Consider the following 209450-nt stretch of genomic DNA (forward strand, 5'->3'; position numbering starts at 1 on the left):
ATTAGCCACCTTGATCAAATCGAAGCCGAACTTGATGTGCTCGAGGACCGCGTCCAGGAACAAGCGCGTGTGTTCAATGTGTTATTTGATCGCCACATACCGGCCCCTCTTGACCCTGCGGACAGCTATACGGCCCGCGAGCGATTCAATGCCATAGAGAAACGGTTGGCGGTGGTGAACGCGGCGCTACGGAAGATGAAGGCGCAGCGCGACACGGCTGCCTGAGTGGCGGGGCCTGGCGCGTAGCCACGTAAGCTACCGCAGGCCTGAGAAATACACGGCTAAGCGAAGCACACACACTTGAATCGCTCAGCCGCCCAGCCGCATAAAAGGTGCGATTTCCCCCTCCCTGCGCTAACCTGCCCCGATGTTCAAGAGGTCAACCATGCACATTCATATTCTCGGTATTTGCGGCACCTTCATGGGCTCGATGGCGGTTCTGGCCAAAGAGCTGGGCCATCATGTCACCGGCTCCGACGCTAACGTTTACCCGCCCATGAGCACGCAATTACAAGCCCAGGGTATCGAGTTGACCCAGGGCTACGACCCGTCGCAATTCGACCCTGTCCCGGATCTGGTGGTGATTGGCAATGCCATGGTGCGTGGCAACCCGGCGGTTGAATACGTGCTCAATAAGGGGTTGCCGTATGTTTCTGGCCCACAGTGGCTGGCAGACCATGTGCTGCAGGGCCGTTGGGTATTAGCCGTCGCCGGCACCCACGGCAAGACCACCACCAGCAGCATGCTGGCCTGGGTGTTGGAACATGCGGGCATGAGCCCCGGCTTTTTGATCGGCGGTGTACCGCAAAACTTCTCGGTGTCGGCGCGCCTGGGCGAAACGCCGTTCTTCGTGATCGAAGCGGATGAATACGACAGTGCGTTCTTCGACAAGCGCTCCAAGTTCGTCCACTACCGTCCGCGTACGGCAATCCTGAACAACCTCGAATTCGATCACGCCGACATCTTCCCCGATCTGCCGGCCATCGAGCGCCAGTTCCACCATCTGGTGCGCACTATCCCCAGTGAAGGCCTGGTCATCCATCCGACCACCGAGCCCGCTTTGCAGCGCGTGATCGACATGGGCTGCTGGACCCCGGTGCAAACCACCGGCGCAGGCGGGCAGTGGCAGGTCAGGTTGCTCAGTGAAGACGGCTCAAAATTTGAAGTGCTGTTCGAAGGTGAAGCCCAAGGCATCGTTGAGTGGGACATGACCGGCCAGCACAACGTCGCCAACGCGCTGGTGACGCTGGCGGCTGCGCGGCATGTGGGCGTGGTGCCGTCCATGGGCATCGCCGCATTGAGTGCGTTCAAAAGCGTGAAGCGCCGCATGGAAAAAGTCGCCGACGTGAATGGGATTACCATCTACGACGACTTCGCCCACCACCCGACCGCCATCGCGACCACGCTGGACGGCCTGCGCAAGCGTGTCGGTGACGCCAACATCATTGCGATAGTCGAGCCGCGCTCCAACTCCATGAAGCTCGGCGCACACCGCGACGGTTTGCCGGAAAGCGTCAACGACGCCGATCAAGTGGTCTGGTACGCGCCGGCCAACCTCGGCTGGGACCTGCCGGCCATTGCCGCGCTGTGTACCGTCCCTTCCATCGTCTGCGATTCCATCGAGGGCATCATTGAGCACGTCAAGCATCAGGCCAAGCCCGGCACCCATGTGGTGGTGATGAGCAACGGCGGCTTTGGCGGCCTGCATGGCAAGCTGGCCGAGGCGTTGAAATGAGTGGGCCGGAACGCGTCACCCTGGCGATGACCGGCGCTTCCGGCGCGCCGTATGGCCTGCGCTTGCTCGATTGCCTGGTGCGTGAAGACCGTGAGGTGCACTTTTTGATCTCCAAGGCCGCGCAACTGGTGCTGGCCACCGAGACCGATGTGGCGTTGCCGCCCAAAGTGCAGATGATGCAGGCCTTCCTCACCGAATACACGGGGGCGGCGGCGGGGCAGATCAAGGTTTACGGCAAAGAGGACTGGATGTCGCCCGTGGCTTCCGGCTCCGGCGCGCCGGCGGCGATGGTGGTGGTGCCGTGTTCCACCGGCACCTTGTCGGCGATTGCGACAGGCGCGTGCAACAACCTGATCGAACGCGCGGCGGACGTGACCTTGAAGGAGCGGCGCCAGTTGATTCTGGTGCCACGCGAAGCGCCGTATTCGAGTATTCACCTGGAGCACATGCTCAAGTTGTCGAACATGGGCGTGACCATCTTGCCGGCGTCACCCGGTTTTTATCACCAGCCGCAGACCATCGATGACCTGGTGGATTTTGTGGTGGCGCGGATTCTCAACCTGCTGAGCATTCCTCAGGACATGCTGCCGCGTTGGGGCGAGCACCATTTGAGCAGCGATGAATAAGGCCTTGCTGGTGCTGTTGGCGCTGCAACTGACCGGCTGCGCCACCGCGCGCACCCTGGATGCCGCGCAACCTGGCGCGCCGGTGGTGTATGCCGGCACGCGCCTGGATTTGTATGCGATTAACGGCGGCTGTTGCGCCAGGGATCGGTTTGGCGCTGAGGCGCCGAGTTATCCGCATGTCGACCTGCCGGCCAGTGCGTTGCTCGACACGCTGCTGTTGCCGTTGTCGGTGTTGACGGTGTTGGGGGTGGGGTTTAACGCAACAGGCGGGCTTTAACCCCAGATCACTCCCACGCTCTGCGTGGGAGTGAATCCTGTGACGCTCTGCGTCACGACCTTCAAGAGCGGACGCGGAGCGTCCCAGGCGGCATTACCACGCAGAGCGTGGGAACGATCATTTGCCGAGCTTACGCAACTCATCCGACTCCACCACCCGCACCCCATCCTGCTCTTCCAGCGCCAGACGCCACATGGCGCGGGCCAGCTCGCATACTTCAATGCCGCGGTACTTGCCCGGAATCAACCGCGACAACGGCCCGGCCAACTGCTCGGCCAGGCGTGGCTCCAAGCGTTCCCCCAGCAGCAGCGAAGGCCGCACGATGGTCAGTTGCGGCCAGTCCTGGGCTTTGAGCGCCAGTTCCATTTCGCCTTTGACCCGGTTGTAGAAGATCGAGGATTTGGGGTCGGCGCCAATCGCACTGATCACGATCAGGTGCCGCGCGCCCATTTCCCGTGCACGCTTGGCGAAGGCCACGACCATGTCCAGGTCGACCGCGCGGAAGGCCGCTTCGGAGCCGGCCTGCTTGATGGTGGTGCCCAGGCAGCAGAAGGCGATATCGACCTGGCCGCTCAAGTGCGGCAACAGCGCCGGCGGGTCGCCCACCGGGTTTTCCAGGTGCGGGTGTTCGGCCAGCGGCTTGCGGCTCGGCGCCAGTACGCGGGTCACGGTGGGTTCGTTGAGCAGGCGGTCGAGCAGGTGTTCGCCGGTCAGGCCCGAGGCGCCGGCGAGCAGGATATGTTGAGGTGTCAGGTACATGGTGTTTCCCCCTTGTTACACGTTACAGCTTAGTTGCCTTTGGCTTCCTTGCTATTCATTGAGACGCTTTCGAGCGCCTTTCGTGCCTGCTGCTTGCGTAATAATTGCCAATGGGCGATCACACCTTTGGGGGCCCAGATCTGCGGTTCGGAGGCCTCGAAATTGTCCGCCTGTTCGCGCTCGGCCACATGGAGTTGTGCCAGTTTGAAGGCCTGCAGTAAATCGTCGGTCTGGTTGAAGGCCTGTGCGAAAAGCGCATCGCCGAAGTAGGTGAAGTCCGCTTCCTCGGAACAGCCGAAAGACACGCGATCAGCGCGCGAGGCGGTCATGATCAGGGTGCGCTCATCTTTCAGCGCCGGGATAAACCCGCCGGAATAACAGGCGGAAATCACGATGATCTTGTCGCGGTTTTTCAGCGGCGCGAGCACGGCGGCCAGTTCGTCGGCGGGCAGGTCGGCCAGCTCCATGCGCGGTTGGTCGAGCACCAGTTCATGTTCGTGGGTGCCATGGCTGGTCATGTAGATAAACACCAGATCTTCCGGGCCGGTGCGCTCAGCCAGGGTTTGCACCGCGCGGCGCAGGCTTTCACGGGTGGCCAGCGGGCGGTCGGCGATATGGTCGCGGTGGTTGACCAGGCGGATCTGCCCGCGCGCGCCGAAACGGGTGGCAAGCATGTTGCTCACATAATCGGCTTCGCGCAGGAACACGCTTTGCTTGCCATCACCCGCCACGGCCAGGCTGTACAGCTCCACGGCGGGCGTCGAGGGTGGCACGGCGGCGAGCGCGGCATCGAGCAAGCGGCCCTGGGCCAGTACGCCGATTTCCAATGGGTCGGGCAACAACTTGCCGTCGGCATCGCGCACGCGCATACCGTTGACCCAGGTGCCGGCCTGTACTGTGCCGTCGGTGAGCACCAGCGTGCCTTTGCCTTGGTAGCTGTCGCTGTCGAAACCGCCGATATAGAAGCTGCCATCGGTGAGGTTCAGGCGGCCCTCGCCGGTAAAGCGCCAATCGCTGAAGTAGCCGACATAGTGGCTGCCATCGACGCCGATCAGCTCGCCCTTGCCGCTGAGCGCGCCTTCCTTGAACTGGCCGATCCACACGTCGCCGTCGGCGTTTTCATAGCGGCCCTTGCCGTTGAGCTGGTTCTGTTTGAACTGGCCGACATAGATGTCGCCGTCGGCGCTGTTGAACGTGCCATTACCTTCGAGCTGGCCATCGACAAAGTGGCCGCTGAACTGGTTGCCACTGTCGTCATTGCGTTGGCCTTCGCCATTCGGCTTGCCGTGGGCAAACTGGCCCTGGTACTGGCTGCCGTCGGCCAGCTCCAGGCGGCCGAGGCCGGAATACTGGTCGTCCTTGAATTCGCCGCGATAGGTCATCTGCCCCTCTTTGAGGGTGCCTTCGCCATTGCGTCGACCGTTCTTGAAACCGCCGACGTAGCTGCTGCCCGCCGTGGTCAGGCTGCCCTGGCCGTCGAACAGGCCTTGCTTGAACTGGCCTTTATAGACCTCGCCGTTGCTGCCATGCCATTCGCCCTGGCCGTGCCACTGGCCTTTGTCGAACTGGCCGGCGTACCAACTGCCGTTGGGGTAGTCCACCCGGCCCTGGCCTTGCAGCAAGCCATTGACCACATCACCCCGGTAGCGGCCGCCGTCGGGCAGGCGCGCATCGGGCGGCAACAGCGATTCGCCGTCTCCGCAAGCGGTGAGCAACAGGGCAAGGGCAAGGGGAGCGAGTGGGCGCATAGCGGGATCCGGATAATTGAGCGCCGAGTATGCCGCAGCCGCAGGATTCATACATAAATTTACATACACTGTGGCAAGGTTTATCACCTCACCACAGGTGAGCGCTTACACGAAGCAGAGTGACAACGACTCGGCGATGTAAGCGGGTTTTTCCTGGCCTTCGATTTCCAGGGTGGCGGTGGCCTTAAATAGCCATTGGCCAGGTTTTTTCTCGGTGACGTCGGTCAGCGTCACGTTCAGGCGTACCTTGGAGTCGACCTTCACCGGCTGGATAAAACGCACGCTGTCCAGGCCGTAGTTGACGGCCATCTTCAGCCCCTCGGGCATGATCAGGATGTCTTCCATCAGCTTGGGCATCAGCGACAGCGACAGGAAACCGTGGGCGATGGTGCTGCCGAACGGCGTCTGGGCGGCCTTGACCGGGTCGACGTGGATGAACTGATGATCGCCAGTGGCTTCTGCGAACAGGTTGATACGCGCCTGGTCGATGGTGAGCCATTCGGAACGTCCCAGTTCCTTGCCGACATAATCTTTGAGCTGCGCTACAGGTACATAGGGCATTACGACTCTCCTTGGTTCATCGGTTTTTATAGGTATGCGAAATCCATGTTAGATCATCATGGGTAACCCGGTCGGTCAACCCACCATGCTTTTGGCGAATGCCGGAGCATAGAGCCGGCGTGCTTATAATGCGGGCGAGTCTTTTAGGGGGGAGAACGGATGCTGTTACGTGGCCTGACATGGCTGGTGCTGTTTCAGTTGATCGGCACCGCGATCAACCATTTGCTGTTGCCGGTGCTGCCGGGGCCGATCATTGGCTTGCTGCTGATGCTCGGCTTTCTGATCTGGCGTGGCGAAGTCGGCGAACCCCTGAGCCTGGCCGCCAGCAGCCTGTTGTGCTATTTGCCGCTGCTGCTGGTGCCGCCCGCCGTCGGCGTGATGGTGTACGCCAAGGACATCGCCGCTGACTTCTGGGCCATTGTCGGCGCGCTGGTGTTGTCGCTGGTGATTGCCATGGGCTTTGTCGGCGTGCTGATGCAGCAGATGGTCAAGCGCAAGGAGAAGGATCAATGATCTTCGACTGGCAGGGCGCCTGGACGGCTGTCATTCATCATCCACTGTTTGGTATCGGTATCACCCTGGGTGCTTATCAACTGGTGCTGGCGGCGTTCGAGAAAACCCGCTGGATCTTCCTGCAGCCGGTGCTGGTGTCCATGCTGCTGGTGATCGGTGTGTTGCTCAGTTGCGGCCTGACCTACGTCGAGTACCGCAAGAGCACCGAGATCATGAGTATTCTGCTCGGCCCAGCGACCGTGGCGCTGGCGGTGCCGCTGTTCTTGAACTTGCGGCGGATTCGCCAATTGTTCTGGCCGATTTTTACTACGCTGGTGATAGGCGGCGTGCTCGCCACCGGCCTGTGCGTGCTGTTGGGCTGGTGGTTCGGCGCCGAACACATGATGCTGATGACCATGGCGCCCAAGTCGGTAACCTCGCCGATTGCGATGCTGGTGGCCGAGCAGATCGGCGGCGTGGCCGCATTGGCGGCGGTGTTTGTGCTGATCACCGGGGTAATCGGCGCGATGATCGGCCCGGCGTACCTGTCGCGCCTGGGTGTGCACAGCCCCGAGGCGCGCGGCATGGCCTTGGGCATGACCGCCCACGCCGTCGGCACCTCGGTGGCCCTGCAGGAAAGCGAAGAGTGCGGCGCCTTTGCGGCGCTAGCCATGAGTCTGATGGGCGTGGCCACGGCGGTGTTTCTGCCGCTGGCCGTGTCGGTGATTGTTTAAATCGGGTTTAAGGAAACCTTTATGAGTCTGGCGCTGTTCCCGCTCAATACCGTGTTGTTCCCGGGCTGCACCCTCGATTTGCAACTGTTCGAGGCGCGCTACCTGGACATGATCAGCCGCTGCATGAAAAAGGGCGAAAGCTTCGGTGTGGTGTGCACCCTCGGCGGCAGGGAAGTGGGCATGGCCACGCAAGGCTATGCGCTGATCGGCTGCGAAGCGCTGATTCGCGACTTCAAGCAGCAGGACAACGGCCTGCTGGGGATTCGTGTCGAGGGCGGGCGCCGCTTCCGTGTGCTTGATGCTGGCGTGCAGAAGGACCAGTTGCTGGTCGCCGAGGTGCAGTGGCTTGAAGAACTGCCGGACCAACCGCTGGAAGAAGAGGACGCCGACCTGCTGGCGTTGCTTCAGGCCCTGGCCGAACACCCGATGGTCGCCTCGCTCGACATGGGCACCCACGCCGATGGCCAGCAAGCCCTGGGCAATCAGCTGGCGTATCTGTTGCCGTTCACCGAGGCCGACAAGATCGACCTGCTGCAACTCGACGACCCGCAGCAACGACTGGATGCGATCCAGATGTTGCTCGACGAATTGCAGGGCGAACTCTTCACTCAATAGGCGTAGCGCAGCATCGCGTGGGAAGTGCCGGTGAGCGCGATGAAACCGAGCACGGCGAGCACGATCGGCAGCATCCACCACCAGATTTTTTGTGGCAGCGGCGGCAGCGGGCTGCGGTACTGACTGACGGCCAGGCTGAACGCGCACATCGTCATTGCCAGCAGCGTGCCGGCCAGAATGTCCGTCGGCCAATGCGCGCCGAGGTAAACCCGCGACAGCGCGATAAACGCGGCAGGAATGCAGCCCAGCAGCATCCAGGTCAGGCGCAGCCGCGTGGGTTGCCCACGACCGGCCAGCACCGCCAGTGCCAGGAAAAACGCAAAGGCGCCGGAGGCGTGACCGCTGGGCATGCTGAAACTGGTCAGTGGATCGGTCAGGATTTCTGGCCGGCCACGGGCGAAAAACAGCTTGGTGGCGGTGTTGATCACCGCCGAACCGGCCAAGGTGGCGCCGACAAACACCGCGTGGCGCCATTGCCGCGCCACTAACAGCAAGCCGGTGAAAATCGCGCTGGCGATAAACATCTTCCTGAACTCACCCAGCTGGGTAATCCGCACCATCACCTCGTCCAGCCATGGGCTGCGGTGTTCCTGCACCAGTGCGCTCAAGCCCTGATCGAACTCGTTGAGATGGGGGTAGCCGATAAACAGGGCGATCAACAGCGTCAGGCTGGCGCAACCGACCCACAACGTGGCGCGACGATGGCCACGCAGGCTGCTGTTCAAGCTCAGCCCCAGCAGTACGGCGATACATCCGGCGACAATCCCGGCCTCCAGCCAGAAACCTTCCGGCAACGGCAGGCGGAACGCGGCGCCGGTCGCCCAGCCCGGCAACAGATACGCGACCGACCAACCGGCGGCGGCCACGATGCTGACGGCGGCAAAGCGTGGGAACGGCATGTCGCACATGCCGGCTACCATCGGCAGCATCGGGCGCAGTGGGCCGATGAAACGTCCTACCAGCAGGCTGGCGATGCCGTATTTATGGAAGTAGGTTTCAGCGCCGTTCATCCATTCAGGGTGGTGACGCAAGCCGGGCAGGCGCCGGATGTTCTGGTGGAAATGTCGGCCCAGATAGTAGGAAACCCCGTCGCCGAGCAAGCCGCCGAGGAAGCCCAGCAGCAGGGTTTCGCTCAACGACAGCGCGCCGCTGCCGGCCAGTGCGGCAATCGCAAACAGCAACACCGTGCCCGGCACGATCAGCCCGGCGATGGCCAGGCATTCCACGCACGCGACGATAAACACCGCCACGGCCAGCCATTCTGGGTTGAGGGTCAGCCAGCCGGTAATGCTATCGAGCCATTGGCCCATACAATCAACTCCATATTTGTAATGCGAAACCTGAGACAGTGAAGATCAATTGTGGGAGCTGGCTTGCCTGCGATGGCGGCCTCAAGGCGAACATCGAGTCGCCTGGCCCACCGCTGTCGCAGGCAAGCCAGCTCCCACATTGGAATTGCTGTGCTGCGGGTTTCAACGTTCAATCAATTCAAATCAACAAATAATCGCGCTCTTCGACCTGGCCCCGGCGCAGCGGGTTCCTGGTGCAATACGGTGCATAGCCCGCATCCACAAAGCGGTACATCAAATGTTCATCGCGCCCGCTGGGGATGCCCAGGCGGGTGGTCTGGATAATCTGCGTCGGCACTTGGCCCACGTCCTCTACGTAGAGCTGCTCCTGATCAAAACGCTTGGCATCCCACATCGGCACTTTCAGTCCCAGGGCTTTGCACAGCAGGGTTTGACCGGCGCAGAGCTTCTGCGAGGGGCGAGGGTGGCCGTTGGCGTCCGGGTTGTTCAGCAGCATCTGCGCCAGGCTCGCCGGGCCGGACATGCCGTCTACCCAGGGATAGCCCGATTTGATCAGCACGGCATTGCCCGGGCCGTGGGCGCTGAAGTTCAGCGAATCACCGCCACGGGCGTAGTACATGTAGATGTGCCCGCCATCCAGAAACAAAGCCTTACGTTTTTCTGTGTAGCCGAGTGAGGCGTGGCTGCCTTTTTCGGCCACGTAATAGGCTTCGGTTTCAATAATTCGTGCTGAAAGCCAGATATCGCCGACGCGATGGCGTATGACTTTGCCGAGTAATTCGCGCGCGAGCACTTGCGCGTCACGGTCGAAGAAGCTGTCGGGCAGGGCGCTGGCGGGGCGTTGCGGGGCAAAACTGGACATGGCGGCAAGGTTAATACGGCTAAATGTGACCGAATAATAACAACTCCCACCTTAATTACCGCTGAACCCCAAGTTTTTACAGTTCATTTCGACCATCCGCCCCTCACCGCTGTCAGTCGGGCGGCGTCGCAGCTATAATCTGCCGCTTTCCTCTTTGCCAAGACTCCCTGACCATGACTGAGTCCGTTCTTGACTACATGACCCGCCTGGGTCGCGCTGCCCGTCAGGCCTCGCGGTTGATCGCCCGTGCGAGCACTGCGCAGAAGAACCGTGCCCTGCTGGCCGCCGCCGATGCTCTGGATGCTGCGCGCTCCGAGCTGGCTGCCGCCAACGAACTGGACCTGGCCAGCGGCCGCGCCAATGGCCTGGAGCCGGCACTGCTGGACCGCCTGGCGCTGACCCCGGCACGTATCGACGACATGATCGAAGGCCTGCGTCAGGTGGCCAAGCTGCCTGACCCCATCGGTGAAATCCGCGATATGCGCTACCTGCCGTCCGGCATCCAGGTCGGCAAGATGCGCGTGCCCCTGGGCGTGATCGGCATCATTTATGAGTCGCGCCCCAACGTAACCATCGACGCCGCGAGCCTGTGCCTCAAGTCGGGTAACGCCACCATCCTGCGTGGCGGTTCCGAGGCGATCAATTCCAACCGCGCCATCGCCGCCTGCATTCAGCAAGGCCTGGCCGTGGCCGAGTTGCCGGCCGAAGTGGTGCAAGTGGTGGAAACCACCGACCGCGCCGCCGTTGGCGCGCTGATCACCATGCCGGAGTTCGTCGACGTGATCGTGCCGCGCGGTGGCAAGAGCCTGATCGAGCGCGTCAGCCGCGATGCCAAGGTGCCGGTGATCAAGCACCTGGATGGCGTGTGCCACGTGTTCATCGACGTCGCCGCCGACATCGACAAGGCGATCCGCATCGCCGACAACGCCAAGACCCACCGCTACGCCCCGTGCAACACCATGGAAACCCTGTTGGTGCACGCCGGCATTGCCGATCGCGTGCTGCCGCCGCTGGCTGCCATTTACCGTGACAAGGGTGTGGAATTGCGCGGTTGTGAGCGCACCCGTGCGCTGCTGGGCGCGGACGTGATCGAAGCCACCGAACAAGACTGGTACACCGAGTACACGGCGCCGATCCTGTCGATCCGCATCGTCGACGACCTGGACCAGGCCATCGAACACATCAACAAATACGGCTCCAAGCACACCGACGCCATTGTTTCCGAGCATTTCAGCGATGCCCGGCGTTTCCTCAACGAAGTGGATTCCGCCTCGGTGATGGTCAACGCCTCGACGCGCTTTGCCGACGGCTTCGAGTATGGCCTGGGGGCGGAAATCGGTATTTCCACCGACAAGCTCCACGCACGCGGCCCGGTTGGCCTGGAAGGCCTGACCAGCGAGAAGTACGTGGTGTTCGGCGACGGTCATGTGCGCACTTGATGGCTAAACGCATCGGGCTGCTCGGCGGCACCTTCGACCCCGTGCACATCGGCCATTTGCGCAGTGCCCTGGAAGTCGCGGATGCCCTCGCGCTGGATGAGCTGCGGGTGATGCCCAACGCGCGGCCGCCGCATCGCGATACGCCGCAGGTGTCAGCGCAGCAACGCCTGGAAATGGTGCGTCTGGCGGTGGAGGGCATAGCGCCGCTGGTGGTCGACGACCACGAGCTCAAGCGCGATAAACCGTCCTACACTGTCGATACCCTGGAAGTGATGCGCGCCGAAATGGCCGCGGATGACCAGTTGTTTCTGCTTTTGGGCTGGGACGCATTTTGCGGCCTGCCCTCTTGGCATCGCTGGGAGGAACTCCTCCAGCATTGCCACATCCTGGTTTTGCAACGCCCGGATGCCGACAGCGAACCGCCGGATGCCTTGCGCAACCTGCTGGCCGCGCGGTCGGTAAGTGACCCCTTGGCCCTGACCGGGCCGAACGGGAATATTGCATTCGTCTGGCAGACCCCGCTTGCGGTGTCCGCCACCCAGATCCGTCAACTGCTGGCCAGCGGGAAGTCGGTACGTTTCCTGGTGCCTGACGCGGTCCTGGCCTACATCGATGCGCACGGGCTTTACCGTGCGTCGAACTGAAAAGGCGCGCTTGTCGCTACGCACAGTCGTGCAGCGAGCGCCCGAACATATGAGCAAAACGAGTTTTATATGACCAACAAAGACGTAAGCAAAGTTAAGCGCAAAGGCACGTTCAAAAGCGCCCCGCTGCCAGTTGAAGCGCACACCGGCCCTGAGCTGGCTGGCGAAGAGCTGGTAAAAGTGGCCGTTGCCGCTCTGGAAGACGTGAAGGCACAGGACATCCAGGTTCTGGACGTGCGCGACAAGCAGAGCATCACCGATTTCATGATCATCGCCACCGGTACTTCCAACCGTCAGATCGGCGCGATGCTCGACAAGGTTCGCGAAGCCGTCAAAGCCCAAGGCGTCAAGCCGCTGGGTGAAGAAGGCAAGGGCGACAGCGACTGGGTGCTGCTGGACATGGACGACGTGATCGTTCACATGATGACCTCCAATGCCCGTCAGTTCTACGACCTGGAGCGTCTGTGGAAAGGCGCCGAGCAGAGCCGTGCCGCTGATGGCAAGCACCACAGCCCGGAAGTGGGCCACGCGCACTTCGACAAGCTCAACAAAGACCAGGAATAAGGAACGGCTGTGCGCCTGCGTCTGATCGCTGTCGGTTCACGCATGCCCAAGTGGGTGGAAGAAGGCTGGCACGAGTATGCCAAGCGTCTGCCCGCTGAGCTGTCGCTGGAACTGGTGGAAATACCGCTCAACACCCGGGGCAAGAATGCCGACGTGGCGCGCTTTATCCGTCAGGAAGGCGAAGCCATGCTGGCCAAGGTCGGCCCCAACGAGCGCATCGTCACCCTTGAGGTGCACGGCAAACCCTGGAGCACCGAGCAGTTGGCGGTGGAACTGGATCGCTGGCGCCTGGATTCGCGTACGGTCAACTTCATGGTCGGTGGCCCCGAAGGGCTGGCGCCGGAAGTCTGTGCGCGGGCGGACCAGCGCTGGTCGTTGTCGGCGTTGACGCTGCCGCACCCGTTGGTAAGGATTCTGATCGGTGAACAGCTGTATCGCGCCTGGACAGTTCTGTCCGGGCACCCTTACCACAAATAATCTGCGCCCCTGCCGATGACCCAGCCGATCCGCATCAAGGACCACGAGAAAGACGCACGTCTGGTGCGCTCGCGGGTCGTGTTCGGCGCTTTTTTGGTGGTGGGCTTGATCGCGGTGCTGATTGCTCGCCTGTATTTCCTGCAGGTGATCCAGTACGACTATCACTCCACGCTGTCGGAAAACAACCGGGTGCATGTGCAGCCGATTCCGCCGACCCGTGGGCTGATTTTCGACCGTAATGGCGTGGTGGTCGCGGATAACCGGCCCAGCTTCAGCCTGAGCATGACCCGCGAGCGTTCCGGCGACTGGCAGCAGATCCTCGATGTGATTGTCGAGGTGCTGCAGCTGACACCGGAAGATCGGGTGATCTTCGAGAAACGCATGAAGCAGGGGCGCCGGCCATTCGAGCCGGTGCCGATTCTGTTTGAGCTGACCGAAGAGCAGATCGCCCGCATTGCGGTGAACCAGTTCCGTCTGCCCGGTGTGGAAGTGGTGGCGCAGTTGGTGCGGCATTACCCGCAAGGGCCGCACTTTGCCCACTCCGTCGGCTACATGGGGCGTATCAACGAGAAAGAGCTGAAAAGCCTTGATCCGGTGAATTACAGCGGCACCCACCACATTGGCAAAACCGGCATCGAGCGCTTCTACGAGCCCGAGCTGCACGGCCAGGTGGGTTACGAAGAAGTCGAGACCAACGCCCGCGGCCGCGTGCTGCGGGTGCTCAAGCGCACCGACCCGGTGCCGGGCAAGGACATCGTGCTGAGCCTGGACATCAAGCTGCAGGAAGCGGCCGAGATGGCGCTGGGCGGTCGGCGTGGCGCCGTGGTGGCACTGGACCCGAAGACCGGCGAAGTGTTGGCGATGGTTAGCCAGCCGAGTTTCGACCCCAACCTGTTCGTGACCGGGATCAGCTTCAAGGCCTACGCCGAGCTGCGTGATTCCATCGACCGGCCGCTGTTCAACCGCGTATTGCGCGGCTTGTACCCGCCGGGCTCGACCATCAAGCCGGCGGTGGCGATTGCCGGCCTGGATTCGGGCGTGGTCACCGCGTCGAGCCGTGTGTTCGACCCCGGCTACTACATGCTGCCCAACTACGATCACAAATACCGTAACTGGAACCGCACCGGTGACGGCTATGTCGACCTGGACACCGCGATCATGCGCTCCAACGACACCTATTTTTATGACCTGGCCCACAAGCTCGGGATCGACCGGCTGTCTGCCTACATGGGCAAGTTCGGCCTCGGTCAGAAAGTCTCCCTGGACATGTTCGAAGAATCCCCGGGCCTGATGCCTTCGCGGGAGTGGAAACGCGCGACCCGTCGCCAGGCGTGGTTCCCGGGCGAAACCCTGATTCTCGGCATCGGCCAGGGCTATATGCAGGCAACGCCCTTGCAACTGGCCCAGGCCACGGCGCTGGTGGCCAACAAAGGCATCTGGAACCGTCCGCACCTGGCCAAGACGGTTGAAGGCGAACGGCCTGTGGATGAAAACCCGATTGCCGACATTGTGCTGCGCGACCCGTCCGACTGGACCAAGGTTAACCACGGCATGCAGCAAGTGATGCACGGCGCCCGCGGCACCGCGCGCAAGGCGGCGGTCGGCGCGCAATATCGCATTGCTGGCAAGAGCGGTACGGCGCAGGTGGTCGCGATCAAGCAGGGCGAGAAATATGACCGCTCCAAGGTTCAAGAACGCCACCGTGACCACGCCTTGTTTGTTGGCTTTGCCCCGGCGGACGACCCGAAAATCGTGGTGGCGGTGATGGTTGAAAACGGTGAGTCCGGCTCCGGCGTCGCAGCGCCCGTGGTGCGCCAAGTGATGGACGCCTGGCTGTTGGCCGACGACGGCAGGCTCAAGCCCGAATATGGCGGCCCCCCTTCAAGCACCGAGGTTACGGCCCGTGAAGAGTAATTTTGACCGCATCCTCTCCAGTGAGGATGTGATGCGTCGCCGTGCGACGTTGCTGCAACGTATGCACATTGATGGCCCGTTGCTGATCCTGTTGCTGACTTTGGCAGCCGGCAGTCTGTTCGTACTGTATTCGGCCAGCGGCAAGAACTGGGACCTGCTGATCAAGCAGGCCTCGTCGTTCGGCCTGGGCCTGTTGTCGATGGTGGTGATCGCCCAACTCGAGCCGCGCTTCATGGCGCGCTGGGTACCGTTGGGCTATGTCGCCGGCGTCTTGCTGCTGGTGGTGGTGGACGTCATGGGCCACAACGCCATGGGCGCGACGCGCTGGATCAACATTCCGGGGGTGATTCGCTTCCAGCCGTCGGAATTCATGAAGATCCTGATGCCGGCGACCATCGCCTGGTACCTGTCCAAACGCACCTTGCCGCCGCAGCTCAAGCACGTGGGCATCAGCCTGATCTTGATTGGCGTGCCGTTTATCCTGATTGTGCGCCAGCCCGACCTCGGCACCTCGCTGCTGATCCTTGCAGGCGGTGCGTTCGTGCTGTTTATGGGCGGCCTGCGCTGGCGCTGGATCCTCAGCGTGCTGGCCGCTGCGATACCCGTGGCCGTGGCCATGTGGTTCTTCTTTATGCACGACTACCAGAAGCAGCGGATTCTTACGTTCCTCGACCCGGAAAGTGACCCGTTGGGCACCGGCTGGAACATCATCCAGTCCAAGGCGGCCATCGGTTCCGGCGGCGTATTTGGTAAAGGCTGGTTACTCGGCACCCAGTCGCACCTGGACTTTTTGCCCGAAAGTCACACCGACTTCATTATTGCGGTGTTGGGCGAAGAGTTCGGCCTGGTGGGCATTTGCGCGCTGTTGCTGATTTATTTGCTGTTGATTGGTCGCGGGCTGGTGATTACCGCGCAGGCACAGACCCTGTTCGGCAAATTGCTCGCCGGCAGCCTGACCATGACTTTTTTTGTTTACGTTTTCGTCAACATCGGTATGGTCAGTGGCCTGTTGCCGGTGGTTGGGGTGCCGTTGCCGTTCATTAGCTACGGCGGAACTTCGCTGGTGACATTGCTGTCAGCGTTTGGGGTTTTGATGTCGATTCATACGCATCGCAAATGGATCGCGCAGGTTTGAATAAGGTGAAGATGTCAATGCAAGTAATGCGCGGCTGGGCGACTCGGCATGCGTCCTGGATGAGCCTGATTGGGCTGCTGGGCGCGACGCAAGAGGCGCAGGCCGGTGACTACGATGGCTCACCCCAGGTTGCCGAGTTTGTCGGTGAAATGACCCGCGACTACGGTTTCGCCGGTGAACAGCTGATGGGCGTGTTCCGTGAAGCCCAGCGCAAGCAGGCGATCCTCGACGCGATCTCGCGTCCCGCCGAGCGCGTTAAACAGTGGAAAGAATACCGCCCGATGTTCCTCACCGACGCCCGCGTGGCGCGGGGCGTGGACTTCTGGCGCCAGCACGAAGCCGTGCTGGCCCGCGCCGAGCAGGAATACGGCGTGCCGGCCCAGGTCATTGTCGCGATCATTGGCATTGAAACCTTCTACGGGCGCAACACCGGCAATTACCGGGTGATCGACGCCTTGTCGACCCTGGGCTTCGATTACCCGCCGCGCGCCGAGTTCTTCCGCAAGGAGCTGCGCGAATTCCTGCTGCTGGCCCGCGAAGAACAGGTCGACCCGCTGACCCTCAAGGGCTCATACGCCGGTGCGATGGGCTTGCCGCAGTTCATGCCGAGCAGCTTCCGTGCTTACGCGGTGGATTTCGACGGCGACGGCCACATCAATATCTGGAGCAACCCGGACGACGCCATTGGCAGTGTGGCCAGCTACTTCAAGCGCCACGGCTGGGTGTATGGCGAGCCGGTGGTGATTCGTGCCGAGGTGACTGGGGAGCGAGCCGACGAAGGCCTGACCCAGGGAATCGAGCCGGTCAAGACCGTTGGGGAGTTGCGAGCGCTGGGCTGGTCGAGTCAGAATGCGCCACGCGATGATATGCCGGTGACGGCGTTCCGCCTGGAAGGCGAAAACGGCCCGGAATACTGGATGGGCCTGAAGAATTTTTACGCAATCACGCGTTATAACCGCAGTGTGATGTACGCCATGGCCGTGCATCAGCTGTCAGACATGCTGGTCCAAGCACGGGGCAACAAGTAATGCGGGCATCGCCGTTCAATAAACCGCTCAAGCTGGTGGCGTTTGCCGCGTTGTCCTTGCTGGTTGTCAGTTGCTCCTCCACCACCAGTCGCGCCCCGGCGCAGAAGGGCGGTGGCGGTATCGTCCGCGCCCAGCCGGGCCTGGACATCAACCGCGCGCACAAAGACGGCGCGCCGTGGTGGGATGTCGACGTGTCGAAAATCCCGGATGCCACGCCGACCCTGCACACCGGTCCCTACAAGGCCAACCCGTATACCGTGCTGGGCAAGAATTACTTCCCGCTGCAGGATTCCAAGACCTACTCGCAAACGGGCACGGCGTCCTGGTACGGCACCAAATTCCATGGCCAGAACACCGCCAACGGCGAAGTGTATGACCTGTACGGCATGAGCGCGGCGCACAAGACCTTGCCGCTGCCCAGCTACGTGCGTGTAACCAACCTGGACAACAATCGCAGCGTGATCCTGCGGGTCAATGACCGTGGGCCGTTCTATTCGGACCGCATCATCGACTTGTCCTACGCCGCCGCGAAGAAACTCGGTTATGCCGAAATCGGCACCGCGCGCGTCAAGGTGGAAGGTATCGACCCGGCGCAGTACTGGGCCCAGCGCGGTAAACCGGCGCCGTTGATGCTCAACGAGCCGCAAACCCCGCAACCGCAAGTGACCGCATCAGCCGGCAAGATCGAACAGTGGACACCACCACCGGCGCAGCACGCGCCGGACACGGTGGTGGTGCCTCACGCAGCACCGGGCGCCTCGACAGTGGGTGGCCAGTACCTGCAAGTGGGCGCTTTCGCCAACCCGGATGCGGCAGAACTGTTAAGGTCCAAGCTCAGCAGCATGGTCAATGCGCCGGTTTTCATCAGCTCCATCGTGCGTAACCAGCAGACCCTGCACCGTGTGCGCATGGGGCCGATCGGTTCGCCGAGCGAGGTAGCGCAAGTGCAGAACAGTGTGCGCCTGGCCAACCTGGGGCAACCCAGCGTGGTCACCGCCGAATAACAAAGATGGATGGCTCAGGTTCGTACGCGGCCCTGAGCCCTGGTTGTTGGCTCGTTGAAGAATAAAAACCCAGGGGCAAGGGGTGAGCGGGCAACCGAACACGTGACAGTCTGGCAGCGGGCTGTCTGAATAGTTTTGCCCGCGAGGGCAAGTTTCCATAAGCAATTTCGAGAGACGGATGAACATCACCACCTTAGCCAAACGCACGTGCCTGCTTCTTTCGCTGATCATCACCCCGGCCGCCTGGGCGGTTGAAATGGTGCCGGCTTCCCCGCAACTGGCCGCCAAGGCCTGGGTCCTCATGGATGCCGCCAGCGGCAACGTGCTGGTCGAGAACAACGGTGACCAGCGCCTGCCCCCAGCCAGCTTGACCAAGCTGATGACGGCCTACATCGCGACCCTGGAAATCCGTCGCGGCCAGATCGGCGAAAACGACCCGGTCACCGTCAGCGAAAACGCCTGGCGCACCGGCGGTTCGCGGATGTTCATCAAGGTGGGCTCGCAGGTCACCGTGAGCGACCTGCTGCACGGCATCATCATCCAGTCCGGTAACGACGCCAGCGTGGCCCTGTCCGAGCACATCGCCGGCAGTGAAGACGCCTTCGCCGACTTGATGAACAAGACCGCCGGCGACCTGGGCATGACCAACAGCCACTTCATGAACCCGACCGGCCTGCCGAACCCGGAGCACTACTCGTCGGCTCACGACATGGCCGTGCTGGCTCGCGCGATCATTCGCGTCGACCCGGTGCACTACGCGATCTACTCCCAGAAAGAATTCTTCTGGAACAACATCAAGCAGCCTAACCGCAACCTGCTGCTGTGGCGCGACAAGACCGTTGATGGCCTGAAAACCGGCCACACCGACGAAGCCGGCTACTGCATGGTGTCGTCCGCTGTACGTGACGGCCAGCGTTTGATTGCGGTGGTCTTCGGTACTAACAGCGAGCAGGCCCGTGCGGCCGAGACGCAAAAACTGCTGACCTACGGTTTCCGTTTCTTCGAAACCCAGACCTTCTACCAGAAGGGTGCCGAGCTGGCTCAAGCCCCGGTATGGAAAGGCGCTACTCACCAAGTCAAAGCTGGCCTGGCTGACGACCTGACCCTGACCATGCCTAAAGGCCAGCTGAAAAAGCTCGCGGCCAGCATGACCATGAACCCGCAATTGGTTGCGCCAATCGCCAAGGGTGACGTGATCGGTAAGGTCGAAGTGAAGCTGGACGACAAGGTGGTGCACAGCGCCGACCTGATCGCGCTGGACGCCGTCGACGAAGGTGGTATCTTCCGCCGCGTGTGGGATAGCATCCGTCTATTCTTCTACAGCTTGTTCAACTGATAAGTGTGCACCTGCAAAGCCCCGCGTCGACCTGACGCGGGGCTTTGCCCGTCGCCACGGCTTACGCTTACGAGGCCGTTACGCCATGACCGATAAAGAAGTAGAAGTAAAGGCGCCAAAGATCGAATTCCCCAACGTGGACTATCCCGTCAAGGTGATCAGCGATACCGGTGTGGGCAACAAAGACAAGATTCTCGAAATCGTGCGTAAGCACGCGACGATCAACGACAACCGTGTGGACGAGCGTTTGAGCTCCAACGGTAAATACACCACGATCCAGTTGCACATCGTTGCGACCGGTCAAGACCAGCTCTACGACATCAACAGCGAACTGCGGGCCACCGGCTTCGTGCACATGGTGCTGTGATGTCTCAGGTCCTGGGCTTTCGCGAGCTCGGCCAGATGGCCTACGAGCCGGTCTGGCACGCCATGCAGCGGTTCACCAATGAACGCGGCAGCTCGGCCCCGGATGAAATCTGGCTGGTGGAACACCCGCCGGTATTCACCCAGGGCCAGGCCGGCAAGGCCGAGCATCTGCTGCTGCCGGGTGATATTCCGGTGGTGCAGGTCGACCGAGGGGGTCAAGTGACTTACCATGGGCCGGGTCAGCTGGTGGCGTATCTGCTGCTGGACGTGCGCAAACTCGGGTTTGGCGTACGTGACCTGGTGAGCCGCATGGAGGCTTGCCTGATCGAGCTGTTGGCCAGTTACGGCGTGAGCGCCGCGGCCAAGCCCGATGCACCCGGTGTGTACGTGGACGGCGCGAAAATCGCCTCCCTCGGCTTGCGGATCCGCCACGGTTGTTCCTTTCATGGCCTGGCCCTGAACGTGGACATGGACCTGGCGCCTTTCGGGCGGATCAACCCGTGCGGGTACGCAGGGTTGGCGATGACCCAGCTGAGCGACCACGCCACACCGATTAAATTTGCCGAGGTAAGTGCCCGGCTGCGTGCGCAGCTCGTCAAACACCTCGACTATGCTGAGCAGACGACCCTTACGGGCGGAATCGACTGATTATGACTACTGATGCAGTGCAAACCATGATCCCGACGCTGGACATCACCGAGCGTCCGGCCCCGGCCCCGCGTGCCAAGGTGGAAGCCGGCGTCAAGCTGCGCGGCGCCGAGAAGGTTGCACGCATCCCGGTCAAGATCATCCCGACCACCGAACTGCCGAAAAAACCTGACTGGATCCGCGTGCGTATCCCGGTTTCGCCGGAAGTCGACCGTATCAAGGCCCTGCTGCGCAAACACAAGTTGCACAGCGTGTGCGAAGAAGCGTCCTGCCCGAACCTGGGCGAGTGCTTCTCCGGCGGCACCGCCACCTTCATGATCATGGGTGACATCTGCACCCGTCGTTGCCCGTTCTGCGACGTTGGCCACGGCCGACCGAAGCCATTGGACGTCAACGAGCCGGAAAGCCTGGCCATCGCCATCGCCGACCTGAAACTCAAATACGTTGTGATCACCTCGGTAGACCGCGACGACCTGCGTGACGGCGGCGCCCAGCACTTTGCCGATTGCATCCGTGAAATCCGCAAGCTGTCGCCGAACGTGATGCTCGAGACCCTGGTTCCGGACTACCGTGGCCGCATGGACGTCGCGCTGGAAATCACCGCGGCCGAGCCACCGGATGTGTTCAACCACAACCTGGAAACCGTACCGCGCCTGTACAAGGCTGCGCGTCCGGGTTCGGACTACCAGTGGTCGCTGACCCTGCTGCAGAAATTCAAGCAGATGATGCCGCACATTCCGACCAAATCCGGCCTGATGCTGGGCCTGGGCGAAACCGACGAAGAAGTCATCGAAGTCATGAAGCGCATGCGCGAACACGACATCGACATGCTGACCCTGGGCCAGTACCTGCAGCCATCGCGCAGCCACTTGCCGGTACAGCGTTTCGTACACCCGGACACCTTCGCCTGGTTCGCCGAGGAAGGCTACAAGATGGGCTTCAAGAACGTGGCGTCCGGCCCGCTGGTACGTTCCTCGTACCACGCCGACGAGCAGGCCAAGCTGGTCAAGGCCAGCCTGGTTTCGTAAGCCGTTACGCCGCTCTACTGTGGGAGCTGGTAAGCCAGCTCCTACAGAATTCCCCTCTCTTTCTCTCTTCTGTTTGCAACCATCACTGGCTAGAGTACCTGGGTAATCCAACCACGGAGAACCATGGATGATGACTCAACTCGCGGTCGCTGTTCCTGCCTTGCGCCCTGAAGGCGTGATCGGCCTGATAGCCCCCGCCGGCCCTGCCACATTCGACGTTGAAAAAGCCGGCCAATGGATGCGTGCCCGTGGCCATGAGCTGCGGATCTTTCCAGGTGTATACGAACGCGATGGCTATCTCGCAGGCAGCGATGCCGTGCGCCTTCGCGACCTGCACGCCGCCTTCGCCGACCCCGAGATCGATGCCATCTTCTGCCTGCGCGGCGGCTACGGCACACCCCGCCTGCTCGATAGCCTGGACTTCAACTTGCTGCGAGCCAACCCCAAGCCGTTCGTGGGTTACAGCGATATCACCGCGTTGCACCTGGCGATTACCCGTCACGCAGGCTTCGTGACCTTTCACGGGCCGATGCTCAATGCCGATTTGCTTGGCGATAAGCAACAGCCTACGGAGTCGTCGTTATTCAGCATGCTGCGCGGTCAACTGAGCGCTGGCAGCGTGCTGGCGCACCCGGTCGCCTACCCGCTGACGACGATTGAACCTGGCATCGCCTGCGGGCCCTTGCTCGGTGGCAACTTGTCGATGATTGCGGCAGTGATGGGCACCGACTATGAAATCGATGCAGACGGCATCATTTTGTTTATCGAGGATGTCAACGAGCCGCTCTATCGCATAGACCGTTTGCTGACGCACCTGCGTCTGGCGGGCAAGCTCGCGCACATTGCCGGTGTGCTGGTGGGGGATATGGCGGGTGTGGATAACGCAGCGCTGGAGCGGCTGCTCAAGCAGACGTTCGAGCCGTTGTGCATTCCGGTGCTGTCCGGCTGGCGCACCGGGCATTGTGACCCGAACCTGACCCTGCCGATGGGCGCCAGGGTGCGGTTGGATGCGGGGGAGCAGCGGGTGGTGTTGGAACAGGATGTCGTCTTGCGCTGATCGGCTGATCGGCTGATCGTTCCCACGCTCCGCGTGGGAATGCATCCAGTGACGCTCTGCGTCACGCCTTCAAGAGCGGACGCAGAGCGTCCAGGGCGGCGTTCCCACGCGGAGCGTGGGAACGATCTGTCGATCTAACCGCAGGCTATTGGCCCTGCAACGACTCCAGCAGTTTCACCGTCGGGTACCCATCCGCCGGCCACCCCAGCGACTGCTGCGCCGCTCGAATCGCTTTGCGCGTATTGGCGCCGATAATCCCGTCTGCGTTGCCCGCGTCATACCCCTTGGCGCTGAGCACGGTCTGCAAATCAATGCGCTGAGAGCGACTCAGTGGCAGCTCATCTTTCGGCCAATCACCACGAATCACCCCACCGCCAGCAAACCGTTCCGACAGCAGGCCAACCGCCAGTGCGTAGGACGATGAGTTGTTGTACTTGAGAATCGCGCGGAAATTGTCCAGTACCAGGAACGCCGGGCCACGGTAGCCGGCCGGCAGCAGCAGGGCGGCGGACAGTTGGTCGACATTGGCCGGCATGCTCGCGCCGGGCGGCAGTTGGATACCGAGTTTCAACCAGTCGGCAACGGTCTTGCGCACGCCGCCGTCTGCCAGAGCGTAATCGAAGTTTGCCGGTAGCCGGTTTACCTCAAAGCCCCACGGCTGGCCTTTCTGCCAGCCGGAGCTTTGCAGGTAGTGCGCCGTGGAGGCGAGGGCGTCGGCCGGGCTGTTCCAGATGTCGCGGCGGCCGTCACCGTCGAAGTCGACGGCGTGTGTGTTGTAGGTCGTCGGGATGAATTGGGTCTGGCCCATCGCGCCGGCCCACGAACCTTTCATCTGGTCGGCCTGGATATCGCCATGCTGGATGATCTGCAACGCCGCCAGCAGTTGCGCCTGGGCAAATGCCGGGCGGCGGCCCTCGTAAGCCAGGGTCGCCAGGGAACGGATCACCGAGTTATTGCCCTGGAACTGGCCGAAGTTACTCTCCATGCCCCAGACCGACACCAGCGCCTGGCGGTCGACGCCATAGCGTTGCTCGATGCTTTGCAGGATATCGGCGTACTTGATCAGCAGCGCCTGGCCATTGCGCACGCGCAGCGGTGACAGGGCACCGTCGAGGTATTCCCAAACAGGGCGGGAAAATTCCGGTTGGCTGCGGTCGGCGCGAATCACGGCCATATCGGGGGTCACGCCAGCAAAAGCGTTATCGAACACGGCGGGTGTAATCCCGGCCTTCAGCGCGTCCACGCGAAAGCCCGCCTGCCATTCGGCAAAGGTCTGGGTCGGTTGGATATCGAGATTGTCCACTGCCAGTGGGGCGACGACGGCAGGCGCTACGGCCGGTACGGTCTGCAGCTTTGGCAGGGGTTGCGCGTCCGCGGCGGTGGGTTTTTCCGCGCAGGCGACAAGCAGAATGAGGCTGGAGGCAGCGATCAATTGGCGAAGGTGCCAACGACGGGAAAGACTAGAGGGCATGCACAGGTCCAGGGATTACAAATCAGGTGCAGACCTTATCATGCCAGAGGGGCGCTTGCCTTCAGGCAGCCAGAAAGTAAGAAGCCTCCCAGCTATTAGACTGGAAGGCTTCGCGGCGGTAGCTGCCTTTGCCCTTGCCGGCGCGTTCCTGACGGCTGCGGAACAGTGGCTGGGCGATGATGGATTTGGCCTTGTTGGGGCCATGCTTGGATGGCTTTTTGCTCATGTCGGTACTCTCTAGAGGTGGGATAAAGCGGTGCAAATCATCTGCCGAAGTGGCGCTGCTGTAAAGCCCGGCGCGGTGTAGGCGGTTTCACTCTATCAAGTGGGCAGGATTAATGTGGGAGCTGGGGTGTTGGGAGGGACGCTATTCAGCCGGCAATGACAGGCGCTGCCCAGACATCAAAAGTGACAAACGACTCAGGCTCATCCACGGCGAGCCCGCCGCCTGGCCTTTGATTTGCGCATCGATGCGCTGCGCTTCAAGCAGAAGCTGCGCCCAGCGTTGCGCCGAGTGCCGTTGCAGGGCTTTGCTCATCAGCGGTTTGCGCTTGTCCCAGACCGGTGGCCGGGCCTGGCTGAAGCACTTGTCCAGCGGTGTGCCCTGGCTGTACTGCAGAGAAATATTGGCCAATACCCGCAACTCCCGGGCCAGGGCCCAAAGAATCACCGGCGGTTCCACGCCTTCGCCGCGCAGCCCTTCGAGCATACGCAAGGCGTGGGCGGGTTCGCCGTTAAGAATCGCATCCACCAGCCCGAACACGTCAAAGCGAGCACTGTCGGCCACCGCACCTTGTACAGTCTCGACGGTGATTTGCCCGTCTTCGGCCATCAGCTTGAGCTTTTCGATCTCCTGGGCGGCGGCAAGCAGGTTGCCTTCGACCCGGGCAGCGATCAGCTCCACAGCGTCTTGCGTCGCCGACAGACCGGATTGGGACAGGCGCTGACGAATCCATTGCGGCAGCTGGTTGCTGTCCACTGGCCAGATCTGGATGAACTGGGTCTGTGGGCCTTCCACCAGCGCCTTGCCCCATTTGGTTTTCTGCGCGCTGCCGTCGAGCTTGGGCAAGCTGATCAGCAATACCGTGTCTTCGGCAGGCCGCGAGCAGTATTCCATTAAGGCTGCCGCGCCCTTGTCCCCGGGCTTACCCGAAGGCAGGCGCAGTTCCAGCAGGCGTTTTTCGGCGAACAGCGACATGCTCGCGCCGGCTTGCAGCAGCGTGCCCCAGTCGAAACTGGCGTCGGCGCTGAACACCTGGCGTTCATCGAAGCCTTGCTGGCGCGCGGCGCTGCGGATAGCGTCTGCGGCTTCCTGGCACAGCAACGGGTCATCACCGCTGACGATATAGACAGGCGCAAGGCCACCTTGCAGGTGTTTGGCGAGTTGGGCGGGGGCGAGTTTCATAGGCGGGTCGAACGGGGCGCCAGGGGCGCCCCGTTTGGCTTACTCAGCAGGAACTTCAACAGGCGATTGTTTCGGCGTGTTGTCTTCGTACTCTTGCGCAGCTTTCAGGGCGTCGGCGTCAGCCTTGGCCTTGTTGTCGGCAGTTTGCTGCAGGGCTTGCAGCTTTTCCGGGGTCAGCTGTTGCAGGCGAACCATCAAGCGCTGGATCACTTCGCGGCGCATTTCTTTGCGAACCTGGATGATTTCCGAGTCCGAGCCCACCAGGTTGTTACCGTCGTGGCTCACGACTTTCTGTACCTGCACCTTGTCACCCATCAATGTCAGGTGTTCGCGGCCTTGTACTTCGAAGAAAACCTCGGTGCTCAGTTCGATGTCCGACGCACGGCCGGCGCTTGCGTAGCTGAGGTTACGCTGGGTTTCTTTTTCGTCGACCAGGTTCAGCTTGTAGGTCGCGCCGTTATAGACATGCACGCCGCTGCTTTCCAGGGTCTGGCGCAGTTGAGTCACAGTGTCGCCGTAGGCGTTGCGGGCGCTGAGGTCCAATTCCTTGAGCGACAGTTCATTGGTGCCGGTGCCGCGCAGCTGGAAGCCGCAAGCGCTCAGCAGCACAGCAAGGCCCATCACCAGCAAATTGCGTTTGATCATTTTGTTGCTCCCCTTGAAACCATGTGGGCCTTATCGAGGCCTTAAAGGTTTAGTTCGGCGCAGGGCTCAAGCCCTGCGCCCGATCCGATTAGCTAGCGACGATATTGACCAGTTTGCCGGGCACCACGATCACTTTGCGGATCGTCAGGCCTTCGGTAAAGCGCAGCACGTTCTCGTTGACGCGGGCAGCCGCCTCGACGTCTTCGCGGCTGGCGCTGGCTGGCATATCAATCTGGCCACGCAGTTTACCGTTGACCTGAATCACCAGTTGCAACGTGTCCTGTACCAGGGCGCTGTCATCCTGTACCGGCCAGCCGGCGTCGATTACCGCGCCGCTGTGGCCCAAGCGGTTCCACAGGTCGTGGCTGATGTGCGGCGTGATTGGCGCCAGCAGCAGAACGACCGTTTCCAGGCCTTCCTGTACCAGTGCGCGGTCTTGTTCGGTGGCTTGCGGTGCTTTTTCCAGCACGTTCATCAGCGTCATCACCTGGGCGATGGCGGTGTTGAACTTGTGGTTCTGGCCCACGTCCTGGCTGGCCTGGCGGATGGCCAGGTGGGTGCTGCGGCGAATGGCTTTCTGCTCGTCGTTCAAGCCGGCCACGTCCAGTTTGCCCGGCAGACCCTGGCTGATATGGGCGTGCGCCAGGCGCCAGACGCGCTTGAGGAAACGGTGCGAACCTTCGACGCCAGAGTCGGACCATTCGGCGCTCATGTCAGGCGGCGAGGCGAACATCATGAACAGGCGGCAGGTGTCGGCGCCGAACTGGTCGATCATCGACTGCGGGTCGACGCCATTGTTCTTCGACTTGGCCATCTTCTCGGTGCCGCCGATTTCCACCGGCAGGCCGTCGGATTTCAACGTGGCGCTGATCACTTTGGCTTTGCTGTCACGCTCAAGCTCGACGTCCGCCGGGTTGAACCAGGTGTAGGCGCCATTGGCTTCGCGACGGTAGTAAGTCTCGGCGATCACCATGCCCTGGGTCAGCAGGTTCTTGAACGGCTCATCCGAGCTCACCAGGCCTTCGTCACGCATCAACTTGTGGAAGAAGCGCGCGTACAGCAGGTGAAGAATGGCGTGTTCGATGCCGCCGATGTACTGATCCACCGGCAACCAGTGGTCAGCGGCGGATTTTTCTACCAGGCCGCCTTCATAGTGTGGCGAGGCGTAGCGGGCGTAATACCACGAGGACTCGACGAAGGTGTCCATGGTGTCGGTTTCACGCTTGGCAGGCTGGCCGCATTTCGGGCAACTGCACTCGTAGAACTCGGGCATGCGCGCCAGTGGCGAACCGGCGCCGTCCGGCACCACGTCTTCCGGCAGTACCACTGGCAGTTGGTCTTCCGGCACCGGCACGTCACCGCAGCTTTCGCAGTGGATGATCGGGATCGGGCAGCCCCAGTAGCGCTGGCGGCTGATGCCCCAGTCGCGCAGGCGGAACTGGGTACGCGAGGCACCGAGGTTTTTCTTGATCAGCGCCACTTCGATGGCGTCGAAAGCGCCCTGGAAATCCAGGCCGTCGAACTCGCCGGAATTGATCAGCTCACCGTGCTCGCCGTAGGCGTCTTGCCACGGGGCCGGGTTGGTGTCGCCGGAGCTGGTGCGCACCACGGATTTGATCGGCAAGTTGTACTTGGTGGCGAATTCGAAATCGCGCTCGTCGTGGGCCGGCACAGCCATTACTGCGCCATCGCCGTAGTGCATCAGCACGTAGTTGGCGACCCACACCGGCAATTTCTCGCCCGTCAGTGGGTGCTCGACGAACAGGCCGGTTGGCAGGCCTTTTTTCTCCTGGGTGGCGACGTCGGCTTCGGCCACGCTGCCGCCTTTGCATTCGGCGATGAACGCCTGCAGCTCCGGGTTGTTCTGTGCGGCCTGGGTGGCCAGCGGGTGTTCGGCGGCCACAGCGACGTAGGTCGCGCCCATCAAGGTGTCCGGGCGGGTGGTGAAGACTTTCAGTGCGCCGGCAGCGCCGATGGAATCGACGTTGTAAGGGAACTGCACTTCCATGCCCTTGGACTTGCCGATCCAGTTGCGCTGCATGGTCTTGACCTGCTCAGGCCAGCCCGGCAGGTTGTCGAGGCTCGACAAGAGTTCATCCGCATAGGCGGTGATCTTGAAGTAGTACATCGGGATTTCGCGCTTTTCGATCAGCGCGCCGGAACGCCAGCCGCGACCGTCGATAACCTGCTCGTTGGCCAGTACGGTCTGGTCGATCGGGTCCCAGTTCACGGTGCCGCTTTTCTTGTAGATCACACCTTTTTCGAACAGGCGAGTGAACAGCCATTGTTCCCAGCGGTAGTAATCCGGCTTGCAGGTAGTCACTTCGCGCGACCAGTCCACCGCCAGGCCCAGGCTGCGCAGCTGGGTCTTCATGTAGGCGATGTTTTCGTAGGTCCACTTGGCGGGCGCCACGTTGTTTTTCATCGCGGCGTTTTCCGCCGGCATGCCGAAGGCGTCCCAGCCCATAGGCTGCAGGACGTTCTTGCCGAGCATGCGCTGGTAGCGCGAAATCACGTCACCGATAGTGTAGTTGCGCACATGCCCCATGTGTAGCTTGCCGCTGGGGTAAGGGAACATCGATAGGCAGTAGTAAGTCTCCTTGCCTGGCTGTTCACTGACTTCAAAGGACTTTTGCTCGTCCCAGAAGGTTTGGGCGGCATTTTCTATTTCACGGGGCTGATAGTGTTCGTGCATGGCTACTTTTGAACTGAATAGGGGTGGCCTAATCCTCTTCGGTGCAACGTTCAGGTTGATCGACACCAAGAAGCGGCGCGTCCGTGCCCAAACCCTGCGGGAAGTGGAGTTACAGGAAGCGCCGTAGCATACATGACCCCACTCTATCGAGGGAAACCCTGATTGCGCAGGCAGGGCCGTCTGTCGCGGCGCCAGGCAGGCGCAGCCACGGGGACTACGCTGTTTATTGGGGAGTGAGTCTTATCTTCAATGAGGTGAGGGGATGGTTGAATCGCAGCGAACTTTAACGAAACCGCAGTTGTACGAAGGACTGATCGACCGTTTGGGTCGAGCATTGGATGCCGCAAGAACTGCAGGCCGATTGTGTGATGAGCGGCCTCTGGAGCTGGAGTTGCGAGGCTTGAGCCAGGCAGAACTTGAACTGATCAAGTGCTACCTGGAATTGAATCACCACCGCGCCTCTCAGGGGCAGGCTTCCCCGCCTGCTCAGGAGCCCTCGCGTTCGGCCAAGGTGATCTGGCTGAAGGATGTGGCCGCCGGACGCGGTCCCGAAAAACACCGGGCCGTGCGGTACAAGTGAAACACGCGTTATTCGGTAGCCTTCTCTGAACAGGCTGGTAAAGATTGTCGCTAAACCCCGTTGCATTTAGGCTTCGGGCATCTTTGGAGATGCCCGATGCCTTTTCGTTATTTCATTAAACAATTGTTGTTGCCGCCCGGCATTTTTTTGCTGTTGATCGCGGTTGCCTGGTGGTTTCGCAAGAGTCGCCCGCGCCTGGCCGGGCTGTGTTTTGCCTTGGGGTTGGGCGGGATGTGGCTGATCAGCCTGCCGGTGATGGTGCAATGGGGCGCGCATGCCCTGGAAACCGAGCCGCCGCTGGCGCGTGAAGAGTGGGCAACATTGGCCCAGCGCGCCGATGCGATTGTGGTGCTGGGTTCCGGGCGTGAACGCGGTGACCCGGCGTGGGGCACTGATCAGCCCACCGGCATTGGCCTGGAGCGTCAGCGTTATGCCGCGCGATTGGCCAAGGCGTCCGGGTTGCCGGTGTTGACCAGTGGTGGGTTGCACTATGGCACGCCGCCCAGTGAGGCTGAGTTGATGGCCGTGTCGATGCTCGATGACTTTGGCGTCAGCGTGCGCTGGAAGGAAGAACGCAGCCGCACCACCTGGGAAAATGCGCAGATGAGTGCCGAGATTCTGCTGCCGCAAGGCATCAAGCGCGTGGTGGTGGTGACCCAGGCCTGGCACATGCCGCGCGCAGTCTGGAGCTTTGAAAAGGCGGGGTTCACCGTGGTGCCGGCGCCGGTCGGCTTTTTGGGCGTGGACAATGCCCGGCCGCTGGGTGGCTGGATGCCGGAGGTCAAGTCGGTGTGGCAGAGCGGGCAGTTGATCAACGAGGCGGCGGGGCAGGTGGGGTATCGGGTGTTTTACCGATAAGTACAAGCACCGCAGATTAACTGTGGGAGCTGGCTTGCCTGCGATGGCGTCGTGTCAGTTGGCCAGTTTCTAGCTGGCCCACCGCTATCGCAGGCAAGCCAGCTCCCACATTGGTTTATGGTGTTCGTTAGACCGTCTTGGACATCCGGCCCGCCAGCAACGCCCAGCCAAACAAGCCCAGGCACACGATGATCAACGGCCACGAGCGCCATTGCAGGTAGGGCGTGAGGTTGTGCATCGGCACCACTTCGCCGTAGAGAATCCCGCGTTCGAATTGCGGGATCTGCGCGGTGATCTGCCCGAACGGGTTGATCAGGCCGGTAACGCCGTTGTTGGTGGCGCGGATCATCCAGCGGCCAGCCTCCAGCGCACGCATCTGTGCCATTTGCAGGTGCTGCAGCGGGCCGATGGAGCGGCCGAACCAGGTGTCATTGCTGATGGTCAGCAGCAAGTCGCTCTGGGCCGAAAGGCCAGCAGCGAATTCCGGGTACACCACTTCATAACAAATGAATGGCGCAATCTGATAGCCCTTGGCCTGCAGCATCGCCTGATCGGCAGGGCCACGGGCGAAGTCCGACATCGGCAAGTCGAAGAAGGCAATCAGCCCGCGCAGCATGTCTTGCAGCGGCACGTATTCGCCAAAGGGCACCAGCTTCTGCTTCAGGTAAGTGCCTTCGCCTTCGCCGACCACCGTGATGCCATTGAAGTAGCGCTTCTGGTGGTGCACTTCCTGGCGAATCGGCACGCCGGTGATCAGCGCCGTGTGCCGGTCGGCAGCAAATTTGCCCATCATGCCCAAGTAGCCCTCGACGGATTCCTTGAGCACCGGCACGGCCGTTTCCGGCCACACCAGCAAGTCGACAGGCTTGGAGCTGAAGCTCATGTCGCGGTACAGCGCCAGCTGCGCATTGAGCTGTTCGGGGTCCCACTTCATGCTTTGTTCGACGTTGCCCTGGATCGCCGCCACCGTCAGTGGGGCGCCCGAGGGCGAGGTCCAGGCGTGATGCTTGAGTGCCAGGCCGATGGCCCACGGCGCAACCAGCAGCACCAGCCCTGCGCCGATAAAGCCGTTGCGCTTGCTCGCCAACAGGCGCGGCAAGTTGCACAGCACTGCCGCGGTCAGCGCCAGGGCGAAGGAGATCAACCACATCCCGCCCAGCGGCGCGAGGCCGGTGAGTGGGCCGTCCAGTTGGCTGTAGCCGGAATAGAGCCACGGAAAACCGGTCAGGAACCAGCCGCGAAAGGCCTCTTGGCCGACCCATAGCGCAGCAAACGTCAGCGCGTCAGCCAACGGCGCTTCATTGCGGCGCAGCCAGCGCGCCCACAGCCACGCGGGCAGGGCGAAGAACCAGGCAATGGCGGCGGTAAACAGCAGCATCAGGAAGCCAGCCAGCAGCACCGAAGCGCCGCCGAAATGGTGGATGCTGTAGTAGATCCAGCTGGTGCCGGCGCCAAACAGGCCAAACCCGAAACACCAGCCACGGCCCAGGGCCTGGCGTGGCGTCAGCTCGCGCAGGCCGATATAGAACAATCCGACCGCCACCAGTGCAAATGGCCACAGATCGAACGGCGCCAGCGCCAGGGTGGTGATGGCGCCGGCCACCACGGCCAGCAAGTTACCGGGCCAGCCGGGGCGGGTCAGACGGCGCATATCAATCCTTAGCGGGCAATAGGTGTCAGGCGAATCAAATGGATACGGCGGCTGTCGGCATTCAGGATGCGGAAGCGATACGCGCCGATTTCGGTGGTCTCGTTACGCTTGGGCAGGTGCCCGAACGCGCTCATCACCAGGCCACCGACGGTATCGAACTCATCGTCGGAGAATTCGCTGTCGAAGAACTCGTTGAAGTTCTCGATCGGCGTCAGTGCCTTGACCAGAAAATCACCGCTGGGCAGCGGCTTGATGTAGCTGTCTTCTTCGACGTCGTGCTCGTCTTCGATGTCGCCGACGATCTGTTCCAGCACGTCTTCGATGGTCACAAGACCGGCCACGCCGCCGTATTCGTCGATCACAATAGCCATGTGATTGTGGTTGGCGCGAAATTCGCGCAGCAGCACATTCAGGCGCTTGGATTCAGGCACGAAAGTGGCCGGGCGCAGCAGGTCCTTGATGTTGAAGTTGTCGCCGTTCTCCTTGAGGATCAACGGCAGCAGGTCCTTGGCCAGCAGGACACCCATGACGTCGTCATGGCTTTCACCGATCACCGGGTAGCGCGAGTGCGCCGAGTCGATCACGGCCGGGAGGAACTCCCGTGGCGTCTGGGTCGCCTTGATGCTGATCATCTGCGAACGCGGGACCATGATGTCCCGAACTTGCAGGTCAGCCACCTGGATGGCGCCTTCGACGATGGCCAGCGCTTCGCTGTCCAGCAACTTGTTTTGATGGGCCTCGCGCAGCAGCTCAAGCAGCTCCTGGCGGTTTTTCGGCTCGTGGGCAAAAGCCTGGGTCAGTTTACCCAGCCATGACTTCTGCCCGTTGCTCGATCGGTCTTCGCTCATAGCGATTACTCTAAATCCTTTGTTGTGTCAGTAAGGTGTAGTTTCAGTTTTCGTCGTCTGCATACGGGTCGCGGTGACCCAATTCAGCAAGCAACGTTTGTTCCAGTGTTTCCATTTCCAAGGCTTCGTCATCGTCTATATGGTCGTAACCCAAGAGATGCAAGCAGCCGTGGATGACTAGATGGGCCCAATGCGCCTCAAGTTCCTTGCCTTGTTCCCTGGCTTCGCGTTCCACCACTTCGACACAGATGACCAGATCGCCCAGCAACGGGATATCCAGTAACTCATCCGGTACGTCGGCGGGGAAGGACAGCACGTTGGTCGCGTAATCCTTTTGGCGCCAGGTGTGATTCAGTTCACGGCCTTCGGGCTCGTCCACCAGACGGATGGTCAGCTCCGAGTCAGCGGTGCGCTGGCGCAGGGCCAGGGCGCACCATTGACGGAACTGTGCTTCGCTGGGGGCGGGCGCTTCGGTGGCCAGTTGCAGGTCAAGCTCAAGCATCGCGGCGAACGTCCTTGGCGGGTGCGTCGTCTTTGTGGTCGAAACGCTCGTAGGCTTCGACGATGCGCTGCACCAGCGGGTGGCGCACCACGTCCTTGGGCATGAAGTGCGTAAAGCTGATGCCCGGCACGTCCTTGAGCACTTCAATCACCTGCGCCAGACCCGATTTAGTGCCCTTGGGCAGGTCGACCTGGGTGACGTCGCCAGTGATCACGGCGGTTGAGCCGAACCCGATACGGGTCAGGAACATCTTCATCTGCTCGACGGTGGTGTTCTGGCTTTCGTCGAGGATGATGAAGCTGTTGTTCAGCGTACGGCCACGCATGTAGGCCAGCGGGGCGATCTCGATCACCTGGCGCTCGATCAATTTGGCCACGTATTCAAAGCCGAGCATCTCGTACAGCGCGTCGTAGAGCGGGCGCAGGTACGGGTCGATCTTCTGGGCCAGGTCGCCGGGCAGGAAGCCGAGCTTCTCACCGGCCTCGACCGCCGGGCGCACCAGCAGGATGCGGCGTACTTGCTCGCGCTCCAGGGCGTCCACCGCACAGGCCACGGCCAGGTAGGTCTTGCCGGTGCCGGCAGGGCCGATACCGAAGTTGATGTCGTTACCAAGGATTTCCTTGACGTACTTCTGCTGATTCAAGCCGCGTGGGCGAATCATGCCTTTTTTGGTACGCAGGGCCACGCTGGCTTCAGCCACCGGGTTGTTGGCCAAATCTTCCACCGCCGATTCCTGCAGGTACAGGTGTACGGTCTCCGGCGACAGCTCACTACCCTTGGTTTCGCGGTAGAGGCGGCGGAGCAGGTTTTCTGCAGACGTGGTGTGTTGGGGTTCACCAATAAGCTCGAACTGATTGCCGCGGTTGCGGATCTCGATGCTCAGGCGTTGTTCGATCAGGCGCAGGTGCTCGTCGAACTGTCCGCACAGGTTGGCGAAACGGCGAGCCTCAAACGGCTCGAGGAGAAAACGATGGGGTTCTATGGGTGCGTTCAAGGTCGCTTTTAGCCGCCCTTTGGCTGTTGAGGTGAAAGAGAGGATAACGCCAGCCGTCGACGTGCGAAAGCACTTAAATGGGCTGGTTTCGATCTCAAGAACCCTGAAGATCCACTGTGGGAGCTGGCTTGCCTGCGATAGCGGTATATCAGTGCCAGTTGTATTGGCTGACTCACCGTCATCGCAGGCAAGCCAGCTCCCACATTTTGATCTTTATCAGGTCAGAGCGATCAGTTGACCAACGACCCGCGCAACGAGTGCGGTTGCGCCGCATCAATGTGCACATCGGCGAACTGGCCGATCAGGGTGGGCGTGTCGCAGCGGAAGTTGACGATCCGGTTGTTCTCGGTACGGCCTTGCAGCTCGCCCGGGTCTTTTTTCGAATAGTCGGTGACCAGGATGCGCTGGATCGAACCGACCATTTGTCGGCTGATCTCGAAGCCTTGTTGGTTCAGACGATGCTGAAGCGCATTCAGGCGCTCTTTTTTCAGCGCTTCGGGCGTGTCATCCGCCAGGTCGGCTGCCGGCGTGCCTGGGCGTTGGCTGTAGACAAACGAGTAGGAGAAGTCGAAACCGACGTCCTCGATCAGCTTCATGGTCTGTTCGAAATCTTTCTCGGTCTCCCCAGGGAAGCCGACGATAAAGTCCGAGCTGATGCAGATACCCGGCACCGCCGCGCGCAATTTGCGCAGTTTGGATTTGTATTCCAGGGCCGTGTGGTTGCGCTTCATCGCCGACAGAATGCGGTCCGAACCCGATTGCACCGGCAAATGCAGGTGTTTGACCAGCTCCGGCACCTCGGCGTGGGCCTGGATCAGGCTGTCGGAGAACTCCAGCGGGTGCGAGGTGGTGTAGCGAATGCGCTCGATGCCATCAACGGCGGCCACCACGCGAATCAACTCCGCCAGGTCAGCCAGGCGACCGTCGTGGGTCTGCCCGCGATAGCCGTTGACGTTCTGGCCCAGCAGCGTCACTTCGCGCACACCGTTTTCGGCCAGGTGGATGATTTCCGACAGCACGTCGTCAAATGGCCGGCTGACTTCTTCACCACGGGTGTAGGGCACCACGCAGAACGTGCAGTACTTGCTGCAACCTTCCATCACCGACACATAAGCGCTTGGGCCATCGATGCGCGGCTCGGGCAAATGGTCGAATTTTTCGATTTCCGGGAACGACACGTCCACCTGCGGCAGCTTGGTGATGCGCGCGGCGTCGATCATTTCCGGCAGGCGGTGCAGGGTTTGCGGGCCGAAGACCACGTCGACATAGGGCGCGCGGTCGCGGATCGCGGCGCCTTCCTGGCTGGCCACACAACCGCCGACGGCGATCACCATGTCCGGGTTGGCCAGTTTCAATTCACGCCAGCGGCCCAGCTGCGAGTAGACACGGTCCTGGGCCCGCTCACGGATCGAGCAGGTATTGAGCAGGATTACGTCGGCATCTTCGGCGCGGGCGGTGACTTCCAGGGCCTGGTGTTCGCCCAGCAGATCGACCATGCGCGAGCTGTCGTACTCGTTCATTTGGCAACCGTGGGTTTCGATGTAAAGCTTCTTGGCCATGGGAATCGTCAACTGGTGGTAAAGAACCGCGCATTATAGGGGGCATGTCCATTGGTTCCTAGCGTTGTGCATCGGGTGCCATGCTATAGTTCGCGCCCTCTTTTATATCCCCGATGTGTTATCCGCCCACCATGACCAAACGTGAAGCTCCAATCTATAAGGTGATTTTCCTTAACCAGGGCCAGGTGTTCGAAATGTACGCCAAGCAGATCTATCAAAGTGATCTGTGGGGTTTCCTGGAAGTGGAAGAGTTCGTCTTTGGCGAGCGCACCCAGTTGGTCGTCGATCCGGGCGAAGAAAAGCTCAAGGCGCAGTTTGAAGGCGTAGTGCGCAGCTTTGTGCCGATGCATTCGATTGTGCGCATCGATGAAGTCGAGCGCCTGGGCACGCCGAAGATCAGTGAAGCGCGTGGCACCAGCAATGTGATGCCGTTTCCGATGCCGATGCCTGAGAAGTAGGGCGTTAGACCGAGGTGTGCCCATCGCAGGCAAGCCAGCTCCCACATTCGACTGCATTCCAATCTTGGTGTGGGAGCTGGCTTGCCTGCGATGGCGGTAGAAGGGTTTAGCTGAAATCAGGGCAGGGGCGAGAACGGCGAGCGCCCATCGGCACTCTGCAATTCCTGCAGGTAATTGCGGAAGATCTGGCCCAGCACCTGGGTCGCCACTTCCAATTCATCGCGCTGCATGTGTTCGGCGACTTCGTCGGCGGTGTCCAGCGCGTCTTCGGCGCCGTTGACCGCAGCCATTTTCAGCACGATGTAGGCCTGGACGTTATTGGCTGGCACGCCTTCGCCTTTGAAGAACATGTTGCCCAGTTCGAATTGCGCCTGGGCGTGGCCCTGCAACGAGGCTTTCTCGAAGTAGCTCAAGGCTTTGTTGAGGTCACGGGCGGGGTTTTTGTCGTCGTGGTAGTACTCGCCCAACTCGTATTGCGCCTGCGCATCCCCGCCATCGGCCTGTTTCTGGCACGCGCTCAGGGCTTCGGCCTGGCTGTCTGGCTGGGTATTGAGGGTGCAACGACCCATCGCTGGGATTAACAACGAGTTGCCGCCTGCTTGTGCATGTGCCAGCAGCGGCTGAAGGAGCAACAGGCAGCCCAGAACCAGGGTGCGGCCGGTGCGTTTCATGGGAATCGACTTACCTCTGACGGGGCGCGCGGACCCTCGGGGGTCCAATAAGCGCGCATTATGAAATAAGCAGGCCTCTGCTTACAAAGTCTTTACTCGTTTTTCTGCTGCGTGGGCAAGTTATCTGCCCAATTACAGGTAATTTCTCGTAAAACTTAGGAAGTCTCTGTAAGCAAAGTAGCAAATCTGACGCCACCAAGGGCAACGTCAGACGGATTGGCCGTTTATTTCAGGGCCGCGAAGGCGCGCTCGGCAGCATCCAGGGTCAGTTTCAGCTCTGCGTCGCCATGGGCGATCGAGGTAAAACCGGCTTCGAAAGCGCTCGGTGCCAGGTAAACACCGCCTTCCAGCATCAGGTGGAAGAAGCGCTTGAACAGGTCGGCATCGCTGCCCATTACGTCATCGAAGGTGACGATGTCGTCGGCGCCGCTGAAGTACAGGCCAAACATACCGCCCGCCTGGGTCGTCACGAACGGGATGCCGGCCGCATCGGCACGCTGTTGCAGGCCATCCAGCAGGCGAGTGGTGTAGTCGGTCAGCTCGGCGTGGAAGCCCGGGCGGCTGATCAGGCGCAGCGTGGTCAAACCGGCAGCCATGGCCAGCGGGTTGCCCGACAAGGTGCCCGCCTGGTAGACCGGGCCCAGTGGCGCGATGTGTTGCATGATTTCGCGCTTGCCGCCGAAGCAGCCCACCGGCATGCCGCCACCGATGATCTTGCCGAAGGTGCTCAGGTCCGGTGTAACGCCGTAGTGAGCCTGGGCGCCGCCGAGGGCGACACGGAAACCGGTCATTACTTCATCAAAAATCAACACCACGCCGTGCTTGTCGCACTGCTCGCGCAGGCCTTCGAGGAAGCCCGGCGCCGGTGGTACGCAGTTCATGTTGCCGGCGACCGGCTCGACGATGATGCACGCGACTTCCTGGCCCACTTCGCTGAGCATCTGCTCGACGGCGGCGATGTCGTTGAACGGCAGGGTCAGGGTGTGCTTGGCGAAGGCCGCCGGTACACCGGCCGAGCTTGGTACGCCTTGGGTCAGTGCGCCGGAACCGGCTTTCACCAGCAGGCTGTCGGAGTGGCCGTGGTAGCAGCCTTCGAACTTGATGATGCTGTCGCGGCCGGTGAAACCACGGGCCAGGCGAATCGCGCTCATGGTGGCTTCGGTGCCGGAGCTGACCATGCGCACCATTTCCATCGACGGCACGATCGAGCACACCAGGTCCGCCATCTCGGTTTCCATGGCGGTCGGGGCGCCGTAGGACAAGCCGTGCTGCAGCTGCTGGCGCACCGCGTCGAGCACGTCCGGGTGGCTATGGCCGAGGATCATCGGGCCCCACGAACCGACGTAATCGACGTAGCGCTTGTCATCTTCGTCGGTGACGTAGGCGCCTTCGGCATGCTTGAAGAACAACGGTGTGCCGCCCACGCTCTTGAACGCACGCACGGGGGAGTTCACACCGCCGGGAATGTGTTTCTGGGCATTGGCAAACAGGGTTTCGGAACGGGACATGGTCGGGCTCTCTAAACTGAAATTTTAAGAAGATCGTTGAAGGCGCGGGCGCGGCGCGTGACTTCCTGGGTGCTGTCGGCACCAAACAGGCCGTGCACCACGGCGAGCAGGTCGGCACCGTGGGCCACCAGGGGTTCGGCGTTCTCCAGGGTGACGCCGCCGATCACGCAGATCGGCAGCTGCAAACGCGCGCGGGCCTGGGCCAGCATTTCAACGGTGGCGGCGGGTGCGCCGGGCTTGGTGTTGGAATTGAAGAAGCGCCCGAAGGCGACGTAGCTGGCGCCCTCTTTGGCGGCCTGTTCGGCCAGTTCGATCTGGCTATGGCAGGTGGCGCCGATGATCGCTTTGGAACCGAGCAACGCACGGGCTGGGGTCAGCGGGCCGTCAGTTTGCCCCAGGTGCACGCCGACGCCCAGGCGCGCGGCCAGTTCGGCGTCGTCATTGATAATCAGCTGGGTCTTGTAGCGCGAGCACAGCTCTCGCAGCTTCTCGGCTTCACGCAGGCGGCGGGCTTCGTCGCTGCTTTTGTCGCGGTACTGCAGCAGGGTCACGCCGCCGTCCAACGCCGCTTCGACGTAAGCGAGGAATTTGCCGGCCAACAGTTGGCTGTCGGTAATGGCATACAGGCCACGTAGTTTCATCGGGCAGGCCTCTTTTGCTTTAAGAGCAGAAATCCAGCGGCAAACGGCGCGGCACGAACTGGCCCTGGCCGAGTTGTTCGGCGTCACGCAACGTGCGCCAAGTGTAGTTGAGCGCCGATTGCACAGCGCTGACCAGGCCTTCGCCCTGGGCGATACGACCGGCCAGTGCGCTCGCCAGCGTGCAGCCGGAGCCGTGATAGCTGCCGGGCAGGCGCTGGCAGGTAAAGGTCTGGCGCGTGCCGTCGCGGCTGTACAGGCGATTGTGCACTTGGTGCTCGTCGCCATGGCCGCCGGTGATCAGCAGGTGCTTGATAAACGGCAGCAGCTTCTCGGCGCATTCGTCCGCCGTGCCTTCAGGCAACTCGGCGAGGATGCGCGCTTCAGGCAGGTTGGGCGTGGCGATCAGCGACAACGGCAACAGCCGCTCGCGCATCGCGTAGCCGACCTCGTCCTTGCCCAGGCTGCCGCCGCCACCGGCGCGCAGCACCGGATCGCAGACCACCGGCAGGTGCGGGTGCGCCTGCAGCAGCTCGACCACGGTGTCGACCATCGCGGTGGAGCCGAGCATGCCGAGCTTGACCGCCGCCACTTCGGAATCGCTGAGCACGGCATTGGCCTGAGCCATTACCCACTCGCGGTCGAGCACGCGGAAATCGCTGACATTGACGGTGTTCTGCACGGTCAGGGCGGTAACGGCCGGCGCCGCATGACAACCTTGGGCGAGCAGGGCTTCGATATCTGCCTGCAAGCCGGCGCCACCACTGGGATCATGGCCGGAGAGACAGAGAACAACAGGGCGAGAGCTGTAGATATTCATGGTGCGCGAGCTTACCACCAAACGCTTTTTGCGTGGCCGTCTGGCGCAGGTTCAATTGCGTCAATGTCTACGTGGGATTGTGGCGGTTTGCTAGCATCGAGCGGTGTTGGAAAATTCGCTGAAAGCCTTGACCTAGAGCCTTTCAAAAAATTTTATCAATGGTGTCTAATGGCCTGTAGCGGCTATGCTAGAGTGGATCCAAACAACTTACGATATCGCCGGTTTACGTCTACTCAAAAGGAATGGGGGGCTTTTGACCTAACCGGACAGGCCACGCTGGGGCTCTATGCGCTATTTGCTGATTTTATTTTTGTGCGGGCTGCCGATGCTCGCCGGCGCCGTCGAGTTCAATCAGAGCACTCGAAGCCTGCCGCTGGGTCGCGTCATGCAAGTGCTCGAAGACCCTACCGACGCCCTCACCATCGCCCAAGTCAGTTCTCCCGCCTACGCCGCCCAGTTCAAGACCCATGACCAAGCCACCCTCAATGCTGGCTATTCGCGCTCGGTGTTCTGGCTCAAGGTCGACCTGCATTACACCGCCACGGACCCTCGCGCCCCGCGCACCTGGTTCCTGGAGTTGGCTTACCCGCCGCTGAACCGCCTCGACCTGTACCAGAACGACGGCACCGGCAGTTATCGGCTGACCACGCGCACCGGCAGCGCACTGCCTTTTGCCAGCCGCGAAGTGCGCCAGAGCAACTACCTGTTCAAGCTCAACTTTGTGCCCGACCAGCAACAAACGGTGTACCTGCGCCTGCAAAGCGAAGGCTCGATCCAGGCGCCGCTGACGCTCTGGGCCGGCACTGCCTATCTGGAAGAACAACCGCTGCGCCTGTATGTGTTGGGTGCCATCTATGGCGTGCTGCTGGGGATGCTGGTCTACAACCTGTTCATCTACCTGAGCGTGCGCGACACCAGTTACCTCTATTACATCCTCTATATCGCCTCGTTCGGCCTTTATCAGCTCTCGGTCAATGGCGTGGCCGTGGAGTACTTCTGGCCCAACAACCCGTGGTGGGCGAATGCGGCGGTGCCGTTCCTGATCGGGTCGGCGGCGCTGTTCGGCAGCCTGTTTGCGCGCAGCTTCCTGCACACGGCGCAACACAGCCGTTGGCTCGACCGCCTATTGCTTGCGCTGGCGGCCTGCGGCGCGGTGGTGATGGTGCTGGCGCTGCTGACCAGCTATGCCGTAGCCCTGCGCCTGGCCACCGGCTTGGCGCTGGTGTTCACCGTGACCATCTTTATTGCCGCGATCAAGGCCTGGTATTGCGGCCAGCGCATGGCGCGCTATTTCATCATTGCCTGGTCGGCTTTCCTGTTGGGCGGGGTGGTCAACACGATGATGGTGCTGGGCTACCTGCCGAATATGTTCCTTACCATGTACGCCAGCCAGCTCGGCTCGGCCATCGAAGTGGCGCTGCTGTCCCTGGCCCTGGCAGACCGTATCAATGGTATGCGCGAGCAGCAGGCGCAGATCCTGTTCGACGCCAGCCAGAAACTCGAAGTGCTCAACCAGCAGCTCGCGCGCAGTAACCGCCTCAAGGACGAATTCCTCGCCACCCTGACCCACGAATTGCGCACGCCGATGAACGGCGTCATCGGCTCACTGGAGTTGATGCAAACCGTGCCGCTGGACGACGACCTCGCGCAGTACCAGCAAACCGCCGCCGGCTCGGCGCGGGACATGATGCGCATGGTCAACGGCATTCTCACCCTGACCGAATTGCAAGCCGGGCGCCTGACAGCCCAGCCGCAGGTGTTCAGCTTGCGCGGCGCCCTCGACACCTTGCGCCAGCAGTTCAGCGCCAGCGCGCAGAGCAAAGGGTTGGAATTTTCCATCGACGTCGCGGATGAGCTGCCGGACCGCGTGATCGGCGACGACGGCAAACTGATCCAGTGCCTCGACTGCCTGCTCGACAACGCCTTCAAGTTCACCCATGACGGGTCCGTACGCGTGCGTGTGGTGGGTGTTCCACACAGCGACGGCAGCCTGCGCCTGAGCTTTATCGTGACCGACAGCGGTATCGGTTTCGCTTTCCTCGACGAGGCCACGCTGTACCAGCGCTTCTTCCAGGTGGACGGCTCGATGACCCGCGAATACGGCGGCCTGGGCATCGGCCTGGCGATTTGCCGACAACTGATCGAGCTGTTGGGTGGGCGCCTGACTCATCATTCCGAGCCACGCAAGGGCAGCCGTTTTCAGCTGGATGTGAGCGTGAATCCGCTGCCGCCCGAGCTAAAAGCGCAGCCCCATGAACCCCTCACGCAACGTGCGCCCCATGAATGCACGGTGCTGCTGGTAGACGACAACAGCGTGGGCCAACTGGCGGTGCGCGGCATGCTGCTCAAGTTGGGCTACCGGGTGAAAACGGTGGACAACGGCCCCTCCGCGTTGGCGCTCTTGCAGAATGAAACCTTCGACGCGGTACTGCTGGATGTGCCTGAAGGCGGTTTCTCGTTGTGTTGTCAGATTCGTGCTTTGCCCGGTTGCGGTGAACTGCCGGTGATCGCCCTGAGTGCGTCACTGAATGTGTCGGATCGTGAGCGCTGCCATGGCATCGGAATCACCGACCGGCTCGCCAAACCCGTGCGTTTTGACGCGTTGCAGGCCGTACTGGAACGCCGTTTACTGTGCCCGTTAGAGGGCGAAAGCGCCGAACATTAGGCGGGTATGCCACTTTTTTAAGCCCTGTGACGGTGCTTAACTGAAATTCTGGCCTCAACTGTACGTGGCCTTTTTTTCCAGGAGGCCTGCCATGAACCTGCACCCGTTCGCCGAAACCCACGACGTCACCAACCAGCCACCGTCCCTGGACGGCACCAACCTGTACCGCATCGACTTGCCCCTGCAAGAGTGGTCGCGCCGCTTTGGCGCCGGCTGGGCCGAGGCGCGTATCGATGCCTATGGCGCGCTGGCAGGCGGGCCGTTGATGGAAGCAGGGTTCCTGGCGAACCAGAATAAACCGGTGTTCAACAGCCATGACCGTTATGGCCATCGCATTGACCTGGTGGAGTTTCACCCGGCGTATCACGAGCTGATGCGCACCGCCGTGGAACATGGCCTGCCGTCGCTGCCGTGGGCGCATCCGCAGTCCGGCGCCCACGTGGCTCGCGCCGCCATGACCTACCTGCACAGCCAGGCTGAAGCCGGTACCGGTTGCCCGCTGACCATGACCTTCGCCTGCGTACCGGCCTTGCGCCTGCAACCGGACCTGGCGCAGACCTGGCTGCCGAAAATCCTCAATACCGAATACGACCCGCGCAATGTCGGCATCGCCCACAAGGCTGGCGCCACTATCGGCATGGCCATGACCGAAAAGCAGGGCGGCACTGACGTGCGCGCCAACACCACCCGTGCGTATCCGGTTGGCGCGGGCGGCCCCGGGCAAGCCTATGAGTTGGTGGGGCACAAGTGGTTCTGCTCGGCGCCGATGTGCGATGCGTTCCTCACCCTGGCGCAGACCGACAAAGGCCTGACCTGTTTCCTGCTGCCTCGGCACCGTCCGGACGACACGCGCAACGAGTTCTACATCCAGCGCTTGAAAAACAAACTCGGCAATTGCTCCAACGCCTCCAGCGAAGTGGAGTTTCGCGGTGCCCTGGCCTGGATGATCGGCGAAGAGGGCCGTGGCGTGCCGACCATTATCGAAATGGTGGCCATGACACGCTTCGACTGCATGGTCGGCTCCAGCGCCTTGATGCGCCAGGCGCTGACCCAGGCCAGCCACCATTGCGCGCACCGTTTGGTCGGTGGTCGCATTCTCAACGAACAGCCGCTGATGCAAAACGTGTTGGCCGACCTCGCGCTGGAAAGTGAGGCTGCGCTGGCCTTGAGCATGCGCATGGGTCGCGCGCTGGACCACCTCGATAACGAGCAGGAAGCCAAGTTCGCCCGGCTGGTGACGGCGGTGGGCAAGTATTGGATCTGCAAGCGTGCGCCGGCGATGATCAACGAGGCCGCCGAGTGCATGGGCGGTGCCGGCTACGTCGAAGACAGTATCCTGCCGCGCCTGTACCGTGAGGCACCGGTGAATTCGACGTGGGAAGGTTCCGGCAATGTGCAGTGCCTGGACGTGCTGCGGGCGCTGTCGAAAGAGCCGGGCGTGCTGGAGACGCTGTTTGTCGAACTGGGTGACGGGCATGGCGACAAGCCGTTGGCGCGGCATATCGAGCAGCTCAAGTCGGCGTTTATGGATACCCAGGATATTCAATACCGTGCGCGGCAACTGACCGAGGACATTGCCGTGGCGCTGCAGGCCAAGCTGTTGCTGGAGGCCGGGAATGCGGCGGTCAGTGATGGGTTTATTGCCAGCCGCTTGGGTGAGTCGTCCGGCCGGGTGTACGGCACCTTGCCGCGTGGGGTGAATGTTGAGGCGATTGTCGCCCGCTCAACCCCCAATCCTTCTGAGTAAACAGGGTTCAAAATGTGGGAGCTGGCTTGCCTGCGATAGCGGTGTGCCGGCTCCCACATAAATCAATGACCCACCGCCATCGCGGGCAAGCCCGGCTCCCACAGGGATTGCACCCCTCTTGAGAGGGCACTCCAATTCAAAGTTTGCGTCTGACAGGGATACAGGCAAGATAAAGGCCTGCAAGTCAGAACACAGGATGCTTACCGTGACCGAAGCTTTTGTTGTCGTTCAAACCGCTGAAGAAGCCGTGGACCGGCTGGCGGCTCTTCATGAGCGTGCTACCGGCGCGCTCAATCAAGCCCTCAAGCAATACCTCAAGGACCGCGTCGAGCCCGACGCCGAACAACGCGCACTGTTCCGCTACCCGGAACTGCGCCTGACCTACCACTGCCACGGCGAAGTCCCACAGACCACCCGCGCGTATGCCAAGGTCCAACTGCCGGGCACCTACAGCGTCACCGTCACCCATCCGGCAGCATTCCGTAAATACCTGCTGGAACAACTGGTGCCGCTGATGCACGACTTCACCGTCACGGTCGAAGTCGGCGTGAGCCAACAGAACATTCCGTACCCGTACGTAGTCGAGCAGGGCGATGAACTGGCCGGCTCCGGCGTCACCGCCGCGACCCTGGCGCGCGTGTTCCCCAGCACCGACCTGTCCGCCGCCACCGACGGCATTGCCGATGGCCTCTACGACTGGGAAAACACCGACCCGTTGCCCCTGGCGCTGTTCGATGCCGCCCGCGTGGACTTCTCCCTGCGCCGCCTGGTGCATTACACCGGCAGCGACTGGCGCCATGTGCAGCCGTGGATCCTGCTGACCAACTACCACCGCTACGTCGACCAGTTCATCCTGCATGGCCTGGAGCAATTGCGCAGCGACCCACGGTTTATCCGCATGGTGTTGCCGGGCAACGTGATCATCGACAAGAGCATGGACCACGGCGAAGCCTCGGCCATTGCTGCGGGCGTGGTCTGGCACCGTTACCAGATGCCGGCCTACCACCTGCAAGCCAGCGACGGCCACGGCGTGACCCTGGTGAACATCGGCGTCGGCCCGTCCAACGCGAAGAACATCACCGACCACCTGGCCGTGCTGCGCCCGCACTGCTGGCTGATGATCGGTCACTGCGGCGGCCTGCGCCAATCCCAGACCATCGGCGACTACGTACTGGCCCACGCCTACATGCGCCGCGACGGGATTCTCGACCGCGTAGTGCCGCCGAACATCCCGATTCCGGCCCTGGCCGAAGTGCAGATGGCTTTGCAACAAGCGGCGGCCAACGTCACAGGCGAGAAAGGCGAAGAGCTGAAAAAACGCCTGCGCACCGGCACCGTGCTGACCTACGACGACCGCAACTGGGAGCTGCGCTGGGCCCAGGAACGGCCGCTGATCAACCTGTCCCGCGCCGTGGCCGTGGACATGGAAAGTGGCACCATCGCTGCCCAGGGTTACCGCCTGCGGGTGCCGTATGGCACGTTGCTGTGCGTGTCGGACAAACCGCTGCACAGTGAAATCAAGCTGCCGGGTTCGGCCAACGCGTTCTATGAACGTGCGGTCAGCCAGCACTTGAAGATCGGCATCGAGGCGGTCGACCTGTTGCGCACCGAACTCAACTCGCTGCACTCGCGCAAACTGCGCAGCTTCGACGAGCCGCCGTTCCGCTAAGCGGTTGGGATGGTCATTTAGCGGTCAGGCCACTAGCATTGTCGGTCCTGACCGTTAGATGTTCCTTTGCCATGTCCCGTCCCACCCGTCCCGATGCGCGCCGCCCTGGCGTGAAACCTCCGTACTCCGCTGCACGTCGCGTCGCCAAGGCGCCACCGGCCGAGCCGAAGTTGATCCTGTTCAATAAACCCTTCGACGTACTGACCCAGTTCAGCGACGAAGGCGGGCGTGCGACGCTCAAGGATTTTATCGACATCCCCGGCATCTACCCGGCCGGGCGCCTGGACCGTGACAGCGAAGGCCTGCTGCTGCTGACCAACGATGGCCAGTTGCAGGCGCGGATTGCCGACCCCAAGCACAAGCTGGCAAAGACCTACTGGGTGCAAGTCGAAGGCGAGCCCACCGAAGAACAACTGCAACGCCTGCGCGACGGTGTGGAGCTTAACGATGGCATGACTTTGCCCGCCGAGGCACGCCCGTTGGATGAGCCTGAACTGTGGCCGCGCAACCCACCCGTGCGTTTTCGCAAAAGTGTGCCCACGCACTGGCTGGAGCTGGTGATTCGTGAAGGGCGTAACCGCCAGGTGAGGCGCATGACCGCGGCGGTGGGCTTGCCGACCTTGCGTCTGGTGCGCGTGCGCATTGGTGACTGGTCGATTGATGGCCTGGACCAGGGCCAATGGAGGGAAGTACCGGCGCGTTTATAAGGCGCCGGACTCGATTAGGCCGATCACTACGCTCTTGATGATGAACGCGGCCACGCCCAGGCCCAATACGAAGAACAGGATGAACGAGCCAAAGCGCCCAGCCTTGGATTTCTTCGCCAGGTCCCAGACGATGAAGCCCATGAAAATGATCAGGATAGTGACCAGGCCGGTCATCATCCATTCTTCGAACAGGGCGGGGTCGATGTTGTTCATGTGAGCATTTTCCGGCAGGGCAGGCGGGAAGTATAAGGCAGGGCTCCAGGCGGAGCATTGACCTGAGTCTTGATGGGGTCAATGTGGGAGCTGGCTTGCCTGCGATAGCGTCACCTCGGTCTGCCTGATAGTCCGAGTTGTCTGCATCGCAGGCAAGCCAGCTCCCACACAAGCCAGTTTCCACATTGGATTTTCTTTGTGCTTGAGATCAGGTACGCAGGTGCGTCAGCGGCAGCTCGGTGCTGTTCAATACCTGGTTGAGCACAAAACTCGAGCGCACGCTGGTCACGCCTTCAATACGGGTCAAATGCCCCAGCAGCAGTTTCTGGTAGTGATCCATGTCCGGCACCACCACTTTCAACTGATAGTCAGCATCCATTCCGGTCACCAAGCTGCATTCCAGCACCTGCGGCAGGGTGCGGATCGCCGCCTCGAAGTTTTCGAAACGCTCGGGTGTGTGACGGTCCATGCCGATCAGTACATAGGCCGTGAGGCTCAAGCCGAGCATCTTGCGGTCGAGCAGCGCGACCTGGCGCGCGATGTAGCCATCGTCTTCAAGCTGCTTGACCCGGCGCGAGCAGGGCGAAGGCGACAGGCCGATGCGTTCGGCCAACTCCTGGTTGGAGATCCTCGCGTCGCGCTGCAATTCCGCCAAAATACTCAGGTCGTATCGGTCAAGCTTGCTCATTGGGTTGGCCTTTGTCGTAACTATTGCGGTGAATTATCTATGAAGGGTTAAAAATTGCGCAAGCACTGTTTATTGACGCAATCTTCGCAATCATCTGCCGGCGCGGCGAGCCTATGATTACCAACAGAATCACCGCCTGGACAACAGTCCACTTGCAGCGAGCCCAATCAGGCCCGTTGCGGCCGCCGCCCCAGCAGGGTTGAGCCGGCCTCCAGGCTGCACACTGTCCACAAGACGGCGTGAGGTGAGCCAACGTCAAAAGCGTTGAGCAAGGACGAAATTCTCAAGGGGTGGCCGACGGGTCACCCCTTTTTCTTTGCCTGCGCGTTTAGCCGAAAAAATACTTCTCGTGACTGATAACCTGTCTCAGAACCGGGCGAGGCTTTTCCAGTCTCATCTATGAGGCCGGACGTTCTAGGCCCTTATCCGCAGTGAGGAATAGCATGAAGCGCATCTGGCGTATGGCAGGTGTAGGTTTGCTGATGGTCACCGTCGGCACGCAAGTGATGGCCGACGACCCGCGCCCTGAAGGCGGCGGTCAGCATGAAAGAGGCCCGGAAGGCGGGCGGCAAGGCAACGAGCAGCCGCGCCCGCAAAATAACCAGCCACGCCCGCAGAACAATCAACCGCGCCCGCAAAATAACCAGCCACGCCCGCAGAACAATCAACCGCGCCCGGAAAACAACCAGCCGCGTCCGCAAAACCAGCATTTCGACCGCGCCGAGCAACAGCCCCATGGCGGCGGGCAGTGGCAAGGTCGCCCCCAAGGTGCCGAGCAACCTCGGCCAGCGCCGCAACCTGGGAATAACCTGCCGATCCAGGGGCGTCCGGACACGGTTCGGCAAACCCAGGAACCGCGCCAGGGCTATTACCAGGACATCCCGCGTCGCAACGATGGCAACCCGCATTGGCAGGGCGGCAATGGCCCTGGCCCGCGCCCGGGTGGCGGCTTCAACAATGGCCACCCCAATGACAACCGCTGGCCGGGCCGCCCGAATGGGCACGGCAACGGCTGGGGCCCAGGCCCGCAATACCGCCCGGGCTACATCGTCGACCGTTTCCCCGACCGCGATTACCGCGTGCCTTACCGTGGCCAGGATTACTTCTTCTCCGGCGGCTACTGGTATCGCCCGCAAGGCCCGCGCTATGTGGTGGTGACGCCGCCGTACGGCATTCGCGTGCAATACCTGCCGGACTACGCGCGGGAAGTGTGGGTGGGCAGCGCGCTGTTTTTCCTTGCAGCCGGTTCCTACTACACCTACGAAAGCGCCACCCAGCAATACGTGGTGGTGCAGCCGCCGACCGAAGTGCCGGCGCCGCAACCCGCGCCGCAGGGCAACGGGTATGACGTGACGGCCTACCCGGCCAACGGCCAATCACCGGCTCAGGTGCAGCAGGACGGTTACGATTGTTATCGCTGGGCGGTGCAGCAAAGCGGTTTCGACCCACGCACCGTGACCTACGCCCCGGACCCGGCGGTGGTGCAAACCTACCGCCAGGCCCAGGGCAACTGCCTGACCAGCCGTGGCTATCAGGTGCAGTACTAGGCCTTGTTACCGGTGACCACTTCCCGCGGGTCGGCGTGCACCAGCACTTCGGCGCGCGGGTAGGCGGCGTGAATGGCATCGGCGGCCTGGTCGCTGATGCCGTGGGCCACTGACAACGTCAATTCCCCCGGCAATTCCAGGTGCAGTTGCACAAACCAGTGGCTGCCGGAAATCCGCGTGCGCAGGTCATGCGCACCCAACACGCCCGGCACACCCCGCGCCAGCTCCAGCATGTGCTGGCTCACATCCGGCGGCAGCTCTTCGTCCATCAACACCGCAAAACTTTCCCGGGCGATCTGGATTGCACTCCACAAGATGTACGCGGCGATCCCCAGGCCGAACCACGCGTCCACCTGATGAAAGCCCAGGCCTGCCAACACCAACGCCACCAGGATGCTGCCGTTGAGCATCAAGTCCGAGCGATAGTGCAGCGAATCTGCGCGCACGGCGTTGGAGCCGGTTTCGCGGATCACCCGGTGTTGCAGCATCAGCAGCGCTACCGTCATCACCAGCGAAAACACGATCACGCCAATGCTCAGCCACGGCGCGCCGACCGGTTCCGGATGCTGCAAACGCTGGTACGCCTGGAACGCGATCAACACCGCACTGCCGGCGATAAACAGCGCCTGGGCCATGCCCGACAGCGACTCAGCCTTGCCATGCCCATAGCGATGATCATCATCGGCCGGGCGCAGCGCGTAATGCACTGCGAGCAGATTCAGCAGCGAGGTCACGCCGTCGAGCAGTGAGTCGGTCAACCCGGCGAGCATGCTCACCGAGCCGCTGAACCACCAGGCGATGGCCTTGGTGATAATCAACGCACACGCCACGCCCACCGACGCGCGTGTGGCCAGGCGCAAGAGCCTGGCGTGTTCGGGACTGCTGGTCATGAACGGTCCTTAAGCAGCGGGTTGCAGGCCCAGGGAAGCCAGCTGTTGCACGCTGCCCTTGAACTGGATCATGCGTGGGTCATCCAGCGGCAAGGTGCGGCCGGTTTCTTTCTGGATGATGGTTTGCAGCTTGGCGTTGTCGACCTTGCCGTCGGCGCCGATGGCTTCGCGCAGTTTTTCCGGGGCGACCTGGGCGGTCTTGCCCGGCTCGAAGTAGATCGCGCCGGTGGCGAAGTCGACGCCGAACGCGATCAGGCCCGGGATTACATAAAACAGCAGGCCCACGGCGTCGAGCACGGCAATGGCCGGGTCGATCTTGCCGTCGATCTGGCCACGGCGGTCCGGGTAGAAGATCGAACCGCAGGCCGTCAATTGGCTCAGCAGGGTGACGGCGAGGACACCGCCGATGACACGGGAAGCGATACGCATGAAGACTCTCCTGAACACATTTAAGGGTGACTATAAGCCAGATCTATCAGACGGCGATGATCCAATGTGGGAGCTGGCTTGCCTGCGATAGCGGTATGTGTGTGCCATATGGGCTGGCTGACCCACCGCTATCGCAGGCAAGCCAGCTCCCACCTTTGACTGCTTTCATATCGCAAGCCAGCGGTGTTTTTGAGACCACCACCGGCATCCGGCAGTTCGCCGTTATACTCGCCGCTCTGCTTTGGAGCCAGTATGAATTCGTTGCCAATCGATGATGTTTTACCCGCCCTGCGTGACGCCTTGGCGATTCGCCATGAAGCCGTGCTGGAAGCGCCGCCCGGCGCCGGTAAAACCACCCGCGTGCCCCTGGCATTGTTGAACGAGCCGTGGCTGGCCGGGCAAACCATCCTGATGCTCGAGCCCCGCCGCCTGGCCGCGCGCGCCGCCGCCGAACGCCTGGCCAGTGAGCTGGGGGAAAAGGTCGGCGAAACCGTCGGCTATCGCATTCGTCTGGACAGCAAAGTCGGCCCCAACACGCGCATCGAAGTGGTCACCGAAGGCATCCTCACCCGGCGTTTGCAGGACGACCCGGCGCTGGACGGCGTGGGCCTGTTGATCTTCGACGAATTCCATGAGCGCAGCCTCGACGCCGACCTGGCGTTGGCCCTGAGCCTGAACGGCCGCGATTTGTTTCGCGATGAGCAGCCGCTGAAAATCCTGTTGATGTCCGCCACCCTTGAAGGCGAACGCCTGGCCGGGCTGCTGGACGACGCGCCGATCCTGCGCAGCGAAGGGCGTATGTTCCCGGTGCAGATGCGCTGGGGTCGGCCGTATCAGGCCGGTGAATTTATTGAGCCGCGTGTGGTACAGACCATCCTTGAGGCCGTGCACGACGAGACCGGCAGCCTCCTGGTGTTTCTGCCGGGCCAGGCCGAGATTCGCCGCGTTAATCAGCAACTGGCCGACGCCCTGGGTGATCGCCCCGATGTGCTGCTGTGCCCGCTGCACGGTGAACTCGACCTCAACGCCCAGCGTGCCGCCATCGACCCGGCACCCGCCGGCAAACGCAAAGTGGTGCTGGCCACCAACATTGCCGAGACCAGCCTGACCATCAATGGCGTGCGCGTGGTGATCGACGCCGGGTTGGCGCGTGTGCCGCGTTTCGACCCCGGCAGCGGCATGACTCGTCTCGACACCCAGCGCATCTCCCGCGCCAGCGCCACCCAGCGTGCAGGCCGGGCAGGGCGCTTGGAACCGGGCGTGTGTTATCGGCTGTGGTCCGAAGACCAGCATGAAGGCTTGGCAGCGTATGGCAGCGCGGAAATCCTCGCCGCCGACCTTGCCGGGTTGGCCTTGCAACTGGCGCGTTGGGGCGTCACGCCTGCGCAGCTGGTGTGGCTGGATGTGCCGCCGACGGCCGCGTATGCCCAGGCCCAGGACTTGCTGGTGCGCCTGGGCGCCTTGAACGACGACACACTCACCGCCCACGGCCAGAAGATGGCCGAGTTGCCGGCGCATCCGCGTATCGCGCATTTGTTGTTGCGTGGGCAGGACCTCGGGCTGGCGGCCACTGCCTGTGATGTCGCCGCGTTGTTGGGTGAGCGCGACATCCTGCGCGGCGGCGGTGCGGATTTGCACAGCCGCTTGGCGCTGATGTCCGGCGAAGAACGCGCGCGCGGCACCCAAGGCGGCGTGCAGCGAGCCAAGCAACTGGCGCGGCAATACCGCGGCTATTTAAGAGGCCAGGCGACGCAGGCCGTTGCCGACCCCGATCACCCGCGCTGGCTCGGCGCCTTGCTGGCGCTGGCCTACCCGGACCGCGTCGCCCAGCAACGCCGCCCCGGCGGCGCCGAATACCGCCTGGCCAACGGCCGCGCCGCGCTGTTCGCTGAGGCCGACAGCTTGATGAAACAACCCTGGCTGGTGATTGCCGACCTCGGCAGCCGCCAGGGCCAGCGCGAAGAACGCATCTACCTCGCCGCCGATTTTGATCCGGCATTGTTCGACACGGTCCTTGCCGAGCAAGTGCGTAATGTCGACCAGCTGGACTGGGACGAACGCGAAGGCGTACTGCGCGCCGAACGCCAGCGCAAAGTCGGCGAACTGGTGCTCAGCCGCGAACCGCTGACCGGCCTCGACGAGTCCGCGCGTAGCCAGGCACTGGTCAACCTTGTGCGCCGCAAAGGCCTGGAACTGCTGCCGTGGACGCCCGAGCTGCGCCAATGGCAGGCCCGCGTCATGCTGCTGCGCCAACTGGACGCCGGCAAAACCAGCGAATGGCCGGATATCAGCGACAAGGCGCTGCTCGCCAGCCTGGAGCACTGGCTGATGCCCTACCTGGGCAAAGTCTCGCGCCTCAGCCATTTCGCCAACCTGGATATTGCAAGCTTCCTGCACAACCTGCTGCCCTGGCCGCTGCCGCAACGCCTGGACGAGCTGGCGCCCCAGCACCTGAAAGTGCCCTCGGGTTCATCGGTACGTTTGGACTACAGCGAACAACCGCCAATTCTGGCGGTGCGCCTGCAGGAGTTGTTCGGGCTGGCGGACACGCCACGCATTGCCGGTGGGCGCCAGGTGGTCAAGCTGCACCTGCTGTCCCCGGCGCGCCGGCCGGTGCAGGTGACGCAGGACCTGGCGAATTTCTGGCGCAGTACCTATGCCGAGGTGAAGAAGGATTTGAAGGGGCGGTATCCGAAGCATTACTGGCCGGATGACCCGTTGGTGGCGGAAGCGACGGCCAGGATCAAGCCGCGCAAGTAGGCATTGTGGAGATCTAATGTGGGAGCCAGCTCCCACAAAAGCCCCTTCCCACACAAGTCCCCATACACATTGAGTTTTGTGGTGTTGGTTATTGCGCGGCAGGCAGCAGGAAGCGGGCAATCACCGGCAGGTGATTGGAAATACGCAGCGTATCTTCCTGCCGCACTTTCGCCTCCACCCGCTTGATCCTTGGGCTGTAAAACAAATAATCCAACGTACGATCCGGGCCATCCACGCTCGGGTCATTCGGGAAGTGCGTCAGCCATTTCTCACGGTCAATGCCGCTGGATTCGCTGTTGCTCGGGATCATCGGGTATTTATCCCACAGTAGATGCAGCTCGCTGTCCGGCGAATACTGGCCGCGCTTGCCGGCATCCAGGCGCAGGAATTGCCCCAGTGGCAGCAAGTTGAAATCCCCGCCGATCAGCCAGGGCGTGCCACGGCCTTCGAACTTATCCAGCAATTTCACCGTGGCTTTAGCCTGCTCCTGCACCGCCGAACGCCCAGGCCTGTCGCCATCCAGGCGGGTATTGAGCACGGCCAGTTGGCCGCCATCGCTGAGCGGCAGGTAGGTCAGTAATAAGGCAGGTTTTGGTTGGAACTGGCGGCTGATGAAGTTGGCCGGGGACACCGGCAGTTGCAGGCGTTCGGCGTGTTCGATCTGGTAGCGGCTGAGGGTCACCAGTTTGCGGCCGACGCTGCCGAAGATATGCAGGTTGGGCACAAAGTCGGCTTTCCAGTCGAAGGCCTGGGCGCTGCACGGGTAGAGGTCGACCAGGCGTTCTTGCAGCAGCGCGATTTGATCCTGGTAGTGCGACGGCTTGGCGTTTTCGTCGAGTTCCTGCAACAGCAGTATGTCGGGTTGTTCATCGCGGATCACCCGCGCGACTTCGTCGAGGCTGGAGGCCATGTCTTCCAAGGTAGGACGGTCGTCCGGGCCGCTGCCGTCGGCGGTGTCGTACCAGAACACGTAGTTTTTGCCGGCCAGGTATTGCACGTTCCAGGTCATGACCTTCAGCGCCTGCCCCGGCAGCAAGGTCGGCGCACGGGGTGCGACGCAGCTCACGGGCAGGGTTTCTTTGTCGGCAGGGCGCCAGGTCAGGCTGTAGATCAGGGCGGCGAGCAGGCCCGCGATGATCAACAGGCTCAACAGGGTGATGCGCACTAAACGGGTCATCGGCTCGGCTTATAGCGTTCCAGGAATGGCACGGAGCATATCACCGCGCGTCGGCATCGCCACCGATCAGCATGAATAAACGAAACATCACCACGCAGGTAAACAGTTGCAGGAAGCTTTGGGCGCTGTCGATCAACAGGCCCAGTAGCGGCGCGGGATCAGGATAGGCCGCCTCGGTGGCGCCCTTGAGCAGCAATAGCGGCGTCATTACGCACAGCAGGCACACCAGAATTCGCCAGAAGTGCCCTCGGCTCAGGCGCACACTTTCCTTTATCGCTTCCAGCGCCGACATGCCGCGTAACACCAGCACGTATTCGGCAAACGCCAGGATGACCATCAGGCCCAGGCCCGGCAGGTAATACAACGAAAACGCATACACGAGCAGCAGCGAGCTGATGGCTGTCAGCAGGGCCAAACGTGGCCACAGGGTCAGCGCCATCGCCCACACATCTTTAGTACGCGGCGACTCGCCACGGGTACGCGCGTCAAGAAACAGGATCAAGGCGCCGGTGTACAGCGGGTACACCAACAAGCTCGCCACCATGGGGGAACCGGGGAACGTATTCGGGCCCAGCGTGTGGTCGAGCAACTGTTGCAGGAAGGCTTCGAGAATCACCAACGGCAGGCACAACTGGACGATGGCGCCCAGGTTGCGCAGGGTGAAACGGAAGGAGTCGCGCAATACGTCTAACGGATTCATCAGGTTAATCACAGGCCTAAAAGCAAGGCCCACACTTTAACCGATCATGGCCAGCCACAAGCAAACGTAAACCTTGCGTAAAGACCATTGAAACGTCGGTTAAGAGCCCCATAACTAGCGCGTAGCTTGCTTGATTACAGGCAGGCCCATGATTTCTACCGGCAATCTAACGAGGTCGCCATGAACAGCGAAGAGCAAACCCTGATCGATGGACTGTTTTCACGGTTGCAACAAGCCGAAACGGACTCAGCCCCCCGCGACGCCCTGGCTGAAGCGCGGATCAAGGAGCACATGACTCGCCAACCGGCCGCCGGGTACTACATGACCCAGTCGATCCTGGTGCAAGAACACGCGATCAAAAGCCTCGACGCGCAGAACAAGCAACAGGCGCAGCAGATCCAGCAATTGCAGGATGAGTTGCAACAGGCCAAGTCTCAGGCCGCACAACCTGCGCCGAGCAGTGGTGGTTTCCTGTCGAGCATCTTTGGCGGCGGCGGTTCCCGTGACTCGCAGCCGGCACAAAGCGCCGCGCCATCCTCCGGTGGCTGGCGTGAACCGGCGCGGCCGTCTTTCGGTCAGCCTGCACCCCAGCAAAACTACGGCGCGCCGCAGCAGAACTATCAACAACCCCAGCAAGCGCCCGCCGCGCCGATTGGTAGCGGCTTCCTCGGTGGCGCGCTGAAAACCGCCGCCGGCGTGGCCGGTGGTGTGATGCTGGCTGAAGGCATCAGCAGCCTGTTCAGCCACAACTCGCAGCAGCCACAAGTCGTGGAAGAAATCATCCGCGAAGAGCCGGCGCCTGCCAGCGACAACGGCAACTGGGGCAACGACGACCAGAAGTTCGCCGGCAATGACAGCTGGGGCAACGACAATGCCTCGGACAGCTTCGCCGACAACGACTATTCCGACGATTCCTCGTCTTTTGGCGACGACGACTCCTTCGTCTGACCCGCACTCAACCGGGGCGCTTCGTCGCCCCGGGCTGATTTTTCGCTGAAACTTCCCCATGGCTGGCATACTGGCGCCTTTCCGGGCGCTGGCGCCTGGCTGTCATGAGGAAGTGCGGTGAAGAAAATTGCGGTGTTCGCCGATGTACAAAACCTCTACTACACCGTGCGCCAGGCCTACGGCTGCCACTTCAACTACGCGGCCCTCTGGGCGGACATCAGTTCGCGCGGGCAGATCGTCGAAGCGTATGCGTATGCCATCGACCGTGGCGACAGCAAGCAGCAGCAATTCCAGCAGATCCTGCGCAACCTGGGCTTTACGGTAAAACTCAAGCCTTACATCCAGCGTGCTGACGGCTCGGCCAAGGGCGACTGGGACGTGGGCATCACCCTGGACATCATGGACGCCGCCGACCACGTCGACGAAGTGGTGCTGGCCTCCGGCGACGGTGATTTCGACATGCTGCTCGAACGCATCATCCAAAAGCACGGCGTCGAAGCCGTGGCCTACGGCGTGCCGGGGCTTACGGCCAATTCACTGATACGCGCCGCCAGCCGCTACGTGCCGATCGAAGGCGCGTTGCTGCTCAAATAAGTCAATTGTGAGACGGAGTTGGAACAGGTTTGGAACGTATAGCGGTCATCGACTTTGAAACCACCGGCATCACCCCGAGCAGCCACTGCCGGGCCACGGAAATTGCGGTGGTCATCCTTGAGCGCGGCCAGATCGTGGACCGCTACCAGAGCCTGATGAATGCTGGTGTGCGCGTGCCGGGGTTTATCGAACAACTCACTGGCATCAGCAACGCCATGCTGCGCAGTGCACCGCCGGCCGAGCGGGTGATGAACGAAGTGAATGAGTTCGTCGGCACCACGCCCCTGCTGGCGCACAACGCCGCGTTCGACCAGAAGTTCTGGGACTTCGAACTGGGCCTGATCCGCCGCACCCGCCTGCAAAAATTCGCCTGCTCGCTGCTGCTGGCGCGCCGTTTGATGCCTTCGGCGCCGAACCACAAGCTCGGCACACTGAATTCGTTCGCCCAACTGCCCCACACCGGCAAGGCTCACCGGGCGATGGCGGATGCGGAGATGGCGGCCAACCTCACGGCGCATCTGGCTGAAGAATTGCGCCGTACGCATGGGTTGCGCGAACTGTCTCATGAACTGCTGTGCACCTTGCAGAAAGTGCCGGCGGCGAAGATCAATGAGCATTTGAAGAAGCATCGCGGGTTCTGACGCTTGCGCTACTCCAAGCGCACCGAAGCTCCAAGTGTGGGAGCTGGCTTGCCTGCGATGGCGGTGTATCAGCCAATTGTTCGGTGACTGACACACTGCAATCGCGGGCAAGCCCGCTCCCACAGGGGTTATGCGCTGTTCATCGAGGCTGTACACACGCCAACGCCCGCTCCACCACCTCCTTCGCCATCCCCACCAAATGCATCACCGCCCGCTGCTGCGCGCTGATCGTTTCACCCGCCACCTGCGCCGTCTCCACCGCGCAATGCAGCAAATCCGCCGCATGGGCCAGGGCGTCTTCGAAGCTCAGGTTGTCGTTCAGCACAAAGTTGGGCGCGTCCGGGGCGGAGGCTTTGAGGTAGTAGTCGATGGCTCGGCGGTTGAGCAGGGCGTCTTCGCTGAGGAAGTCTGGGTTGGAGCGAGGTGGATCGGGGGTAATTTTGACCATGGTGTAACTTCTCCGCTAGGTAAGAAGCTGCACCCGTTCGCTTGCACGCGAATTAGGGTGGCAGCAGTACGCGGGTGTGCAAGACCGGGGCGGAAAAACCCAGCAGGCCTAATGGCCTCCCGCGCACAGCTGCCATAACGTGCCAACGCCTAATAAAATTGGGCGCTGGGTGGTAAGGCTCTGCGCATTTTCCACTGATCGGACTTGCACGTCCGGTCACCGAACATTCGATGACTGAGCGAGACTAGCTACCTGATCCGGCGGAAACAAGGCCGTAGAATTCTCTAGGAAACGTCCCGCAAATGAAAGGGATCGGTCTTGCTGGCCACTGAAACATAACGCCTTGGAGGGGGCTTTTGCGACATATCGGAACAGTCAGTAGGTTGAGTCTTGTTGCAATGTCGGATTCTTCTGGTTTCTCTTTCGCCAAACGCTGACTTCTTCCAAACAATTAAGATCCTGCTCGTTAGTAGCGAAAAGGAATTTGGTCTTATGAGAAATGAGATCACCCAAAAAGTGATTCAGCTGTTCGTCGATATCATTGGTTTTATCGACCAAAGCAAAGTGACGGAACAAACAGATTTCATCCATCACTTCACGATCATTGATGACGATTTGACCTGCTTTGTCATGCAGATCAAATGGCAGTTCAATCTGCAGGCGACTCAGGAAGACTGGGATCACATCACGACCATCAAGCAGATTGTCGACTTGATTGTGAGGCAACTGACGCCATCGCAGGCAAGCCAGCTCCCACAGTAAATTGCCTGTTTGATCGTTCCCACGCTCCGCGTGGTAACGCCTCCTGTGACGCTCTGCGTCACGACCTCAAAAGCGGACGCAGAGCGTCCTTGGCGGCATTCCCACGCAGAGCGTGGGAACGATCGGTCGATCGGTGTCAGGTGGCTTTCCCTTCCAACTGCCCCAACGGCACCCGCCTCGCTATCGCGCTCGACAAAATGATCGAGGTCTTGCTGAAGCCGAATTTCGCCACCCGATTGATCAGGTTCTCCAACTCCGGCATCGAGCCCACCGCCGCTTGCATGATCACGCACGGGTCGCCCGTCACCCGATGACATTCGGTCAGCTCGGGGATTTCCGCGAGGGCGTCGTACACCTTCTGGCTGCCGTTGTTGGTCAGGCGCAGTTCGATCGTGCATTGGATCGGCAGGCCGATTTTGGAGAAGTCCACCTTGGCCTGGTACCCGGTGATCACGCCACTGGCTTCCAGCTTGGCTACGCGCTCGGCCACGGCGGGGGCGGAGAGGTTTACCGTGCGGGCCAGTTGCGCGTAGGAAGCGCGGCCGTCTTCGAGCAAAGCGCTGAGGAGCATGCGGTCGTATTTGTCCATGATAAGGCTCCGGTGATGCCTGGCTTTCGAATGCACGGTTTATAGCCTTCATAACCATGTTTTGGAAAGTGTACGGGCGGTTTAAACAGGTTTTGTAACTTATGTTTAGCGTGCTGCCTTTCTAGAATAAGCCTCCCTTCTTCTGCCGCAGAGCTACCCAATGCCTGGCCCACGTCGTTTTCCCTTACCGTTGATCGCCGCTTTTTTTGCGCTGTATGTGATTTGGGGTTCCACCTATCTGGTGATTCGAATCGGCGTGGAGTACTGGCCGCCGTTGATGCTCGGCGGGATTCGCTTTTTGGTGGCGGGGCTGGCGATGTATGGCTATTTGCGCTGGCGTGGGGCGCCTGCGCCGACGTGGGTGCAGTGGAAGGCCGCCGCCAAGATCGGCATTTTGCTGCTGACCTTTGGTAATGGTGCGGTGACGGTGGCCGAGCACACGGGCGTTGCCTCCGGTGTGGCGGCGTTGGCGGTGGCGACGGTGCCGTTGTTCACGTTGCTGTGCGGGTATTTCTGGGGCGCGCGCAATACCCGCCTGGAATGGGCCGGCGTAGTGCTGGGGATTATCGGCATCGCCATGCTCAACATGGGCTCCAACCTGCAGTCGAGCCCGACCGGTGCGATGCTGTTGCTGTTTGCTGCAGCCTCTTGGGCCTTCGGCTCGGTGTGGAGCAGGCACTTGCCGTTGCCGGCGGGCGCCATGGCCAGTGCGGCGGAGATGATCATCGCCGGTGCCTTGCTGCTGGTGGGCAGTGCGCTGACCGGTGAGCGCCTGCATTCAATCCCGCCGATTGAAGGTTGGCTGGCCTTGGCCTATCTGGCCGTGTTCGGCTCGATCATCGCCTTCAATGCTTACATGTACCTGCTCAAGCACGTGCGCCCGGCGGCCGCGACCAGCTATGCCTACGTGAACCCGGCCGTGGCGGTGTTGCTGGGCATTGTGTTTGTCGGCGAGACCATCGGCATGGAAGAAGCCCTGGCGATGCTGGTGATCATCAGCGCCGTGCTGTTGATCAGCCTGCCCCAGTGGCGCAAGCCCAAGCCGGAAATAAGGTAAACTTGCGCGCATTACGCTTATGCGCTGAATTTTTCCTACGGTAAACACATGACTTTCGCCACACTTGGCCTGATCGAACCCTTGCTGCGCGCCCTTGAGACGCTTGGCTACCAGACCCCGACGCCGGTGCAGGCGCAAGCCATTCCGGCGGTGCTGGCCGGTCGCGACCTGATGGCCGCGGCCCAGACCGGCACCGGCAAGACCGCAGGTTTCGCCCTGCCGCTCCTGCAATTGCTGACCATGGAAGGGCCGAAAGTCGCCGCCAACTCGGCGCGCGCGCTGATCCTGTGCCCGACCCGTGAGCTGGCCGAGCAGGTTCACGCCAGCGTCGCCGAATACGCCCAGCACCTGCCGCTGACCACGTACGCGGTATACGGCGGCGTGAGCATCAACCCGCAGATGATGAAGCTGCGCAAGGGCGTCGACATTCTGGTCGCCACGCCGGGCCGCCTGATCGATCTGTTCCGCCAGAACGCGCTGAAGCTCAACCAACTGCAAACCCTGGTGCTGGATGAAGCCGACCGCATGCTCGATTTGGGTTTCTCCGAAGAGCTGGCGAACATCTACCGCATGCTGCCGAAAAAGCGCCAGACCTTGCTGTTCTCCGCGACCTTCTCCGATGACATCCGCCTGCTCGCCGGGCAGATGCTCAACGACCCGCTGAGCATCGAAGTGAGCCCGCGCAACGTCGCCGCCAACACCGTCAAGCAATGGGTGGTGCCGGTGGACAAGAAGCGCAAGCCGGAGCTGTTTGTGCACCTGATGCGCAAAGGCCGCTGGAAGCAGGTGCTGGTGTTCGCCAAAACCCGTAACGGCGTGGATGCGCTGGTGGATAAGTTGCAGGGCCTGGGCATCAATGCCGACGGCATCCACGGCGACAAACCCCAAGCCACTCGCCAGCGCGCACTGGACCGCTTCAAGTCCAGCGACGTGCAGATTCTGGTGGCCACCGACGTGGCGGCGCGTGGCCTGGATATCGAAGACCTGCCGTTGGTGGTCAACTTTGACCTGCCGATCGTGGCCGAGGATTACATCCACCGTATCGGCCGCACCGGCCGGGCGGGCAATACCGGCGAGGCGATTTCGCTGGTGTGTGCCGATGAGGTGAACATGCTGTCGGCCATCGAGATGCTGACGCGTCAGACCTTGATCCGCAAGATGGAGCCGGACTTCGAACCGGAGCACCGTGTGCCGGACACCGATGCCAGTGGCCAGGTGGTGAAGAAGCCGAAGAAACCGAAGAAGCCCAAGGCTTCGGGTGGTGGCGGTGGTAAGCGCAATTTGGGCAAGTGGGTGGACAGTGGGGACGTGGCGCCGTCGGAGCCTTCGATTAAGCCGGTGCGTAAAGTGCCTGTTTTTAACACGGGGCCGCGTAAGAAGAAGTAAGTCTTTTGTTTGATTAACGAAGGCGTGGTGAATTAAGTGAGCGGTGCAATGCCGCTCACTCGACGCCCTGCAAGATTTTGAAACGACAGGTTAATAACTGTATAAATTCATTTGTGTGTTTCTCCCTGTGTAGAAACTTTTGGTCATCAACTGCCCTGTACGTATTTGGAACTTAGAACTCTCACTCGCCACTGATCTATTGTAAATATCGAATTACAATAGAGAGGTGAGTATGGCTGTTTTTCTGGTTCCGTTTGGGGCAGCTGTGGTAGGGGGCCTGCTAGTTATAGGCGCCGGCATAGGGGTTAGTGAGTCTAGAAAGAATAGGGCAGCGGATGCCGCGGAAAAAAAAGCCGCGGAGATCGTTGCATATGAAAAGGCATCACTAAAAGGCGAAGAGCTGTGGGCCCGAGCGAAGAAGTATGAGGATAAGGGGGCTCTGTATCCCGCTTTTCGCGAATACAGGAAGTTCCTGGATCATATGGTAAGCCACTTTAAGATCTCGCCCGAAGAAATGAAGAAGGGTGAAGATATATATGATGGCATGAGAAAGACTGCGTTAAAGGAGTACCAAACACTGCTCAGTGACTACGACAAAGCAGTTGCCCCCCTTTACGAAAGCGGCGATGAGCCCTACCAGGTGCAGAGTGAGTTTATCGATAAATTGATAACGTTACTGGGGCCGGACGCACCTAAGGTTAAAGAGTGGGAGAATAAGTTTGGTGCTAGTTACAAGGCTTATAAATACCCCATTACCAATTGATCGTGCTGGTGGAATAGTGCTGTAGCGGAGGGTGTATAAGGTGAGAAAACCGTATTTGGACGACTTGGAGCGTGAAGCGTTAGAGCCTGTCTATCGGCCACCCACTCAACCGGCTTCGGAGGAGGCGATAGAGCGATTTCCGATGGATGAGCATTTGCTCAACGTTTGGCAGCAGGGTAATGAGAGTCTGCGCGCGGCCGTTATGGCGTTACGCGCGAAACAAAAAGCAGATTTGCCGTTGTATCGTGGTGGCCTGAGACAACCCTTGCAGTAAAACCAGGTGTGGGTCATTCCTGAATCGGTATCCCCACTGCGCGGCGTTCTGTTGTTGAGTGGGGCAAGGCCAGCCACTCTAGAACGCCTCGCCCGGCCGCCCGGCCGCTGGCAAAACAGCCTGTCAGCAAATACCCGCCGGTCGGCGCTTCCCAATCCAGCATCTCCCCGGCACAAAACACCCCCGGCAATTGCCTGAGCATCAGCCGCTCATCCAGCGCCTCAAACGGCACGCCACCCGCCGTGCTGATCGCCTCATCCAGCGGCCGCGTCTTCATCAAGGTCAGCGGCAGCGCCTTGATCGCCACCGCCAGCTGCGCCGGGTCATTGAAGTGTTCTGCGGGCGCCAACTCGCGCAGCAGCGCTGCCTTGACCCCGTCCAGGCCCAACTGGCTGTGCAAATGCTTGCTCATCGAGCGCGAGCCACGCGGCTTGGCCAGGGCAGCCTGCACCTTGTCCAGCGGCTTGCTCGGCAGCAGGTCGATATGCACCGTGGCCGAGCCGTCGCGATTGATGGCTTCACGAATCGACGCCGACAGCGCGTAGATCAAGCTGCCCTCGATGCCGGTGGCCGTGACCACGCATTCGCCCAGCCGAGGCTTGTCATCCCCCAGGCCGATGGCGACGTTTTTCAACGGTGCGCCAGCGAATTTGCTCACCATCAATTCGCTCCAGGCTGACACTTCGAAGCCGCAATTGCTCGGTTGCAGTGCGGCGTAAGGCACGCCTTTGTCTTCCAGCAACTTGAGCCAGGCACCGTCGGAGCCCAGGCGCGACCAGCTGCCGCCGCCCAAGGCCAGCAGCACCGCATCGCTGTGGACAGTTTTCTCGCCGTCCGGGCTGTGGATAAGTAAGCCGCCGTCGGCGGCCCAGCCCAGCCAGCGATGCCGGGTGTGGATAACCACGCCTTGGTCGCGCAGACGCTTGAGCCAGGCGCGCAGCAGTGGGGCGGCTTTCATGTCGGTAGGAAACACGCGGCCGGAGGTGCCGATAAAGGTTTGAATGCCCAGGCCATGAATCCATTCGCATAAGGCGTCGGAACCAAACGCCCGCAACAACGGCGCCATGTGTGGCGCGCGTTCGGCATAGCGCGACAGGAACGCCGGGTATGCCTCTGAGTGGGTGATGTTCATACCGCCCACGCCCGCCAGCAGGAACTTGCGCCCCACCGATGGCATGCCGTCATACAGGTCCACGCGCACGCCCGCCAGGCTCAAGACTTCAGCGGCCATCAGCCCGGCGGGGCCGCCGCCGATGATAGTGACGTGTTGAGAAGAGGTCTGAGGCATGGGCAAGGCTGCGGTCGCTGAATTGGCCGAGCATTCTACCCGACAGTGGCGGAGCTGCCTGATCAAAAAACGTACACTTTCCTACAGGCCATACGGCTACTCGCTTTCAGGCCCTTACGCTCAAGTTATCCACAGGCCGTTCCACAGGCATTGTGGGTAACGCGCACACTTCAATGACAACCTGATGACGTCCACACCCGTTGGGCGCTGTGGTGCAGGATGCCGTGGCGGCGGGCCAGGGCCGGGCGGTCCTTGCTGTAGCCGCCGCCGATCACGCCCATCACCGGGATGTCGCGGCCCAGGCAGTGGCGCATCACACTTTCATCACGGGCGGCGACGCCTGCGTCTGTCAGCTTGAGGTAACCGAGGGCGTCATCTTTATGCACATCGACGCCGGCGTCGTACAGCACCAGGTCGGGCTGGTAGAGCGGTAGCAAATAGTTGAGCGCGTCGTCGACCACCTTGAGGTAATCGGCGTCGCCCATGCCCATGGGCAGTGGGATGTCCCAGTCGCTCTGGGCCTTGCGCGCGGGGAAGTTCTTTTCGCAATGCAGCGACACGGTGATGGCATCCGGCGTGTCGTGGAGGATGCGCGCGGTGCCGTCGCCCTGGTGCACGTCGCAGTCGAAGATCAGTACGCGGTTAACTCGGCCGCTGGCCAGCAGGTAATGGCTGATCACCGCGAGGTCATTGAAGATGCAAAAGCCGGCCGGGTAATCGTAGTGGGCGTGGTGGGTGCCGCCCGCCAAGTGGCAGGCCAGGCCGTGTTCCAGTGCTTGTTCGGCGGCAAGTATCGAGCCGCCGACCGCACGCACGGTGCGCCGCGCCAGGGCTTCGTTCCACGGCAGGCCGAGGCGCCGCTGGTCTTCGCGGGACAACTCGCCGCCCATGTAGCGCTCGATGTACCCAGCGTCATGGGCCAGGGCCAGAATCTGTGGTGGGCACAGTTCGGGGCGCAGCAGTTGGCTGTCCTCGGTCAGGCCGCTGTCCACCAGGTGGTCGCGCAACAGGCGGAACTTGTCCATTGGGAACCGGTGGTCCGCCGGGAACTCCGGGCTGTAATCATCGTGGTAGATCAATGGCAGGGGCATGGGATTTTCTGACGGGAACCTGCGAAGGATCTTACCAGCGCTGTACACTCACGCACATGGCAAGGGAGGGGACCCATGGAGCCGATACTGGAATTGGAAAGCGCACGGCTGGTGCTGCGCCAATGGCGTGACAGCGACTTACCGGAATTTGCGCACATGTGCGCCGACCCGCAGGTGATGCGTTATTTCCCGGCCAAGCTGAGCCACTTGGAAAGCGCCGCGCTGATCGGCCGTATTCGCGGGCATTTCGCCGAATATGGCTTTGGCTTTTGGGCCTTGCAGCGCAAGGACACCGGCGACTTTATCGGCCTGACCGGGCTGCAAAACGTCAATTTTGAAGCTGGCTTTACCCCGGCGGTAGAAATCGGCTGGCGCCTGGCTCGCGAGCATTGGGGCCTGGGTTACGCCAGCGAAGCGGCTTGGACCGCGCTGCGCTGTGGTTTTGACCGGCTGCAATTGGATGAAATCCTCGCCTTTACCACCGAAACCAATCTGCCATCACAAAAAGTCATGCAGGCCATCGGTATGCATTACGATCCCCTGGCAGATTTTGAACACCCCAAGGTCGCAGCCGATGACCCGCTGCGCCATCATGTTTTGTACCGCATCACCCGCGCCCAATGGTTGGACACGCTGCACGGATAAGCAGCCCGGAATGCCCTATCGATTGTTGTAGGAGTTGCTCTATGAGCCAAGTATTGGAAGATCTGGTGGACTTGCTGACCCTGGAGCCGATCGAGGAAAACCTCTTTCGCGGCCGCAGCCAGGACCTGGGTTTTCGCCAGCTGTTCGGCGGCCAAGTGCTCGGCCAGTCGCTGTCGGCGGCCAGCCAGACCGTAGAAGAAGCGCGGCATGTGCATTCCCTGCACGGTTATTTCCTGCGCCCCGGCGATGCATCGTTGCCGGTGGTGTACTCGGTGGACCGCGTGCGCGATGGCGGCAGCTTCAGCACCCGCCGCGTCACGGCGATCCAGAAGGGCAACCCGATTTTCACCTGCACCACCTCGTTTCAGTACGACGAGCAAGGCTTTGAGCACCAGACCACCATGCCCGTAGTAGTCGGCCCGGAGAATCTGCCGTCGGAGCTGGAACTGACCAAGCAGCGTGCGCACCTGATTCCTGAGCACATGCGCGACAAGTTGCTGTGCCCCAAGCCGATCGAAGTGCGCCCGGTCACGGAAAAAGACCCGTACAACCCGCAGCCGTCCGACCCGGTCAAATACGTGTGGTTCAGGGCCGACGGCGCCTTGGCTGATGCGCCGGCGCTGCATAAATACCTGCTGGCCTACGCCTCGGATTTCGGCCTGTTGACCACCTCGTTGCTGCCCCACGGCAAGACCGTGTGGCAGAAAGATATGCAGGTCGCCAGCCTCGACCATGCGCTGTGGTTCCACGCTGACCTGCGCGCCGATGACTGGTTGCTGTATGCGATGGACAGCCCATGGGCCGGCAACTCGCGGGGTTTCTCGCGTGGCAGCGTGTACAACCGTGCCGGGCAACTGGTGGCGTCGGTGACCCAGGAAGGTTTGATTCGCCATCGCAAGGATTGGGCATGAGCCTGTCGGACGTTAAGCATTGGGTGTTTGACATGGACGGCACCCTGACGGTGGCCGTGCATGATTTTGCTGCGATTCGCGTGGCGCTGGAGATTCCGCCCGAGGATGACATCCTCACCTATCTGGCAGCCTTGCCGGCAGACGTTGCGGCAGCCAAGCATGCCTGGCTGCTGGAGCATGAGCGCGAACTGGCGCTGGGTTCTATCGCGGCCGATGGCGCGGTGGAACTGGTACGCGAACTGGCCGGGCGCGGTTATCGCCTCGGCATCCTGACGCGCAATGCGCGGGAGTTGGCGCATATCACCCTGGAGGCGATTGGTCTGGCGGACTGCTTTGCCATCGAGGATGTCTTGGGCCGTGACGATGCGCCGCCCAAGCCGGATCCGGGTGGGTTGCTGAAATTGGCGGAGGCGTGGGCAGTGTCACCCAGTGAGATGGTGATGGTCGGGGATTACCGCTTTGACCTGGATTGCGGGCGGGCGGCGGGGGCCAGGACGGTATTGGTGAACGTGCCGCAGAACCCGTGGCCGGAGTTGGCGGATTGGCATGCGGCGGATTGCGCGGTTTTGCGCCGGATGATCTAAACCAGGCGATGCAGACCAAATGTGGGAGCTGGCTTGTGTGGGAGCCGGGCTTGCCCGCGATAGCATCACCTCGGTAGGGCTGATAGACCGAGGTGTTTGCATCGCAGGCAAGCCAGCTCCCACACAAGCCAGCTCCCACATGTTTAAACCAGTCGTGTCAGTTACTTCGCGAACAGTACCTTCTGCCCTTCAGGCGAAGTGAACATCCCATCGCCGTTATGCCCAACCCCCGGCACTTCCACCAGCTTCTGGGTCAGCTGCGGATGGCGCTGCTTGAGGTAATCAAAGTAGTTGTGCCCACGAATCAACCGATACGCGCCCTGGGTTTCGGCTTCGCAGCTTTTATCCAGCGCCGGGTGGTTCGGGTCGGTGTCTTGCTGGCCCAGCAGGTAAGTGATGTTGCGTGACACGTAAGCTTGTTCAAGCTGTTGTGCGCTCTGGCCCTTGGCGTAGTCCGGCAGGTTTTGCATGCCGTATTTCCAGTCGTTGAAGCCTGGGCAACTGGCCGCGTCGAATTTCACCGGGCGCTGTGGGCTGAAGTAGGCGTAGGACGACGGGTTGGCCACCACATAACGCAGGCTGATGCCTTCGGTTTGCAGCATAGGGTGGTCGTGGCCGGTGAGGGCGAAACGCTGCACCACTTGCCCACCGCCGGAATGGCCAGCCACTACGATTTCTTTGAGTGCCGGGAACAGCTTGCGGTTGCCCAGGTGCTTGATGATCTGGTCGAGGGCGCCGTAGGAGCTGATCTGGCCCGGCCCGGTCGAGGGGTCGCCGGCCATCCAGTCATTGCCGTTCCAGCGCAGCACATGGTTGTCGAGGTGGTTGCGCTTTATGTCGGACTCATTGAGAAACTGCGGCGCAATCACCAGGGTGTTGGCAGCAACCCCGGCAGCGCTGGCCGCGTCTTCACCGCTTTGCAGGTAGGTCTGCGCATTACGCAGGCGACCGTGCACGATGATCAGCGCGCGGGTGACGTTGGGCAGCGGCTGGCTCCAGTCCTGGCTCAGGCCCAGGCTGAGGGCGCCGGCATCCAGTTGAAAACGATCGGGACTGACCACTTTGACGCCGTGTTCTTTTTCGGCAGCCCAAGTGGAGGAAGAACAGGCAATCATCAAACTCAGCACTAGACCCAATCGTTTATTCATCTAAAGACTCTTCGCGGTAAAAGTGTCGCATTGAGTGATCTGGCCCTGGGCGAAGCCGGTCTTGAACCAGCGAACCCGCTGTGCCGAGGTGCCGTGGGTAAACGAGTCCGGCACTACGCGCCCTTGACCCTGTTGTTGCAGACGGTCATCGCCGATGGCGTTGGCCGCATTCAGTGCTTCTTCAATATCGCCGGGCTCCAGCCAGTTCAGGCGCTTTTGCGCACGGTTGGCCCACACACCGGCGAAGCAGTCGGCTTGCAGCTCCTGGCGTACCAGCAGGCCGCCGTCGCCTTGCATCTGCCGGCCCTGTTGGCGTGCGGCTTGAATCTTGGCCGAGATCCCCAACAGCGTTTGCACGTGGTGCCCGACTTCGTGGGCGATCACGTAGGCTTGGGCGAAATCACCGGCGGCCTTGAAGCGTTGCGACATTTCCCGGAAGAAATCCAGGTCCAGATACACTTGCTGGTCAGCCGGGCAGTAGAACGGGCCGCTGGCTGAGGTCGCGCCACCGCAGGCGGAATTTACCCGGCCACGGAACAGAATCAGTTTCGGGTTCTTGTAGACCAACCCATTTTCCTTGAACACCTGGCCCCAGGTGTCCTCGGTATCGCCCAGTACCGCGCGGACAAAATCGGCTTGCTCGTCGTTGGCCGGCGGTGCCTGGCGTGATTGCGTGCTCACCGACGGCGCTTGCTCGACCTGGCCGGTCAACTGGCCGAGGATCTGCAGCGGGTCCTGGCCGGTCAGCCAACCGATCCCGACGATCAGCACGATCGCCGTCAAACTCAGGCCCTTGCCGCCGCCAAAGCGCATGCCGCCACCGCCGCCGCCACTGTCATCGCGGGCATCTACCACGTTGTCGCTGCGTCGGCCTTTTTTCCATAGCATGGGGCAATCCTCTCGATGAACCTGTCGAACACTTTTCTAGGAGCAGTGTTGTTGGTGCGAATGAATGGCGCCAGCCCGGCTGTCCGACAAGAGACGAGAGTTGCCTAGTATCGCTGCTGTCAGGCCGTGCAGGCAGGGGCGCCAGATGAAAGTTGTGTCAGCTGCGCGGGGTCAGTCGCGGCAGTAGCCTTCGCCGGTATCGACAATCAGGCAGTCTTTTTTATCCGCCAGCCATTTCAGGCCGGTGGCTTCACCGTCGCCGGCGCTCAGCTGTTGCGGGCCGTCCGGGCGGGTAAAGGCGATGCCGTCTTCGTTAGCCTCACCCTTGAAGGTGCCTTCGTCGTCGGCGTCGAGGCCATACTTCATGGTCAAAATGTAATGACCACGGCCGATGCTGTCGTCCTTGGCGATGGTCAGGTTCAGGCCTTCGACGCCCATCCATTTGCCGACCCATTTGTCGGTGGGCGGAGTAGCCGGCACCAAGGTGGCTTGTACCGACGCCGGTGCGGGTTTGGGGGCTTCCTTGGACTCTTGGTTACAAGCAGTGAGCAGGGCGAAGGCAGAAAGAACAAAGAGTGTTTTTTTCATAGCGGCAAGGCCTTGGTTAAAAAGTGTGCAACGTGCGGGGGAACGTGCAGCGTTGGACTCAAATCCCGTGATTTAGTGCGCTGTTCGCACGGTGATTGGTTATGCTCTTGGGGCGGACTACGGCCCGCCTGCTAGATTACCGGGTTGAGTGCTATTGCGTTCAGTGCTCAGCGATCAGCCCGCCACGCAAGAGAATTCAATGACTGTCAGTACACCCCTTTCCGGCGTCAACCATCCTTTCAAAGGCATTTTGTTGATTGTGGTGGCGACGTTTCTGTTTTCCAGCCACGACGCCCTGTCCAAATACCTGGCCGGGTTCTATCCGATTGTGATGGTGGTGTGGGCGCGTTACCTGGTGCATACCTTGTTGATGGCCGGCATCTTCCTGCCGCAATCGGGCTTGCGCGTGCTGCGCAGCAAACGCCCCGGCATGCAGGTGGTACGGGCGTTGTGCCTGTTGGGCACCAGCCTGTTTTTTACCGCTGCGTTGCATTACATCCCGTTGGCGGAAGCCACGGCGGTGAACTTCCTCGCGCCGATCCTGGTGACGGCGCTGTCGGTGCCGCTGCTCGGGGAGCACGTGACACGCGGCCAATGGCTGGCGGTGATCTGCGGGTTTGTCGGCGTGCTGATCATCATCCACCCCGGCGGTGAGCTGTTTACGCCGGCGGTGTTGCTGCCGCTGTGTTCGGCGCTGTTCTTCTGCTTCTACCAACTGCTTACGCGCATCCTCAGCCAATACGACACGCCGACCACCAGCAACTTTTTTGCCGGGCTGTGCAATACCTTGGTGATGAGTGCGCTGGTGCCGTTCTTCTGGCATCTGCCGACACTGTGGCACGGCGTGCTGATGTTGGCGCTGGGCACGTGCGGGATGACCGCCCACTTGATGTTGACCCAGGCCTTCCGCTTTGCGGCGCCGGCCTTGCTGGCGCCGTTCGGCTATTGCCAGATCGTGTTTGCGGGGTTGTTGGGCTGGCTGGTGTTCAAGCATACCCCCGACATGACCACGGTGGTCGGCATCGGGGTGATCTGCATGAGCGGGTTGGCCGCTGCCTGGCAGCAGCGGCGGAGTTGACTCAAACGTCGACTTTTGGAATTTTGCGCGGTGCCATGAAGTACATCCACGTCAGCGCAATGAAGTACATCGCCGGGATCAGCGTGAACAGTACGGTGTAGTTGTTGTTCGTGACCGTGAGGATATGACCGACGATCTGGGTCATGAACATGCCGCCAATGGCCGCGCACATACCCCCGAAACCGAACACCGTGCTCATCATGTGCTTGGGCGTGTAGTCCATCACTAGGCTCCAGATGTTGGCGGTCCAGGCCTGGTGCGCGCCGATGGCCAGGGAGATGGCGAACACGGCGACCCACAGCTGGCTGGAGCCGGCGGCCATGATGACGCCGACGATGCAGCAGGCAAACAGCAGCATCGACAACAGCCGCGCCTTGATCGGATTCATCCCGCGGCCGATCAGGAACGAGGACAGAATCCCTCCACCCACGCTGCCGAAGTCGGCGGTCAGGTAGATGATGATCAGCGGGATGCCCATTTGGGTCACGTTGATGCCCAGGTTGTATTGCTGGTTCAAAAACGGCGGCAGCCAGTACAGGTAGAACCAGAACACCGGCGCGGTCATCGCGTAGGCGAGGGCGAAGGCCCAGGTGCCACGCATGCGCAGGATGCGGCTGAAAGGTACGCTGGGTTGTTCGGGTTCGACTTCCTGTTGCACGTAGTCCAATTCGGATTGTTTGGCCGTTGGATGGTCTTCCGGGTTGTAGTACTTCAAGCCCCAGAACACCAGCCAGATACACCCCAACGATGCCATGCACAGGAACGCCGCCTGCCAGCCCCACACGTGCAGGATCAACGGCAGCAGCATCGGCGTCATCATTGCGCCAACGTTAGTGCCCGCGTTGAAGATACCCGTGGCCACCGCGCGCTCACCGGCCGGAAACCACAGGCGGGTGGTCTTGACGCAGGCCGGGTAGTTGGCGGCCTCGGTCAGCCCGAGAATAAAGCGGCAGACCATAAACCCTACGGCCGAGGTGGCCAGGCCGTGGGCGCCGGTGGCCAGGCTCCATAGCAGCACCGCGCAGAAGAACACGCGCTTCACGCCGACTCGGTCAATCAGTCGGCCTTGCAACACAAAGCCGATGGCGTAGCCGACCTGAAACCAGAAGTTGATGTTGGCGTAGTCCATCGCCGTCCAGCTCATCTCCTTGGCCAGGATCGGCTGCATCACGCCGAGCGCGGCGCGGTCGATGTAGTTAAGCGTGGTGGCGAAGAACACCAGGGCCAGCATGCCCCAGCGCGTTTTACCCACGGCCATGGCGCCGCGGATTTTGTCGCCGATACCGGCTTGCGGGTTGCCCGGGCGCGCGGCCAGGGCGGGATTTTGCAGAGGCATGAGGTCGTACCCGTTTTTTGAAATTTTTATGGTGTGTTCTGGGTCTTGGTGCAGGTTCGATGGTGCGCAGCGGTTAAAACATCGTCAATTCGCCAAACCGGCATAGTGTTCGGTAATCGCCCGAAAAACTAACTGGTTCGTACATTTTAATTGCTGCGTGTAGGCTAGGGGCGAATAATTTGTCGCAAACAACAATTGCCGGGAGTCGCCCCATGCAACGTTCCATTGCCACCGTTTCCTTGAGCGGCACCCTGCCGGAGAAGCTCGAAGCCATTTCCGCCGCCGGTTTTGATGGGGTCGAAATCTTCGAAAACGATTTGTTGTATTACGATGGCAGCCCACGGGAAGTTAGGCAGATGTGCGCCGACCTCGGCATCGCCATCACCTTGTTCCAGCCGTTCCGCGACTTTGAAGGCTGCCGCCGCGACCGCCTGGCGCGCAACCTGGAACGCGCCGAACGCAAGTTCGACTTGATGCAGGAGCTGGGCACCGACTTGGTATTGGTGTGCAGCAATGCTTCCGCCGATTGCGTCGGCGATGAACGTATTTTGCTCGACGACCTCAGCCTGCTCGCCGAACACGCCGGCCGCCGTGGTCTGCGCATCGGTTATGAAGCGCTGGCCTGGGGCAAGCATGTGAACACCTGGCAGCAGGTGTGGAACCTGGTGCGGCAGGTTGACCACCCGAGCCTCGGCGTGTTGCTCGACAGTTTTCACACTCTGTCACTCAAGGGCGACCCGAGTGGAATCGCCGATATCCCCGGTGACAAAATCTTCTTTGTACAAATGGCCGACGCGCCGATCCTGGCCATGGATGTGCTGGAGTGGAGCCGGCATTTCCGCTGCTTCCCGGGGCAGGGCGAGTTCGACCTGGCGGGCTTTCTCGCGCCAATCATCAAGAGTGGCTACACCGGGCCGCTGTCTCTGGAAATTTTCAACGACGGCTTCCGTGCGGCCCCGACCCGGGCCAATGCGGCGGATGGCTTGCGTTCGCTGCTGTACCTTGAAGAGAAAACCCGTCAGCGCCTGGCACAGGAACAACCTGCCAAGCCGGTCGATATTCTGTTTGAGACCCCGGCCGCCAGCGAATACGACGGCATCGAATTCCTCGAATTTGCCGTGGATGAAAACCTCGGCGCCAAGCTCACGCAGTGGCTGGAGCGCCTGGGGTTCGTCAAAGCCGGGCAGCACCGCTCCAAGAGTGTGAGCCTGTTGCGCCAGGGTGACATCAACCTGATCCTCAACTGCGAACCCTATTCCTTTGCCCACAACTTTTTCGAAGCCCATGGGCCGTCGCTGTGCGCCACGGCCATTCGGGTCAAGGACAGCGCCAAGGCGTTGCAGCGGGCGGTGGCCTACAAGGGCCAGCCTTATCGCGGTCTCGTGGGGCCAAATGAGCTTGAACTGGCCGCCGTGCGCGCGCCGGACGGCAGCCTGATTTATCTGGTGGACCCAAGCGAAGGCGGGCTGTATGACACCGACTTCAACCTGCAAGCGAATACTGCCTCAAGCGGCGGGCTGCTGCGCATCGACCATATGGCCATGGCGCTGCCGGCCGACAGCCTCGACAGTTGGGTGCTGTTCTACAAAAGCCTGCTGGATTTCGAAGCCGACGACGAGGTGGTACTGCCCGACCCTTATGGCCTGGTAAAAAGCCGCGCACTACGCAGCCGCTGCAGCTCGATCCGCCTGCCGCTGAATATTTCCGAGAACCGCAACACCGCCATTTCCCACGCGCTGTCGAGCTATCGCGGCTCGGGTGTGCACCATATTGCCTTTGACTGCGCGGATATTTTCGCCGAGGTAAGCCGGGCCAAGGAGGCGGGCGTGCCATTGCTGGACATCCCGCTCAATTACTACGACGACTTGGCCGCGCGGTTTGATTTCGACGACGAGTTTCTCAGCGAATTGGCGTACTACAACGTGCTGTACGACCGTGACGCCCAGGGTGGTGAGCTGTTTCACGTGTACACCGAGCCTTTCGAGGGGCGGTTTTTCTTCGAGATCATCCAACGCAAAAACGGCTACGCCGGGTACGGCGCGGCCAACGTGGCGGTGCGCCTGGCGGCGATGGCCAAATCCCGCAGCGGCGCGGTGCGCCAAGCACGGTTATGACTGACGGCCGGGTGCTTCCTTCGGGGAGCGCCTCGGCCCATAATCGCGGCCTGCACAACAAAAATGGCCGTGAGCGCACCATGACCCTGACCCCCGACCTCTCCGCTGTGTCAGACGCACCGCGCAAGAGTCGTAAGAACAACCCGGAAAAGACCCGCGAAAATATCCTTCAGGAAGCCATTGTCGAGTTTGTTCAGCAGGGCCTGTCCGGCGCTCGCGTGGATGCCATCGCCGAACGCATCCACACCTCCAAACGCATGATCTATTACTACTTCGGCAGCAAGGAGCAGTTGTACGTCGAAGTGCTGGAGAAACTCTACGGCGATATTCGCAACACCGAAACCCGCATGAACCTCACGGCCCTGGAACCGCGCGAAGCGATACGGCGGCTGGTGGAATTCACCTTTGATCACCATGACCAGAACGTGGACTTTGTGCGGATCGTCAGCATCGAAAATATCAACAACGCCGAGTACGTAAAGCGCTCGGACTCGATCAAGGCGATGAACAGCAATATTCTCGAGGGGCTGGGGGCAACGTTGCGGCGGGGCGCCGAGATGGGGTTGTTCCGCCAGGGGTTGGACCCGTTGGACGTGCACCTGCTGATCAACTCATTCAGTTTTTACCGGGTGTCCAACCGTCATACATTCAGTGAGATTTTTCAGATCGAGCTGGCGGATGAAGCGGTTAAACAAAGGCACCGCGAGATGATTTGTGACTCGGTGATGCGTTATCTCCAGGTCTGAAATCTCTCCTTTCGCAAACCTGGATGTAATCAATGTGGGAGCCGGGCTTGCCCGCGATGGCGGTCTATCAGCTATAAATCAGCTGTCTGACACACCGCTATCGCAGGCAAGCCAGCTCCCACATTTTTTGCGATTCGGTTTTTGTGAGTCAGGTATTCATGCTCTGAAAGTGCGCCAACATCCTCTGCGCATCCGGCGCTTCGCCACTGAACAACTCGAACGCCTTCACGGCCTGAAACACCGCCATGTTGCCGCCATCCAGCGTGCGGCAACCCAAGGCGCGGGCGTCGCGCAGCAGCTCGGTTTCGAGCGGAAAGTACACGATTTCCGCCACCCATAATTGCGCCCGCAACAGGCTGCTCGGCACCGGCGTGCCGGGCAGTTTGGCCATGCCCATCGGCGTGGTATTAACCAAGCCATCCGCCTCGGCAATGGCGCTTTCCAAATGGTTGCCGACCTGGGCGCGGCCGCTGCCGAAACGCTGCGTGAGGTTATCCACAAGGTCGCGGGCGCGAGCGCTGTCTACGTCGAAAATGCTCAACTGTTCCACGCCTTCCGCCAGCAACGCATGGGCCACCGCCGCACCTGCACCGCCGGCGCCCATCTGCACCACGCGTTGACGCGCAACATCACTTAAATTGCGCCGAAACCCTTCGGCGAAACCCAGGCAGTCGGTGTTGTGACCGATGCGTTTACCGTTCCTGAACACCACGGTGTTGACCGCGCCAATGCCTCGAGCTTCGTCGGATAACTCATCGAGCAACGGTAGGATCGCTTGCTTGCACGGGTAGGTAATGTTCAACCCGGTGAACTGCATCCGCTCGGCGGCGTCCAGCAGGTCGGGCAGGGCGTTGATGTTCAGTTGCAGCGGTTCCAGATCGATCAGGCGGTACAGATAACGCAGGCCCTGGGCGTCACCTTCCTGTTCATGCAGGGCAGGGGTGCGGGAGGCTTGGATGCCCGAGCCGATCAGGCCGGCGAGGATGCGCGGTTTCATCAAGGTCACCCTTTCAACGTGTGGCTGAAATGTTCCAGGGCCAGGTGGTAGCCGTGGCTGCCGAAGCCTGCGAGCACTGCCTTGGCGATGGGTGAGACAAAGGAGTGATGCCGAAACGCCTCACGTGCGTGCACGTTGGATAAATGCACTTCGATCACCGGTACTTCACTGGCGACGAGGGCGTCGCGAATCGCTACCGACGTGTGGGTCCAGGCCGCGGGGTTGATCACGATGCCGGCGCAGCGGGCGCGGGCGCCGTGGATCCAGTCGAGTAATTCGCCTTCATGGTTGGTTTGGCGGAACTCGATTTTCAGCCCGAGTTTTTCCGCGCTGCGGCCGCACAGGGCGGCGATGTCGGCCAGGGTTTCATGGCCATAGGTGGCGGGCTCGCGAGTGCCGAGCAGGTTGAGGTTGGGGCCGTTGAGCACCAGCACGATAGGCGGCATTTAGGGGGTCTCCACAGTTCTTATAGGTTGTGAAGATAAAATGTACTGGATGGTTAATTTGGTCAATTGATGGCGGCGGATGTGTTCGATTATCGAACCGTTATTCAGCGCGTTCACACTGGATAATCAGATTAGATATCAATTGAAAATCATTCTCGACAACGCTTAAGATGCCGATCTGTTTCCATCACATTCCAGGGAGTCGGTTTGTCGGACGTGGATCTCAAAGGCCTGTTTCTCAAGCACGCCGATACCCTGCGCGGGTATCTGGCGCGCAAGGTGCGGGACCCGCAATTGGCCGCAGACCTGGTGCAGGAGAGTTTCCTGCGCCTGGCGGAAAAACCGGCCAGCGAGCGCATCGACAACTCCCAGGGCTATCTCTATCGAACGGCGAGCAATCTGCTGATCGACCATATTCGCCAGGAAGCGCGGCGCAAGACAGACTCCGTGCCCCACGAGGCGCTGGCCGAGATTGAAGATGACGTGGCCGGCTTGGAGGCGCAGACAATGGCGCAGCAGCAGCGACAGGCATTGAAGCAGGCACTGGCGGAGTTGCCGGAACGCACCCAGCAGGTTTTCCGTCTGAACCGCATCGAAGGCATGACCCATGCCCAGGTGGCCCGGCGCCTGGAGATCTCCGACAGCTCTGTGCAAAAGCATCTGGCCAAGGCCTTGGCGTATGTGATGCAACGCTTGCAGGAAGGCGAGGTGAAGCCATCCGACGAATGAATTACCGAAAAGCGCCGGGCCAGACGTCACAGCGTTTACATAACGAAAATTCGAGATTCACACGTGAATAGCCAGGGTCCGCAACAGCACAGCATTACCGAGGCGGCCGCCGAGTGGGCGGTGCGCCTGCACGCCGGTGCCCTGACCGAACAGGAGCAGGCCGAGCTGCGGCATTGGATCGCCTGCGACAGTCGCCATGAGGGCGCACTGCGTTTTGCCGAGCAGACGTGGGCCGCCCTGGGCGAGTTGCACAAGGACGAACCGGTGCATCGCCAGCGCCCATCTTCAGCACCGTTGCCGGTACGCCGGCCCAAACGGCGCAGACTCTGGCAGCGCGTGGCGGCCGTCGCGGTGGTTGTGCTGGTGGCGGGCGTTGGCTGGGTGCGTGGGCCGGATGCCTTGCTGCGCCTGCAGGCTGACTACGTCACCCAGAAAGGCGAAGTGCGCACGGTGCACCTGGCCGACGGCAGCACGGTCGTGCTGGACTCCGCCAGCGCCATCCGCTTGGACTACGACGGCGTACAGCGGCGCATCAGCTTGATTCAGGGCTCGGCGATTTTTGATGTGGCGCCCATGACCAGGCAGGAAACGCGGCCGTTCGTGGTGCAAAGTGCCGCCGGGCAAACGCGCGCGCTGGGCACGCGGTTTGTGGTCGAGCGTGAAGGGGCCAGCCAGGCCTGGGTTGGCGTGCTACAGCACAGCGTTGAAGTGTCTCTGCAAAGCGCACCCAAAAACGGTCCTAGCGAATCCGTGCTCAAGGAGGGCCAGGTCGCGCGCTACAGTCCCCGGGACGGCGTGGTGGCGCTTGATCAATTCGATGTGGAACGCGCCACCAGTTGGCGGCGCGGTGTGTTGATCTTTGACCGGTTGCCACTGGCCAAGGTCATCGAGCAACTCAACCGCTATCGCCCAGGCCACGTGGTGTTGACCAACCCGACCTTGGGCGATCGCGAAGTCAGCGGCGTGTTCCGCCTCGACATGCTTGACACTGCCCTTGGCACCTTGACCCAGGAACTCCAAGTGCAACGCTTGGACCTGGCGGGCCTCAGCCTGATCTATTGATAAGCCGGTGGGAGACCTGCCTCCCACCCTGCGCGACACCCCGTCCTGAAAAACTTTCGAAAAACACTTACTGACTTCCTGGGCCTCGTACGTCTTGCTAGGTGAGAAGCATTCGCATAAACAAAAAACGCTCAGCGCAGGGAACCCAGAAATGTCAGCACTCACCAAGGGGCGTGTCACCGGTAGCCGGTTAGCCCTGGCCATTCACTTGGGCCTGTTCGCCATAACAGCGCCGGTGTATGCCGCGCAGCCCCAAGCGGGCGCCACCCAGCCCGCGGTGCAGGTGTTCGATATTCCGGCGCAACCGTTGGGCAGCGCCGTGCTGGCGTTTGCTGATCAAGCCGGCCTGCAAGTGCTGTTCGACAGCCAGCGTCTGCAAGGCTTGAGCAGTACGGCACTGAAGGGCAGCTTCAGCGTGCAGGAAGGCCTTGGCCGTTTGCTCGGCGGCGCACCGGTGGAGTATCGCTTTACCGGCGAGCGCCAGGTCACCCTCAATCGTGTCGCTGACACCCACGACAGCGCCATGACCGTCGGCACCACCACCATCACCGGCAACACCAACGGCCAGGCCGGCGATTGGGTGTACCAGAGCCCAAAGTCTGTGGCCGTGATCAGCCGTGACATGATCGACAAACGCCCGCCCCGTCACGCCGCCGACATGCTCGAAGAAACCGCTGGCGTCTACACCGCCGTCAATCAGCGCGACCCTGGCCTCTCTGTAAACATTCGCGGCGTGCAGGACTACGGCCGGGTGAACATGAACATCGACGGCATGCGCCAGAACTTCAACGTCAACGGCCACCAGCAGCGTAACGGCACGATGTTGATCGACCCGGAATTCATCTCCAGCATCGAGATCGACAAGGGCAGCCAGTCGGGCCAGGGCGGGGCGGCAGTGTTGGGCGGTATTGCTTCGTTCAAGACCTTGGACGCCAGCGAGTTTCTCAAAGATGGCAAAGAGATCGGCGGGCGTTTTCGCGCCGGCAGCGGCATCGGCGAACTGGGTAACGGCACCTACTTCAACGGCAGCGGAGTGGTTGCCTTTGGGGATGAGCGTGGCGACGTTTTGCTGGGATACAGCGAGCGGCATTTCGGCAACTACCGCGCGGGCACCCATAACGATCAAAAGCTAGGCACCCATATGCGCGCGCGTAAATACGCGCCGGCGGCCTTTGATGATTGGTTGAGCAGCGAAGTCGGCGATATGGGCAGTGTCACCCGTTCGCAGATCGTCAAGTTCGGTCTGAACCTGCCCAATGACCAGCGAATGCAACTGAGCTACCTGGAAAGCGACAGCGACAGCAATGACGCGTGGGCCTACATCGCCGATGACCTGCAGAGCGTCTATTACCATCGCGTGAGCAAGAACAACCTTAACGCCAAGAACTTCGCGCTGGACTACAGCTACACGCCGGATAACCCGCTGATCGATCTGAAAGCCAAGGTCTATTACGTCACCACCCAGCTGGATCGCGCCAATACGCCCACGCTGTCCACGCCTGGCACGGGGAACTACGTGGGCGCCTACACCGACCACTTCCAGACCGACACCTGGGGGCTGCAGGGTGACAACACCTCGCGCTTTGATTTCGGCGAGCGCGGCCATCTGAGCTGGAACTACGGCCTGGAGATGTACCAGGACGAGTTCAAGCCACGCACCAACAAAGTTGAGGCCGCCAACGACCTCGCACTGCTGCCCTATGCCGAAGGCAGTACGCCGAGTGGCAAGCGCACCATCGCCAGCCTGTTCAACAGCCTGCAATACGAATACGGCGATTGGCTGACCCTGGATGCAGGCCTGCGTTACGACCGCTATCGGCTCGAAGGCCAGACCGGCATGACCTTGTACCGGCGCGACCGCTTCTTCAATAGCCTGGTGGGCGCAAAGCGTGTGTCGGAAGTGATCGATGTGGACCGTGAAGAAGGAAAGTTTTCCCCCACCTTCGGCATTGCGGTCAAGCCGGGCGTTGACTGGCTGCAACTCTATACCCGTTGGGGCAAGGGCTGGCGCCCGCCGGCCGTCACCGAGACCTTCATGACTGGCCGCCCCCACGGCGGCGGTTCCGGGGAGCGGGTGTTCCCCAACCCGTACCTCAAGCCTGAAGAGTCGCGGGATTGGGAAGTGGGCACGAACGTGTTCAAGGAGGGCTTGTTCTTCAATGACGACCGCCTCGGCATGAAGGTGGCGTACTTCGATACCCGGATTGAAAACTTCTCCTTCCTCAACACCAGCGTCAGCTTGCCGGAAACCCAAGTAGGCGGCTTTCTCGGGACCATGGCCTACGTCAACAACACCAACCCGACGCGCTTTCGCGGTTTGGAATACCAGCTCAATTACGACATGGGCCGCGCATACGCCAACCTCAGCTATACGCACATGATCGGCAACAATGAGTTCTGCTCGAAGAACTATTACATGGGCGGGGCCAAGACCACCGGGCCAAGAACCACGCGCCTGGAACGCTTCACGCTGCCGAACGGGCGCATCAGCCTGCGGCCGGTCACAACCTATGAAGTGCTGGACGACAACGTCGCCAACAACAAGGAAAGCTGCGGCCGAATCATGGGCAACGCCACCTACATGCCTGCCGATCGCGGCTCGCTGACGCTGGGCGCGCGCTTCCTGGAAAAGCGCCTGGATACCGGCGTGCGTGTGCGTTACAGCGCGGGTAACGGCGAAAACCTCAATCAGCAAGGCTACGAACTGATGGACCAGGCGATGTGGCCGCAATACACCCTCTACGACCTGTACGCCAGTTACTGGATGACCGATCACCTGAACATCGCACTGGCGTTGGAAAACGCCACCGACGAAGCCTATTTCGTCGCCATGGGCGATGCCAACAACCTCAGCCTGGCACGCGGGCGGACGCTGAGCGGGATGCTGGAATACAAGTTCTGATCCGTGTGCCACGGCACGCGATCAACGGTTTTGCCCAAGGCTGGGCAAAAAAGCGCGCCGCTTTGGCGTGCTCATCAACAACGTTGTTTAACGAGGTTTAGCGATGACTATTTCTGTTAGCTACGATTCGGGTCTGGGTTCACTGTCGGTCTCCGACTACCTGAGCGCTTGGGCTGTTGGGTTCAACACCGCTGGCCACGGCGCCAGCAACACTGGTGGTTTCAGCAACGGCACCCTCAGCGGCGATCAGTATTCGACCCACGGCGCCAGCGGCTCCGAATACGCGTTTATCGCCGACAGCGACACCAGCAATGGCCTGCACTATGTGTTCAACCCTTCGCTGCCTGCCGGCAACAACCTGAACCACTACCTGTGGGGCGACCTGGACAACGTGCAACTGGGCACCGGCCTGGGCGGCGGTAGCGGCAGCGACTTCACCTTGAACGACTTCAAAGTCGCATTCAACGGCCTCGACCTGAGCGCCGCCGAAGGTGCTGGCCGTGCGGGCAACGATGTACAGAGCGTGATCTTCGGCTTGATGCAGGGCAACACCACTGCGCTGGAAACCGTGCTCAACAACGTGCTCGACGACTTCGGCCTGTCCACTGCAAGCACCTTCGACGAAGTGTCGGCGGGCCTGGCGGCACACGCCAACGCAGCCAGCACGGACGTCGCCCTGGTCGGCGTGCAAGATGTGGCGCAGGACTGGGCACTGGCTGCCTGAATCACTGCTGCATGACACACCGCCGTCGCTAAAGCCTTCTACTTCTTCAAGCGGCGGCGGTGCCGAATTCTGCGCAGCGCCGTATCGCCTGTCAACGCGGCGGCGCTGCCCGCTAAACCCTTTGAGAATCCCAGATGCGCCACGCCGGCAACGAAACCCTGGCCGCCCTCACGGCCTATAAAAGTGGCTTCTTCAACATCGGCCTGTTCTCGGCGGTGATCAACCTGCTGATGCTGGCCCCGGCGCTCTACATGCTGCAGGTGTACGACCGGGTGCTGGCCTCGGGCAATCAGATGACCCTGCTGATGCTGACGTTGATGATCCTCGGCCTGTTCGGCCTGATGGGCGCGTTGGAGTGGGTGCGCAGCCAGGTGGTGATCCGCCTCGGCACACAAATGGACATGCGCCTGAACCAGCGGGTGTACGACGCCGCGTTCGAAGCGCAACTCAAGGGCAGTACCCAGGCGGCAGGCCAGGCGTTGCAAGACTTGACCACCTTGCGTCAGTTCGCCACCGGCCAGGCACTGTTCGCATTTTTTGATGCGCCGTGGTTCCCGGTGTACCTGTTGGTGATCTTCCTGTTCCACCCCTGGCTCGGCCTGTTGGCGTTGGGCGGTGCGGTGTTGTTGATCGCGCTGGCGTGGGTCAATCATCATGTCAGCCAGGCGCCGATGGCCCAGGCCAGCCAGCTCGCCATCAGCGCCAGCCAGCAGGCCACGGCCAACTTGCGTAATGCGGAAACCATCGAGGCCATGGGCATGCTCGCCACGTTGCGCGGGCGTTGGTTCAGCCAGCATCAAGGGTTTCTCGCCCAGCAGAACCTGGCCAGTGAAAAGACCGCCGCCGTCACCGCCTGGTCCAAGGGCGTGCGCCTGGCGCTGCAATCACTGGTGCTGGGGTTGGGCGCATTGCTGGCGGTGCAGGGCGATATCACGCCGGGGATGATGATCGCCGGCTCGATCCTGATGGGCCGGGTGCTCAGCCCTATCGACCAGTTGATCGGCGTGTGGAAGCAATGGGGTTCGGCGCGCCTGGCCTATGAGCGCTTGTCGCAGTTGCTGGCGGACAACCCGGCGCGCCCGGTGCGCATGAGTTTGCCGGTGCCCAAAGGCCAATTGACCGTCGAGCACGTCAGCGCCTGCGCGCCGGGCAGCCGTCGACCGGCGTTGGCCAAGCTTGGTTTCGACCTGCCGGCCGGCGAAGTGCTGGGCGTGATCGGACCATCGGGTTGCGGCAAATCCACGTTGGCGCGCGTGCTGGTCGGCGCCTGGGCACCGCTGGCCGGCAAGGTGCACCTGGACGGCGCCGATCTGACTCAGTGGGACAAGCAGCAACTCGGCCCGCACATCGGCTACCTGCCGCAGGACATCCAGCTGTTCGCCGGCAGCATCGCGCAAAACATCGCGCGGTTTGCCGAGGTGGAGGCTGACAAGGTTCTCGCCGCTGCACAGATGGCGGGTGTACACGAGCTGATCCTGCAATTGCCCCAAGGCTACGACACACCACTGGGCGAGGGCGGCGCCGGTTTGTCCGGCGGCCAGAAACAACGTGTGGCGCTGGCGCGTGCGTTGTACGGCCTGCCCGCGCTGATCGTGCTGGATGAGCCCAACGCCAATCTCGACGAAGTCGGTGAACAGGCGTTGCTCCAGGCCATTGCGCAACTCAAGCAGCAGCGGCGCACCGTGATTCTGATTACCCACAAAGCCAATGTGCTGACCCTGACCGATCAGTTGCTGATCCTCAAGGACGGCCAATTGCAGGCCTTCGGCCCGACCGCGCGGGTATTGGAGGCGCGGCAGAAACCCACGCCAACCAAACCGGTGTCGAGCATGAGCATGAGTTACCGCCTCGGTGAAGGAAAACCGGCATGAGCCAAAGCAAACCGGTACTGGTCAGCGATCAGCCCAATAATGTGCTGGCGCTGGACGACAAAAAATACGCACGCCTGGGCTGGTTGCTGGTGCTCGGTGGTTTTGCCGGGTTTCTCGGCTGGGCGGCGTTGGCGCCATTGGACAAGGGCGTGGCGGTGTCCGGAAAGGTGATGGTCTCGGGCCATCGCAAAACCGTACAGCACCCCACCGGCGGCATCGTTGAACGCATCGAGGTGCGCGACGGTGAAACGGTCAAGGCGGGCCAGGTGCTGCTGCGTTTGAAGGAAACGCCGCTGCGCGGGCAGATGCAATCCTTGCGCAGCCAGTACCTGGCTTCACTGGCCAGCGAAGCGCGCTTGACTGCCGAAAGCGAAGGTTTATCAGCCATCGCTTTTGGCCCCGAACTGCTCAATGAACCGGATGCCGCCAGCCTTATGAATTTGCAGCGGCAATTGTTTACCAGCCGCGCCCAGGCGCTGGCCACCGAGCAGCAAGCCCTGCGCGAAACCATTGCCGGGGCCGAGGCGCAGTTGCGCGGCACGCGGGATTCGCAAGCAAGCAAAGTCCAGCAAAGGGCCGCACTGAACGAGCAACTGCAAGGCCTGCGCGAGTTGGCGCGCGACGGCTATATCCCGCGCAATCGCCTGCTCGACAGCGAGCGCCTGTACGCGCAAATCGACGGCACCATCGCCGAGGATTTCGGCCGCATCGGCCAGCTGCAACGCCAGGTCCTCGAGCTGCGCCTGCGTATCCGCCAGCTCGGCGAAGACTTCCAGAAAGACCTGCGCAGCCAGTTGGCCGACACCCGCACCCGCAGCGACGACCTGCGCAATCGCCTGGCCTCGGCGGAGTTTGAGTTGGCCAACAGCCTGGTGCGCGCGCCGGCTTCCGGCGTCGTCGTTGGGCTGCAGGTGTACACCGAAGGCGGCGTGATCAAGCCCGGCCAGGCGTTGCTGGATATCGTGCCGCAAGGTGAACCGCTGCTGGTGGAAGCGCGCGTGCCGGTGCAGATGATTGACAAGGTGCACCCTGGTTTGCCGGTGGAGTTGCTGTTCTCGGCGTTCAACCAGGCCACCACGCCTCGGGTGGCCGGTGAAGTGACAATGGTTTCGGCGGACCGCCAGGTCGATGAGCGCACCGATGAGGCGTATTACACGCTGCGTGCCCAGGTCAGCGCGGCGGGTATGCAGCAACTGGACGGCGTGCAGGTTCGCCCCGGCATGCCGGTGGAAACCTTCGTCAAAACCGGCGAGCGCTCGATGCTCAACTATCTGTTCAAACCCTTGCTGGATCGCACCCACATGGCCCTGGTGGAAGAATGAAGGCGCTGTTGTTTACCGTGTTTTTGAGCTGTGCACCGGCGGCGAACGCTTTGGGTTTGCTGGACGCTTATGACCTGGCCCTGCGCAACGATCCGACGTTTCAGGCGGCCATTCAGGAACGCGAAGCCGGTGATGAAAATCGCGTGATCGGGCGGGCTGGGTTATTGCCGAATTTGTCGTGGAGTTACAACAACTCGCGCAACGAGTCCGAAGTGACGGCGGGTGATGTCACCAGCGACCGCGACTACCGCAGCTACGCATCGACCCTCACCTTGCAGCAACCGCTGTTGGATTACGAAGCCTACGCGCGCTTTCGCCAGGGCACTGCCCAGGCGCTGATGGCGGATGAGCGCTTTCGCGGCAAAAGCCAGGAGCTGGCCGTGCGTGTGCTCAGTGCCTACAGCCAGGCCTTGCTGGCACATGAGCGCATCGAGTTGAGCCGCGCGCAGAGGCGTGCGTTTGCCGAACGCTTGCAGCTCAATGACCGCTTGCTGAAGGGCGGCGAAGGTACGCGCACGGATGTGCTGGAAACCCAGGCGCGGCTGAGCCTGGCCCAGGCCGAAGAGATCGAATCTCTGGATGCCCAGGATAGCGCCCTGCGTGAGCTGGAAGCCATCGTCGGCCAACCGTTGCAGATTGAGGAACTGGCGCCGCTGGCCCGTCAATTTCAGATCCCGCCGCTGGAGCCGAACCGCTTCGACACCTGGCGCGAATTGGCCATGGCCAACAACCCTGAACTCAAGTCCCGGCATCACGCGCTGGACGTGGCCGCTTATGAAGTGGAGCGCAAACGCGCCGGGCATCTGCCCAAAGTCAGCCTGTACGCCAGCAGCCGAAAAACCAGCTCCGATTCGGAAAGCAGCTACAACCAGAAGTACGACACCAACAGCGTCGGCATCCAGGTCAGCTTGCCGCTGTTTGCCGGTGGCTCGGTGTCGGCGTCCACACGCCAGGCGGCGAACCAGCTGTCCCAGGCCCACTATGAATTGGACGCGCAAACCGCCGCCACGCTGGTGGAGCTGCGCAAGCAATTCAACCTCAATACCAGCGGCGCAGCGAAGGTGCGCGCCTATGAGATGGCCGTCAGCTCTGCCACGGCGTTGGTGACGGCCACGAAAAAAAGCGTCAGCGGCGGCGAGCGGGTCAACCTCGATGTGCTCGACGCCGAGCAACAACTGTTCACCGCCCGCCGTGATCTGGCGAATGCGCGGCATGCGTATTTGCTGGCGCGGATTCAGCTGAAGTATTACGCGGGGTTGCTGAACGAGCAGGACTTGCGGGCGTTGGCGGGGTATTTCCAGCCGTCGGCATGAGTGGTTACAACCGGGCATTCGCCGGGTTGTTCGTCGTTACTAATCTGTGAAACAGCTTCGGGATTTTGGAGCCGGTTGTCGGGCTGCACGAGGAAAAGTGTAACTCGACGGAGAATAACCTAACGGATGGGTTACGATGAGAGTAGGTGCTTACAAAGGATATGTAATTTCGGTGTTCGTCAGGGATGAGCATTGCCCGCCTCACGTGCATGTCAGGGGCAAGGCGTGGGATGCACGGTTTCGTTTCAGTTTTTTGGATGGGGAAGTGGAGTTGTGGGATGTGGAACCTGAACGAAGGCGACCACCCATAGCGATCCTGAAGGAAATACGCGAGGCGATCATGCAGCCGCACTACCTGGCGCGGGCACGCAGGATCTGGTGGGAGAAACTGCAAACGGTTTGCCTGGAGAATCATTCCTGGGATTGGGAAGCCGATGAGGTATTGCCAGGGCTGATCATTCAGCGCGGTGTTTATGTGATTGCACGTGCCCGGCACGATGTCGTGGGGCAGAAGACAATTTTGAATCTGGTCAGAGCACCGGGTTTTGTGGAGATTGATTTATGAAAAAAATCGTAAAAGCCAAAATCGTGCTCTATAAGCCGCTCACTGACGCCGATGTCGACAAGGCAATCGCCCGTGGGCGCAAGCTCAAACGTCTGTACGCCAACGCCAGCAATGTGCGCTATGAAAGCGAGTGCATTTCCATCGGCTTCAGCGACGGCAGCCGCGTCATGTTGCCGGTGGCGGGGCTACCGGAGTTCGAAGGGTTTTCCCAGGAGGACTTTCAGCAACTTGAGGTCGGCTTTGGCGGCAAGGCATTGTGCTGTGAGGCGCAGGATCTGGACGTGTCGATCACCGGCCTCATCGCCACCAGCCAGCCCTTGATGGACCTGGCCACGAGCCTGGTAGCGTCACGTAACGGTCGCAAAAGCAGCGCCGCCAAGTCGGCAGCCGCCCGAGCCAATGGCAAGAAGGGCGGTCGTCCACGCAAGAAAGAAGAGGAGGGCGCTGAATTACCGCCGGGTCAGTAACACCCCGGACTCCATATGGTGCGTCCACGGGAACTGGTCAAACATCGCACACTGGGTAATCCGGTGCGTGTCATGCAGTTGCGCAATGTTCGCCGCCAGCGTCTCCGGGTTGCAGGAGATGTACAGGATGTTATCGAAGCGACGAGTCAGCTCGCAGGTGTCCGGGTCCATGCCGGCGCGCGGCGGGTCGACGAACACGCTGCCGAATTCGTAGCTTTTCAGGTCGATGCCGTGCAGGCGGCGGAATGGGCGCACTTCGTTGAGCGCCTCGGTGAGTTCTTCGGCAGACAGGCGCACCAAGGTAACGTTATCCACAGCGTTTTCATCGAGGTTGCTCAGGGCCGCATTCACTGAGGTCTTGCTGATCTCGGTGGCCAGTACTTTGCGTACGCGGGTCGCCAACGGCAGGGTGAAGTTACCGTTGCCGCAGTACAGCTCCAGCAAATCATCCGGGCGATCGCCCAAGGCTGCGTAAGCCCAATTGAGCATCTTCTGGTTCACCGTGCCGTTGGGCTGGGTGAACGCGCCTTCGGGTTGGCGATAGCTGAACGTGCGCCCGCCGGCCTCGAGTTTTTCCACCACATAATCGTGGCCGATCACATCGCGCTTGCCCTTGGAGCGGCCGATGATGCTGACATTCAAGTCGGCCGCGAGCTTGTTCGCGGCCGTGTGCCAGTGCTCGTCCAGCGGGCGGTGATAACACAGGGTGATCATCGCGTCGCCGGCCAAGGTGGTGAGGAACTCCACCTGGAACAGCTTGTGGCTCAGCGCCGCGCTGGCTTGCCAGGCGGCCTTGAGTTGCGGCATCAACTGGTTGATGCGCTGGCTGGCGATGGGGAATTCTTCGATCAGGATCGGCGTGCGCTTGTCGTCCTGGGAAAACATCGCATAGTGGCGCTCGCCGCCTTCGCGCCACAGGCGGAACTCCGCGCGCAGGCGGAAGTTCTGCAGCGGCGAATCGAAGACCTGCGGCTCGGGGGCGTCGAACGGTGCCAGCAGGTCACGCAGGCGCGTGACCTTGTCTTGCAGTTGAGCGGTGTAGCTTGCGGCGTCAAAAGTCATGCGTTGAACCAGCCCAGCTTGATCACAAACAGAATCGACAGAATCACCAGTGCCGGGTTCAGCTCACGGTAGCGGCCCGAAAGCAGCTTGATGGCGGTCCAGGCGATGAAACCGAAGGCGATGCCGTTGGCGATGGAGTAAGTGAAGGGCATTGCCAGGGCGGTGATCACCACCGGCGCTGCAACAGTAATGTCGTCCCAGTCGATTTCGGCCAGGCCGGAGGTCATCAGCACGGCCACGAACAGCAGCGCCGGTGCGGTGGCGAAGGCAGGCACACTGGCAGCCAGCGGCGAGAAGAACAGCGCCAGCAGGAACAGGATAGCGACCACGATGGCGGTCAAACCGGTACGGCCACCAGCACTCACGCCCGCAGCGGACTCGATGTAGCTGGTGGTGGTCGACGTACCCAGGAGCGAACCGGCCATGGCCGCGGTGCTGTCGGCGATCAGGGCACGGCCCATTTTCGGCATGTGGCCGTCCTTGCCCATCAGGCCGGCGCGCTTGGCGACGCCGATCAGGGTGCCGGAGTTGTCGAACAGGTCAACGAACAGGAACGCGAAGATCACGCTGACCAGGCCAATATCCAGCGCGCCTTTGATATCCAGTTGCAGGAAGGTCGGGGCCAGGGATGGCGGCACCGAGATCACGCCGCCGAACGGGGTGACATTCAACAGGATCGAAACAATGGTCACCGCCAGGATGCCGATCAGCACCGCACCGCGCACGGCCAGTGCTTCCAGGGCCACGATGAGGATAAAACCAAAGGTGGCCAGGATTGGCGCAGGTTGTTTCAGGTCGCCCAGGCCCACCAGGGTATTCGGGTTGCCGACCACGATGCCGGCGTTATGCAGGGCGATCAGTGCCAGGAACAGGCCGATACCCGCCGCAATCGCCGAACGCAGGGGCAGTGGGATGCTGTTGATGATCCATTCACGGATGCGAAAGATCGACAGCAGGAAGAACAGCACCGCCGAAATGAACACCGCACCCAGCGCTACTTGCCAGGTGTGGCCCATGTGCAGGACCACGGTGTAGGTAAAGAAGGCGTTGAGGCCCATACCCGGCGCCAGTGCGATCGGGTAGTTGGCGATCAGGCCCATCACGGTCGAACCGATGGCGGCGGCCAGGCAAGTCGCGACAAATACCGCGCCCTTGTCCATGCCGGTCTCGCCGAGGATGCTCGGGTTCACGAACAGAATGTAGGCCATGGCCAGAAAGGTCGTGATCCCCGCGAGAATCTCGGTGCGCACATTGGTGTTGTGTGCCTTGAGTTGAAACAGCTTTTCCAGCATGCCGGCTCCCTGTGACGCTATTTTGCGTCGTTATTTGTTGACCTCTAAGTCAAAGCACAAACTGCGCCAAGCGCCTGTGGTTTCAGAGAGGATCGGAAAAAGCGGCGCATCATACCAGCAGCCGAAGGCCAATGGCGTATAGGCTTGGTTTTGTGGGTTCATGGCCTTGAGGCATACTGCGCCGACGTTTAGTCCAGGGTCGTTAACAGCATGAAAAAAGCCAACGCCAGCAGTCTAGCTCTGTTCGCCATTCTCGGCCTGTGGCTCGGTGCAGCACCGGCGTGGGGCGCGTCTGCACCGGCGTTGAGCGAGGTGCGGGTGTTCAAGGTGCAGTCGGCCAGTTGCACCGAAACCATCCCTGAACGTGCGGTCAGCACCCAAATGTGCACACATCGTGGGCAAACGCTGGTGTACGTGATGGAAGTCGGGCTGGGCAATAGCTCCCAGGCGTTCTTCGATGGCGCGCCAGTGTCCGGCACCAGCACCGCCATCTGCCAGGTGGGCTCGGTCAGCCAGGCGTGCAGCGGCGCGGGCACGTTGATGGGCTACATCTATACGTTCCAGTTGAATATCCAAGCTGGCGGCACCTTTCAGTACAGCAACACCTCGATCAACCCGCCGCGCAATCAATTGGTCACCACCCTCAGCATTCGCTGATCGCCACCTATCAATTGCCTTGAACGCTCAAAACCCCGGGAAGTCGTACCCCTGAGACGGCGACTTTCCTGAACGCCGCGGATGGATAACAACCCGTGAGGTGTTTATGAGCGCAACCCCCAATGGCGCGGCGGCCAAGCCGTTCGTCAGCCACCCGATACGCCTGACTCTGAACGGTCAGAGTCGCCAACTGGACGTGTTGCCCTGGACCACCTTGCTCGACCTGTTGCGTGAGCAACTCGACCTGGTCGGCAGCAAAAAGGGCTGCGACCACGGCCAATGCGGCGCCTGCACCGTATTGCGCGATGGCAAACGCGTGAACGCCTGCCTGACCCTGGCGGTGATGTGCGATGGCGCCGAGCTGACCACCATCGAAGGCTTGGCCCAGGGCGACGTGTTGCACCCGATGCAGCAGGCCTTTATCAAGCATGACGCCTTCCAGTGCGGCTACTGCACCCCCGGCCAAATCTGCTCCGCCGTCGGCCTGGCCAATGAAGGCCGTGCCCACGACACCGCGCAGATCCAGGAACTGATGAGCGGCAACCTGTGCCGCTGCGGCGCCTACAACAACATCCGTGATGCCATCGAAGACGCCTTGCCGGCCTGTCGCGCCCAGGGAGGTGAGCAATGAACCCCTTCCAGTACAGCAAGCCCGCCGATGTGCATGAGGCCGTGCACCTGAGCAGCGCCGCGTCGCGCTTTATCGCCGGTGGCACCAACCTGCTGGACCTGATGAAAGAAAACATCAGCCGCCCCGAACACTTGATCGATATCACCGGCCTGCCGTTGCATGAGGTTGAAGAAACCGCCGACGGTGGCTTGCGCATCGGCGCGCTGGTGAGCAACGCCGACCTGGCCTGGCACCCGTTGATCGAGCAGCGTTACCCGTTGCTGTCCCAGGCCATCCTGGCCGGCGCCTCGCCGCAATTGCGCAATATGGCCAGCACCGGTGGCAACCTGTTGCAGCGCACCCGTTGTTACTACTTCTATGACGCCAATGTGCCGTGCAACAAGCGTGAGCCTGGAAGCGGTTGCCCGGCGCGCACCGGTTTGAACCGCATCCACGCGATCCTCGGCGCCAGCGAGCACTGCGTGGCCACGCATCCCTCGGACATGTGTGTGGCCTTGGCGGCGCTGGAAGCGCGGGTACACGTAGAAGGCCGTGGTGGCGCGCGGATTATCGAGTTTGCCGACTTCCATCGACTGCCCGGCGATACGCCGCAGCGCGACAACCTGCTGGCCGACGATGAGTTGATTACTGCCATCGAGTTGCCTGCCGACCATCTGGCCAATCACAGCCATTACCTGAAAATTCGCGACCGGGCCTCCTATGCCTTCGCCTTGGTTTCCGTCGCCGCCGCCCTTGAACTGGACGGCGACCGTATCGTCGATGCACGCCTGGCCCTCGGTGGCGTGGCGCACAAACCGTGGCGTGACCGCGCGGTAGAAGCCGCGCTGATCGGCCAGTCCGTCAGCCGTGAAACCTTCAGCGCCGCCGCCGACGCCTTGCTGCAAGACGCCGAGCCCTTGGAACACAACGGCTTCAAGATCAAGCTGGCGCGCCGCGCAATTATTCGCGCCCTGAGCGATGCCGCTGTCGCAGGAGAACGCCCATGACCGCTGTCGGCAAACCCTTGGACCGCGTCGACGGTCTGCTCAAAGTGACTGGCCAGGCACGCTATGCCGGTGAGTATCCCGAAAAAGGCTTGCTGCATGGCAGTGTGGTCTCCAGCACCATCGCTAAAGGCCGGGTCGTCAGGATCGATGCGTCCAAAGCCTTGGCGCTGCCGGGCGTGGTCATGGTGCTTGATCACCTCAACCGGCCCAATATCGCCAGTTACGATGAGGCTTTCGCCGACGCCGATGCGGCGGATGGCTCGCCATTTCGCCCGCTGTATAACGACCGTGTGCTGTACAGCGGCCAACCCTTGGCGCTGGTGATTGCGGATAACCTGGAACTGGCGCGGCATGCCGGTTCGCTGGTCGAGATCGAGTACGCCAGCGAAGCCTTCGAAACCGACCTGGTGGCCCTGCAGGAGCAGGCGTACCCTTCGCCGCAAACGCCACCTGCGCCACGCGGCAACTTCCAGGCCGAATGGGCCGCGGCCGCCGTCAGCCTCGACATGCACTACAGCACGCCGATCGAACACCACAACCCGATGGAGCCCCACGCCAGCACCGTGCTGTACCAAGCGGACGGCACCCTGCATATCCACGACAAGACCCAAGGCACGCAGAACTGCCAGGCCTACGTGCAAAAAGTCTTCGGCTTGGACAAAAGCCAGGTGCGGATTTTTGCCGCGTTCGTCGGCGGCGCCTTTGGCTCGGGCCTGCGCCCGCAATATCAACTGCCGTTGGCCGTGATGGGGGCGCTGGCACTCAAGCGATCGGTGCGCGTCACCCTGACCCGCCAACAAATGTTCACCTTCGGCTACCGCCCGCGCACCTTGCAGCGTTTGCAGATGGGCGCCGCCGCCAACGGCCGCCTGCTCGCGCTGGGGCATACCGCGATTGGCCAGACGTCGCGCTTCGAAGATTTCAGCGAACACGTGGTGGAATGGAGCGGCATGCTCTACCAGTGTGACAACGTGCAATTGACCTACAAACTGGTGCCGCTGGATGTGTACACGCCAATGGACATGCGCGCGCCCGGCGCCGCGTTGGGCGTGATCGGCCTGGAATGCGCCATGGATGAACTGGCGTGTGCGCTGGGCATGGACCCGGTGCAACTGCGCCTGATCAACTACGCCGAGCGCAACCAGGCCGAAGACAAACCCTGGTCGAGCAAAGCCCTGCGCGAATGCTACAGCGAAGGCGCTGAACGCTTCGGCTGGAGCCAGCGCAACCCGGAGCCGCGCAGTATGCGTGATGGCAACCAGTTGATCGGCTGGGGCATGGCCGGCGGCGTGTGGGAAGCCATGCAAATGAAGGCCAGCGCCAAGGCGCGCATCGACACCGAGGGCAAACTGACGGTGAGCAGCGCCACTACCGATATCGGCACTGGCACCTACACGGTCATGACCCAGATTGCCGCCCAGGCCAGCGGCGTGCCAATGGGCGATATCCAGTTTTTGCTGGGCGACTCGTCCTTGCCCACCGCGCCTTTGCAGGGCGGCTCGTTCACTGTGTCGTCCGTCGGCACGGCCGTGCAGCAGGCGTGCGAAGCGCTGAATGCCAAATTGCTGAAGATTGCCCGGCAGACTTACCCGGTGTTCAAGGACGCAGAGTCTGTGCGCTTTGAAGACGGCCAGTTGCACACGGGGGATGTGAGTGTGTCGTTGGCCCAACTGATCAAGGATAGCGGCGAAGAGGCTTTGGAAGTACAGGTCGACAGCGAGCCGGACAAAAAACGTGAAGGCTACGCAACGGCCACCCATTCGGCGGTGTTTGTCGAGGTTCGGGTCGATGAAGACCTGGGCACCATCAAGGTCAGCCGGGTGGTCAGTGCGATTGCTGCCGGGCGCGTGGTTAATCCGAAGATGGCCCGCAGCCAGATCCTCGGCGGCGTAGTGTGGGGGATTGGTATGGCGCTGCACGAAGAAACCCAGACGGATCATCAATTGGGGCGCCACATGAACCACAGCCTGGCCGAATACCACATCCCGGTGAACGCCGATATTGGCGAAATTGACGTGATTTTTGTCGAAGAACACGACGAAGTCGTCAACGCCCTCGGGTCCAAGGGTGTCGGTGAGATTGGTATCGTCGGGGTCGCGGCGGCGGTGGCGAATGCGATTTATCACGCCACCGGCAAGCGCGTGCGGGACTTTCCGATCACCCTGGATAAGGTGCTTTAACACACCTCTTAAACCCAGTGGAGACCCCAGGGAGCTGGCTTGCCTGCGATAACGGTGTACCAGCCACTAATCAGGTGCTGACCCACCGCTATCGCAGGCAAGCCAGCTCCCACAAGGAATTGTGTTGAGGATCAGACTTTGGTCTCTTCGACCGGCACATGCATACGGTCGCGGTTGGCCAGGGTCGGGAACAATTTTATCCACACCCCCGTCACCACCAGCGTGCCAATCCCGCCCATCACAACGGCAGGCACAGTACCGAACCAGTGGGCGGTGATGCCCGATTCAAATTCACCGAGTTGATTGGAAGCGCCGATAAACAGGCCGTTGACCGCACTCACGCGGCCGCGCATTTCATCCGGCGTCTCCAACTGCACGAACGAGGCGCGAATCACCATGCTGATCATGTCCGCCGCGCCGAGCACCACCAGCACCGCCAGCGAAAACCAGAACGAGGTCGACAGGCCAAAGGCGATAGTCGCCACGCCAAATACCCCGACAGCCGTAAACATCACCCGCCCGACTTGCCGGTCCACCGAGAATCGCGCCAGCCACAGCGACATCAACAAGGCGCCCACCGCGGGTGCCGAGCGCAGCAGGCCCAGGCCCCAGGCGCCGGTCAGCAGGATGTCTTTGGCAAACACCGGCAGCAATGCGGTCGCGCCGCCCAGCAGCACGGCGAACAGGTCGAGTGAGATGGCGCCGAGGATGTCCGGGCGGCTGCGGATAAAGCGAATCCCGGCCAGCAACGAGTCCATGGTGGCCTTGGCTTTATTCAATGGGGTCTGGCGGGCGGGCAGGTTGAGGGTCAATACGCAGGCGATCAGGTACAACGCCACGGTTGGGCCATACACCCACACGCTGCCAAACGCATACAGCAAACCGCCGAGGGCCGGCGCGACGATGGTCGCCAGTTGCTGTGCCGATTGCGACGACGCCACGGCGCGCGGGAACAGCGCGCTGGGCACGATGCTCGGCAGCAGCGCCTGGGTGGTCGGCATCTCGAACGAGCGCGCAGCGCCGAGCAGGAAGGCGAGGATGAAGATCATCTCGCGGGTCACGTTGCCGGTCAGGCCGCCGATGGCCAGGGATAACGCGATCAGCGCCTGCACGGTCTGGCAGATCGCAGCGACCTTGCGCCGGTCATAGCGGTCGGCCACATGCCCGGTGTGCAGCATGAACAGTACACGCGGTACGAATTCCACCAGGCCGACCAAACCCAGGTCCAGCACGTTACCGGTCAGTTGGTAGAGGTTCCAGCCGATGGCCACGGTGAGCATCTGGAAGCCGCTGGCAGTGAAGATGCGTGCCAGCCAGAACGCGATGAAAGGGCGATGGTGACGCAATAGCAACGCAGGTTCACGGGTAGGCATCGGGAATTCAGGTCAGGAACGGAGGGAATGTCGAGATTAGCACCAAGCTGTAACAAATAGTTGCGAGAAGTCGACTGAGGCAGCCTGTCACGCGGCAAAAGACCACACAGTCCTACAGCCAAAATGGGACTACTCTTTGATCAATGCTTGATCCAGATCAAACCCTGCCCCGGGATTGTTCTGGCGGCCGAAAGGCCAGACTCCCTGCGTGGTTGGTTAAAAAAAGAAACGAATTGAAATTCGCCTTACTCCATATCCGTGGGGGCAGTGGGTGCAGGCTCCCAGCCAGCAGCCGGTATTACCTGACAGAGGAAGACTTATGTTCGGTTTGGAGGCGCTAGATCTCGCCCGAATTCAATTCGCGTTCACCATCTCATTCCACATCCTGTTCCCGGCGATCACCATCGGCCTGGCCAGTTACCTTGCGGTGCTGGAAGGCTTGTGGCTCAAGACCCATAACGACACCTACCGTGACCTCTACCATTTCTGGTCGAAGATCTTTGCCGTCAACTTCGGCATGGGTGTGGTCTCGGGGTTGGTCATGGCCTACCAGTTCGGCACCAACTGGAGCCGTTTCTCGGACTTCGCCGGCGCGGTGACCGGGCCATTGCTGACCTATGAAGTGCTGACGGCCTTCTTCCTTGAGGCCGGGTTCCTGGGGGTGATGCTGTTCGGCTGGAACAAGGTCGGGCGCAAATTGCACTTCTTTGCCACGGTGATGGTGGCCGTGGGTACGTTGATCTCGACCTTCTGGATTCTCGCGTCCAACAGCTGGATGCAGACGCCGCAAGGCTTTGAAATCATCGATGGCCGTGTGATTCCGACCGACTGGCTGGCGGTGATCTTCAACCCGTCGTTCCCCTACCGCCTGATGCACATGGCCACGGCGGCCTTTGTGGCCACCGCGTTCTTCGTCGGCTCTTCGGCGGCCTGGCATTTGCTGCGCGGCAAGGACAACCCGGCGATCCGCACCATGCTGTCGATGGCGATGTGGATGGCCCTGATCGTGGCGCCTATCCAGGCGGTGATCGGTGACTTCCACGGCCTCAACACCCTCAAGCATCAACCGGCGAAAATCGCCGCGATTGAAGGCCACTGGGAAAATATCGGCAACGAGCCGACGCCGCTGATCCTGTTCGGCTGGCCCGATATGAAGGCCGAGAAAACCAAATACGCGGTCGAGATTCCGTACCTCGGCAGCCTGATCCTGACGCACTCGCTGGATAAACAAGTGCCGGCGCTCAAGGAGTTTCCACCGGAAGACCGCCCCAATTCGACCATCGTGTTCTGGTCGTTCCGGGTCATGGTCGGCCTGGGCTTCCTGATGATCTTCACCGGCCTGTTCAGCCTCTGGCTGCGCCGGGGCGGCAAGATGTACACATCCAAGCCGTTCCTGTACCTGGCGCTGTGGATGGGCCCGTCCGGTCTGATCGCGATTCTCGCCGGTTGGTTCACCACCGAAATCGGCCGCCAGCCATGGGTGGTCTATGGGCTGATGCGCACGGCAGATGCATCCTCCGGGCATAGCCTGGCGCAGATGACGATTACGCTGGTGCTGTTTGTGGTGGTGTACTTCGCGCTGTTCGGCGCAGGGTTGGGCTACATGATGCGCCTGGTGCGCAAAGGGCCGCAGACCCACGAAGGCAGCGAACCGACCCACGGTGGCCCTGGCCAGAAACGCACACCGGCGCGTCCGTTGTCTGCCGCCGATGATGGCAGCGATGACGACCACGACCACGCCCACATCCAGCACAAGGGGAATTGAGATGGGTATTGATCTTCCGCTGATCTGGGCCGTGATCATCATCTTCGGCATCATGATGTACGTGGTCATGGACGGCTTTGACCTGGGTATCGGCATCCTCTTCCCGTTCATTCCGGGAAAAGTCGACCGTGACGTGATGATGAACACTGTCGCCCCGGTCTGGGACGGTAACGAAACCTGGCTGGTACTTGGCGGCGCGGCGCTGTTCGGCGCGTTCCCGCTGGCCTATTCGGTGGTGTTGTCGGCGTTGTACCTGCCGTTGATCCTGATGCTGATCGGGCTGATCTTCCGGGGCGTGGCCTTCGAGTTCCGCTTCAAGGCCAAGGACGACAAGCGTCACCTGTGGGACAAGGCATTTATCGGCGGCTCGGTTGCGGCGACGTTCTTCCAGGGCGTGGCGCTGGGGGCGTTTATCGACGGCATCCCGGTGGTCGACCGTCAGTTTGCCGGTGGTTCGCTGGACTGGCTCACGCCGTTCACGATGTTCTGCGGCGTTGCCTTGGTCATCGCCTATGCCTTGCTCGGCTGCACCTGGCTGATCATGAAGACCGAAGGCAAGTTGCAGGAGCAGATGCACAACCTGGCGCGGCCATTGGCTTTCGTGGTGTTGGCGGTGATCGGCATCGTCAGCCTGTGGACGCCACTGGCGCACCCGGAAATCGCTTCGCGCTGGTTCACCCTGCCGAACCTGTTCTGGTTCCTGCCGGTGCCGATCCTGGTGCTGGTGACCATGTACGGTCTGATCCGCGCCGTGGCGCGTAATGCGCACTACACGCCGTTTTTGCTGACGCTGGTGCTGATCTTCCTCGGCTACAGCGGCTTGGGCATCAGCCTGTGGCCGAACATCATTCCGCCGTCAGTCTCGATCTGGGATGCCGCTGCGCCGCCGCAGAGCCAGGGCTTCATGCTGGTGGGCACGCTGTTCATCATCCCGTTCATCCTGGGCTACACCTTCTGGAGCTACTACGTGTTCCGCGGCAAGGTCACCCACGAAGACGGCTACCACTAGGAGGGTTGATTCATGTCCGGCAAACCGTCGTTGCAAGAGATCGAACAGGCCGAGAAACAGCCGCTGTGGCGGCGCCTGGGGTGGTTGGCGATGATCTGGACTGGCAGTGTGCTGGCGCTGTTCGTCGTCGCCAGCCTGATGCGTATGTTCATGAACGCGGCCGGCCTGACGACCCACTGACATCCCAATCCGGGCCTCGCGGCCCGGCTTTCAGCCCTGTCACTCGCAAGAGTGGCAGGGTTTTTTTATTTGCGCGCTTTGAGGATCACGAATTTCGGTGTGGTAGCGACTTGCTCGACGCCACGGAATAACCGCGCCAGTTTGGTGTGATAACCCAAGTGACGGTTGCCAACTATATAAAGGGCGCCGCCAACCACCAGTGATGATCGCGCTTGCTGGAACATGCGCCAAGCGAGGAAATCGCCCACTACCTGCTGTTGGTGGAAGGGTGGATTGCATAGCACCACGTCCAGGGAGTCTGGCTCCTGGCCGGCCAGGCCATCGTCGGCGCGCACCGTCACATCGCGTGCACCCAGAGCCGCTTGCCAGTTCTCGAGCGCAGACTGCACGGCCATGTAGGACTCATCCACCAAGGTGTACTGCGCGTCGGGGTTTTGCAGCGCGCTGGCGATCGCCAATACGCCGTTGCCACAGCCCAGGTCCGCCACGCGGGCGCTGCCCAGATTTTTTGGCAGGTGTGGGAGGAAGGCGCGGGTGCCGATGTCCAGGCCTTCGCGGCAGAATACATTGGCGTGGTTGAGCAGTTCGATGCTCGGTGTGTCCAGGCTGTAACGGGTGGGGTAGGGCGACACGGCGTTAGGGCGAGCCTCTGCGGTCGCGATCAGCAGCCGTGCTTTTTTTACTGCGAGAGACGCGTGCATCGGCCCGATGTACCGCTCCAGCAACTCGCCTGCGGCCCGTGGCAAGTGCTTGATCATTGCCGAGGCGACCACTTCGGCGCCCGGTGCCAATTGCCCTTGCAGACGGATCAATTGCTCTTCGAGCAGCGCCAGGGTTTTGGGCACGCGGATCAGCACGCGGTCGAACGGCCCCACTGGCACCTGGCTGGCAGGCACAAACGTCACCGCGTCAAATGCCTTGCCGTTGCGCACCAGGTTTTTCTCAAGGCCAAGGGCTGCGAGAAACGAATCGCCGCTGGACGTGAGCTGCACCTGGCCTTCCAGGCTGGCCGCCAAGGCGCCGAAACTGTCATTGAGCACCAGCACACGGGTTGCAGCGCCGGGCTGCTGTTCGGCCAGATAGCTGAGCAGGTACTCGTCGGCGGCGTCGAAGGCCTGCAGCGGATCATTGTGTTGCTCAGGCTGGCGAATCAGGTCGAGCTGGGCGAAGGGGCTGTCAAGCAGGGGCATGGCGGGGGAGGCTCTGGGTCATCGATGGGTGTTCGGCGGCTGTGGGCAGCCGGCGCAACCATCTGAGTGAACTGCGAGGCGACTTCCGCAACGGGAACTGCGTCAACACTCAGAATTGGCCGTAAATGTTACTTTTTTTTCGATGGGATTACATGCTGTGTTTCTAAAGCAGCTAAAACAACCCGGCTTTCGAGGCACAGAGCACGGCAGCGATCTTGTTATTGACGCCCAGCTTCCTGAGGCAACTGCTGATATGAAAGCCCACGGTACGCTCTGACAGGCACAGGATCGTGGCGATGTCTGATGCAGTCTTGCCCATGGCTGACCATCTGAGGATATCCGTTTCCCGTGGCGTCAGCTTGCAAGGGGGCGTGATGCCCGGTTTTTCGGCATATTTATGGGCTACCACTGCGTGCATCGCATGGCAGAGCCACAGTACCTGGCCGGCTTTCTCGTAAAGTTCTTCGGGGGTGACTTTGCCGGTACTTCGACCCAGGCTCAGCATGCTGAACACGCCTTGGAAGTCATGCACTGCCTGGGTCCAGCCCAAGTGCACGCCAAACGATTGGGCCAACGCCCATAAATCCGGTGAGGCGTTGAAGGTCTTCTGCTCCCACACAATCGGCAGCACGCTACGTTTGCAGTGAGCAACGACAGGGTCTACATCAAAAAAGTGCGCCTGGTTATAAAGTGTGTTCCATTCATGCGGGTAGTTATTTAAATTGATCGGCTTCGTCTGATGGTTGGATTGTTGTGAGCTCATTGTGAAGGAACAGTATTCAAACCCTAGCTGGTAGGTGTGATTGATGACCATCTCATAAACAGTGGTGATCTTGTCCTCACCCTCCAGTTTGGGGAGTCTTGTATTGCGCCAGTTAACCATTGGTAACTCTCCATGGGTGTTAGTGTGACTTGGGTACGTCCTGGCCCCCAATGCGGCACGAAAATTAGTGTAGGACATGTCCTACGTATTTTGTGTGAAAAAAATTTGCCTGTTATCCGCATTTCATTTTCTCTAATGTGTACAGGATGTTTATTTTTGTACAGGGCGACTTGCTGCCCGGAAAAATTCATTGTTTTTAACAACTTGCCGGCGATGTTAAATTGATGGCAATTAAATTCAAGGCGTCATCTAATGACCTTAAGAAAGCAGGGAAATAGCTAAATGATTAGTTCGAACTAGACAGCTGCTTTGTATTTACTTGTTACAAGTAGCTGAGCAGCCTAACCTCATGCCTGCCTGTAAGACTGTCGAACAATCGTAATGCCAGTACAAACCAGCGGTGTTTCCCTGCGCGACTTTGAGGGACACTAGGGCACCTGTTAAACGGAGCCCCTCATGACGGCCAGTGCTGAGAAATTTACCCGCCAGACCTTGCTCGACGTGCAATCGCTGACCCCCAGCCTGTTTACCTTGCGCACCACGCGCGACCCGGGTTTTCGGTTTACGGCAGGCCAGTTCGTGCGTTTGGGCGTCGCCAAGGCGGATGGCAGCACCGTATGGCGTGCCTATTCCATCGTGTCTTCGCCGTTTGACGAGCACCTCGACTTCTTTTCCATCGTTGTACCGGGCGGCGAATTCACCAGTGAACTGAGTCGCCTGCAGGTGGGCGATACGCTGCTGGTGGAGCGTCAAGCCACGGGCTTCCTGACACTCAACCGCTTTGTCGACGGGCGTGATTTGTGGTTGCTGGGTACCGGGACTGGCGTGGCGCCATTCCTGTCGATCCTGCAGGACTTTGAGGTGTGGGAAAAATTCGAGCGCATTGTGCTGGTGTACAGCGCTCGGGAGGCCCAGGAGCTGGCGTATCAGGCGTTGATCAAGGAGCTGGGCGAGCGTGAGTACCTGACCGAGCACGCTCACAAGCTCGTCTACATTCCTATCGTGACCCGTGAGCAGCATCCGGGGGCGCTGAATGGGCGCATTACCACCCTCATCGAGAATGGCGAGTTGGAGCGTGCTGCCGGCGTTGAACTGACCCCGGAACACTCCCGCGTACTGATTTGCGGCAACCCACAGATGGTCGATGACACCCGCCAACTGCTCAAGCAACGCGACATGCAACTGAGCCTGAGCCGCCGTCCCGGCCAGGTGGCAGTGGAAAACTACTGGTAAACCGCCGGGGTAAAAAAAAGGCGCCTGCAACAGGCGCCTTTTTTTGCCAAGCCCGAGTTGATTAAAGCGGCTTGTCGTTCTGTGCCTTGAGCAGATCGCGGATCTCACCCAGTAACACTTCTTCCTTGCTTGGCGTTGGCGGCAAGCTGGGGGCCACAGCCTCTTCGCGCTTCAGGCGGTTGATCGCCTTCACGCCCATAAAGATTGCAAAGGCCACGATCACAAAGTCGATCACGCTCTGGATGAACTTGCCGTACGCCAGCACCACGGCGGGCACGTTACCCTGCGCGGCTTTGAGCGTTATCGCCAAGTCCCCGAAATCCACGCCACCGATCAGCAGACCGATAGGCGGCATCACCACGTCGCCCACAAACGAGGAAACAATTTTGCCGAAAGCGGCGCCGATGATGATACCGACGGCCATGTCGACCACATTGCCTTTGACCGCGAAGGCCTTGAACTCACTGATCACGCCCATAGGTTATTCCTTGTTACAGATGAGAAGGGTGGAAGTCAGTGTAAGTCAGTCGCTGAAGGCTTGCGCGACACAACCGTTAACACTGTCAATTTTTATCGACACATTAAATCGCAAATAGTTTGCAAAGTGCCACCAATCGCGCGCGGAATACTCGTTATTTCAGTGGCTTACCACCATATTTTCCTAATCGGCCCGGTGGGGTTTTTCTATTTATCTTCTGACTCGCGGGTCACTAGCCTCTGGCAAGCACAACTGAATGTGCACTAAAAAAACCAGAGGAAACCTCGATGAACAATCCAATGAAGCGCGGCCCGGTTCTCGCGCGACATGCGCTGATGCTCGCAAGCGCCAGCCTGCTGTCGCTCTCCGTACAGGCCGCCAACCTCACGCGCGATAACGGTGCCGCCGTGGGCGACAACCAGAACTCGCAAACCGCCGGTGCCAACGGCCCGGTGCTGCTGCAAGATGTGCAACTGATTCAAAAATTGCAGCGTTTTGACCGTGAACGCATCCCCGAGCGCGTGGTTCACGCCCGTGGCACCGGCGCCCACGGCACCTTCACCGTCACCGACAACCTCAGCGACCTGACCAAAGCCAAAGTGTTCGCGGCCGGTGAGGCCACGCCGGTGTTTGTGCGTTTCTCCGCCGTGGTCCACGGCAACCATTCCCCGGAAACCCTGCGCGACCCACGCGGCTTTGCCACCAAGTTCTATACCGCCGAAGGTAACTGGGACTTGGTCGGCAATAACTTCCCGACGTTCTTTATTCGCGATGCGATCAAGTTCCCGGACATGGTCCACGCGTTCAAGCCCGACCCGCGCACTAACCTGGACGACGATTCCCGCCGTTTCGATTTCTTCTCCCATGTTCCCGAGTCCACCCGCACGCTGACCGAGCTGTATTCCGACTCCGGCACCCCGGCCAGTTACCGTGAAATGGACGGCAACGGCGTACATGCCTACAAGTTGATTAACGCCAAGGGCGAAGTGCACTACGTCAAGTTCCACTGGAAGAGCCTGCAAGGCATCAAGAACCTCGACCCTAAACAAGTCACCGACGTGCAAGGGCGTGACTACAGCCATATGACCAACGACTTGGTCACCCACATCAATAAAGGCGACTTCCCCAAGTGGGACTTGTACGTGCAAGTCCTTAAACCTGACGACTTGGCTAAGTTTGACTTCGACCCATTGGACGCCACCAAAATCTGGCCGAATGTGCCGGAACGCAAAGTTGGCCAGATGGTGCTGAACCGCAACCCGGCGAATGTCTTCCAGGAAACCGAGCAAGTGGCCATGGCCCCGGCCAACCTCGTGCCGGGCATCGAGCCGTCGGAAGATCGCCTGCTGCAAGGCCGAGTGTTCTCCTACGCCGACACACAGATGTACCGCCTGGGGCCGAATGCCCTGCAACTGCCGATCAACGCTCCACGGGTGACCGTCAACAACGGTAACCAGGACGGCGCGATGAACTCAGGCAAGACCACCACCGGTGTGAACTACCAGCCAAGCCGCCTGTTGCCACGCGAAGAGCCGCAAACCGCACGCTACAGCCAGTCGGCGCTGTCGGGCAGCACCCAGCAAGCGAAGATCCAGCGTGAGCAGAACTTCAAGCAAGCCGGTGATTTGTATCGTTCCTACAGCAAGAAAGAGCGCCAGGACTTGATCGAAAACTTCGGCGGCTCGCTGGCGACGACTGACGATGAGAGCAAGCACATCATCCTGTCGTTCCTTTATAAGGCGGACCCTGAATACGGCACCGGCGTGACCAAAGTCGCCAAAGGTGACCTGACTCGCGTGAAAGCGCTGGCAGACAAACTGACCGACTGACGTCCGTTCCGGTCGGCGCCCTTGCACGGGCGTCGGCTCCTGGCAGGAGAACACCCCATGCGTATTTCGATTGGTTTATTAATGGTGATGCTGGCTTTTGTCGCCCACGCCGAGTCGCCTGACCCGGTCGCGCTCAAGGCGCAATTGCAGGACTACTACTTCGACGCCGCCCGCCGTGGCGATATCGACATGCTCAACACCTTCATCGAATCCGGCTACAGCCTCAACACTCAGGACGACAAGGGCTACACCGCGCTGATCCTCGCCGCCTATCACGGCCAGGGCTCTTTTGTGGAGCGCTTGCTCAACGCCGGCGCCGACGCCTGCGTGCAGGATAAACGCGGCAACACCGCGCTGATGGGCGCGATCTTCAAGGGTGAGCTGAAAATCGCCCAGCGCCTGCTGGCCACCGACTGCAACCCCGACCAGCGTAATGGCGCCGGGCAGACCGCGGCCATGTACGCCGGGCTGTTCAAGCGCGTCGAGCTGCTGGATGAATTAAAAGCCAAAGGCGCCGACCTCAACGCCGAAGACCTCATCGGCAACAGCGCTTCACGATTGGCCAGTGGTGAAATTCGGACCCCGGCACCGCGCTGAGCTATCATCGCGGTTTTTCGGTTGGAGGTTCTCAAATGGCAAAGGCCAAGCGCATGTACGGCTGCACCGAGTGCGGCGCGACCTTTCCCAAGTGGGCCGGCCAGTGCACCGAGTGCGGCGCGTGGAACACCCTGACGGAAACCATGATTGAAAGCGGCGGCGCAGCGGCCCCCACCGGCCGTGCCGGCTGGACCGGGCAACAGGCGCAGATCAAAACCCTGGCCGAAGTCAGCGTTGAAGAAATCCCGCGCTTCTCCACCGCCTCCGGCGAGCTGGACCGCGTACTCGGCGGCGGCCTGGTGGACGGCTCGGTGGTGCTGATCGGCGGTGACCCCGGCATCGGCAAATCGACCATCCTGCTGCAAACCCTGTGCAGCATCGCCAGCCGCATGCCGGCGCTGTACGTCACCGGTGAGGAATCCCAGCAGCAAGTGGCCATGCGCGCCCGGCGCCTGGGCTTGCCCCAGGACCAACTGCGGGTGATGACCGAAACCTGCATCGAAAGCATCATCGCCACGGCCCGCATCGAAAAGCCCAAGGTCATGGTGATCGACTCGATCCAGACAATTTTCACCGAGCAGCTGCAATCGGCACCGGGCGGCGTGTCCCAGGTGCGCGAGAGTGCGGCGCTGCTGGTGCGGTATGCCAAGCAGAGCGGCACGGCGATTTTCCTGGTCGGCCACGTGACCAAAGAAGGCGCGCTGGCCGGGCCGCGAGTGCTCGAGCATATGGTCGACACCGTGCTGTATTTCGAAGGCGAATCCGATGGCCGGCTCCGCTTGCTGCGGGCGGTGAAGAACCGCTTCGGCGCGGTCAACGAATTGGGCGTGTTCGCCATGACTGATCGAGGCCTGAAAGAAGTCTCCAACCCATCGGCGATTTTTCTTACGCGTGCCCAGGAAGAAGTCCCGGGCAGTGTGGTGATGGCCACGTGGGAAGGCACCCGGCCGATGCTGGTGGAAGTCCAGGCGCTGGTGGATGACAGCCACCTGGCCAACCCGCGCCGGGTCACCCTCGGGCTGGATCAGAACCGCTTGGCGATGCTGCTGGCGGTGTTGCACCGTCACGGCGGCATTCCCACCCACGACCAGGACGTGTTCCTTAACGTGGTCGGCGGGGTCAAGGTGTTGGAAACCGCTTCCGACCTGGCGTTGATGGCGGCGGTGATGTCCAGCCTGCGCAATAAGCCGCTGCCCCATGATTTGCTGGTGTTTGGTGAAGTCGGCCTGTCCGGCGAAGTGCGCCCGGTGCCGAGTGGCCAGGAGCGCCTTAAAGAAGCCGCCAAACATGGCTTCAAGCGTGCGATTGTGCCCAAGGGCAACGCGCCAAAAGAGATGCCTGCTGGGTTAAAGGTGATTGGCGTCACGCGCCTGGAGCAGGCGTTGGATGCACTGTTCGAATAATTCATGGATCAGTCAGGGATGAGTGCAATGCACAACACGAATCGCTGGGCAGCCGTTGCCCTGTTCATGGCCTTGGTGGGTTTGCCGGGCATCGCCTTGGCCGAGTCGGCCAAGCTGCCGGCCGGTTACCGGTCTGCGCAGAAGTTGGCGACCCAGGACGGCAGCGTGCTGCAAGTGCTGGAAGACCAGCGCATCAGCGCCCAATTGCACAAAGACAGTTGGGGCAATGGCCTGGATGAGGACTCGTTTGACGAGCCCGGTGATCTGGTCGAAAACCCGTTGCTCAAAGCCCGCGTGCGTTTGCTGTCGGCGTCCGGCGAGGTGCTGGTCAGCGAAGAGCTTGGTTACCCATTGGCCAAAGTCGAGAAGGCCCCGCTCAAAGGGCTGCCGGACCCTGTGTACTTTTTGAGCATTGATCAGACGGCGCCGATGGGCAGTTACAGCGGCCCTGCGACGCAACTGCTGCTGCCAGCCAAACAGCAACTCAAACCCGTGAGTTACAAGGGCGCCGACGGTAAGGTCGAGCCATTGACCCTGGCCCAGACCGGCAAAGCCGCGTGGCAGATCGCAACGCCCGCCGACGGCGGCGCAGATGAGTTGTTGCAAGTCTCGTCATTTATGGACGGTGACGGCGATGATGATTTCGCCACGCGGTTTGAAACCTATCGGTTTGTCGACGGCCAATGGCAGGCCACCTCGAGTCAAAAGGCGGGCTACTGGGACGCAGAAAACGAATTCCCGGCACGTACGGCGTTTCCGTAAAGCGTTACACCTGCAGCAGCGCGCCGAGCTCGCGCTCAAGTTCTTCCTGATCGCCGAGGTTCAGTTCGATCAGCCGGCGCAAATGGCTGATCGACTCCAGGTCGATGTGCTCGCACACAAAGCCCAACTGCCCATGCTCATCATGGGCCAGCTTAACCTGCATCTTGATATGCGCCTGGGGGTCAAGGCGGATGTCCACGTCGAACGCCTCGGCACGATTACCCTGCCAGTCATCCGGGCGTTGCACCAACAAACCTTTCAGCGACAAGTCCACCAATTGCACCGGCCAATTCCAGCCGTCTTGCGCAATGGTCGTGCGTGCATCGAAGGCGATACGCCGAAAACGGCGGCGATCAGACGACTGTTCGCTCATGGTCGATTCCTCTGTGGATAGGAGGATTGTAGCCCTGCGCCATCATCGGGCTTTTATTTCTGCTTTTTTTACTGTTGCAAGGCTCTAGACCAATGTAGGGGGGTGGCCTTTAAGGCCAGTAGCGCTAAACTCGGACTGGCTGTCCTTTCTGTCCACCCTGGCTGGAATATAAAAATGAAAAATAATAATAGCCTGCTACGCCACCTACCCTGGCTGGTGCTGGCAATCGTAGGAGCGTGCGCCCTGGGCGTAGTGGCTTTGCGCCGCGGCGAGGCGATCAACGCCTTGTGGATTGTGGTCGCTGCTGTGGCCATCTACCTGGTTGCGTACCGTTACTACAGTCTGTTCATCGCTAACAACGTGATGCAACTCGATCCACGGCGGGCCACCCCCGCAGTGCTCAACAATGACGGTCTGGACTATGTGCCGACCAACAAACACATTCTTTTCGGTCACCACTTTGCGGCGATTGCCGGTGCAGGCCCGCTGGTCGGCCCGGTTCTGGCGGCGCAAATGGGCTACCTGCCCGGCACGCTGTGGCTGATTGCCGGCGTGGTGCTGGCCGGTGCGGTGCAAGACTTCATGGTCCTGTTCCTGTCCACCCGTCGCAATGGCCGTTCCCTGGGCGATATGGTTCGCGAAGAAATGGGTCGCATCCCCGGGACCATCGCGCTGTTCGGCTGCTTCCTGATCATGATCATCATCCTCGCGGTGCTGGCGCTCATTGTGGTCAAGGCCCTGGCCGAAAGCCCATGGGGCATCTTCACGGTGATGGCGACCATTCCGATCGCGATGTTCATGGGCGTGTACATGCGCTACATCCGCCCGGGCCGCATCGGCGAAATCTCGATTATCGGCGTGCTGTTGCTGCTCGGTTCAATCTGGCTGGGCGGGCAGATTGCTGCTGATCCGGTCTGGGCCAAGGCCTTCTCCTTCACCGGGATCCAGATCACCTGGATGCTGATCGGCTACGGTTTCGTTGCCGCAGTACTGCCGGTATGGCTGATCCTTGCGCCGCGTGACTACCTCTCCACCTTCCTCAAAATCGGCACCATCATCGCCCTGGCGATCGGCATCCTGGTCACCATGCCAGAGCTGAAAATGCCGGCCCTGACCCAATTCATCGACGGCACCGGCCCGGTATGGAAGGGCGGCCTGTTCCCGTTCCTGTTCATCACCATTGCCTGCGGCGCGGTCTCGGGTTTCCACGCGCTGATTTCCTCGGGCACCACGCCCAAGCTGCTGGATAACGAAGTCAACTCGCGCTACATCGGTTACGGCGCGATGCTGATGGAGTCGTTCGTGGCGATCATGGCCATGGTTGCCGCTTCGGTGATCGAACCCGGCGTGTACTTCGCCATGAACAGCCCGGCTGCAGTGGTCGGCGCTGACGTGGTGACGGTGGCGCAAACCGTCAGCAGCTGGGGCTTTGCCATTACCCCGGAAGCCTTGACGGCGGTGGCCCATGACATCGGTGAAACCACCATCCTGGCGCGTGCCGGCGGTGCGCCGACCCTGGCGGTGGGTATCGCGCAGATCCTGCACAGTGTGCTGCCAGGTGAAAACACCATGGCTTTCTGGTACCACTTTGCGATCCTGTTTGAAGCGCTGTTCATCCTGACGGCCGTCGACGCCGGCACCCGTGCCGGTCGCTTCATGCTCCAGGATTTGCTCGGCTCTTTCGTGCCGTCGCTCAAGCGTACCGAGTCCTGGACCGCCAACCTGATCGCGACCGCAGGGTGCGTAGCGATGTGGGGTTATCTGCTGTACCAAGGCGTGATCGACCCACTGGGCGGTATCAACACCTTGTGGCCGCTGTTCGGCATCTCCAACCAGATGCTGGCCGGTATCGCGCTGATGCTCGCCACCGTTGTGCTGATCAAAATGAAACGCCAGCGCTACATCTGGGTGACCATGCTGCCGGCCGTCTGGCTGCTGATTTGCACTACCACGGCGGGCTTCATCAAGCTGTTCGACGCCAACCCGGCGATCGGCTTCCTGTCGCTGGCCAAGAAGTACAGCGACGCCCTGGCCAACGGCCAGATCCTCGCGCCGGCCAAGAACATCGACCAGATGCAACACGTGATCTGGAACGCCTACACCAACGCAACGCTGACGGCGCTGTTCCTGTTCGTGGTGTTCAGCATCCTGTTCTATGCGCTCAAGGTCGGCGTCGCCGCCTGGGGCAACAAAGAACGTACGGATAAAGAAGCCCCGTTCCAGGCCGTACCGGACGCGTAATCGAGGATTGCAAGCATGTTCAATGACATCAGTCGCCTCGGTAAATACCTCGGTCAGGCCGCGCGCCTGATGGTCGGCATGCCCGACTACGACACCTACGTCGAGCATATGCAAACCAAACACCCGGACAAACCGATGATGGACTACAAGGCGTTCTTCCGGGAACGCCAGGAAGCCCGTTATGGTGGCAAGGGTGGGCCCAAGTGCTGCTAGCCCGATAGGTTGGGCTAGCGGTGATTCCATGTGGGAGCGGGCTTGTGTGGGAGCTGGCTTGCCTGCGATAGCATCAACTTGGTCTGCTAGAAAGACCGAGTTGTCTGCATCGCAGGCAAGCCAGCTCCCACATAGGTCTGCTCCCACATTTGTTTTGTGTTCCTTCAGTTTTCAGGAGAATTGTCTTTGTCCTCTCCCATCCCCGTCACCATCCTCAGCGGCTTCCTCGGCGCCGGCAAAACCACCTTGCTGCGCCATCTGCTCAAAGCCGAGCACGGCCTGAAAATCGCCGTGATCGAAAACGAATTCAGTGACGCCGGCATCGACACCCAGCTGCTGGGCGCAGAACCCGTGCAAGTCATGACCCTGTCCAACGGTTGCGTATGCTGCACCATCCACACCGACCTGACCAAAGCCCTGTACCTGCTGCTTGAACGCCTGGACAGTGGCGAAATCGCCTTCGACCGCCTGGTGATCGAGTGCACCGGCCTGGCGGATCCTGCGCCCGTGGCCCAGACCTTTTTCATTGATGAAGAGCTGCGCGAACGCTACATCCTCGATGGCATCATCACGCTGGTAGACGCAGCGCACGCCGAACACCACCTGACCCAGACCATCGCCCAGGCGCAGATCGGCTTTGCCGACCGCCTGCTGGTGAGCAAGCGCGACCTGGTCGACGAAGCGACCTTCGACGCCCTCAGCCAGCGCCTGACCCGCATCAACCGCCGCGCGCCGATTCGAGTAGTCGACCACGGCGCCATCGACCTGGCGGAGTTGCTCGATGTGCGCGGTTTCAACCTCAATGCCGGCATGAACCTGCGCCCGGTCAGCGCCGCGCCGTCCATCGACCGCATTTCCAGCCTGGTGCTGCGCACCGACCAGCCGCTGGATATCGACCGCCTCAGCGAGTTTATGAACGAGCTGCTGGAAGACCACGGCAAGCAACTGCTGCGCTACAAGGGCGTGCTGAACATTGCCGGGGAAGACCGGCGGATGGTGTTCCAGGGTGTGCTGAAACTCTACGGCTTCGATTGGGACACCGAGTGGGCCGAGGGCGAGGCGCGCGAAAGCGTGATTGTGTTTATTGCCGATGAGTTGCCGGAGCAGAAAATTCGCGACGGTTTTGCCAAGGTTTACCAACCCTGACGTGAAATACGGTCCACTGTGGGAGCTGGCTTGCCTGCGATTGCGGTGGATCAGGCAATGATGTGCCAGCTGACAGGCCGCTATCGCAGGCAAGCCAGCTCCCACAGGTGATTGCATTTCAAGTTGAAATTTGGGCATAAAAAAGCCCGGCGCTAAAGCCGGGCTTTTTATTCAAGCAACTGCAATCAAGCGCCGTATACCGGCAGCTTTTTGCAGATGGCCTTGACCTTCTCACGCACCGCGTCGATCACGGCTTCGTTGTTCAGGTCTGCCAGGATGTCGCAGATCCAGCCGGCCAGTTCCTTGCACTCTGCTTCCTTGAAGCCGCGAGTGGTCACAGCCGGGGTGCCGAAGCGCAGGCCGGAGGTGACGAACGGCGAACGTGGGTCGTTCGGCACGGAGTTTTTGTTCACGGTGATGAAGGCTTTGCCCAGGGCAGCGTCAGCATCTTTACCGGAAATGTCCTGCTTGATCAGCGACAGCAGGAACAGGTGGTTTTCAGTACCGCCGGACACCACGTCAAAGCCGCGCTCGATGAACACACCGGCCATGGCCTTGGCGTTCTTGACCACTTGTTGCTGGTAAGTCTTGAACTCAGGCTGCAGGGCTTCTTTGAAGCAGATCGCTTTGGCGGCGATCACGTGCTCCAGCGGGCCACCCTGGGCGCCTGGGAACACAGCGGAGTTCAGCTTCTTCTCGATCTCGGCGTTAGCACGCGCCAGGATCAGGCCGCCACGTGGACCGCGCAGGGTCTTGTGGGTGGTGGTGGTCACCACGTCAGCGTAAGGCACCGGGTTCGGGTAGACGCCAGCAGCGACCAGACCGGCTACGTGAGCCATGTCGACGAACAGGTAGGCGCCAACTTTGTCAGCGATAGCGCGGAAGCGTGGGAAGTCCAGGATCTGCGAGTAGGCAGAGAAACCGGCCACGATCATTTTTGGCTTGTGCTCAACCGCCAGGCGCTCGACTTCGTCGTAGTCGATCAGGCCGTTGGCATCGATACCGTATTGAACGGCGTTGTACAGCTTGCCGGAGGAGGAAACGCTGGCGCCGTGGGTCAGGTGACCGCCGTGGGCCAGGCTCATGCCCAGGATGGTGTCGCCGCCTTGCAGCAGGGCCAGGTACACGGCGCTGTTGGCTTGGGAACCGGCGTGCGGCTGGACGTTGGCGTAATCGGCGCCGAACAGTTCCTTGGCACGGTCGATGGCCAGTTGCTCAACCACGTCGACGTACTCGCAACCGCCGTAGTAGCGCTTGCCTGGGTAGCCTTCGGCGTACTTGTTGGTCAGAACCGAACCTTGAGCCTCCATGACCGCAGGGCTGGTGTAGTTTTCCGAAGCGATCAGCTCAATGTGCTCTTCCTGGCGCACGGCTTCTTGCTCCATGGCGGCAAAGAGATCGGCGTCGTACTTGGCAATAGTCAAATCACGGCTGAACATGGCGGTCCTCAAGGATCGGGGGCAGAAAAGGAGGGCATTCTAACCCAATGGGTTTTAGATGGCATATGAAAGGACATCATGTCGCGGACAAGTGGGGCTCATCCAAGGATGGGCGGTGCCTGTACTGGCCCTATCGCAGGCAAGCCAGCTCCCACACTTGAATGGGTTCACAGATCAAAATGTGGGAGCGGGCATGATCGTTCCCACGCTCTGCGTGGGAATGTCGCGCTGGACGCTCTGCGTCCGCTCTTGAGCTTGGCGGTCAGTCGAACATGAACAGCGCATCATTGCTGAACTGCGCCTCAAATCGATTCGCCGGCATCGGCCGCCCGAACAGGTAACCCTGCACCTCATCGCACCCATGCTCGCGCAGGAAGTCCAGCTGCTCATGGGTTTCCACGCCTTCGGCGATCACCGCCAGGTTGAGGCTGTGGGCCATGGCGATAATGGCGCGGGCGATTTGTGCGTCCTGCTCGCCAGACGGCAGGCCGTCAACAAACGTGCGGTCGATCTTCAGCACATCAATAGGGAACTGCTTGAGGTAGTTCAGCGACGAATAGCCCGTGCCGAAGTCGTCCACCGCAATGCTCAGGCCGAGGTTTTTCAGGCTGGCGAGGATTTGCAGGGCTTCGTTGACCTCGCGCATCAGGATACTTTCGGTCAACTCCAACTCCAGGCACGCGGGCGGTAGGCCCGTGTCCCTCAGGATGGTGGCAATACGCTCGCCCAACTGGCCGTCCGAGAACTGCCGCGCCGAGATGTTCACCGAGACTTTCGGCACGCGCACCTTGTTCTGGTGCCAGGTCTTGAGCTGGCGGCAGGCCTCGCTGAGTACCCAGTCGCCGACGTCCACCACCAGCCCCAACTCTTCCAGCACCGGAATGAAATCCCCCGGTGGCACCAGCCCACGGCGCGGGTGGCGCCAGCGCAGCAAGGCTTCGGCGCCGGTCAAACGTTTGCCATCGCCGCTGAACTGCGGCTGGTAATACAGCACGAATTCGTTCTGCTCCAGCGCGTGGCGCAAGTCGCTTTCCAGCTCCAGGCGTTCAAGCGCACTGGCGTTCATGTCCGCCTGATAGAACTGGAAGTTGTTCTTGCCGCGTTCCTTGGCGTGGTACATCGCGGTGTCGGCGTTTTTCATCAGTTGGCTCAGCTCGTTGCCGTCCTGCGGGCTCAGGGCGATGCCGATACTTGCAGTCACGAAGAACTCGCGGCCCTCAAGCACAAACGGCTTCACCAGGCTGGCCAGAATCTGCTCGGCCACGGTGATCGCGCGATTCAGCGCCATCTCACGGCTGACGCGCGGTTGCAGGAGCAAGGTGAACTCGTCGCCGCCCATGCGCGCCACGGTATCGTCTTCGGCCACGCAGCCCAGCAGGCGCGTGGCCATTTCCTTAAGCATGCGGTCGCCGGCGGCGTGGCCGAGGGAGTCGTTGATCGGCTTGAAACGGTCGAGGTCGAGGAACATCAGCACCACCCACGACTTCTGCCGTTCCGCCGCCTGCAAGGCAGTGTGCAGGCGGTCCTGGAACAGCGTGCGGTTGGGCAGGTGGGTCAGGGCGTCGTAGTAGGCCAGGCGGTGGATGCGCTGTTCGCTGGCCTTGCGCTCACTGATATCACTGAAGAAACACACATAGCTGGCCAGGTCGCCTTCATCGTCGAACACGGCTGTAATGCCGACCCACGCCGGGTAATGCTCGCCATTGCGCCGTTTCAGCCACACTTCGCCTTCCCAGGTGCTGTGCTGGTGCAGTTGCTTGAGCACATAACGCAGGTGGGCTTCCTGCTGTTCGTCGACAGTGAGCATGTTCGGCAACTGGTCGAGCACATCCGCCACGGCATAGCCGCTGACTCGGCTGAATGCCTCGTTGGCCTGCACGATGTAACCCGCCGGGTCAGTGATGAGGATCGCTGACGTGGAGTGTTCGAATACGGTGGCCGCCATGCGCAGGTCTTTTTCGGCGCGGCGTTGTTGGCTGATATCGCGGCCTACACCCAGGATGCCCTCAAATGCGCCGTGCTCATCCCACACCAGCACCAGGCGCAATTCGATCGGCACTTTGCGGCCATCAGCGCGCAGGCAGTCGAACAGGAACAACTGGGTCTGCACGTCATCGCGCAGCTTATTCAGCGCCGTCGCGTCGCCCAGCGAGCGGCTGACTTGCTCCACCAGGCTATAGATGCCGGTCAGTTGTTGCGGGTTGGCGATGATCGACTGCCAGCCGTTCTTGAACACCCAATCCACGTCGTAACCCAGCACGGCGTTGACCGACGGGCTGATGTAATTAAGCGCAAGCTGGCTGTCGGTGGAGCAGATCACGTCGCTGATGCTTTCGGCCAGCATGCGGTAGCGTTGCTCGCTGTCACGCAGGGATTCACTGGCTTCGATCTGGTCGGTGATGTCCTTGGCCACGCCGATGATCCGCGTGACCACGGCCGTCTTGTCGCGGGCCAGGGCCTGCTCGCGGATATCGAAGCGCCGCCATTGGTTATTGCGATGACGAAAGCGCAGTTGGCATTGCAGTTGGGTGGTGTAGCCGACCTCGCGCTGTTGCTGGCGCAAGTCGTGGTAATACTCGGAATCTTCGGGGTGCAGCAGCATTTCCCAGAAGTATTCGCCCATTTGCTGCAGTTCGGCGCGGTTGTAACCGAGGGTGTGGCCCAAATGGTGGTTGCTGAAAATCATCCGCTGGCTGATCACGTCCTGCACATACAGGTGATCCGGCACGGTGCGCACCACGTCCGACCAGAAACTCTCTCGCTCCACCAGCGACAGTTCGATCAGCTTGCGGCTGGTGATGTCGCTGATGCTCAGGATCACGGCCTTGAAGTCATCGTGCTGCTCGGGCAGGCGCATCACCAGCCACAGGTATTGATCATTGCCGGCGACGTCGCTGAGCTGGATTTCCAGTTCCAGCTGTTTTTGCTGGGTCAATACCGCTTCCAATACCTGGTAGCCGATGGCCGTGGCGTTGCGCGGGCAGTCATCGATCAGGCGCTCCCAGGCCTGCTCGCAAGAACTGACGTTCAACAGGCGCACAGCCACCTGGTTGACCTCGGTGACGCGCAATTCCTTGAGCAGTTGCTGGCGTTCTTGGGCGTTGTTGTGCAGCCAGGCCTGCAAGTGCTCGCGGGTTTGCATGTGGGCTTTGTCGAAGAACGCCTTCAGGCCCGACAGGTCGAGCACGCAAAGCGCCACGCCGGTGCCTTCGAAAATATCCTGATAGCGCCGCCGGCCTTCATGCACCTGGCGCTGGCGACGGCGCATGTTCAACAGCACGATCACCGGGATCAGCGAGAAGGCCAGGCCCAACAGGCATTTGCCGATAAACGCCGGCAGCAGCTGCTCCAGCACGGCGCTGCGGTCAAACAGCCCGCGCAACTGCCAGTCACTTTTGCTCAGGGGCGTGACCAACACACTTTTATTCAATTCGTCTGGCGTGAGCGCCGTGGCCCATTGTGCCGGCATGCCGCTGTCACGGCTGACCACGCGGTGGTTCAGGCGGTTCTCGATGGCCCACATCGGGCGCTGGCCCTGGCCGTCCTGGCGGGTCAGGTTGCTCAGGTAGTTGGGCGCCAGGCGCAGCGCCCAGTACATCCGCGAGCCGCCACTGGGCTGGTGCAGCAATAAATAGATGAGGGTGCCGTCGGGGCTGTTGCTCAGGTAATAAGGTTGCGAGTGACTGCGCTGCACCAATTCTTCAAGCCAGGCGCTGTCCTGGCTGTCTTTGGCGCTGTCGCTGATCATCGCGCCGCTGGGGGCGAGCAGGGCGACGCTGCGCAGCTCCGGCAGCGAGCGCTGCAAGGTGCGCATCAAGGCCTGTTGCTGTTCGTCGTTGCGCGGTGGCTCGACCATCGGCAGCAAATTCAGGGCGATTTTTGCGCTCAGGGCCATGTTCAGGCTGATCTGTTCAGCCAGGTCGGCGCTGTAGTCGATGGTGTATTGCTGCTGGTTTTTCTGGTTTTGCTGCAGTTGGTCCAGCAACTGCCAGAACAATAACGCGAGCAACATCAGGACAAGCGTCGCCAATGCGCCTTTGAGGGTGCCGTGCAGGGGCGCTCCCGGCGCTATATGAGCGGCGCGCAGGGGAGTGGGCGGCGTGACTTTGGACAAGCTGTGATCCTGCGGTTTGGCTGGACTGGCGCGCGACGTGCACTATAAGCCGGACGCCCGGAGGGCGGCTAGCATGCCTTGACTTGTGGCAAAGTGCCAGCCCCGCCTGGCTGGACTGACCAAGCGCATTCAGGTAGCTTTGCCGGTTACGCGGGGGCGTTCCAGCCCCAGACATTCAGGCTTTTTGCGCACGAAGGCATTGACCACCGTCAACGGCCCGCGCGGCGCATGGCCTGCACGGGCTTCGCCCGCTTAATTCATCAGTCACTGACGCTAGGTTCACCATGGCTCAATACGTCTTCACCATGCATCGGCTGGGAAAAGTTGTTCCGCCGAAGCGGGAAATCCTGAAAAACATTTCGCTGTCCTTCTTCCCCGGCGCCAAGATCGGCGTGCTCGGCCTCAACGGTTCGGGTAAGTCCACGCTGCTGAAAATCATGGCTGGCGTCGACACCGAGTTCGAAGGCGAAGCCCGCCCGATGCCGGAACTGAACATCGGCTACCTGCCGCAAGAGCCGATCCTGGACCCGACCAAGACCGTGCGTGAAGTGGTCGAAGAGGCTGTCAGCGTCATCAAGGACGCCCAGGCGCGCCTTGACGAGGTCTACGCTGCCTACGCCGAACCGGATGCCGACTTCGACAAGCTGGCCGCCGAACAGGCCAAGCTCGAAGCCATCTTGCAGGCCGGCGACGGTCACAACCTGGAGCGCCAGTTGGAAGTCGCCGCCGATGCGCTGCGCCTGCCGGCGTGGGACGCCAAGGTCGAATTCCTCTCCGGTGGTGAAAAGCGTCGGGTGGCCCTGTGCCGCCTGCTGCTGTCGGCCCCCGACATGCTGCTGCTCGACGAACCAACCAACCACTTGGACGCCGATTCCGTCGCCTGGCTGGAACACTTCCTTCACGATTTCCCGGGCACCGTGGTTGCGATCACGCACGACCGGTACTTCCTGGACAACGTCGCCGGCTGGATCCTCGAGCTCGACCGTGGCGCCGGTATCCCTTACGAGGGCAACTACTCCGGTTGGCTGGAAGCCAAGTCCGACCGTCTGGCCGCTGAATCCAAGCAGCAATCGGCCCACGAAAAAGCCATGAAGGAAGAACTGGAGTGGGTGCGCAAAGGCGCCAAGGCCCGCCAGTCCAAATCCAAGGCACGTCTGCAACGCTTCGAAGAAATGCAGTCGCAGGAATTCCAGAAGCGCAGCGAAACCAACGAGATCTACATCCCGGCCGGCCCACGCCTGGGTGACAAGGTCATCGAGTTCAAGAACGTCACCAAAGGTTATGGCGACCGCGTGCTGATCGACAACCTGTCGTTCTCGATGCCAAAAGGCGCGATCGTCGGCGTTATCGGCGGTAACGGTGCGGGTAAATCCACCCTGTTCCGCATGCTGATGGGCAAGGAAACGCCGGATTCGGGCACTATCGAAGTCGGCGAAACCGTGCAGCTTGCTTGCGTTGATCAGAGCCGTGAAGACCTGGACGGCAGCAAGACTGTGTTCCAGCAAATCTCCGACGGTTCCGACCAGATTCGCATCGGCAACTATGAAATCCCGTCGCGCACCTACGTCGGCCGTTTCAACTTCAAAGGCGGCGATCAGCAGAAGTTCGTCAAGGACCTGTCCGGTGGTGAGCGCGGTCGCTTGCACCTGGCCCTGACCTTGAAAGAAGGCGGCAACGTGTTGCTGCTCGACGAACCGTCCAACGACCTCGACGTTGAAACCCTGCGTTCCCTGGAAGAAGCCCTGCTGGACTTCCCGGGCGCCGCCATTGTGATCTCTCACGATCGGTGGTTCCTTGACCGCGTCGCGACCCACATCCTGGCGTACGAAGACGACTCGCAAGCGGTGTTCTTCGAAGGTAACTACACCGAGTACGAAGCGGACCGTAAAAAGCGCTTGGGCGAAGCAGCAGCCCAGCCGCATCGTGTACGGCACAAAAAACTGGCCTGATTTGGGCTGGTTGGAAAGAGCGGAGCCTTCGGGCTCCGTTTTTTTTTGTGTGTGATTCAGGGGGACCGCGTTGTATTCATCGCAGGCAAGCCAGCTCCCACACAAGCCAGCTCCCACCTGTTGATCGGTGAACACATGTCAAATGTGGGAGCTGGCTTGCCTGCGATAGCGGTTTAACTGCTGGTGCATTCCCTCAGTTGAAATCCCTTTCCTGGTGCAAATAAGCCCACTTATTTATATCCAATGCACCATTTAAATTCACAAAGGCGACATTTTGCGCTTTTCAGGTGCAACATGAATTGCTAAGGTCCGGCTCAATCTCCCTTAAAAACAATCAATTTGCCGAGACGTTTCCATGATCGAATCTGTCGAATCCTTCCTTTCCCGCCTCAAGAAACGCGACCCCGACCAACCGGAATTCCACCAGGCCGTAGAAGAAGTCCTGCGCAGCCTGTGGCCGTTTCTTGAAGCCAACCCGCACTACCTGAGCTCGGGCATTCTGGAGCGCATCTGCGAGCCGGAGCGTGCGATTACCTTTCGGGTGTCGTGGGTGGATGATCACGGCAAGGTCCAGGTCAATCGTGGCTTCCGTATCCAGATGAACAGCGCCATCGGCCCCTACAAAGGCGGCTTGCGCTTTCACCCGTCGGTGAACCTGGGCGTGCTGAAATTCCTCGCCTTCGAACAGACCTTCAAGAACTCCCTGACCTCGCTGCCCATGGGCGGCGGCAAAGGCGGCTCGGACTTCGACCCCAAGGGCAAAAGCGACGCCGAAGTGATGCGTTTCTGCCAGGCCTTTATGAGTGAGCTGTACCGCCACATCGGCGCCGACGTGGACGTGCCGGCCGGCGATATCGGCGTGGGCGCGCGTGAAATCGGCTTCCTGTTTGGCCAGTACAAGCGCCTCAGCAACCAGTTCACCTCGGTGCTGACCGGCAAAGGCATGACCTACGGCGGCAGCCTGATCCGCCCCGAGGCTACGGGTTTCGGCTGTGTGTACTTCGCCGAAGAAATGCTCAAGCGCAACGGCCAGCGAGTTGAAGGCAAGCGCGTGGCGGTCTCCGGCTCCGGTAACGTCGCGCAATACGCGGCGCGCAAGGTCATGGACCTGGGTGGCAAGGTGATTTCCCTGTCCGACTCCGAAGGCACCCTGTACGCCGAAAGCGGTTTGACCGAGGAGCAATGGTCGGCGCTGCTGGAGCTGAAAAACGTACAGCGCGGGCGCATCAGTGAATTGGCTTCCCGTTACGGGCTGGAATTTCGCGCCGGTAAAACGCCCTGGGAACTGGCCTGCGACATCGCCTTGCCCTGTGCGACGCAGAACGAACTCGACGGCGAGGCCGCCCGCACGCTGTTGCGCAACGGCTGTATGTGCGTCGCCGAAGGCGCCAACATGCCGACCACTTTGGAGGCTGTGGATATCTTCATCGAGGCGGGCATTCTGTTTGCGCCGGGCAAGGCCTCCAATGCGGGCGGCGTGGCCGTAAGTGGCTTGGAGATGTCGCAAAACGCCATGCGCCTGCTGTGGACCGCAGGCGAAGTCGACAGCAAATTGCACGCAATCATGCAGTCGATCCACCACGCGTGCGTGCACTATGGCGAAGAAAATGGCCGGGTCAATTACGTGAAGGGCGCGAACATCGCGGGCTTCGTGAAAGTCGCCGACGCGATGCTGGCCCAGGGCATCGTCTAAGCCTCGGGCTCCACGCGCAGCACTTCGATCAACTGATCGCCGACGGGGCGCTTCCACAGCACCTCGTCGCCGACCTCGGCGCCCAGCAATGCACGGCCCAGCGGCGAACCCCAGTTGATCAGGTTGGCGCTGGCGTCGGCCTGGTCTTCACCGACCAATTGAATGCGCTGCTGTTCGTCCTGTTCGTTGGCAAAAGTCACCCAGCTACCGATCTGCACCTTTTCGGTGGAAGTGGCCGGCGCCACCACTTGCGCGCTTTGCACCCGCTGGTTGAAGTAGCGCAAATCCCGCTCAAGATCCGCCTGACGCTGCTTGTCGTCCTTGGCGGACTCGACGCTGTATTCCTGCTGCAACTGCGCGACCTTGGCCTGCAATTGCGCCAACCCTTGCGCAGTCAGGTGATTGGGTTGCTCACTGACCTGTCGCTCCACCGGTTGGTCGGCCTGGGCGGCGGCGTTGTCCTCGTTAACAAAAGCTCGGCTCATGACATTCTCCCTCTATGGAGTTTGGGCCATGGTCGCCGCGCGATCGTTCCCCCGGGGACCGTGGGAACGATCAGAGACCTATTGCGAGCGATAAGCCCTGGCGGCGTCGCGGTCCTTCTCCTGTTGCCAGGCGCGTTCGCGGTCGTCCCAGTGATTGTCTTTGTAGTCGCGCAATTCTTCGTTTTCGCGCATCGCCTTACACTGGCGAAAGCCATCTTCCCAGCCTTCGGCGTACTCGCGGTCCTTCAGATAACGCGGCACGTTCTTGCGAAACTCCCCGCTGATCACACCAGCAGCCTGGCGACCGCTGCTGCAACCGTCATCAAAGCCATCGGCAAAGGCCGGTGGATAACCTTTGGCCAGCAACTCCTGATGGGTTGATTGGCAACCCGCCAACCACACTACCGCGCACAGCATTAACGCAGACCGCCACATGGCGTACTCCCTGGCCGTTTCACGGCTGATGAAAGGAGTCTAGTCAGGGAATTGTCGGGGAGGCGTGAAAGCGAGGTGAGAAAGGTGTTGGGTTAAAGGGCCATCAACGACGAGTGCTCGTTCCCACGCTCTGCGTGGGAATGCAGCCAAGGACGCTCTGCGTCCGCTTTAAGGTCGTGACGCGGAGCGTCACAGGATGCGTGCCCACGCGGAGCGTGGGAACGATCTATTAAAGGGCCATCAACGACGATTCTCTTTAAATTGCAGGACGTTTCCTAGAGAATCCTTGGGCTATTGTGTCTTAGGGTTTGGGTCACTAGTCTCCTGGCTTCGCTGTAAAAACAGCGACCGGGTTTAGCGACCCGAACCATCGAGACTCATCCTCTTTACACACTTGGCAGGCTTTTTTTAAACCTGTTGATACCGTGTTATGGCGGCTGTGCGCGGGAGATCTTCGGATCTGCCGGGTGTCTAGGTGACCGGTTCGCTAACCTGCGTACAGCTGCCACCCCATTATGTTTAGCGACGTTCTGCGGTGGTCCTTTATTTCACTTAGAGGTACACCATGTCTAAAGTCGTCCCCGATCCACCCCTGTCCTCAATCACCACCCTCGGCGTCGTCACCTTCGGCGACTACGGCGAAAATCAAAAACCACTGTTCCGCGTCAACGCCGGCATGCCGATAGAGCAAGCCCTGGAGCACGCCTCCACCCTGCTTTTTTACTCCAAGAAACTCGCCATGGAAGCCGCCATGGACGTGCGCGGCGAGCAATACGCCTGGGCCGCGCATTATCTATGTGAAATGGGCAAGGCCGTGGTGGATGACCTGACCCAAGCGATGACCCCGAGCGCCTAAGCGAACACTGTAGCGAGTACTCTGCAAAATAAATGTGGGAGCGGGCTTGCTCGCGAAGGCGGTGGGTCAATCAATACATCATTGCCTGGACGACCGCTATCGCGGGCAAGCCCGGCTCCCACATTTGAACGATGGCCAGGCACAAACCAGTGTGGGAGCTGGCTTGCCTGCGATGGCGGTGGGGCTGCGGGAAATCAGTGACTGATACACCGGCACTGATCGTTCCCACGCTCTGCGTGGGAATGCCGCCGTGGACGCTCTGCGTCCGATTTCATCTTTGTATCGTTTTGGTCAGTAGTGATACCACTTCACTTCCAGCAGCACTTCATTCACCGGTGTCGACAAATGGCTGTACTCGCGCTGGGCGCTCAGGCGTAGCCCGAGGTTGCGCGACAACTCCCACTGCTGGTTCAAGCTGACACTGCGCCGCACTTCGCCATTGGTGAAGAAGTCGCCCTTGGCTTCCAGGCTCAAATTCCCCAACGGGTTTTTCCACAGCACACCAGTATTGAACCCGGCAGCCGGTGAAATGGCTTCGCTGAAGTCGTTGTTGTGTTCCACGCGCACGGTGCCGAGGGCGAAGCCGAGCATGTCGTCGGTGAGTTGCCAGGTGCCACCGGCGCCGCCGTTGACGTGGGCGACCAGGGTTTCGTCGTCGTGTTTGCCCGGCACGCGTTCCAGGCCGCCGGTCACTTGCCATGACCACGGTTGCAACAGCGCGTTACGCGGGGTCAGGGAGCGGATGGTGGCCAGGTCCAGTTGTTGCAGTTGCCAGTGGTTGCCTTCGTACTGGCGCAGTTTCATCTGCAAAATTTCAATCTGCGCGCCCAGCGGGAAGCCTTCGGCGTTGTCGTTGAGGTCGTGGTAGGCCATGCGCAGGCCGTACTCGCCGAAGGTTTTGCTGCCGCGGGTGCCGATGCCGGCTTGCCAGGTGCGCGATTCATGGCCGTCTTCGGGCAAGCCGGGGCGTTCGATTTGCAGGTCCGGCGCAGGGTTCTGGTTAATTGCGCGCAGCAGTTCGAAGCTGCGTTGCGAGCGTTCGGTGTCGCGCTCCAGGCCGTTGGCGCGGTAGCGACCAAGGCGATAGGCCGCGTCGATAATCAGCGCCTGACGGTCGCGGGGCAGGGCTTTGAAGGCCGGCTCCTGCAATTGCTTCTGGTCATCGCTGATTTTCAGCACCCATTGTTGCTCATCGCTATCCAACGGCTTGGCGCGTTCCAGCAACTCGCGTTCACGGGACGGGCGATAGTCGATTTTCTCCACCAGGCCAGCTTCTTTCACCGCTTTCACGGTGTCGGTCGGAATGGCGGTCAGTGGGAATTGCTCGGTCAGGCGCAGGCTCGGGCGCGCCACTTGCAGGAGTTCGAGCAGGCGGTAGGAGCAGTTTTCGTCGAAAAAGAAGTAGTCGAACTGGATCTGCTTGAGCTCCCACACGTGCTCGACCATGCGCTCGGTCTCGACTTGGGTGAGATTCAGGCGGTATTCCCAAAGGTCGCGGTTCTCGAGGCTACGGTATTCCGAGAGTTTTTCCTGATACGGCACCAGCGCGAACAGGCCGGGGTAGCCGCCCATCAGGCCTTTCCAGGCGTAGAGAATGCTGTTGTCGGAGCCTTCAATGTAGGCGCCGAAGTTGATCGCGTAGCTGAGCAGGGCGGTCTTGTCTCTCTGCACGTCAGCCTGGTCGATGCGCAGCAGGGTGTGGCCGAACATCGACGACGGGCTGTTGAGGTACGCCGCCGGGAAGATCATCACCGCGCTATGGGGCGCGACGTCCTTGAACCATTGCTTGAATTCTTTGCAGTCCACGGCGGGCAGGTCGGTCAGTTGCAGCTGATCCTTGAGCCAGCGGGTGCGTGCGGGGTAAACGCATTGGGCGTGTTTTTCACCGAGGCTGGCGGGGGCATACAGCGCGTCAACGGTGGCTTTCAGTTCCTGGTCCGGATGATGTGCGCCATCGGCGGCGAGGAAGAATTTCTTGTCGCTGACATAGCTGCGCCAGCCTTTGAGCTTGCCGGCTTCGTAATGGCCCAAAGACAGCCAGAACGGATCGTTGGCCAATTGCTGCAAACGTTGATCATCAATATGCGGGGCCGCATACAGCGGGGCGCAGGCGAAGAGTGCCAACCAGGCAAAGCGTTTGAGCATAGGGGCAACTTAAGTCGGGAATAGTGAGACCCAAAGGGGAGGCGGGTCCAAAATAAAACCCGCGCCTCGAAAGGCGCGGGCGGGTCGAGCTTAAGCCTGGGTAGCGTATTTCGCCAGGCGGGCATCACTTTTCAGTACAGCCAGGGTGTTGTTGTGCACGTCGTCAGCGGTCACGTCAGCTTTGCTGAAGATCTGCTGGAAGTGCTCGTGAGTCACGGCAGCGAAGTGCTCGCGATCTTCCGGTGCAACGCCCAGTACCACCGCGTAGGTGGTCAGTGCTTCGCCGTTGCCTTTGGCCATGTCTTCGGACAGCTCGTTCATCATGCCATTCATGGCAATCCAGGACTTGCCGCCGTAGGTCAGGGCGCTGTTGGTGCTGCAACCGTTGGTGCCCGAGGTCATGCCGAAGGTGGCGTTACCGGAGGTACCGTTGGTGGTGGAAGCGAGGAAGTGCGCAGGAGTACCGCGCTGGCCTTCGAACAACATGTTGCCCCAACCGCAGTTCGGGCCACCGGGTGCTTCAGCCATTGCATTGAGGGAGACGACGGTGAAGAGAGTACCAAGAAGGATCCGTTTCATAGCTTTGTTCTCTTTGTGTGCAAAACCAATGGACAAGGGTTCAGGCACTTCATAGCGCCCTAGGGGCCAGTTATTAGTCCAACCCGCGCAGTTTGGAGTTTAGGCAGGTTCCTGGGGTTCCGTGATTTTTTATAAAACAAACAGTGTTTTTGCAAACAGCCGCCGCTATTTTTTTGTAAGACCCATCCCCTGGCTATGCTTTCCCAAAGTCGCGCCTTGCCAGAGCGCGTAACCGGGAGCCAGAATGCCGTCATCTGCCCCGCCTGATGTAAGGAAGCCCGATGCCTGATCCTGTTGCTGCCAGCTTGCGTCTAGCGCCCGAAGCGCTGACTCGCCCTTTCTCCGCTGAACAGTTCAGCTTCTCGACCACCAATGATTTGGAGCCCTTTCGCGGTGTGCTTGGCCAGGAACGTGCGGTTGAAGCCTTGCAGTTCGGTGTGGCCATGCCACGCCCCGGTTACAACGTGTTTGTCATGGGCGAGCCGGGAACCGGCCGCTTTTCGTTCGTAAAACGCTACCTGAAGGCCGAAGGCAAACGCCTGCAGACCCCGGCGGACTGGGTCTACGTGAATAATTTTGATGAGCCGCGCGAGCCGCGTGCCCTGGAATTGCCGGGCGGCGGCGCGGCGGCGTTCATCGCCGATATCAACGCTTTGGTCGATAACCTCGTCGCCACGTTCCCGGCGGTGTTCGAACACCCGACTTATCAACAGCGCAAAAGCGCCATCGACCGCGCCTTCAACCAGCGTTACGACAAGGCCTTGGACGTGATCGAACGCCTGGCCCTGGAAAAAGACGTGGCGCTGTACCGCGACAGCTCCAACATCGCGTTCACGCCGATGCTCGACGGCAAGGCGCTGGACGAAGCGGAGTTCTCGCAGCTGCCGGAGGCTGATCGCGAGCGCTTCCACACGGATATTTCCGAGCTGGAAGAGCGCCTCAACGAAGAGTTGGCCAGCCTGCCGCAGTGGAAGCGCGAGTCGAACAACCAACTGCGCCAATTCAACGAAGAAACCATCACCCTGGCCCTGCAGCCATTGCTGGCGCCGCTGTCGGAAAAGTACGCGGAAAACGCCGCTGTCTGCGGTTACCTGCAAGCCATGCAGGTGTACCTGCTCAAAACCGTGGTCGAGCAATTGGTGGACGACGCCAAGACCGACGCCCAGGCGCGCAAGCTGCTCGAAGAGCAATACTGCCCGAGCCTGGTGGTCGGCCATCCGGTCAACGGCGGAGCGCCGGTGGTGTTTGAGCCGCACCCGACTTACGACAACCTGTTCGGCCGTATCGAATACAGCACCGACCAGGGCGCGTTGTACACCACCTATCGCCAGTTGCGCCCGGGCGCTTTGCACCGTGCCAACGGCGGTTTCCTGATTCTGGAAGCCGAAAAAATGCTCGGCGAGCCGTTTGTGTGGGACGCCCTCAAGCGTTCCTTGCAGTCGCGCAAGCTGAAGATGGAATCGCCGCTGGGCGAGCTGGGCCGCCTGGCCACCGTGACGCTTAACCCGCAAATGATTCCGTTGCAGGTCAAGGTGATCATCATCGGTTCGCGCCAGCTGTACTACGCGTTGCAAGACGCCGATCCGGACTTCCAGGAGATGTTCCGCGTCCTGGTGGACTTCGACGAAGACATCCCGATGGTCGACGAAAGCCTGGAGCAGTTCGCCCAGTTACTCAAAACCCGCACCTCGGAAGAAGGCATGGCGCCGCTGACGTCGGACGCGGTCGCGCGGCTGGCGACTTACAGCGCACGTTTGGCTGAACACCAGGGGCGTTTGTCGGCGCGCATCGGCGACCTGTTTCAACTGGTCAGCGAGGCGGACTTTATCCGCCACCTGGCGGGTGATGAGATGACCGATGCCGGCCATATCGAGCGCGCGCTCAAGGCCAAGGCCACGCGCACAGGTCGCGTATCGGCGCGGATTCTCGACGACATGCTCGCCGGGGTGATCCTGATTGATACCGCCGGTGCGGCGGTCGGCAAGTGCAACGGGCTGACAGTGCTGGAGGTGGGTGATTCGGCGTTCGGCGTGCCGGCGCGGATTTCCGCCACGGTATACCCGGGCGGCAGCGGCATTGTCGACATCGAGCGCGAGGTTAACCTCGGCCAGCCGATCCACTCCAAGGGTGTGATGATCCTCACCGGTTACCTCGGTAGCCGCTATGCCCAGGAATTCCCGTTGGCGATTTCGGCGAGTATCGCGCTGGAGCAGTCCTACGGGTACGTGGACGGCGACAGTGCGTCCCTGGGCGAGGCATGCACCTTGATTTCGGCCTTGTCGAAGACGCCGCTCAAGCAGTGCTTTGCCATCACCGGCTCGATCAACCAGTTCGGTGAAGTGCAGGCGGTGGGCGGGGTCAACGAGAAGATCGAAGGCTTCTTCCGCCTCTGCGAAGCGCGCGGGTTGACCGGTGAGCAAGGCGCGATCATTCCGCAGGCCAACGTCGCCACGCTGATGCTCGACGAGAAGGTGCTGCAGGCCGTGCGCAACGGGCAGTTCCACATCTATGCCGTGCGTCAGGCGGATGAGGCGTTGAGCTTGTTGGTCGGTGAGCCTGCGGGTGAGCCGGACGAAGAAGGGCAATTTCCCGAAGGCAGCGTGAATGCGCGCGTGGTCGAGCGTTTGCGCGCGATTGCCGAGATGATCAGCGAGGATGATCTGAAGGAGGCCGAGAAGGAGTTGGCGCAGCAGGCGCTGGCCGAAGCCAAGCCAACCTGATCTTGTGGGAGCTGGCTTGCCTGCGATAGCGGTGGGTCAGCCAGCAGATGTGTCGGCTATGAGTCAGTCATCGCAGGCAAGCCAGCTCCCACATTGAATCGACTGTGTTTCGTCACAAAATTGACTCCCATTTCCGGGACCAACGCCCGTTGGTCCCTACAACCTTGGTTTGTACTGGTTTTCTTCTATTCTGAGTTTTAAGGATATCCACAGGAGTCGCAGGATAGAGACAGCCTCGCCGTGTGATTGAGGCTGAACACCGATCTACCGAGGGTCGCCGCCATGCCGCGCAACCTTTGCCTTACCCGCCAATGCCTGGGCCTGGTCACCCGTATCGAATGCTCCATTCGCCCTCTTGCGGGGGATAACGGGATGTGGACGTTGTTGTTTGCCGCCGGAATGACCGGTGAACAGCCTTCCACCATCAAGTCCCAAGGCCCGTTTCATGGGCCTTTCGTGGCAGAAACCATTCTGGGATCCATCGTCGAAAGCCTGACGCTGCACGGCTATGAGCTGGCGGATGACCCGCAGATCTGGTGCCTGCACCTGCAAGCCCATCTGCGACAACTCAATGGCGGACATGAGCGCCTGGCCTTGTGAATGATCGTTCCCACGCTCTGCGTGGTAACGCCGCCCTCGACGCTCTGCGTGCGGCTCCAGCCTTGCGCGGGGTGACGCGGAGCATCACGGGATGTGTTCCCACGCAGAGCGTGGGAACGATCGGTCGTGAGGGGTTATTTGCTCTCGGGCTTGTCCAGCTTGACCTCAAAGCCGTATTGCACGGTGTCGAGGTCGGTGCGCTGGTAGCTTTCCAGTGTGGTCGGCTGGCCGTAGAAATAATGCACGTCAAACAGCGCTGTGCCGTATTCCTCGGCGCGGTGGCTGACGCTGAGGATTTCCTTGAGGTAGTTGCCACTGGCATCCTTGGCGTAGAAGCGCCAGCTGTCGGCGGGGAATTTCTTTTGATCGACGATCAGCGCGTTGTCCTTGAGCGACAGGCCCTTGGGCAGCTTGGCGATATCAATCGTGGCTTTCTCGATGGTGGCCAGGAACAGCGGCACCGAACCCACCGCGAACGCTGGGGTTTCCGGGAACAGGTTGAGGTCGTAGGTGAGCGTGCCGCTGCCTGCATTCATCTCAAAGGCTTCGGTCGGCAGCTCGATGGGCTCGCCGCGTTCGCCTTTGTCGTCCGCGGTGAAGAAGGTGATCGGCGCATCGCTGTTGTTGCGCTCGGCGCCGACCAGGTCGTCGTTGAACGTGAACGGGTGGTCAAACACGATCTTCGCGGCGCTGGCGTCTTCGGTCGATTGACTGATGGTGACGCTGTTTTTCAACTGCTCCTCGGTCATTGACGCGCCCTTGAGCCAGCTCGGCGCGCTGTCGTCATACACCGTGACCGGCATCGGCAAGGCTTGCACGGTGCTCTGCAGGCTGTTCTTGTCGAAGCGCAGCACCGGCAGGTCGAGGTCTTTGCGGGTGAGCGTGGCCTTGGAAAAATCCAGCACGTTGACTTGCAGGTTTTCGATCAGGCCATTGAAGTACACCTTGGCGTAATGGCTGGTCTGTTTGTGTTCGAAGGCTTTTTGCTCGTCTGTCAGTTGCTTTTCAAAGGCGTCCGACCAAGCCGTCTGCTTTTGCATCTCGGCCAATTGTTTTTCGTAGAACGCCACTTGCGCGGCGTTTTCGTTGATCGAGCCCGAGCGGGTAAGAAATTGCCCGGTGCTGTCGCGCGCTTGCACCAGCAATGGGTTCGGCGATTCGTCGCCGACTTCCGGCGCCAGTGGCGCGCTGTTGGTCAGCTCGATCTCGGCGTAGTTTTTCTCAAGCAGCAGCAGGTTGAGGGTGATATTGCCCTCGGTGCGCTTGTGGCCCACGTCCTTTTTCGTCAAGTCGAAGGTCAACACCTTGCCCGGCGCCACCACCTCCACCGCGCCCTTGAGGCTGACGGGCTGTGGCTGGCTTTTGTTCTCGGTCTCCACGCCTTCGATGAACGGGTACGTCACCGTCAGGTCATCGGGGTTGGTCAGGTTGGAGCTGCTGGGGCTTAGCTGGATGCCCGGATCGGTTTCCGACCATTCCGGCTGGAAAGGGATGACTTTGTTGTTGCTCAACGTCACCGACTGCCATTCCAGGCCGTGGGGGAAGGGGAATTGGTCCGGGGTGTTGAAGTTGAACGGAAACACCGGCTGCAAGTCGGTCAAGTAGTCGGAGTGCGAGGCTTTGCGCAGCACGAACAGGCCGTTGATGTAGGTGTCGACCAAGGCTTGGGGCGTGGGGTAGTGCTTGAGCAGGGCCAGGGTGTCTTCGCCGTATTCGGCTTCGATGGGCTTGGTGGCCAGCTTGGTTCGCGCCCGTTCCAGCAACAGCAGCGAGCCGCCAAGGTCGGCGATGGCATCGCGCAGTTTGGGGTCTTGAATGCTGTCCAGCGATTGCTCGAATTTCGCGGTTTTCTCTTCGAGGGTCGCCTGCTTCTGCTCTTCTTTGGGGGAGCAGCCGCCGGCCATCAGCAACACCGCACACAGGCCGAAAGAGGCCAAAGGGGATCGCACATCCATCATCTGAGTTTTCCTGTTCCACAGCATTGAGCTGATTTGATGGGCTCGACACTAGCAGAAAAATTCTCTTACAGATGCCGCCCAGGTCAGTTTTCTCGCGGTTACAGGTGTTTGGACGCGGCTGGTATACTCGCGGCCATTTTTAGCATAGCTGTGTGAGATCCAATGGAACGCTTTATCGAAAATACTATGTACGCCTCACGCTGGCTGCTGGCGCCGATCTACTTGGGGCTTTCCCTGGGCTTGCTGATTCTGGCGCTGAAGTTCTTCCAGGAAATCATCCACGTCCTGCCTAACATCTTCACCATGTTGGAGTCGGAAGTGATCCTGCTGCTGCTGTCGTTGATCGACATGGCCCTGGTGGGCGGCTTGCTGGTGATGGTGATGATTTCCGGCTACGAGAACTTCGTCTCGCAGCTGGATATCGATGAGAACAAGGAAAAGCTCAACTGGCTGGGCACCATGGACTCTTCATCGCTGAAGATGAAAGTGGCCGCCTCCATCGTGGCGATTTCGTCGATCCACCTGCTGCGCATCTTCATGGACGCCAAGAACGTCGATCCGCAGCATTTGATGTGGTACGTGATCATCCACATGACCTTCGTGGTCTCGGCGTTTGCCATGGGTTACCTGGACAAGCTCACCAAGCATTGATGCCCAGCGCCGGCCTTACTGCTCGACGAAGAAGTAAGGCTGGCGGTTGATCGACATTTCCTTGATGGCCGTGACCTTCTCGCTCAGTTGCTCGGTGCGATCCAGCAACGCCACGTTGCCGGGTTTGGCCGCAAGATAGCTGCGCAGCTCAGCTTCGGTTTGCAGGATCGGCAAGTAGGCCTGCAGATAGAACACGCTGGCCCCGGCGATGCGCTCGTTGGGCTGGAACAACACCACTTGCTTGCCTTGGGCTTGATAAGCCTGAACCTGGCTGATCACCGGCACGAACGACTGGCGCACGTCGGCTTTGGGCGCAAACCAGAACGCGGCTGTCAGGTAACAGGCGATCGCCAACGTGAACACCCCGCCGATCACGCCACGGTGATAACGGTACAGCGCCGGCTTGTTCGCTTTGAGCCACTCCAACACCACTCCCGCGTACTCCGCAGCAAGCACCGCAGCGGCGGGTGTCAGCGCCATCAGGTAAACCACGCGCTTGCTCGACGCCAGCGTCAACAGGGTGAACTGCGCCACCAGCCACACGCTGAAAAACAGGCGGTAGCGGTTTTGTACCAGGCTTTTACGGAAGTGCCACAGGCCCAGGTACACCAGGATGTTCCACGGCAGGAAGGCTTCGGGCAGTTTGGCGATGTAGTAGTAAAACGGCTCGTAATGCCCGGCCTCGACAAACGAGCCGCTGAAACGCCCGACGCTGTTGGTCCACAACACCTCGGCCACGGCTTGCATGCCGCCGCGCTGGAACAGGAATCCCAGCCAGATCAGCAGCGGTACCAGCGCCAGCAGCGTGAACAGCGCGGGCTTGAGCCAGTCGCCGATGCGCAGGCGTTTGTCGATGATGCTGGTGCTGGCCAGGTACACAAAGATCACAATCCCCGGCATCGCCAGGCCCAGTACACCTTTGCTCAAGGTCGCAATGACCATCCCGAGCGTAAACAACGCCCAGGCCCAGACACTGGAGCCTTCACGCTCGGGCCGCACGGCCTGGTAGAACGCCAACAGCGCCGTGGTCACGCCGAGGCTCAGCAGTGAGTCTTCACCCACGCCGCGCACATTGCCCCAGTAGCTGGCCATGGTCGCCAGGATCAGCGCAGCGCAGAACGCCATGTTTTTCGGCCGCCCGAACCTGCGCAGCATTGCGTAAAACAGCATCACACTGAACAGCCCGGCAAACGCCGACGCCAGGCGTACGGCCCCGGTGGTTGCGCCAAACAGGCGAATCGCACCGGCGTCCAGCCACAGGCTCAGTGGCGGTTTTTCCAGGAAGGGCTCGCGAAACAGGCGGGGGATGACCCAGTCATTGTCCAGGTGCATGGCCATGGCTATGCCGGCGACACGGGCTTCGGTGGAGCCTTGCAGCTCATGGCTGCCCAGGGCAAAGAAGAACAACACAGCAACGAGAAGGAGCAGCAGAGGAACGGGGCGCGTCATGGATTCTGGCTACCGAGCAGGGGACCGCTCGGGGGAGCGGCCATGTTGATCGGTCAGTATATGTATCCGTTTCTTAACATTTCGTGAACGAATGTGGGGTTTTTGTAAGGCGGCCAAACCCGCTGCTCAGGGCAGTTTCAAGCTGGGTAACGCCGCTTTGCCTTGCTCGGTCAGTACTGGTTCCAATTGCGCCCAAGTGAAGGACAAGTCGTTGTCGCAACCGTCGCCTGTGGCGCGGGTGGAGAGTTGCAGGCCTTGGGTGTTGAAACTCAGGTCGAAGGTGTCGTAGCTGGTTACGGCGGGGCAACCCTCGTCGGTGGTGGTTTGCTTGGCCAGCCACGTGCTGAACGTTGCCGGCAGCTTCAAGTGGCCGGAATAGGCGTCATACCATTCTTGATTTGTGCCGAGCCATGTCCACGGGTCAACGCTTTCGCCGGTGTGCAGGTCCCAGGAATGCAGGCCCCAACTGATGCCCCTGGCGCCAGTGCCAGCGGTCCAGCGGTAAAACTTGACGGTTATAAATTGCGACGACCAGTACGTCGGTTCGACCTCGATTTCGCTGGTATTCGCTGAGCCGTTTCGGCCGAGGTATTCGCGGCGTTCGTGAAAGTAGTCAACCTGATCCTCATCGTTGACGGCCAGGGCGGCGAGTTGCCGGTTGATCTTCTGAATCGCCGGGCTATCACTTTCCAGCTTGAGCGTGACCTGGGCACCTTGAGTCTTGAGCAGATACGCGTGGTTTTCGAAGCTTTTCTTCTCAGTCTTGACCGGTAGAGGCGTGGCTTCCATGGGCGCGTTGTAGGCATCGCTGCCGCAGCCGTCCGTGCTGATGCGTTGCAAGCTGAGCGGCAGCGGCCTACCGCCCTTGGTTTTGCTCCAGCCGCCTGAGAGCGTATCGCCCTGAGGTTTGTCCAGCTTCCAGAAACCGGTGTTACCGGTCTCTACCCACGGCGCGCTGTCGCTGGCTTGGGTCAGTTGGATAGGCATGAGAATGCGTTGGTAGTAATAACTGCCATGCTCGCCATCGGCGCCGTTGAAACAGGCGGTGATAGCGGACTTGCCCAGCGTGCCCTGCCAAACGCCCGCGAGGTCGGCGGCGGAGGCGAGCAAGGGTGTGAAGGCGAGGGCGATGACAGCGAGGGGCTTGAGCACGGGTATCTGACTTCCGGTTGTCTGATAAAGGCCGTCAGGGTAATGGGAAGTGTGGGGGGATTCTAGAGGGCGAGGCGTTGTGAGGCGGCTCGCCCTTTTTCGTTTCTTAAGACTGAGGCGGTTCGCTGTGGAAGGGCTGCGTGTTCAATACGCGGTTGATTAACAGCTCGCCGAGTACGATCAGTTGCTGCGCCGCGAGCAACTTGTGGCGGTGCGAGCCTTCAAGCTCGAAAGCCAGGTCGGTGGTCATGGCGTTCAGTGAGGCGAGGGTTTCGCTGGCTTGGATCAGCAGGGTTTCTGCGGGAATGTCTGAGGCGAGGGTGAAGAGGGTTATTGGGGGATTAGGGGTGATTTTTTTCATGATGAAGCTCCCACACTGTTTAAGGAGCTACCGCCCCCTGCTGTCAAACAGGATTGGGTGGCAGCTGTACGCGGGTTGACAGACCGGAAGTGTAGGAACCCGGCGCACCCGAAGATGCCCCACGCACAGCCGCCATGAACGAGACGGAACATGCAAAGCATGCCGCTAAATCAAGGGGTGTGAAAGGTTACACTTTTCGGCCTGTCAAAGCCGGTCGCTGATAGGCAGCGACGGGGGAACGTTAGCGTTGTGGTGGGGGCTGCGCCAGTTCACCAACGGCGCGACATCTTGAAGGAAATATCCGAAGGCCCACCGGCCGGGTTTTCCAAACCCCAGAAACAACAAAACCCGCACTAGGCGGGTTCTGTCGATGCTTCGAATTGGTGGAGCCGGGGGGATTTGAACCCCCGTCCGCCAGTACTCCGCTGTCGGTACTACATGCGTAGCCGTTTCTATTAAGTTAACCCTCAGCGACCCGAAGGGCAGGGTGCTTTGGGCGAGTTGTGTAAGTTTTAGCCGCTTCGTCCACAACGTACTGCACGGCGATTCTGTTCTATATGACAATCACTTTGGGTTTACAGACATCCCCTGGTGATTGCTGGACCCGAAGGTACCAGAAGCTCAGGGCTAAGGCTGCTTACGCAGCGAGAGCGAATTCCTGGCCGTAGTTTTCGTCATTGGCAACTATAAGAAGTTGCAACAGTGGATTTACGAGTTCTGTTACCAACTCGGCATGCACCTAAAGTTTCGCGACCGGCGTCGAATCCTAAACGGCCCCGTGCTTGTAACTCGTTGTTTCATAGTGAGTGACAAGCCTGTGCAGTGTACGCCAAACGTTCGCGGAAGGCCAACCCGAAGGTTGGCCGCCAACGAGTAAAGGGCTTATTGGCCGCCTTTCTCGCTGTTCTGCAAATCCTGGATGGCTTTGGAGGTGATCTCGATGCACTTCTTGTCATCGCCGGCCGCGTGGGCAGCCTTTGCCTGGGAGACCGCCGTGTCAATCTCGCCGCTTTTACCGCTGGTGTCGGTGGCGAGCAGCGCTTTACCGTTGTTGATTTTGTCCAGGTTGATCTGGCAGAGGTCTTTGTCACCGGCTGCAAACACAGGGGCGGCCATCATCGCAGCGGTAATGAACAAGCCAGCAAGAGCGGAACGCTTCATAGGGTATCTCCTTGCGAAAAAGGGCTCGACGCTACTGGCGTTCAAGGGCTGCCAGTGACATCACTGATGAGCCTCGTTCAACGAGGCCTATGCAGATGACTACGCCGGCGCGCAGGGGTTCGGTTTCATTGGCTATTTAATGCGCCCGCGCCTGGGTGACCCGGTCCACGAGGTACACCAAGCCGTGATAATCAATGCCTCCATGCTGGCTCAGGCCGATCTCGCACGTGCGGCTGGTGGAGATGCCTTCGCTGCAATATTGCACCGCGTCCTTGAGCGAGCGCAGTGAGTGGGCGTTGAGTTCCGGCGTGGTAAAGCCTTTGTCGCCGGCAAAGCCGCAGCAGTGGATGCCTTCCGGGATTACCACGTTTTTTGAGCAGCGCCGCGCGAGATCAATCAATGCCTGGCTTTCGCCCAGGTGCTGGGTGCTGCAGGTGACGTGCACGGCGATGGGCGCTTCCTGCGGTGTGAAGTCGAGGCGGTCCATCAGGTGGGTGCGGATAAAACGCACCGGGTCGTAGAGGTCCAGACGCGTTTCGCCGAGGTCTTGCACCAATCGCAGGGTGCACGGGCTGGTGTCGCAATAGATCGGGTCGAGGCCGCCACGGCTGGCGTGGAGCAGCGCGCCGATCAGTTCCTGGCGTTTGTGTTCGGCCTGTTCGGCATAGCCTTTGGAGGCGAAGGGCTGGCCGCAGCACAGGCTGTCCTGGTTGTCGGGGAACACGACTTGGTAACCGGCTTTTTCCAATAGGCCTCGGGTTTTGTCGTACAGCGACATCTGCTCTTTATCACCCGCCGCCGGGCCCATGGCGCGTGAGACGCAAGCTGCGAGGTAGACCACCCGTGGTCGCTCATCGGCCACGGCCGGGCTGAAGCGAATGGCTTTTTCCGGCTGCGGCATGGCGTTGGTCCACTGCGGGATGTGGCCCTTGGACAGTTTGGTCACCGTGGCAGACAACTTGGCCAGGCGCGGCGCGCCCAGGAGCATGCGCGCGCCATTGGCGACATGCAGGGTAAACCGCGCACCTTGCAACGCGGTGGCGAAATGGCTGGCCAGCCAGTCGGCAGTTTTCGTACGGTCGGCATCACGTGCGCGCAGCTTTTTCACCAGGTCGCCGGTATTAATGCCTACAGGGCAGCGTTGCGCGCACAACCCGGTGGCGGCGCAGGTGTCGATGCCTTGGTAGTGGTAGGCGGCTTCCAATTCGGTGGTGTCGACGCCTGCGCGTTTCTTCGCCTGAATGTCGCGCCAGATCACAATGCGCTGGCGCGGGCTCAAGGTCAGGCCCTTCGATGGGCAGACCGGCTCGCAGAAACCGCACTCGATGCACTTATCCACAATCTCGTCGGCGGCAGGCAATGGCTTGAGATGTTTTAAGTGAATTTGCGGGTCTTCGCTAAGCACCACGTCGGGGTTGAGAATGCCGTTCGGATCGAGCAGGCGTTTGAGCTGCCACATCAACTGATACGCGTCGCTGCCCCATTCCAGCTCGACGAACGGCGCCATGTTGCGGCCGGTGCCGTGCTCGGCTTTCAACGAACCGCCGAACTCCACCGCCACCAACTGAGCTACGTCGTCCATGAATGCTTGGTAGCGTGCGACTTCTTCGCTGCTGTTGAAGCCCTGGGTGAACACAAAATGCAGATTGCCTTCCAGGGCGTGTCCGAAAAGGATGGCTTCGTCGTAGTGATGTTTGTCGAACAGTTCGATCAGGCGGTTCACGCCGATGGCCAACTGCTCGACCGGGAAGGTCACGTCTTCGATGATCACCGTGGTGCCGGTTTTGCGCACGGCGCCGACGGCGGGGAAGGTGTCTTTGCGGATGGCCCACAGGCGCGCGTTTTCGGTTGGGTCTTCGGTGAAATCGACCTGTTTTTCAACAGGGAACCGCGCCAGCGACGCCATGATCAGCGCCAGTTGTTCGTGCAGCAATGACGGCGACGCAGCGCGGGACTCGATCAGCAGCGCGCAGGCATTTTCTGATAGCTGCTGTACGAAAGCGGGCATGCCCGGTTTGTCCTGTACCGAGCGCATGCTGCGCCGGTCGAGCAACTCGACGGCCGAGACCGGTTGGGACTTGAGCACCGTAACGGCGTTGCAGCAGGTCTCGACATCCGGAAACACAATCAGCGCTGACGCCTTGTTCGGGGGATCAATCACCGTGTCGTACGTCACCGCACTGATAAAGCCCAAGGTGCCTTCGGAACCGACCAGCAGGTGGCTGAGAATATCCAGGGGCTCGTCAAAATCCACCAAGGCATTGAGTGACAGGCCGGTGGTATTTTTCAGACGGTATTTGTGGCGGATTTTGGCGGCCAATTCAGTGTTTGCCCGCGTCTCGCGGCCGAGTGTGGCCAGGCGCTCAAGCAGCGCGCCGTGTTGATGGCGAAATGCGCTGACGCTGGCGGAGTCTTCGGTATCCAGGCGGCTGCCGTCAGCCAGTACCAGGCGAATACCGGCCAGGGTGTGGTAGGTGTTTTGCGCCGTGCCACAGCACATGCCGCTGGCGTTGTTGGCGACGATGCCGCCGATTTTGCAGGCATTGATCGACGCCGGGTCCGGCCCGATCTTGCGCCCGAACGGTGCGAGCCAGGCATTGGCCTGTGCGCCGATCACGCCGGGTTGCAGGCGAATCTGCGTGCCTTGGCCGCGAATCTCGCGGCCATTCCAGTTGTCACCCAGCACGATCAGCACCGAGTCGCTGATGGCTTGACCGGACAAGCTGGTGCCCGCCGCGCGGAAGGTGACGGACACGTGATCACGCTGGGCCAATTGCAGCAGTGCCACCACTTCGTCCTCCGACTCGACGCGAATCACCAGCTGTGGGATGAGTCGGTAAAAGCTGGCGTCGGTGCCGAAGGCGAGGGTGGAAAGTGGATCGTCGAAGCGGCGATCTTTCGGGATCAGTTGTGCGACGTCGCTCAGGAAAGCAGCAGGCAGGCTCATCGGTCCTCCAGAAATAGCAGACGCCGGCATGGTTGTCCGGCGTCGATTCTTACCCTATTGCGTGCAGGTCTCAGTGCACCAGCATACCGGTGAACCAGTAGGCCTGCGCCAGCGTGATCAGCCCGACGATGGTGGCGAAGAACAGGCTGTGCTTGAGGGTAAAGCGGAACAGATCAGATTCTTTGCCGACCAGGCCGGTAGCCGCACAGGCCACGGCGATCGACTGCGGCGAGATCATCTTGCCGGTCACGCCGCCGCTGGTATTGGCGGCGACCAACAACACGTCGTTGACGCCGATCTGGTGCGCGGTGGTGGCTTGCAGCGAGCTGAACAGGGCGTTGGACGAGGTGTCGGAGCCCGTCAGGAAAACCCCCAGCCAGCCGAGGAAAGGCGAGAAGAACGGGAAAGCCGCGCCCGTGCCAGCCAGTACCAGCGCCATGGTTGAAGACATGCCGGAGTAATTGGTGACGAAGGCGAACGCCAGCACCATGCCGATCGACAGAATCGGCCAGCGCAGCTCGTAGAAGGTCTCTTTTAAAGTGGTAAGACCAGTTTTAGCGTCGATTTTAAGCACCAGCATCGAAACCAATGCGGAAAAGAAAATTGCGGTGCCGGTGGCTGAAATCGGGTCCAGCTTGAACACGGCGGGGATTGCCGTCGGGTTGGTAACGATGGGGGCGACTTTGATCACCAATTGATCCAGGTGCGGGATCGCAAAGTTGAAGACCCAGCTGTACATCGAACCGCCCGCCGCGAACATTGCTTTGAACGGCTTGAGGGTCCAGATGGTGACCAATACGGTCAGGATCAGGAACGGCGACCAGGCCTTGAAAATCTGCCCCAGGCTGTAGGGCGAAGCGACTGTTTGGCGCGGCTGACCGAAGCCGCCGACACTGGCGGTAACCGCGGCGCTGGACGTGGCGCCGGCAATCTGCGCGCCTGCGGTGCGCTTGGGTTGCCAGACTTTCAGGAACAGCGTCAGAGCAATCAGGCTGGCCAGGGCTGAGGTGATGTCCGGCAGTTCCGGGCCGATGAAGTTGGAGGTGAAGTATTGAGTGACGGCAAAGCTCAGGCCGGCCACCAGTGCGGCTGGCCAGGTTTCGCGAACGCCGCGCAGGCCGTCCATCATGAACACCAGCCAGAACGGCACGAACAGCGACAGCAGTGGCAGCTGGCGACCGGTCATGGCGCCGATTTTAAACGCGTCGATGCCGGTGACTTGCCCGGCGACAATGATCGGAATGCCCAGTGCGCCGAAGGCCACTGGCGCGGTGTTGGCGATCAGGCACAGGCCGGCGGCGTACAGTGGGTTGAAACCCAGGCCGACCAGCAGTGCAGCGGTGATGGCCACGGGCGCACCGAAACCGGCGGCACCTTCCAGGAACGCGCCGAAACAAAAGCCGATCAGCAAGACCTGCAAGCGTTGGTCGTCGGTGATCGACAAAACCGAGCTGCGGATGATCTCGAACTGGCCGCTCTTGACCGTCAGTTTGTAAAGGAATACGGCCGCAACGATGATCCACGCAATAGGCCACAGGCCGTAGGCAAATCCATAACCGGCAGCAGCCAGCGCCATGTCCACGGGCATCTGGAAGGCAAAGATCGCTACCAGGATCGACAGCGCCAAGGTGATGCTGCCGGCGACGTGGCCTTTGAGCCGAAAAACGGCCAGCGCGAGGAAGAAGAACACGATCGGAATAACGGCGGCCAGTGCGGACAGGCCGAGGCTGCCCAGAGGGCTGTAGAGCTGTTGCCAGGTTTGCATATGGGGTGGCCCCTGATTGTTGTTGTTTGGTCAGCTTGGATAATTGGTAAGACCAATTTACAGTCGCTGTCGGCTAGAGTAAAAGCCTTGGGTGGGGTGTGTCAATTTGCCGCTTTCGAAACAGGGGGCGCGGGTGGCTCGCAGAGTGGATCTGATCTGATCAATCGAAGGCGTTCTGATAGGTGCCGCCAGCGCGGCGATAGGCCAGAATAGAGGGCCCGGCGAGTGGTCGGGATTGTGGAGAGTGAGTTATGGGGTTTGATCAGGTGCGGCAGCGCCGTTTGTCTGACGATATCGTCGAGCAGCTCGAGGGCATGATCCTTGAGGGCACGCTGAAGTCGGGCGAGCGCTTGCCGGCCGAGCGCGCTCTGGCTGAGCAGTTTGGCGTGTCGCGCCCATCGTTGCGTGAGGCGATCCAGAAACTGGCGGCCAAGGGGTTGCTGGTCAGCCGCCAGGGCGGCGGCAACTATGTGGCGGATTCCTTGGGGTCGACGTTCAGTGACCCGCTGCTGCACCTTCTGGAAAATAACCCCGAGGCTCAGCGTGACCTGCTGGAATTTCGCCAGACCCTTGAAGCGTCATGTGCATATTACGCCGCGCAGCGCGCCACCGAGGTCGACCGCGAGCGTTTGACCGCAGCGTTTGAGGCGTTACAGGATTGCTACACGCGCGTTGATGAAGTGAGCCGGGCGGAAGAGGGTGCGGCGGATGCGCGGTTTCACTTGGCCATTGCCGAGGCCAGTCATAACGCCGTGTTGCTGCACACCATTCGCGGGTTGTTCGACCTGCTCAAGCGTAATGTGGTGACCAACATCGGCGGCATGTACCAGCAGCGTACGGAAACCCGCGACATGCTGATCAGTCAGCATAGGGATTTGTACCTGGCGATTATTGAGGGGCGGGCCGAGCAGGCGCGAGAAGTCTCAACACGTCACCTGCTGTATGTGCAGGAAGTGTTGGAAGAAGTGCGTCAGGAAGTTCAGCGCGTGGCTCGGGCGGAGCGGCGTAAAGGCATGTAGCCCGGGGTGTTCACCCAAGGCTACATTGTCACAAGGATTACTCTTCCTTGCCCTTGTTGCGCACGGCGCGATGCAGCTCACGGTTGGAGTCGCGTTCACGCTCGGTATCGCGCTTGTCGTATTCCTTTTTACCCTTGCCCAGTGCGATCTCACACTTGACCAGGTGCTTGCTCCAATACCAGGACAGGCAGATGCAGGCATAGCCTTTCTGCTGTACGGCGGCGGCGAGCTTTTCCAGTTCGCGTGCGTTGAGCAATAGCTTGCGCGTGCGCACCGGGTCGGCAATCACGTGGGTGCTCGCGGTGGTCAGCGGGGTGATATGACTGCCGAGCAGCCAGGCCTCGCCATCTTTGAGCAATACGTAGCTGTCGACCAGTTGCAGCTTGCTGGCGCGCAGACTTTTTACTTCCCAGCCGGCCAGGACCAGACCAGCCTCGAACCGATGTTCGATGAAGTAATCGTGTCGCGCCTTTTTATTTTGCGCGATGGTCCCTGTGGGGTGTTTCTTTTGTTTAGCCATAGGGGCGGCATTATAGGGAGTTGCGAGCGTGTCGGCTACGGTCAACCTGCGTGCTTGAGCGTGTTGGACGAATCCCGGACAATACCGGCAGTTCTTCGGTTTTTTTCTCTCGCGGATTGGGCTGTTCTTTCGCGATGTTTGCCTCAGCAGTGGAAGTAACGCGCACATGACGACGCACATTCAACGTTCGGCCTTACTGCCTTATCCGGCACAGGCGCTCTATGACCTGGTCAACGACGTGGCGCGTTACCCGGAATTCCTGCCGTGGTGCTCTGCCGCCGAGGTGCTGGAGAGCAGTGACGAGCATATGGTTGCCAGTGTCGGCGTCGCCAAGGCGGGTATGAGTCAGCATTTTGTTACACGCAATATCCTGGTGCCTGGGCAATCCATTGAAATGAACCTGCAGGAGGGGCCGTTCACCCAACTGCACGGTGTGTGGGTATTCAAGGCGCTGACTGACAAGGCCTGTAAGATAAGCCTCGATTTGTCCTTTGATTACGCGGGGCCCATCGTGCGGGCGACGTTGGGGCCTTTGTTCAATCAGGCTGCCAATACCTTGGTGGATGCATTTTGTCAGCGGGCCAAGCAACTGCATGGTTGAGATTGAAGTGGTGTATGCCGCTGAGGATCGCCAGGTCCTGTTGGCGGTGACGGTGCCGTCGGGCACGAGCCTGAGGGCGGCGGTGCAGGCGTCGGGAATTGCAGCGCAGTTTCCGCAACTGACGCTGGCTGATTGCCCCTTGGGGGTATTCGGTAAAGTGGTTGCCGATGCGGATGCGCGCGCCGTGCAGCCGGGTGATCGTATTGAGATTTATCGGCCCTTGCTGGCAGACCCTAAAGAAGTGCGCAGGCTGCGCGCGGTCAAGGCGGCGATGGCCAAGCAACGCAATTCTTGATTCTGCCAATCGGCAGGCAACAAAAAGCCCGGCATGCCGGGCTTTTTGTTGTGCGCCGCAAAATTACTGCGGGGCGGTGTCCAGAGGCTGTGGCGTCGGGACTGGAACGGTTTGCACGCCGTCGACGTCCTTCTGGATCTGATCCAGCAAGGAGCCAGGCTTGGCCGGAACCTCGGACTTCGGCTTCTCCGCTTCCTGCGCAGGCGCAGTCACGTTGGTGCCGTTGTCCTTGCCCAGCAAGGCTTCATCACGGCTTACACCGGGCATGAAGTCACCGGACAGGCTGACAAGCTGGTCATTGCCATTGAAGATGACGCTGACGCGCTCCTGCTGGCGTTCACCGCCACCAGGCTGGATGCTGTAGAGATAATCCCAGCGATCGGCATGAAAAGTGTCGGTCAGCAGGGGATTGCCCATGATAAACCGTACTTGCCGTCGGGTCATTCCCGGACGTAACTGGTCTATCATGTCCTGCGTGACGACATTGCCCTGCTGGATGTCGATTTTGTAAACCCCGGGGAATGAACAACCGGCGAGTGCGAGCAGTCCCACAAGGGTGAAACTGGTTAGCAAGAGCTTGGTGTTTTGCATCGGTGGGCGACTTCCACTATCTTGGCTGGGACAACGTAAACGCCGATCATACCCGTATTAAGAGAAGCTGCGAAGCAGCATCCGCGAGAAAGCTAACCATGGTTGAAAATAGCGAACTACGCAAAGCCGGTCTTAAAGTGACTCTGCCACGAGTCAAGATTCTACAAATGCTCGATTCTGCTGAGCAGCGCCACATGAGTGCCGAGGATGTTTACAAGGCGCTGATGGAGTCTAACGAGGACGTTGGCCTGGCCACGGTTTACCGTGTGCTGACCCAGTTTGAAGCCGCAGGGCTGGTGGTTCGTCATAATTTCGACGGCGGTCATGCGGTGTTCGAATTGGCTGACGGTGGTCATCACGATCACATGGTTGACCTGGATACCAATGAGGTTATCGAGTTCACCAGTCCGGAAATCGAGAAGCTCCAGCACCAGATCGCTGAGCAGCATGGTTTCGATTTGGTGGACCATAATCTGGTTCTTTACATTCGTAAGAAAAAGTAAAAATCGACGCAGATTTGCTCTGCAAAACGATTGAAGGCGACCCTAGGGTCGCCTTCGTGCTTTCTAAATAGAAGAAAATGTGGGGTTAAGCCTTGGCTGCCACGACCATTTTCTTCGCGTGGGCCAAAGATTCTTTGGTCAGGTCGATGCCTCCGAGCATTCGTGCCACTTCTTCCACGCGTTCCGATTTATTCAGCTTCGATACAGCGGTGTGCGTCGCATCGCTGCCGCGTACTTTATGTACAAATAAATGTTGATGCCCCTGGGCGGCCACTTGTGGCAAGTGAGTCACGGTCAAGACCTGACCGCGTTCCCCCAAACGGCGCAGCAATTGGCCAACAATCTCCGCAGTCGGCCCGCCGATACCCACGTCTACTTCATCGAACACTAATGTGGGGACGCGAGAGGTCTGTGCGGTGATCACCTGGATCGCCAGGCTGATCCGCGACAGCTCGCCACCAGACGCCACTTTCGCCAGGGCCTTGAGCGGCTGGCCAGGGTTGGCGCTGACCAGCAGCTCTACCTGCTCCAGGCCGTGAGGTTGCAGTTCGTTGCTGGTGTTGGCATGCAGTTCGATAGTGAAGCGCCCGCCGGGCATGCCCAGGCGCTGAATCTCCTGCTCTACGGCATTGGCCAGGCTTGTGGCGGCTTGTTGGCGCAGCTCGCTCAGTTCGCGGGCTTTCTCGTGGTAATGCCGGGCGAAAGACGCGAGTTCGTCGCCCAAGCGCTCAATGGATTCGTCGTTGGCGTTAAGGGTTTCGATTTCATCCAGCAGTTTTTGCTGCATGGTCGCCACTTCGGTGGGCTGGATGCGATGTTTGCGCGCCAGGGTGTAGATGGTATCCAGGCGTTCTTCTATCTCCTGCAAGCGAGCCGGGTCAGCATCGAAGTGATCGAGGAAGCGGTTCAGCTCTCCTACGGCTTCTTCGACCTGGATCTGTGCGCTGGTCAGCAGCGTGGTGGCTTCATTCAGCGAGCCGGAGGCGTTGTTCACGCTGGACAGGCGATTAAGGCTCGCCGTCAGCGCGTTAAGCACATTGCCTGAATCACTTTCGCTGCATTGCTCTACCACTTGGCGGCAAATGCCCAGCAAGGTCTCGGCGTTGGTGAGGTTCTTGTGTTCCTGCTCCAACTGCTCCAGCTCGGTTTCGCCCAGGCCGAGGCTTTCCAGCTCTTCAAGCTGATAGCTCAGTAATTGATGGCGGGCGCGCTGCTCGTCGCCGGAGTTGGAGAGACGCTCCAGCTCCTGGCGGGTCTGGCGCCAACGCTGGGCGGCAAGCTGGACCTGTCGGGCCAGGTCGGTGGCGCCGGCGTATTCATCGAGCAGGCGGCGATGGGTGTCGGTTTTTAGCAGGGACTGGTGTTCATGCTGACTGTGGATATCGATGAGCAACTCGCCCAGGGCTTTCAAGTCGCCCAGGGGGCAGTGCGTGCCATTGATATAGCCACGTGAGCGCCCTTCCGCAGTGATAACGCGGCGCAGGATGCACAGGCCTTCATTATTAAGGTCGCGCTCGGCCAGCCAGGTTTCGGCTTCGGGGATGTCCGCCAGGTCGAAGGTGGCCAGGATATCGGCCTTGTCCGCGCCGGGGCGCACTACGCCACTGTCGGCTCGGTCGCCGAGCGTCAGGCCCAGGGCGTCGAGCATGATCGACTTGCCGGCACCGGTTTCGCCTGTGATTACGCTCATTCCGCGATCCAGCTCGAGGTCCAGATGTTCAACGATGGCGTAGTTATGTACAGACAGATGCACGAGCATGACGGCGCTCCCAGGTGTTAGGTCTGGTTATTTATACAGTGTTTTGTTTGGGGCTGACAATCCTGAGGCTTAGCTCGATTTGCTTGATTGAGTTGCTTTTTTAGCGCGATGGGGAATGAGCGCGCAGGAATTGATCCATGGCAGGTGAAAGACTTTTGGTAACGCTTGCGCTCTTGAACCTGGAAATTGTGGCCCCATATACCGGAACAGAAGCGCGAGTTGAGTTCGCGCATGATTTTGAAAGGAGAAATCTATGGCTGACGAACAGACGCAGGATACGCAAACTCCAGACGCCAATTCGGCTGCCGGTGATGAACTGGCGACTCGTGTGCAAGTGCTCGAAGAGCAATTGGCTGCTGCGCAGGATCAATCGTTGCGTGTTGCCGCCGATCTGCAGAACGTCCGCCGCCGCGCCGAGCAGGATGTCGAGAAAGCTCACAAATTCGCATTGGAAAAATTCGCCAATGACCTGCTGCCGATCATCGACAGCCTGGAGCGTGGCCTTGAATTGTCCAACCCGGACGACGAAAACATCCGCCCAATGCGCGAAGGGATCGAGCTGACCCTGAAAATGTTCCAGGACACCCTGAAGCGTTATCAGTTGGAAGCCATCGATCCGCAAGGCGGCGAGCCGTTCAATGCAGAGCATCATCAAGCCATGGCCATGCAGGAAAGCCATGACCTTGAGCCGAACAGCGTATTGAAAGTATTCCAGAAGGGTTACCAGCTCAACGGTCGCTTGCTGCGCCCGGCAATGGTGGTGGTGAGCAAGGCTCCTGCACCTGTTGCACCTTCTATTGATGAGCAGGCTTGAAATCCGCCGCAAGGCCCCCATTTATAAGTCAAGCGTTTAAGTGCTACCGCAGTTAGCCACCACTGCTGCGGCAACCAAATTAAAGTTTCGGGAGAGTAAATCATGGGCAAAATTATCGGTATCGACCTGGGGACTACCAACTCCTGCGTCTCCGTGCTGGAAAACGGTGTTGCTAAAGTTATCGAAAACGCCGAAGGCGCGCGTACCACGCCGTCGATCATTGCTTACGCCAACGACGGTGAAATCCTCGTCGGTCAGTCGGCCAAGCGTCAGGCTGTAACCAACCCGCATAACACCCTGTACGCGGTGAAGCGTCTGATCGGTCGTAAGTTCGACGAAGAAGTCGTGCAGAAAGACATCAAGATGGTCCCTTACAAAATCGCCAAGGCTGACAACGGTGACGCCTGGGTTGAAGTAAACGGCCAGAAAATGTCGCCGCCGCAAATCTCGGCTGAAATCTTGAAAAAGATGAAGAAAACCGCCGAAGACTACCTCGGTGAAGCAGTGACTGAAGCGGTGATCACCGTTCCGGCCTACTTCAACGACAGCCAGCGCCAGGCGACCAAAGACGCCGGCCGCATTGCGGGCCTGGACGTAAAACGTATCATCAACGAACCAACCGCAGCCGCTCTGGCTTACGGTATGGACAAGGCCAAGGGCGACCACACCGTGATCGTTTACGACCTGGGTGGCGGTACTTTCGACGTCTCCGTGATCGAGATCGCTGAAGTGGACGGCGAGCACCAGTTTGAAGTCTTGGCCACCAACGGTGACACCTTCCTGGGTGGTGAAGACTTTGACATTCGTCTGATCGACTACCTCGTTGACGAATTCAAGAAAGAAAGCGGCATGAACCTCAAAGGTGACCCGCTGGCCATGCAGCGTCTGAAAGAAGCCGCTGAGAAAGCCAAGATCGAGCTGTCTTCCGCACAGTCGACCGACGTGAACCTGCCGTACATCACTGCAGACGCTACCGGTCCTAAGCACTTGAACGTGAAGATCTCGCGCTCCAAGCTGGAAGCACTGGTTGAAGACCTGGTTCAACGTACCATCGAGCCTTGCCGCATCGCGCTGAAAGACTCCGGTATCGACGTGGGTTCGATCAACGACGTGATCCTGGTCGGCGGTCAAACCCGTATGCCACTGGTTCAGAAGCTGGTTACCGAGTTCTTCGGCAAAGAAGCCCGTAAAGACGTGAACCCGGACGAAGCTGTTGCCATGGGTGCTGCTATCCAGGGTGCGGTACTGGCCGGCGACGTGAAAGACGTGTTGCTGCTGGACGTCAGCCCGCTGACCCTGGGTATTGAAACCATGGGTGGCGTGATGACTGCGCTGATCGAGAAAAACACCACGATTCCTACCAAGAAATCGCAAGTGTTCTCGACTGCCGACGACAACCAGGGCGCTGTGACCATTCACGTGCTGCAAGGTGAGCGTAAGCAAGCCGCTCAGAACAAGTCCCTGGGCAAGTTCGACCTGGCTGAGATTCCACCAGCACCACGTGGCGTGCCACAAATTGAAGTGACCTTCGACATCGACGCCAACGGCATCCTGCACGTAGGCGCTAAAGACAAGGCCACCGGCAAAGAGCAGAAGATCACCATCAAGGCGAACTCCGGTCTTTCTGATGAAGAAATTCAACAGATGATTCGTGATGCTGAAGCCAACGCTGATGCGGATGCCAAGTTTGCCGAGCTGGCCGGCGCCCGTAACCAAGGTGATGCCCTGGTTCACTCGACGCGCAAAATGATCGCCGACGCGGGCGAAAAAGTGACTGCTGAAGAGAAAACCGCGATCGAAGCTGCTGTGGTTGCCCTGGAAGCCGCTATCAAAGGCGACGACAAGGCTGCCATCGAGGCCAAGATTGAGGAACTGTCGAAGGTCTCCGCGCCGGTTGCTCAGAAAATGTACGCCGAACAAGGCCAGCCGGCAGAGGGTGCTGCACACGCAGAGCCTGAAGCCAAGCACGACGACGTTGTCGATGCCGAGTTCGAAGAAGTCAAAGACCAGAAGTAAGTTGGTCGCCCGGTTGACCGCTATCAAGCGGTGACTGGTAGGATGTCGCCGCGCGGGAGCTTGCTCCCGCGTTGGCGTGTCTGGGGTATGCGAATTTTTACAACATGCGACAAGGTTCGGATGTTGGCGGTGTGATCGGGAATGCTCCTGCTTCCTGGCGACAGTCACCGCGTTTTTGGCCGGGTCCCTGGCTGAAAGCAGTAATGACCAGGATCGTTGAATTGACGTGAGTTGGGTCCGGGCCTGTATTGGGGCTCAACGAGTTTGGCAAGGCTCAGGAGGGTCTCGCCGAACGTCCTTAAGAGTGCAAAGACTTATGGCAAAGCGTGACTATTACGAAGTGTTGGGTGTGGAGCGCGGCTCCAGCGAGGCGGACCTGAAAAAGGCTTACCGTCGCCTGGCGATGAAGCACCACCCGGACCGTAATCCGGATAGCAAAGAATCCGAAGAGCTGTTCAAAGAGGCCAATGAGGCCTACGAGTGCCTGTCTGATCCCAACAAGCGCGCGGCCTACGACCAGTACGGCCATGCCGGCGTTGACCCAAGCATGGGCGGCGGCGGTGCCGGTTTTGGCGGTCAGAATTTCTCCGATATTTTCGGCGACGTATTCAGCGACTTCTTCGGCGGTGGCCGTGGCGGTCAGCGTGGCGGCGCCCAGCGCGGCAGTGACCTGCGCTACACCCTGGAATTGAACCTGGAGGAGGCCGTGCGCGGCACCACCGTCAATATTCGGGTGCCGACGCTGGTCAATTGCAAGCCGTGCGATGGCTCGGGTGCCAAGAAAGGCTCCTCGCCGATTACCTGCCCGACGTGCGGCGGTATTGGCCAAGTGCGTATGCAGCAGGGCTTCTTCTCGGTGCAGCAGACCTGCCCGCGTTGCCATGGCCAGGGCAAGATCATTTCCGATCCATGCGATTCCTGCCACGGCGAAGGCCGCGTCGAAGAGTACAAGACCCTCTCGGTCAAAGTGCCGGCGGGCGTGGATACCGGTGACCGCATTCGCCTGTCGGGCGAAGGTGAGGCGGGGACTCAGGGTGGGCCTACGGGCGACCTGTATGTGGTGATCAATGTGCGCGAGCACTCGATCTTCCAGCGCGACGGCAAGCACCTGTTCTGTGAAGTGCCGATCAGCTTTGTCGACGCGGCCCTGGGTGGCGAGTTGGAGATTCCGACGCTGGACGGTCGGGTCAAGCTCAAGATTCCCGAAGGTACGCAGACCGGCAAGCAGTTCCGTATCCGAGGCAAAGGCGTTGCGCCTGTGCGCGGTGGCGGTGCTGGTGACCTGATGTGCCGCGTAGCGGTGGAAACACCCGTCAACCTGGGCCGTCGTCAGCGCGAACTGCTGGAAGAGTTCCGCAGCTCGTTGGAAGGCGATGACTCCCATTCGCCGAAAACCACCGGTTTTTTCGATGGTGTGAAGCGCTTCTTCGGCGACCTGTAAGGAAGTGAGTATGCGACGTATAGCCGTAATGGGCGCTGCCGGGCGCATGGGCAAGACGCTGGTAGAGGCGGTGCAGCAGCGCTCGCCGGCCTCCGGGCTGACCGCGGCGATCGTTCGTCCGGGCAGCACGTTGATCGGTGCGGATGCCGGTGAGTTGGCCTCGCTGGGGCGTATCGGTGTGTCGTTGTCGGGTAACCTCGAGCAGGTGGCTGATGAGTTCGACGTGCTGATCGACTTCACCCTGCCGGAAGTGATGCTGAAAAACCTGGCGTTCTGCCGCAAGGCGGGCAAGGCCATGGTGATCGGTACCACGGGCTTGAGCGTTGAGCAGAAGCAGTTGCTGGTCGAGGCGGGCAAGGATATTCCGATCGTCTTCGCGGCCAACTTCAGTGTCGGCGTGAACCTGTCGCTCAAGTTGCTGGACCTGGCGGCGCGTGTGCTGGGCGATGAGGCGGATATCGAGATTATCGAAACCCATCACCGTCACAAGATCGATGCGCCGTCGGGTACTGCGTTGCGTATGGGTGAGGCGATCGCCGACGCGCTGGGGCGTGACCTGTCGAAAGTCGCTGTTTACGGCCGTGAAGGGCATACCGGTGAGCGTGCGCGTGACACCATCGGCTTCGCCACTGTGCGCGGCGGTGATGTGGTCGGCGATCACACCGTGCTGTTCGCCACGGAAGGTGAGCGCCTGGAGATCACGCATAAAGCGTCAAGCCGCATGACCTTCGCCAAGGGCGCGGTACGTGCCGCGCTCTGGTTGGAAGGTCGCGAGGCAGGGCTGTATGACATGCGTGATGTGCTGGATCTGCACTAATCAGTAGCTAAAACGGGGCCTCAGGATTATCCTGAGGCCCCGTTTTTACCCGCTAAGCGACGTCCTGTCGCATTCCCCTGCCTTTAAGGCTCATTAGCGGTGGACCAAAAAAGCCTTTTTCTGTAAGCTACAGCTTTAGTGTGTCCACTAAAAGCGCGCAGAATAATTCAGTGAAGAAGCGGGGTGACGTGTCCATACGTCACTCCGCTTTTTTACAACCTGCGATCGCCCTTTCAGGCTTTATTTACGGGAGGTCTTCTTGACTAAGCCAGCCATACTCGCCCTTGCTGATGGCAGCATTTTTCGCGGCGAAGCCATTGGAGCCGACGGTCAAACCGTTGGAGAGGTAGTGTTTAACACTGCCATGACCGGCTATCAGGAAATCCTTACTGATCCTTCCTACGCCCAGCAGATCGTTACCCTGACCTATCCGCACATCGGCAACACCGGTACTACACCGGAAGACGTCGAGTCTGATCGTGTCTGGTCGGCCGGTCTGGTGATTCGTGACCTGCCACTGGTTGCGAGCAACTGGCGTAACACGATGTCGCTGTCCGATTACCTGAAAGCCAACAACGTTGTGGCGATCGCCGGTATCGATACGCGCCGCCTCACGCGCATCCTGCGTGAAAAAGGCTCGCAGAACGGCTGCATCATGGTCGGTGACAATATTTCCGAAGAAGCAGCGATTGCTGCAGCGCAAGGCTTCCCTGGCCTGAAAGGCATGGACCTGGCGAAAGTTGTCAGCGTCAAAGAGAAGTATGAGTGGCGCTCCACTGTCTGGGACTTGAAGACCGACAGCCATGCGACCATCGAAGCCAGCGAGTTGCCTTATCACGTGGTCGCTTATGACTACGGCGTTAAGTACAACATCCTGCGCATGCTGGTTGAGCGCGGCTGCCGCGTGACCGTCGTACCGGCGCAAACGCCGGCCAGCGACGTACTGGCCCTGCAACCGGACGGCGTGTTCCTGTCCAACGGCCCGGGTGACCCGGAGCCATGCGACTACGCCATCCAGGCCATCAAGGAAGTGCTGGAAACCGAGATCCCGGTGTTCGGTATTTGCCTCGGTCACCAACTGCTGGCCCTGGCCTCCGGCGCCAAGACCCTGAAAATGGGCCATGGCCATCACGGTGCCAACCACCCAGTGCAAGACCTGGACACTGGCGTGGTGATGATCACCAGCCAGAACCACGGCTTTGCGGTGGATGAAGCGACCTTGCCGGCTAACGTGCGTGCGATTCACAAGTCGCTGTTCGACGGTTCCCTGCAAGGCATCGAACGCACCGACAAGAGCGCGTTCAGCTTCCAGGGCCACCCTGAAGCAAGCCCGGGCCCGAACGACGTAGCGCCGCTGTTCGACCGTTTCATCAATGAGATGGCCAAGCGACGCTGACTGAGTGGCGTGCGGGCGGCCCCGAGTGTCGGTGGCCCCCGCAGGCTCTTCAAAGATTGTTCAAGACGGCTTGCCGACTGACCTGCGGATTTGAGTGACAAACCCATGCCAAAACGTACAGACATAAAAAGCATCCTGATTCTCGGCGCTGGCCCGATCGTGATCGGCCAGGCCTGCGAATTCGACTACTCCGGCGCCCAGGCCTGTAAAGCCCTGCGCGAGGAGGGTTACCGCGTCATCTTGGTGAACTCCAACCCGGCCACCATCATGACCGACCCGGACATGGCCGACGCCACCTACATCGAACCGATCAAGTGGCAGACCGTTGCCAAGATCATCGAGAAGGAGCGCCCGGACGCACTGCTGCCGACCATGGGTGGTCAGACTGCACTGAACTGCGCCCTGGACCTGGAGCGCGAAGGCGTTCTGGAAAAGTTCGGCGTAGAGATGATCGGTGCCAACGCCGATACCATCGACAAGGCTGAAGACCGTTCGCGTTTCGACAAGGCCATGAAGTCCATCGGCCTTGACTGCCCGCGTTCCGGTATCGCCCACAGCATGGAAGAGGCCAATGCGGTCCTCGAGAAGCTGGGTTTCCCGTGCATCATTCGTCCGTCCTTCACCATGGGCGGCACCGGTGGCGGTATCGCTTACAACCGTGAAGAGTTCGAAGAAATCTGCGCTCGCGGTCTGGACCTGTCGCCGACCAAGGAACTGCTGATCGACGAATCCCTGATCGGCTGGAAAGAGTACGAGATGGAGGTTGTCCGCGACAAAAAGGACAACTGCATCATCGTCTGCTCGATTGAAAACTTCGACCCGATGGGCGTGCACACCGGCGACTCGATCACCGTTGCTCCGGCTCAGACCCTGACGGACAAGGAATACCAGATCATGCGTAACGCCTCGTTGGCGGTACTGCGTGAGATCGGCGTTGAAACCGGCGGTTCCAACGTTCAGTTCGGTATCTGCCCGGACACCGGCCGCATGGTCGTGATTGAGATGAACCCGCGTGTATCGCGCTCTTCGGCGCTGGCATCGAAAGCTACCGGCTTCCCGATTGCGCGCATCGCTGCCAAGCTGGCGATCGGTTACACCCTGGATGAGTTGCAAAACGAAATCACTGGCGGCGCTACGCCGGCGTCCTTCGAGCCGTCGATCGACTACGTCGTGACCAAGCTGCCACGTTTCGCCTTCGAGAAATTTGCCAAGGCTGACGCGCGCCTGACCACCCAGATGAAATCCGTGGGTGAAGTCATGGCCATCGGCCGGACCTTCCAGGAGTCCCTGCAGAAAGCCCTGCGTGGCCTGGAAGTGGGTGTTTGCGGCCTGGACGAGAAGCTCGACCTGAGCAATCCGGAAAGCATGAGCGTGCTCAAGCGCGAGCTGACTGTGCCGGGCGCTGAGCGTATCTGGTACGTCGCTGACGCCTTCCGCGCCGGCATGACCGTCGAAGACATCTTCGGCATGAACATGATCGACCCGTGGTTCCTGGTACAGATCGAAGATCTGATCAAGGAAGAAGAGAAGGTCAAGACCCTCGGTCTGTCCTCTATCGACCGCGACCTGATGTTCCGCCTCAAACGCAAAGGTTTCTCCGACCAGCGTCTGGCCAAGCTGCTGGGTGTGACCGAGAAAAACCTGCGCACGCATCGCCACAAGCTGGAAATCTTCCCGGTCTACAAGCGCGTTGACACCTGCGCGGCCGAGTTCGCCACCGACACCGCCTACCTGTACTCCACTTACGAGGAAGAGTGCGAGGCCGCGCCGTCGGGTCGCGACAAGATCATTATCCTCGGCGGCGGTCCGAACCGTATCGGCCAGGGCATCGAGTTCGACTACTGCTGCGTACACGCCGCTCTCGCCCTGCGCGAAGACGGGTACGAGACCATCATGGTCAACTGCAACCCGGAAACCGTTTCCACTGACTACGACACTTCCGACCGCCTGTACTTCGAGCCGGTAACCCTGGAAGACGTGCTGGAAATCTGCCGCGTCGAGAAGCCAAAAGGCGTGATCGTCCAGTACGGCGGCCAAACCCCGCTGAAACTGGCTCGCGCTCTGGAAGCTGCCGGCGTACCGATCATCGGCACCAGCCCTGACGCCATCGACCGCGCCGAAGACCGTGAGCGCTTCCAGCAAATGGTTGAGCGCCTGAACCTGCGTCAGCCGCCAAACGCTACCGTGCGCAGCGAAGACGAAGCCATCCGCGCAGCCAGCAAGATCGGTTACCCGCTGGTGGTGCGTCCGTCCTACGTACTGGGCGGCCGTGCGATGGAAATCGTTTACGAAGAAGAAGAGCTCAAGCGTTACCTGCGCGATGCGGTGAAAGTGTCCAATGACAGCCCAGTGCTGCTGGACCACTTCCTCAACTGCGCCATCGAAATGGACGTGGATGCTGTCTGCGACGGCACCGATGTGGTGATCGGCGCAATCATGCAGCACATCGAACAGGCCGGCGTTCACTCCGGTGACTCCGCATGCTCGCTGCCGCCGTACTCGCTGCCGGCGCACATCCAGGACGAGATGCGCGAACAGGTCAAGAAAATGGCCCTGGAGCTGGGCGTTGTCGGCCTGATGAATGTTCAGTTGGCGCTGCAAGGCGAAGACATCTACGTCATTGAAGTCAACCCGCGTGCTTCGCGTACCGTGCCATTTGTATCCAAGTGCATCGGTGTGTCCCTGGCGATGATCGCTGCCCGCGTGATGGCTGGTAAGACCTTGAAGGAAATCGGCTTCACCAAGGAAATCATTCCGAACTTCTACAGCGTGAAAGAGGCGGTGTTCCCCTTCGCCAAGTTCCCTGGTGTGGACCCGATCCTGGGCCCAGAGATGAAGTCCACCGGTGAAGTGATGGGCGTGGGCGATACCTTCGGTGAGGCGTTCGCCAAGGCTCAGATGGGTGCCAGCGAAGTGTTGCCGACCGGTGGTACTGCGTTTATCAGCGTGCGTGATGATGACAAGCCACTGGTTGCAGGCGTGGCCCGTGATCTGATCAACTTGGGCTTTGAAATCGTGGCCACCGCCGGGACCGCCAAGCTGATCGAAGCTGCCGGCCTGAAAGTGCGTCGCGTGAACAAGGTGACGGAAGGCCGTCCGCACGTGGTCGACATGATCAAGAATGACGAAGTCACTTTGATCATCAACACCACCGAAGGTCGCCAGTCGATCGCGGACTCCTACTCCATTCGTCGTAATGCCTTGCAGCACAAGATCTACTGCACCACTACCATTGCTGCTGGCGAAGCCATCTGCGAAGCGCTCAAGTTCGGTCCGGAAAAGACCGTGCGCCGCTTGCAGGATCTACACGCAGGATTGAAGGCATGACCAAATACCCAATGACCGTCCAGGGCGCCAAGGCCCTGGAAGAGGAACACGCCCATCTGACCAAGGTCGTCCGTCCGAAGCTGAGCCAGGACATCGGGACGGCCCGCGAGCTGGGCGACTTGAAGGAAAACGCTGAATACCACGCTGCTCGCGAGCAGCAGGGTATGGTTGAGGCGCGTATCCGTGACATCGAAGGCCGTATGCAGAATGCGGTGATCATCGATGTCACGACCATCCCGCATACCGGCAAGGTTATTTTCGGTACTACCGTGGAAATCGCCAACGTCGAGACCGATGAGCGCGTTGTTTACCACATCGTGGGTGAAGACGAAGCCGACTTCAAACTCGGCAAAATCTCCGTCGGCTCGCCACTCGCCCGTGCCTTGATTGCCAAGGAAGAGGGTGACGTGGTGGCTGTGAAAACGCCTGGTGGCGTAATCGAGTACGAGATTGTTGAAGTTCGTCACATCTGAAAGACGGCGCCCGCTTCGTGCGGGCGCCATGCTTTGGCAGCTAGCCCAGATGCTTTGGGTTGGCGGCGTGTGGTTGTTGCACATTGGTATATTGCCGACGCTGGGCCTGATTGGCCTGGCGCCGTTGCTGATCGATGAGATCGACGGATTGCTGAGTGCGCTGCTGGTGGGTTTTGCGGCGGCGTGCGTGACGCTCCAGGTGCTGGTGCTGATCAAGGCCGAAGGCTTGGGGAGTTTGTGGCGGGATATTCGCGGCCAACTGCTGTTGATGGCGCTGTATGCATGCGCAATGTTTTGCGTGGTGCATGTGTGGCTGCCGGAAGCGTTGCGCTGGCAGCTTTTCAGCTATCTTGTGCTAGGGTTCTCCGGCCTGGTGCTGGTGATACAGCCGGCCCCGGGATGGAGTGGCGGGGCGCGCGAAGCACGCCCGTGACCCTTTTTGTTACTTGAAGCGGTGTACGTTCGACAGTTGCTTGTTGACGCTGAAGTTCTTGCGATACAGCAGCGCCATCTTGCCGATGACCTGAACCAGATCCGCTTTGCCGACCTTGCACAGTTCTGCAATGGCGGCCAAACGCGCTTCGCGGTCAAGGATGTTGACCTTGATCTTGATCAGTTCGTGATCGCCCAATGCGCGTTCAAGTTCGGCTAACACACCTTCAGTCAAACCGTTGTCTGCCACAATCAGAACTGGTTTCAGATGGTGGCCAATGGATTTGTACTGTTTCTTCTGCTCTTGAGTGAGCGGCATAATCTGACCCCTGCGTCTGATCTTGTAAAAAGCGGCGGCCAGTTTACCCGAGCGAGTCCGGGACCGCCCAGTTAATCACGACCCGTTTTATTTTTCGAGGTGGCCCGTGGCCCGTTCCAAAACTAGCCTTAAGTGGCTGCAAGAGCATTTCAACGATCCTTACGTCAAAAAGGCGCAGAAGGACGGCTACCGTTCGCGGGCCAGCTACAAGCTGCTGGAGATCCAGGACAAGGACAAATTGATCCGTCCGGGCATGAGCGTTATTGACCTTGGCGCGGCCCCCGGTGGCTGGTCCCAAGTGACCAGTCGTCTGATTGGTGGGCAGGGTCGCTTGATCGCTTCCGACATCCTGGAAATGGACAGCATCCCCGATGTGACCTTTGTTCATGGCGACTTTACCCAGGACGCCGTGCTCGCACAGATTCTTGAAGCGGTGGGAAATTCGCAGGTAGACCTTGTGATTTCCGACATGGCCCCCAATATGAGTGGATTACCGGCTGTCGATATGCCGCGCGCAATGTTCCTGTGTGAACTGGCGCTGGATTTGGCGGGTCGGGTGTTGCGTCCTGGGGGTGATTTTCTGGTGAAAGTCTTCCAGGGCGAAGGTTTTGACGAGTACCACAAGAACATCCGCAAGTTGTTCGACAAGGTGCAAACGCGCAAGCCTGACTCTTCCCGGGATAGGTCTCGCGAGCAATACCTGCTGTGCCGTGGCTTCCGCGGTGTTGAAGGGGCAGCGAGCGAAGAGCGTTTTTGAGGAATTTGAGCGGGGCGATAGGTTTTTTTATATCGCTTTCGACACGAAGCTTTACGAATATTGTGTAGTCAAAGTTTCACAAAGGGTTACAGACGGCGCCTGCCAGAGTTGTAGGTAATGTAGTAAGTTAGGCCGGTGAATATCATGCGAAGCACGCGCCAGTAGCGGAGCTTGCTTCAGAGGGTAGTTAATTGAACGATATGGCAAAGAATCTGATCCTGTGGTTGATCATCGCGGCAGTCCTGGTGACGGTGATGAACAACTTCTCCAGCCCTAACGAGCCGCAGACCCTCAACTATTCCGACTTCATCCAGCAAGTTAAGGATGGCAAGGTCGAGCGCGTAGCGGTTGATGGCTACGTGATTACCGGCAAGCGCAACGATGGCGACAGCTTCAAGACCATCCGTCCGGCAATCCAGGACAACGGTCTGATCGGCGACCTGGTAGATAACCACGTGGTCGTTGAGGGCAAGCAGCCTGAGCAGCAGAGCATCTGGACTCAACTCCTGGTGGCCAGCTTCCCGATCCTGGTGATTATCGCCGTGTTCATGTTCTTCATGCGCCAGATGCAAGGTGGTGCGGGAGGCAAGGGCGGGCCGATGAGTTTCGGCAAGAGCAAGGCACGCCTGCTCTCCGAAGATCAGGTGAAGACCACCCTGGCTGACGTTGCTGGTTGCGACGAAGCCAAGGAAGAAGTCGGCGAGCTGGTTGAGTTCCTGCGCGATCCGGGCAAATTCCAGCGCTTGGGCGGCCGTATTCCTCGTGGCGTACTGATGGTCGGTCCTCCGGGTACCGGTAAAACCTTGCTGGCCAAGGCGATTGCCGGCGAAGCCAAGGTGCCTTTCTTCACCATTTCCGGTTCTGACTTCGTCGAGATGTTCGTCGGTGTCGGTGCCAGCCGTGTTCGCGATATGTTTGAGCAGGCCAAGAAACACGCGCCTTGCATCATCTTCATCGACGAAATCGATGCCGTTGGTCGCCATCGTGGTGCCGGCATGGGCGGTGGTCACGATGAGCGTGAGCAGACCCTCAACCAGTTGCTGGTGGAGATGGACGGCTTTGAAATGAATGACGGCATCATCGTCATCGCTGCCACTAACCGTCCCGACGTTTTGGACCCTGCGCTGCTGCGTCCAGGCCGTTTCGACCGCCAGGTTGTGGTTGGCCTGCCGGACATTCGTGGTCGTGAGCAGATTTTGAAAGTGCACATGCGCAAAGTGCCGATGGGTGACGACGTGGCTCCGGCCGTGATTGCCCGTGGTACGCCAGGCTTCTCCGGTGCGGACCTTGCCAACCTGGTGAACGAGGCTTCGTTGTTCGCAGCCCGTACCGGCAAGCGCATCGTAGAAATGAAAGAGTTCGAACTGGCGAAAGACAAGATTATGATGGGCGCTGAGCGCAAATCCATGGTCATGTCCGAGAAAGAGAAGCAGAACACCGCTTATCACGAAGCCGGTCACGCCATTGTCGGTCGCGTGGTGCCTGAGCACGACCCGGTCTACAAAGTGTCGATCATCCCTCGTGGTCGAGCATTGGGTGTCACAATGTTCCTGCCGGAGGAGGATCGCTACAGCCTCTCCAAGCGTGCGCTGATCAGCCAGATCTGCTCGCTGTACGGTGGTCGAATTGCCGAAGAGATGACCCTGGGCTTTGACGGTGTGACCACCGGTGCTTCCAACGACATCATGCGTGCCAGCCAGATTGCGCGGAACATGGTGACCAAGTGGGGCTTGTCGGAAAAACTCGGTCCTTTGATGTATGCCGAGGAAGAAGGTGAAGTGTTCCTGGGTCGTGGCGGTGGCGGTCAAAGCGCGAGCTTCTCCGGTGAGACAGCCAAGCTGATCGACTCCGAAGTGCGCAGCATCATTGACCAGTGCTACGGCACGGCCAAGCAGATCCTGACCGACAACCGCGACAAGCTGGACGCCATGGCTGATGCGCTGATGAAGTACGAGACCATTGATGCCGACCAGATCGACGACATCATGGCGGGTCGCACACCGCGTGAGCCTCGCGATTGGGAAGGTGGTTCGGGTACTTCGGGAACTCCGCCGGTAGTACAGAACGAACGCCCTGAAAGCCCGATCGGTGGCCCGGCAGCTGACCACTAAGGTTTGAAATGACTTCTGTGTTGTCCTCCACCCGGTTGCCTTGCGGCAACCGGGTTCTTGATTTGGCCCATACGCATGTCATGGGCATTCTTAACGTAACCCCCGATTCCTTCTCCGATGGTGGCCGTTTCAACCAGCTGGATGCCGCACTGCGTCATGCCGAAGCGATGGTTCTGGCCGGCGCCACGTTGATTGATGTGGGTGGCGAGTCGACTCGTCCCGGTGCTCGTGTGGTTTCTCCCCTGGAGGAGCTTGAGCGAGTGGCGCCAATAGTCGAGCTTATTGCTCGCGAGTTGGATGTGATCATCTCGGTTGATACGTCGACCCCGGCAGTGATGCGTGAGACGGCGCGCCTTGGGGCGGGCTTAATCAATGATGTGCGAGCCCTTCGACGCGATGGTGCCCTTGATGCAGCGGCGGCAACCGGTCTTCCTGTGTGCCTGATGCATATGCTCGGAGAGCCCGGGAATATGCAGGACAGCCCACACTACGATGACCTTGTTGGCGAGGTGAGTGGCTTTCTGGCTGAAAGGATCGCTCAATGCGCCACGGTGGGCATTGCGGCCGAAAAGATCATCCTTGATCCCGGGTTTGGCTTCGCCAAGACCCTGCAGCACAATTTGAGTCTGTTCAAGCATATCGAATCCTTGCACGCCCTTGGTCGGCCCCTGTTGGTCGGCGTTTCGCGCAAGAGCATGATAGGTCTGGCCCTGAACCGTCCTGTCGGCGAGCGGCTTTACGGTGGTCTGGCGTTGGCGGCGCTTGCCGTGACCAAGGGCGCGCGTATTTTGCGTGTGCATGACGTCGCCGAGACGGTTGATGTGGTGCGCATGATTGCCGCTGTAGAATCAGCCGAATAAGAATGATGGAGCACTTATGACTAAAAAATATTTTGGCACCGACGGTATTCGTGGTCGGGTCGGCGAGTTTCCGATTACTCCTGATTTCATGCTCAAACTGGGTTGGGCGGCAGGTATGGCGTTCCGCAGCATGGGCGCGTGCCGCATCCTGGTAGGCAAGGACACCCGAATTTCGGGGTATATGTTTGAGTCCGCACTTGAAGCGGGTTTGTCCGCCGCCGGTGCTGATGTGATGCTGTTGGGGCCAATGCCGACGCCTGCTATCGCCTACCTGACGCGTACCTTTCACGCTGAAGCCGGTATCGTGATCAGCGCCTCGCATAACCCTCATGATGACAACGGCATCAAGTTTTTCTCGGGCCAGGGCACCAAATTGCCGGACGAGATCGAGCTGATGATCGAAGAGCTGCTGGATGCACCGATGACGGTGGTCGAGTCCAGCAAGCTGGGCAAGGTGTCACGCATCAACGACGCATCTGGCCGGTACATCGAATTCTGCAAAAGCAGCGTGCCTACCAGCACCAATTTCGCCGGGCTGAAGATCGTTGTCGATTGTGCCCACGGTGCAACCTACAAGGTCGCGCCGAGCGTGTTCAAAGAGTTGGGCGCGGACGTAACGGTGCTGTCGGCTCAGCCGAATGGTTTGAACATCAATGAAAATTGCGGCTCCACCCATATGGAGCAGCTGCAGGCTGCGGTCCTGGCTGAGCATGCCGACCTGGGTATCGCCTTTGACGGCGACGGTGACCGTGTGCTGATGGTGGATCACACCGGTACGGTGGTTGACGGTGATGACCTGTTATTCATTATTGCCCGCGACCTGCACGAGCGTAACAAGCTGCAAGGCGGTGTCGTCGGTACGCTGATGAGTAACCTTGGGCTTGAGCTGGCCCTGGCTGAGCTGGGGATCCCGTTTGTGCGTGCCAATGTCGGTGACCGTTATGTGATCGCCGAGTTGCTGGAGCGTAACTGGCAGGTGGGCGGTGAGAACTCCGGGCATGTTGTCTGCTTCCAGCACACCACCACAGGCGATGCCATTATTGCCGCGCTGCAAGTGTTGCTGTCTTTGCGTCGCCGTGAAGAGAGCCTGGCTCAGGCGCGTCAAGCGCTGCGCAAATGCCCGCAAGTTTTGCTCAATGTGCGTTTTGCGGGCGGCGAAAACCCTATCGAGCACCCTGCTGTCAAAGATGCCTGCGAGCGTGTAACCCTGGCAATGGCGGGGCGCGGGCGGGTGTTGTTGCGCAAGTCCGGCACAGAGCCACTGGTGCGTGTCATGGTCGAAGGTGAAGACGAAGTACAGGTTCGCGGCCATGCCGAAGACCTGGCAAAACTGGTAACTGAAATTTGCGCCTGAATTCGGCTTGCCAGTGATGATGTGGTTGGGTAACATCTGCGCCCACTTTGACCGACGAGGTACAGCATGCGTCGCACTATGGTAGCTGGTAACTGGAAGATGCACGGTACCCGCGCCAGTGTCGCTGAGCTGATCAATGGCCTTCGTCACTTGGCCTTGCCTAGCGGTGTTGATGTTGCGGTTTTCCCGCCTTGCTTGCATATCAATCAAGTGGTTGATGGCTTGAAAGGCAAGTCGATTCAGGTCGGCGCGCAGAATTCTGCGGTGGAGCCCATGCAAGGTGCGTTGACTGGTGAGATTTCGCCGAGTCAGCTGGTTGATGCGGGTTGTTCCTATGTGCTTGTCGGGCACTCCGAGCGCCGTCAGATGATGGGCGAGCGTGATGGGACACTCAATCGCAAGTTCGCAGCGGCACAGGCTTGTGGCTTGATTCCGGTGTTGTGCATAGGGGAGACCCTTGAGCAGCGTGAATCAGGAAAAACTCTTGAAGTTGTCTCGCGTCAGCTGGGCAGCATCATCGAGGAGCTGGGTGTCGGTGCATTTGCAAAGGCAGTAATTGCTTACGAGCCGGTCTGGGCCATTGGCACCGGGCTGACTGCTACACCGCAACAGGCGCAGGATGTGCACGCAGCCATCCGCGCTCAGTTGGCGGCAGAGAATTCTGAAGTCGCACAAGGTGTGCGGCTTCTATACGGCGGCAGCGTGAAGGCGGCCAATGCGGTCGAACTGTTCGGCATGCCGGATATCGATGGGGGGCTCATTGGTGGAGCTTCCCTGAATGCAGATGAGTTCGGTGCGATCTGTCGCGCCGCGGGAAACTGAAAAAATGCTGGAAACAGTCGTAGTCGTTTTTCATCTGTTGGCTGCCCTGGGCGTAGTTGCCCTGGTTTTGTTGCAACAGGGTAAAGGTGCGGATGCTGGTGCGTCTTTCGGTGCAGGTGCTTCAAATACTGTGTTCGGAAGCCAAGGTTCCTCTACCTTTCTTAGTAAGTTTACTGCTATACTTGCCGCCGGTTTCTTCATAACCAGCTTAGGGTTAGGTTACTTTGCTAAAGAGAAAGCTCATGTGCTGACTCAAGTAGGTCTCCCAAACCCGGCAGTGTTGGAAGTACCAAAAGCAAAACCGGCTTCTGATGATGTCCCGGTGCTTCAAGAGCAAAAGTCGGCTACTCCAGCGACTGACGTACCTCCAGCTCAAGAGCAAAAGTAAGAAGGGTTGTAAGCGCTGTATTGCCGAGGTGGTGGAATTGGTAGACACGCAACCTTGAGGTGGTTGTGCCCATAGGGTGTAGGGGTTCGAGTCCCCTTCTCGGTACCAATTATCAGGAGAGCCCGCTGTTGCGGGCTTTCTTGTAGGTGGAAGGTTGCATTGACCCTGTAAGGGATCGGTCGTATACTTCCGCCCCAGCTTTGTCGCGGGGTGGAGCAGTCTGGTAGCTCGTCGGGCTCATAACCCGAAGGTCGTCGGTTCAAATCCGGCCCCCGCAACCAGTTTTAGCGGAGCCCCTTTTAAGGGGCTTTTTGTTAGCTGGACACTTTCAACGCCGCTGTTCGACGGCGTTTCAAGGATGGGCGTTTCGCCCATTTTTTTATTTTGCACAGCATGCACATACATGCACGAGGGGGTTCAGGTGTCGAGCAAGCTAGAAGAGTTGCAGGCCTTGCTGGCCCCGGTGGTCGTGGCCCTAGGCTATGAATGCTGGGGTATTGAGTTTTCGGCTCAAGGTCGCCACTCAATGTTGCGCGTTTATATCGATAAAGAGGGCGGCGTGCTGGTGGACGATTGTGCCATTGTCAGCCGTCAGATCAGCGGTGTCCTGGATGTAGAAGATCCGATCTCCGTTGAATACACCCTCGAAGTTTCCTCGCCTGGCATGGAACGCCCACTGTTCACTATTGATCAGTTTGCAAAATTTGCCGGTGAACAAGTGAAGATCAAGCTGCGTTCTCCCTTTGAAGGGCGACGCAACTTTCAGGGCCTTCTGCGCGGTGTAGAAGAACAGGATGTCGTGGTGCAGGTAGACGACCATGAGTTCCTGTTGCCGATCGATATGATCGACAAGGCCAACATTATTCCCAGTTTTGACTGAGACGCGGATCCCGCGGATCCAATGGCTTGCGAAAGGCGAGGCGTACGATGAGCAAAGAAGTACTGCTGGTTGTTGAGTCGGTATCCAATGAAAAGGGCGTACCGGCAAACGTGATTTTTGAAGCGCTGGAGCTGGCCCTGGCCACTGCTACCAAAAAGCGTTTTGAAGACGAAGTTGATCTGCGTGTGGAAATCAACCGCCACACCGGTGCCTATGAGACTTTCCGTCGCTGGACGGTCGTCGAAGAAGCCGATCTTGATGATCCGGCCATCGAAACCTGGCCGAGCAAGGTTGCCGAAACGCACCCTGGCGCCAAGGTCGGTGATGTCGTCGAAGAAAAGATCGAATCGATCGAATTCGGCCGTATTGCTGCACAGACCGCCAAGCAGGTCATTGTGCAGAAGGTTCGCGAAGCCGAGCGCGCTCAAGTCGTTGACGCTTATCGCGAACGCCTGGGTGAAATCATCTCCGGCACCGTGAAAAAAGTAACCCGCGACAACGTGATCGTCGACCTGGGCAACAACGCTGAAGCGTTGCTGGCTCGCGAAGACATCATTTCTCGCGAAACCTTCCGTGTCGGCGTGCGTCTGCGTGCGCTGCTCAAGGAAATCCGCACCGAGAACCGCGGCCCTCAGTTGATCCTGTCGCGTACCGCGCCGGAAATGCTGATCGAGCTGTTCCGTATCGAAGTGCCGGAAATCGCCGAAGGCCTGATCGAAGTCATGGCTGCGTCCCGCGACCCGGGTTCGCGCGCCAAGATCGCGGTCCGCTCCAAGGACAAACGCATCGACCCGCAGGGCGCTTGCATTGGTATGCGCGGTTCGCGCGTCCAGGCAGTGTCGGGCGAATTGGGCGGTGAGCGTGTGGACATCGTCCTGTGGGACGATAACCCGGCGCAGTTCGTGATCAACGCCATGTCGCCAGCTGAAGTGGCGGCAATTATCGTTGACGAGGATGCCCATGCAATGGACATCGCCGTCGGCGCAGACAATCTGGCTCAGGCCATTGGTCGTGGTGGTCAGAACGTGCGTCTGGCCAGCCAACTGACCGGCTGGACCCTGAACGTGATGACCGAATCGGACATCCAGGCTAAGCAGCAAGCTGAAACCGGTGACATCCTGCGCAACTTCATCGACGAGCTGGAAGTCGACGAAGACCTGGCACAGGTGCTGGTAGATGAAGGCTTCACCAGCCTGGAAGAGATTGCCTACGTACCGTTGGAAGAAATGCTCAACATCGACGGCTTTGACGAAGACACCGTCAACGAGCTTCGCGCTCGGGCCAAGGATCGTTTGTTGACTAAAGCCATCGCTACTGAGGAAAAGCTGGCAGACGCCCATCCGGCCGAAGACCTGCTCTCGCTTGAGGGTATGGACAAGGATTTGGCGATGGAACTGGCGGTGCGCGGCGTAATTACCCGCGAAGACCTGGCCGAGCAGTCTATTGACGATCTGCTCGACATCGACGGCATTGACGATGATCGTGCCGGCAAGTTGATCATGGCCGCCCGAGCCCATTGGTTCGAGTAACTAGGCGCGGCCTGAGGAGAGAAGTGCATGACGCAAGTCACGGTGAAACAACTGGCCGATGAGGTCAAAACACCGGTGGAGCGCCTGTTGCAGCAGATGCGTGAGGCAGGTCTGCCGCACACCGCCGCCGACGAAGGTGTGAGCGACAGTGAGAAGCAGTCTTTGCTGACTCACTTGAAGAGCAGCCACAAGGCGAAAGTGGAAGAACCGCGCAAGATTACATTGCAGCGCAAAACCACCAGCACCCTGCGTGTTGCTGGTAGCAAGAGCATCAGCGTTGAAGTACGCAAGAAGAAAGTCTTCGTACAGCGCAGCCCGGAAGAAATCGAAGCCGAGCGCAAACGCGAACTGGAAGAACGTCGCGCAGTAGAAAATGCTGCTCGTCAGAAGGCTGAAGAAGAAGCCAAGCGTCGCGCCGAAGAAGAAGCGCGTCGCCAGCCTGCTGCTGCGCAACCTGCTGGTACTGAAGCGGCCGCCGCGCCTGTAGCGCCTGTTGAAGCTGTGCGTGAGGCCGCTCCGGTTGCCGCTGCACCTGCTCCTGCAGCAGACGCTCGCAAGCGCGACGAGCCTCGTCGTCCGGACAAGCCACGTGCCGACGATAACAATCGTCGCGGTGGTGGTGGCGATGGCGAGCGTAAAAACGCTCCACATCGTGCCTCGGTCAAAGAGAAAGCGCCTGCTCCACGCGTTGCTCCACGTACTACCGACGAAGAAAGCGATGGCTTCCGTCGTGGTGGTCGCGGCAAGGCCAAGCTGAAAAAACGCAACGCCCACGGTTTCCAGAGCCCAACCGGCCCTGTCGTGCGTGAAGTGAAGATCGGCGAGACCATCACTGTTGGCGATCTCGCCCAGCAGATGTCGGTCAAGGCAGCTGAAATCATCAAGTTCATGTTCAAGCTGGGTACTCCGGCCACCATCAACCAGGTACTGGATCAGGAAACTGCCCAACTGGTTGCTGAAGAGCTCGGCCACAAAGTGACCCTGGTCAGCGACACCGCCCTGGAAGATTCCCTGGCTGAGTCCCTGAAGTTTGAAGGTGAGGCAGTTTCCCGTGCACCGGTTGTGACCGTAATGGGCCACGTTGACCACGGTAAAACTTCCCTGCTCGACTACATCCGTCGTGCCAAGGTTGCTGCAGGCGAAGCCGGCGGTATCACCCAGCACATCGGTGCGTACCACGTTGAAACCGAGCGCGGCATGGTCACCTTCCTCGACACCCCTGGTCACGCCGCGTTTACCGCGATGCGTGCCCGTGGTGCCAAGGCGACCGACATCGTGATTCTGGTAGTTGCAGCGGACGACGGCGTGATGCCGCAGACCATTGAAGCTGTCCAGCACGCCAAGGCTGCCGGTGTTCCTCTGGTTGTGGCTGTGAACAAAATCGACAAGCCGGGCGCTGATCTCGATCGCATCCGTAGCGAACTGTCGGTTCACGGCGTGACGTCTGAAGAGTGGGGCGGCGAGACGCCATTCGTATCGGTTTCCGCGAAAATGGGTACCGGCGTTGACGAACTGCTCGAAGCCGTATTGCTGCAAGCCGAAGTTCTGGAATTGACCGCGACTCCATCGGCTCCTGGCCGTGGTGTTGTTGTTGAATCCCGCCTGGACAAGGGCCGTGGCCCGGTTGCGACCGTTCTGGTTCAAGACGGTACTCTGCGCCAAGGCGACATGGTGCTGGTCGGTTCGAACTACGGCCGTGTACGTGCCATGCTCGACGAGAACGGCAAGCCAATCAAGGAAGCCGGCCCGGCTATCCCGGTCGAGATCCTCGGCCTGGACGGCACCCCGGACGCTGGCGACGAGATGAGCGTAGTTGCCGACGAGAAGAAAGCCCGTGAAGTGGCTCTGTTCCGTCAAGGCAAGTTCCGCGAAGTCAAGCTGGCCCGTGCTCACGCCGGCAAGCTGGAAAACATCTTCGAGAACATGGGCCAGGAAGAGAAGAAGACGCTTAACATCGTCCTCAAATCTGACGTTCGTGGTTCCCTCGAAGCGTTGAACGGCGCCTTGAACGGCCTGGGTAACGACGAAGTGCAAGTGCGCGTTGTCGGTGGCGGTGTCGGTGGTATCACCGAATCCGACGCCAACCTGGCACTGGCTTCCAACGCTGTACTGTTCGGCTTCAACGTGCGTGCCGATGCTGGCGCTCGCAAGATCGTCGAGCAGGAAGGCCTGGACATGCGTTACTACAACGTCATCTACGACATCATCGAAGACGTCAAGAAAGCCCTTACCGGCATGCTTGGCAGCGACGTTCGGGAGAATATCCTGGGTATCGCCGAGGTGCGTGACGTGTTCCGTTCGCCGAAGTTCGGCGCGATTGCCGGCTGCATGGTTGTCGAAGGCACCGTGTACCGTAACCGTCCAATCCGTGTACTGCGTGAAGACATCGTTATCTTCGAAGGCGAGCTGGAATCCCTGCGCCGCTTCAAGGATGACGCGTCTGAAGTACGTGCCGGCATGGAATGCGGTATCGGCGTCAAGAGCTACAACGACGTCAAGGCTGGCGACAAGATCGAAGTCTACGAGAAGGTTCAGGTTGCTCGCAGCCTCTAACTCGCGCACTTCCGGAGCCACGCCGCGTGTGGGCATGCAAATGCCCCGCGCAGCGTACGGACTCTAAACGCAACGCCCGGTCTGGCTTTTGTCAGGCCGGGCGTTTGCCGCTTTCAGACCCCACGGGTTTCACCGTGTGGCAGTAACAGGTAACAAGACATGGCAAAAGAATACAGCCGTACCCAACGTATCGGCGATCAGATGCAGCGCGAGCTGGCCCAACTGATCCGTCGCGAAGTCAAAGATCCCCGTGTTGGCCTGGTCACCATCACCGCCGTTGAAGTGAGCCGTGACGTGGGTCACGCCAAAATCTTCATCACCGTGATGGGGCAGGACAGCAGCGAAGAAATCGCGCAAAGCATCAAGGTGCTCAATTCGGCCGCAGGTTTCCTGCGTATGCAGTTGGCCCGTGAAATGAAGCTGCGCAGCGTGCCTCAGTTGCACTTCCACTACGACGAAAGCGTCGTGCGTGGCGCGCACCTGTCGGCCCTGATCGAGCGCGCCGTGGCTGAAGACAGCCAGCACCCGTCCACACCTGAAGACGCCAAGGAGTAAGCGGTGGCTCAGGTCAAACGTATCCGTCGCAACGTCAGCGGCATCATTCTGCTCGACAAGCCCATTGGCTTTACCTCCAATGCTGCCTTGCAGAAGGTTCGCTGGCTGCTCAATGCGGAGAAGGCCGGGCACACCGGCAGCCTCGACCCACTGGCCACCGGCGTGCTGCCATTGTGCTTTGGTGAGGCGACCAAGTTCTCGCAATACCTGCTCGATTCCGACAAGGGTTACGAAACCCTGATGCAGCTGGGCAAGACCACCACCACGGCCGACGCCGAGGGTGATGTTTTGCAGGTTCGCGATGTGACCGTTGGTCGTGCTGATATTGAAGCTGCTTTACCCGGTTTTCGCGGGGAAATCAGTCAGATACCGCCGATGTACTCGGCACTCAAGCGTGATGGCCAGCCTCTTTACAAGCTGGCACGTGCGGGCGAAGTAGTGGAGCGCGAACCGCGTTCTGTTACTATTGCGCGCTTGGAATTGCTCGCCCATGAAGGCGACACTGCCCGACTGGCCGTGGACTGCAGCAAAGGCACCTATATCCGTACCCTGGTGGAAGATATTGGTGAAAAGCTTGGTTGCGGCGCGTACGTTGCAGAACTGCGACGCACCCAGGCCGGGCCTTTCAGCCTGGCTCAGACGGTTACGCTGGAAGAGTTGGAAGCCGTACACGCCGAAGGCGGCAATGAAGCAGTTGATCGCTTCCTGATGCCATCGGACAGCGGTTTGCTCGATTGGCCATTGCTGCACTTCTCGGAGCACAGCGCGTTCTACTGGCTCAACGGCCAGCCGGTACGTGCCCCGGACGCTCCGAAGTTCGGCATGGTGCGGGTACAGGATCATAACGGTCGCTTCATCGGTATCGGTGAAGTGAGCGAAGACGGGCGCATCGCGCCGCGTCGACTGATTCGGTCAGAATGACCGAACGAGTGTGGCTGTTAACAGGCACGGTCAACACTCATTTCTAGATACAGGGATTTGTCCCTGGCCTGTTGAAACTGCCCTTTGGGTGGTTTCCTGAAAAAAGGATTGCCTCATGGCTCTCGACGTTCAAGAAAAAGCACAAATCGTTGCTGACTATCAGCAAGCTGTTGGTGACACTGGTTCGCCAGAAGTGCAAGTTGCACTGCTGACCCACAACATCAACAAGCTGCAAGGTCACTTCAAGGCCAACGGTAAAGACCACCACTCCCGTCGTGGTCTGATCCGCATGGTAAACCAGCGCCGTAAGCTGCTGGACTACCTGAAAGGCAAGGATCTGGGTCGTTATCAGGCTCTGATCGGTCGCCTGGGTCTGCGTCGCTAATAAGCGATTGCGCTAGAGGTTGGTTGTTTGCCGTGTGTCAGTGGGATTCCCGCTGGCCCATGGCAGGCTCCCAGCCTCAAGTTTTATCTGGATACACGTTTTACCCTGGACGAGGGTCGGGCCGATTCCCGACATTGCCCAAGAATTTCGCAAGAAAACAAGTTCCCCCAAGAGCCACAAAGAAGGTAGGACACCGTGAACCCGGTTATCAAAACATTCCAGTTCGGTCAGTCGACCGTTACCCTCGAGACAGGCCGTATCGCCCGTCAAGCCTCCGGCGCAGTGCTGGTTACCGTTGACGACGACGTCACCGTATTGGTGACCGTTGTTGGCGCCAAGACCGCTGACCCAAGCAAAGGCTTCTTCCCTCTTTCCGTTCACTACCAGGAAAAGACTTACGCTGCCGGTAAGATCCCTGGCGGTTTCTTCAAGCGCGAAGGCCGTCCTTCCGAAAAAGAAACCCTGACTTCCCGACTGATCGACCGTCCGATCCGTCCGCTCTTCCCAGAAGGCTTCATGAACGAAGTGCAGGTTGTCTGCACCGTCGTTTCAACCAGCAAAAAGACCGATCCGGACATCGCTGCGATGATCGGTACCTCGGCTGCCCTGGCCATCTCCGGCATTCCTTTCGATGGCCCGATCGGCGCTGCCCGCGTTGCGTTCCACGAAAGCACTGGCTACCTGCTGAACCCGACTTACGAACAACAGAAAGCGTCGAGCCTGGACATGGTCGTTGCCGGTACTTCGGAAGCCGTGTTGATGGTTGAATCGGAAGCCAAAGAGCTGACCGAAGACCAGATGCTGGGCGCGGTACTGTTTGCTCACGACGAGTTCCAGGTTGTGATCAACGCCGTTAAAGAGCTGGCCGCTGAAGCCGCCAAGCCTACTTGGTCCTGGGCTCCACAAGCTGAAGCGACTGAACTGCTGGGCGCGATCCGCTCCGAGTTCGGCGCTGCCATCTCCGACGCCTACACCATCACCGTCAAGGCCGACCGTTACGCTCGCCTGGGCGAGTTGAAGGACCAGGTTGTAGCCAAGCTGTCCGGTGAAGAAGGCCAGCCTTCCGCCAGCGACGTCAAAGCTGCATTCGGCGAAATCGAATACCGCACCGTTCGCGAAAACATCGTTAACGGCAAGCCACGTATCGACGGTCGCGACACCCGCACCGTACGCCCGCTGAACATCGAAGTCGGCGTTCTGCCGAAAACTCACGGTTCGGCCCTGTTCACCCGTGGTGAAACCCAGGCCCTGGTAGTCGCGACCCTGGGCACCGCCCGTGACGCACAGCTGCTGGACACCCTGGAAGGCGAGAAAAAAGACCCGTTCATGCTGCACTACAACTTCCCTCCGTTCTCGGTAGGTGAGTGTGGTCGCATGGGTGGTGCTGGCCGTCGCGAAATCGGTCACGGCCGTCTGGCCCGTCGTTCGATTGCCGCCATGCTGCCTGCCGCCGACGTGTTCCCGTACACCATTCGCGTGGTGTCGGAAATCACCGAGTCCAACGGTTCCAGCTCCATGGCCTCCGTTTGCGGTGCTTCCCTGGCATTGATGGACGCTGGTGTACCGATGAAGGCACCGGTTGCCGGTATCGCCATGGGTCTGGTTAAAGAAGGCGAGAAGTTCGCCATCCTGACCGACATCCTGGGTGACGAAGACCACCTGGGCGACATGGACTTCAAAGTAGCCGGTACCGCTAAAGGCGTTACCGCGCTGCAGATGGACATCAAGATCAAAGGCATCACCGAAGAAATCATGGAAATCGCTCTGGGCCAAGCCCTGGAAGCGCGCCTGAACATCCTCGGTCAGATGAACCAGATCATCGGTCAGTCCCGTACCGAACTGTCGGAAAATGCTCCGACCATGATCGCGATGAAAATCGACACCGACAAAATCCGTGATGTTATCGGTAAAGGCGGCGCGACCATTCGTGCGATCTGTGAAGAGACCAAGGCTTCGATCGACATCGAAGACGACGGCTCGATCAAGATCTTCGGCGAAACCAAGGAAGCTGCTGAAGCTGCACGTCAGCGCGTTCTGGGCATCACCGCTGAAGCCGAGATCGGCAAGATCTACGTCGGTAAAGTTGAGCGCATCGTCGACTTCGGCGCATTCGTCAACATCCTGCCGGGCAAAGACGGTCTGGTTCACATCTCCATGCTGAGCGACGCTCGTGTTGAGAAAGTGACCGACATTCTGAAAGAAGGCCAGGAAGTCGAAGTACTGGTACTGGACGTGGACAACCGCGGCCGTATCAAGCTGTCCATCAAGGACGTAGCAGCAGCCAAGGCTTCGGGCGTTTAATCACCCGCCAGCTCACGCTGAAAAAAGGACTCTTCGGAGTCCTTTTTTTATGCCCATAGGAAAATGCCGGGAAATCAGTCGCTTAGTAAATCCCAAAAGCCGCAACTTGCACGCAGGCACGATCGACTTCATGCAAGTTGCACGATTCCGAAAAATGGCTGTTTTTATAAGTTATTGATTTATATGAATAATATTTTCAATTGGTACTTGGCACGCTGCCTGCAATAACCCTGTTAACGCTGCAGCATCAAGGTATACACACTGCAGACTTTTAATAAAACAGGAGTTACTCGTATGAAGAAGTTCGCTCTCGCTACTGCTACCGCTCTGACTCTGGCCATGGGTGCTAACGTAGCCTTTGCTCAGACTTCCCAAGCCCCAATGACCATGGCGGCTGGTGAAGCTACCAAGGCTAAAGAAAGCGTTTCGGATACTTGGATCACCACCAAAGTTAAATCCGACCTGCTGACTGAAAAAGGCATCCCTGGCTCGGACATCAAGGTTGAGACCAACAAAGGTGTGGTTTCCCTGTCCTCGACAGTTGCGATCTCTGACTCGCAGAAAGCCACTGCCGTAGCGATCACCAAGAAAATCAAAGGTGTTACCGCTGTTTCCGCTGATGGCCTGATGGCTGGCGGCGCTACTAAAGCAGACAACATCGACAAAACCAAAGGCGCAGCCGCTGACGCCAAAGGTGCTACCTCTGACACCTGGATCACCACCAAAGTGAAAGCTGACCTGGTAACCGAGAAAGGCATTCCTGGCACCGACATCAAAGTCGAAACCAACAAAGGCGTAGTGTCCCTGTCCTCTTCCGTCGCTGTGACTGAAGCTCAGAAAACTACCGCGGTGAACATCACCAAGAAAATCAAAGGCGTTAAAGCTGTATCGGCCGATGGCCTGAAAGCAGAGTAACGCTTAACTATTCGTCTGAACGAGACGGCGGCGGCTTAGGGTGAGTTAGTTATCCACCCAGCACCTCTGGAGTTCATGCGACCGGCCACACGGATGTGGTCATTACAGGCCCCGGCACTTGTGTCGGGGCTTGTTCTATTGTGGGTCTGGAATACATTCGACAGGTCAATGTGAAGCAAATGTGGGAGCTGGCTTGCCTGCGATTCAGACACCTCGGTAGTTAAGCTGCACCGAGGTGATGCTATCGCAGCGATGCGGCGATCCGACGAGCCAGCTCCCACATTTGTATAGGTGTTGCGCAGACGTTACTCAGCATCCAGATGCATCGGCGTTACCACTCGACCATCCTTCTCCGCCTGCCCAAGGTTGGCGTCAATGAAGTACACCCGGTCATCTTCCAACTGGCCCTTGTCCACCAAGTAGTCCTTGATGGTGCTGGCCCGGTCTTGGCCCAGCTGGCGCAGCAGTACGTCGCTGGCGCCCCAGAACTTGATCAAGCCATCACGCAGCTTCGCGGTGCGCTCATCGCTGCTCAAGTCTTTCCATTCGGCTGGCGGCTGTTGTTTCAAGCGCGTGCGGTAGATGCCTTCCAGCAACGGCGCCTTTTCCTTCTCTGGCACCACCAGCAACGAAGCCTGGGCCGGGACTTTGTCGCCACGACGCTGGAGGATTTTGTAGTAGTTGTACTGATATTCACGTTCCAGACGCTCAGCGGCCAGGAACGGCCCGTCGCTGCTGGCCGCCGCCGTGCCTTCGATTTCCAGGCGCAGGGTAGGGCGCTCTTTCAGCGCTTTGGCCAGGGTGTTCAGCGCGCCTTCGGCGTCTTTGTTCAATTCGCTGGAGCCTGGGGCGAACGACACATTGCCCAGGTCTTCCGAGCCCCCGCCAGTCACCAGCCCGCCGATAAACTTGAACGGCGCCGTCGCTGCGCGCACCACCAGGTTACGCAGGGTCTGCCACACGATCGGCATCACGCTGAATTGCGGGTTGTTCAGGTCGCCGGTCACTGGCAGTTCGATGGAGATCTTGCCGTCAGAGTCCTTGAGCAGGGCGATCGCCAGGCGAATCGGCAAGTCCACGGCATCGGCGCTGTCGACTTTCTCACCGAGTTGCAGCTGTTCAACCACCACTTTGTTTTCAGCCTTCAACTGGCCTTTGGTAATCACATAATGCAGGTCAAGGTTGAGACGGCCCTTGCGAATGCGGAAACCGGCGAACTTGCCGGAATACGGCGTCAACGTGGTCAGCTCGACGCGTTTGAAGCTGGTGGCGATGTCCAGCGCCGCCATCGGATCAAACGGGTTCACGCTGCCTTTGATAGTCACCGGCGCATAGCGATCAACCTTGCCCTTGATGTCGACGCTGGCCGGTTTGGCCTGGCGACTGTCAATGGTGCCGATCTGGCCGTTGAGCTGCTGAATGGCCGTGGCGAAGTTCGGTGTGAGGCTGAAGTCGGCGAAGTTGGCCGAGCCGTCGTTGATCGCGATCTGGCCGATATGAATGCCCAACGGCTTGTCTTTACTGGCCGCAGGTTTGCCTGCTGATTTAGCGCCACTGTCGGCCGGCTGCGGAATCAGCAAGTCGTCGATGTTGGTGGTGCGGTCGTCGTTGATCATGAAGCGCGCATACGGCTGCAGCAGGTTGACCTTGTCGATCGACAAGCTATCGCCGTGCTGGTAGTTCACACCTTCGAGCACCAGCCGCTGCCACTTTAGGAAGTCGCGGGTCTTGAGCGTGTCCAGGGTGTGCAATTGGTCGACCTGAGCGCGGCCGGTGACCTGAAGCGCCAATGGCTCAGTGCTTTTCAGGTTCACATCCAGGTTGCTGCCCAACATGCCGCTGCGCAATTCCAGGCGAATGAACGGGCTGATATAGGACTGGGCGACGCGCAGGTCGATGTCCTGTGTATTCACTTTGAGTTTGGCGCTGACCGGGTTGAGGTTGACCTCGCCGGTTGCCTGGATCTTGCCTTGTTTACCCAGGCCGGTGTCGACTTTCAAGGTAAAAGGGCTTTTGTTGAGGCTGTCGAAGTTCTGCACGTCGACATTCAATGGGCCCAGTTCCAGCGCCACGGCAGGCTTGGCCGCACGGTCAGCCAGGTGCACCTGATAGTTGCGCAGTTGCACATCCTTGAGCAGTACTTGCCAAGGTTTGCTTGGGGCAGCAGGTTCAGCTTTCGGCGAGTCGGCAGTCGCGGGTGCTGTGGCAGGCTCCGGCGCCTTGGCTGGTTTGCTCGGCTGGCTGGCAAACAGTTTCTGCCAGTCCAGCTGGCCATCGGCCTCACGGGCCGCCCAGGTTTCCAGCTTGTTACTGCGTATCTTGCCCACTACGACCTGCTGCTTGGCCAGGTCCACTGTGGTTTCGCTGACGTCCAGGCGTTCCAGGCGCACCAGTGGCCGACCATCCGGTGCCTTGATCGCAAACGGCGCGATACTGGCGGCGGTGTTGGTCAGGTTCAGTTCGGTTTCTTTGGCCAGGCTGAATTTGTAGTCGGTGCTGAAATTCAGCACGCCGTCTTCAAGCACCAGCGGAACCGAGTCCCGCACATACGGCCACCAGGCTTTCATCTTGCCGTCGGTGACTTTCAGCGTGCCTTCGGACGTGATCGGCACCAGGCTGAAATTACCTTTCCAGTCGATCTGCCCGCCCTCAGGGCCGGCCGCGACCAAGGTCATGTCGGCATTGTCTTCCGGCAAGGTGCTGAGGTTTTTCAGCTCAAAGTCGAGTTTGTTGTAGAGGAATTCGATCGGTTCGCTGGGGCGCAAATCCTGAAAGTGCACGTAGCCACCGGCCAGCTTGATGCTGTCGATGCGCAGCGGAAACGGCTTGGCGTTAGGGTCGGTCGGGGTGGGTTCACTCGGCGGCAGCTTGAACAATTGCGCCAGGTTCAACTTGCCGGACTTGTCGAACAGCAGCTCGGTCTTGGGCTGGTCGAGTTGCACATCGGCCAGGTGCAGGGCGCGGGTCCAGAGACTGTCGATCTGCAGGTTGGCGTAAAGGCGCTCGAAACCCACTTGCTCCTTGCCCGGTTCGCCGATCTTCAAGCCCCATGCCGTGACTTCCAGGCTGAACGGGTTGAGCTCGATGCGCTCGAGGCGGGCCGGCACCGTGGCGTAGTTGGCCAACTGTTGGTTGGCAATGCGAAGGGCGATGCCCGGCAGAATCAGAAAGCCCAGCAAGCTGTACAGAGCCAGGGCGGTCAACAAGGCGCCAGCGGCGCGGATCAATCCTTTGGGCATGAGTGACGCCATCTATGTCGAACAGGAGTGCCTTGGAGTATGGCACGGGTTTTCGGTTCCGAAGCACCGGGGCTCTTGGGAAAAGTACTACAACTGCAGGATCAGGGTTTTCAACGGCGGCTGTTGGTCCTGTGAGGGGAAGTCCGCTCCCGGCGTCATGATTTGCCAGTTGCGTACCGGCCGACCGGCTTTTTCGGCGCAACGCAGCACCTGTTCACGCCAATCCTCCATGCTGACTTTTGCCAGGTTGTTGCAGCAGATCAGCACGCCATCGTCGGCAGTAGCCAACAGCGCAGGTTTGAGCAGGCTTTGGTAGTCGCGCAACAGGTCGACGGTGCCGAAGGCACTTTTGGCCCAGGCCGGCGGGTCGAGCAGCACCAGGTCAAACTGGCGCTGCTCAAGGCGCGGATAGCTCGGCAGTTTTTGCCCGCGCCGCTGGGTGATCGGCAAGCCCGCCAGTTGGCGAATCGCCGGGAAGTAGTCGGACTGCACGAATTCCATGGCCGGCAATTGCGGGTTGAGCAGGCCGTTTTCGCGACCGACCGCCAGGTTGCCTTCGGCGAAGTCCAGGTTGCACACCTCGCGGGCGCCACCGGCTGCTGCGCTCAGGCCGACGCCGCAGGTGTAGGCGAACAGGTTGAGCACGCTTTTGCCGGCGCTGTGGTCCTTGACCCAACCGCGGGTGTTGCGCAGGTCGAGAAACAGCAGCGGGTCTTGCCCGGCGTGGCGCCCACGCACGCGGTAATTGAGGCCCCATTCGTGGCCGACCAAGTCTTCCAGCGCCGCAGGTTCGGCGCGGTACACCGTGTCTTCACGGTCGATCCGCGAGTTGCCACGGGAGCGGTCGTTGTACACCAGCAGCAACTCCAGGCCCATGAACTGGTTGATCTGCTGGTGCAGGTCCAAAAGGTCGGCGGTTTCCAGCGACTGGTGAAAGCTCTGCACCAGCAATTGCGGGCCGTAACGGTCGATGGTCAGGCCGCCGGCGCCTTCCTGGCTGCCGTGGAACAACCGGTAGCAGTCGGTGCCCTGGGCGTGCAACTGGTTGATCAGGTCTTCGCGGTGATCGAGGGCGGCGCGCAGCGCCTGATTCAAGGGAGTCATGGAGCGCGCCTTGCTTGCGTAAATATGGGCGCGGAGTTTAACAGTTATGGGGCGCCGCCTACATCAACCCCATCCGCCGATGGGCGCGCTGCACCGAACCATTGCGCATTGCCCAGCGCAGCATCGGCGCGCTGCGCTTGACCCCGAGGCGGATCATCTGGCGCTGTAGCGGGCTCTGGTGCTGTTCGAGCAGGCTGCTCGCCCAGTCCGGCAGCAGGTCGATGCCGGCCTGCATCATCAAGCTGCCAAAAGGTTTGGCCAGCGTGCTGGGCGCGGGCGCATTGACCAGCAGGCGCAGCACCTCGCGGCTGCGCTCGTCGCACAGCAGTTGCGGACGAATACGCACCAGGTAATCCGAAATTTCCTGCCGTGAACGCGGAACATGCCGCGCGCCCAAGCGTTCGGCCACCAGCGCGATTTCACTGTAGTAGCGGTCCTGGTCGCGACCCGACAGATGTGGGTTGCGATAACGCAAGTGGGCCGCGAGGAAGTTGCTGACTTCCGCCACATGCACCCACGTCAGCAACTCCGGGTCGCTGGCCGCGTAAGGCCGCCCGTCCGGGGCATGCCCTGTTACCTGCAAGTGGATGGTGCGCACTTTCTCAATCAGCCATTCGGCGTCTTTGCGCGAGCCGAAGGTGGTGCCGGAAATAAATTGCGATGTGCGCCGCAGGCGCCCGAGCATGTCCTGGCGAAAGTTCGAGTGGTCCCACACGCCTGCCAGCGCCAGCGGGTGCAGCGCTTGCAGCATCAAGGCGCTGATGCCGCCGATGAGCATGCTGCTGAAGTCGCCATGCACTTGCCAGCAGACCGAGTCCGGCCCGAACAGGCCTGGGTCGCCTTTGGGGTTTTCCAGGTCCAGCTGGCCCAGCGACAGGCCGGTAAGGCTCATCAACTGGGATTCGATGCGGCTGCGGATAAATTCCATGGCGACTCAGGGGTTCCTAGCGGTTCAGGCGTTTGTCGATCAGGCCGTCGACGACGCTGGGGTCGGCCAGGGTCGAGGTATCGCCCAGGCTGTCCAGTTCGTTGCAGGCGATCTTGCGCAAAATTCGTCGCATGATCTTGCCGGAGCGGGTTTTCGGCAAGGCCGGTGCCCATTGGATCAGTTCCGGCTTGGCAAAGCTGCCGATTTCCTTGCTGACCAGGTCGAGCAGGTGCTTTTTCAACGCATCGCTGGGCTCGACGCCGTTCATTGGCGTGACGAAGGCGTAAATCCCCTTGCCTTTGACGTCGTGGGGATAGCCGACCACGGCGGCTTCGGCCACCTGGTCATGCAGCACCAGCGCACTTTCCACTTCGGCGGTGCCGATACGGTGGCCGGACACGTTGATCACGTCATCGATACGCCCGGTGATCCAGTAGTCGCCGTCTTCATCGCGGCGCGCGCCGTCGCCGGTGAAGTAGTAACCGGGGTAGGGTTTGAAATAGGTGTCGATCATGCGTTGCGGGTCGCCATAGACGCTGCGAATCTGCCCCGGCCAGCTGGCTTTGATCGCCAGCACGCCACTGCCGGCACCGCTGATTTCTTTGCCTTGCTCATCCAGCAGCACGGGCTGCACGCCAAACATCGGCTGGGTCGCGCAGCCAGGTTTGATGCGTTGGGCGCTGACCAGCGGGCTGAGCATGATGCCGCCGGTTTCAGTCTGCCACCAGGTGTCGACAATCGGGCAGCGCTGCTCGCCAACGGCATTGAAGTACCAGTCCCAGGCTTCCGGGTTGATCGGCTCGCCGACGCTGCCCAACAGGCGCAGGCTGGCGCGGGAAGTGTTTTCCAGTGGCCCGTGGCCCTCGCGCATCAAGGCGCGCAGCGCGGTGGGCGCGGTGTAGAAGATATTCACCTGGTGTTTGTCGATCACCTGCCAGAAGCGCGAGCTGTCCGGGTAGCTCGGCACGCCTTCAAACATCAGCGAGGTGGCGCCGTTCGCCAGCGGGCCATACACGATGTAACTGTGGCCGGTCACCCAACCAACGTCGGCGGTGCACCAGAACACTTCGCCATCACGGTAATCGAGCACGTATTTGAAGGTCATTGCCGCTTGCAGCAGGTAGCCGCCGGTGGTGTGCAACACGCCCTTTGGTTTGCCGGTGCTGCCGGAGGTGTAGAGGATAAACAGCGGGTCTTCGGCGCCCATCGGCTCGGGCGGGCAGTCGTCACTGGCGGCATCCAGGGCTTGTTGGTACTTGAGATCGCGGTCTTTGACCCAGATAAGGTCTGCGCCCGTGCGCTCCACGACCAATACGGTGCTGACGTTCGGGCAACTGGCCAGGGCCTTGTCGACATTCTTTTTCAACGCCACCGGCTTGCCGCCGCGCACGCCTTCATCGGCGGTGATCACGGTGCGGCAGTCGGCGTCGAGAATACGGTCGCGCAGGGCGTCCGGTGAGAACCCACCGAAGACCACGGAATGCACCGCGCCAATCCGCGTACAGGCGAGCATCGCGTAGGCGGCTTCCGGGATCATTGGCATGTAGATGCACACCCGGTCGCCTTTCTTCACGCCACGGCTTTTCAGCACATTGGCCAGGCGGCTGACGTTTTGATGCAGTTGGCGGTAGGTAATTTTGGACGATGTTGCAGGATCATCGCCCTCCCAGATGAAGGCCGGTTGATCGGCGCGTTGGGCGAGGTGACGGTCGATGCAGTTGTAGCTGACGTTCAGTTGGCCACCGGCAAACCATTGGGCGGCGCCGGTCTTGATGTTTGACTGTTGAACGGTGTGCCAAGGTGTTATCCAGTCGAGAAAGCCCTTGGCCTGTTCGGCCCAGAAGGTGTCCGGTTGTTCGATGGATTGGCGGTAGAGGCGCTGGTACTCGGCTTGACTGAGTTGCGCAGCCCGGCGGACGGCATCGGCGGCGGGAAATGTGCTGATATCGAACATGAGCGGTCCTTATTCTTGTTTTCGGGACAAGGCATAAAGATGCACGCTGTGGGAAGAGGGTTCAAGGCCAACGTCCAAACGGACGTTGGCCTCGGGCTACCGGCCTCAGCCGCGGTGACGACCGCGGAAGTAGTTGATCAAACCTTGGGTCGACGCATCGTCAGCCACGGTTTCTTCGGCGCCGGTCAGGCGGTTGTAAACGCCTTTGCCCAGCTCCTTGCCCAGCTCCACGCCCCATTGGTCAAAGGCGTTGATGCCCCAGATCACGCTCTGCACGAACACTTTGTGTTCATACATGGCCACCAATGCACCCAGGCGCCGTGGGCTGATGCGCTCCACCACCAGGGTGTTGCTCGGACGGTTGCCCGGGATCACCTTGTGTGGGGCCAGCTTCTGTACTTCAGCTTCCGGCAGGCCCTTCTCGCGCAGCTCGGCTTCGGCTTCGCTGCGGGTCTTGCCGAGCATCAGTGCCTGGCTTTGGGACAGGCAGTTGGCGTACAACCACTGATGGTGATCGGAAACCGGGTTGAAGCTGACGATCGGCACGATGAAGTCGGCCGGGATCAGTTGGGTCCCTTGGTGCAGCAACTGGTGGTACGCGTGCTGACCGTTGCAGCCTACGCCGCCCCAGATAACCGGGCCGGTATCGGTGGACACCGGCGTGCCGTCCTGGCGCACGCTTTTGCCGTTGGATTCCATGTCCAACTGCTGCAAGTGTTTGGTGATGTTACGCAGGTAGTGGTCGTACGGCAGGATCGCATGGCTCTGCGCACCCCAGAAGTTGCCGTACCACACGCCCAGCAGGCCCAGCAGCACCGGCATGTTCTGTTCGAACGGGGCGTTCTGGAAGTGCTGGTCCATGGTATAGGCACCGGACAGCAGTTCCTTGAAGTTGGACATGCCGATGGCCAGCGCGATTGGCAAACCAATGGCCGACCACAGCGAGTAACGGCCGCCGACCCAGTCCCACATCGGGAAAATGTTTTCTTCGCGAATACCGAACGCCACGGCTGCCGCGTTGTTGCTCGATACGGCGATGAAGTGGCGGTACAGCTCGGCTTCCGAGCCACCCTGGGCCAAGTACCAGGCGCGCGCGGCCTGGGCGTTTTTCAGGGTTTCCAGCGTATTGAAGGATTTCGACGAGACGATGAACAACGTGGTCTCGGCGCGCAGCTTCATGGTCAGCTCGTGGAACTCGCTGCCGTCGATGTTCGCCAGGTAGTGGCAGCGCACGCCTTTATGCGCGTAGGACAACAGCGCTTCGGAGACCAGCTCCGGGCCAAGGAACGAGCCACCGATGCCGATGTTCACCACGTCAGTGATCGGCTTCTCGGTGTAGCCACGCCACAGGCCATCGTGGATGCGGCCCACGAGGTCGGTGATCTGGTTCAGCACCTTGTGCACGTCGGGCATGATGTTCACGCCATTGACCGACAACTTGTCACCCACCGGGCGGCGTAGAGCGGTGTGCAGGGCCGGGCGGCCTTCGGACGAGTTGACCGGTTCGCCCGCGTACAGCGCGTCGATGGCGGCTTTAAGGTCGACTTCCTTGGCCAGCCCCACCAACAGGTCACGGGTTTCGGTGGTGATCAGGTTTTTCGAATAATCGAGGAAAAGCCCGCAGCTGCTCAGGGTGAACTGCGAAAAGCGCTGGGGATCGGCATTGAAGGCTTCGCGCATGCTGAAATCCTGCATGGCTTGGCGATGTTGATTGAGCGCTTGCCAGGCGGGCAGAGCGGTAACGTCATGAGGAGTGCGGTAGTACGCCATCGCTGCGGGTTTCCTTTTTATTACGGGGACTGCCTTTAGGACACTTCAGGGTTCGGAACGTCCAGTCTTTTCTCAAGCGCTGGGTTCCGGACAGCGCTAACCAAGAGCGCAGGGCGATTACATTAAACCTAGCGTGTCGATATGTCTTGGCTTTGTCTGCGCTGTAGCCGGTACTTTTTTATACCGGCACAGCGGGGAGGGCAACAGATGCGCTGTTTTTGAAGCAGAAAAGGCGGGAGTGGTCAGGCCAGGTTCAGGTGCAAGTTGTCGATCAGGCGCGTCGCACCCAGGTACGCGGCCACCAGGATCACCACATCGCGATCCTCAGCCGTGGCCGGACGCAAGTGCACGCCTTGGCGCACCTCGAGATAATCCATGCGCAGCCCGGCGGCTTCGATGTGCTGGATCTGCTCGGCACGCAGCTTGGCAAAATCGTGGTCACCGGCTTTTATCGCGTCGGCAATCTGGCTGAGGCTGCGGTACAGCACCGGCGCAATGGCGCGCTGCTCGTCGCTGAGGTAACCGTTGCGCGATGATAGCGCGAGGCCGTCGGCAGCCCGCACGGTCGGCTCGCCGATGATCTGGATAGGCATGTTCAGGTCATGCACCATGGCGCGGATCACCGCCAGTTGCTGGTAATCCTTCTGGCCAAACACAGCCATGTCCGGCTGGACCATATTGAACAGCTTGCTGACCACCGTGGCCACACCTTCGAAGTGCCCCGGGCGGCTGGCGCCACACAGGCCTTCGGACAGTTGCGGAACACTGACGCGGGTCTGGCCGGTCATGCCGCCGGGGTACATTTCCTCGACGGTGGGCGCGAACAACAGGTTGCAGCCGGCTTGCAGCAGCTTTTCCTGGTCGGCAGCCAGCGTACGCGGGTATTTGTCCAGGTCTTCGCCGGCACCGAATTGCAGTGGGTTGACGAAGATGCTCGCCACCACAAAGTCCGACTGCTGCGCGGCTTTGGTCACCAGGGTGGCATGGCCGCTGTGCAGGTTGCCCATGGTGGGCACGAAGCCGATGCGTTTACCGGCACTGCGCGCGTGGGCGACGGCGGAGCGCAGTTCTCTTACGGTTTTAACGGTGTTCATGCAGAGAACCCGTGTTCGTCGCCAGGGAATGTCACGGCTTTGACTTCGTCGACGTAGGCGCTCAGTGCAGCCTGAATGCTGTCCTTGCCGGCCATGAAGTTTTTCACGAACTTAGGTGCTCGGCCGGTCAGCGACAGACCGAGCATGTCGTGCACCACCAGGACCTGGCCGTCGGTGGCGGAGCCTGCGCCGATGCCAATCACCGGCACTTTGACGGCCTGGGTGATCTCCGCCGCCAGTTCGCTCGGTACGCACTCCAGCAGAATCATCGCGGCACCTGCTTGCTCCAGGGCGATGGCGTCCGCACGCATCTGGCGCGCCTGGGCTTCATTGCGGCCTTGTACTTTATAGCCGCCGAGGATATTCACCGACTGTGGCGTCAGGCCCATGTGCACACACACGGGGACGCCACGCTCAGCCAGCAGTCGAATCGACTCGGCGAGCCATACGGCGCCTTCCACTTTGATCATGTGCGCACCGGCTTGCATGAGTTTGCCGGCGTTCTGGAATGTCTGTTCTACCGTGGCATAACCCATGAACGGCAGGTCGGCGATGATAAAGGCGCCGTCGTTACCGCGCTTGACGCTGGCGGTGTGGTAGGCGAGTTCATCGGTGGTGACGGGCAGGGTGCTGTCATGCCCTTGAAGAACCATGCCCAGGGAGTCACCCACCAGCAGCACCTCGACCCCGGCCTGGCAGCTGGCCTGGGCGAAGGTGGCGTCATAGCAGGTCAGCATGGTGATTTTTTCACCTTTGAGCTTGAGGCTCTGCAAGGTGGTCAGGGTAATGTCTGGCATGAAAAGGGTCCTCGTTCAGGCGCTTGGAAACAGCGAGTAACGCGCGTGAGTCTTCGTTCTATACAGGCGCACCGTCTTGAGAGCAGTGCTTATAAGGCCTGGATTGCGCCCTTCAGCGCCGGGTTGGCGGCAGCGGGACGCCTATAGTCGTGATGAGGACTCGGGAAGTCAATTGGATGTGTTACCGCATTGTTACGAGGGCGGTGTTACCGCTGTTACAGGGGGCGAATCAAGCAGTGGTGAGGCGTTCCAGGCCGACAAACGGGCAGGCCGTCAGCAGCTCTTCAAGCGTTTGGCCATTTGGCAATTGCAGGTCGGCGGGTGCGAGCTCAGCCAACGGGTACAACACAAACGCGCGGAGGTGCATCTGGTAATGAGGCACCTTCAGGCGCGGCTCATCGATAAGACGCTCGCCAAACAACAGGATATCCAGATCAAGGGTGCGCGGGCCCCAACGCTCAAGGCGCTCACGGCCCTGGTCGTTTTCGATGGCTTGCAGCGCATCAAGCAGCGCCAGTGGTGCGAGGGTGCTGTCCAGGGCCGCGACCGCATTGGTGTAGCGCGGTTGGCCTGGGAGCAGGGAATCACTTTGATAGAAGGCCGACACGCCAGCCAGCGTCGTGCCTGGCAACTGCGCCAGCGCCTGGGTGGCGCTGCGCAATTGCTGCTCCGGGGCAGCCAGGTTGCTGCCCATGCCGATGTAGATGCGTTCCACGTTTATTCGCCTGCAGCGCCCGAGGCATCAGCACTGCGCTTACGCTTACTGCCGGAGCTGCGGCGACGCTTTTTCGGGCCTTCGCCCGCACCATCGCCTTTGCTGCCAAGGTCACGAATCATGTCGCGGCGCTGGCTGTCATTGGCGTCCTGGTAATCGGTCCACCATTCGCCCAGGCCGTCGGTCTGCTCGCCGGCGCTTTCACGCAGCAGCAGGAAGTCGTAGCCGGCGCGGAAGCGCGGGTTGTCCAGCAGCAGGTCGGCACGTTTGCCACTGCGACGCGGCAGACGCTCCTGCATGTCCCAGATCTCGCGGATCGGCAGGGTGAAACGTTTCGGGATAGCGATGCGCTGGCACTGCTCGGCGATCAACTCGTGTGCGGCTTCCTGCATGGCAGGGATCGGCGGCATGCCACGGTCTTGCAGGCGCAGTACACGCTTGGGCAGGGCTGGCCACAACAGGGCGGCAAACAGGAACGCCGGGGTTACCGGTTTGTTCTGTTTGATGCGCAGGTCGGTGTTGATCAAGGCTTCGCTGATCAGCGTGTGGGTGTACGTCGGGTTGTATTCCAGGGCCTCGGCGCTGGCCGGGAACAATGGATCGAACAACTGCAGGTCGACGAGCATTTCGAAGGTGTCGGCGGCATACCCCGAGAGGAACAGCTTGAGCACTTCTTCGAACAGGCGTGCCGAGGGAATTTCCCGCAGCATCGGTGCCAGCTCGCGAATTGGCGCGGCAGTATGCTTCTCGATACCGAAGTTCAGCTTGGCGGCAAAACGCACCGCTCGCAGCATGCGCACCGGGTCTTCCTGATAGCGCTGGGTCGGGTCGCCGATCAAGCGGATCAGGTTGTTGCGAATATCGTGTACGCCATTGGCGTAATCGAGGATGCGTTCGCTGACCGGGTCGTAATACAAGGCATTGATGGTGAAGTCGCGGCGTTGCGCATCTTCTTCCAGGGTGCCGTAAACATTGTCACGCAGGATGCGACCGCTCTCGTTGCGGGAGGACTGGTTAGTGTCTTCCTCGTCATCGTTTTGCGGATGGCCGGCGCGGAAGGTCGCGACCTCGATGATTTCGCGACCAAAGTGGATGTGCACCAATTTGAAGCGGCGGCCGATGATGCGCGCATTGCGAAACTCGGCGCGTACCTGCTCGGGCGTGGCGCTGGTGGCGACGTCGAAATCCTTGGGCGTGATATTGAGCATCATGTCACGTACACAGCCGCCCACCAGATAGGCCTGGTAGCCGGCGTTCTGCAAACGTTCGACGATGTTCACCGCATAACGGCTGAACTGAGCGCGCTGCAATGAATGCTGATTGCTGTTAAGCACTTCAGGCGTGCTGCGAATGTGTTGCGTACGACGCAAGGGAGAACGGAATGACTGGAACAACTTCTTCAGCATGGGATGCACTGTTTGAAGGAATGTTCGGCCATAACGAAGAATGACCGCATGATGGGCCGGGATTCTAGCATTTAGTCGAGGGATGGTGTAGGAACAAGCTGCAGGCGTTGCGCCATATGCTTAAAAGAAAGGGAAGGTTGGCCAAATGCCGGAAACTACAAGGGGAGCCGAAGCTCCCCCAGAAGTAGTTGCGTGCTCTATTTTTATTATTGATTGCGGGCTTCTTGTTTTTGTTGATCGCCCTCGCCATGACATTTCACCTTCATGACACTCCCAATCGGGAGTCAAGAGCAAACGGATTGCTTTGGTCGCTGTGTTGCTGATCTACGATCCAACCAGTTCAGGCTCTGCCTTAGGGCAGTTTTTGTTGTTCTCGGCCTGGTTGCGGGGCAAGCCCCAAATGCAACGCCTCTCCAAAAGAATCAGTTAGCTGCGCCTCCGCCGTGTTGTTTTTATTGTGCGTGAGTCGATTCGTCTTATTTTTATTGTCTGGTACTGAGCTTGTTATTGTTTTTGTACTAAGCATATAGCAGGGTGCGTGCCAACTTTTGTGCCGCCCAGCAAAACCGGGGGTTTTAGGTTGTTTCGGGTTTTTTGAGGGCCAAAAAAAGCCGGGGCTTCGTTACCGTAAGCCCCGGCTTTTGTTACGTGAAAAAGCTGCGGTAACAGTTTTTTCACATCTGAGGGTGTTACCTGTGGGGGCGCGCCCTCAACTCTCGCTGGCCACCCCGGTCTTGCGCCGTGGAATGCCCAGGCGCTGGCGCCGTTCCCACAGGCACTTGCGGCTCACGCCCAGCTTGCGCGCCAGCTCGGTCTCGGTCATGTGGTCCTGGTGCTCAAGGACGAAATGCTGGAAGTAATCTTCCAGTGACAAATCTTCCGTCGGCTCATGGCTGGTATTGCTACCGCCGCCCTGTTGTGGGGCCAGGCCGATGAAGTCGTCGTCCTCCAAGTCGCTCAGCTCGATGTCGATGCCCAGCAGCTCGGCAGAAATCTCCGGGCTCTCCGACAGGATGACCGCGCGCTCAACTGCGTTTTCCAACTCGCGCACGTTACCCGGCCACGAGTAATGCCGAATGGCTTGCTCGGCGTCCGGAGCAAACTTGAGGTCGGTACGGTTGATGCGCGCACTCTGGCGCAGCAGGAAAGCGCTGGCGATCTCGTTGACGTCGGCGCCACGCTCACGCAGGGCCGGCAGCTTGAGAGCGATGACGTGCAGGCGGTAATACAAGTCTTCACGGAACTGGCCGATCTTGGCCAGGCTTTTCAGGTCACGGTGGGTCGCGGCGATCAGGCGCACATCGACCTTCTGCGACTGCACCGAACCTACGCGGCGAATTTCGCCTTCCTGCAACACACGCAGCAAGCGCGCCTGGGCTTCCAGGGGCAGTTCGCCGATTTCGTCAAGGAACAAGGTGCCGCCGTCCGCCGCTTCCACCAGGCCCGCACGCCCGGCGCTGGCGCCGGTAAACGCGCCTTTCTCGTGGCCGAACAGTTCGGACTCGATCAGGGATTCAGGTATCGCCGCGCAGTTCACCGAAATCATCGGCGCCTTGGCGCGTTTGGACAGGTTGTGCAGGGCGCGGGCCACCAGTTCTTTACCGGTGCCCGACTCGCCCTGGATCAATACATTGGAGTCGGTTGGCGCGACTTTGCGGATCTTGCTGTACAGATCCTGCATCGGTGGGCAGGAGCCGATAATGCCGATCTCGCCGTTGCTGTTGTCGACACCCGGCTTGTCCGCACCGTTGGCAGCCTTGCCGGCGGGGCGCTGTTCGGCGGGCGCACTGCCAGCCGACTGGCGGTCGCGCAGGATGCGGGCCACGGCCTGGAGCATTTCGTCGTGGTCGAAAGGCTTGGCGATGTAGTCCACCGCGCCCATCTTCATCGAGTCCACGGCCGAACGCAGGCTGGCGTAGCTGGTCATGATCAGCACCGGGGTGCCCTGGCCAAGCTTGATCAGCTCTGTACCGGGCGCGCCCGGCAGGCGCAGGTCGCTGACAATCAGGTCGAACGTGGGAATGCTGAACCGCTCTTGGGCTTCCTGCACCGAGCCGGCTTCGCTGACCTGGTACTGATTACGTTCAAGCAGGCGACGCAAGGCAGAGCGGATAATTGTTTCGTCTTCGACGATCAAAATGTGCGGCATTGATTCAATTCTCTCGACGGTCTCAGTTCACAGCGGACGTCGCTTCGACATGACGCGGCAAGGTCACCCGAATACGGGTGCCGCGTTGGCTTTCGGTGTCAGCCGGGCTGTCGATGGTGATTTGTCCATAATGCTCTTCAACGATGGAATAGACCAGTGCAAGGCCCAGACCGGTGCCTTCACCTGGGTCCTTGGTGGTGAAGAAAGGTTCAAACAATCGATCCATGATGTTCTGTGGAATACCGCTGCCTTCGTCTTCCACGATCAGATCGACCGTGTGCTCGAAAGCCTCGCTCTTGACGCGTACCGCGCTGTGCGGCGGGGACGCGTCGCGGGCATTGGACAGCAGGTTGATCAACACCTGCGCCAAGCGTTGGGAGTCGCCGTCGACCCAGTGGTCCGGGTCGCACAGGTTAAAGAACTGTACTTCGAAATTGCGCCGGTTCAAGGCCAGCAGCCCAATGGCATCCTGCGCGACTTCGGCCAGGCACACGGCCTCGTCCTGATTCTGATGTGCGCCGGCATGGGCGAAGCTCATCAAAGACTGCACGATGCGTGAAACGCGCTTGGTCTGCTCAAGGATTTGCCCGCTGATTTCGGTGATTTCACCGTCTTCTTCGCGCTCTTCTCGCAGGTTCTGCGCCAGGCACGCGATACCGGTGATCGGGTTGCCAATCTCGTGGGCCACGCCTGCGGCCAAACGACCAATGCTCGCCAGGCGCTCGGAGTGCACCAGCTTGTCTTCAAGCATTTGCGTGTCGGTCAAATCTTCGACCAGCAGCACCAGGCCGCTGTTGCCGGGCGCCAGCGGCTCGTCGATCGCGGCTTTGTGCAGGTTGAGCCAGCGGGTCTGGCCGTCCAGCGCCAGGTGCTGCTTGTGCAAATGCTCGTCGGGCAGGTTGATAAAGCCTTGCAGCAGTTCTTTCCACGGATCGCCCAGGGTGTTCAGGCGCGAACCCACTACCCGCTGGGCGGCGATGCCGGTCAGTTCTTCCATGGCCTTGTTCCACATCAGGATCTCTTGATCCTTGGCCAGGGAGCACACGCCCATCGGCAGCTCCTGCAGGGTCTGGCGGTGGTAGCGGCGCAATGCATCGAGTTCGGCAGCGAGACCGGTGAGGCGTGAGTGGTAATCCTCCAGCCGGCTCTCGATGAAGTGGATGTCTTCGGTGACGTAGTTTTCGCCGCCGGCCTTGTAAGGCAGGAAGGTTTCAACCATGTCCTGGGACACGCTCGGCCCCATCAGCCCGGACAGGTTGGCCTCGATCCGGTCACGCAAGCGCCGCAGCGCATACGGGCGGCGTTCGTCGAAGGGCAGGTACAGATCGCGCAGCGCCTGTTCGACTTCCTTCTGTGCGGCTTTGGCGCCCAGCGGCTTGGCCAGTTGCGTGGCAAATTCCTGGGGCGAGGCGGCATGCAGTTCGCGGCGTTGCGGGCGGCGCACGTTGTCCACCGCGCAGGCTTCGGCGGCGCTGGTTTCTTCAGGGCTGGCGTTGGTGAACAGCGAGATCAAGGTGAACATCAGCACGTTGGCCGCCAGCGAAGCAATCGCCGCCATGTGCCAGCTGGTGTCGTCGAGCACGTAAATCATGTTCAGCAACGGAATGTAGAAGCCCTGCAAATTGCCGACCAGCGGCAGCAGCATGGTGACGATCCACACCAGAATCCCCGCCAGCAGCCCGGCGATAAAGCCCCGGCGGTTGGCGGTCGGCCAGTACAGCACCGACAACACGCCGGGCAGGAACTGCAAGGTGGCGACAAACGCGACGATGCCGAGGTTGGCCAGGTCTTGCCCGGCGCCCAGCAACAGGTAGAAGCCATAACCGGCCATGATGATCGCAACGATCAGCGCGCGACGCGTCCACTTCAGCCAGCGGTAGATATTGCCTTCGGCCGGCGGCTGATACAGCGGCAGCACCAGGTGATTGAGCGCCATGCCCGACAGCGCCAGCGTGGTGACGATGATCAAACCACTGGCCGCCGACAAACCGCCGACGTAGGCCAGCAACGCCAGGGATTTACTGTTGGCCGCAATACCGACGCCGAGGGTGAAGTATTCCGGGTTGGTGGTCGCCCCCAGCTTGAGGCCGGCCCACAGAATCAGCGGCACCGCCAGGCTCATCAGCAGCAGGAACAGCGGCAAGCCCCAGCTTGCACTCACTAGTGAGCGCGGGTTGAGGTTCTCGGTGAACGTCATGTGGTACATGTGCGGCATCACAATCGCCGAGGCGAAGAACACCAGCAGCAGCGTGCGCCATGGGCCTTCCTGCAACGGCGTGTGCAGGGCGGCGAGGGCTGTCTGGTTTTGCAGCAGCCACAACTCCAGCTGTTGCGGGCCGTCGAACACGCCGTACAGCGCATACAGGCCGACGCCGCCGATGGCGATCAGCTTGATCACCGATTCGAAGGCAATCGCAAACACCAGGCCTTCGTGTTTTTCACGGGTGGCGATATGGCGTGAGCCGAAGAAAATCGTGAACAGCGTGATCAACGCGCAAAAGGCCAGCGCGACGCGATGCTGCACCGGCTCGCGGGTCAGGATGCTGATGGAGTCCGCCACGGCCTGGATCTGCAAGGCCAGCAGCGGCAACACGCCGAGTAGCATGAAAATCGTGGTGAGTGCGCCGGCCCAGGTGCTGCGAAAGCGGAAGGCAAACAGGTCCGCCAGGGATGACAGCTGGTAGGTTCGCGTGATCTTCAGGATCGGGTACAGCAACACCGGCGCCAGCAGGAATGCGCCGGACACCCCGAGGTAACTGGACAGGAAGCCGTAGCCGTACTGATAGGCCAGGCCCACGGTGCCATAAAACGCCCAGGCGCTGGCGTAGACGCCCAAGGACAAGGTGTAGGTCAACGGATGGCGAATGATCGCCCGCGGAATCATTCCGCGCTCACTGATCCAGGCCACGGCGAACAGCGCGGCCAGGTAGGCGGCGCTGATCAGCAGCATCTGGGTGAGGCTAAAGCTCATCGGCATCTTTTTGGCTCTGCAGGATGAAGGTCACGACGATCAGGATCAGCCACAGCAGATAGGGGCGATACCAGGCGCCCGTGGCGTCGATCCACCAATCCATGATGGCGGGGGAAAACAGGTAGATCCCGACGACCAGCAGCAGGACCAATCGATAGATGTACATGTTGGCCTCTGATTAAAAAACTGCGGCGATGGTAACGGATGGCTCGCAACCTGCAAGCGCCTTCAGCTCAATTGCGCTTCGGCCAGCGTGAGTGTGCGCGGGATCCGGCTGGCATCCCAGTGCGCAATGCCCCAATCCAGCAGTTCGCGCGGGCTGGCGTGCAGCAATTCAGCGCCGGCCGGCTGGCCGAGGGCGCGCAATGCCCTTAACAGCAAAGGCGTAGCCTGGTCGGGTGTCAACGGCGGCGAACGGTAGGATTTGCCCAACTTGTTACCGTCCGGCTGGACGATCAGCGGCACGTGCAGGTAGCGCGGCTGGCGCAAGCCCAGCAATTCCTGCAGATAGAGCTGGCGCGGCGTGGAATCGAGCAGGTCGGCGCCGCGCACGATATCGGTTACACCTTGCCAGGCATCATCGAGCCCCACGGCCAGTTGATAGGCATACAGGCCGTCACGGCGACGGATGACGAAATCGCCTACATCGCGGCCCAAGTGCTGTCGGAATTCGCCCTGCACGCGGTCGGTAAAGTGGTATTCCAGCTCAGGCACGCGCAGGCGGATGGCCGCGTCGTGCTGAGCATGCCCGGCGTTGCGACACAAACCTGGGTAAATCCCGTGGTAGGGCTCCAGCTGCTTGCGCGAGCAAGTGCAGGCGTAGGCCAGGCCATGGTTGAACATGTCGTTGAGGACTTTGGCGTAGGCGTCATGCCGCTCGCTTTGTCGGACCAGTTCACCGTCCCATTCGAAGCCGTAGCTTTCCAGGGCGTGCAGGATCGCCGCCTGGGCGCCGGGTTCTTCACGGGGTGGGTCGAGGTCTTCCATGCGCATCAGCCAGCGGCCGTGATTGGCGCGGGCATCGAGGTAGGAGGCGAGGGCGGCAACCAGCGAGCCGAAATGCAGGTGGCCGCTGGGCGTGGGGGCGAAACGCCCAATATAGGTAGAGGCTGTCATGGGCCGGATACTACTGGAAAATCGGTAAACGCCAGAAACAAAAATGGGGCGTTTGCACGCCCCATTCGTTCAGCTCGACAGGATTACTTGCCGACCTGTTTTTCCTTGATTTCAGCCAAGGTCTTGCAGTCTACGCACAGGTCCGCGGTTGGGCGGGCTTCCAGGCGGCGAATACCAATCTCGACGCCGCAGGATTCGCACCAGCCATATTCCTCGTCTTCGATCAGTTGCAGCGTTTTGTCGATTTTCTTGATCAGCTTGCGTTCACGATCACGGGCGCGCAGTTCGAGGGCGAATTCCTCTTCCTGGCTGGCACGGTCTGCCGGGTCCGGGAAGTTGGCGGCTTCGTCCTTCATGTGGTCAACGGTACGGTCGACCTCTTGCATCAAGTCCTGCTTCCACTTTTGCAGGATCTTGGTGAAGTGCTGGCGCATGGGCTTGCCCATGTACTCCTCACCCTTCGTTTCAACGTAAGGTGTGAAGCCACTGAGGCTCTGCTGCTGTTGCTTTGCTTGGGTGGACATGAATAGACCGCCTCTCACTCTTCTAATCCATTGCGCAGGATTGCAACGTCACCGACACCTGCCGGCCCTGCGGCTGCAAGCGGGCGAACTTACCAGATAGATTCGGGGTGCGCCACTCCCGGTTGTCGAGGCCCAACTTGGCGGGGGTGCAAACAGCAACAGCCCGCCATGGCTGGGTATAGCGTGTCTCGATTGTTGATTTTAGTCGTTTTGCAAGCGCTTGCTCGGTTCATCGTGGATGGCCGAGCAGGCAATAGAGCATGTTTTACCGTGAGGGTTCGGTAGAATCCTGATTTTGTCCTCACCGTTAAGGAAGGCTAATGGCTCAGCCCTACAGTGCGCGCAGTCGCGCCATCGAACCTTTTCATGTCATGGCGTTGCTGGCGCGAGCGAACGAGCTGCAGGCGGCCGGCCACGATGTGATCCACCTGGAGATCGGCGAGCCGGATTTCACCACGGCTGAACCGATCATCCAGGCCGGCCAGGCGGCGCTGGCGAATGGCAAGACTCGTTACACCGCGGCCCGTGGGCTGCCTGAGCTACGTGAGGCCATCAGCGGCTTTTACCAGCAACGTTACGGGCTGAGTGTCGACCCTGAGCGCATTCTGATCACCCCCGGTGGCTCCGGCGCCTTGTTGTTGGCCAGCAGTCTGTTGGTCGACCCCGGTAAACATTGGTTATTGGCCGACCCCGGCTACCCGTGTAACCGGCATTTCCTGCGCTTGGTGGAAGGTGCGGCACAACTGGTGCCGGTCGGCCCGGACGTGCGTTACCAATTGACCGCCGACCTGGTGGCCAAGCATTGGAACCAGGACAGCGTGGGCGCACTGGTTGCGTCGCCTGCCAACCCCACCGGCACCATTCTTACGCGGGACGAATTGGCGCAGTTGTCGAGTGCGATCAAGGCGCGTGACGGCCATTTGGTGGTGGATGAGATCTATCATGGCCTCACTTATGGCACCGACGCCGCCAGCGTGCTGGAAGTCGATGACGATGCGTTCGTCCTAAATAGTTTTTCGAAGTATTTCGGCATGACCGGCTGGCGCCTCGGTTGGCTGGTAGCGCCGCCCGCTGCGGTCGGCGAGTTGGAGAAGCTGGCGCAAAACCTCTACATCAGCGCGCCGAGCATGGCCCAGTACGCGGCGCTGGCCTGTTTTACCCCGCAAACGTTGAGCATTCTGGAAGAGCGCCGCGCCGAGTTTGGTCGTCGTCGTGATTTCCTTCTACCCGCCCTGCGTGAGCTTGGGTTCGGCATCGCCGTCGAGCCGGAAGGCGCCTTCTACTTGTACGCCGATATCAGCGCGTTCGGCGGTGATGCCTTCGCGTTTTGCCGCCATTTTCTCGAAACCGAACACGTAGCCTTTACGCCCGGTCTGGATTTCGGCCGTTATCAGGCTGGTCATCATGTGCGTTTTGCCTACACGCAAAACCTCGAACGGCTACAAGAGGCAGTCGAACGAATCGCCCGTGGCTTACGGAGCTGGCAAGGCTGATGCGTTTTCATCCTCCCCTCGAAGAAGGGCGGCTGATTCGCCGCTACAAGCGCTTTCTCACCGATATCGAAACCGTTACCGGCGAGTTGCTGACCATTCACTGCCCGAACACCGGGTCGATGCTTAATTGCATGGTGGAAGGCGGCCAAGTCTGGTTCAGTCGCTCCACCGATCCCAAGCGCAAGCTGCCGGGTACCTGGGAAATTGCCGAAACGCCGCAAGGCCGGCTGGCGTGCGTGAACACGGCGCGCGCCAATCAGCTGGTTGAGGAGGCGTTGCGCGCCGGCGTCATCACCGAGCTCAATGGCTTTACTGCGCTAAAGCGCGAAGTGCCTTACGGCCAGGAGAAAAGCCGTATCGACTTCCGCCTGGATTACCCACAGGGCGCGGCGTTTGTCGAAGTCAAAAGTGTCACCCTGGGCTTTGACGGCACTGCGGTGGCCGCCTTTCCCGATGCCGTGACCCAGCGCGGCGCCAAGCATTTGCGTGAACTGGCGTACCTGGCGCGCGACGGCGTGCGGGCGGTGCAGTTGTATTGCGTCAACTTGTCGGGAATCGAGGCGGTACGCCCGGCCGTGGAGATCGACGCCGGTTACGCTGCGGCGTTGCGTGAGGCAAAGGCTGCGGGTGTGGAGGTGCTGGCTTACGGCGTGCACGTCACGCCCGAGGAAATTTACGTCGACCGGCGCTTGAAAGTGCTGATCGGCGACTAGAGTTCCACCCACAAGCCCTGTGCGTCTTCGCGGCCGGGCAGGGCGGTGAGGCTTTGACCAGCGCACGGGCCGGCGATGCATTCGCCGCTCTCGATCAGGAACAGCGCGCCGTGGGTGGCGCACTGGATCAGGCTGGCGCTGGTGTCGAGGAACTGATTGGGCTGCCATTCCAGCGGGATGCCGCGATGGGGGCAACGGTTGATATAGAAGTAGGCAACGCCATCCCGGCGCACGGCCAACAGCTTGCAGCCGTCGATCTCAAAGCCGAGGCTGCTGTTGGGCGCGAGGGTGTCGGAGGGGCAGAGAAACTTCATTTCAATCCTTAAGTGCCTTGACGTGCAAATGCAAACAATTATCAAATGCCGGCTTCGCCCTGCCCTTGGAAGGAAACCCTGTTATGCGCCTGAGTACCAGCGCTATCGCGCTCGTTGCCTCACTGCTGGTCCACCAGGGGGCGCAAGCCTCTGAACTGCCACAACGCTGGGTCAGTGCCGGTGGGGCGCTATCGGAATGGGTGACGGCCTTGGGCGGGGAATCGAAGCTGGTGGGCGTTGATACTACCAGCCAGCACCCGGAATCGCTGAAAGCGTTGCCCAGCATCGGTTATCAGCGGCAGTTGTCGGCCGAAGGCATTCTCAGCCTGCGCCCGCAGCTGCTGGTAGGCACAGAAGAAATGGGCCCGCCGCCGGTGCTCGCGCAAATTCGTGGCGCGGGCGTGCAGGTGGAGATGTTCTCGGCCGAACCGGATCTTCCCACCCTGAAGGGCAACCTGCAGCACTTGGGCAAGTTGCTCGGCAGCGAGGCCAAAGCCAACGAATTGTTTACCGGATATGAACAGGCGCTTGAGCGGCAGAAAACCTGGGTCACCAAAGCGCAGGCCACACAAAAGGCACCAGGCGTGCTGTTGTTGCTTGGCCACGCGGGCGGCAAGCCGCTGATTGCGGGCAAAGACACCGCCGCAGATTGGCTGCTGCAACAGGCGGGCGGGCGCAACCTGGCGACCCACACTGGCTATAAGCCGTTTTCGGTGGAGTCGCTGGCGGGGTTGAGTCCGGACGTGCTGGTGTTTGCGGATCGTGCCCTTACCGGTGATGCGGCCCGCGCGGCGTTGTTCAAGGAAAACCCGATTTTGGCTTCAACGCCCGCCGCCAAGCATGGCCGCGTATTTGAGCTCGACCCGACGCTGCTGGTCGGCGGGCTGGGGCCGCGTTTGCCGCAAAGCCTGGTGCAACTGTCTGCCGGGTTTTATCCGTCCCAGGCAAAACCTGCCCCATGACCACTCTGGTTAAACCGAAAACGCTGTTTATCGGGCTGACGCTGTTGTGTGTATTGGCGATCTGGCTCTCGCTGGCGTTGGGGCCGGTGAGCCTGCCGTTGCTGGACACGCTCAGGGCCGCCTTGCGCCTGATGGGTGTGCCGATTGATGCCCAAGGCCTGGAGCAGGCCGAATTGATCCTGGGGCAAATTCGCCTGCCGCGCACATTGCTCGGCTTGGCGGTCGGCGGTGTGCTGGCGTTGTCGGGTGTGGCGATGCAGGGGTTGTTTCGAAACCCGCTGGCCGATCCAGGCTTGGTGGGTGTGTCCAGTGGTGCGGCGCTGGGCGCGGCGGTGGCGATTGTCGGCGGTGCGTTTTTTGGCGGCCTGCCGGATGCGTTCGGGCCTTATTTATTGTCGTTGTGTGCGTTTCTCGGTGGGTTGGGCGTCACGGCCCTGGTCTATCGCCTCGGGCGCCGCAATGGCCAGACCAATGTGGCGACGATGCTGCTCGCCGGTATTGCGCTCACAGCCCTCGCCAGCTCGGCGGTGGGGTTGTTTACCTATTTGGCCGACGACGCCACCTTGCGCACCCTGACCTTCTGGAACCTGGGCAGCCTCAATGGCGCGAGCTATTCGCGGTTGTGGCCTTTATTGCTGGTGAGCGCCGGTGTGGCGCTGTGGCTGCCGCGCCGGGCCAAGGCGCTGAATGCACTGTTGCTGGGTGAGTCCGAGGCCAGCCACCTTGGCATTGATGTTGAAGGGCTCAAGCGTGAGCTGGTGTTTTGCACCGCTCTGGGCGTGGGCGCGGCAGTAGCGGCGGCAGGGATGATTGGGTTTGTCGGGCTGGTGGTGCCGCACCTGGTGCGGCTGCTGGCGGGGCCTGACCATCGGGTACTGCTGCCGGCCTCGGTGCTGGCGGGCGCGAGTTTGCTGCTGTTTGCGGATCTGGTGGCGCGCCTGGCCTTGGCGCCGGCGGAGTTACCGATCGGCATTGTGACGGCGTTTATTGGCGCGCCGTTTTTTCTTTATCTGTTGTTGCGGGGGCGTGCCTGATGCTGCGAGTCGAAGCGCTGCAGATTCGGCGCGGTCGCAAGACTGTCTTGGCCGATGTCAGCCTGGACCTGTTGCCGGGCCAAGTGCTGGGCGTGCTGGGGCCCAATGGCGCCGGCAAAAGTACCCTGCTGGGCGCGCTGTGCGGTGAGTTGCACCCTGATCAGGGCAATGTGTGGCTGGATCAGCAAGCGCTAAGCAGTTGGAGCGGCTCTCAGCGTGCGCAACGGCTGGCAGTGTTGCCGCAAACCTCGACCCTGGATTTTGCGTTCAGGGTCGAAGAAGTCGTCGGCATGGGGCGTTTGCCGCATCAGACCGGGCGAGTGCGTGATGATGAAATCATCAGCGCGGCGTTGCACGCAGCGGACGTCGGGCACTTGAGCGGTCGCAGTTACCTGGCGTTGTCCGGTGGCGAGCGTCAACGTGTGCACCTGGCGCGGGTATTGGCGCAGTTATGGCCGGGTGAAGCGGGGCAGACGCTGCTGTTGGATGAGCCGACGTCAATGCTTGACCCTTTGCACCAGCACACGACGTTGCAGGCTATTCGCAGCTTCGCCGATCGAGGCGCGGCGGTGCTGGTGATCCTCCATGACCTGAACCTGGCGGCGCGCTACTGTGACCGTATCTTGCTGCTGCAGGACGGGCGCCCACATGCCCTGGACACGCCCGCCGAAGTCTTGCGACCGGAACCGCTCAAGGCTGTGTTTGGTTTGGATGTGCTGGTGCAGCCGCATCCGGAGCGTGGGCATCCGCTGATCATTGCGCGCTGAGGCTGGCTTTTTTACAGGCAGCTTTCTACAGGTAAAAAAAGACCCGGCAAGAGCCGGGTCAAATAACCGTGATTAGCCTGATGAGGAGATAATCTGAGAGTCCGAACCAATGGTCTTTCAGTTATCGGCTGATCTCGCGACCAGTTGTGATAATCATAACGATTCTCATTTAAGAGTCAACATTTGTTTTCGTGCGTTTTGCTGATTTCTTCAATACGTGTTTGCAATGCCCGTAAACACTGGGCCTGATCGCCGCACTAAATCTTCTGACGCGCTGAAATAGCATCCAACTGGCGGTTCAGTGCTTCCTTGCGCTCCGCGGGAATGTCGTTCCAGTGCACATCCATCAATGCGCCCTCAATTGCATACAGCAACACTTTCGATGCCCGGAAGCCGCGAGTTCGTACGGCTCGGTAGGCATCGACCGCTCCCAGGCGGCGCAAGTCGGACGCGCTGTGGATACCCACCGCGTGCAGCCACTGCGCCGACGTCTTGCCAAGGTTTTTCAGGTGTTGCAGCTCATCGTTCATCAAGCCTCCTTGCGACGGCCGAATGGTGCGGTGGGTATTCGTGACCAGGCAAGCCTGAAAAGGAGTGTAGCGCTCAGTAGGAAAAGCGTAGTTCTTTGGTCATGAACGGCTGAAACGCTTATAAGAATGGCGCTGAGTGTTTGTATGTGGGCAGGTGCGAATCACCCGGCGCGCTGGATGCGTAGCCGGGGTTCGACAGGGGGCGTCACTTGGTGCGGTAGCGCAGGCGCGTGCCGAAATTGACCGACATCAGGATCTCGTCCGCAGTCAGTTCAGGCGGGAAGTAGGTGCCGGAGATCTGCGCATGGGCCAAGCTGGCGCCTTCCAATGAGCAGTCGCGCAAGTCCAGGCCGCGCAGGTCGGCGGAGCGGAAGTAGGCGTCGGTGAAGTCGACACCGGTGGCGTCCAGGTCACGCAGGTCCAGCCCGCGGAAGTCGCCACCGCGCATGTCGATGGTCCCGTCTTTGGGGCGTTCCTGGTTGAAGCCTCGAATGTCGTCCTTGTGCAGGAGCGCGTAGAGCGGGGTATCAAGAAGCTTGGGCTGACTCATGACGGCGACTCCTGTTGGAATTATGACGCCATTATAGTGCCACTATTGCTCGGTCGTGCACCGTAGATCGGTGACACGACCAAGAAATATTTCTTACAAACCTGGCAGGGCTTGGCGGATGTGCGCTACCAAGGCATCCAGGGTTCCGCTCTCATTGGTCTCGACGCGTTTGCTGAGCAGCAGCTCTTGGGCTGTCAGCGGGTCGCGATTGGCCTGCTGCTCTTCGATTACGGCCAGTGTCGCGTCGGAAGGATCGTTTTTATCCGCCTGACGTTGTGCCAACCAGCTGGCGATAACAGCTTGCGGCGCATTGCAATCCAGGATCAGGAAGGGCGCGCCGGTGGCTTCAGCAATTTTGGCGGCTGCGTCGCGTTGTTCGCTTTTAAGGAAGGTGGCATCCAGCACCACCGGGTAGCCGGCACGCAACACGGTATCGGCGATTTCGTTCAGACGAGCATAGGTGGCTGCGCTGGAGTCGGCGGCATAGATACCGGCCTGTGGCGTGTTCTCTACCTGCTGCTCACCAAACAGGCGCTTGCGCTCCACATCCGAACGCAGGCGTACGGCGCCCAATGCTTCCACCAGGCGCATGGCCACGTGGCTTTTGCCGACGGCCGATACACCGTGGGTAATCGCCAGGAAGCGCGAAGGAATCGTACTGTAACTTTCTGCCAGGTTGGCGTAGTTGCGGTACTGGCGCAGGGTAGTGGCGCGTTGTACCGGGCTTGCCTCGCTGGGCATGCTGAACAGCGCAATCTTGGCGCGTACCAGCGCGCGATAGGCTTTATAGAAGTTCAGCACTTCGAGGCCTTGGTAGTCGCCGGTCAGTTCCAGGTATTGGCTGATAAAGCGGCGCGCCAGGGATTTGAGGCCACGGTCTTCCAGGTCCATCGCCAGGAAGCCGGTGTCGGCGTACACATCGGTGAAGCGGAAGGGCTCGTTGAACTCGATGCAGTCGAAGATCACCACTTGGCCGTCGATCAGCGTGGCGTTCCCCAAGTGGATATCGCCGTGGCATTCGCGGGTAAAGCCATCGAGCTTGCGCTGTACCAGCAGTGGCTTGAGTCGCTCGAAGCTGCTTTCAGCCCAGGCTTGCAGGGCTTCCAGTTGAGCCAGGTCGGCTTTTTCGCTGAGGAAGGGGCGGATCTGCTCGAAGTTCTGGCGTACCGGTGCCATCACCTCGTCCGGCGTGCCGGCCGGGTGCTCCTGTGGAACCTTCGGTGCGCTGAGGTGGAAATGCGCAATCTGCCTGGCCATTTCATCAATGTGCGCGCTGGTCAGTTCGCCGTTGGCTTGCAAGGTGCTGAGCAGTTGGCTTTGCGGGAACTGGCGCATTTTCAGCGCGTACTCGATCACCGGGCCGTCGCCGCCCAGTTGTGGGGCTTCGGCGCTGCCGGTGATTGGCAACACTTCAAGATACAAATCTTCAGTCAGGCGCTGGTTGAGGCGCAGTTCTTCATTGCAGAAGTGCCCACGGTCATCCAGTTGGGTGAAATCCAGGAAGCCGAAGTTCATCGGCTTCTTCAGTTTATAGGCGAAGGGGCCGGTCAGAATGACCCAGGAAATATGGGTCTCGATAACTTGAAACGCTTCAACCGGATGGGGATACAAAGCCGGGTTTTGCAGGGCAGCGATCAGGGTCTGGCTCACAGGCGATCCTTCAAAGTCGGGGGGAAATCATGGCGGGCATTATGGCGGTTACAGCCGGTCGTGCAAACCGCTGTCCGGCTCATGTTGATCATCAATAAAGTGCGTATAATCCGCCGCCATGACTCGAACCCGATCTCCCCGTTCCCGTAAAAAACCTCCTTCCCGCGGCCTGCGCCCGTGGCTGGGCTGGGCACTCAAGCTAAGCCTGGTAGGCCTGGTGGTGCTCGCCGGCTTAGCGGTGTACCTCGACGCTGTGGTCCAGGAGAAATTCTCCGGCAAGCGCTGGACCATTCCGGCCAAGGTGTACGCACGCCCGCTGGAACTGTTCACCGGCCAGAAGCTGAGCAAGGATGACTTCCTTACCGAACTCGATGCACTGGGCTACCGCCGCGAGCCAGTGAGCAATGGCCCGGGCGCAGCCGCCGTCAGCGGCAATACCGTTGACTTGAACACCCGCGGTTTCCAATTCTATGAGGGCCTGGAAAAAGCCCAGCCGGTGCGCGTGCGTTTCTCGGGCGATTACGTCGCCGAACTGTCGTCTCTCAACGGTTCGAAGCTGCCGGTGGTACGCCTTGAGCCGCTGATGATCGGCGGCATTTACCCGAAAAATCTTGAAGATCGCATCCTGATCAAGCTTGATCAGGTGCCGCCGTATCTGCTCGAAACCCTGGTTGCCGTGGAAGACCGCGATTTCTACAGCCACTGGGGCGTGTCGCCGAAGTCGATTGCCCGCGCCATTTGGGTCAACACCTCTGGCGGCAAGATGACTCAGGGCGGCAGTACGCTGACGCAACAATTGGTCAAGAACTTCTACCTGACCAACGAGCGCAGCCTGACCCGTAAACTGACCGAAGCCATGATGGCAATGCTGCTGGAGCTGCATTACAGCAAGCAGGAGATCCTCGAGGCTTACCTCAATGAGGTATTCGTCGGTCAGGATGGCCAGCGCGCCGTTCACGGGTTTGGCTTGGCCAGCCAGTTCTTCTTTGGCCAGCCGTTGTCCGAATTGAAATTGCATCAAGTTGCGTTGCTGGTGGGCATGGTCAAGGGCCCGTCCTATTACAACCCGCGTCGCAACCCGGAGCGCGCGCTTGAGCGTCGCAACCTGGTGCTGGACGTGCTTGAACAGCAGGGCGTGGCGACGGCCGAGCAAGTCGCGGCGGCGAAGAAAATGCCACTGGGCGTTACCACCCGCGGCAAGCTGGCCGACAGCTCGTTCCCAGGCTTTATCGACCTGGTCAAACGCCAGTTGCGTGAAGACTATCGTGACGAAGACTTGACCGAAGAGGGGCTGCGGATTTTCACCAGTTTCGACCCGATTCTGCAGATGAAAGCCGAAGCCTCGGTCAACGACACGTTCAAGCGCCTGACCGGCCGCAAAGGCTCCGATGAGGTCGAAGCGGCGATGGTCGTGACCAACCCGGAGACCGGTGAAGTGCAGGCCATGATCGGCAGTCGCCAGGCGAGCTTTGCCGGTTTCAACCGCGCGCTCGATGCTGTGCGGCCGATCGGTTCGCTGGTCAAGCCGGCGGTCTATCTGACGGCTCTGGAAAAGCCGAGCAAATACACGCTGACCAGTTGGCTCTCGGATGACCCGCTGTCGGTCAAAGGTGCCGATGGCCAAGTGTGGACGCCGCAGAACTTCGATCGTCGATCCCACGGCACCGTGTTCCTGTACCAAGGCCTGGCCCATTCCTACAACATTTCCACCTCGCGCCTTGGGCTGGAAGTGGGTGTGCCGAATGTGTTGAAAACCTTGGGTCGCCTCGGCATCAACCGTGAGTTCCCGGCGTTCCCATCGATGCTGCTGGGCGCTGGCGCCATGACGCCGATGGAAGTGGCCACCATGTACCAGACGCTGGCCAACGGTGGTTTCAATACACCGATGCGCGGCATTCGCAGCGTGCTGACTGCCGAGGGCGAGCCGCTCAAGCGGTACCCGTTCCAGATTCAGCAGCGTTTTGATGCGGGCTCCATTTACCTGATCCAGAACGCCATGCAGCGCGTCATGCGTGAAGGTACAGGGCGCTCGGTCTACAGCGTGCTGCCGTCAAACCTGACGCTGGCGGGCAAGACCGGCACCAGTAACGATTCGCGTGACAGTTGGTTCGCCGGCTTCGGCCAGGATGTACTGGCCGTGGTGTGGCTGGGGCGTGACGACAATGGCAAGACGCCGTTCACCGGTGCCACCGGTGCGCTGCAGGTCTGGACCAGTTTCATGCGCAAGGCCGACCCGCTGCCGCTGAATATGCCGCAACCGGACAACATCGTGCAGGCCTGGATTGATCCGCACACGGGGCAGGGCTCCGATGCCAACTGTCCGGGCGCAGTGCAGATGCCGTATATTCGCGGCAGCGAGCCACCACCCGGCGCCGCATGCGGTGGCAGTGCCCCCGCTGACGCGGAATCGGTGATGGATTGGGTCAAGGGCTGGATGAATTAAGCAAAGAGGGTTTCAAGTGAACAAGTGGTTGATTCCAGCTATTACAGCTCTCGCGGTGCTCAGCGGTTGCTCAAGCGTGCAGCGCGGTTCGATTCCCGTTGTGGACTCGAGCACGACGGTTTCGAATAACGATCGCATCTCGGCCAACGGCGGTTTCCGTCAGACCGTGGTCAAGCGTCCTGCCCAAGCCACCCCTCAATCCATTCCCCAGGATTCGGGTGTGGTGGTGATGGTGCCGGGCGGTGGTGCTGCGACCTCCGCACCGATCAGTGCCGAGCCGTGGACGCCAGGGCCAAGCACATCGGGGCCGGTTGACTCCACGCCGATTCAAACGGCGCCGGTCAATCAGGGTACCTACAACATGCCTTCCACGCCGAGTGGCATTCCATCGGCGTCCAGCGCTGGCGGCCTTTCGGCGGACGAGCAATTGGACGGGCCGGTTCTGGCGTTATTGACCACCGCCCAGCAGCAACAGGCCGGTGGCGACTTGAATGGTGCATCGTCGAGCCTCGAGCGCGCCCAACGCGTTGCTCCACGTGAGCCGCAAGTGCTGTATCGCCTGGCCCAAGTGCGCATGGCCCAGGGCGATGCGCCGCAAGCCGAGCAGTTCGCCCGTCGCGGCCTGACCCTGGCCAATGGTCGCCCAGACCTGCAAGCCAATCTGTGGGCCTTGATTGGTGATGCACGTGCCGCACAAGGCGATGCCGCCGGTGCCGCCCAGGCACGTCAAAAAGCCAAGGTCAGCCTCTGATGGATGCGCGTTTTCCAGCGATTGCCGAACAGTTATTGCTGATTGAGCGCGAATTGCGCGTGCAGGGCTGGTGGGACGAGGTGTCCCCCAGCGCCGAGGCGCTCAGCAGTGTCGAGCCTTTTTCGGTCGACACTCTGGATTTCCACCAATGGCTGCAATGGATTTTCCTGGTGCGCATGAAGCAGATCCTCGAGCAGGACCTGCCATTGCCCAATGCATCAGGGATCCTGGAAATGGCCGAGATGGTTTACGCCGATCGGCCGCTGGAAAGCCTTGGCTTGCGTAATGCGCTGAAAAAGTTCGACCAATTGATCGTCGACGCTCGTTAATTGCCTGACTGCCGGGTTTTCCGGCAGTCTTGCGCACATTTCTACCGCTTGACGACATTCAGGCGAGTTTTATCCCTCCTCAAACCCCTTTCTTATGCGTTCTCATGCGCTTAGTTGGAAAAAAGCGCAATTATTGCTTGACTTGAAGGGGCTGAAACAGAAGAATCCAAAGTCCGCTGTATCGGGACTGCCAGAAGCAGGCCCGCTCAGCAGATCATGAGGCGCATATCCGCGCCGACCTGTAACACCCGCAACGCGTTACCTCGCGCTGGGTGGGAAAAGCCCGCAACACTTGGGACGATCCCAATACTTGCTCAGTCAGTGCTGACGTAGTCGGCGACCACCGTCGCTCATGCTCTGTTGAGAAGTAAACCTATTAAGACCCGTCGGTTTTTAACGGACGGTATTCTGGCGTTTTAGAGGTGAACAACGTGGAGCTTTTATCTGGCGGTGAGATGCTCGTCCGCTTTTTGCGTGACGAAGGCGTCGACTATATCTATGGGTACCCAGGTGGTGCTCTGCTGCATGTTTACGACGCACTGTTCAAGGAACCGGCTGTTACCCACATCCTGGTTCGCCACGAACAGGCCGCGACCCATATGGCTGACGGTTATGCCCGTGCCACCGGTAAAGCCGGCGTGGTACTGGTAACGTCCGGCCCAGGCGCAACCAATGCCATTACCGGCATCGCGACTGCTTATATGGACTCCATCCCGATGGTGATCATTTCCGGCCAGGTCGCAAGCACCATGGTCGGTACCGATGCATTCCAGGAAACCGACATGATCGGTATCTCCCGGCCGATCGTGAAACACAGCTTCATGATCAAGCATGCGTCGGAAATCCCGGAAGTCATGAAAAAGGCCTTCTACCTCGCACAGTCCGGTCGTCCGGGGCCTGTTGTTGTAGATATCCCGAAAGACATGACCAACCCGGCTGAAAAATTCGAATACGTCTTCCCGAAGAAAGCCAAGCTGCGCTCCTACAGCCCAGCCGTTCGTGGGCACTCGGGGCAAATCCGCAAGGCGGCAGAAATGCTCCTGGCGGCCAAGCGCCCAGTCCTGTACTCGGGTGGTGGCGTGATTCTGGGCGGCGGTTCCGCACCGTTGACCGAACTGGCCAAACTGCTCAACCTGCCGGTCACCAACACCTTGATGGGCCTCGGCGCATTCCCGGGTTCGGACCGTCAGTTCGTCGGCATGCTCGGCATGCACGGCAGCTACACCGCCAACCTCGCCATGCACCACGCCGATGTAATCCTGGCGGTGGGCGCGCGGTTCGATGACCGAGTGATCAACGGCGCGAGCAAATTCTGCCCGAATGCCAAGATCATCCACATTGACATCGACCCGGCATCCATCTCCAAGACCATCAAGGCCGATGTGCCGATCGTGGGTCCTGTAGAAAGCGTATTGACCGAAATGGTCGCCGCGCTGAAGGACATCGGCGAAACGCCGAACAAGGAATCCGTTGCCAGCTGGTGGAAGCAGATCGACGAATGGCGCGGTGACCGCGGCCTGTTCCCTTACGACAAGGGCGACGGCAGCATCATCAAGCCACAAACCGTGATCGAAACCCTGTGCGAAGTGACCAAGGGCGACGCCTTTGTGACCTCCGACGTGGGCCAGCACCAAATGTTCGCCGCGCAGTACTACAAGTTCGACAAGCCTAACCGCTGGATCAACTCCGGTGGCCTGGGCACGATGGGCTTTGGTTTCCCTGCGGCGATGGGTGTGAAGCTGAGCTTCCCCGACACCGATGTCGCGTGCGTCACCGGTGAAGGCAGCATCCAGATGAACATCCAGGAACTGTCGACGTGCTTGCAGTACGGCCTTCCGGTGAAGATCGTCTGCCTGAACAACGGCGTGCTGGGCATGGTTCGTCAGTGGCAGGACATGAGCTACAACAGCCGTCACTCCCATTCCTACATGGAGTCGTTGCCGGATTTCGTCAAGTTGGTTGAAGCCTATGGCCACGTCGGCATTCGCATCACCGATTTGAAAGATCTGAAGCCGAAGATGGAAGAGGCGTTCGCCATGAAGGACCGCCTGGTGTTCCTCGATATTCAAGTGGACACCAGCGAGCACGTCTACCCGATGCAGATCAAAGACGGCTCCATGCGCGATATGTGGTTGAACAAGACGGAGCGTACTTAATCATGCGGCACATTATCTCCCTGCTTCTGGAGAACGAACCCGGCGCTCTGTCTCGTGTTGTCGGCCTGTTTTCGCAACGTAACTACAACATCGAAAGCCTGACCGTGGCGCCAACCGAAGACCCGACCCTGTCGCGCCTGACGTTGACCACCGTGGGCCACGATGAGGTGATCGAGCAGATCACCAAGAACCTCAACAAGCTGATCGAAGTGGTCAAGCTGGTCGACCTGTCGGAAAGTGCCCACATCGAGCGCGAGCTGATGCTGGTCAAGGTCAAAGCCACGGGTGCCCAACGTGCCGAGATCAAACGCACTACCGATATTTATCGCGGGCAGATCGTCGATGTGAGTGCCAGCGTTTATACCGTTCAACTGACCGGTACAAGCGACAAGCTGGACAGCTTCATCCAGTCGATCGGGACGGCCTCGATTCTGGAAACGGTACGCAGTGGTGTCACCGGGATTGCCCGTGGCGACAAAGTACTCAGCATCTAACCCAAATTAGCGAATGGCCTTACGGCCTGGATATATAGAGGAACCTCATGAAAGTTTATTACGATAAAGATTGTGACCTGTCGATCATCCAGGGCAAGAAAGTCGCCATCATCGGCTACGGTTCCCAGGGCCACGCTCAAGCGTGCAACCTGAAAGATTCCGGCGTTGACGTGACTGTTGGCCTGCGTAAAGGCTCGGCCACTGTTGCCAAGGCTGAAGCTCATGGCCTGAAAGTGACTGACGTTGCTTCCGCCGTTGCTGCTGCCGACCTGGTCATGATCCTGACCCCGGACGAGTTCCAGTCCGCGCTGTACAAGAACGAAATTGAGCCGAACATCAAGAAAGGCGCCACCCTGGCCTTCTCCCACGGTTTTGCGATTCACTACAACCAGGTTGTGCCGCGTGCTGACCTCGACGTGATCATGATCGCGCCGAAAGCACCGGGCCACACCGTGCGTTCCGAGTTCGTCAAAGGCGGCGGTATCCCTGACCTGATCGCGATCTACCAGGACGCCTCGGGCAACGCCAAGAACGTTGCGCTGTCCTACGCTGCCGGCGTGGGTGGCGGTCGTACCGGCATCATCGAAACCACCTTCAAGGACGAGACTGAAACCGACCTGTTCGGCGAACAAGCCGTTCTGTGCGGCGGTACCGTTGAGCTGGTTAAAGCCGGTTTCGAAACCCTGGTTGAAGCTGGCTACGCGCCGGAAATGGCCTACTTCGAATGCCTGCACGAACTGAAGCTGATCGTTGACCTCATGTACGAAGGCGGTATCGCCAACATGAACTACTCGATCTCCAACAACGCCGAATACGGCGAGTACGTGACTGGCCCGGAAGTGATCAACGCCGAGTCCCGTCAGGCCATGCGCAACGCCCTGAAACGTATTCAGGACGGCGAATACGCCAAAATGTTCATCAGCGAAGGCGCAACCGGCTACCCTTCGATGACCGCCAAGCGTCGTAACAACGCCGCTCACGGTATCGAAGTCATCGGCGAGCAACTGCGCTCCATGATGCCGTGGATCGGTGCCAACAAGATCGTCGACAAAGCTAAAAACTAAGTCGTACGCATCAAGAGAAAACGCGGCTTAGGCCGCGTTTTTTCGTTTGAGGAGCTGGTTCTGGTATAAAGCTGCATCGTTTGCGGGCGAACACGCGCCGCAAGTATTTGTCGAATTTTTTCACACCGTTGCAAGGTAAAGTCCATGAGCGAACGTCCCGAAGAGCCACACCAGGCCTCTGACGCCGAAAGCCTGCTACCGATCGATGAGCATGTCGAAGAAGGGCATGACGCGGAAGGTCGCAAGGTCCGGCATCGTGGCATCTATCTTCTGCCCAATCTGTTCACTACGGCGAACCTGTTCGCCGGGTTCTATTCCATCATCAACTCCATGAGCGCTCAAAGTGCATTGGCGGCGGGTGATGCGGTGAGCGCCAGCAAGTATTTCGGCTTTGCTGCCATCGCAATTTTCGTGGCCATGGTGCTTGATGGCCTGGATGGCCGTGTTGCGCGCATGACCAATACGCAGAGTGCCTTCGGTGCCGAGTACGACTCGCTGTCGGACATGGTTGCTTTCGGCGTTGCGCCTGCACTGCTGGCATTTGCATGGGCGCTGGGGGATATGGGCAAGGTTGGCTGGATGGTCGCCTTCATCTATGTCGCCGGTGCCGCGTTGCGCCTGGCGCGCTTCAATACCCAAGTGGGCACTGCCGACAAGCGTTACTTCATTGGTCTGGCCAGCCCGGCTGCTGCGGGTGTAGTGGCGGGTATCGTCTGGGCCTTCAGTGACTACGGCATCCAGGGTTCGAAGATGTCATTCCTGGTGGCCTTGATGGTTGCGGCTGCTGGCATGCTGATGGTCAGCAACATCAAGTACAACAGTTTCAAGGAGTTCGACCTCAAGGGGCGCGTGCCTTTCGTCGCTATCCTCGTTGTGGTGCTGGTGTTCGCGGTCGTGTTCAGTGATCCGCCGCGTATCCTGCTGCTGGCGTTCCTGATTTACGCCGCTTCGGGGCCGATTCAGTACCTTCTGCATCTGCGACGCGACAAAACATTGCCTTAATGTAATGTCCGCCATACTCCGCAGTCTATTGGTGCATCAGTCCTCCAATGCTGCGGAGTTGCCATGTTAATCAAAATCCCCAAAGCGTCCGAATGTCACGAATCGGATGTCACGCCTGAATCCTTCTATCTTTCTCGCCGTAGTTTACTCGGTGGTGCGCTCACCGGCGTGGCCGCCAGTGCATTGCCGCGCTGGGCCAGCGCTGAGGAGGCTGCACGTTACGCAGACGTGGAGCCGGGCAAAGCACCGAACTGGTTCGCCGAAAAACTGCCGAGTACGAAATGGCAGGCGGTTACCGTCAAGGACGAAGCCATCACCCCATTCAAGGACGCGACCCACTACAACAACTTCTATGAGTTCGGTACAGGCAAGGGCGACCCGGCGACGAATGCGGGTTCACTCAAGACTGAACCTTGGAGTGTGGTGATTGATGGGGAAGTCGGGAAACCGGGGCGTTATGCCCTCGAAGACTTCATGAAGCCCTATCAGTTAGAAGAACGTATCTACCGTTTACGCTGTGTCGAGGCGTGGTCGATGGTCATTCCATGGATCGGCTTCCCGATCTCGGCCTTGCTCAAGCAAGTTGAGCCGACCTCCAAGGCCAAGTACATCCGCTTTGAAACCCTGCAGGACCCGAAAAGCATGCCGGGCCAGCGCTCGAGTTTTGGTCTGATCGATTGGCCTTATATAGAAGGGCTGCGTCTGGACGAGGCGATGAACCCGCTGGCGATCCTTGCCGTAGGTATGTATGGCCGTGAGTTGCCTAACCAGAACGGTGCACCATTGCGTCTGGTGGTGCCGTGGAAGTATGGCTTCAAGAGCGTGAAATCCATTGTGCGTATCAGCCTGGTGAGCGAGCAACCGAAAACGACCTGGCAGAGTATCGCTGCGGATGAATATGGGTTCTACGCAAACGTGAACCCTACGGTCGATCATCCACGCTGGACCCAGGCGCGGGAGCGTCGCCTGCCGAGTGGTCTGTTCAGCCCGAATGTGCGCGAGACCCAGATGTTCAATGGCTACTCGGATGAGGTCGCCTCGCTTTATACCGGTCTCGACCTGCGGAAGAATTACTGATGCGTTACCCCATCTGGCGCGTAAGCGTCTTTATAGCGGCAGCTATATGGCCTTTTTTCTGGCTGTATGAGGCGTGGAGTTCTGTGCTTGGGCCTGACCCTGGCAAAGTGTTGATGGACCGATTGGGTCTTGGGACGTTAATTCTGTTGCTGATCACGCTGGGCATGACGCCATTGCAGAAGCTGAGCGGGTGGGCGGGGTGGATAGCAATCCGCCGACAGCTGGGGCTTTGGTGTTTTGCATATGTGGTTCTGCACCTGGCGGCTTACTGCGTCTTTATTCTTGGTCTTGATTGGTCGCAATTCGGGGTGGAGCTGCGTAAGCGGCCTTACATCATTGTGGGTGCGCTGGGCTTCCTCTGTTTATTGGTGCTGGCGGTGACTTCCAATCGCTATAGCCAGCGTCGGTTGGGCAGCCGTTGGAAGAAACTGCATCGTCTGGTGTATGTGATTCTAGGGCTGGGTTTGCTGCATATGCTGTGGATTGTGCGGGCCGATCTGAAGGAGTGGGCGATCTATGCCTCTATAGGTGCGCTGCTTTTGGTATTGCGGATTCCACCCGTAATGCGCCGGATTCCACGCCTTATCGCGAAAAAACCAGTTTCTGCAACAAAAGCGTAATTAGTGC

Annotated in this window: 189 protein-coding genes, 2 tRNA genes and 1 other RNA gene (1 of these 192 only partly in view); 114 read left to right on the plus strand and 78 right to left on the minus strand. The window is 60.3% G+C overall.

Annotation, left to right across the window (positions count from 1 at the left end; all coding sequences use genetic code 11):
- From L8I05_RS22630 to L8I05_RS22645, 4 genes are all read left to right on the plus strand, one after another.
- Positions 1 to 225: the 3' end of a hypothetical protein gene (locus L8I05_RS22630; RefSeq protein WP_242171605.1), read on the plus strand. The gene continues 2976 nt to the left of window position 1, outside the view; the window shows 225 of its 3201 coding nt (coding positions 2977-3201); its start codon lies beyond the left edge, outside the window; the stop codon is at positions 223 to 225.
- A 160-nt stretch (positions 226 to 385) separates the two neighbouring features.
- Positions 386 to 1735 carry a UDP-N-acetylmuramate:L-alanyl-gamma-D-glutamyl-meso-diaminopimelate ligase gene (mpl, locus tag L8I05_RS22635; RefSeq protein WP_242171606.1) on the plus strand — a complete coding sequence of 450 codons (1350 nt, stop codon included), beginning with the start codon at positions 386 to 388 and terminating at the stop codon, positions 1733 to 1735.
- Entirely contained in the window at positions 1732 to 2361 is a 630-nt protein-coding gene (gene ubiX / locus L8I05_RS22640; RefSeq protein WP_242171607.1) for a flavin prenyltransferase UbiX, read from the plus strand. Before mpl ends, ubiX begins: the two co-directional genes overlap by 4 nt.
- Positions 2354 to 2638, plus strand: a complete 285-nt coding sequence (locus L8I05_RS22645) for a YceK/YidQ family lipoprotein (RefSeq protein WP_242171608.1) — start codon at positions 2354 to 2356, stop codon at positions 2636 to 2638. The genes ubiX and L8I05_RS22645 overlap by 8 nt, the downstream gene beginning before the upstream one ends.
- A 117-nt stretch (positions 2639 to 2755) precedes the next feature.
- On the opposite strand, the gene L8I05_RS22650 is transcribed toward L8I05_RS22645, so the two are convergent.
- The 3 genes from L8I05_RS22650 to L8I05_RS22660 form a co-directional block, all read right to left on the minus strand.
- Positions 2756 to 3397 carry an oxidoreductase gene (locus L8I05_RS22650; protein WP_159960170.1) on the minus strand — a complete coding sequence of 214 codons (642 nt, stop codon included), beginning with the start codon at positions 3395 to 3397 and terminating at the stop codon, positions 2756 to 2758.
- Positions 3398 to 3426: 29 nt separating this feature from the next.
- Positions 3427 to 5145: a C13 family peptidase gene (locus tag L8I05_RS22655; RefSeq protein WP_159960168.1), complete on the minus strand. Its 1719-nt coding sequence runs from the start codon at positions 5143 to 5145 to the stop codon at positions 3427 to 3429.
- A 105-nt stretch (positions 5146 to 5250) separates the two neighbouring features.
- Positions 5251 to 5706 carry a MaoC family dehydratase gene (locus L8I05_RS22660; RefSeq protein ID WP_005791783.1) on the minus strand — a complete coding sequence of 152 codons (456 nt, stop codon included), beginning with the start codon at positions 5704 to 5706 and terminating at the stop codon, positions 5251 to 5253.
- Between the two features lie 159 nt (positions 5707 to 5865).
- Between L8I05_RS22660 and L8I05_RS22665 the strand changes: the two genes are divergently transcribed.
- From L8I05_RS22665 to L8I05_RS22675, 3 genes are read left to right on the plus strand one after another with little or no spacing between them, the layout of a single operon-like run.
- A complete protein-coding gene (locus L8I05_RS22665) occupies positions 5866 to 6219 on the plus strand; it encodes a CidA/LrgA family protein (RefSeq protein WP_242171609.1) in 354 nt (117 codons plus the stop codon).
- Positions 6216 to 6932 (plus strand): LrgB family protein, encoded by a 717-nt coding sequence (locus L8I05_RS22670; RefSeq protein ID WP_159960166.1) that lies wholly within the window; start codon positions 6216 to 6218, stop codon positions 6930 to 6932. The genes L8I05_RS22665 and L8I05_RS22670 overlap by 4 nt, the downstream gene beginning before the upstream one ends.
- A gap of 21 nt (positions 6933 to 6953) precedes the next feature.
- A complete protein-coding gene (locus tag L8I05_RS22675) occupies positions 6954 to 7547 on the plus strand; it encodes an LON peptidase substrate-binding domain-containing protein (RefSeq protein ID WP_159960164.1) in 594 nt (197 codons plus the stop codon).
- Here the strand turns inward: L8I05_RS22675 and L8I05_RS22680 are convergent.
- Positions 7541 to 8857, minus strand: a complete 1317-nt coding sequence (locus L8I05_RS22680; RefSeq protein WP_242171610.1) for a bifunctional DedA family/phosphatase PAP2 family protein — start codon at positions 8855 to 8857, stop codon at positions 7541 to 7543. The two genes, L8I05_RS22675 and L8I05_RS22680, sit on opposite strands and share 7 nt — an antisense overlap.
- A gap of 178 nt (positions 8858 to 9035) precedes the next feature.
- Entirely contained in the window at positions 9036 to 9719 is a 684-nt protein-coding gene (locus L8I05_RS22685; RefSeq protein ID WP_242171611.1) for a DNA-3-methyladenine glycosylase, read from the minus strand.
- A 173-nt stretch (positions 9720 to 9892) separates the two neighbouring features.
- Between L8I05_RS22685 and L8I05_RS22690 the strand changes: the two genes are divergently transcribed.
- From L8I05_RS22690 to L8I05_RS22750, 13 genes are all read left to right on the plus strand, one after another.
- Complete coding sequence (locus L8I05_RS22690) at positions 9893 to 11158, plus strand: glutamate-5-semialdehyde dehydrogenase (RefSeq protein ID WP_159960158.1); 1266 nt, start codon at positions 9893 to 9895, stop codon at positions 11156 to 11158.
- A complete protein-coding gene (nadD, locus tag L8I05_RS22695; protein WP_078739280.1) occupies positions 11158 to 11802 on the plus strand; it encodes a nicotinate-nucleotide adenylyltransferase in 645 nt (214 codons plus the stop codon). Before L8I05_RS22690 ends, nadD begins: the two co-directional genes overlap by 1 nt.
- A 69-nt stretch (positions 11803 to 11871) precedes the next feature.
- Positions 11872 to 12366: a ribosome silencing factor gene (gene rsfS / locus L8I05_RS22700; RefSeq protein WP_003215432.1), complete on the plus strand. Its 495-nt coding sequence runs from the start codon at positions 11872 to 11874 to the stop codon at positions 12364 to 12366.
- Positions 12367 to 12375: 9 nt separating this feature from the next.
- Positions 12376 to 12843: a 23S rRNA (pseudouridine(1915)-N(3))-methyltransferase RlmH gene (gene rlmH, locus L8I05_RS22705; protein ID WP_003176297.1), complete on the plus strand. Its 468-nt coding sequence runs from the start codon at positions 12376 to 12378 to the stop codon at positions 12841 to 12843.
- A gap of 15 nt (positions 12844 to 12858) precedes the next feature.
- Positions 12859 to 14757 carry a penicillin-binding protein 2 gene (mrdA, locus tag L8I05_RS22710; RefSeq protein ID WP_242171613.1) on the plus strand — a complete coding sequence of 633 codons (1899 nt, stop codon included), beginning with the start codon at positions 12859 to 12861 and terminating at the stop codon, positions 14755 to 14757.
- Between the two features lie 31 nt (positions 14758 to 14788).
- Positions 14789 to 15892 (plus strand): rod shape-determining protein RodA, encoded by a 1104-nt coding sequence (rodA, locus tag L8I05_RS22715; RefSeq protein WP_162530315.1) that lies wholly within the window; start codon positions 14789 to 14791, stop codon positions 15890 to 15892.
- A gap of 17 nt (positions 15893 to 15909) precedes the next feature.
- Positions 15910 to 16920 (plus strand): lytic murein transglycosylase B, encoded by a 1011-nt coding sequence (gene mltB, locus L8I05_RS22720; protein WP_159960152.1) that lies wholly within the window; start codon positions 15910 to 15912, stop codon positions 16918 to 16920.
- Positions 16920 to 17924 (plus strand): septal ring lytic transglycosylase RlpA family protein, encoded by a 1005-nt coding sequence (locus L8I05_RS22725; RefSeq protein WP_242171615.1) that lies wholly within the window; start codon positions 16920 to 16922, stop codon positions 17922 to 17924. The genes mltB and L8I05_RS22725 overlap by 1 nt, the downstream gene beginning before the upstream one ends.
- 178 nt (positions 17925 to 18102) lie before the next feature.
- Positions 18103 to 19260: a D-alanyl-D-alanine carboxypeptidase family protein gene (locus L8I05_RS22730; protein ID WP_159960148.1), complete on the plus strand. Its 1158-nt coding sequence runs from the start codon at positions 18103 to 18105 to the stop codon at positions 19258 to 19260.
- Positions 19261 to 19345: 85 nt separating this feature from the next.
- Positions 19346 to 19627 (plus strand): DUF493 domain-containing protein, encoded by a 282-nt coding sequence (locus tag L8I05_RS22735; protein ID WP_017136054.1) that lies wholly within the window; start codon positions 19346 to 19348, stop codon positions 19625 to 19627.
- Positions 19627 to 20274 carry a lipoyl(octanoyl) transferase LipB gene (gene lipB, locus L8I05_RS22740; RefSeq protein ID WP_106579371.1) on the plus strand — a complete coding sequence of 216 codons (648 nt, stop codon included), beginning with the start codon at positions 19627 to 19629 and terminating at the stop codon, positions 20272 to 20274. The genes L8I05_RS22735 and lipB overlap by 1 nt, the downstream gene beginning before the upstream one ends.
- A 26-nt stretch (positions 20275 to 20300) precedes the next feature.
- Positions 20301 to 21302: a lipoyl synthase gene (gene lipA / locus L8I05_RS22745; protein ID WP_057444888.1), complete on the plus strand. Its 1002-nt coding sequence runs from the start codon at positions 20301 to 20303 to the stop codon at positions 21300 to 21302.
- Between the two features lie 127 nt (positions 21303 to 21429).
- Positions 21430 to 22359: an LD-carboxypeptidase gene (locus tag L8I05_RS22750; protein WP_242171616.1), complete on the plus strand. Its 930-nt coding sequence runs from the start codon at positions 21430 to 21432 to the stop codon at positions 22357 to 22359.
- Between the two features lie 145 nt (positions 22360 to 22504).
- Here L8I05_RS22750 and L8I05_RS22755 read toward each other — a convergent pair whose 3' ends face one another.
- The 5 genes from L8I05_RS22755 to leuS form a co-directional block, all read right to left on the minus strand.
- Entirely contained in the window at positions 22505 to 23830 is a 1326-nt protein-coding gene (locus L8I05_RS22755) for a lytic murein transglycosylase (RefSeq protein WP_242171617.1), read from the minus strand.
- A gap of 61 nt (positions 23831 to 23891) precedes the next feature.
- Positions 23892 to 24056: an alternative ribosome rescue factor ArfA gene (gene arfA, locus L8I05_RS22760; protein WP_003176285.1), complete on the minus strand. Its 165-nt coding sequence runs from the start codon at positions 24054 to 24056 to the stop codon at positions 23892 to 23894.
- Between the two features lie 141 nt (positions 24057 to 24197).
- Complete coding sequence (gene holA, locus L8I05_RS22765) at positions 24198 to 25235, minus strand: DNA polymerase III subunit delta (protein WP_106579369.1); 1038 nt, start codon at positions 25233 to 25235, stop codon at positions 24198 to 24200.
- Between the two features lie 39 nt (positions 25236 to 25274).
- Positions 25275 to 25880, minus strand: a complete 606-nt coding sequence (lptE, locus tag L8I05_RS22770) for an LPS assembly lipoprotein LptE (RefSeq protein ID WP_242171618.1) — start codon at positions 25878 to 25880, stop codon at positions 25275 to 25277.
- 88 nt (positions 25881 to 25968) lie between these two features.
- Positions 25969 to 28575, minus strand: coding sequence for a leucine--tRNA ligase (gene leuS, locus L8I05_RS22775; RefSeq protein ID WP_242171619.1), 2607 nt, complete (start codon positions 28573 to 28575; stop codon positions 25969 to 25971).
- A 262-nt stretch (positions 28576 to 28837) separates the two neighbouring features.
- Between leuS and L8I05_RS22780 the strand changes: the two genes are divergently transcribed.
- Both L8I05_RS22780 and L8I05_RS22785 read left to right on the plus strand, forming a co-directional pair.
- A complete protein-coding gene (locus tag L8I05_RS22780) occupies positions 28838 to 29155 on the plus strand; it encodes a hypothetical protein (RefSeq protein ID WP_159960139.1) in 318 nt (105 codons plus the stop codon).
- Between the two features lie 96 nt (positions 29156 to 29251).
- Entirely contained in the window at positions 29252 to 30013 is a 762-nt protein-coding gene (locus tag L8I05_RS22785; RefSeq protein WP_242171620.1) for a YdcF family protein, read from the plus strand.
- A gap of 127 nt (positions 30014 to 30140) precedes the next feature.
- Here L8I05_RS22785 and lnt read toward each other — a convergent pair whose 3' ends face one another.
- The 5 genes from lnt to miaB form a co-directional block, all read right to left on the minus strand.
- A complete protein-coding gene (gene lnt / locus L8I05_RS22790) occupies positions 30141 to 31664 on the minus strand; it encodes an apolipoprotein N-acyltransferase (RefSeq protein ID WP_242171621.1) in 1524 nt (507 codons plus the stop codon).
- Between the two features lie 8 nt (positions 31665 to 31672).
- The gene (locus L8I05_RS22795) at positions 31673 to 32512 is read right to left on the minus strand and encodes an HlyC/CorC family transporter (protein WP_015373027.1); all 840 of its coding nucleotides are present in this window, start codon (positions 32510 to 32512) and stop codon (positions 31673 to 31675) included.
- Positions 32513 to 32555: 43 nt separating this feature from the next.
- Positions 32556 to 33014 (minus strand): rRNA maturation RNase YbeY, encoded by a 459-nt coding sequence (gene ybeY, locus L8I05_RS22800; RefSeq protein ID WP_159960135.1) that lies wholly within the window; start codon positions 33012 to 33014, stop codon positions 32556 to 32558.
- Entirely contained in the window at positions 33007 to 34008 is a 1002-nt protein-coding gene (locus tag L8I05_RS22805; RefSeq protein ID WP_159960133.1) for a PhoH family protein, read from the minus strand. The genes ybeY and L8I05_RS22805 overlap by 8 nt, the downstream gene beginning before the upstream one ends.
- Positions 34009 to 34238: 230 nt before the next feature.
- On the minus strand, positions 34239 to 35567 hold the full coding sequence (gene miaB / locus L8I05_RS22810; RefSeq protein ID WP_159960131.1) for a tRNA (N6-isopentenyl adenosine(37)-C2)-methylthiotransferase MiaB: 1329 nt from the start codon (positions 35565 to 35567) through the stop codon (positions 34239 to 34241).
- 131 nt (positions 35568 to 35698) lie between these two features.
- Between miaB and L8I05_RS22815 the strand changes: the two genes are divergently transcribed.
- A complete protein-coding gene (locus tag L8I05_RS22815; protein ID WP_003194436.1) occupies positions 35699 to 36025 on the plus strand; it encodes a DUF1820 family protein in 327 nt (108 codons plus the stop codon).
- Between the two features lie 116 nt (positions 36026 to 36141).
- On the opposite strand, the gene L8I05_RS22820 is transcribed toward L8I05_RS22815, so the two are convergent.
- From L8I05_RS22820 to L8I05_RS22835, 4 genes are all read right to left on the minus strand, one after another.
- Entirely contained in the window at positions 36142 to 36696 is a 555-nt protein-coding gene (locus L8I05_RS22820; protein ID WP_242171622.1) for a tetratricopeptide repeat protein, read from the minus strand.
- Between the two features lie 224 nt (positions 36697 to 36920).
- Positions 36921 to 38204: a glutamate-1-semialdehyde 2,1-aminomutase gene (gene hemL, locus L8I05_RS22825; protein WP_010174801.1), complete on the minus strand. Its 1284-nt coding sequence runs from the start codon at positions 38202 to 38204 to the stop codon at positions 36921 to 36923.
- 11 nt (positions 38205 to 38215) lie between these two features.
- The gene (gene thiE, locus L8I05_RS22830; protein ID WP_119740910.1) at positions 38216 to 38845 is read right to left on the minus strand and encodes a thiamine phosphate synthase; all 630 of its coding nucleotides are present in this window, start codon (positions 38843 to 38845) and stop codon (positions 38216 to 38218) included.
- A 19-nt stretch (positions 38846 to 38864) separates the two neighbouring features.
- A complete protein-coding gene (locus L8I05_RS22835) occupies positions 38865 to 39662 on the minus strand; it encodes a hydroxymethylpyrimidine/phosphomethylpyrimidine kinase (RefSeq protein WP_242171623.1) in 798 nt (265 codons plus the stop codon).
- A gap of 286 nt (positions 39663 to 39948) precedes the next feature.
- Between L8I05_RS22835 and L8I05_RS22840 the strand changes: the two genes are divergently transcribed.
- From L8I05_RS22840 to L8I05_RS22855, 4 genes are all read left to right on the plus strand, one after another.
- On the plus strand, positions 39949 to 42327 hold the full coding sequence (locus L8I05_RS22840) for a hybrid sensor histidine kinase/response regulator (protein WP_242171625.1): 2379 nt from the start codon (positions 39949 to 39951) through the stop codon (positions 42325 to 42327).
- Between the two features lie 91 nt (positions 42328 to 42418).
- Entirely contained in the window at positions 42419 to 44074 is a 1656-nt protein-coding gene (locus tag L8I05_RS22845) for an acyl-CoA dehydrogenase family protein (RefSeq protein WP_242171627.1), read from the plus strand.
- Between the two features lie 196 nt (positions 44075 to 44270).
- On the plus strand, positions 44271 to 45743 hold the full coding sequence (gene amn, locus L8I05_RS22850) for an AMP nucleosidase (RefSeq protein ID WP_024077553.1): 1473 nt from the start codon (positions 44271 to 44273) through the stop codon (positions 45741 to 45743).
- A 71-nt stretch (positions 45744 to 45814) separates the two neighbouring features.
- On the plus strand, positions 45815 to 46450 hold the full coding sequence (locus L8I05_RS22855) for a pseudouridine synthase (RefSeq protein ID WP_242171629.1): 636 nt from the start codon (positions 45815 to 45817) through the stop codon (positions 46448 to 46450).
- Here L8I05_RS22855 and L8I05_RS22860 read toward each other — a convergent pair.
- Both L8I05_RS22860 and L8I05_RS22865 read right to left on the minus strand, forming a co-directional pair.
- Positions 46445 to 46654, minus strand: a complete 210-nt coding sequence (locus L8I05_RS22860) for a DUF2788 domain-containing protein (protein ID WP_025999909.1) — start codon at positions 46652 to 46654, stop codon at positions 46445 to 46447. The genes L8I05_RS22855 and L8I05_RS22860 overlap by 6 nt on opposite strands.
- A 217-nt stretch (positions 46655 to 46871) precedes the next feature.
- Positions 46872 to 47351 carry an Lrp/AsnC family transcriptional regulator gene (locus tag L8I05_RS22865; protein WP_003194418.1) on the minus strand — a complete coding sequence of 160 codons (480 nt, stop codon included), beginning with the start codon at positions 47349 to 47351 and terminating at the stop codon, positions 46872 to 46874.
- A 443-nt stretch (positions 47352 to 47794) separates the two neighbouring features.
- On the opposite strand from L8I05_RS22865, the gene L8I05_RS22870 reads away from it, so the two are divergent.
- Positions 47795 to 48898 (plus strand): DUF6515 family protein, encoded by a 1104-nt coding sequence (locus L8I05_RS22870; protein WP_242171631.1) that lies wholly within the window; start codon positions 47795 to 47797, stop codon positions 48896 to 48898.
- Here L8I05_RS22870 and L8I05_RS22875 read toward each other — a convergent pair.
- Both L8I05_RS22875 and L8I05_RS22880 read right to left on the minus strand, forming a co-directional pair.
- Positions 48895 to 49788, minus strand: coding sequence for a cation diffusion facilitator family transporter (locus tag L8I05_RS22875; protein ID WP_159960115.1), 894 nt, complete (start codon positions 49786 to 49788; stop codon positions 48895 to 48897). The two genes, L8I05_RS22870 and L8I05_RS22875, sit on opposite strands and share 4 nt — an antisense overlap.
- 9 nt (positions 49789 to 49797) lie before the next feature.
- Positions 49798 to 50217: a polyribonucleotide nucleotidyltransferase gene (locus L8I05_RS22880; RefSeq protein ID WP_159960113.1), complete on the minus strand. Its 420-nt coding sequence runs from the start codon at positions 50215 to 50217 to the stop codon at positions 49798 to 49800.
- Between the two features lie 252 nt (positions 50218 to 50469).
- Here L8I05_RS22880 and hrpB point away from each other — a divergent pair, with 252 nt between their 5' ends.
- Positions 50470 to 52977, plus strand: coding sequence for an ATP-dependent helicase HrpB (gene hrpB, locus L8I05_RS22885; protein WP_242171632.1), 2508 nt, complete (start codon positions 50470 to 50472; stop codon positions 52975 to 52977).
- Positions 52978 to 53065: 88 nt separating this feature from the next.
- On the opposite strand, the gene L8I05_RS22890 is transcribed toward hrpB, so the two are convergent.
- Both L8I05_RS22890 and L8I05_RS22895 read right to left on the minus strand, forming a co-directional pair.
- On the minus strand, positions 53066 to 54154 hold the full coding sequence (locus tag L8I05_RS22890; RefSeq protein ID WP_242171634.1) for an endonuclease/exonuclease/phosphatase family protein: 1089 nt from the start codon (positions 54152 to 54154) through the stop codon (positions 53066 to 53068).
- 40 nt (positions 54155 to 54194) lie between these two features.
- Entirely contained in the window at positions 54195 to 54854 is a 660-nt protein-coding gene (locus L8I05_RS22895; RefSeq protein ID WP_242171635.1) for a YciC family protein, read from the minus strand.
- Positions 54855 to 55034: 180 nt separating this feature from the next.
- Between L8I05_RS22895 and L8I05_RS22900 the strand changes: the two genes are divergently transcribed.
- The 3 genes from L8I05_RS22900 (at position 55035) to L8I05_RS22910 (ending at position 57037) form a co-directional block, all read left to right on the plus strand.
- Positions 55035 to 55802, plus strand: a complete 768-nt coding sequence (locus tag L8I05_RS22900) for a DUF2076 domain-containing protein (RefSeq protein WP_242171636.1) — start codon at positions 55035 to 55037, stop codon at positions 55800 to 55802.
- A gap of 117 nt (positions 55803 to 55919) precedes the next feature.
- The gene (locus tag L8I05_RS22905) at positions 55920 to 56396 is read left to right on the plus strand and encodes an NYN domain-containing protein (RefSeq protein ID WP_017139349.1); all 477 of its coding nucleotides are present in this window, start codon (positions 55920 to 55922) and stop codon (positions 56394 to 56396) included.
- Positions 56397 to 56425: 29 nt separating this feature from the next.
- Complete coding sequence (locus L8I05_RS22910; protein ID WP_159960104.1) at positions 56426 to 57037, plus strand: 3'-5' exonuclease; 612 nt, start codon at positions 56426 to 56428, stop codon at positions 57035 to 57037.
- Between the two features lie 139 nt (positions 57038 to 57176).
- Here L8I05_RS22910 and L8I05_RS22915 read toward each other — a convergent pair whose 3' ends face one another.
- On the minus strand, positions 57177 to 57485 hold the full coding sequence (locus tag L8I05_RS22915; RefSeq protein WP_242171637.1) for a DUF3077 domain-containing protein: 309 nt from the start codon (positions 57483 to 57485) through the stop codon (positions 57177 to 57179).
- 492 nt (positions 57486 to 57977) lie between these two features.
- Between L8I05_RS22915 and L8I05_RS22920 the strand changes: the two genes are divergently transcribed.
- The gene (locus L8I05_RS22920; RefSeq protein WP_242171638.1) at positions 57978 to 58247 is read left to right on the plus strand and encodes an acyl carrier protein; all 270 of its coding nucleotides are present in this window, start codon (positions 57978 to 57980) and stop codon (positions 58245 to 58247) included.
- Positions 58248 to 58383: 136 nt separating this feature from the next.
- Here the strand turns inward: L8I05_RS22920 and L8I05_RS22925 are convergent, their stop codons facing one another.
- Positions 58384 to 58836, minus strand: coding sequence for an Lrp/AsnC family transcriptional regulator (locus tag L8I05_RS22925; RefSeq protein ID WP_242171639.1), 453 nt, complete (start codon positions 58834 to 58836; stop codon positions 58384 to 58386).
- 160 nt (positions 58837 to 58996) lie between these two features.
- On the opposite strand from L8I05_RS22925, the gene yedA reads away from it, so the two are divergent.
- From yedA to L8I05_RS22940, 3 genes are all read left to right on the plus strand, one after another.
- A complete protein-coding gene (yedA, locus tag L8I05_RS22930; RefSeq protein WP_159960101.1) occupies positions 58997 to 59893 on the plus strand; it encodes a drug/metabolite exporter YedA in 897 nt (298 codons plus the stop codon).
- A gap of 48 nt (positions 59894 to 59941) precedes the next feature.
- Complete coding sequence (locus L8I05_RS22935) at positions 59942 to 61279, plus strand: DEAD/DEAH box helicase (protein WP_242171640.1); 1338 nt, start codon at positions 59942 to 59944, stop codon at positions 61277 to 61279.
- 232 nt (positions 61280 to 61511) lie between these two features.
- Entirely contained in the window at positions 61512 to 62042 is a 531-nt protein-coding gene (locus L8I05_RS22940; protein WP_242171641.1) for a hypothetical protein, read from the plus strand.
- Positions 62043 to 62329: 287 nt separating this feature from the next.
- Here the strand turns inward: L8I05_RS22940 and L8I05_RS22945 are convergent, their stop codons facing one another.
- Positions 62330 to 63604, minus strand: a complete 1275-nt coding sequence (locus L8I05_RS22945; RefSeq protein ID WP_242171643.1) for a TIGR03862 family flavoprotein — start codon at positions 63602 to 63604, stop codon at positions 62330 to 62332.
- A 170-nt stretch (positions 63605 to 63774) separates the two neighbouring features.
- On the minus strand, positions 63775 to 64695 hold the full coding sequence (locus L8I05_RS22950) for a histone deacetylase (protein ID WP_242171645.1): 921 nt from the start codon (positions 64693 to 64695) through the stop codon (positions 63775 to 63777).
- A gap of 75 nt (positions 64696 to 64770) precedes the next feature.
- On the opposite strand from L8I05_RS22950, the gene L8I05_RS22955 reads away from it, so the two are divergent.
- From L8I05_RS22955 to L8I05_RS22965, 3 genes are read left to right on the plus strand one after another with little or no spacing between them, the layout of a single operon-like run.
- Positions 64771 to 65340: a GNAT family N-acetyltransferase gene (locus tag L8I05_RS22955; RefSeq protein WP_242171647.1), complete on the plus strand. Its 570-nt coding sequence runs from the start codon at positions 64771 to 64773 to the stop codon at positions 65338 to 65340.
- Between the two features lie 41 nt (positions 65341 to 65381).
- Positions 65382 to 66251 carry an acyl-CoA thioesterase II gene (tesB, locus tag L8I05_RS22960; RefSeq protein WP_159960092.1) on the plus strand — a complete coding sequence of 290 codons (870 nt, stop codon included), beginning with the start codon at positions 65382 to 65384 and terminating at the stop codon, positions 66249 to 66251.
- The gene (locus tag L8I05_RS22965) at positions 66248 to 66835 is read left to right on the plus strand and encodes an HAD family hydrolase (RefSeq protein WP_242171649.1); all 588 of its coding nucleotides are present in this window, start codon (positions 66248 to 66250) and stop codon (positions 66833 to 66835) included. The genes tesB and L8I05_RS22965 overlap by 4 nt, the downstream gene beginning before the upstream one ends.
- A gap of 161 nt (positions 66836 to 66996) precedes the next feature.
- Here the strand turns inward: L8I05_RS22965 and L8I05_RS22970 are convergent, their stop codons facing one another.
- The 3 genes from L8I05_RS22970 to L8I05_RS22980 all read right to left on the minus strand — a co-directional run bounded on the left by L8I05_RS22970 (position 66997) and on the right by L8I05_RS22980 (position 69459).
- Complete coding sequence (locus tag L8I05_RS22970) at positions 66997 to 67983, minus strand: alpha/beta hydrolase (protein ID WP_242171651.1); 987 nt, start codon at positions 67981 to 67983, stop codon at positions 66997 to 66999.
- Positions 67984 to 68871: a neutral zinc metallopeptidase gene (locus tag L8I05_RS22975; RefSeq protein ID WP_177018036.1), complete on the minus strand. Its 888-nt coding sequence runs from the start codon at positions 68869 to 68871 to the stop codon at positions 67984 to 67986.
- A 171-nt stretch (positions 68872 to 69042) separates the two neighbouring features.
- On the minus strand, positions 69043 to 69459 hold the full coding sequence (locus L8I05_RS22980; protein ID WP_242171653.1) for a lipoprotein: 417 nt from the start codon (positions 69457 to 69459) through the stop codon (positions 69043 to 69045).
- A 199-nt stretch (positions 69460 to 69658) separates the two neighbouring features.
- Between L8I05_RS22980 and L8I05_RS22985 the strand changes: the two genes are divergently transcribed.
- Positions 69659 to 70537: a DMT family transporter gene (locus L8I05_RS22985; RefSeq protein WP_242171654.1), complete on the plus strand. Its 879-nt coding sequence runs from the start codon at positions 69659 to 69661 to the stop codon at positions 70535 to 70537.
- A gap of 1 nt (position 70538) precedes the next feature.
- On the opposite strand, the gene L8I05_RS22990 is transcribed toward L8I05_RS22985, so the two are convergent.
- Entirely contained in the window at positions 70539 to 71873 is a 1335-nt protein-coding gene (locus L8I05_RS22990; protein WP_242171655.1) for an MFS transporter, read from the minus strand.
- A 212-nt stretch (positions 71874 to 72085) separates the two neighbouring features.
- Between L8I05_RS22990 and quiC the strand changes: the two genes are divergently transcribed.
- A complete protein-coding gene (gene quiC, locus L8I05_RS22995) occupies positions 72086 to 73987 on the plus strand; it encodes a 3-dehydroshikimate dehydratase QuiC (protein WP_197626691.1) in 1902 nt (633 codons plus the stop codon).
- A gap of 80 nt (positions 73988 to 74067) precedes the next feature.
- Positions 74068 to 74733: a TetR/AcrR family transcriptional regulator gene (locus L8I05_RS23000; protein ID WP_159960076.1), complete on the plus strand. Its 666-nt coding sequence runs from the start codon at positions 74068 to 74070 to the stop codon at positions 74731 to 74733.
- A 148-nt stretch (positions 74734 to 74881) separates the two neighbouring features.
- On the opposite strand, the gene L8I05_RS23005 is transcribed toward L8I05_RS23000, so the two are convergent.
- Positions 74882 to 75733 carry a shikimate dehydrogenase gene (locus tag L8I05_RS23005; protein WP_242171728.1) on the minus strand — a complete coding sequence of 284 codons (852 nt, stop codon included), beginning with the start codon at positions 75731 to 75733 and terminating at the stop codon, positions 74882 to 74884.
- A gap of 2 nt (positions 75734 to 75735) precedes the next feature.
- Positions 75736 to 76176 (minus strand): type II 3-dehydroquinate dehydratase, encoded by a 441-nt coding sequence (gene aroQ, locus L8I05_RS23010; protein ID WP_145162258.1) that lies wholly within the window; start codon positions 76174 to 76176, stop codon positions 75736 to 75738.
- A 207-nt stretch (positions 76177 to 76383) separates the two neighbouring features.
- Here aroQ and L8I05_RS23015 point away from each other — a divergent pair, with 207 nt between their 5' ends.
- The 9 genes from L8I05_RS23015 to L8I05_RS23055 all read left to right on the plus strand — a co-directional run bounded on the left by L8I05_RS23015 (position 76384) and on the right by L8I05_RS23055 (position 87131).
- Positions 76384 to 76905, plus strand: a complete 522-nt coding sequence (locus L8I05_RS23015) for an RNA polymerase sigma factor (protein ID WP_242171656.1) — start codon at positions 76384 to 76386, stop codon at positions 76903 to 76905.
- Between the two features lie 63 nt (positions 76906 to 76968).
- Positions 76969 to 77967: a FecR family protein gene (locus L8I05_RS23020; protein ID WP_242171657.1), complete on the plus strand. Its 999-nt coding sequence runs from the start codon at positions 76969 to 76971 to the stop codon at positions 77965 to 77967.
- Between the two features lie 151 nt (positions 77968 to 78118).
- A complete protein-coding gene (locus L8I05_RS23025; protein WP_242171658.1) occupies positions 78119 to 80869 on the plus strand; it encodes a TonB-dependent receptor in 2751 nt (916 codons plus the stop codon).
- A gap of 103 nt (positions 80870 to 80972) precedes the next feature.
- Positions 80973 to 81593: a heme acquisition protein HasA gene (locus tag L8I05_RS23030; protein ID WP_242171659.1), complete on the plus strand. Its 621-nt coding sequence runs from the start codon at positions 80973 to 80975 to the stop codon at positions 81591 to 81593.
- Positions 81594 to 81727: 134 nt separating this feature from the next.
- On the plus strand, positions 81728 to 83464 hold the full coding sequence (locus L8I05_RS23035; protein ID WP_242171660.1) for a type I secretion system permease/ATPase: 1737 nt from the start codon (positions 81728 to 81730) through the stop codon (positions 83462 to 83464).
- Positions 83461 to 84786, plus strand: coding sequence for an HlyD family type I secretion periplasmic adaptor subunit (locus tag L8I05_RS23040; RefSeq protein WP_242171661.1), 1326 nt, complete (start codon positions 83461 to 83463; stop codon positions 84784 to 84786). The genes L8I05_RS23035 and L8I05_RS23040 overlap by 4 nt, the downstream gene beginning before the upstream one ends.
- Positions 84783 to 86099: a TolC family outer membrane protein gene (locus L8I05_RS23045; RefSeq protein WP_242171662.1), complete on the plus strand. Its 1317-nt coding sequence runs from the start codon at positions 84783 to 84785 to the stop codon at positions 86097 to 86099. Before L8I05_RS23040 ends, L8I05_RS23045 begins: the two co-directional genes overlap by 4 nt.
- A gap of 136 nt (positions 86100 to 86235) precedes the next feature.
- A complete protein-coding gene (locus L8I05_RS23050) occupies positions 86236 to 86664 on the plus strand; it encodes a DUF4160 domain-containing protein (RefSeq protein ID WP_242171663.1) in 429 nt (142 codons plus the stop codon).
- The gene (locus L8I05_RS23055; RefSeq protein ID WP_242171664.1) at positions 86661 to 87131 is read left to right on the plus strand and encodes a DUF2442 domain-containing protein; all 471 of its coding nucleotides are present in this window, start codon (positions 86661 to 86663) and stop codon (positions 87129 to 87131) included. Before L8I05_RS23050 ends, L8I05_RS23055 begins: the two co-directional genes overlap by 4 nt.
- Here the strand turns inward: L8I05_RS23055 and trmA are convergent.
- Positions 87114 to 88193, minus strand: coding sequence for a tRNA (uridine(54)-C5)-methyltransferase TrmA (gene trmA / locus L8I05_RS23060; RefSeq protein ID WP_242171665.1), 1080 nt, complete (start codon positions 88191 to 88193; stop codon positions 87114 to 87116). The genes L8I05_RS23055 and trmA overlap by 18 nt on opposite strands.
- Positions 88190 to 89485: an NCS2 family permease gene (locus L8I05_RS23065; RefSeq protein ID WP_159960052.1), complete on the minus strand. Its 1296-nt coding sequence runs from the start codon at positions 89483 to 89485 to the stop codon at positions 88190 to 88192. Before L8I05_RS23065 ends, trmA begins: the two co-directional genes overlap by 4 nt.
- A 210-nt stretch (positions 89486 to 89695) precedes the next feature.
- On the opposite strand from L8I05_RS23065, the gene L8I05_RS23070 reads away from it, so the two are divergent.
- From L8I05_RS23070 to L8I05_RS23085, 4 genes are all read left to right on the plus strand, one after another.
- Positions 89696 to 90142, plus strand: a complete 447-nt coding sequence (locus L8I05_RS23070) for a DUF4879 domain-containing protein (RefSeq protein ID WP_177018024.1) — start codon at positions 89696 to 89698, stop codon at positions 90140 to 90142.
- A 106-nt stretch (positions 90143 to 90248) separates the two neighbouring features.
- Positions 90249 to 90773, plus strand: coding sequence for a (2Fe-2S)-binding protein (locus L8I05_RS23075; protein ID WP_159960048.1), 525 nt, complete (start codon positions 90249 to 90251; stop codon positions 90771 to 90773).
- Positions 90770 to 91759, plus strand: coding sequence for a xanthine dehydrogenase family protein subunit M (locus L8I05_RS23080; protein WP_242171666.1), 990 nt, complete (start codon positions 90770 to 90772; stop codon positions 91757 to 91759). The genes L8I05_RS23075 and L8I05_RS23080 overlap by 4 nt, the downstream gene beginning before the upstream one ends.
- Positions 91756 to 93939, plus strand: coding sequence for a xanthine dehydrogenase family protein molybdopterin-binding subunit (locus L8I05_RS23085; protein WP_242171668.1), 2184 nt, complete (start codon positions 91756 to 91758; stop codon positions 93937 to 93939). The genes L8I05_RS23080 and L8I05_RS23085 overlap by 4 nt, the downstream gene beginning before the upstream one ends.
- A gap of 131 nt (positions 93940 to 94070) precedes the next feature.
- Here L8I05_RS23085 and L8I05_RS23090 read toward each other — a convergent pair whose 3' ends face one another.
- Positions 94071 to 95312 (minus strand): MFS transporter, encoded by a 1242-nt coding sequence (locus L8I05_RS23090; RefSeq protein ID WP_159960042.1) that lies wholly within the window; start codon positions 95310 to 95312, stop codon positions 94071 to 94073.
- Positions 95313 to 95631: 319 nt separating this feature from the next.
- Between L8I05_RS23090 and L8I05_RS23095 the strand changes: the two genes are divergently transcribed.
- Genes L8I05_RS23095 through L8I05_RS23105 form a run of 3 tightly spaced genes read left to right on the plus strand, consistent with a single transcriptional unit; the run spans position 95632 to position 98266 of the window.
- Positions 95632 to 97077: a cytochrome ubiquinol oxidase subunit I gene (locus L8I05_RS23095; protein ID WP_242171669.1), complete on the plus strand. Its 1446-nt coding sequence runs from the start codon at positions 95632 to 95634 to the stop codon at positions 97075 to 97077.
- Position 97078: 1 nt separating this feature from the next.
- On the plus strand, positions 97079 to 98086 hold the full coding sequence (cydB, locus tag L8I05_RS23100; RefSeq protein ID WP_242171671.1) for a cytochrome d ubiquinol oxidase subunit II: 1008 nt from the start codon (positions 97079 to 97081) through the stop codon (positions 98084 to 98086).
- Between the two features lie 12 nt (positions 98087 to 98098).
- Positions 98099 to 98266 (plus strand): DUF2474 domain-containing protein, encoded by a 168-nt coding sequence (locus L8I05_RS23105; RefSeq protein ID WP_081321503.1) that lies wholly within the window; start codon positions 98099 to 98101, stop codon positions 98264 to 98266.
- 65 nt (positions 98267 to 98331) lie between these two features.
- Here L8I05_RS23105 and L8I05_RS23110 read toward each other — a convergent pair whose 3' ends face one another.
- Positions 98332 to 99456 (minus strand): class I SAM-dependent methyltransferase, encoded by a 1125-nt coding sequence (locus L8I05_RS23110; protein ID WP_197626706.1) that lies wholly within the window; start codon positions 99454 to 99456, stop codon positions 98332 to 98334.
- A gap of 172 nt (positions 99457 to 99628) precedes the next feature.
- Entirely contained in the window at positions 99629 to 100339 is a 711-nt protein-coding gene (locus tag L8I05_RS23115) for a LuxR family transcriptional regulator (protein WP_242171673.1), read from the minus strand.
- A gap of 456 nt (positions 100340 to 100795) precedes the next feature.
- Between L8I05_RS23115 and L8I05_RS23120 the strand changes: the two genes are divergently transcribed.
- On the plus strand, positions 100796 to 101572 hold the full coding sequence (locus L8I05_RS23120) for a ferredoxin--NADP reductase (protein WP_242171676.1): 777 nt from the start codon (positions 100796 to 100798) through the stop codon (positions 101570 to 101572).
- Positions 101573 to 101633: 61 nt separating this feature from the next.
- Here L8I05_RS23120 and mscL read toward each other — a convergent pair whose 3' ends face one another.
- Positions 101634 to 102050: a large-conductance mechanosensitive channel protein MscL gene (mscL, locus tag L8I05_RS23125; RefSeq protein ID WP_159960030.1), complete on the minus strand. Its 417-nt coding sequence runs from the start codon at positions 102048 to 102050 to the stop codon at positions 101634 to 101636.
- Positions 102051 to 102337: 287 nt separating this feature from the next.
- Between mscL and L8I05_RS23130 the strand changes: the two genes are divergently transcribed.
- From L8I05_RS23130 to L8I05_RS23145, 4 genes are read left to right on the plus strand one after another with little or no spacing between them, the layout of a single operon-like run.
- The gene (locus L8I05_RS23130; protein ID WP_242171678.1) at positions 102338 to 103879 is read left to right on the plus strand and encodes a catalase; all 1542 of its coding nucleotides are present in this window, start codon (positions 102338 to 102340) and stop codon (positions 103877 to 103879) included.
- A 57-nt stretch (positions 103880 to 103936) separates the two neighbouring features.
- Positions 103937 to 104476, plus strand: a complete 540-nt coding sequence (locus tag L8I05_RS23135) for an ankyrin repeat domain-containing protein (protein ID WP_242171680.1) — start codon at positions 103937 to 103939, stop codon at positions 104474 to 104476.
- Between the two features lie 35 nt (positions 104477 to 104511).
- A complete protein-coding gene (gene radA, locus L8I05_RS23140; RefSeq protein WP_017139308.1) occupies positions 104512 to 105879 on the plus strand; it encodes a DNA repair protein RadA in 1368 nt (455 codons plus the stop codon).
- Positions 105880 to 105906: 27 nt separating this feature from the next.
- Positions 105907 to 106641: a hypothetical protein gene (locus L8I05_RS23145; protein ID WP_242171683.1), complete on the plus strand. Its 735-nt coding sequence runs from the start codon at positions 105907 to 105909 to the stop codon at positions 106639 to 106641.
- Positions 106642 to 106645: 4 nt separating this feature from the next.
- Here the strand turns inward: L8I05_RS23145 and L8I05_RS23150 are convergent, their stop codons facing one another.
- Positions 106646 to 107014 carry a PilZ domain-containing protein gene (locus L8I05_RS23150; RefSeq protein ID WP_242171685.1) on the minus strand — a complete coding sequence of 123 codons (369 nt, stop codon included), beginning with the start codon at positions 107012 to 107014 and terminating at the stop codon, positions 106646 to 106648.
- Positions 107015 to 107188: 174 nt separating this feature from the next.
- On the opposite strand from L8I05_RS23150, the gene L8I05_RS23155 reads away from it, so the two are divergent.
- From L8I05_RS23155 to yjiA, 3 genes are all read left to right on the plus strand, one after another.
- Positions 107189 to 109255, plus strand: coding sequence for a carbon starvation CstA family protein (locus L8I05_RS23155; protein WP_159960020.1), 2067 nt, complete (start codon positions 107189 to 107191; stop codon positions 109253 to 109255).
- A 15-nt stretch (positions 109256 to 109270) separates the two neighbouring features.
- Entirely contained in the window at positions 109271 to 109468 is a 198-nt protein-coding gene (locus L8I05_RS23160; protein ID WP_003176208.1) for a YbdD/YjiX family protein, read from the plus strand.
- A gap of 186 nt (positions 109469 to 109654) precedes the next feature.
- Positions 109655 to 110614 (plus strand): GTPase, encoded by a 960-nt coding sequence (yjiA, locus tag L8I05_RS23165; protein ID WP_177018016.1) that lies wholly within the window; start codon positions 109655 to 109657, stop codon positions 110612 to 110614.
- A gap of 185 nt (positions 110615 to 110799) precedes the next feature.
- Here the strand turns inward: yjiA and glyA are convergent, their stop codons facing one another.
- Both glyA and L8I05_RS23175 read right to left on the minus strand, forming a co-directional pair.
- Positions 110800 to 112053, minus strand: a complete 1254-nt coding sequence (gene glyA, locus L8I05_RS23170; protein WP_065895218.1) for a serine hydroxymethyltransferase — start codon at positions 112051 to 112053, stop codon at positions 110800 to 110802.
- A 262-nt stretch (positions 112054 to 112315) separates the two neighbouring features.
- The gene (locus L8I05_RS23175) at positions 112316 to 116167 is read right to left on the minus strand and encodes a bifunctional diguanylate cyclase/phosphodiesterase (RefSeq protein WP_277931886.1); all 3852 of its coding nucleotides are present in this window, start codon (positions 116165 to 116167) and stop codon (positions 112316 to 112318) included.
- Between the two features lie 284 nt (positions 116168 to 116451).
- Between L8I05_RS23175 and ettA the strand changes: the two genes are divergently transcribed.
- Positions 116452 to 118116 (plus strand): energy-dependent translational throttle protein EttA, encoded by a 1665-nt coding sequence (ettA, locus tag L8I05_RS23180; RefSeq protein ID WP_053137900.1) that lies wholly within the window; start codon positions 116452 to 116454, stop codon positions 118114 to 118116.
- A 355-nt stretch (positions 118117 to 118471) separates the two neighbouring features.
- Entirely contained in the window at positions 118472 to 119809 is a 1338-nt protein-coding gene (gene gdhA / locus L8I05_RS23185; protein ID WP_197626714.1) for an NADP-specific glutamate dehydrogenase, read from the plus strand.
- Here gdhA and L8I05_RS23190 read toward each other — a convergent pair.
- Both L8I05_RS23190 and L8I05_RS23195 read right to left on the minus strand, forming a co-directional pair.
- Positions 119806 to 120294: a GreA/GreB family elongation factor gene (locus L8I05_RS23190; protein WP_242171687.1), complete on the minus strand. Its 489-nt coding sequence runs from the start codon at positions 120292 to 120294 to the stop codon at positions 119806 to 119808. The genes gdhA and L8I05_RS23190 overlap by 4 nt on opposite strands.
- 78 nt (positions 120295 to 120372) lie before the next feature.
- Positions 120373 to 120729, minus strand: a complete 357-nt coding sequence (locus L8I05_RS23195) for a hypothetical protein (RefSeq protein WP_242171688.1) — start codon at positions 120727 to 120729, stop codon at positions 120373 to 120375.
- A 565-nt stretch (positions 120730 to 121294) separates the two neighbouring features.
- Between L8I05_RS23195 and L8I05_RS23200 the strand changes: the two genes are divergently transcribed.
- The gene (locus tag L8I05_RS23200; RefSeq protein WP_242171689.1) at positions 121295 to 121585 is read left to right on the plus strand and encodes a DUF3077 domain-containing protein; all 291 of its coding nucleotides are present in this window, start codon (positions 121295 to 121297) and stop codon (positions 121583 to 121585) included.
- A 291-nt stretch (positions 121586 to 121876) separates the two neighbouring features.
- Here the strand turns inward: L8I05_RS23200 and L8I05_RS23205 are convergent, their stop codons facing one another.
- Together L8I05_RS23205 and L8I05_RS23210 are read right to left on the minus strand one after the other, a co-directional pair.
- A complete protein-coding gene (locus tag L8I05_RS23205) occupies positions 121877 to 123730 on the minus strand; it encodes a DUF4105 domain-containing protein (RefSeq protein WP_242171690.1) in 1854 nt (617 codons plus the stop codon).
- 90 nt (positions 123731 to 123820) lie between these two features.
- Positions 123821 to 124309 carry a DUF3015 domain-containing protein gene (locus L8I05_RS23210; RefSeq protein WP_016973832.1) on the minus strand — a complete coding sequence of 163 codons (489 nt, stop codon included), beginning with the start codon at positions 124307 to 124309 and terminating at the stop codon, positions 123821 to 123823.
- Positions 124310 to 124590: 281 nt separating this feature from the next.
- Between L8I05_RS23210 and L8I05_RS23215 the strand changes: the two genes are divergently transcribed.
- Both L8I05_RS23215 and L8I05_RS23220 read left to right on the plus strand, forming a co-directional pair.
- Positions 124591 to 127029: an ATP-binding protein gene (locus L8I05_RS23215; protein ID WP_177018008.1), complete on the plus strand. Its 2439-nt coding sequence runs from the start codon at positions 124591 to 124593 to the stop codon at positions 127027 to 127029.
- Positions 127030 to 127311: 282 nt separating this feature from the next.
- Entirely contained in the window at positions 127312 to 127629 is a 318-nt protein-coding gene (locus tag L8I05_RS23220; protein ID WP_159960002.1) for a hypothetical protein, read from the plus strand.
- A 134-nt stretch (positions 127630 to 127763) separates the two neighbouring features.
- Here the strand turns inward: L8I05_RS23220 and L8I05_RS23225 are convergent, their stop codons facing one another.
- Positions 127764 to 129587: a hypothetical protein gene (locus tag L8I05_RS23225; protein WP_242171691.1), complete on the minus strand. Its 1824-nt coding sequence runs from the start codon at positions 129585 to 129587 to the stop codon at positions 127764 to 127766.
- 162 nt (positions 129588 to 129749) lie between these two features.
- On the opposite strand from L8I05_RS23225, the gene L8I05_RS23230 reads away from it, so the two are divergent.
- Positions 129750 to 130238, plus strand: a complete 489-nt coding sequence (locus L8I05_RS23230; protein ID WP_017139291.1) for a TIGR00645 family protein — start codon at positions 129750 to 129752, stop codon at positions 130236 to 130238.
- Positions 130239 to 130253: 15 nt separating this feature from the next.
- On the opposite strand, the gene L8I05_RS23235 is transcribed toward L8I05_RS23230, so the two are convergent.
- The 7 genes from L8I05_RS23235 to L8I05_RS23265 form a co-directional block, all read right to left on the minus strand.
- Positions 130254 to 131687: a glycosyltransferase family 39 protein gene (locus L8I05_RS23235; RefSeq protein WP_242171692.1), complete on the minus strand. Its 1434-nt coding sequence runs from the start codon at positions 131685 to 131687 to the stop codon at positions 130254 to 130256.
- Positions 131688 to 131813: 126 nt separating this feature from the next.
- On the minus strand, positions 131814 to 132839 hold the full coding sequence (locus tag L8I05_RS23240; protein ID WP_242171693.1) for a hypothetical protein: 1026 nt from the start codon (positions 132837 to 132839) through the stop codon (positions 131814 to 131816).
- 106 nt (positions 132840 to 132945) lie between these two features.
- Positions 132946 to 133200 carry a DUF6124 family protein gene (locus L8I05_RS23245; protein ID WP_242171694.1) on the minus strand — a complete coding sequence of 85 codons (255 nt, stop codon included), beginning with the start codon at positions 133198 to 133200 and terminating at the stop codon, positions 132946 to 132948.
- A gap of 381 nt (positions 133201 to 133581) precedes the next feature.
- Positions 133582 to 133978, minus strand: a transfer-messenger RNA (tmRNA) gene (gene ssrA, locus L8I05_RS23250).
- Positions 133979 to 134082: 104 nt separating this feature from the next.
- Positions 134083 to 134361 (minus strand): hypothetical protein, encoded by a 279-nt coding sequence (locus L8I05_RS23255; RefSeq protein ID WP_159959967.1) that lies wholly within the window; start codon positions 134359 to 134361, stop codon positions 134083 to 134085.
- A gap of 136 nt (positions 134362 to 134497) precedes the next feature.
- A complete protein-coding gene (locus tag L8I05_RS23260) occupies positions 134498 to 137308 on the minus strand; it encodes an FAD-binding and (Fe-S)-binding domain-containing protein (protein WP_242171700.1) in 2811 nt (936 codons plus the stop codon).
- Between the two features lie 70 nt (positions 137309 to 137378).
- A complete protein-coding gene (locus L8I05_RS23265) occupies positions 137379 to 139073 on the minus strand; it encodes a lactate permease LctP family transporter (protein WP_242171701.1) in 1695 nt (564 codons plus the stop codon).
- Positions 139074 to 139324: 251 nt separating this feature from the next.
- On the opposite strand from L8I05_RS23265, the gene L8I05_RS23270 reads away from it, so the two are divergent.
- The gene (locus L8I05_RS23270; RefSeq protein WP_177017999.1) at positions 139325 to 140092 is read left to right on the plus strand and encodes an FCD domain-containing protein; all 768 of its coding nucleotides are present in this window, start codon (positions 139325 to 139327) and stop codon (positions 140090 to 140092) included.
- A gap of 37 nt (positions 140093 to 140129) precedes the next feature.
- Here the strand turns inward: L8I05_RS23270 and smpB are convergent, their stop codons facing one another.
- Positions 140130 to 140612, minus strand: a complete 483-nt coding sequence (smpB, locus tag L8I05_RS23275; protein ID WP_003176160.1) for an SsrA-binding protein SmpB — start codon at positions 140610 to 140612, stop codon at positions 140130 to 140132.
- A gap of 166 nt (positions 140613 to 140778) precedes the next feature.
- Between smpB and L8I05_RS23280 the strand changes: the two genes are divergently transcribed.
- Together L8I05_RS23280 and L8I05_RS23285 are read left to right on the plus strand one after the other, a co-directional pair.
- Positions 140779 to 141213, plus strand: a complete 435-nt coding sequence (locus tag L8I05_RS23280) for a type II toxin-antitoxin system RatA family toxin (RefSeq protein ID WP_159959962.1) — start codon at positions 140779 to 140781, stop codon at positions 141211 to 141213.
- Entirely contained in the window at positions 141206 to 141508 is a 303-nt protein-coding gene (locus tag L8I05_RS23285) for an RnfH family protein (protein ID WP_242171702.1), read from the plus strand. The genes L8I05_RS23280 and L8I05_RS23285 overlap by 8 nt, the downstream gene beginning before the upstream one ends.
- 63 nt (positions 141509 to 141571) lie before the next feature.
- Here the strand turns inward: L8I05_RS23285 and L8I05_RS23290 are convergent, their stop codons facing one another.
- Entirely contained in the window at positions 141572 to 142099 is a 528-nt protein-coding gene (locus L8I05_RS23290) for an outer membrane protein assembly factor BamE (protein ID WP_053258086.1), read from the minus strand.
- A gap of 98 nt (positions 142100 to 142197) precedes the next feature.
- Here L8I05_RS23290 and fur point away from each other — a divergent pair, with 98 nt between their 5' ends.
- Positions 142198 to 142602 carry a ferric iron uptake transcriptional regulator gene (fur, locus tag L8I05_RS23295; protein WP_017139266.1) on the plus strand — a complete coding sequence of 135 codons (405 nt, stop codon included), beginning with the start codon at positions 142198 to 142200 and terminating at the stop codon, positions 142600 to 142602.
- An 85-nt stretch (positions 142603 to 142687) separates the two neighbouring features.
- Here fur and recN read toward each other — a convergent pair whose 3' ends face one another.
- Positions 142688 to 144361 (minus strand): DNA repair protein RecN, encoded by a 1674-nt coding sequence (gene recN, locus L8I05_RS23300; protein ID WP_242171703.1) that lies wholly within the window; start codon positions 144359 to 144361, stop codon positions 142688 to 142690.
- A gap of 253 nt (positions 144362 to 144614) precedes the next feature.
- Between recN and grpE the strand changes: the two genes are divergently transcribed.
- From grpE to L8I05_RS23340, 8 genes are all read left to right on the plus strand, one after another.
- Positions 144615 to 145175, plus strand: a complete 561-nt coding sequence (gene grpE / locus L8I05_RS23305; RefSeq protein ID WP_017139264.1) for a nucleotide exchange factor GrpE — start codon at positions 144615 to 144617, stop codon at positions 145173 to 145175.
- A 102-nt stretch (positions 145176 to 145277) separates the two neighbouring features.
- The gene (gene dnaK, locus L8I05_RS23310) at positions 145278 to 147191 is read left to right on the plus strand and encodes a molecular chaperone DnaK (RefSeq protein ID WP_242171704.1); all 1914 of its coding nucleotides are present in this window, start codon (positions 145278 to 145280) and stop codon (positions 147189 to 147191) included.
- A 316-nt stretch (positions 147192 to 147507) separates the two neighbouring features.
- A complete protein-coding gene (dnaJ, locus tag L8I05_RS23315; RefSeq protein ID WP_177017997.1) occupies positions 147508 to 148632 on the plus strand; it encodes a molecular chaperone DnaJ in 1125 nt (374 codons plus the stop codon).
- A 10-nt stretch (positions 148633 to 148642) separates the two neighbouring features.
- Positions 148643 to 149449: a 4-hydroxy-tetrahydrodipicolinate reductase gene (dapB, locus tag L8I05_RS23320; RefSeq protein ID WP_177017996.1), complete on the plus strand. Its 807-nt coding sequence runs from the start codon at positions 148643 to 148645 to the stop codon at positions 149447 to 149449.
- Between the two features lie 259 nt (positions 149450 to 149708).
- Positions 149709 to 150845, plus strand: a complete 1137-nt coding sequence (gene carA / locus L8I05_RS23325; protein WP_122774187.1) for a glutamine-hydrolyzing carbamoyl-phosphate synthase small subunit — start codon at positions 149709 to 149711, stop codon at positions 150843 to 150845.
- Between the two features lie 105 nt (positions 150846 to 150950).
- On the plus strand, positions 150951 to 154172 hold the full coding sequence (gene carB, locus L8I05_RS23330; protein ID WP_122719988.1) for a carbamoyl-phosphate synthase large subunit: 3222 nt from the start codon (positions 150951 to 150953) through the stop codon (positions 154170 to 154172).
- The gene (gene greA, locus L8I05_RS23335) at positions 154169 to 154645 is read left to right on the plus strand and encodes a transcription elongation factor GreA (protein WP_083356716.1); all 477 of its coding nucleotides are present in this window, start codon (positions 154169 to 154171) and stop codon (positions 154643 to 154645) included. Before carB ends, greA begins: the two co-directional genes overlap by 4 nt.
- 28 nt (positions 154646 to 154673) lie before the next feature.
- Positions 154674 to 155078 carry an MFS transporter gene (locus L8I05_RS23340; RefSeq protein ID WP_159959951.1) on the plus strand — a complete coding sequence of 135 codons (405 nt, stop codon included), beginning with the start codon at positions 154674 to 154676 and terminating at the stop codon, positions 155076 to 155078.
- Positions 155079 to 155087: 9 nt separating this feature from the next.
- Here the strand turns inward: L8I05_RS23340 and L8I05_RS23345 are convergent, their stop codons facing one another.
- Complete coding sequence (locus L8I05_RS23345; RefSeq protein WP_017139256.1) at positions 155088 to 155396, minus strand: YhbY family RNA-binding protein; 309 nt, start codon at positions 155394 to 155396, stop codon at positions 155088 to 155090.
- A 106-nt stretch (positions 155397 to 155502) separates the two neighbouring features.
- On the opposite strand from L8I05_RS23345, the gene rlmE reads away from it, so the two are divergent.
- The 16 genes from rlmE to L8I05_RS23425 all read left to right on the plus strand — a co-directional run bounded on the left by rlmE (position 155503) and on the right by L8I05_RS23425 (position 171727).
- A complete protein-coding gene (gene rlmE, locus L8I05_RS23350) occupies positions 155503 to 156153 on the plus strand; it encodes a 23S rRNA (uridine(2552)-2'-O)-methyltransferase RlmE (RefSeq protein ID WP_032862906.1) in 651 nt (216 codons plus the stop codon).
- Positions 156154 to 156353: 200 nt separating this feature from the next.
- A complete protein-coding gene (gene ftsH / locus L8I05_RS23355) occupies positions 156354 to 158264 on the plus strand; it encodes an ATP-dependent zinc metalloprotease FtsH (RefSeq protein ID WP_242171705.1) in 1911 nt (636 codons plus the stop codon).
- Positions 158265 to 158272: 8 nt separating this feature from the next.
- Positions 158273 to 159124, plus strand: a complete 852-nt coding sequence (folP, locus tag L8I05_RS23360; RefSeq protein WP_242171706.1) for a dihydropteroate synthase — start codon at positions 158273 to 158275, stop codon at positions 159122 to 159124.
- 16 nt (positions 159125 to 159140) lie between these two features.
- Positions 159141 to 160478, plus strand: coding sequence for a phosphoglucosamine mutase (gene glmM, locus L8I05_RS23365; RefSeq protein WP_159959945.1), 1338 nt, complete (start codon positions 159141 to 159143; stop codon positions 160476 to 160478).
- A gap of 66 nt (positions 160479 to 160544) precedes the next feature.
- On the plus strand, positions 160545 to 161300 hold the full coding sequence (gene tpiA / locus L8I05_RS23370) for a triose-phosphate isomerase (protein WP_003194193.1): 756 nt from the start codon (positions 160545 to 160547) through the stop codon (positions 161298 to 161300).
- A 4-nt stretch (positions 161301 to 161304) separates the two neighbouring features.
- A complete protein-coding gene (secG, locus tag L8I05_RS23375; RefSeq protein WP_010206600.1) occupies positions 161305 to 161688 on the plus strand; it encodes a preprotein translocase subunit SecG in 384 nt (127 codons plus the stop codon).
- Between the two features lie 22 nt (positions 161689 to 161710).
- Positions 161711 to 161796: transfer RNA gene (locus L8I05_RS23380), tRNA-Leu, on the plus strand.
- A gap of 96 nt (positions 161797 to 161892) precedes the next feature.
- Positions 161893 to 161969, plus strand: a tRNA-Met gene (locus tag L8I05_RS23385).
- Between the two features lie 140 nt (positions 161970 to 162109).
- Positions 162110 to 162568: a ribosome maturation factor RimP gene (gene rimP / locus L8I05_RS23390; RefSeq protein WP_197626733.1), complete on the plus strand. Its 459-nt coding sequence runs from the start codon at positions 162110 to 162112 to the stop codon at positions 162566 to 162568.
- Positions 162569 to 162615: 47 nt separating this feature from the next.
- Entirely contained in the window at positions 162616 to 164097 is a 1482-nt protein-coding gene (gene nusA, locus L8I05_RS23395; RefSeq protein WP_008057419.1) for a transcription termination factor NusA, read from the plus strand.
- Between the two features lie 27 nt (positions 164098 to 164124).
- Positions 164125 to 166650, plus strand: a complete 2526-nt coding sequence (gene infB / locus L8I05_RS23400; RefSeq protein ID WP_159959941.1) for a translation initiation factor IF-2 — start codon at positions 164125 to 164127, stop codon at positions 166648 to 166650.
- 159 nt (positions 166651 to 166809) lie between these two features.
- Positions 166810 to 167205: a 30S ribosome-binding factor RbfA gene (rbfA, locus tag L8I05_RS23405; RefSeq protein WP_016973761.1), complete on the plus strand. Its 396-nt coding sequence runs from the start codon at positions 166810 to 166812 to the stop codon at positions 167203 to 167205.
- A gap of 3 nt (positions 167206 to 167208) precedes the next feature.
- Positions 167209 to 168126: a tRNA pseudouridine(55) synthase TruB gene (gene truB / locus L8I05_RS23410; RefSeq protein ID WP_015885916.1), complete on the plus strand. Its 918-nt coding sequence runs from the start codon at positions 167209 to 167211 to the stop codon at positions 168124 to 168126.
- Positions 168127 to 168241: 115 nt separating this feature from the next.
- A complete protein-coding gene (gene rpsO / locus L8I05_RS23415; RefSeq protein WP_003176135.1) occupies positions 168242 to 168511 on the plus strand; it encodes a 30S ribosomal protein S15 in 270 nt (89 codons plus the stop codon).
- A 195-nt stretch (positions 168512 to 168706) separates the two neighbouring features.
- The gene (gene pnp, locus L8I05_RS23420; RefSeq protein WP_177017992.1) at positions 168707 to 170812 is read left to right on the plus strand and encodes a polyribonucleotide nucleotidyltransferase; all 2106 of its coding nucleotides are present in this window, start codon (positions 168707 to 168709) and stop codon (positions 170810 to 170812) included.
- 294 nt (positions 170813 to 171106) lie between these two features.
- Positions 171107 to 171727, plus strand: a complete 621-nt coding sequence (locus L8I05_RS23425; protein ID WP_159959937.1) for a BON domain-containing protein — start codon at positions 171107 to 171109, stop codon at positions 171725 to 171727.
- A gap of 305 nt (positions 171728 to 172032) precedes the next feature.
- Here the strand turns inward: L8I05_RS23425 and L8I05_RS23430 are convergent, their stop codons facing one another.
- From L8I05_RS23430 to dksA, 14 genes are all read right to left on the minus strand, one after another.
- A complete protein-coding gene (locus L8I05_RS23430; RefSeq protein ID WP_242171707.1) occupies positions 172033 to 174966 on the minus strand; it encodes a DUF748 domain-containing protein in 2934 nt (977 codons plus the stop codon).
- A gap of 87 nt (positions 174967 to 175053) precedes the next feature.
- Positions 175054 to 176070 (minus strand): class I SAM-dependent methyltransferase, encoded by a 1017-nt coding sequence (locus L8I05_RS23435; protein WP_242171710.1) that lies wholly within the window; start codon positions 176068 to 176070, stop codon positions 175054 to 175056.
- 58 nt (positions 176071 to 176128) lie between these two features.
- Positions 176129 to 176998 carry an oxygenase MpaB family protein gene (locus tag L8I05_RS23440; protein WP_242171712.1) on the minus strand — a complete coding sequence of 290 codons (870 nt, stop codon included), beginning with the start codon at positions 176996 to 176998 and terminating at the stop codon, positions 176129 to 176131.
- A 16-nt stretch (positions 176999 to 177014) separates the two neighbouring features.
- Complete coding sequence (gene acs, locus L8I05_RS23445) at positions 177015 to 178952, minus strand: acetate--CoA ligase (protein ID WP_242171713.1); 1938 nt, start codon at positions 178950 to 178952, stop codon at positions 177015 to 177017.
- Between the two features lie 105 nt (positions 178953 to 179057).
- A complete protein-coding gene (gene pgi / locus L8I05_RS23450) occupies positions 179058 to 180722 on the minus strand; it encodes a glucose-6-phosphate isomerase (RefSeq protein WP_159959929.1) in 1665 nt (554 codons plus the stop codon).
- A gap of 242 nt (positions 180723 to 180964) precedes the next feature.
- The gene (panC, locus tag L8I05_RS23455) at positions 180965 to 181816 is read right to left on the minus strand and encodes a pantoate--beta-alanine ligase (protein ID WP_177017987.1); all 852 of its coding nucleotides are present in this window, start codon (positions 181814 to 181816) and stop codon (positions 180965 to 180967) included.
- Positions 181813 to 182613 carry a 3-methyl-2-oxobutanoate hydroxymethyltransferase gene (gene panB, locus L8I05_RS23460; protein WP_177017986.1) on the minus strand — a complete coding sequence of 267 codons (801 nt, stop codon included), beginning with the start codon at positions 182611 to 182613 and terminating at the stop codon, positions 181813 to 181815. Before panB ends, panC begins: the two co-directional genes overlap by 4 nt.
- A 229-nt stretch (positions 182614 to 182842) precedes the next feature.
- Entirely contained in the window at positions 182843 to 183328 is a 486-nt protein-coding gene (folK, locus tag L8I05_RS23465) for a 2-amino-4-hydroxy-6-hydroxymethyldihydropteridine diphosphokinase (RefSeq protein WP_177017985.1), read from the minus strand.
- A 2-nt stretch (positions 183329 to 183330) separates the two neighbouring features.
- Complete coding sequence (locus L8I05_RS23470) at positions 183331 to 184734, minus strand: polynucleotide adenylyltransferase PcnB (RefSeq protein ID WP_159959921.1); 1404 nt, start codon at positions 184732 to 184734, stop codon at positions 183331 to 183333.
- Positions 184735 to 185443: 709 nt separating this feature from the next.
- Positions 185444 to 186883 (minus strand): sigma-54 dependent transcriptional regulator, encoded by a 1440-nt coding sequence (locus tag L8I05_RS23475; protein ID WP_242171714.1) that lies wholly within the window; start codon positions 186881 to 186883, stop codon positions 185444 to 185446.
- A gap of 22 nt (positions 186884 to 186905) precedes the next feature.
- On the minus strand, positions 186906 to 189860 hold the full coding sequence (locus L8I05_RS23480) for a sensor histidine kinase (protein WP_162530298.1): 2955 nt from the start codon (positions 189858 to 189860) through the stop codon (positions 186906 to 186908).
- A complete protein-coding gene (locus L8I05_RS23485) occupies positions 189844 to 190020 on the minus strand; it encodes a hypothetical protein (RefSeq protein WP_003176118.1) in 177 nt (58 codons plus the stop codon). Before L8I05_RS23485 ends, L8I05_RS23480 begins: the two co-directional genes overlap by 17 nt.
- Before the next feature lie 62 nt (positions 190021 to 190082).
- On the minus strand, positions 190083 to 190970 hold the full coding sequence (gluQRS, locus tag L8I05_RS23490) for a tRNA glutamyl-Q(34) synthetase GluQRS (RefSeq protein WP_242171715.1): 888 nt from the start codon (positions 190968 to 190970) through the stop codon (positions 190083 to 190085).
- Between the two features lie 83 nt (positions 190971 to 191053).
- Positions 191054 to 191494 (minus strand): RNA polymerase-binding protein DksA, encoded by a 441-nt coding sequence (gene dksA / locus L8I05_RS23495; protein ID WP_034100675.1) that lies wholly within the window; start codon positions 191492 to 191494, stop codon positions 191054 to 191056.
- 320 nt (positions 191495 to 191814) lie between these two features.
- Here dksA and L8I05_RS23500 point away from each other — a divergent pair, with 320 nt between their 5' ends.
- The gene (locus L8I05_RS23500) at positions 191815 to 192987 is read left to right on the plus strand and encodes a pyridoxal phosphate-dependent aminotransferase (protein ID WP_242171716.1); all 1173 of its coding nucleotides are present in this window, start codon (positions 191815 to 191817) and stop codon (positions 192985 to 192987) included.
- Complete coding sequence (sfsA, locus tag L8I05_RS23505) at positions 192987 to 193700, plus strand: DNA/RNA nuclease SfsA (RefSeq protein ID WP_242171717.1); 714 nt, start codon at positions 192987 to 192989, stop codon at positions 193698 to 193700. Before L8I05_RS23500 ends, sfsA begins: the two co-directional genes overlap by 1 nt.
- Here the strand turns inward: sfsA and L8I05_RS23510 are convergent.
- Entirely contained in the window at positions 193697 to 194014 is a 318-nt protein-coding gene (locus tag L8I05_RS23510; RefSeq protein WP_159959911.1) for a Rieske 2Fe-2S domain-containing protein, read from the minus strand. The two genes, sfsA and L8I05_RS23510, sit on opposite strands and share 4 nt — an antisense overlap.
- 83 nt (positions 194015 to 194097) lie before the next feature.
- Between L8I05_RS23510 and L8I05_RS23515 the strand changes: the two genes are divergently transcribed.
- From L8I05_RS23515 to L8I05_RS23525, 3 genes are read left to right on the plus strand one after another with little or no spacing between them, the layout of a single operon-like run.
- The gene (locus tag L8I05_RS23515; RefSeq protein WP_242171718.1) at positions 194098 to 194976 is read left to right on the plus strand and encodes an ABC transporter substrate-binding protein; all 879 of its coding nucleotides are present in this window, start codon (positions 194098 to 194100) and stop codon (positions 194974 to 194976) included.
- Entirely contained in the window at positions 194973 to 196010 is a 1038-nt protein-coding gene (locus L8I05_RS23520) for an iron ABC transporter permease (protein WP_197626748.1), read from the plus strand. The genes L8I05_RS23515 and L8I05_RS23520 overlap by 4 nt, the downstream gene beginning before the upstream one ends.
- The gene (locus L8I05_RS23525; protein WP_242171719.1) at positions 196010 to 196777 is read left to right on the plus strand and encodes a heme ABC transporter ATP-binding protein; all 768 of its coding nucleotides are present in this window, start codon (positions 196010 to 196012) and stop codon (positions 196775 to 196777) included. Before L8I05_RS23520 ends, L8I05_RS23525 begins: the two co-directional genes overlap by 1 nt.
- A gap of 257 nt (positions 196778 to 197034) precedes the next feature.
- On the opposite strand, the gene L8I05_RS23530 is transcribed toward L8I05_RS23525, so the two are convergent.
- From L8I05_RS23530 to L8I05_RS23540, 3 genes are all read right to left on the minus strand, one after another.
- Positions 197035 to 197307, minus strand: coding sequence for a TfoX/Sxy family protein (locus L8I05_RS23530; RefSeq protein WP_159959903.1), 273 nt, complete (start codon positions 197305 to 197307; stop codon positions 197035 to 197037).
- Between the two features lie 205 nt (positions 197308 to 197512).
- Positions 197513 to 197857, minus strand: coding sequence for a pentapeptide repeat-containing protein (locus L8I05_RS23535; protein WP_159959901.1), 345 nt, complete (start codon positions 197855 to 197857; stop codon positions 197513 to 197515).
- A 93-nt stretch (positions 197858 to 197950) separates the two neighbouring features.
- Positions 197951 to 199507 carry a bifunctional aminoglycoside phosphotransferase/ATP-binding protein gene (locus L8I05_RS23540; RefSeq protein ID WP_242171721.1) on the minus strand — a complete coding sequence of 519 codons (1557 nt, stop codon included), beginning with the start codon at positions 199505 to 199507 and terminating at the stop codon, positions 197951 to 197953.
- Positions 199508 to 199625: 118 nt separating this feature from the next.
- On the opposite strand from L8I05_RS23540, the gene mrcB reads away from it, so the two are divergent.
- The 9 genes from mrcB (at position 199626) to msrQ (ending at position 209443) form a co-directional block, all read left to right on the plus strand.
- Positions 199626 to 201950, plus strand: coding sequence for a penicillin-binding protein 1B (gene mrcB / locus L8I05_RS23545; RefSeq protein ID WP_242171723.1), 2325 nt, complete (start codon positions 199626 to 199628; stop codon positions 201948 to 201950).
- Between the two features lie 16 nt (positions 201951 to 201966).
- Complete coding sequence (locus L8I05_RS23550; RefSeq protein WP_159959895.1) at positions 201967 to 202701, plus strand: hypothetical protein; 735 nt, start codon at positions 201967 to 201969, stop codon at positions 202699 to 202701.
- On the plus strand, positions 202701 to 203030 hold the full coding sequence (locus L8I05_RS23555) for a YqcC family protein (protein ID WP_095013553.1): 330 nt from the start codon (positions 202701 to 202703) through the stop codon (positions 203028 to 203030). The genes L8I05_RS23550 and L8I05_RS23555 overlap by 1 nt, the downstream gene beginning before the upstream one ends.
- Before the next feature lie 431 nt (positions 203031 to 203461).
- Positions 203462 to 205186: an acetolactate synthase 3 large subunit gene (locus L8I05_RS23560; protein ID WP_159959891.1), complete on the plus strand. Its 1725-nt coding sequence runs from the start codon at positions 203462 to 203464 to the stop codon at positions 205184 to 205186.
- A 2-nt stretch (positions 205187 to 205188) separates the two neighbouring features.
- A complete protein-coding gene (gene ilvN / locus L8I05_RS23565; protein ID WP_003176102.1) occupies positions 205189 to 205680 on the plus strand; it encodes an acetolactate synthase small subunit in 492 nt (163 codons plus the stop codon).
- A gap of 47 nt (positions 205681 to 205727) precedes the next feature.
- Positions 205728 to 206744: a ketol-acid reductoisomerase gene (gene ilvC / locus L8I05_RS23570; RefSeq protein WP_003176099.1), complete on the plus strand. Its 1017-nt coding sequence runs from the start codon at positions 205728 to 205730 to the stop codon at positions 206742 to 206744.
- A gap of 144 nt (positions 206745 to 206888) precedes the next feature.
- Complete coding sequence (gene pssA / locus L8I05_RS23575; RefSeq protein ID WP_159959887.1) at positions 206889 to 207746, plus strand: CDP-diacylglycerol--serine O-phosphatidyltransferase; 858 nt, start codon at positions 206889 to 206891, stop codon at positions 207744 to 207746.
- A 63-nt stretch (positions 207747 to 207809) separates the two neighbouring features.
- On the plus strand, positions 207810 to 208823 hold the full coding sequence (msrP, locus tag L8I05_RS23580; protein WP_242171725.1) for a protein-methionine-sulfoxide reductase catalytic subunit MsrP: 1014 nt from the start codon (positions 207810 to 207812) through the stop codon (positions 208821 to 208823).
- Positions 208823 to 209443 (plus strand): protein-methionine-sulfoxide reductase heme-binding subunit MsrQ, encoded by a 621-nt coding sequence (msrQ, locus tag L8I05_RS23585; RefSeq protein ID WP_242171726.1) that lies wholly within the window; start codon positions 208823 to 208825, stop codon positions 209441 to 209443. Before msrP ends, msrQ begins: the two co-directional genes overlap by 1 nt.
- Positions 209444 to 209450 lie beyond the last annotated feature (7 nt).

Origin of the sequence: Pseudomonas sp. MONT-RG-20F-20-E-7-02 (assembly GCF_022662395.1) — a bacterium.
Taxonomy (GTDB): Bacteria; Pseudomonadota; Gammaproteobacteria; order Pseudomonadales; family Pseudomonadaceae; genus Aquipseudomonas.

Coding starts and splice junctions, on each gene's coding strand:
- sfsA (WP_242171717.1), top strand. CDS start 192,987: ATGCGTTTTCATCCTCCCCTCGAAGAAGGGCGGCTGATTCGCCGCTAC.
- rodA (WP_162530315.1), top strand. CDS start 14,789: ATGCGTCGCCGTGCGACGTTGCTGCAACGTATGCACATTGATGGCCCG.
- L8I05_RS22685 (WP_242171611.1), bottom strand. CDS start 9,719: ATGTCCAGTTTTGCCCCGCAACGCCCCGCCAGCGCCCTGCCCGACAGC.
- yedA (WP_159960101.1), top strand. CDS start 58,997: ATGCCTGGCCCACGTCGTTTTCCCTTACCGTTGATCGCCGCTTTTTTT.
- dksA (WP_034100675.1), bottom strand. CDS start 191,494: ATGTCCACCCAAGCAAAGCAACAGCAGCAGAGCCTCAGTGGCTTCACA.
- L8I05_RS23270 (WP_177017999.1), top strand. CDS start 139,325: ATGGGGTTTGATCAGGTGCGGCAGCGCCGTTTGTCTGACGATATCGTC.
- tpiA (WP_003194193.1), top strand. CDS start 160,545: ATGCGTCGCACTATGGTAGCTGGTAACTGGAAGATGCACGGTACCCGC.
- L8I05_RS22665 (WP_242171609.1), top strand. CDS start 5,866: ATGCTGTTACGTGGCCTGACATGGCTGGTGCTGTTTCAGTTGATCGGC.
- L8I05_RS23285 (WP_242171702.1), top strand. CDS start 141,206: ATGGTTGAGATTGAAGTGGTGTATGCCGCTGAGGATCGCCAGGTCCTG.
- L8I05_RS22890 (WP_242171634.1), bottom strand. CDS start 54,154: ATGACCCGTTTAGTGCGCATCACCCTGTTGAGCCTGTTGATCATCGCG.
- amn (WP_024077553.1), top strand. CDS start 44,271: ATGCTTACCGTGACCGAAGCTTTTGTTGTCGTTCAAACCGCTGAAGAA.
- trmA (WP_242171665.1), bottom strand. CDS start 88,193: ATGACTTTTGACGCCGCAAGCTACACCGCTCAACTGCAAGACAAGGTC.
- ybeY (WP_159960135.1), bottom strand. CDS start 33,014: ATGCTTGAGCTTGACCTGCAACTGGCCACCGAAGCGCCCGCCCCCAGC.
- L8I05_RS23090 (WP_159960042.1), bottom strand. CDS start 95,312: ATGCCTACCCGTGAACCTGCGTTGCTATTGCGTCACCATCGCCCTTTC.
- L8I05_RS22670 (WP_159960166.1), top strand. CDS start 6,216: ATGATCTTCGACTGGCAGGGCGCCTGGACGGCTGTCATTCATCATCCA.
- recN (WP_242171703.1), bottom strand. CDS start 144,361: ATGCTCGTGCATCTGTCTGTACATAACTACGCCATCGTTGAACATCTG.
- L8I05_RS22895 (WP_242171635.1), bottom strand. CDS start 54,854: ATGAATCCGTTAGACGTATTGCGCGACTCCTTCCGTTTCACCCTGCGC.
- L8I05_RS23095 (WP_242171669.1), top strand. CDS start 95,632: ATGTTCGGTTTGGAGGCGCTAGATCTCGCCCGAATTCAATTCGCGTTC.
- L8I05_RS22690 (WP_159960158.1), top strand. CDS start 9,893: ATGACTGAGTCCGTTCTTGACTACATGACCCGCCTGGGTCGCGCTGCC.
- acs (WP_242171713.1), bottom strand. CDS start 178,952: ATGTTCGATATCAGCACATTTCCCGCCGCCGATGCCGTCCGCCGGGCT.
- L8I05_RS23055 (WP_242171664.1), top strand. CDS start 86,661: ATGAAAAAAATCGTAAAAGCCAAAATCGTGCTCTATAAGCCGCTCACT.
- L8I05_RS23245 (WP_242171694.1), bottom strand. CDS start 133,200: ATGAAAAAAATCACCCCTAATCCCCCAATAACCCTCTTCACCCTCGCC.
- L8I05_RS23050 (WP_242171663.1), top strand. CDS start 86,236: ATGAGAGTAGGTGCTTACAAAGGATATGTAATTTCGGTGTTCGTCAGG.
- L8I05_RS23290 (WP_053258086.1), bottom strand. CDS start 142,099: ATGCAAAACACCAAGCTCTTGCTAACCAGTTTCACCCTTGTGGGACTG.
- L8I05_RS22730 (WP_159960148.1), top strand. CDS start 18,103: ATGAACATCACCACCTTAGCCAAACGCACGTGCCTGCTTCTTTCGCTG.
- L8I05_RS23280 (WP_159959962.1), top strand. CDS start 140,779: ATGACGACGCACATTCAACGTTCGGCCTTACTGCCTTATCCGGCACAG.
- rbfA (WP_016973761.1), top strand. CDS start 166,810: ATGGCAAAAGAATACAGCCGTACCCAACGTATCGGCGATCAGATGCAG.
- L8I05_RS23150 (WP_242171685.1), bottom strand. CDS start 107,014: ATGAGCGAACAGTCGTCTGATCGCCGCCGTTTTCGGCGTATCGCCTTC.
- L8I05_RS22935 (WP_242171640.1), top strand. CDS start 59,942: ATGACTTTCGCCACACTTGGCCTGATCGAACCCTTGCTGCGCGCCCTT.
- L8I05_RS23195 (WP_242171688.1), bottom strand. CDS start 120,729: ATGTGGCGGTCTGCGTTAATGCTGTGCGCGGTAGTGTGGTTGGCGGGT.
- L8I05_RS23430 (WP_242171707.1), bottom strand. CDS start 174,966: ATGCCCAAAGGATTGATCCGCGCCGCTGGCGCCTTGTTGACCGCCCTG.
- greA (WP_083356716.1), top strand. CDS start 154,169: ATGACCAAATACCCAATGACCGTCCAGGGCGCCAAGGCCCTGGAAGAG.
- L8I05_RS22780 (WP_159960139.1), top strand. CDS start 28,838: ATGGTTGAATCGCAGCGAACTTTAACGAAACCGCAGTTGTACGAAGGA.
- rpsO (WP_003176135.1), top strand. CDS start 168,242: ATGGCTCTCGACGTTCAAGAAAAAGCACAAATCGTTGCTGACTATCAG.
- L8I05_RS23265 (WP_242171701.1), bottom strand. CDS start 139,073: ATGCAAACCTGGCAACAGCTCTACAGCCCTCTGGGCAGCCTCGGCCTG.
- pgi (WP_159959929.1), bottom strand. CDS start 180,722: ATGGCGTACTACCGCACTCCTCATGACGTTACCGCTCTGCCCGCCTGG.
- L8I05_RS22650 (WP_159960170.1), bottom strand. CDS start 3,397: ATGTACCTGACACCTCAACATATCCTGCTCGCCGGCGCCTCGGGCCTG.
- L8I05_RS23515 (WP_242171718.1), top strand. CDS start 194,098: ATGCGCCTGAGTACCAGCGCTATCGCGCTCGTTGCCTCACTGCTGGTC.
- L8I05_RS23080 (WP_242171666.1), top strand. CDS start 90,770: ATGAACCCCTTCCAGTACAGCAAGCCCGCCGATGTGCATGAGGCCGTG.
- L8I05_RS23160 (WP_003176208.1), top strand. CDS start 109,271: ATGTTCAATGACATCAGTCGCCTCGGTAAATACCTCGGTCAGGCCGCG.
- L8I05_RS23000 (WP_159960076.1), top strand. CDS start 74,068: ATGACCCTGACCCCCGACCTCTCCGCTGTGTCAGACGCACCGCGCAAG.
- L8I05_RS22990 (WP_242171655.1), bottom strand. CDS start 71,873: ATGCCTCTGCAAAATCCCGCCCTGGCCGCGCGCCCGGGCAACCCGCAA.
- ftsH (WP_242171705.1), top strand. CDS start 156,354: ATGGCAAAGAATCTGATCCTGTGGTTGATCATCGCGGCAGTCCTGGTG.
- ilvC (WP_003176099.1), top strand. CDS start 205,728: ATGAAAGTTTATTACGATAAAGATTGTGACCTGTCGATCATCCAGGGC.
- pssA (WP_159959887.1), top strand. CDS start 206,889: ATGAGCGAACGTCCCGAAGAGCCACACCAGGCCTCTGACGCCGAAAGC.
- L8I05_RS22750 (WP_242171616.1), top strand. CDS start 21,430: ATGATGACTCAACTCGCGGTCGCTGTTCCTGCCTTGCGCCCTGAAGGC.
- rsfS (WP_003215432.1), top strand. CDS start 11,872: ATGACCAACAAAGACGTAAGCAAAGTTAAGCGCAAAGGCACGTTCAAA.
- mrcB (WP_242171723.1), top strand. CDS start 199,626: ATGACTCGAACCCGATCTCCCCGTTCCCGTAAAAAACCTCCTTCCCGC.
- L8I05_RS23040 (WP_242171661.1), top strand. CDS start 83,461: ATGAGCCAAAGCAAACCGGTACTGGTCAGCGATCAGCCCAATAATGTG.
- grpE (WP_017139264.1), top strand. CDS start 144,615: ATGGCTGACGAACAGACGCAGGATACGCAAACTCCAGACGCCAATTCG.
- L8I05_RS23520 (WP_197626748.1), top strand. CDS start 194,973: ATGACCACTCTGGTTAAACCGAAAACGCTGTTTATCGGGCTGACGCTG.
- L8I05_RS22855 (WP_242171629.1), top strand. CDS start 45,815: ATGTCCCGTCCCACCCGTCCCGATGCGCGCCGCCCTGGCGTGAAACCT.
- tesB (WP_159960092.1), top strand. CDS start 65,382: ATGAGCCAAGTATTGGAAGATCTGGTGGACTTGCTGACCCTGGAGCCG.
- L8I05_RS22820 (WP_242171622.1), bottom strand. CDS start 36,696: ATGAAACGCACCGGCCGCACCCTGGTTCTGGGCTGCCTGTTGCTCCTT.
- ubiX (WP_242171607.1), top strand. CDS start 1,732: ATGAGTGGGCCGGAACGCGTCACCCTGGCGATGACCGGCGCTTCCGGC.
- L8I05_RS22755 (WP_242171617.1), bottom strand. CDS start 23,830: ATGCCCTCTAGTCTTTCCCGTCGTTGGCACCTTCGCCAATTGATCGCT.
- msrQ (WP_242171726.1), top strand. CDS start 208,823: ATGCGTTACCCCATCTGGCGCGTAAGCGTCTTTATAGCGGCAGCTATA.
- nusA (WP_008057419.1), top strand. CDS start 162,616: ATGAGCAAAGAAGTACTGCTGGTTGTTGAGTCGGTATCCAATGAAAAG.
- mpl (WP_242171606.1), top strand. CDS start 386: ATGCACATTCATATTCTCGGTATTTGCGGCACCTTCATGGGCTCGATG.
- hrpB (WP_242171632.1), top strand. CDS start 50,470: ATGAATTCGTTGCCAATCGATGATGTTTTACCCGCCCTGCGTGACGCC.
- L8I05_RS23435 (WP_242171710.1), bottom strand. CDS start 176,070: ATGACTCCCTTGAATCAGGCGCTGCGCGCCGCCCTCGATCACCGCGAA.
- ilvN (WP_003176102.1), top strand. CDS start 205,189: ATGCGGCACATTATCTCCCTGCTTCTGGAGAACGAACCCGGCGCTCTG.
- L8I05_RS23215 (WP_177018008.1), top strand. CDS start 124,591: ATGCCTGATCCTGTTGCTGCCAGCTTGCGTCTAGCGCCCGAAGCGCTG.
- L8I05_RS22965 (WP_242171649.1), top strand. CDS start 66,248: ATGAGCCTGTCGGACGTTAAGCATTGGGTGTTTGACATGGACGGCACC.
- radA (WP_017139308.1), top strand. CDS start 104,512: ATGGCAAAGGCCAAGCGCATGTACGGCTGCACCGAGTGCGGCGCGACC.
- L8I05_RS22870 (WP_242171631.1), top strand. CDS start 47,795: ATGAAGCGCATCTGGCGTATGGCAGGTGTAGGTTTGCTGATGGTCACC.
- L8I05_RS23045 (WP_242171662.1), top strand. CDS start 84,783: ATGAAGGCGCTGTTGTTTACCGTGTTTTTGAGCTGTGCACCGGCGGCG.
- L8I05_RS23345 (WP_017139256.1), bottom strand. CDS start 155,396: ATGCCGCTCACTCAAGAGCAGAAGAAACAGTACAAATCCATTGGCCAC.
- L8I05_RS23470 (WP_159959921.1), bottom strand. CDS start 184,734: ATGCTGAAGAAGTTGTTCCAGTCATTCCGTTCTCCCTTGCGTCGTACG.
- L8I05_RS22880 (WP_159960113.1), bottom strand. CDS start 50,217: ATGCGTATCGCTTCCCGTGTCATCGGCGGTGTCCTCGCCGTCACCCTG.
- L8I05_RS22660 (WP_005791783.1), bottom strand. CDS start 5,706: ATGCCCTATGTACCTGTAGCGCAGCTCAAAGATTATGTCGGCAAGGAA.
- L8I05_RS23030 (WP_242171659.1), top strand. CDS start 80,973: ATGACTATTTCTGTTAGCTACGATTCGGGTCTGGGTTCACTGTCGGTC.
- L8I05_RS22725 (WP_242171615.1), top strand. CDS start 16,920: ATGCGGGCATCGCCGTTCAATAAACCGCTCAAGCTGGTGGCGTTTGCC.
- L8I05_RS23130 (WP_242171678.1), top strand. CDS start 102,338: ATGAACAATCCAATGAAGCGCGGCCCGGTTCTCGCGCGACATGCGCTG.
- glmM (WP_159959945.1), top strand. CDS start 159,141: ATGACTAAAAAATATTTTGGCACCGACGGTATTCGTGGTCGGGTCGGC.
- L8I05_RS23525 (WP_242171719.1), top strand. CDS start 196,010: ATGCTGCGAGTCGAAGCGCTGCAGATTCGGCGCGGTCGCAAGACTGTC.
- L8I05_RS23500 (WP_242171716.1), top strand. CDS start 191,815: ATGGCTCAGCCCTACAGTGCGCGCAGTCGCGCCATCGAACCTTTTCAT.
- L8I05_RS22840 (WP_242171625.1), top strand. CDS start 39,949: ATGCGCTATTTGCTGATTTTATTTTTGTGCGGGCTGCCGATGCTCGCC.
- L8I05_RS22940 (WP_242171641.1), top strand. CDS start 61,512: ATGGCTGTTTTTCTGGTTCCGTTTGGGGCAGCTGTGGTAGGGGGCCTG.
- quiC (WP_197626691.1), top strand. CDS start 72,086: ATGCAACGTTCCATTGCCACCGTTTCCTTGAGCGGCACCCTGCCGGAG.
- L8I05_RS23035 (WP_242171660.1), top strand. CDS start 81,728: ATGCGCCACGCCGGCAACGAAACCCTGGCCGCCCTCACGGCCTATAAA.
- cydB (WP_242171671.1), top strand. CDS start 97,079: ATGGGTATTGATCTTCCGCTGATCTGGGCCGTGATCATCATCTTCGGC.
- leuS (WP_242171619.1), bottom strand. CDS start 28,575: ATGCACGAACACTATCAGCCCCGTGAAATAGAAAATGCCGCCCAAACC.
- msrP (WP_242171725.1), top strand. CDS start 207,810: ATGTTAATCAAAATCCCCAAAGCGTCCGAATGTCACGAATCGGATGTC.
- nadD (WP_078739280.1), top strand. CDS start 11,158: ATGGCTAAACGCATCGGGCTGCTCGGCGGCACCTTCGACCCCGTGCAC.
- L8I05_RS23255 (WP_159959967.1), bottom strand. CDS start 134,361: ATGAAGCGTTCCGCTCTTGCTGGCTTGTTCATTACCGCTGCGATGATG.
- L8I05_RS22920 (WP_242171638.1), top strand. CDS start 57,978: ATGAGAAATGAGATCACCCAAAAAGTGATTCAGCTGTTCGTCGATATC.
- L8I05_RS22985 (WP_242171654.1), top strand. CDS start 69,659: ATGACTGTCAGTACACCCCTTTCCGGCGTCAACCATCCTTTCAAAGGC.
- smpB (WP_003176160.1), bottom strand. CDS start 140,612: ATGGCTAAACAAAAGAAACACCCCACAGGGACCATCGCGCAAAATAAA.
- L8I05_RS23475 (WP_242171714.1), bottom strand. CDS start 186,883: ATGCCGCACATTTTGATCGTCGAAGACGAAACAATTATCCGCTCTGCC.
- carB (WP_122719988.1), top strand. CDS start 150,951: ATGCCAAAACGTACAGACATAAAAAGCATCCTGATTCTCGGCGCTGGC.
- L8I05_RS23065 (WP_159960052.1), bottom strand. CDS start 89,485: ATGCTGGAAAAGCTGTTTCAACTCAAGGCACACAACACCAATGTGCGC.
- ettA (WP_053137900.1), top strand. CDS start 116,452: ATGGCTCAATACGTCTTCACCATGCATCGGCTGGGAAAAGTTGTTCCG.
- L8I05_RS23340 (WP_159959951.1), top strand. CDS start 154,674: ATGCTTTGGCAGCTAGCCCAGATGCTTTGGGTTGGCGGCGTGTGGTTG.
- L8I05_RS22845 (WP_242171627.1), top strand. CDS start 42,419: ATGAACCTGCACCCGTTCGCCGAAACCCACGACGTCACCAACCAGCCA.
- mrdA (WP_242171613.1), top strand. CDS start 12,859: ATGACCCAGCCGATCCGCATCAAGGACCACGAGAAAGACGCACGTCTG.
- L8I05_RS23530 (WP_159959903.1), bottom strand. CDS start 197,307: ATGAACGATGAGCTGCAACACCTGAAAAACCTTGGCAAGACGTCGGCG.
- L8I05_RS23120 (WP_242171676.1), top strand. CDS start 100,796: ATGACGGCCAGTGCTGAGAAATTTACCCGCCAGACCTTGCTCGACGTG.
- L8I05_RS22735 (WP_017136054.1), top strand. CDS start 19,346: ATGACCGATAAAGAAGTAGAAGTAAAGGCGCCAAAGATCGAATTCCCC.
- L8I05_RS23145 (WP_242171683.1), top strand. CDS start 105,907: ATGCACAACACGAATCGCTGGGCAGCCGTTGCCCTGTTCATGGCCTTG.
- L8I05_RS23085 (WP_242171668.1), top strand. CDS start 91,756: ATGACCGCTGTCGGCAAACCCTTGGACCGCGTCGACGGTCTGCTCAAA.
- miaB (WP_159960131.1), bottom strand. CDS start 35,567: ATGGCCAAGAAGCTTTACATCGAAACCCACGGTTGCCAAATGAACGAG.
- L8I05_RS23075 (WP_159960048.1), top strand. CDS start 90,249: ATGAGCGCAACCCCCAATGGCGCGGCGGCCAAGCCGTTCGTCAGCCAC.
- L8I05_RS22980 (WP_242171653.1), bottom strand. CDS start 69,459: ATGAAAAAAACACTCTTTGTTCTTTCTGCCTTCGCCCTGCTCACTGCT.
- L8I05_RS22945 (WP_242171643.1), bottom strand. CDS start 63,604: ATGCCTCAGACCTCTTCTCAACACGTCACTATCATCGGCGGCGGCCCC.
- dnaJ (WP_177017997.1), top strand. CDS start 147,508: ATGGCAAAGCGTGACTATTACGAAGTGTTGGGTGTGGAGCGCGGCTCC.
- mscL (WP_159960030.1), bottom strand. CDS start 102,050: ATGGGCGTGATCAGTGAGTTCAAGGCCTTCGCGGTCAAAGGCAATGTG.
- L8I05_RS22955 (WP_242171647.1), top strand. CDS start 64,771: ATGGAGCCGATACTGGAATTGGAAAGCGCACGGCTGGTGCTGCGCCAA.
- L8I05_RS22655 (WP_159960168.1), bottom strand. CDS start 5,145: ATGCGCCCACTCGCTCCCCTTGCCCTTGCCCTGTTGCTCACCGCTTGC.
- L8I05_RS23205 (WP_242171690.1), bottom strand. CDS start 123,730: ATGCTCAAACGCTTTGCCTGGTTGGCACTCTTCGCCTGCGCCCCGCTG.
- L8I05_RS23200 (WP_242171689.1), top strand. CDS start 121,295: ATGTCTAAAGTCGTCCCCGATCCACCCCTGTCCTCAATCACCACCCTC.
- gluQRS (WP_242171715.1), bottom strand. CDS start 190,970: ATGACAGCCTCTACCTATATTGGGCGTTTCGCCCCCACGCCCAGCGGC.
- L8I05_RS22680 (WP_242171610.1), bottom strand. CDS start 8,857: ATGGGCCAATGGCTCGATAGCATTACCGGCTGGCTGACCCTCAACCCA.
- L8I05_RS23155 (WP_159960020.1), top strand. CDS start 107,189: ATGAAAAATAATAATAGCCTGCTACGCCACCTACCCTGGCTGGTGCTG.
- lipA (WP_057444888.1), top strand. CDS start 20,301: ATGATCCCGACGCTGGACATCACCGAGCGTCCGGCCCCGGCCCCGCGT.
- L8I05_RS22900 (WP_242171636.1), top strand. CDS start 55,035: ATGAACAGCGAAGAGCAAACCCTGATCGATGGACTGTTTTCACGGTTG.
- L8I05_RS23555 (WP_095013553.1), top strand. CDS start 202,701: ATGGATGCGCGTTTTCCAGCGATTGCCGAACAGTTATTGCTGATTGAG.
- lptE (WP_242171618.1), bottom strand. CDS start 25,880: ATGATCAAACGCAATTTGCTGGTGATGGGCCTTGCTGTGCTGCTGAGC.
- panB (WP_177017986.1), bottom strand. CDS start 182,613: ATGCCAGACATTACCCTGACCACCTTGCAGAGCCTCAAGCTCAAAGGT.
- glyA (WP_065895218.1), bottom strand. CDS start 112,053: ATGTTCAGCCGTGATTTGACTATTGCCAAGTACGACGCCGATCTCTTT.
- L8I05_RS22875 (WP_159960115.1), bottom strand. CDS start 49,788: ATGACCAGCAGTCCCGAACACGCCAGGCTCTTGCGCCTGGCCACACGC.
- L8I05_RS22645 (WP_242171608.1), top strand. CDS start 2,354: ATGAATAAGGCCTTGCTGGTGCTGTTGGCGCTGCAACTGACCGGCTGC.
- L8I05_RS23070 (WP_177018024.1), top strand. CDS start 89,696: ATGAAAAAAGCCAACGCCAGCAGTCTAGCTCTGTTCGCCATTCTCGGC.
- L8I05_RS23480 (WP_162530298.1), bottom strand. CDS start 189,860: ATGCCGATGAGCTTTAGCCTCACCCAGATGCTGCTGATCAGCGCCGCC.
- L8I05_RS22975 (WP_177018036.1), bottom strand. CDS start 68,871: ATGCTATGGAAAAAAGGCCGACGCAGCGACAACGTGGTAGATGCCCGC.
- L8I05_RS22835 (WP_242171623.1), bottom strand. CDS start 39,662: ATGAATATCTACAGCTCTCGCCCTGTTGTTCTCTGTCTCTCCGGCCAT.
- L8I05_RS23260 (WP_242171700.1), bottom strand. CDS start 137,308: ATGAGCCTGCCTGCTGCTTTCCTGAGCGACGTCGCACAACTGATCCCG.
- L8I05_RS23025 (WP_242171658.1), top strand. CDS start 78,119: ATGTCAGCACTCACCAAGGGGCGTGTCACCGGTAGCCGGTTAGCCCTG.
- L8I05_RS22785 (WP_242171620.1), top strand. CDS start 29,252: ATGCCTTTTCGTTATTTCATTAAACAATTGTTGTTGCCGCCCGGCATT.
- L8I05_RS23510 (WP_159959911.1), bottom strand. CDS start 194,014: ATGAAGTTTCTCTGCCCCTCCGACACCCTCGCGCCCAACAGCAGCCTC.
- L8I05_RS22815 (WP_003194436.1), top strand. CDS start 35,699: ATGACCAAACGTGAAGCTCCAATCTATAAGGTGATTTTCCTTAACCAG.
- mltB (WP_159960152.1), top strand. CDS start 15,910: ATGCAAGTAATGCGCGGCTGGGCGACTCGGCATGCGTCCTGGATGAGC.
- holA (WP_106579369.1), bottom strand. CDS start 25,235: ATGAAACTCGCCCCCGCCCAACTCGCCAAACACCTGCAAGGTGGCCTT.
- lnt (WP_242171621.1), bottom strand. CDS start 31,664: ATGCGCCGTCTGACCCGCCCCGGCTGGCCCGGTAACTTGCTGGCCGTG.
- aroQ (WP_145162258.1), bottom strand. CDS start 76,176: ATGCCGCCTATCGTGCTGGTGCTCAACGGCCCCAACCTCAACCTGCTC.
- L8I05_RS23425 (WP_159959937.1), top strand. CDS start 171,107: ATGAAGAAGTTCGCTCTCGCTACTGCTACCGCTCTGACTCTGGCCATG.
- L8I05_RS23485 (WP_003176118.1), bottom strand. CDS start 190,020: ATGTACATCTATCGATTGGTCCTGCTGCTGGTCGTCGGGATCTACCTG.
- L8I05_RS22675 (WP_159960164.1), top strand. CDS start 6,954: ATGAGTCTGGCGCTGTTCCCGCTCAATACCGTGTTGTTCCCGGGCTGC.
- dnaK (WP_242171704.1), top strand. CDS start 145,278: ATGGGCAAAATTATCGGTATCGACCTGGGGACTACCAACTCCTGCGTC.
- L8I05_RS22795 (WP_015373027.1), bottom strand. CDS start 32,512: ATGAGCGAAGACCGATCGAGCAACGGGCAGAAGTCATGGCTGGGTAAA.
- lipB (WP_106579371.1), top strand. CDS start 19,627: ATGTCTCAGGTCCTGGGCTTTCGCGAGCTCGGCCAGATGGCCTACGAG.
- folP (WP_242171706.1), top strand. CDS start 158,273: ATGACTTCTGTGTTGTCCTCCACCCGGTTGCCTTGCGGCAACCGGGTT.
- thiE (WP_119740910.1), bottom strand. CDS start 38,845: ATGAAACTACGTGGCCTGTATGCCATTACCGACAGCCAACTGTTGGCC.
- L8I05_RS22925 (WP_242171639.1), bottom strand. CDS start 58,836: ATGGACAAATACGACCGCATGCTCCTCAGCGCTTTGCTCGAAGACGGC.
- L8I05_RS23440 (WP_242171712.1), bottom strand. CDS start 176,998: ATGGAATTTATCCGCAGCCGCATCGAATCCCAGTTGATGAGCCTTACC.
- infB (WP_159959941.1), top strand. CDS start 164,125: ATGACGCAAGTCACGGTGAAACAACTGGCCGATGAGGTCAAAACACCG.
- hemL (WP_010174801.1), bottom strand. CDS start 38,204: ATGTCCCGTTCCGAAACCCTGTTTGCCAATGCCCAGAAACACATTCCC.
- dapB (WP_177017996.1), top strand. CDS start 148,643: ATGCGACGTATAGCCGTAATGGGCGCTGCCGGGCGCATGGGCAAGACG.
- L8I05_RS22915 (WP_242171637.1), bottom strand. CDS start 57,485: ATGGTCAAAATTACCCCCGATCCACCTCGCTCCAACCCAGACTTCCTC.
- L8I05_RS22950 (WP_242171645.1), bottom strand. CDS start 64,695: ATGCCCCTGCCATTGATCTACCACGATGATTACAGCCCGGAGTTCCCG.
- L8I05_RS23210 (WP_016973832.1), bottom strand. CDS start 124,309: ATGAAACGGATCCTTCTTGGTACTCTCTTCACCGTCGTCTCCCTCAAT.
- L8I05_RS22970 (WP_242171651.1), bottom strand. CDS start 67,983: ATGAATAAACGATTGGGTCTAGTGCTGAGTTTGATGATTGCCTGTTCT.
- panC (WP_177017987.1), bottom strand. CDS start 181,816: ATGAACACCGTTAAAACCGTAAGAGAACTGCGCTCCGCCGTCGCCCAC.
- L8I05_RS23235 (WP_242171692.1), bottom strand. CDS start 131,687: ATGACGCGCCCCGTTCCTCTGCTGCTCCTTCTCGTTGCTGTGTTGTTC.
- L8I05_RS23135 (WP_242171680.1), top strand. CDS start 103,937: ATGCGTATTTCGATTGGTTTATTAATGGTGATGCTGGCTTTTGTCGCC.
- L8I05_RS23190 (WP_242171687.1), bottom strand. CDS start 120,294: ATGAGCCGAGCTTTTGTTAACGAGGACAACGCCGCCGCCCAGGCCGAC.
- L8I05_RS23115 (WP_242171673.1), bottom strand. CDS start 100,339: ATGGTTAACTGGCGCAATACAAGACTCCCCAAACTGGAGGGTGAGGAC.
- secG (WP_010206600.1), top strand. CDS start 161,305: ATGCTGGAAACAGTCGTAGTCGTTTTTCATCTGTTGGCTGCCCTGGGC.
- arfA (WP_003176285.1), bottom strand. CDS start 24,056: ATGAGCAAAAAGCCATCCAAGCATGGCCCCAACAAGGCCAAATCCATC.
- L8I05_RS23535 (WP_159959901.1), bottom strand. CDS start 197,857: ATGAGTCAGCCCAAGCTTCTTGATACCCCGCTCTACGCGCTCCTGCAC.
- L8I05_RS23110 (WP_197626706.1), bottom strand. CDS start 99,456: ATGCCCCTGCTTGACAGCCCCTTCGCCCAGCTCGACCTGATTCGCCAG.
- L8I05_RS23225 (WP_242171691.1), bottom strand. CDS start 129,587: ATGATGGATGTGCGATCCCCTTTGGCCTCTTTCGGCCTGTGTGCGGTG.
- fur (WP_017139266.1), top strand. CDS start 142,198: ATGGTTGAAAATAGCGAACTACGCAAAGCCGGTCTTAAAGTGACTCTG.
- L8I05_RS23105 (WP_081321503.1), top strand. CDS start 98,099: ATGTCCGGCAAACCGTCGTTGCAAGAGATCGAACAGGCCGAGAAACAG.
- L8I05_RS23220 (WP_159960002.1), top strand. CDS start 127,312: ATGCCGCGCAACCTTTGCCTTACCCGCCAATGCCTGGGCCTGGTCACC.
- L8I05_RS22865 (WP_003194418.1), bottom strand. CDS start 47,351: ATGAGCAAGCTTGACCGATACGACCTGAGTATTTTGGCGGAATTGCAG.
- gdhA (WP_197626714.1), top strand. CDS start 118,472: ATGATCGAATCTGTCGAATCCTTCCTTTCCCGCCTCAAGAAACGCGAC.
- L8I05_RS23230 (WP_017139291.1), top strand. CDS start 129,750: ATGGAACGCTTTATCGAAAATACTATGTACGCCTCACGCTGGCTGCTG.